204 protein-coding genes and 1 riboswitch are annotated in these 197,154 nt (G+C 59.9%); of the genes, 111 read left to right on the top strand and 93 right to left on the bottom strand.

The genetic code is table 11. From position 1 onward, the window contains the following. The first annotated feature begins 21 nt into the window (after positions 1 to 21). Positions 22 to 186 carry a hypothetical protein gene (locus ACODR9_RS07010; RefSeq protein WP_488808429.1) on the top strand — a complete coding sequence of 55 codons (165 nt, stop codon included), beginning with the start codon at positions 22 to 24 and terminating at the stop codon, positions 184 to 186. A 28-nt stretch (positions 187 to 214) separates the two neighbouring features. Here the strand turns inward: ACODR9_RS07010 and ACODR9_RS07005 are convergent, their stop codons facing one another. Genes ACODR9_RS07005 through parC form a run of 3 tightly spaced genes read right to left on the bottom strand, consistent with a single transcriptional unit; the run spans position 215 to position 5,470 of the window. Next, entirely contained in the window at positions 215 to 1,549 is a 1,335-nt protein-coding gene (locus tag ACODR9_RS07005; protein ID WP_488808435.1) for a sigma-54-dependent transcriptional regulator, read from the bottom strand. Further along, entirely contained in the window at positions 1,542 to 3,098 is a 1,557-nt protein-coding gene (locus tag ACODR9_RS07000; RefSeq protein ID WP_488808427.1) for a two-component system sensor histidine kinase NtrB, read from the bottom strand. Before ACODR9_RS07000 ends, ACODR9_RS07005 begins: the two co-directional genes overlap by 8 nt. After that, positions 3,095 to 5,470, bottom strand: a complete 2,376-nt coding sequence (gene parC, locus ACODR9_RS06995) for a DNA topoisomerase IV subunit A (RefSeq protein WP_488808425.1) — start codon at positions 5,468 to 5,470, stop codon at positions 3,095 to 3,097. The genes ACODR9_RS07000 and parC overlap by 4 nt, the downstream gene beginning before the upstream one ends. Before the next feature lie 123 nt (positions 5,471 to 5,593). On the opposite strand from parC, the gene ACODR9_RS06990 reads away from it, so the two are divergent. After that, positions 5,594 to 6,064, top strand: a complete 471-nt coding sequence (locus ACODR9_RS06990; RefSeq protein WP_488808420.1) for a GNAT family N-acetyltransferase — start codon at positions 5,594 to 5,596, stop codon at positions 6,062 to 6,064. 17 nt (positions 6,065 to 6,081) lie between these two features. On the opposite strand, the gene ACODR9_RS06985 is transcribed toward ACODR9_RS06990, so the two are convergent. After that, on the bottom strand, positions 6,082 to 6,813 hold the full coding sequence (locus ACODR9_RS06985) for a BPSS1780 family membrane protein (protein WP_488808418.1): 732 nt from the start codon (positions 6,811 to 6,813) through the stop codon (positions 6,082 to 6,084). A 325-nt stretch (positions 6,814 to 7,138) separates the two neighbouring features. On the opposite strand from ACODR9_RS06985, the gene tkt reads away from it, so the two are divergent. From tkt to mobA, 9 genes are all read left to right on the top strand, one after another. Next, positions 7,139 to 9,124, top strand: coding sequence for a transketolase (gene tkt / locus ACODR9_RS06980; RefSeq protein WP_488808416.1), 1,986 nt, complete (start codon positions 7,139 to 7,141; stop codon positions 9,122 to 9,124). A gap of 113 nt (positions 9,125 to 9,237) precedes the next feature. Continuing rightward, positions 9,238 to 10,251 carry a type I glyceraldehyde-3-phosphate dehydrogenase gene (gap, locus tag ACODR9_RS06975; protein ID WP_488808414.1) on the top strand — a complete coding sequence of 338 codons (1,014 nt, stop codon included), beginning with the start codon at positions 9,238 to 9,240 and terminating at the stop codon, positions 10,249 to 10,251. Positions 10,252 to 10,756: 505 nt separating this feature from the next. Next, positions 10,757 to 11,932, top strand: coding sequence for a phosphoglycerate kinase (locus ACODR9_RS06970; protein WP_488808412.1), 1,176 nt, complete (start codon positions 10,757 to 10,759; stop codon positions 11,930 to 11,932). A 74-nt stretch (positions 11,933 to 12,006) separates the two neighbouring features. Then, a complete protein-coding gene (locus tag ACODR9_RS06965; protein WP_488808411.1) occupies positions 12,007 to 12,636 on the top strand; it encodes a LysE family translocator in 630 nt (209 codons plus the stop codon). A 108-nt stretch (positions 12,637 to 12,744) separates the two neighbouring features. Next, a complete protein-coding gene (fba, locus tag ACODR9_RS06960; protein ID WP_488808409.1) occupies positions 12,745 to 13,809 on the top strand; it encodes a class II fructose-bisphosphate aldolase in 1,065 nt (354 codons plus the stop codon). 129 nt (positions 13,810 to 13,938) lie between these two features. After that, positions 13,939 to 14,079 (top strand): hypothetical protein, encoded by a 141-nt coding sequence (locus ACODR9_RS06955; RefSeq protein WP_488808407.1) that lies wholly within the window; start codon positions 13,939 to 13,941, stop codon positions 14,077 to 14,079. Beyond that, positions 14,076 to 14,327, top strand: coding sequence for a molybdopterin converting factor subunit 1 (gene moaD / locus ACODR9_RS06950; protein WP_488808406.1), 252 nt, complete (start codon positions 14,076 to 14,078; stop codon positions 14,325 to 14,327). The genes ACODR9_RS06955 and moaD overlap by 4 nt, the downstream gene beginning before the upstream one ends. 1 nt (position 14,328) lies before the next feature. Continuing rightward, on the top strand, positions 14,329 to 14,787 hold the full coding sequence (gene moaE, locus ACODR9_RS06945; RefSeq protein WP_488808405.1) for a molybdopterin synthase catalytic subunit MoaE: 459 nt from the start codon (positions 14,329 to 14,331) through the stop codon (positions 14,785 to 14,787). Beyond that, a complete protein-coding gene (gene mobA, locus ACODR9_RS06940; protein WP_488808404.1) occupies positions 14,784 to 15,365 on the top strand; it encodes a molybdenum cofactor guanylyltransferase MobA in 582 nt (193 codons plus the stop codon). Before moaE ends, mobA begins: the two co-directional genes overlap by 4 nt. Here mobA and ACODR9_RS06935 read toward each other — a convergent pair. Continuing rightward, positions 15,313 to 16,254 carry a LysR substrate-binding domain-containing protein gene (locus tag ACODR9_RS06935; protein ID WP_488808403.1) on the bottom strand — a complete coding sequence of 314 codons (942 nt, stop codon included), beginning with the start codon at positions 16,252 to 16,254 and terminating at the stop codon, positions 15,313 to 15,315. The genes mobA and ACODR9_RS06935 overlap by 53 nt on opposite strands. Before the next feature lie 199 nt (positions 16,255 to 16,453). On the opposite strand from ACODR9_RS06935, the gene ACODR9_RS06930 reads away from it, so the two are divergent. Further along, on the top strand, positions 16,454 to 17,410 hold the full coding sequence (locus ACODR9_RS06930; protein ID WP_488808402.1) for a DMT family transporter: 957 nt from the start codon (positions 16,454 to 16,456) through the stop codon (positions 17,408 to 17,410). Between the two features lie 96 nt (positions 17,411 to 17,506). On the opposite strand, the gene aroG is transcribed toward ACODR9_RS06930, so the two are convergent. The 6 genes from aroG to ACODR9_RS06900 form a co-directional block, all read right to left on the bottom strand. Further along, positions 17,507 to 18,583: a 3-deoxy-7-phosphoheptulonate synthase AroG gene (aroG, locus tag ACODR9_RS06925; RefSeq protein WP_488808401.1), complete on the bottom strand. Its 1,077-nt coding sequence runs from the start codon at positions 18,581 to 18,583 to the stop codon at positions 17,507 to 17,509. Between the two features lie 159 nt (positions 18,584 to 18,742). Continuing rightward, positions 18,743 to 19,153: an RNA polymerase-binding protein DksA gene (gene dksA / locus ACODR9_RS06920; protein ID WP_045845893.1), complete on the bottom strand. Its 411-nt coding sequence runs from the start codon at positions 19,151 to 19,153 to the stop codon at positions 18,743 to 18,745. Positions 19,154 to 19,353: 200 nt separating this feature from the next. Further along, complete coding sequence (locus tag ACODR9_RS06915) at positions 19,354 to 19,659, bottom strand: c-type cytochrome (RefSeq protein ID WP_488808399.1); 306 nt, start codon at positions 19,657 to 19,659, stop codon at positions 19,354 to 19,356. Positions 19,660 to 19,733: 74 nt separating this feature from the next. Continuing rightward, on the bottom strand, positions 19,734 to 20,315 hold the full coding sequence (locus tag ACODR9_RS06910; protein WP_488808397.1) for a YggT family protein: 582 nt from the start codon (positions 20,313 to 20,315) through the stop codon (positions 19,734 to 19,736). Positions 20,316 to 20,321: 6 nt separating this feature from the next. Next, entirely contained in the window at positions 20,322 to 21,125 is an 804-nt protein-coding gene (gene proC, locus ACODR9_RS06905) for a pyrroline-5-carboxylate reductase (RefSeq protein WP_488808395.1), read from the bottom strand. Positions 21,126 to 21,189: 64 nt separating this feature from the next. After that, the gene (locus ACODR9_RS06900; protein WP_488808394.1) at positions 21,190 to 21,885 is read right to left on the bottom strand and encodes a YggS family pyridoxal phosphate-dependent enzyme; all 696 of its coding nucleotides are present in this window, start codon (positions 21,883 to 21,885) and stop codon (positions 21,190 to 21,192) included. A gap of 159 nt (positions 21,886 to 22,044) precedes the next feature. On the opposite strand from ACODR9_RS06900, the gene ACODR9_RS06895 reads away from it, so the two are divergent. The 3 genes from ACODR9_RS06895 to ACODR9_RS06885 are packed head-to-tail and all read left to right on the top strand — an operon-like array spanning position 22,045 to position 25,923. Then, a complete protein-coding gene (locus tag ACODR9_RS06895) occupies positions 22,045 to 23,082 on the top strand; it encodes a type IV pilus twitching motility protein PilT (protein WP_488808393.1) in 1,038 nt (345 codons plus the stop codon). A gap of 37 nt (positions 23,083 to 23,119) precedes the next feature. Beyond that, positions 23,120 to 24,256 (top strand): PilT/PilU family type 4a pilus ATPase, encoded by a 1,137-nt coding sequence (locus tag ACODR9_RS06890; protein ID WP_159880471.1) that lies wholly within the window; start codon positions 23,120 to 23,122, stop codon positions 24,254 to 24,256. Between the two features lie 56 nt (positions 24,257 to 24,312). Next, a complete protein-coding gene (locus ACODR9_RS06885) occupies positions 24,313 to 25,923 on the top strand; it encodes a response regulator (protein ID WP_488808391.1) in 1,611 nt (536 codons plus the stop codon). Between the two features lie 22 nt (positions 25,924 to 25,945). On the opposite strand, the gene ACODR9_RS06880 is transcribed toward ACODR9_RS06885, so the two are convergent. From ACODR9_RS06880 to cyaY, 8 genes are all read right to left on the bottom strand, one after another. Then, positions 25,946 to 27,157: an EAL and HDOD domain-containing protein gene (locus ACODR9_RS06880; RefSeq protein ID WP_488808389.1), complete on the bottom strand. Its 1,212-nt coding sequence runs from the start codon at positions 27,155 to 27,157 to the stop codon at positions 25,946 to 25,948. A gap of 254 nt (positions 27,158 to 27,411) precedes the next feature. Continuing rightward, a complete protein-coding gene (locus tag ACODR9_RS06875; RefSeq protein WP_488808434.1) occupies positions 27,412 to 28,146 on the bottom strand; it encodes an amino acid ABC transporter ATP-binding protein in 735 nt (244 codons plus the stop codon). 5 nt (positions 28,147 to 28,151) lie between these two features. Beyond that, on the bottom strand, positions 28,152 to 28,823 hold the full coding sequence (locus ACODR9_RS06870; RefSeq protein WP_488808387.1) for an ABC transporter permease subunit: 672 nt from the start codon (positions 28,821 to 28,823) through the stop codon (positions 28,152 to 28,154). Then, the gene (locus tag ACODR9_RS06865) at positions 28,823 to 29,566 is read right to left on the bottom strand and encodes an amino acid ABC transporter permease (RefSeq protein ID WP_488808385.1); all 744 of its coding nucleotides are present in this window, start codon (positions 29,564 to 29,566) and stop codon (positions 28,823 to 28,825) included. The genes ACODR9_RS06870 and ACODR9_RS06865 overlap by 1 nt, the downstream gene beginning before the upstream one ends. 240 nt (positions 29,567 to 29,806) lie before the next feature. Then, the gene (locus ACODR9_RS06860; RefSeq protein WP_488808384.1) at positions 29,807 to 30,706 is read right to left on the bottom strand and encodes a glutamate/aspartate ABC transporter substrate-binding protein; all 900 of its coding nucleotides are present in this window, start codon (positions 30,704 to 30,706) and stop codon (positions 29,807 to 29,809) included. A gap of 334 nt (positions 30,707 to 31,040) precedes the next feature. Then, positions 31,041 to 31,814 carry a 16S rRNA (adenine(1518)-N(6)/adenine(1519)-N(6))-dimethyltransferase RsmA gene (gene rsmA / locus ACODR9_RS06855; protein ID WP_488808382.1) on the bottom strand — a complete coding sequence of 258 codons (774 nt, stop codon included), beginning with the start codon at positions 31,812 to 31,814 and terminating at the stop codon, positions 31,041 to 31,043. A gap of 71 nt (positions 31,815 to 31,885) precedes the next feature. Continuing rightward, positions 31,886 to 32,305 carry a YqaA family protein gene (locus tag ACODR9_RS06850; RefSeq protein WP_488808433.1) on the bottom strand — a complete coding sequence of 140 codons (420 nt, stop codon included), beginning with the start codon at positions 32,303 to 32,305 and terminating at the stop codon, positions 31,886 to 31,888. Beyond that, entirely contained in the window at positions 32,302 to 32,622 is a 321-nt protein-coding gene (cyaY, locus tag ACODR9_RS06845) for an iron donor protein CyaY (RefSeq protein WP_488808380.1), read from the bottom strand. The genes ACODR9_RS06850 and cyaY overlap by 4 nt, the downstream gene beginning before the upstream one ends. 63 nt (positions 32,623 to 32,685) lie before the next feature. On the opposite strand from cyaY, the gene lptM reads away from it, so the two are divergent. The 7 genes from lptM to ACODR9_RS06810 all read left to right on the top strand — a co-directional run bounded on the left by lptM (position 32,686) and on the right by ACODR9_RS06810 (position 36,650). Then, the gene (gene lptM, locus ACODR9_RS06840) at positions 32,686 to 32,829 is read left to right on the top strand and encodes an LPS translocon maturation chaperone LptM (RefSeq protein ID WP_488808378.1); all 144 of its coding nucleotides are present in this window, start codon (positions 32,686 to 32,688) and stop codon (positions 32,827 to 32,829) included. Between the two features lie 174 nt (positions 32,830 to 33,003). After that, positions 33,004 to 34,104 carry a pyridoxal phosphate-dependent aminotransferase gene (locus ACODR9_RS06835; RefSeq protein WP_488808376.1) on the top strand — a complete coding sequence of 367 codons (1,101 nt, stop codon included), beginning with the start codon at positions 33,004 to 33,006 and terminating at the stop codon, positions 34,102 to 34,104. Positions 34,105 to 34,341: 237 nt separating this feature from the next. Then, positions 34,342 to 34,695 carry a VOC family protein gene (locus ACODR9_RS06830; RefSeq protein ID WP_488808374.1) on the top strand — a complete coding sequence of 118 codons (354 nt, stop codon included), beginning with the start codon at positions 34,342 to 34,344 and terminating at the stop codon, positions 34,693 to 34,695. Positions 34,696 to 34,789: 94 nt separating this feature from the next. Then, on the top strand, positions 34,790 to 35,056 hold the full coding sequence (locus tag ACODR9_RS06825) for a recombinase RecA (protein ID WP_488808372.1): 267 nt from the start codon (positions 34,790 to 34,792) through the stop codon (positions 35,054 to 35,056). Continuing rightward, a complete protein-coding gene (locus ACODR9_RS06820; RefSeq protein WP_488808370.1) occupies positions 35,053 to 35,445 on the top strand; it encodes a VOC family protein in 393 nt (130 codons plus the stop codon). Before ACODR9_RS06825 ends, ACODR9_RS06820 begins: the two co-directional genes overlap by 4 nt. A 27-nt stretch (positions 35,446 to 35,472) precedes the next feature. After that, a complete protein-coding gene (locus ACODR9_RS06815) occupies positions 35,473 to 36,192 on the top strand; it encodes a helix-turn-helix transcriptional regulator (protein ID WP_488808369.1) in 720 nt (239 codons plus the stop codon). An 89-nt stretch (positions 36,193 to 36,281) separates the two neighbouring features. Then, positions 36,282 to 36,650, top strand: a complete 369-nt coding sequence (locus ACODR9_RS06810) for a CZB domain-containing protein (RefSeq protein ID WP_488808368.1) — start codon at positions 36,282 to 36,284, stop codon at positions 36,648 to 36,650. 15 nt (positions 36,651 to 36,665) lie between these two features. On the opposite strand, the gene ACODR9_RS06805 is transcribed toward ACODR9_RS06810, so the two are convergent. The 8 genes from ACODR9_RS06805 to ACODR9_RS06770 all read right to left on the bottom strand — a co-directional run bounded on the left by ACODR9_RS06805 (position 36,666) and on the right by ACODR9_RS06770 (position 44,340). After that, positions 36,666 to 37,484, bottom strand: a complete 819-nt coding sequence (locus ACODR9_RS06805) for a DUF2145 domain-containing protein (protein ID WP_488808367.1) — start codon at positions 37,482 to 37,484, stop codon at positions 36,666 to 36,668. Then, positions 37,471 to 37,929: a hypothetical protein gene (locus ACODR9_RS06800; RefSeq protein ID WP_488808366.1), complete on the bottom strand. Its 459-nt coding sequence runs from the start codon at positions 37,927 to 37,929 to the stop codon at positions 37,471 to 37,473. Before ACODR9_RS06800 ends, ACODR9_RS06805 begins: the two co-directional genes overlap by 14 nt. A 61-nt stretch (positions 37,930 to 37,990) precedes the next feature. Continuing rightward, the gene (locus ACODR9_RS06795; protein ID WP_488808365.1) at positions 37,991 to 40,729 is read right to left on the bottom strand and encodes a DEAD/DEAH box helicase; all 2,739 of its coding nucleotides are present in this window, start codon (positions 40,727 to 40,729) and stop codon (positions 37,991 to 37,993) included. 156 nt (positions 40,730 to 40,885) lie between these two features. Continuing rightward, complete coding sequence (gene hemL, locus ACODR9_RS06790) at positions 40,886 to 42,163, bottom strand: glutamate-1-semialdehyde 2,1-aminomutase (RefSeq protein WP_488808364.1); 1,278 nt, start codon at positions 42,161 to 42,163, stop codon at positions 40,886 to 40,888. A gap of 145 nt (positions 42,164 to 42,308) precedes the next feature. After that, positions 42,309 to 42,779 (bottom strand): CYTH domain-containing protein, encoded by a 471-nt coding sequence (locus ACODR9_RS06785; RefSeq protein ID WP_488808362.1) that lies wholly within the window; start codon positions 42,777 to 42,779, stop codon positions 42,309 to 42,311. Positions 42,780 to 42,832: 53 nt separating this feature from the next. Further along, positions 42,833 to 43,261 carry a CopD family protein gene (locus tag ACODR9_RS06780; protein WP_488808361.1) on the bottom strand — a complete coding sequence of 143 codons (429 nt, stop codon included), beginning with the start codon at positions 43,259 to 43,261 and terminating at the stop codon, positions 42,833 to 42,835. A gap of 41 nt (positions 43,262 to 43,302) precedes the next feature. Then, on the bottom strand, positions 43,303 to 44,121 hold the full coding sequence (locus tag ACODR9_RS06775; protein WP_488808360.1) for a M48 family metallopeptidase: 819 nt from the start codon (positions 44,119 to 44,121) through the stop codon (positions 43,303 to 43,305). A 54-nt stretch (positions 44,122 to 44,175) separates the two neighbouring features. Continuing rightward, positions 44,176 to 44,340, bottom strand: coding sequence for a rubredoxin (locus ACODR9_RS06770; RefSeq protein ID WP_045845915.1), 165 nt, complete (start codon positions 44,338 to 44,340; stop codon positions 44,176 to 44,178). A 37-nt stretch (positions 44,341 to 44,377) separates the two neighbouring features. Between ACODR9_RS06770 and thiD the strand changes: the two genes are divergently transcribed. Next, the gene (thiD, locus tag ACODR9_RS06765; protein WP_488808358.1) at positions 44,378 to 45,253 is read left to right on the top strand and encodes a bifunctional hydroxymethylpyrimidine kinase/phosphomethylpyrimidine kinase; all 876 of its coding nucleotides are present in this window, start codon (positions 44,378 to 44,380) and stop codon (positions 45,251 to 45,253) included. Then, complete coding sequence (gene thiE, locus ACODR9_RS06760) at positions 45,240 to 45,854, top strand: thiamine phosphate synthase (protein ID WP_488808357.1); 615 nt, start codon at positions 45,240 to 45,242, stop codon at positions 45,852 to 45,854. The genes thiD and thiE overlap by 14 nt, the downstream gene beginning before the upstream one ends. A 49-nt stretch (positions 45,855 to 45,903) precedes the next feature. Here the strand turns inward: thiE and ACODR9_RS06755 are convergent, their stop codons facing one another. From ACODR9_RS06755 to waaC, 8 genes are all read right to left on the bottom strand, one after another. Further along, on the bottom strand, positions 45,904 to 47,325 hold the full coding sequence (locus tag ACODR9_RS06755; RefSeq protein ID WP_488808356.1) for an efflux transporter outer membrane subunit: 1,422 nt from the start codon (positions 47,323 to 47,325) through the stop codon (positions 45,904 to 45,906). After that, a complete protein-coding gene (locus ACODR9_RS06750; protein WP_488808355.1) occupies positions 47,325 to 48,422 on the bottom strand; it encodes an ABC transporter permease in 1,098 nt (365 codons plus the stop codon). Before ACODR9_RS06750 ends, ACODR9_RS06755 begins: the two co-directional genes overlap by 1 nt. Before the next feature lies 1 nt (position 48,423). After that, on the bottom strand, positions 48,424 to 49,548 hold the full coding sequence (locus tag ACODR9_RS06745; RefSeq protein ID WP_488808354.1) for an ABC transporter permease: 1,125 nt from the start codon (positions 49,546 to 49,548) through the stop codon (positions 48,424 to 48,426). Beyond that, entirely contained in the window at positions 49,545 to 51,287 is a 1,743-nt protein-coding gene (locus tag ACODR9_RS06740; RefSeq protein ID WP_488808353.1) for an ATP-binding cassette domain-containing protein, read from the bottom strand. Before ACODR9_RS06740 ends, ACODR9_RS06745 begins: the two co-directional genes overlap by 4 nt. Then, entirely contained in the window at positions 51,280 to 52,266 is a 987-nt protein-coding gene (gene hlyD, locus ACODR9_RS06735; protein ID WP_488808352.1) for a secretion protein HlyD, read from the bottom strand. The genes ACODR9_RS06740 and hlyD overlap by 8 nt, the downstream gene beginning before the upstream one ends. Next, positions 52,259 to 52,906 carry a TetR/AcrR family transcriptional regulator gene (locus ACODR9_RS06730; protein ID WP_488808350.1) on the bottom strand — a complete coding sequence of 216 codons (648 nt, stop codon included), beginning with the start codon at positions 52,904 to 52,906 and terminating at the stop codon, positions 52,259 to 52,261. Before ACODR9_RS06730 ends, hlyD begins: the two co-directional genes overlap by 8 nt. Before the next feature lie 103 nt (positions 52,907 to 53,009). Then, positions 53,010 to 54,266: a lipid IV(A) 3-deoxy-D-manno-octulosonic acid transferase gene (gene waaA / locus ACODR9_RS06725; protein WP_488808349.1), complete on the bottom strand. Its 1,257-nt coding sequence runs from the start codon at positions 54,264 to 54,266 to the stop codon at positions 53,010 to 53,012. Then, positions 54,263 to 55,222 carry a lipopolysaccharide heptosyltransferase I gene (waaC, locus tag ACODR9_RS06720; protein WP_488808432.1) on the bottom strand — a complete coding sequence of 320 codons (960 nt, stop codon included), beginning with the start codon at positions 55,220 to 55,222 and terminating at the stop codon, positions 54,263 to 54,265. Before waaC ends, waaA begins: the two co-directional genes overlap by 4 nt. 507 nt (positions 55,223 to 55,729) lie before the next feature. Between waaC and ACODR9_RS06715 the strand changes: the two genes are divergently transcribed. From ACODR9_RS06715 to ACODR9_RS06705, 3 genes are all read left to right on the top strand, one after another. Next, positions 55,730 to 56,488 carry a glycosyltransferase family 2 protein gene (locus ACODR9_RS06715; RefSeq protein ID WP_488808348.1) on the top strand — a complete coding sequence of 253 codons (759 nt, stop codon included), beginning with the start codon at positions 55,730 to 55,732 and terminating at the stop codon, positions 56,486 to 56,488. Next, positions 56,485 to 57,462 (top strand): NAD-dependent epimerase, encoded by a 978-nt coding sequence (locus ACODR9_RS06710; protein WP_488808347.1) that lies wholly within the window; start codon positions 56,485 to 56,487, stop codon positions 57,460 to 57,462. The genes ACODR9_RS06715 and ACODR9_RS06710 overlap by 4 nt, the downstream gene beginning before the upstream one ends. Before the next feature lie 162 nt (positions 57,463 to 57,624). Next, positions 57,625 to 58,131 carry a GNAT family N-acetyltransferase gene (locus ACODR9_RS06705; protein ID WP_488808346.1) on the top strand — a complete coding sequence of 169 codons (507 nt, stop codon included), beginning with the start codon at positions 57,625 to 57,627 and terminating at the stop codon, positions 58,129 to 58,131. 14 nt (positions 58,132 to 58,145) lie between these two features. On the opposite strand, the gene ACODR9_RS06700 is transcribed toward ACODR9_RS06705, so the two are convergent. Beyond that, positions 58,146 to 58,883 (bottom strand): hypothetical protein, encoded by a 738-nt coding sequence (locus ACODR9_RS06700; RefSeq protein ID WP_488808345.1) that lies wholly within the window; start codon positions 58,881 to 58,883, stop codon positions 58,146 to 58,148. A gap of 330 nt (positions 58,884 to 59,213) precedes the next feature. Here ACODR9_RS06700 and ACODR9_RS06695 point away from each other — a divergent pair, with 330 nt between their 5' ends. Further along, on the top strand, positions 59,214 to 60,428 hold the full coding sequence (locus tag ACODR9_RS06695) for a cation:proton antiporter domain-containing protein (RefSeq protein ID WP_488808344.1): 1,215 nt from the start codon (positions 59,214 to 59,216) through the stop codon (positions 60,426 to 60,428). Positions 60,429 to 60,475: 47 nt separating this feature from the next. On the opposite strand, the gene ACODR9_RS06690 is transcribed toward ACODR9_RS06695, so the two are convergent. From ACODR9_RS06690 to ACODR9_RS06675, 4 genes are all read right to left on the bottom strand, one after another. Then, complete coding sequence (locus ACODR9_RS06690) at positions 60,476 to 61,795, bottom strand: hemolysin family protein (protein ID WP_488808343.1); 1,320 nt, start codon at positions 61,793 to 61,795, stop codon at positions 60,476 to 60,478. A gap of 112 nt (positions 61,796 to 61,907) precedes the next feature. Further along, entirely contained in the window at positions 61,908 to 62,636 is a 729-nt protein-coding gene (ung, locus tag ACODR9_RS06685; protein WP_488808342.1) for a uracil-DNA glycosylase, read from the bottom strand. A 135-nt stretch (positions 62,637 to 62,771) separates the two neighbouring features. Further along, on the bottom strand, positions 62,772 to 63,101 hold the full coding sequence (locus ACODR9_RS06680) for a rhodanese-like domain-containing protein (protein ID WP_488808431.1): 330 nt from the start codon (positions 63,099 to 63,101) through the stop codon (positions 62,772 to 62,774). Beyond that, positions 63,098 to 63,757: a protein-L-isoaspartate O-methyltransferase family protein gene (locus ACODR9_RS06675; protein WP_488808340.1), complete on the bottom strand. Its 660-nt coding sequence runs from the start codon at positions 63,755 to 63,757 to the stop codon at positions 63,098 to 63,100. Before ACODR9_RS06675 ends, ACODR9_RS06680 begins: the two co-directional genes overlap by 4 nt. 118 nt (positions 63,758 to 63,875) lie before the next feature. After that, positions 63,876 to 64,023: riboswitch (TPP riboswitch) on the top strand. Between the two features lie 72 nt (positions 64,024 to 64,095). Here ACODR9_RS06675 and thiC point away from each other — a divergent pair. From thiC to ACODR9_RS06660, 3 genes are all read left to right on the top strand, one after another. Next, on the top strand, positions 64,096 to 66,006 hold the full coding sequence (gene thiC, locus ACODR9_RS06670; protein ID WP_488808339.1) for a phosphomethylpyrimidine synthase ThiC: 1,911 nt from the start codon (positions 64,096 to 64,098) through the stop codon (positions 66,004 to 66,006). Positions 66,007 to 66,362: 356 nt separating this feature from the next. Next, on the top strand, positions 66,363 to 66,815 hold the full coding sequence (locus ACODR9_RS06665) for a GNAT family N-acetyltransferase (protein ID WP_488808337.1): 453 nt from the start codon (positions 66,363 to 66,365) through the stop codon (positions 66,813 to 66,815). A gap of 59 nt (positions 66,816 to 66,874) precedes the next feature. After that, positions 66,875 to 67,189: an EthD family reductase gene (locus tag ACODR9_RS06660; RefSeq protein WP_488808336.1), complete on the top strand. Its 315-nt coding sequence runs from the start codon at positions 66,875 to 66,877 to the stop codon at positions 67,187 to 67,189. Between the two features lie 40 nt (positions 67,190 to 67,229). Here the strand turns inward: ACODR9_RS06660 and ACODR9_RS06655 are convergent, their stop codons facing one another. Further along, positions 67,230 to 68,441, bottom strand: coding sequence for a winged helix-turn-helix domain-containing protein (locus ACODR9_RS06655; RefSeq protein WP_488808335.1), 1,212 nt, complete (start codon positions 68,439 to 68,441; stop codon positions 67,230 to 67,232). Positions 68,442 to 68,647: 206 nt separating this feature from the next. On the opposite strand from ACODR9_RS06655, the gene ACODR9_RS06650 reads away from it, so the two are divergent. The 4 genes from ACODR9_RS06650 (at position 68,648) to ACODR9_RS06635 (ending at position 72,043) form a co-directional block, all read left to right on the top strand. Then, a complete protein-coding gene (locus tag ACODR9_RS06650) occupies positions 68,648 to 68,881 on the top strand; it encodes a DUF2789 family protein (protein WP_488808333.1) in 234 nt (77 codons plus the stop codon). A gap of 244 nt (positions 68,882 to 69,125) precedes the next feature. Next, positions 69,126 to 71,102 carry a peptidase U32 family protein gene (locus ACODR9_RS06645; RefSeq protein WP_488808331.1) on the top strand — a complete coding sequence of 659 codons (1,977 nt, stop codon included), beginning with the start codon at positions 69,126 to 69,128 and terminating at the stop codon, positions 71,100 to 71,102. A 10-nt stretch (positions 71,103 to 71,112) separates the two neighbouring features. Beyond that, a complete protein-coding gene (locus tag ACODR9_RS06640) occupies positions 71,113 to 71,526 on the top strand; it encodes a YkgJ family cysteine cluster protein (protein ID WP_488808330.1) in 414 nt (137 codons plus the stop codon). Between the two features lie 52 nt (positions 71,527 to 71,578). Then, positions 71,579 to 72,043 carry a DMT family transporter gene (locus ACODR9_RS06635; RefSeq protein WP_488808329.1) on the top strand — a complete coding sequence of 155 codons (465 nt, stop codon included), beginning with the start codon at positions 71,579 to 71,581 and terminating at the stop codon, positions 72,041 to 72,043. A 73-nt stretch (positions 72,044 to 72,116) separates the two neighbouring features. Here the strand turns inward: ACODR9_RS06635 and ACODR9_RS06630 are convergent, their stop codons facing one another. From ACODR9_RS06630 to ACODR9_RS06620, 3 genes are all read right to left on the bottom strand, one after another. Beyond that, positions 72,117 to 72,575 carry a glycine zipper family protein gene (locus ACODR9_RS06630; protein WP_488808328.1) on the bottom strand — a complete coding sequence of 153 codons (459 nt, stop codon included), beginning with the start codon at positions 72,573 to 72,575 and terminating at the stop codon, positions 72,117 to 72,119. Between the two features lie 15 nt (positions 72,576 to 72,590). Next, on the bottom strand, positions 72,591 to 73,016 hold the full coding sequence (locus ACODR9_RS06625; RefSeq protein ID WP_488808327.1) for a hypothetical protein: 426 nt from the start codon (positions 73,014 to 73,016) through the stop codon (positions 72,591 to 72,593). A gap of 84 nt (positions 73,017 to 73,100) precedes the next feature. Next, positions 73,101 to 73,589: a Spy/CpxP family protein refolding chaperone gene (locus ACODR9_RS06620; RefSeq protein WP_488808326.1), complete on the bottom strand. Its 489-nt coding sequence runs from the start codon at positions 73,587 to 73,589 to the stop codon at positions 73,101 to 73,103. Positions 73,590 to 73,802: 213 nt separating this feature from the next. On the opposite strand from ACODR9_RS06620, the gene ACODR9_RS06615 reads away from it, so the two are divergent. The 5 genes from ACODR9_RS06615 (at position 73,803) to ACODR9_RS06595 (ending at position 76,983) form a co-directional block, all read left to right on the top strand. Next, entirely contained in the window at positions 73,803 to 74,081 is a 279-nt protein-coding gene (locus tag ACODR9_RS06615) for a VF530 family protein (protein WP_488808325.1), read from the top strand. Between the two features lie 110 nt (positions 74,082 to 74,191). Further along, entirely contained in the window at positions 74,192 to 74,803 is a 612-nt protein-coding gene (gstA, locus tag ACODR9_RS06610; protein WP_488808324.1) for a glutathione transferase GstA, read from the top strand. Positions 74,804 to 74,906: 103 nt separating this feature from the next. Further along, positions 74,907 to 75,260 (top strand): nucleotide pyrophosphohydrolase, encoded by a 354-nt coding sequence (locus ACODR9_RS06605; RefSeq protein WP_488808322.1) that lies wholly within the window; start codon positions 74,907 to 74,909, stop codon positions 75,258 to 75,260. Between the two features lie 91 nt (positions 75,261 to 75,351). Next, a complete protein-coding gene (locus ACODR9_RS06600) occupies positions 75,352 to 76,086 on the top strand; it encodes an NAD-dependent protein deacylase (RefSeq protein ID WP_488808321.1) in 735 nt (244 codons plus the stop codon). A 93-nt stretch (positions 76,087 to 76,179) separates the two neighbouring features. After that, positions 76,180 to 76,983 (top strand): mechanosensitive ion channel family protein, encoded by an 804-nt coding sequence (locus ACODR9_RS06595; RefSeq protein WP_488808320.1) that lies wholly within the window; start codon positions 76,180 to 76,182, stop codon positions 76,981 to 76,983. Positions 76,984 to 77,211: 228 nt separating this feature from the next. Here the strand turns inward: ACODR9_RS06595 and ACODR9_RS06590 are convergent, their stop codons facing one another. Then, the gene (locus ACODR9_RS06590; protein ID WP_488808319.1) at positions 77,212 to 78,426 is read right to left on the bottom strand and encodes a cyclic di-GMP phosphodiesterase; all 1,215 of its coding nucleotides are present in this window, start codon (positions 78,424 to 78,426) and stop codon (positions 77,212 to 77,214) included. Between the two features lie 180 nt (positions 78,427 to 78,606). Here ACODR9_RS06590 and ACODR9_RS06585 point away from each other — a divergent pair, with 180 nt between their 5' ends. The 5 genes from ACODR9_RS06585 (at position 78,607) to pyrI (ending at position 82,871) form a co-directional block, all read left to right on the top strand. Then, a complete protein-coding gene (locus ACODR9_RS06585; protein WP_488808317.1) occupies positions 78,607 to 78,861 on the top strand; it encodes a YkgJ family cysteine cluster protein in 255 nt (84 codons plus the stop codon). 194 nt (positions 78,862 to 79,055) lie between these two features. Next, entirely contained in the window at positions 79,056 to 81,131 is a 2,076-nt protein-coding gene (locus ACODR9_RS06580; RefSeq protein ID WP_488808315.1) for a methyl-accepting chemotaxis protein, read from the top strand. A gap of 78 nt (positions 81,132 to 81,209) precedes the next feature. Then, positions 81,210 to 81,413: a hypothetical protein gene (locus tag ACODR9_RS06575; protein ID WP_488808314.1), complete on the top strand. Its 204-nt coding sequence runs from the start codon at positions 81,210 to 81,212 to the stop codon at positions 81,411 to 81,413. A gap of 60 nt (positions 81,414 to 81,473) precedes the next feature. Next, positions 81,474 to 82,394: an aspartate carbamoyltransferase gene (pyrB, locus tag ACODR9_RS06570; protein ID WP_488808312.1), complete on the top strand. Its 921-nt coding sequence runs from the start codon at positions 81,474 to 81,476 to the stop codon at positions 82,392 to 82,394. Between the two features lie 18 nt (positions 82,395 to 82,412). Further along, positions 82,413 to 82,871, top strand: coding sequence for an aspartate carbamoyltransferase regulatory subunit (gene pyrI, locus ACODR9_RS06565; RefSeq protein WP_089082426.1), 459 nt, complete (start codon positions 82,413 to 82,415; stop codon positions 82,869 to 82,871). Positions 82,872 to 83,180: 309 nt separating this feature from the next. Here pyrI and ACODR9_RS06560 read toward each other — a convergent pair whose 3' ends face one another. Both ACODR9_RS06560 and ACODR9_RS06555 read right to left on the bottom strand, forming a co-directional pair. Beyond that, positions 83,181 to 83,693: a GNAT family N-acetyltransferase gene (locus ACODR9_RS06560; protein ID WP_488808311.1), complete on the bottom strand. Its 513-nt coding sequence runs from the start codon at positions 83,691 to 83,693 to the stop codon at positions 83,181 to 83,183. 53 nt (positions 83,694 to 83,746) lie between these two features. Then, positions 83,747 to 84,643 (bottom strand): NYN domain-containing protein, encoded by an 897-nt coding sequence (locus ACODR9_RS06555; protein ID WP_488808309.1) that lies wholly within the window; start codon positions 84,641 to 84,643, stop codon positions 83,747 to 83,749. Positions 84,644 to 84,803: 160 nt separating this feature from the next. Here ACODR9_RS06555 and ACODR9_RS06550 point away from each other — a divergent pair, with 160 nt between their 5' ends. Beyond that, positions 84,804 to 85,043 carry a hypothetical protein gene (locus ACODR9_RS06550; RefSeq protein ID WP_045845953.1) on the top strand — a complete coding sequence of 80 codons (240 nt, stop codon included), beginning with the start codon at positions 84,804 to 84,806 and terminating at the stop codon, positions 85,041 to 85,043. A gap of 149 nt (positions 85,044 to 85,192) precedes the next feature. On the opposite strand, the gene ACODR9_RS06545 is transcribed toward ACODR9_RS06550, so the two are convergent. Then, positions 85,193 to 88,669, bottom strand: coding sequence for an indolepyruvate ferredoxin oxidoreductase family protein (locus tag ACODR9_RS06545; RefSeq protein WP_488808308.1), 3,477 nt, complete (start codon positions 88,667 to 88,669; stop codon positions 85,193 to 85,195). Between the two features lie 391 nt (positions 88,670 to 89,060). Here ACODR9_RS06545 and rarD point away from each other — a divergent pair, with 391 nt between their 5' ends. The 7 genes from rarD to gmhA all read left to right on the top strand — a co-directional run bounded on the left by rarD (position 89,061) and on the right by gmhA (position 94,374). Beyond that, the gene (gene rarD, locus ACODR9_RS06540) at positions 89,061 to 89,975 is read left to right on the top strand and encodes an EamA family transporter RarD (protein ID WP_488808307.1); all 915 of its coding nucleotides are present in this window, start codon (positions 89,061 to 89,063) and stop codon (positions 89,973 to 89,975) included. 293 nt (positions 89,976 to 90,268) lie between these two features. Next, positions 90,269 to 90,748, top strand: a complete 480-nt coding sequence (locus ACODR9_RS06535) for a GNAT family N-acetyltransferase (RefSeq protein ID WP_488808306.1) — start codon at positions 90,269 to 90,271, stop codon at positions 90,746 to 90,748. Continuing rightward, positions 90,745 to 91,677: a class I SAM-dependent methyltransferase gene (locus ACODR9_RS06530; protein WP_488808305.1), complete on the top strand. Its 933-nt coding sequence runs from the start codon at positions 90,745 to 90,747 to the stop codon at positions 91,675 to 91,677. Before ACODR9_RS06535 ends, ACODR9_RS06530 begins: the two co-directional genes overlap by 4 nt. Beyond that, positions 91,674 to 92,327 (top strand): alanyl-tRNA editing protein, encoded by a 654-nt coding sequence (locus ACODR9_RS06525; protein ID WP_488808304.1) that lies wholly within the window; start codon positions 91,674 to 91,676, stop codon positions 92,325 to 92,327. The genes ACODR9_RS06530 and ACODR9_RS06525 overlap by 4 nt, the downstream gene beginning before the upstream one ends. Then, entirely contained in the window at positions 92,321 to 92,716 is a 396-nt protein-coding gene (locus ACODR9_RS06520) for a GFA family protein (RefSeq protein WP_488808303.1), read from the top strand. Before ACODR9_RS06525 ends, ACODR9_RS06520 begins: the two co-directional genes overlap by 7 nt. 56 nt (positions 92,717 to 92,772) lie before the next feature. Then, positions 92,773 to 93,660: a DMT family transporter gene (locus ACODR9_RS06515; protein ID WP_488808302.1), complete on the top strand. Its 888-nt coding sequence runs from the start codon at positions 92,773 to 92,775 to the stop codon at positions 93,658 to 93,660. 129 nt (positions 93,661 to 93,789) lie between these two features. After that, the gene (gene gmhA, locus ACODR9_RS06510) at positions 93,790 to 94,374 is read left to right on the top strand and encodes a D-sedoheptulose 7-phosphate isomerase (RefSeq protein ID WP_488808301.1); all 585 of its coding nucleotides are present in this window, start codon (positions 93,790 to 93,792) and stop codon (positions 94,372 to 94,374) included. A 68-nt stretch (positions 94,375 to 94,442) separates the two neighbouring features. On the opposite strand, the gene ACODR9_RS06505 is transcribed toward gmhA, so the two are convergent. Next, entirely contained in the window at positions 94,443 to 95,234 is a 792-nt protein-coding gene (locus tag ACODR9_RS06505; protein WP_488808300.1) for an inositol monophosphatase family protein, read from the bottom strand. Between the two features lie 253 nt (positions 95,235 to 95,487). On the opposite strand from ACODR9_RS06505, the gene ACODR9_RS06500 reads away from it, so the two are divergent. Beyond that, positions 95,488 to 96,216, top strand: a complete 729-nt coding sequence (locus ACODR9_RS06500; RefSeq protein WP_488808298.1) for a 16S rRNA (uracil(1498)-N(3))-methyltransferase — start codon at positions 95,488 to 95,490, stop codon at positions 96,214 to 96,216. Positions 96,217 to 96,696: 480 nt separating this feature from the next. Here the strand turns inward: ACODR9_RS06500 and ACODR9_RS06495 are convergent, their stop codons facing one another. Beyond that, positions 96,697 to 97,272, bottom strand: a complete 576-nt coding sequence (locus ACODR9_RS06495; RefSeq protein ID WP_488808296.1) for a hypothetical protein — start codon at positions 97,270 to 97,272, stop codon at positions 96,697 to 96,699. Positions 97,273 to 97,357: 85 nt separating this feature from the next. Continuing rightward, a complete protein-coding gene (locus ACODR9_RS06490; protein WP_488808295.1) occupies positions 97,358 to 98,329 on the bottom strand; it encodes a D-hexose-6-phosphate mutarotase in 972 nt (323 codons plus the stop codon). 86 nt (positions 98,330 to 98,415) lie between these two features. On the opposite strand from ACODR9_RS06490, the gene hutC reads away from it, so the two are divergent. The 6 genes from hutC (at position 98,416) to hutH (ending at position 105,948) form a co-directional block, all read left to right on the top strand. Beyond that, positions 98,416 to 99,132, top strand: coding sequence for a histidine utilization transcriptional repressor HutC (gene hutC / locus ACODR9_RS06485; RefSeq protein WP_488808294.1), 717 nt, complete (start codon positions 98,416 to 98,418; stop codon positions 99,130 to 99,132). 122 nt (positions 99,133 to 99,254) lie between these two features. Then, positions 99,255 to 100,079 carry an undecaprenyl-diphosphate phosphatase gene (locus tag ACODR9_RS06480; RefSeq protein ID WP_488808293.1) on the top strand — a complete coding sequence of 275 codons (825 nt, stop codon included), beginning with the start codon at positions 99,255 to 99,257 and terminating at the stop codon, positions 100,077 to 100,079. Between the two features lie 198 nt (positions 100,080 to 100,277). Further along, positions 100,278 to 101,528: an imidazolonepropionase gene (gene hutI / locus ACODR9_RS06475; protein ID WP_488808291.1), complete on the top strand. Its 1,251-nt coding sequence runs from the start codon at positions 100,278 to 100,280 to the stop codon at positions 101,526 to 101,528. Beyond that, positions 101,525 to 102,463 carry a formimidoylglutamase gene (gene hutG / locus ACODR9_RS06470; RefSeq protein ID WP_488808290.1) on the top strand — a complete coding sequence of 313 codons (939 nt, stop codon included), beginning with the start codon at positions 101,525 to 101,527 and terminating at the stop codon, positions 102,461 to 102,463. The genes hutI and hutG overlap by 4 nt, the downstream gene beginning before the upstream one ends. A 158-nt stretch (positions 102,464 to 102,621) precedes the next feature. Further along, on the top strand, positions 102,622 to 104,304 hold the full coding sequence (gene hutU / locus ACODR9_RS06465; protein WP_488808289.1) for a urocanate hydratase: 1,683 nt from the start codon (positions 102,622 to 102,624) through the stop codon (positions 104,302 to 104,304). Positions 104,305 to 104,415: 111 nt separating this feature from the next. After that, positions 104,416 to 105,948 carry a histidine ammonia-lyase gene (gene hutH, locus ACODR9_RS06460; RefSeq protein WP_488808288.1) on the top strand — a complete coding sequence of 511 codons (1,533 nt, stop codon included), beginning with the start codon at positions 104,416 to 104,418 and terminating at the stop codon, positions 105,946 to 105,948. 79 nt (positions 105,949 to 106,027) lie between these two features. Here the strand turns inward: hutH and ACODR9_RS06455 are convergent, their stop codons facing one another. From ACODR9_RS06455 to ACODR9_RS06440, 4 genes are all read right to left on the bottom strand, one after another. Continuing rightward, a complete protein-coding gene (locus ACODR9_RS06455) occupies positions 106,028 to 107,152 on the bottom strand; it encodes an SLC13 family permease (protein ID WP_488808287.1) in 1,125 nt (374 codons plus the stop codon). Positions 107,153 to 107,206: 54 nt separating this feature from the next. After that, complete coding sequence (locus ACODR9_RS06450) at positions 107,207 to 107,506, bottom strand: superinfection immunity protein (protein WP_488808286.1); 300 nt, start codon at positions 107,504 to 107,506, stop codon at positions 107,207 to 107,209. A 92-nt stretch (positions 107,507 to 107,598) separates the two neighbouring features. Then, positions 107,599 to 108,189, bottom strand: a complete 591-nt coding sequence (locus ACODR9_RS06445) for a uracil-DNA glycosylase family protein (protein WP_488808284.1) — start codon at positions 108,187 to 108,189, stop codon at positions 107,599 to 107,601. 74 nt (positions 108,190 to 108,263) lie between these two features. Continuing rightward, positions 108,264 to 109,157: a DMT family transporter gene (locus tag ACODR9_RS06440; RefSeq protein WP_488808282.1), complete on the bottom strand. Its 894-nt coding sequence runs from the start codon at positions 109,155 to 109,157 to the stop codon at positions 108,264 to 108,266. Between the two features lie 79 nt (positions 109,158 to 109,236). On the opposite strand from ACODR9_RS06440, the gene ACODR9_RS06435 reads away from it, so the two are divergent. After that, positions 109,237 to 109,824 carry a helix-turn-helix domain-containing protein gene (locus ACODR9_RS06435; protein ID WP_488808280.1) on the top strand — a complete coding sequence of 196 codons (588 nt, stop codon included), beginning with the start codon at positions 109,237 to 109,239 and terminating at the stop codon, positions 109,822 to 109,824. A 42-nt stretch (positions 109,825 to 109,866) separates the two neighbouring features. Here the strand turns inward: ACODR9_RS06435 and ACODR9_RS06430 are convergent, their stop codons facing one another. Both ACODR9_RS06430 and ACODR9_RS06425 read right to left on the bottom strand, forming a co-directional pair. Then, entirely contained in the window at positions 109,867 to 110,406 is a 540-nt protein-coding gene (locus tag ACODR9_RS06430) for a DUF2059 domain-containing protein (protein ID WP_488808279.1), read from the bottom strand. A 119-nt stretch (positions 110,407 to 110,525) separates the two neighbouring features. Next, positions 110,526 to 111,098 (bottom strand): RBBP9/YdeN family alpha/beta hydrolase, encoded by a 573-nt coding sequence (locus ACODR9_RS06425; RefSeq protein WP_488808278.1) that lies wholly within the window; start codon positions 111,096 to 111,098, stop codon positions 110,526 to 110,528. A 230-nt stretch (positions 111,099 to 111,328) separates the two neighbouring features. Here ACODR9_RS06425 and ACODR9_RS06420 point away from each other — a divergent pair, with 230 nt between their 5' ends. From ACODR9_RS06420 to ACODR9_RS06395, 6 genes are all read left to right on the top strand, one after another. Next, positions 111,329 to 112,330 carry a sulfate ABC transporter substrate-binding protein gene (locus ACODR9_RS06420; RefSeq protein ID WP_488808277.1) on the top strand — a complete coding sequence of 334 codons (1,002 nt, stop codon included), beginning with the start codon at positions 111,329 to 111,331 and terminating at the stop codon, positions 112,328 to 112,330. 135 nt (positions 112,331 to 112,465) lie between these two features. Continuing rightward, on the top strand, positions 112,466 to 113,239 hold the full coding sequence (locus tag ACODR9_RS06415; protein WP_488808276.1) for an alpha/beta fold hydrolase: 774 nt from the start codon (positions 112,466 to 112,468) through the stop codon (positions 113,237 to 113,239). Then, on the top strand, positions 113,229 to 114,155 hold the full coding sequence (locus ACODR9_RS06410; protein ID WP_488808275.1) for a dienelactone hydrolase family protein: 927 nt from the start codon (positions 113,229 to 113,231) through the stop codon (positions 114,153 to 114,155). Before ACODR9_RS06415 ends, ACODR9_RS06410 begins: the two co-directional genes overlap by 11 nt. Positions 114,156 to 114,426: 271 nt before the next feature. Beyond that, positions 114,427 to 115,101 (top strand): CsgG/HfaB family protein, encoded by a 675-nt coding sequence (locus ACODR9_RS06405; RefSeq protein ID WP_488808274.1) that lies wholly within the window; start codon positions 114,427 to 114,429, stop codon positions 115,099 to 115,101. A gap of 16 nt (positions 115,102 to 115,117) precedes the next feature. Continuing rightward, positions 115,118 to 115,471: a DUF4810 domain-containing protein gene (locus ACODR9_RS06400; protein ID WP_488808273.1), complete on the top strand. Its 354-nt coding sequence runs from the start codon at positions 115,118 to 115,120 to the stop codon at positions 115,469 to 115,471. A 10-nt stretch (positions 115,472 to 115,481) separates the two neighbouring features. Then, a complete protein-coding gene (locus tag ACODR9_RS06395) occupies positions 115,482 to 116,147 on the top strand; it encodes a DUF799 domain-containing protein (protein WP_488808272.1) in 666 nt (221 codons plus the stop codon). Between the two features lie 68 nt (positions 116,148 to 116,215). On the opposite strand, the gene pyk is transcribed toward ACODR9_RS06395, so the two are convergent. Continuing rightward, positions 116,216 to 117,625, bottom strand: a complete 1,410-nt coding sequence (pyk, locus tag ACODR9_RS06390; RefSeq protein ID WP_488808271.1) for a pyruvate kinase — start codon at positions 117,623 to 117,625, stop codon at positions 116,216 to 116,218. Between the two features lie 606 nt (positions 117,626 to 118,231). On the opposite strand from pyk, the gene glpK reads away from it, so the two are divergent. From glpK to yddG, 5 genes are all read left to right on the top strand, one after another. Next, the gene (glpK, locus tag ACODR9_RS06385) at positions 118,232 to 119,728 is read left to right on the top strand and encodes a glycerol kinase GlpK (RefSeq protein ID WP_488808270.1); all 1,497 of its coding nucleotides are present in this window, start codon (positions 118,232 to 118,234) and stop codon (positions 119,726 to 119,728) included. Between the two features lie 241 nt (positions 119,729 to 119,969). Next, positions 119,970 to 120,674: an MIP/aquaporin family protein gene (locus tag ACODR9_RS06380; protein ID WP_488808268.1), complete on the top strand. Its 705-nt coding sequence runs from the start codon at positions 119,970 to 119,972 to the stop codon at positions 120,672 to 120,674. A gap of 321 nt (positions 120,675 to 120,995) precedes the next feature. Further along, positions 120,996 to 122,534 carry a glycerol-3-phosphate dehydrogenase gene (gene glpD / locus ACODR9_RS06375; RefSeq protein WP_488808266.1) on the top strand — a complete coding sequence of 513 codons (1,539 nt, stop codon included), beginning with the start codon at positions 120,996 to 120,998 and terminating at the stop codon, positions 122,532 to 122,534. Between the two features lie 140 nt (positions 122,535 to 122,674). Beyond that, entirely contained in the window at positions 122,675 to 123,409 is a 735-nt protein-coding gene (locus tag ACODR9_RS06370; RefSeq protein WP_488808264.1) for a helix-turn-helix domain-containing protein, read from the top strand. Between the two features lie 74 nt (positions 123,410 to 123,483). After that, positions 123,484 to 124,347 (top strand): aromatic amino acid exporter YddG, encoded by an 864-nt coding sequence (gene yddG / locus ACODR9_RS06365; protein ID WP_488808262.1) that lies wholly within the window; start codon positions 123,484 to 123,486, stop codon positions 124,345 to 124,347. A 122-nt stretch (positions 124,348 to 124,469) separates the two neighbouring features. Here yddG and ACODR9_RS06360 read toward each other — a convergent pair whose 3' ends face one another. The 5 genes from ACODR9_RS06360 to ACODR9_RS06340 form a co-directional block, all read right to left on the bottom strand. After that, positions 124,470 to 125,018 carry a peroxiredoxin gene (locus tag ACODR9_RS06360; RefSeq protein WP_488808261.1) on the bottom strand — a complete coding sequence of 183 codons (549 nt, stop codon included), beginning with the start codon at positions 125,016 to 125,018 and terminating at the stop codon, positions 124,470 to 124,472. A 141-nt stretch (positions 125,019 to 125,159) separates the two neighbouring features. Beyond that, positions 125,160 to 125,924, bottom strand: a complete 765-nt coding sequence (locus ACODR9_RS06355; protein WP_488808259.1) for a DeoR/GlpR family DNA-binding transcription regulator — start codon at positions 125,922 to 125,924, stop codon at positions 125,160 to 125,162. A gap of 98 nt (positions 125,925 to 126,022) precedes the next feature. Beyond that, positions 126,023 to 126,622, bottom strand: a complete 600-nt coding sequence (locus ACODR9_RS06350; protein WP_488808258.1) for an MOSC domain-containing protein — start codon at positions 126,620 to 126,622, stop codon at positions 126,023 to 126,025. A 7-nt stretch (positions 126,623 to 126,629) separates the two neighbouring features. After that, on the bottom strand, positions 126,630 to 127,730 hold the full coding sequence (locus tag ACODR9_RS06345; RefSeq protein WP_488808257.1) for an NAD(P)/FAD-dependent oxidoreductase: 1,101 nt from the start codon (positions 127,728 to 127,730) through the stop codon (positions 126,630 to 126,632). Beyond that, positions 127,730 to 129,160, bottom strand: coding sequence for an aminotransferase-like domain-containing protein (locus ACODR9_RS06340; RefSeq protein WP_488808255.1), 1,431 nt, complete (start codon positions 129,158 to 129,160; stop codon positions 127,730 to 127,732). Before ACODR9_RS06340 ends, ACODR9_RS06345 begins: the two co-directional genes overlap by 1 nt. A gap of 114 nt (positions 129,161 to 129,274) precedes the next feature. Between ACODR9_RS06340 and ACODR9_RS06335 the strand changes: the two genes are divergently transcribed. Continuing rightward, a complete protein-coding gene (locus tag ACODR9_RS06335; protein WP_488808254.1) occupies positions 129,275 to 130,537 on the top strand; it encodes a benzoate/H(+) symporter BenE family transporter in 1,263 nt (420 codons plus the stop codon). A 51-nt stretch (positions 130,538 to 130,588) separates the two neighbouring features. Here ACODR9_RS06335 and ACODR9_RS06330 read toward each other — a convergent pair whose 3' ends face one another. Then, positions 130,589 to 131,575, bottom strand: coding sequence for a fimbrial protein (locus tag ACODR9_RS06330; RefSeq protein WP_488808253.1), 987 nt, complete (start codon positions 131,573 to 131,575; stop codon positions 130,589 to 130,591). Between the two features lie 272 nt (positions 131,576 to 131,847). Here ACODR9_RS06330 and ACODR9_RS06325 point away from each other — a divergent pair, with 272 nt between their 5' ends. Together ACODR9_RS06325 and ACODR9_RS06320 are read left to right on the top strand one after the other, a co-directional pair. Then, positions 131,848 to 133,239 (top strand): aminopeptidase P family protein, encoded by a 1,392-nt coding sequence (locus ACODR9_RS06325; RefSeq protein WP_488808252.1) that lies wholly within the window; start codon positions 131,848 to 131,850, stop codon positions 133,237 to 133,239. A gap of 316 nt (positions 133,240 to 133,555) precedes the next feature. Further along, positions 133,556 to 134,158 carry a CBS domain-containing protein gene (locus ACODR9_RS06320; protein WP_181835553.1) on the top strand — a complete coding sequence of 201 codons (603 nt, stop codon included), beginning with the start codon at positions 133,556 to 133,558 and terminating at the stop codon, positions 134,156 to 134,158. A 27-nt stretch (positions 134,159 to 134,185) separates the two neighbouring features. Here the strand turns inward: ACODR9_RS06320 and ACODR9_RS06315 are convergent, their stop codons facing one another. Beyond that, positions 134,186 to 134,668 (bottom strand): Lrp/AsnC family transcriptional regulator, encoded by a 483-nt coding sequence (locus tag ACODR9_RS06315; RefSeq protein ID WP_488808251.1) that lies wholly within the window; start codon positions 134,666 to 134,668, stop codon positions 134,186 to 134,188. A 120-nt stretch (positions 134,669 to 134,788) separates the two neighbouring features. On the opposite strand from ACODR9_RS06315, the gene ACODR9_RS06310 reads away from it, so the two are divergent. Beyond that, positions 134,789 to 135,694, top strand: coding sequence for a DMT family transporter (locus tag ACODR9_RS06310; RefSeq protein ID WP_488808249.1), 906 nt, complete (start codon positions 134,789 to 134,791; stop codon positions 135,692 to 135,694). Between the two features lie 63 nt (positions 135,695 to 135,757). Here ACODR9_RS06310 and ACODR9_RS06305 read toward each other — a convergent pair whose 3' ends face one another. The 3 genes from ACODR9_RS06305 to ACODR9_RS06295 form a co-directional block, all read right to left on the bottom strand. Next, on the bottom strand, positions 135,758 to 136,141 hold the full coding sequence (locus ACODR9_RS06305) for a hypothetical protein (protein ID WP_488808248.1): 384 nt from the start codon (positions 136,139 to 136,141) through the stop codon (positions 135,758 to 135,760). A 121-nt stretch (positions 136,142 to 136,262) separates the two neighbouring features. Next, on the bottom strand, positions 136,263 to 137,231 hold the full coding sequence (locus ACODR9_RS06300) for a DUF2145 domain-containing protein (RefSeq protein WP_488808246.1): 969 nt from the start codon (positions 137,229 to 137,231) through the stop codon (positions 136,263 to 136,265). Continuing rightward, positions 137,195 to 137,647, bottom strand: a complete 453-nt coding sequence (locus ACODR9_RS06295) for a hypothetical protein (RefSeq protein ID WP_488808244.1) — start codon at positions 137,645 to 137,647, stop codon at positions 137,195 to 137,197. Before ACODR9_RS06295 ends, ACODR9_RS06300 begins: the two co-directional genes overlap by 37 nt. Before the next feature lie 348 nt (positions 137,648 to 137,995). Here ACODR9_RS06295 and ACODR9_RS06290 point away from each other — a divergent pair, with 348 nt between their 5' ends. From ACODR9_RS06290 to ACODR9_RS06235, 12 genes are all read left to right on the top strand, one after another. Further along, positions 137,996 to 139,048 (top strand): AraC family transcriptional regulator, encoded by a 1,053-nt coding sequence (locus ACODR9_RS06290; protein ID WP_488808243.1) that lies wholly within the window; start codon positions 137,996 to 137,998, stop codon positions 139,046 to 139,048. Between the two features lie 388 nt (positions 139,049 to 139,436). After that, positions 139,437 to 139,613 carry a hypothetical protein gene (locus ACODR9_RS06285; RefSeq protein WP_488808241.1) on the top strand — a complete coding sequence of 59 codons (177 nt, stop codon included), beginning with the start codon at positions 139,437 to 139,439 and terminating at the stop codon, positions 139,611 to 139,613. A gap of 127 nt (positions 139,614 to 139,740) precedes the next feature. Continuing rightward, positions 139,741 to 140,826: an ABC transporter ATP-binding protein gene (locus tag ACODR9_RS06280; RefSeq protein ID WP_488808240.1), complete on the top strand. Its 1,086-nt coding sequence runs from the start codon at positions 139,741 to 139,743 to the stop codon at positions 140,824 to 140,826. Next, the gene (locus tag ACODR9_RS06275) at positions 140,816 to 141,706 is read left to right on the top strand and encodes an ABC transporter permease (protein ID WP_488808239.1); all 891 of its coding nucleotides are present in this window, start codon (positions 140,816 to 140,818) and stop codon (positions 141,704 to 141,706) included. The genes ACODR9_RS06280 and ACODR9_RS06275 overlap by 11 nt, the downstream gene beginning before the upstream one ends. Before the next feature lies 1 nt (position 141,707). After that, complete coding sequence (locus tag ACODR9_RS06270; protein WP_488808238.1) at positions 141,708 to 142,496, top strand: ABC transporter permease; 789 nt, start codon at positions 141,708 to 141,710, stop codon at positions 142,494 to 142,496. A gap of 66 nt (positions 142,497 to 142,562) precedes the next feature. Further along, positions 142,563 to 143,606: an extracellular solute-binding protein gene (locus ACODR9_RS06265; RefSeq protein ID WP_488808237.1), complete on the top strand. Its 1,044-nt coding sequence runs from the start codon at positions 142,563 to 142,565 to the stop codon at positions 143,604 to 143,606. A 94-nt stretch (positions 143,607 to 143,700) separates the two neighbouring features. Beyond that, positions 143,701 to 144,735 carry a histone deacetylase family protein gene (locus tag ACODR9_RS06260; RefSeq protein ID WP_488808236.1) on the top strand — a complete coding sequence of 345 codons (1,035 nt, stop codon included), beginning with the start codon at positions 143,701 to 143,703 and terminating at the stop codon, positions 144,733 to 144,735. 510 nt (positions 144,736 to 145,245) lie between these two features. Then, positions 145,246 to 145,782 (top strand): PAAR domain-containing protein, encoded by a 537-nt coding sequence (locus tag ACODR9_RS06255; protein WP_488808235.1) that lies wholly within the window; start codon positions 145,246 to 145,248, stop codon positions 145,780 to 145,782. A gap of 2 nt (positions 145,783 to 145,784) precedes the next feature. Continuing rightward, the gene (locus tag ACODR9_RS06250) at positions 145,785 to 146,405 is read left to right on the top strand and encodes a hypothetical protein (RefSeq protein ID WP_488808234.1); all 621 of its coding nucleotides are present in this window, start codon (positions 145,785 to 145,787) and stop codon (positions 146,403 to 146,405) included. Positions 146,406 to 146,407: 2 nt separating this feature from the next. After that, a complete protein-coding gene (locus ACODR9_RS06245) occupies positions 146,408 to 146,713 on the top strand; it encodes a hypothetical protein (RefSeq protein WP_488808233.1) in 306 nt (101 codons plus the stop codon). A gap of 206 nt (positions 146,714 to 146,919) precedes the next feature. Next, positions 146,920 to 147,234, top strand: a complete 315-nt coding sequence (locus ACODR9_RS06240; protein ID WP_488808232.1) for a hypothetical protein — start codon at positions 146,920 to 146,922, stop codon at positions 147,232 to 147,234. Between the two features lie 298 nt (positions 147,235 to 147,532). Beyond that, entirely contained in the window at positions 147,533 to 148,009 is a 477-nt protein-coding gene (locus ACODR9_RS06235; RefSeq protein ID WP_488808231.1) for a lysozyme inhibitor LprI family protein, read from the top strand. A 105-nt stretch (positions 148,010 to 148,114) separates the two neighbouring features. Here ACODR9_RS06235 and ACODR9_RS06230 read toward each other — a convergent pair whose 3' ends face one another. After that, positions 148,115 to 149,731, bottom strand: coding sequence for an FMN-binding glutamate synthase family protein (locus ACODR9_RS06230; RefSeq protein ID WP_488808229.1), 1,617 nt, complete (start codon positions 149,729 to 149,731; stop codon positions 148,115 to 148,117). Positions 149,732 to 149,854: 123 nt separating this feature from the next. Further along, positions 149,855 to 150,262 carry a ribonucleotide reductase subunit alpha gene (locus ACODR9_RS06225; RefSeq protein ID WP_488808228.1) on the bottom strand — a complete coding sequence of 136 codons (408 nt, stop codon included), beginning with the start codon at positions 150,260 to 150,262 and terminating at the stop codon, positions 149,855 to 149,857. A 177-nt stretch (positions 150,263 to 150,439) separates the two neighbouring features. Between ACODR9_RS06225 and ACODR9_RS06220 the strand changes: the two genes are divergently transcribed. Beyond that, on the top strand, positions 150,440 to 151,300 hold the full coding sequence (locus ACODR9_RS06220) for a DMT family transporter (RefSeq protein WP_488808227.1): 861 nt from the start codon (positions 150,440 to 150,442) through the stop codon (positions 151,298 to 151,300). A gap of 14 nt (positions 151,301 to 151,314) precedes the next feature. Here the strand turns inward: ACODR9_RS06220 and ACODR9_RS06215 are convergent, their stop codons facing one another. Continuing rightward, on the bottom strand, positions 151,315 to 152,634 hold the full coding sequence (locus ACODR9_RS06215) for an ATP-binding protein (protein ID WP_488808225.1): 1,320 nt from the start codon (positions 152,632 to 152,634) through the stop codon (positions 151,315 to 151,317). Positions 152,635 to 152,637: 3 nt separating this feature from the next. Next, positions 152,638 to 153,363 carry an osmolarity response regulator transcription factor OmpR gene (gene ompR / locus ACODR9_RS06210; RefSeq protein ID WP_488808223.1) on the bottom strand — a complete coding sequence of 242 codons (726 nt, stop codon included), beginning with the start codon at positions 153,361 to 153,363 and terminating at the stop codon, positions 152,638 to 152,640. A gap of 217 nt (positions 153,364 to 153,580) precedes the next feature. On the opposite strand from ompR, the gene ACODR9_RS06205 reads away from it, so the two are divergent. The 3 genes from ACODR9_RS06205 (at position 153,581) to ACODR9_RS06195 (ending at position 154,815) form a co-directional block, all read left to right on the top strand. Beyond that, a complete protein-coding gene (locus ACODR9_RS06205; protein ID WP_488808222.1) occupies positions 153,581 to 153,805 on the top strand; it encodes a hypothetical protein in 225 nt (74 codons plus the stop codon). A gap of 98 nt (positions 153,806 to 153,903) precedes the next feature. Beyond that, a complete protein-coding gene (locus tag ACODR9_RS06200; RefSeq protein ID WP_488808221.1) occupies positions 153,904 to 154,281 on the top strand; it encodes a hypothetical protein in 378 nt (125 codons plus the stop codon). A gap of 48 nt (positions 154,282 to 154,329) precedes the next feature. Further along, entirely contained in the window at positions 154,330 to 154,815 is a 486-nt protein-coding gene (locus ACODR9_RS06195; protein WP_488808219.1) for a hypothetical protein, read from the top strand. A gap of 48 nt (positions 154,816 to 154,863) precedes the next feature. Here the strand turns inward: ACODR9_RS06195 and ACODR9_RS06190 are convergent, their stop codons facing one another. Further along, a complete protein-coding gene (locus ACODR9_RS06190) occupies positions 154,864 to 155,838 on the bottom strand; it encodes a quinone oxidoreductase family protein (RefSeq protein ID WP_488808218.1) in 975 nt (324 codons plus the stop codon). A gap of 197 nt (positions 155,839 to 156,035) precedes the next feature. On the opposite strand from ACODR9_RS06190, the gene ACODR9_RS06185 reads away from it, so the two are divergent. Continuing rightward, positions 156,036 to 156,593, top strand: coding sequence for a heme NO-binding domain-containing protein (locus ACODR9_RS06185; protein ID WP_488808430.1), 558 nt, complete (start codon positions 156,036 to 156,038; stop codon positions 156,591 to 156,593). Continuing rightward, a complete protein-coding gene (locus ACODR9_RS06180) occupies positions 156,590 to 157,975 on the top strand; it encodes an ATP-binding protein (RefSeq protein WP_488808217.1) in 1,386 nt (461 codons plus the stop codon). Before ACODR9_RS06185 ends, ACODR9_RS06180 begins: the two co-directional genes overlap by 4 nt. Here the strand turns inward: ACODR9_RS06180 and ACODR9_RS06175 are convergent. Both ACODR9_RS06175 and ACODR9_RS06170 read right to left on the bottom strand, forming a co-directional pair. Further along, positions 157,950 to 158,519 (bottom strand): YqiA/YcfP family alpha/beta fold hydrolase, encoded by a 570-nt coding sequence (locus tag ACODR9_RS06175; protein WP_488808216.1) that lies wholly within the window; start codon positions 158,517 to 158,519, stop codon positions 157,950 to 157,952. The two genes, ACODR9_RS06180 and ACODR9_RS06175, sit on opposite strands and share 26 nt — an antisense overlap. A 121-nt stretch (positions 158,520 to 158,640) precedes the next feature. Then, a complete protein-coding gene (locus ACODR9_RS06170; RefSeq protein WP_488808215.1) occupies positions 158,641 to 159,405 on the bottom strand; it encodes a substrate-binding periplasmic protein in 765 nt (254 codons plus the stop codon). Positions 159,406 to 159,523: 118 nt separating this feature from the next. Here ACODR9_RS06170 and metH point away from each other — a divergent pair, with 118 nt between their 5' ends. Beyond that, on the top strand, positions 159,524 to 163,237 hold the full coding sequence (gene metH, locus ACODR9_RS06165) for a methionine synthase (protein WP_488808214.1): 3,714 nt from the start codon (positions 159,524 to 159,526) through the stop codon (positions 163,235 to 163,237). Between the two features lie 48 nt (positions 163,238 to 163,285). Here the strand turns inward: metH and ACODR9_RS06160 are convergent, their stop codons facing one another. Continuing rightward, positions 163,286 to 164,353: a GGDEF domain-containing protein gene (locus ACODR9_RS06160; RefSeq protein WP_488808213.1), complete on the bottom strand. Its 1,068-nt coding sequence runs from the start codon at positions 164,351 to 164,353 to the stop codon at positions 163,286 to 163,288. Positions 164,354 to 164,641: 288 nt separating this feature from the next. Between ACODR9_RS06160 and ACODR9_RS06155 the strand changes: the two genes are divergently transcribed. Then, positions 164,642 to 164,857, top strand: a complete 216-nt coding sequence (locus ACODR9_RS06155) for an HP1242/YdcH family protein (protein WP_488808212.1) — start codon at positions 164,642 to 164,644, stop codon at positions 164,855 to 164,857. Positions 164,858 to 164,946: 89 nt separating this feature from the next. Here the strand turns inward: ACODR9_RS06155 and ACODR9_RS06150 are convergent, their stop codons facing one another. Next, the gene (locus tag ACODR9_RS06150) at positions 164,947 to 166,812 is read right to left on the bottom strand and encodes an ABC transporter ATP-binding protein (RefSeq protein WP_488808211.1); all 1,866 of its coding nucleotides are present in this window, start codon (positions 166,810 to 166,812) and stop codon (positions 164,947 to 164,949) included. Between the two features lie 230 nt (positions 166,813 to 167,042). Then, complete coding sequence (locus ACODR9_RS06145; RefSeq protein WP_488808210.1) at positions 167,043 to 168,059, bottom strand: class I SAM-dependent rRNA methyltransferase; 1,017 nt, start codon at positions 168,057 to 168,059, stop codon at positions 167,043 to 167,045. A gap of 152 nt (positions 168,060 to 168,211) precedes the next feature. Between ACODR9_RS06145 and ACODR9_RS06140 the strand changes: the two genes are divergently transcribed. The 3 genes from ACODR9_RS06140 to ACODR9_RS06130 all read left to right on the top strand — a co-directional run bounded on the left by ACODR9_RS06140 (position 168,212) and on the right by ACODR9_RS06130 (position 171,500). Beyond that, positions 168,212 to 169,090 (top strand): HD domain-containing phosphohydrolase, encoded by an 879-nt coding sequence (locus ACODR9_RS06140; protein WP_488808209.1) that lies wholly within the window; start codon positions 168,212 to 168,214, stop codon positions 169,088 to 169,090. Between the two features lie 132 nt (positions 169,091 to 169,222). Then, entirely contained in the window at positions 169,223 to 170,443 is a 1,221-nt protein-coding gene (locus tag ACODR9_RS06135; protein ID WP_488808208.1) for an MFS transporter, read from the top strand. 91 nt (positions 170,444 to 170,534) lie between these two features. Next, complete coding sequence (locus ACODR9_RS06130) at positions 170,535 to 171,500, top strand: alpha/beta hydrolase (RefSeq protein ID WP_488808207.1); 966 nt, start codon at positions 170,535 to 170,537, stop codon at positions 171,498 to 171,500. Between the two features lie 39 nt (positions 171,501 to 171,539). Here ACODR9_RS06130 and ACODR9_RS06125 read toward each other — a convergent pair whose 3' ends face one another. From ACODR9_RS06125 to ACODR9_RS06115, 3 genes are all read right to left on the bottom strand, one after another. Beyond that, entirely contained in the window at positions 171,540 to 172,037 is a 498-nt protein-coding gene (locus ACODR9_RS06125) for a M48 metallopeptidase family protein (RefSeq protein WP_488808206.1), read from the bottom strand. A gap of 42 nt (positions 172,038 to 172,079) precedes the next feature. Continuing rightward, complete coding sequence (locus ACODR9_RS06120) at positions 172,080 to 172,622, bottom strand: GNAT family N-acetyltransferase (RefSeq protein WP_488808205.1); 543 nt, start codon at positions 172,620 to 172,622, stop codon at positions 172,080 to 172,082. 75 nt (positions 172,623 to 172,697) lie between these two features. Further along, a complete protein-coding gene (locus ACODR9_RS06115; protein WP_488808203.1) occupies positions 172,698 to 173,141 on the bottom strand; it encodes an Lrp/AsnC family transcriptional regulator in 444 nt (147 codons plus the stop codon). 132 nt (positions 173,142 to 173,273) lie between these two features. Here ACODR9_RS06115 and ACODR9_RS06110 point away from each other — a divergent pair, with 132 nt between their 5' ends. The 3 genes from ACODR9_RS06110 to ACODR9_RS06100 all read left to right on the top strand — a co-directional run bounded on the left by ACODR9_RS06110 (position 173,274) and on the right by ACODR9_RS06100 (position 175,038). After that, positions 173,274 to 173,900, top strand: coding sequence for a LysE/ArgO family amino acid transporter (locus ACODR9_RS06110; RefSeq protein WP_488808202.1), 627 nt, complete (start codon positions 173,274 to 173,276; stop codon positions 173,898 to 173,900). A 96-nt stretch (positions 173,901 to 173,996) separates the two neighbouring features. Further along, entirely contained in the window at positions 173,997 to 174,428 is a 432-nt protein-coding gene (locus tag ACODR9_RS06105; RefSeq protein ID WP_488808201.1) for a carboxymuconolactone decarboxylase family protein, read from the top strand. Positions 174,429 to 174,438: 10 nt separating this feature from the next. Further along, positions 174,439 to 175,038 carry an FMN-binding negative transcriptional regulator gene (locus tag ACODR9_RS06100; RefSeq protein ID WP_488808200.1) on the top strand — a complete coding sequence of 200 codons (600 nt, stop codon included), beginning with the start codon at positions 174,439 to 174,441 and terminating at the stop codon, positions 175,036 to 175,038. Between the two features lie 13 nt (positions 175,039 to 175,051). Here the strand turns inward: ACODR9_RS06100 and ACODR9_RS06095 are convergent, their stop codons facing one another. Both ACODR9_RS06095 and ACODR9_RS06090 read right to left on the bottom strand, forming a co-directional pair. Beyond that, positions 175,052 to 175,597, bottom strand: a complete 546-nt coding sequence (locus ACODR9_RS06095; protein WP_488808199.1) for a YaeQ family protein — start codon at positions 175,595 to 175,597, stop codon at positions 175,052 to 175,054. A 73-nt stretch (positions 175,598 to 175,670) separates the two neighbouring features. Then, positions 175,671 to 176,393 (bottom strand): MliC family protein, encoded by a 723-nt coding sequence (locus ACODR9_RS06090; protein ID WP_488808197.1) that lies wholly within the window; start codon positions 176,391 to 176,393, stop codon positions 175,671 to 175,673. A 216-nt stretch (positions 176,394 to 176,609) separates the two neighbouring features. Here ACODR9_RS06090 and ACODR9_RS06085 point away from each other — a divergent pair, with 216 nt between their 5' ends. Both ACODR9_RS06085 and ACODR9_RS06080 read left to right on the top strand, forming a co-directional pair. After that, positions 176,610 to 178,088, top strand: a complete 1,479-nt coding sequence (locus ACODR9_RS06085) for a DEAD/DEAH box helicase (protein ID WP_488808196.1) — start codon at positions 176,610 to 176,612, stop codon at positions 178,086 to 178,088. 185 nt (positions 178,089 to 178,273) lie between these two features. Next, the gene (locus ACODR9_RS06080) at positions 178,274 to 179,131 is read left to right on the top strand and encodes a substrate-binding periplasmic protein (RefSeq protein WP_488808195.1); all 858 of its coding nucleotides are present in this window, start codon (positions 178,274 to 178,276) and stop codon (positions 179,129 to 179,131) included. Here ACODR9_RS06080 and ACODR9_RS06075 read toward each other — a convergent pair. Then, positions 179,107 to 179,700 carry a TetR/AcrR family transcriptional regulator gene (locus ACODR9_RS06075; protein WP_488808194.1) on the bottom strand — a complete coding sequence of 198 codons (594 nt, stop codon included), beginning with the start codon at positions 179,698 to 179,700 and terminating at the stop codon, positions 179,107 to 179,109. The two genes, ACODR9_RS06080 and ACODR9_RS06075, sit on opposite strands and share 25 nt — an antisense overlap. Before the next feature lie 165 nt (positions 179,701 to 179,865). Between ACODR9_RS06075 and ACODR9_RS06070 the strand changes: the two genes are divergently transcribed. From ACODR9_RS06070 to ACODR9_RS06055, 4 genes are all read left to right on the top strand, one after another. Beyond that, positions 179,866 to 180,786, top strand: coding sequence for a sensor domain-containing diguanylate cyclase (locus tag ACODR9_RS06070; protein ID WP_488808193.1), 921 nt, complete (start codon positions 179,866 to 179,868; stop codon positions 180,784 to 180,786). A 36-nt stretch (positions 180,787 to 180,822) separates the two neighbouring features. Continuing rightward, positions 180,823 to 181,680, top strand: coding sequence for a helix-turn-helix domain-containing protein (locus ACODR9_RS06065; RefSeq protein ID WP_488808192.1), 858 nt, complete (start codon positions 180,823 to 180,825; stop codon positions 181,678 to 181,680). A gap of 75 nt (positions 181,681 to 181,755) precedes the next feature. Further along, positions 181,756 to 182,304, top strand: coding sequence for a YbhB/YbcL family Raf kinase inhibitor-like protein (locus tag ACODR9_RS06060; protein ID WP_488808191.1), 549 nt, complete (start codon positions 181,756 to 181,758; stop codon positions 182,302 to 182,304). Between the two features lie 270 nt (positions 182,305 to 182,574). Then, positions 182,575 to 184,509 (top strand): sensor domain-containing diguanylate cyclase, encoded by a 1,935-nt coding sequence (locus ACODR9_RS06055; protein WP_488808190.1) that lies wholly within the window; start codon positions 182,575 to 182,577, stop codon positions 184,507 to 184,509. On the opposite strand, the gene ACODR9_RS06050 is transcribed toward ACODR9_RS06055, so the two are convergent. After that, a complete protein-coding gene (locus ACODR9_RS06050) occupies positions 184,491 to 185,477 on the bottom strand; it encodes an FUSC family protein (protein ID WP_488808189.1) in 987 nt (328 codons plus the stop codon). The genes ACODR9_RS06055 and ACODR9_RS06050 overlap by 19 nt on opposite strands. Positions 185,478 to 185,596: 119 nt before the next feature. Between ACODR9_RS06050 and ACODR9_RS06045 the strand changes: the two genes are divergently transcribed. Next, positions 185,597 to 186,313, top strand: coding sequence for a pseudouridine synthase (locus ACODR9_RS06045; RefSeq protein WP_488808188.1), 717 nt, complete (start codon positions 185,597 to 185,599; stop codon positions 186,311 to 186,313). 18 nt (positions 186,314 to 186,331) lie between these two features. On the opposite strand, the gene ACODR9_RS06040 is transcribed toward ACODR9_RS06045, so the two are convergent. The 8 genes from ACODR9_RS06040 to ACODR9_RS06005 form a co-directional block, all read right to left on the bottom strand. Next, the gene (locus tag ACODR9_RS06040; protein WP_488808187.1) at positions 186,332 to 186,667 is read right to left on the bottom strand and encodes a rhodanese-like domain-containing protein; all 336 of its coding nucleotides are present in this window, start codon (positions 186,665 to 186,667) and stop codon (positions 186,332 to 186,334) included. A 976-nt stretch (positions 186,668 to 187,643) separates the two neighbouring features. Then, the gene (locus ACODR9_RS06035; RefSeq protein ID WP_488808186.1) at positions 187,644 to 189,092 is read right to left on the bottom strand and encodes a methyl-accepting chemotaxis protein; all 1,449 of its coding nucleotides are present in this window, start codon (positions 189,090 to 189,092) and stop codon (positions 187,644 to 187,646) included. Then, a complete protein-coding gene (locus ACODR9_RS06030) occupies positions 189,089 to 189,643 on the bottom strand; it encodes a PAS domain-containing protein (protein WP_488808185.1) in 555 nt (184 codons plus the stop codon). The genes ACODR9_RS06035 and ACODR9_RS06030 overlap by 4 nt, the downstream gene beginning before the upstream one ends. Positions 189,644 to 189,780: 137 nt before the next feature. Next, complete coding sequence (locus ACODR9_RS06025; RefSeq protein WP_488808184.1) at positions 189,781 to 190,461, bottom strand: Fe2+-dependent dioxygenase; 681 nt, start codon at positions 190,459 to 190,461, stop codon at positions 189,781 to 189,783. Between the two features lie 134 nt (positions 190,462 to 190,595). Then, positions 190,596 to 192,755, bottom strand: coding sequence for a TonB-dependent receptor (locus tag ACODR9_RS06020; RefSeq protein WP_488808182.1), 2,160 nt, complete (start codon positions 192,753 to 192,755; stop codon positions 190,596 to 190,598). 185 nt (positions 192,756 to 192,940) lie between these two features. Further along, complete coding sequence (locus ACODR9_RS06015) at positions 192,941 to 193,351, bottom strand: ExbD/TolR family protein (RefSeq protein WP_488808180.1); 411 nt, start codon at positions 193,349 to 193,351, stop codon at positions 192,941 to 192,943. Further along, a complete protein-coding gene (locus ACODR9_RS06010) occupies positions 193,338 to 193,946 on the bottom strand; it encodes a MotA/TolQ/ExbB proton channel family protein (protein WP_488808179.1) in 609 nt (202 codons plus the stop codon). The genes ACODR9_RS06015 and ACODR9_RS06010 overlap by 14 nt, the downstream gene beginning before the upstream one ends. Before the next feature lie 65 nt (positions 193,947 to 194,011). Continuing rightward, a complete protein-coding gene (locus ACODR9_RS06005; protein ID WP_488808178.1) occupies positions 194,012 to 194,638 on the bottom strand; it encodes an energy transducer TonB in 627 nt (208 codons plus the stop codon). Between the two features lie 245 nt (positions 194,639 to 194,883). Between ACODR9_RS06005 and hslV the strand changes: the two genes are divergently transcribed. Both hslV and hslU read left to right on the top strand, forming a co-directional pair. Beyond that, positions 194,884 to 195,444 (top strand): ATP-dependent protease subunit HslV, encoded by a 561-nt coding sequence (gene hslV / locus ACODR9_RS06000; RefSeq protein ID WP_488808177.1) that lies wholly within the window; start codon positions 194,884 to 194,886, stop codon positions 195,442 to 195,444. 66 nt (positions 195,445 to 195,510) lie between these two features. Beyond that, the gene (gene hslU, locus ACODR9_RS05995; protein WP_488808176.1) at positions 195,511 to 196,851 is read left to right on the top strand and encodes an ATP-dependent protease ATPase subunit HslU; all 1,341 of its coding nucleotides are present in this window, start codon (positions 195,511 to 195,513) and stop codon (positions 196,849 to 196,851) included. Positions 196,852 to 197,154 lie beyond the last annotated feature (303 nt).

The raw sequence follows: 197,154 nt of genomic DNA, 5'->3' as shown, positions 1-197,154 counted from the left end.
GCTTTATGAAATGCGGGTTTTATGACTGTTTTGCTGCGGGTGCACAGCCAGCAGCATTCTGCCGCCCATGTCGGCACTGACCAACGGGGAAAACTGGCGCAAAAAGCTGGCCTCGGTGCTGGCACAGGCAGCAAAAAGCCCGGCTGGGCCGGGCTTTTTGCCAATATTGCATCCGTCTCTATGTAATCTGTCTATATAGATGGTTTTAGGACTGTCATTTGATCCCCAGTCTGTCCATGCGGTAACGCATGGAGCGGAAAGTAAGACCTAACAACTTGGCTGCCTGGGTGCGGTTGAAGCGGGTTGCATCCAGCGCTTTGAGGATGGCTTCACGTTCCACCCGATCCAGGAACATCTGCAGGGGTTCGCTACCGGCGTAGCCCATGCTGTTTTCCGTGTCATCCAGCGTCTGGCAGGGGGTGAGCTGCAAGTCGGCGACATCGACCTTGTCGTCGCCTGCCAGCGCGATGGCACGTTCAAGAATGTTTTCCAGTTCACGGAAGTTGCCCGGATAGTTATAGGACAGCATGGCCTTGACTGCATCCGGCGTCAGACGTGGGCGGCTTTCTGGTGTGGCGAAACGGTCCAGCAGCGCGCCGATGAAACGGGGAATGTCATCACGCAGCTCGCGCAGCGGCGGCATGCGCAGTGGCAATACATTGAGCCGGTAGTAGAGGTCTTGCCGGAACTGGCCGGCCTCAACCAATGCGGCCAAATCCTTGTGAGTTGCACAGATGATGCGGGCATCGACGGGGTCTTCCAGCGGGCTGCCGAGTTTGCGCACCTTTTTTTCCTGGATGGCGCGCAGCAGTTTTACCTGCATGGTCAGCGGCAGATCCGCTACTTCGTCCAGAAACAGGGTGCCGCCGGTGGCTTGCTGGAAAAACCCGTCACGGTCACTGTCGGCACCGGTAAATGCGCCTTTGCGGTAACCGAAGAATTCGCTCTCCATCAGATTTTCCGGGATGGCCCCGCAGTTGACCGGAACAAATGGCCGTTCGGCGCGCGCGCTTTGTTCGTGTACCAGCCGGGCGGCTTGTTCTTTGCCGGTGCCTGATTCTCCGCTGATGTAGACCGCTGCCTGGCTACGCGCCAGTTTCTCGATCATGCGCCGCACCTCCAGCATGGCGGGTGAATCACCGACCAGGCGCTCCACACCCAGCGGCTTGCCATTGCCTTCTACCTTTAATACCGATTTCACCAGCGTGCGCAATTGCGCTAGGCTGATGGGCTTGGACAGGTAATCAAAGGCACCGGCTTTCATCGCCTTGACGGCGTTTTCGGTGCTGCCATAGGCGGTGATGATGGCGCTGGGAATATCCAGTGCCTGCTCGGCGATGAACTCCACGACTTCTATTCCTTCGCCATCGGGCATGCGCATGTCGCTGAGTACCAGATTGAAGGGTTCGCGCAGCAGCAGCGCCTTGGCATCGGTGACATTGCCTGCGGTGACCACATCCAGACCCATCTTGAGCAGAGTGAGTTCGAGCAGTTCGCGGATATCCGGCTCGTCGTCCACCACGAGCACACGCAGGGGGTTCTTATTCATAGGCATGATGACAGCTTAAACGGAAAACTCCGCCCGGCGGGATATAGTCGAGCCGGGCATCATTGGCTTCAGCCAGTTCGCGGGCGATATACAAGCCCAGGCCGGTGCCGCTGCTTTCTGTGGTGAAGAAGGGTTCAAACAGGTGGGCCTGGGCGTCTTCGCTCATGCCGGGGCCATCGTCAAATACATGAATCAACACTTGCGCTTCAACCTGGCTGACTTCGATGCGCACCGCGCCATGCACGCGCGAGGAGTGACGCCAGGCGTTGGCCACCAGGTTGGACAGGATCTGCCCCAGATGGCCACGGTCAAAATATACGCTACCGGTACTATAGAAAATGGGGAGTATGCGACCGGCAGCTTCTGGCTGTGCCATGCCGAACTGATCGAGGAAGTCGGCCAGAAACGGTGACAGTTTGATGGTTTCGGTCTTGACCCGGTCACGCCGCCCCAGCATCAGCACTTCTTCCACCAGGCCATTGATGCGCTTGGCGTTGTCGCGGACGATGCGGGTTAGCCTTTTCGTGGCGGCATCTTCCGCCCCCTCGGCCAGCAGGTCGCCAGCATGGGAGATGGCCGCCAGCGGGTTGCGGATTTCATGGGCGATATTGGCGGTAAGCCGGCCCAGTGCAGCCAGCTTGATGCGTTTGGCTTCTTCGGCCATATCGGCCATATCGCGCAGGAACATCACCACGCCGCGCAGATCGCCGGCCAGAATGGGCACCATGCGACCGGCCAGCTGCCGGCCACGCACATTGCGCTCGACAAATACCGGCATGGGCGAATGGCTGTTGAGGCGCCAGCGCTCCACCACCGGGCTTAGCTCGGGCAACAGAATGCCACGCTGCATATTGGGAAAGTAGCGCACTGCCTGGGCATTGAACTGCCTGACGGTGCCGGTTTCGTCCAGCACGATGACCGCATCGCGCTGGCTTTGCAGCACCAGTTCGTTCAGGCGGTTGAGGTTGGCAATTTCCCCGCCACGGCGCGAGGCCAGCTCTTCGGATTCGCGCGCCACGCGGGCCAGTTGATAAGTGACCACCGAGGTGACAAAACCCGCCAGCGACAGCAGGCCGGTCTGGAACAGATCGGTGGTGCTGCCAAACAGCATTTCATGCCGATAGTGTTCATAGCCCACATAGCCGAACAGGCTGGCAGTGGCAATGGAGGCATAGAACAAGGCAAAGCGTCCGGAGGACAGCAACCCGGCCACGGCCAGATAGGGCAGCAGCAGCATGCCATAGCCGCTTTTTACCCCGCCGTTCATGCCCATCAGCAGCACAATCATCAGAATGTCAGCGGCAATGGCCAGCGACAGCTGCAGGGTGTGTCCCACCTTGCCGTTGCGCAGTGCAAACCAGCAGGCAATCAGTCCCCCATATACCATGGACCACAGATAGAAGCGCCCGCCACCGCCGACCAGCGGCTGTCCTTCCGAGCCTTGCAGCAGGGACATAAACAGCAGCACCAGCAACATGAGTGCACGAAAGCCATTGACGAAGGCCAGGGCCTTGCGCGGAGTCAGCGGCAGCGGGCGATCCAGCATCATGGCGTGTCAGCCGCCGGCAGGTCGCCAATGGCCGATACTGTCCACTTCTTCGGCATCAGCTTGCCTTTTTTGCCGCGCTTGGCGTCGAATTCGGCCAGGGCCAGTTTTTCATCCGCCACTTTGCCGCGTACCGATACCGTAGCCAGCAGCGCCTTGTCGCCCTTGACCAGGCCAATGGCGGTCAGCGTCTCGCCAGCATCCAGCGCCATCAGCATCAGGCCACGCCCCTTGGCCATTTCCTTCAGCTCGCCAGCAGGGAAGGCCAGCAGGCGGCCATTATCTGCTGCAGCCACCAGTCGCATGGCCGCCAGATCGGCATGACTGGCTACCGCTACCGGGGTGATAACGGTTTCACCATCGTCCAGCGTGAGGAACGCCTTGCCGGCCTTGACCCGGCCCGACATGTCGCTGAGCTTGGCGATGAAGCCGTAAGCACCGGAACCGGCCACCACAAAGCGGGCATCGTCCTTGCCGGAAATCATCTGCGCCGGCTTGGCACCGTCCTGCAAATCCACCAGCGAGGCCACCGGCACGCCGTCGCCACGGCCAGTCGGTACATCCGCCGGGTCGATGGTGTAGGCGCGGCCCTTGTTATCCAGCACGATCACCGACCACACGGTACGGGTTTCCACCACGGTGTGCAGACCGTCGCCATCCTTGAAGGCCAGCGCCGACAGGTCGACATTGTGGCCGACGCGGGCGCGGATCCAGCCTTTTTGCGACAGGATAATGGTGACCGGCTCGTCGGCAATGGTCTGGGTGAGAACGGCGCGCTCGGCCGCCTTGATTTCACTGCGGCGCGGGTCGCCATACTTGGCGGTGTCGGCCATGATTTCGTCGCGCATCAGGCGGGTGAGGGCGTCTGGCGTATCCAGCACATGGCGCAGGCCTTCACGCTCTTCGCGCAGCTCGGACAGCTCTTTCTCCAGCTTGAAGCCTTCCAGCCGCGCCAATTGGCGCAGGCGGATTTCCAGAATGTCCTCGGCTTGGGCTTCGGACAGGCCAAAGGCTTTCATCAGGTCGGGCTTGGGTTCGTCCGATTCACGGATGACGCGGATGACTTCATCAATATGGATGAAGGCAATCATGCGGCCTTCCAGAATATGAATGCGCTTTTCCACCTGACCCAGGCGATGCTTGAGGCGACGGGTAACGGTGCTGCGGCGGAAGGCAATCCACTCGCTCAGAATGGCCTTGAGGCCCTTCTGCGCCGGGCGGCCGTCCAGGCCGATCATCACCAGGTTCATCGAGGCATTGCCTTCCAGGCTGGTTTGCGCCAGCAGGATATTGATGAACTCGTCCGGGTCCTGACGGCTAGACTTGGGCTCAAACACCAGCCGCACCGGGCACTGGCTGTCCGACTCGTCGCGCACGCGGTCCAGCAGCGACAGCATCAGGCTCTTGAGGTTTTGTTGCTCCTGCGTCAGCGCCTTCTTGCCGGTCTTGAGTTTGGGGTTGGTGGCTTCTTCAATCTCGGCCAGCACCTTCTGCGCGGAAGAGCCGGGCGGCAACTCGGACACGATGACGCGCCACTGGCCACGCGCCAGCTTTTCCACTTCCCACTTGGCCCGCACCCGCACACTGCCACGGCCACCTTCATACGCCGCCAGAATATCGTCGAAAGGCGTGATGATCTGGCCACCGCCGGGAAAATCCGGGCCGGGGATGTAGTCCATCAGCTGGCGGGTAGTCAGCTCCGGGTTGGCCAGCAAGGCCAGGCAGCCGCGCGCCACTTCGGTGAGGTTGTGCGGCGGGATTTCCGTGGCCATGCCCACGGCAATGCCGGAAGCCCCGTTGAGCAGCACCATGGGCAGGCGCGCCGGCAGCAGGGCGGGCTCTTCAAAAGCGCCGTCGTAGTTGGGCTGGAAATCCACCGTGCCCATGTCGATTTCGCCCAGCAACAGCTCGGCAATCGGCGTCAGCCGCGCCTCGGTGTAACGCATGGCGGCGGCACCGTCGCCATCGCGGCTGCCGAAGTTGCCCTGACCATCAATCAGCGGGTAGCGCAGGGTGAAGTCCTGCGCCATGCGCACCAGCGCCTCGTAAGCCGAGCTGTCGCCGTGCGGGTGGTATTTACCCAGGATTTCACCCACCACACGTGCCGACTTGACCGGCTTGGCCCCATGCACCAGGCCCATGTCGCGCATGGCATACAGAATGCGGCGCTGCACCGGCTTCTGGCCGTCGGCCACTTCGGGCAGGGCACGGCCCTTGACCACGCTCATGGCGTATTCCAGATAGGCACGCTCGGCATACTGGTCCAGCGGAATCCAGTCGCCCGACTGCGCATCTGCCGGCGGGGCGGGCGGTGTCACGGGCGGCTGCATGCCGGTGGCGGGCAGCGTATCGTCAAAGAGATCATTACTGTTCATGGGCAGAGCTTGCTTGTGTGATAGGTTTACACGTGTTCATTTGCAGCGACGCCTCCACGGTTTTCAGCACCATGCTGGCAGGACAGGCGCGCTGCGCCATTCATTTTCGAGGGCAATTCTACTATGGCCAGCCTGTTGCAGTGGCAATGCCACCCGTTTGACGGCTTTTCCCCGCTTGCGCTGTATGAAATGCTGCAGCTGCGCGACCGGGTTTTCGTGGTGGAGCAGCAATCCATCTATGGCGATGTCGACGGTGTCGACCTGCATTGCCACCACCTGCAAGGGCGGGATGGTCACGGCAAACTGCAGGCTTATGCCCGCCTGATTGCTCCTGGAGAAAAATACCCGGATGCCAGCGCCATCGGCCGGGTGGTACTGGAACCCGCCGCCCGGGGCAAAGGCCTGGGACAGCAGTTGCTGGCCGAGGCGGTAAACCACTGCCTGCAACTGTGGCCTGCAGCGCCCATCATGCTGTCGGCCCAGACCTCCGCCCAAGGGCTGTACGAGCGCTTCGGCTTTGTTGTGGTGTCGTCCCCCTATGACGATGGCGGCATCCTGCATGTGGACATGCGGCGCGGCGCACTCAGCCACTGAGCCGGCCCCGGGCCTGCTCAATCTGCCCGTGGCGCGAACAGGTCTTTCCAGCCGGTGTATGCCGTGACATACAACACCGGAAACCACAGCAACAAACCCAGCCCAAGCGGCAGCAAGGCAAGAAACAGCAACAGGGCCAGCATGAAGGCAGACAGCAGCACCGCCTGCCAGTTGGCCAGGCCGCCACGAAAGCTGTCGCGCAGCGCCTGCCACGGCCCCAATCCGCTCAGCACCACCAGCGCCGGGGCAAACCAGTAACACAGGCTAAGCAGAAACATCAGCGCTGCGCTCAGCAACATGAACAAGCCGATGGGCCCCTCCAGCCGGGGCAACTCCTGCGCACCCTGCGCAGCAATTACCTGGATGCCCAGCAAGGGCATGGCGGCACTGAGCAGCATCATGGCAAGCAGCAAAACCGCCAGATACAGCATGCCGACATTCAGCAAGGCGCGGGGTGCCTGACGAAAACCGGCGAACAGGGCGCTCAACTTCAGCTCGGTCCCGCGCTCGGCCTGTTGTGCCGCTAGGACAAAGCCACCGGCAAACACCGGCCCCAGGAAAAAGGTAAGCGGCGGCCCCAGCATGGGGATGGCCGCCACGGCAAAGTGGATGAGCAGATAGCCGCCAGCCAACAACATCCAGGTCAGCGGTTGTTGCCGCACCAGATAAAACGCCTCCACGATCCAGCGCCAGCCACGTGCATAGCCCACCTGGCGTGCATCGATGCGTGCGGGGAAATCAGTCTGCATGCTTGCTCCTGTCCGGCTGTTTCATGGTGAAAACCCAAAATCCTGCGCCGACTGTCCATGAGAGCGGGGTGCAGGTCAAGCCCATCATCCAGCCGCCCCTGGGCAGACAGCGGAGGCTGCATGCAGCAATGCTGCCAACAAAGCATTGAAAATGCATGAAAACGGCGCACAAGCTGCGCCGTGAAGGTTGCCGCAATGCGGCAAAATCAGCGATAATTCCATGATTTCGCGGCGGTTAATCCATGCCGGTGCCATGCACGGGCCACGGGCTGACTGTCGTACCGCGTCTGTCCCGCCCCCTTTACAGTTTTGAGGTTTTCCCGAAATGGTCACCCGAACCGAGCTAGCCAACGCCATTCGTTTCCTGTCTATGGATGCAGTGGAGAAGGCCAAATCTGGTCACCCTGGCGCCCCGATGGGCATGGCTGATATCGCCGAAGTACTGTGGCGCGATCACTTGAAGCACAATCCTGCCAATCCTTCCTGGTCCAACCGTGACCGCTTCGTGCTCTCCAACGGGCACGGCTCCATGCTCATCTACAGCCTGCTGCACCTCACCGGCTACGATCTGTCCATCGAAGACCTCAAGAATTTCCGTCAGCTGCACTCCAAAACGCCGGGTCACCCGGAATACGGCTATGCACCGGGCGTGGAAACCACCACTGGCCCGCTAGGCCAGGGCATCACCAATGCAGTAGGCATGGCGCTGGCCGAAAAAATGCTGGCCGCCCAGTTCAACCGCGACGGCCACACCGTGGTCGATCACAACACCTGGGTATTCCTGGGTGACGGTTGCCTGATGGAAGGCATCAGCCACGAAGCCTGCTCGCTGGCCGGTACCTGGGGCCTCTCCAAGCTGATCGCCTTCTGGGACGACAACGGCATCTCCATCGACGGCCATGTTGAAGGCTGGTTCACCGACAATACCCCGGCCCGCTTTGAAGCCTATGGCTGGCAAGTGATCAAGAACGTCAACGGTCACGATCCGGTGGAAATCGCCACCGCCATCGAAACCGCCAAGAAGGGCGACCGTCCGACGCTGATCTGCTGCAAGACCACCATCGGTTTTGGCTCGCCCAACAAGCAAGGCACCCACGATGTGCACGGTGCACCGCTGGGCGCGGCTGAAATTGCCGCCGCGCGCGAAACCCTGAAATGGCCGCACGCGCCGTTTGAGATTCCGGCCGACATCTACGCTGCCTGGAGCGCCCGCGACAAGGGCGCGCTGGCCGAGATCGAATGGAACAAGCAGTTTGATGCCTATCGCGCTGCTTACCCGGAACTGGCTGCCGAATTCGAACGCCGCATGCAGGGCGAACTGCCCGCTGCCTGGGCCGAAGCCCGCGATGCCGCCATCGCCAAGATCGTGGACGCCGCCCAAACCGTGGCCACCCGCAAGGCTAGCCAGATTGCACTGGAAGCCTTCTCGCCCAGCCTGCCGGAATTCGTTGGCGGCTCCGCCGACCTGACCGGCTCCAACCTGACCAACTGGTCTGGTTCCAAGTGGATCAACGCTGAAGGCCAAGGCAACTACATCAGCTACGGTGTGCGTGAGTTCGGTATGGCCGCCATCATGAACGGCATGACGCTGCACGGTGGCCTGCGCCCCTACGGCGGCACCTTCCTGATGTTCAGCGAATACGCCCGCAATGCACTGCGCATGGCCTCGCTGATGAAGATCAACCCGGTGTTTGTATTTACCCACGACTCCATCGGTCTGGGTGAAGACGGCCCCACCCACCAACCGGTGGAACAAGTGGCCACGCTGCGCCTGATCCCCAATCACCACACCTGGCGTCCGTGCGACACCACCGAAGCTGCGGTGGCCTGGGCCCATGCCATCGAACAGAAATCCACCCCGAGCAGCCTGATCCTCAGCCGCCAGAACCTGCCCTTCGTGCAGCGTGATGCGCAGCAGGTGAAGGACATCGCGCGTGGCGGCTACGTGCTGCGTGATGCTGCCGATGCCAAGGCCGTGCTGATTGCCACCGGTTCGGAAATCGAACTGGCACTGAAAGCACAGGAAGCCCTGGCCGCCGAAGGCATTGCCGTGCGTGTGGTGTCCATGCCCTGCACCAATGTGTTCGACCAGCAGGACAAGGCCTGGCAGCAAAGCGTGCTGCCGTCCGGTCTGCCGCGTCTGGCCATCGAAGCCGGGGTACCGGACGGCTGGCGCAAGTACGTTGGCCTGGAAGGCGACGTAGTGGGCATTAACCACTTCGGCGAATCCGCTCCGGCCGGCGTGTTGTTCAAGGAGTTCGGCTTCACCGTCGACAATGTCGTCGCCAAGACCAAGAACATCATTCAATAAAAAAGCACAGGCCACCCCATCCAAAAACAAAGCAGGGGTGGCCTTATTTTCATGGTGTCTCCATTCTGACCCGCTCACGCGGGGAGGCACCAGTTTTCCGGGAGAGTAATAGCATGACCATTCGCATCGCGATCAACGGCTACGGCCGCATTGGCCGTCAGGTACTGCGCGCCATTTACGAATACAACCTGCACAACGATTTCAAGGTTGTTGCCGTCAACGCAACCGGCGATCTGGCCACCAACGCCCACCTGACCAAGTTCGACACCGTACACGGTCGTTTTCCGGCAGACATCGCTCACGATGAAGAAAACCTGCTGATCAATGGGGAAAAAATTCCTTTCTTCTCCACCCGCAACCCGGCTGAACTGCCGTGGAAGGCACTGGATGTCGATCTGGTACTGGAATGTACCGGTGCGTTCACCAGCAAGGAAAAGTGCCAGGTTCACCTGGATGCCGGTGCCAAGAAGGTGCTGATTTCCGCACCGGGCGGCGACGACGTGGACGCCACCATCGTGTACGGCGTAAACCACGACGTACTGACCAGCGCCATGACCGTGGTGTCCAACGCGTCCTGCACCACCAACTGCCTGGCACCGGTGGCCAAGGCACTGAACGACACCATTGGCGTGAGCAAGGGCCTGATGACCACCATCCACGCCTTTACCAACGACCAGGTGCTGACCGACGTGCGTCACAAAGACCTGCGCCGCGCCCGTTCCGCCACCGAAAACATGATCCCCACCAAGACCGGTGCCGCCAAGGCCGTAGGTCTGGTACTGCCGGAACTGAAGGGCAAGCTGGATGGCTTCGCCGTGCGCGTTCCCACCATCAATGTTTCGCTGGTTGACCTCACCTTCAAGTCTGGCCGTGACACCACCAAGGACGAAGTCAACGAAATCCTGCAGGCCGCTGCCGAAGGCCCGATGAAGGGGGTGCTGGGCTTCAACACCCTGCCGCTGGTTTCCTCCGACTTCAACCACAGCACCGAAGCTTCCACCTTTGACGCCACCCTGACCAAGGTAACCGGCGGCAATATGGTGAAAGTGCTGGCCTGGTACGACAACGAGTGGGGCTTCAGCAACCAGATGCTGAAAACCGCGCGCGCCATGTTCGAGGCCAAGTAACACGCTGGCCCTGCCGGGCCATGTAGCAAACGAAAGCAGGTAGGACGCAGGTCCGCCTGCTTTCGTGCGGTAACAGTACGGGCGAGTGAGCCGGTTGAGCCATGCTCCCGCCGCACCGACCCAAGGCAAACACACCCGCCCCGGCTGCGGCTTAGCGCGGCGAACAAAATAGCGTAGCGTCCTGAGGCAAGGCGCGCCGACGCCGACAGTACAAGGGTACGGCAAGGAGGCGCAACGCAGCTACAGGGTTTTTGTCAGCGGCGCTTAACAGCCAGCAGGGCAGGGTGCAAGTGCCAACTGCTGTAATAAATACACTACTTGATCTGCTGTCTGTTACGCATGCAGACAGCCCGGTACAGTAGCGACAGCGATAGCCCGCATAGCGACAGAGCAGCTAATCAAATGGCAATGCGCTTACACTATCGCCAAGCCCGAACCCGGCTGTACGGCCTTCCCCCACGAAGGCGGTCGCCAATTGCATTCAACAGATAAAAGCGAGCCACCGATGAAATTCAACAAACTGACCGAGCTGGATCTGGCCGGCAAACGCGTGCTGATCCGTGTTGACATGAACGTGCCGGTGAAAAATGGCGTGCTTGGCGACGACACCCGCATCCGCGCCAGCCTGCCTTCCATCGAACACAGCCTGAACGCCGGTGCCGGTGTCATTCTGATGACCCACCTGGGCCGCCCGACCGAAGGCGAACCCAAGCCGGAAGACAGCCTGGCTCCGGTGGTCGAGCGCCTGTCCACCCTGCTGGGCAAGCCGGTACGTCTGGTTGCCGACTGGCAGGCCGGCCTGAGCGTGGCTGCCGGTGACGTGGTGATGCTGGAAAACGTACGCCTGAACAAGGGCGAGAAGAAGAACAATGCCGAGCTGGGCCAGGCTTACGCCAGCCTGTGCGACGTGTTCGTCAACGATGCCTTTGGCACCGCCCACCGCGCCGAAGCCTCCACCCACGCCGTGGCCCAGTTTGCCCCGGTAGCCTGCGCAGGCATCCTGCTGGCAGCCGAACTGGACGCACTGGGCAAGGCCCTGCTGGCGCCGGCACGTCCGCTGGTGGCCATTGTGGCCGGCTCCAAGGTATCCACCAAGCTGACCATTCTGGAATCGCTGGCCGACAAGGTGGACCAGCTGATCGTCGGTGGCGGCATTGCCAACACCTTCTTGCTGGCCGAAGGCAAGAACATCGGCAAATCGCTGGCCGAGGCTGATCTGGTCGACGAAGCCAAAAAAGTCATCGCCAAGATTCGCGCCCGTGGCGGCAATGTCCCGCTGCCCAGCGACGTGGTGTGCGCTACCGAGTTTGCCGAAACGGCCACCGCCAGCACCAAGAACGTGGCCGAAGTCAGCGCTGAGGACATGATTCTGGACATCGGCCCGGATTCGTCGGCAGAACTGGCCGCCATCATCGCCAAGGCCGGTACCGTGGTATGGAACGGCCCGGTTGGCGTGTTCGAGTTCGACCAGTTTGGCAATGGCACCAAGACGCTGGCCCAGGCCATCGCCCAGTCGCCGGCCTTCTCCATTGCCGGTGGCGGTGACACGCTGGCCGCGATTGCCAAATATGGCATTACCGACGACATCAGCTACATTTCCACCGGTGGTGGCGCTTTCCTGGAATTCCTGGAAGGCAAGACCCTGCCGGCAGTGGCCATTCTGAGCGAACGCGCCGCCTGATCGCCGTCATCACCACATGCAAGTGAATGGCGCGGCCAGCGCGCCATTCTCCCCACCCTTGCCGGAGCACGGCCATGCCGCTGAATACCTGGTTGCTGTTTGTCACTACCGTATTTTTTGTTTCCGCTACGCCCGGCCCCAACATGCTGCTGGCGATGACCCACGGCATTCATTACGGCGTGCGTCGCACTGCCGTCACCTGCCTGGGCCTGATGATAGGCCTGGGCATCATCATGCTGGGTTCAGCCGCCGGGCTGGGGGCCTTGCTGGCAACATCAGAACAACTGTTTTCCATAGTAAAATACGCCGGTGCCGCCTATCTGATTTATCTGGGCATCAAAACCTGGCGCGCCACGCCACAACCAGTAACAGAAGTGGCCGAGGACAGCAGCAAGAGCCATACCCCGTGGATGATGTTCCGCACCGGTTTTCTGGTGTCGATGAGCAACCCCAAGGCCTTTATCTTTTTTACCGCGCTGTTCCCGCAGTTCATGGACGCGCGGCTGCCGCAGGGGCCGCAGTTGGCCATCCTGGCGGCCACGTTTTACGTGATTGAAGCCTCCTGGCAGTTTGCCTATGCCAGTGGTGGTGCCCGCCTGGCAGGCTGGCTCAACAGCGCACAGCGGCTGAAGCTGGTAAACCAGGTATCCGGTGGTGCCTTTGTCGGTGCCGGCCTGTTGTTGTCTGGTGTTTCCCGCCATTAGGCGGCTTGCATGACCGCATTCGTAATTGGACTGCTGCTGTACCGCAGCCGGCAGTCCTCGATTTAACACCCATGCCGCCAGATCGCGGCATGATCTGAGGAGATTTTCATGGCACTCGTTTCCATGCGTCAGTTGCTGGACCATGCAGCCGAATTCAGCTACGGCCTGCCGGCTTTCAACGTCAACAATCTGGAACAGATGCGCGCCATCATGGAAGCCGCTGACAAGTGCGATGCACCGGTCATCGTGCAGGCTTCCGCCGGTGCTCGCAAATACGCTGGTGCGCCCTTCCTGCGCCACATGATCCTGGCCGCCGTGGAAGAGTTTCCGCATATCCCGGTGGTGATGCACCAGGACCACGGCACCAGCCCGGACGTATGCCAGCGCTCCATCCAGTTGGGTTTCTCTTCCGTGATGATGGATGGCTCGCTGAAAAGCGACGGCAAAACCCCGGCCAACTACGACTACAACGTGGATGTCACCCGCACCGTAGTCAACTTCTCCCACGCCTGCGGCGTGTCGGTGGAAGGTGAAATCGGCTGCCTGGGCAGCCTGGAAACCGGCATGGCCGGCGAAGAAGACGGCGTGGGCGCCGAAGGCGTGCTGGACCACAGCCAGCTCTTGACCGACCCGGAAGAAGCCGCCCGCTTCGTCAAGGATACCGGCGTGGATGCCCTGGCCATTGCCATCGGCACCAGCCACGGCGCGTACAAGTTCAGCAAGAAGCCCACCGGCGACGTGCTGCGTATCGACCGCATCAAGGAAATCCACGCCCGCATCCCCAATACCCATCTGGTGATGCACGGTTCGTCTTCGGTACCGCAGGAATGGCTGCAGATCATCAACGAATTTGGCGGTGAGCTGGGCGAAACCTACGGCGTGCCGGTGGAAGAAATCGTGGAAGGCATCAAGCACGGCGTGCGCAAGGTCAATATCGATACCGACCTGCGTCTGGCCTCCACCGGTGCCATCCGCCGCTTCATGGCGCAGAACCCGAAAGAGTTCGACCCGCGCAAATACCTGAAGGCCTCCACCGAAGCCATGCGCGATATCTGTATCGCCCGCTACGAAGCGTTTGGTGCCTGCGGTCAGGCCAGCAAGATCAAGGCCATCAATCTGGACACCATGGCCAATCTGTATCTGAAGGGCCAGCTGGCGCAAATCGTTAAATAAGCACCATCCAGTCTTCCTGCAAGCCCGCTCGATGAGCGGGCTTTTTCATGTCCATCCGCCCACTGACGCATAGCGGCATCCCCCATCAGCAGCATTGGCGCAAGCCACGCCATTGCTTACACTGCAATGATGAGCGAACTGTTATCTCCCCTAGAATGGTTTTTTGTCATTCTGCTGGCCGTAGTTCCACTACTCGGGCTGGGTTTCCACCTGTGGATCATGCTGCTGGGACATGGCAACAACGACAAGCGCACCAAGGACCAACTATGAAACTCGACATCCTGTATTTTGCCCGTCTGAAAGACAGCTTTGGCATGGGTACTGAACAGCTGGAAACCGAGGCAAGCAGCGTGGACGAACTGCTGACCGAACTGCGCCAGCGCGGTGGCAACTGGAGCAGCGAACTGGCTGCCGGCAAGGCTTTCCGCGTGGCACGCAACCAAGAGCTGGTGCGGCTGGATGCTACCCTGAGCGATGGTGACGAAGTCGCCATCTTCCCACCGGTCACCGGGGGTTGAGATGGCATCATTTACCGTACGGGTACAGCGTGAAGGCTTTGATTGCGGCAACGAAATCGCCCGGCTGTCCGGCAACCCGGCCTGTGGAGCCGTCGTCAGCTTCAGTGGCCTGGTACGTGACTATGGCGACAGGCAGGACATTGCCGCGCTGGAGCTGGAGCATTACCCCGGCATGACGGAAAAATCCCTACACGCCATCATCGAACAGGCCCGTAGCCGCTGGCAGCTGCAGGCCGCCACCATCATCCACCGCGTGGGCCGGCTGGCGCTGGGCGAAGCCATCGTGCTGGTGGTTACCGCCAGCAGCCACCGCAAGGACGCCTTTGCCGCCGCCGAATTCCTGATGGACTTTCTCAAGACCGAAGCACCGTTCTGGAAAAAGGAAATCCAGCAGGACGGCAGCGCGCACTGGGTGGACGCCAAGCACAGCGATCAGGCCGCCATCGGTCGCTGGCAATGAACTATACCGCGCTGATCCTGGCCGGTGGCCAGGCCAGCCGCATGGGCGGCGTGGACAAGGGCCTGGTGGAGCTGGCAGGCCAGCCACTGATTGCCCGCACCCTGCAAGCCCTGGCAGCACAAAGCCAGCCTCCCGGACAGATACTGATTTCGGCCAACCACCATCTGCAGCAGTACGCCGCGTATGGGTATCCGGTATTGCCGGACAGCCTGCCCGACTATCCCGGCCCCTTGGCTGGCCTGCTGACCGGCATGCAGGCCGCACCGGACGCAGTTTTGCTGATGCTGCCCTGCGATGCCGTCTGTCTGCCAGCAGATTTTGCCGCCCGCCTGCTGGCGGCGCTGCCGCGACTGCAGGCCGTCAGTGCCAGCGATACCGAGCAATGGCACCCCAGCCTGCTGGCACTGCAAGCGGGCTTGCTGCCCATGCTGCAGGATTATCTGACGGCAGGGGGCCGCTCCATCCGTGGCTGGCTGGCCGGGCTGCAACACGACACTGTGCAGTTCGCGCAGCCCTTTCCCAATCTCAATACCCTGGCTGCGGTCCAGCAGCTGGAACAACAGTGGCCGGTTGACTGACACTGTCCAGCAGCCAGCGCTTGAACAGCTGCGCATTGTCACTCAGTGATGCATGGCGCGGGTGCACCAGAAAATCCACCTTGCCGCTGACAAAGGCAAACGGCCCCAGCCGCTTGAGCACGCCCTGCTGCAACAAATCCCGCGCCATGAATTCCCAGCCCAAGCCGATGCCCATGCCTTGCAGTACGGCGTTGAAGGCCAGCGTTACCTGATTGAACATCGGCACCCGTTCCGGCGGGGTATAAGTCAGGCCGAAATGGCCAAACCAGTCATGCCAGTTGATGCAGTTCCAGGCTGATGAGTCCAGCTGGATCAATGGCAGTTGCGCCAGATCCGCTGGCTGGCTGATGTCGGGAAAGTCCAGCTGCGCGCTATACACCGGGTACACCACCTCCGGGAACAACGGCTCGGCAGCCAGCGAACTCCAGTGGCCATCACCATAGAAAATGGCAAAGTCGTACTCCGCCACACTGGCTTCATCCATGCTGTTACTGGCGTGAATATTGACGGTGATGTCAGGATATTGCTGGCTAAAAGCCACCAGCCGGGGGAACAGCCAGAACTGCGCCACCGCATGGGTACAGTTTACGGTCAGCGTGTGGCGGTTATGTTCGGCTTGCAGCCGCACCACGCTACGCAGCAAGGATTGCAGCATGGGGCCGACCTCACGCTGCAGTGCCAGCCCGGCCGGGGTAGGCTGAATGCCACGCACCAGACGCTCGAACAAGGGTAGCTTGAGCCAATCTTCCAATGCCCGAATCTGTTTGCTCACCGCACTTTGCGTCACGCACAGCTCGGTAGCAGCCTTGGTAAAGCTGCCATTACGCAGTACCGCCTCAAAGTGGATCAGGCTTTCCAGTGGCGGCAGGTTTTTCAGATAACGGCTCATATGCTTGCCTCCTCGCTTGGCCATGCCCGGCTGTCATTCCGGTTCAGCATCTTAATTCCAGTCGTGATACTAACCCAGACAAGCCATACAGGCGGAAAGACATTCCTACAGAGAATGCGTAGATGCCGAGATATCCTTTGTCGTACAAGCGTGTGAGCGCTTAGCCTTGCATTTGTTAGCCAGTGCAGGGAAGAAAGACATGAGACGCGGAGTGCATTATGCCGGCTTGGCCGGTGCAGTATGGGGCCTGGTGCTGATGGTGCCGCAGGTGTTGCCGGCCTTCAGCCCCTGGTTGCTCAGCGCGGTGCGCTTTACCTTGTATGGCGTCATCTCGCTGCTACTGGCCCTGCCGCTGGCCCGCCGTCTGAAGGCCAAGTTGCAGGGTAGGGATCTGCGCATGCTGGCCATGCTGTCCCTGGTGGGTAATCTGCTGTACTTCATTTTGCTAGCAGCCGCCATCCAGCTGGTGGGCATTGCGCCAGCCTCGCTGATTGTCGGCGTACTACCGGTCACCATCACCCTATTGGGGCTGAAAGACGAAGGGGCCCTGTCGCTGCGTCAGCTGGCCTGGCCGCTGGCCATGGTGCTGGCCGGAATTATCTGCATCAATATCGACACCTTTGCCCTGAGCCGAGCCAATGATGCTTCCTTGCTTGATCGGGCACTGGGCGTACTGGCCGCACTGGGTGCGCTGGCCAGCTGGAGCTGGTTTGCCGCCAGCAATGCGCGCTATCTGCGCCAGCGGCCCTGCTTTGACAGTCATGAGTGGTCCTGCCTGCTGGGCATGGTAACGGGCATCATGGGCGGGGCCTTGTGGCTGGCGGGCCACTGGCTGGGCCTGCCCATGGTCAGCCATGCAGTAAGCAACAGCCAGTGGCAGCTGTTCTGGCTGGCGGCCACCGGCTGCGCCCTGGGTGGCTCCTGGCTGGCCAATGCGCTGTGGTATGCCGCCGCACGGCGGCTGCCGCCCACGCTTTCCGGGCAGCTGATCGTGTTTGAAACCCTGTTTGCCTTGCTGTACGGCTTTGCCTGGCTGCAACGCTGGCCACACCCCTTGGAGTTGGCATCCATGCTGCTGCTATTGGGTGGGGTGGCCTGGGCGGTGCGGCGGCATGCCGCTCCGCATGAGCCGGAAGTGGCCCTGCAGGCCGGTTGATGTCGGGCAGTACGCCCTCCTTGAGTGGCTGATTGACATTCCACCAAGAAAAAACGCTGCCGATGGCAGCGTTTTTCATGGCAGGTTCGGGTTGGCTTATTTGCCGCCAACAACACCCAGCTTGGCACGACGTGCCTTAACGGCATCGGCCAGCGTAGTAAGCAGCTTTTCGGTATCGTCCCAACCGATACAGGCATCGGTGATGCTTTGGCCGTATTTCAGCTCGCAGCCCGGCTTCAGGTCCTGACGGCCTTCTGCCAGATGGCTTTCCACCATCACGCCGAAGATATGCTGATCACCGGCTGCCAGTTGGCCAGCCACGTCGTCGGCCACTTCCATCTGGCGACGGTAGTCCTTGCGGCTGTTGGCATGGCTGAAATCCACCATCAGCTTTTGCGGCAGACCCACGGCAGCCAATTCGGCAGCGGCGGCCCGCACGTGCTCGGCAGAGTAGTTCGGTTCCTTGCCACCACGCAGGATGACATGGCAATCCGGGTTGCCACCGGTGGAAACAATGGCGGAATGACCGGTCTTGGTCACCGACAGGAAGTGGTGCGACACGCTGGCGGAGCGGATGGCATCCACGGCAATTTTCAGATTGCCGTCAGTACCGTTCTTGAAGCCCACCGGGCAGGACAGGCCGGAGGCCAGCTCGCGGTGAACCTGGCTTTCGGTGGTACGTGCGCCAATGGCACCCCAGCTGATCAGGTCGGCAAAGTATTGCGGGGTGATCATGTCGAGGAATTCGGTGGCTGCCGGAATGCCCATGTCGTTGAGCGTGAGCAGCAGGCGACGTGCCATGCGCAAGCCGGTATTGATATCGTAGGATTCGTTCAGGTGCGGGTCGTTGATCAGCCCCTTCCAGCCCACGGTGGTACGCGGCTTTTCAAAGTAGACACGCATCACCACCACCAGCTCGCCGGCCAGGCTGTTGCGCAGGGAGGAGAGTTTGCGCGCGTATTCGATGGCAGCTTCGGGATCATGGATCGAACAGGGACCGATCACCACCAGCAGACGGTCATCCTCGCCACGCAGCAGGGCGGCAATATCCTTGCGGGCGGTGTAGATGACTTCGGAAGCGGTTTCGGTGATGGGCAGTTCGTACAGATGGGCAATCGGAGGCAGTAATTCCTTGATTTCGCTGATTCTGACGTCGTCGGTCTGGCGTTGCATGTTTGTCCCTAGCTGATATCGTTTTTACCTTGCATAGCAGCAAGATACCCGTACCAGCCAAGGCCGACAAGCCCTTGTGTCAATGGCAAGCCCTGGCAAAAAACAAAAAGCGCCATCGCAAGGCGATGACGCTTTGTAGAGGCAGAATGCCGTGCAGGCTTAGTCTGCGTATTGGCGCTTCATCCGTTCGCGACGTTCCTGCGCTTCCACCGACAGGGTAGCGGTCGGACGGGCCATCAGGCGGCGCAGGCCGATGGGTTCACCAGTGTCTTCACAAAAGCCATAGGAGCCGTCGTCAATCTGACGGATGGAGGCCTGGATTTTCTGCAGCAGCTTGCGTTCACGGTCGCGGGTACGCAGTTCCAGTGCATACTCTTCTTCCAGCGTAGCCCGGTCGGCGGGATCCGGGGTGGCTTCTTGCTCTTGCAGATGGTTGGCAGTGGCATTGGCGTTGATCAACAACTCCTGCTGCATCTGCAACAACCGGTCTTTGAAGAACTCAAGATGGTCGGCGTTCATGTAATCATCGCCTTCCCAGTTGAGAATATCTTGTTCGGTCAGCTTGGCCATAATTTTGGTGCTTCCAGCATGAGAGTTGGCAGACAGGCGAAGAAGATTACCCACGGTATCGGATTTGTGCAACTGCCAGCTACAATTCCCTTCTCCGGCTCGCCCCGCTGCTGACACTCGGTATAGCGCCAATCGCGGCGGGTAACAAGCTTGTCACATGAAAAAGGCGGCCGAAGCCGCCTTGGAACGATCATCCGCGCTTATTTCTGCGACAGGATCCACTTCACCAGAGTCTTGACGTCGGCGTCGCTGACTTGGGCATTTGGCGGCATCGGGATCGGGCCCCACACACCGGAACCACCCGCTTTTACCTTGGCGATCAGCTTGGCTTCTGCACCTTTGTCACCAGCGTACTTCTTGGCCACGTCCTTGTAAGCCGGGCCTACCACCTTGTGGTCCACTGCGTGACAGGACAGGCAGTTGTTCTTTTGTGCCAGTGCCAGATTGGCCATGGCCGGAGCGGCAGCAGTACCCAGCAGCAGGGCAGCAAGCAGCATTTTCTTCATCACGATTCTCCAGATCATTGAGGAAATGTCTCTACATCTTTTCAGATATGACAGAGCCTGACAAATAAACACATTTACTGCATCACCACTTTGAGTTGCATCAAGAAGCTGCTTTCCAAAAACTGGACCGGCAACATCAGGATGACCTGAATGATCAGGAAGAGAATGAGTGGCGACAGATCGACCCCTCCCACCGTGGCGCGGCGGAAGGGACGCAGAAAGGGGCGGGTAAGCGCATCCAGAATGGGGCTGAGCGGATTGTACGGATTCACCCAGCTCATGACCGCCTGTACGATGACCGCCCCCATCAACAGGGTGAGCGACTGCTTGAACACATCCAGAATAGCCAGCAGGGTAAGCGCCAGCCAGGTTTCTGGTGCCGCCAGGCTGTACATTGGATTGAGCGACAGAATGATGACGCTGGAAACCATGCTTACCAGCCAGGCCAGCAGCATGGTGGCGCTGTCATAGCCGCGCAGCGATGGCACCAGCTTACGCAGCGGCAGCACAGCAAAATTGGTGGCGGCCATGACAAACTGGCACAGCGGGTGCTTGAACGGCGCCCGGGCCACTTGCAGGTAAAAACGCAACAGCAGAACCAGTACAAACAGGTCGGCGATGGTCTTGATCAGAAATTGCACGGTTTCCAGAAACATGAAGCTTTAATCCTGACTGAGTTGTTGGCCCATTTCGATAGAGCGGTCACGGCAATCCTTGGCACCGGCGATGATGGCAGCCTTGACGCCTTCGGCTTCGAAACGGGCGATGGCACGTTCGGTGGTGCCGCCCTTGGACATGACATTGGTGCGCAGGGTGGCTACCGGCAGCGGGCTCTGACGGGCCAGTTCTACGGCGCCATCAAAGGTGGCCAGCACCAGCCGGCGTGCTTCGTCGGCAGCAAAGCCAGCCTGCTCGGCAGCTTCAATCATGCTTTCGATAAAGTAGAACACATAGGCCGGGCCACTGCCGGAAACGCTGGTAATGTCGTCTATGCCTTCTTCCTTGTCCAGCCATACCGTAATACCGGCGGCCTGCATGATGGTTTCGGCATTGCTGCGGTCTTCCGCGCTGACGCCGCTGCCGGCATACAGGCCGGATACGCCCTTGCCCACCATCGCCGGGGTATTGGGCATCACGCGCACAATGCGCTGGCTGCCCAGCCAACGGCTCAAGGCATCACAGCGGATGCCGGCGGCAATCGACAATACCATGCCGCCATTCAGGCGTGGTGCCAGCGCCAGGCAGACCTCTTTCAGCTGCTGCGGCTTGACCGCCAGCAGCACGATATCATCCGCCGACAGTTGCGCCGGCAGGTCGCTGGCTGTTGTCACGCCAAAGTCACGGCTCAAGTCGGCCAGCTTGGCGGTGTTCGGGTCCACCACATGAATGCGATGGCCGCCTTGCTGATGGAGTCCGCCGATGATGGCCGTGGCCATGTTGCCGCCGCCGATAAAGGTAATCTGCATTGCCTGTTTTTCCTCTTGATCTCTATTGCCATGCCCGGACAGTCCTGCTGTCCGGTTGCTGATGTTATGCATGATAGTGGCGGGCACCGAAAATGGCAGTGCCTACCCGCACCATGGTGCTGCCTGCCGCGATGGCTTGCGCCATGTCGGAAGACATTCCCATGGATACAGTATCCAATGTGAGTCCGTCTTCGCGCAATTCATCCTGCAACTGGCGCAGCAGGGCAAATTGTCCAGCCAGCTTTTCGGCATCCTCAGTCGGCTCGGGAATACACATCAGGCCACGCAGCTGCAGATTCGGCAGTGCTGCCACGGCATGGGCCAATGCCCTGGCTTCGGCAGGTGCGCAACCGCTCTTGCTGTCTTCACCGGACACATTGACTTGCACACAGACCTGCAGGGGCGGCAGTGTTGCCGGACGCTGCTCGGACAGGCGCTGGGCAATCTTCAGCCGCTCGATGGAGTGCACCCAATGGGCATTTTCTGCCACGATGCGGGTTTTGTTGGACTGTAAGGGGCCAATGAAATGCCACTCGATATCCAGCCCGGCAAGCGCGCTGGCCTTGGCTTGCAGTTCCTGCACATAGTTTTCGCCAAAGGCGCGCTGGCCAGTGGCATAAGCTTCCTGCACGGCGCTGGCAGGAAAAGTCTTACTGACGGCCAGCAGACGCACGCTGCCGGCCTGCCGGCCTGCGGCGGACTCGGCGGCACGGATGCGCTGGCAGACATCGGTAATGGCCTGTGCGATGGAATCGCTCATATTGCTCCTTGTGGCGCAGGCGGGCGCTCTCTACAACGAAAATGGCGGGACCGCTGCCTCTATTGCTATCTACATATCCTTTTGCAACGGCTTGCGCTTACAATCGCAAAAAAACGTTAGCGTCATGCCCGCTGCCGGGTAATCGTGGAGAAATTATAAATGGAAATTTCCGAGCTCTTGGCCTTTACCGTCAAGAACAAGGCATCTGACCTGCACCTGTCCGCAGGTCTGCCTCCGATGATCCGGGTGCATGGCGATGTGCGTCGCATCAACCTGCCGCCGCTGGATCACCATGATGTGCACGATATGGTGTACGACATCATGAATGACTATCAGCGCAAGATTTTCGAAGACGAATTCGAATGCGACTTTTCCTTTGAATTACCCGGCATCGCCCGTTTCCGGGTGAATGCTTTCCTACAGAACCGAGGCATGGGCGCGGTGTTCCGTGTGATTCCGTCCAAGGTGCTGACACTGGAACAGCTGGGTGCGCCCAAGATTTTCCAGGATATTTCCAGCTACCCGCGCGGCCTGGTACTGGTGACCGGCCCGACCGGTTCCGGTAAGTCCACCACGCTGGCGGCGATGGTGGACTTTGTCAATGAGAACAACTATTCGCACATTCTCACGGTGGAAGATCCGATCGAATTTGTGCACGAAAGTAAAAAATCGCTGATCAACCAGCGCGAACTGGGCTTGCAGACCCACAGCTTCTCCAATGCCCTGCGTTCGGCACTGCGTGAAGACCCGGATGTCATCCTGGTGGGTGAATTGCGCGATCTGGAAACCATCCGCCTGGCGCTGACGGCAGCCGAAACCGGCCACCTGGTGTTCGGCACCCTGCATACCAGCTCAGCAGCAAAAACCATCGACCGTATCGTCGACGTATTCCCGGCCGGGGAAAAGGAAATGGTGCGTTCGATGCTGTCCGAATCGGTACGTGCGGTGATCTCCCAAACCCTGCTGAAAACCAAGGACGGTAATGGCCGGGTGGCAGCGCATGAAATCATGATCGGCACGCCGGCCATCCGCAATCTGATTCGCGAAAATAAAATCGCCCAGATCAACTCGATGATCCAGACCGGCCAGCAGCACGGCATGCAAACGCTGGACCAGTGTCTGCAGGAGCTGGTACGGCGCAATATTGTTACGCCAAACGAGGCTCGCCAGAAAGCAGCATCCAAGGATGCGTTCTAAACTAAAGCAGGCACGCTAGCCTTACCGGATGGCCATCATGGAAAAAGACCAGGCATCAAAATTCATTCACGATCTGCTCAAGCATGCGGTGGGCAAGAACGCTTCGGACATTTTCATTTCGGCGGAATTTCCGCCCGCCATGAAGATAGACGGCAAGATCACCCCGGTGGCACCGCAGCCCTTGTCAGCCCAGCACACCAAGGAACTGGTGCGCTCGGTAATGAATGACCGGCAGACGGAAGAGTTTGAGTCGAAGAAAGAGGCCAATTTCGCCATCAACCCGCCGGGCATCGGGCGCTTCCGGGTCAGCGCCTTCATCCAGCAGGGCTGTGCCGGCATGGTGCTGCGCAAAATCAATACCGAGATTCCCACCTTCGACAAGCTGAACCTGCCCGAGGTATTGCAGGACATCGCGCTGATCAAGCGCGGGCTGGTGATTTTTGTTGGTGGTACCGGCTCAGGTAAATCCACTTCGCTGGCAGCCCTGGTGGACTGGCGCAACAGCCATAACCAGGATCACATCATCACCATCGAGGATCCGATCGAATACGTGCATCAGCACAAGAAGTCGATTGTCACCCAGCGTGAAGTAGGCGTGGATACCGAAGACTGGGAAGTTGCCCTGAAAAATACCCTGCGTCAGGCACCGGATGTAATCCTGATGGGGGAAATCCGCGACCGGGAAACCATGGGCTATGCGCTGCAGTTTGCTGAAACCGGCCACCTGTGCCTGGCCACGCTGCATGCCAACAATGCCAACCAGGCCCTGGACCGCATCCTCAACTTCTTCCCGGAAGAGCGTCACCAGCAGGTGCTGATGGACCTGTCGCTGAACATGCGCTCCATCATTTCGCAGCGCCTGTTGCCGATCAAGACCGGGCGCGGACGGGTGGCGGCGGTGGAAATCATGCTCAATACGCCGTTGATTTCTGACATGATCTTCAAGGGCGAAATTGCCAGCCTCAAGGAAGTGATGAGCCGTGCGCGCGAGTCCGGCATGCAAACTTTCGACCAGTCGCTGTTCGATCTGTTCGAGGCCGGCTACATCAGCTACGAAGATGCGCTGCGCAATGCCGACTCCATCAACGACCTGCGCCTGAAGATCAAGCTGTACAGCGAAAGCTCGAAAGGACGCGACCCGCTGGATGGCATCGATCATCTGAACATCGTCTGAGCCGCTGGCATTACGCCCAGGCTGAGCCACCTGCACGGGCGACTGGAAAATAACAGATGTACTTCGACGAAAACACTACCGTCCTCATCATTGAGGATTCCCTTACCGTGCGTCAGGGCCTGCGTACCATGCTGTCCATGGCGGGGATTACCCGCTCTGATGCCGTCAGCAGCGCCGCCGAAGGGCGCGCCAGGCTGAAAGGGCGACGCTTTGATGTTGTGCTGTGCGACTACAATCTGGGCGACGGCATGGATGGCCAGGAGCTGCTGGAAGCGCTACGCAAAACCGGGTCGCTGCCGCTGTCCACCATCTGGATCATGATTACCGGCGAGCGCAAATACGAGCGCGTGGTGGCTGCAGCCGAAATGGCCCCGGACGACTACATCCTCAAGCCTTTCAATTCCAACCTGCTGCTTACCCGCATGAACAATGCCCACAAGCGCAAGATGTATCTGGCACCCGCCCACGAACTACTGGAAAAGGGCAACCGCTCAGCCGCCATCAGCACCTTGCAGCAGCTGGTGGCAGCCGCACCGGGCACCGCCAACCGCATTGATGCCAACCGCCTGTGTGCCGAACTGCTGGTGACGGAAGGCCGCCAGGGTGAAGCGCTGCACATCTACCAGGAGTTGCTGGAAAGCAAAGTGATTCCGTGGGCCAAAATGGGTGTGGCACGCATCCAGGCCGACCAGGGCATGCAGGGCGAATCCAGTGCGCTGCTCAAGGAAATCATCCAGGATGCGCCGCTTTATACCGATGCCTACGACTTGCTGGCGCAGAACCTGATCGACGAAGGGCAGTATGCGCAGGCCGTTGATGTGCTGGAAAAGGCAGTCAGTATTTCGCCGCGCAATTTTCATCGCCTCAAAAGCTGTGGCACCGCAGCCCTGCGCTCCGGAGACCCGGAAAAGGGCGCGCAATACCTGCAACGTGCGGTGGAAGTCGGGCGCAACAACAATTTCTTCGGCCCGGAAGTGCTGATCGACCTGCTGCAGGCTTATTCCGAAACCGGCAATACCCAGCATATCGACCGTCTACAGGCTGAAATCAGCGCTAGTCTTGCCGATCGCCCGGAAGCCCAATTTACCCTGCTGACCTGTCGAGCACTGACCGCGCTGGTACAACAGCGGGCAGAAGAAGCGCTGGCCATGCTCAAGCAGGCCGCCGGCGATCTGCTCAAGCCGTTTGTGCACTTTGAATCGGCCCAGCGTTTTCTGGGAGCCGTGGTACGCCTGCCGGAAACCCTGCCCGACCCGACCCTGCTGGAAGACTGGACCCGCACCATCACCATGCGCTTTGCCTACAGCCGGCACGAACTGGCCACGCTGCAAGAGATTGCGCGCAAGCATCCGCACTGCAGCGAGCGGATCGAACATGCCTATGCCGAATTGCAGGAACAGAGTAACCGCGCAGTAGAGCTGACCACCGAGGGCCGTGCCGCCGAAGCAGGCCATATGCTGCATGAAATGGCCATGCGCCTGTACAACGAGCGTACCGGCATGAATGCTTGTGCCATTTTGCTGCGGGTACGGGAACAGCTGCGCAAGAAGAACCAGGATGTGGCCGAATACGACCGCATGCTGCATGAGATCCTGGAATGGCTGCCCAGGGATAACGAACGGGTACAGGGCTTTCTCAGCCGGCTGCATGACCAGGAGGGTGACTAGATCAGCGCGGGCAGGGGCAGCGTCATTTCCACATGCTGTTGACCCAGTCCAGCGCCTGGGTCTGCACCCGCATCAACATTTCCGGGTCGTAACCTGCAAGTTGAGGCTCCACCTCGTTCTCCAGCGATTCGGTCACGCGCAGCAATTCGCCCAGCACATGCCGGCCTTCCAGTACCGCTTCCTTCAGGATGTCATCCACCGGCAAGCTGGCAATCACCTCGGCCTTGGGCTGCTGAACCAGCACATCCACCAATGACAGCATGCCGATCATGAAGGCGCAGTCCTGCACATCGCGCCGCTGTGGATAACAGGCTTCGGCCAAGAGCTCCATGATGCGCCCGCGCGTGGCGGCCAGCTCCAGCAGCGGATTGCGCTGAGGTTCGATATTGGTGGCATTGCTGGCAAACAGCAGCAGCATGGACCAGCGCTTTATCTTGGCTCGCCCCAGCACCATGATGGCCTCCTGCACCGACGATACTGGCCGGCGCGTTGCCGCAGAGGCCGTGGTGCTAAGCTTCATCAGCATCAACACCACATCCGGTGCCAGCTTCAGTGCCTGAGCCAGCTCCTCATTGTCGGCATCACTCATCAGCAAGCCCAGCAGGCTGAGCATGGCGTGCTGGCTGGCATTGGCCTGGCGGGTGGACAACACCGTGGGCCGGGCAAAGAAATAGCCCTGGAACCACTGGATGCCCAGCTCGCGACACAGGGCAAACTGCTCCACCGTGTCCACCTTCTCCGCCAGCAGAATGCCGGAGAAACCGGCCAGCTGTACCACCAGCTCCCGCAACTGCAACAAGGTGAGGGCAGCCAGATCTATCTTGACGATGTCCACCAGAGGCAACAGGGCTCGCCGGTCGTCATCCAGTTCGATGACATCATCCAGCGCCAGCCTGAAGCCCTTGCAGCGCAGATCGGCCAGCCTTTCCAGCAAGGCCGGGGTGACCTTGACCGTTTCCAGGATTTCCAGCACCACCTTGTCGCAGGGCAAAACATCCAGCAGGTCATCCATCAACAGGGTGTCACTCACATTGATGAAGCCCAACCGGTCTCCCAGCACTTCACCCACACCCAGGTCGACAAAGGCATGGCGGATCACCGCCGTGGTGGCCATGACATCGTCGTTAACCCGTGCGACATTGGCCTGGCTAGAGCGGAACAACAGTTCATATGCCACCAGTTGCTGGTTGGCATCGACAATGGGCTGTCGCCCGAGATAGCGGGTCGAATACATGGAGGGACCTGACAGCAAATCGTTGACACTAGTGTCAGTGTAGGTCCGTAGCAGAGAGCGTGGCAGGGATTTTACTCCGTCAATAATACATTTATGATTACATCACTTGTAATAATTATCAACTAATAAAGCAGATAGTGTCATCTGTGCGCGGCAAGAGCTGAATTCTCCTGTCATCAAGGGCTGACTCAGCGCCGGGATGTCCATGAAAAAACCCGGCCTGGACCGGGTTTTCGGTACTGCAGGCTGATGTCTCAGTGCTGCAGAATCTTGGACAGAAACTGGCGGGCGCGCTCGGAACGGGCATTGATATCGCCAAAGAAGGCGTCCTTGTCGCAGTCCTCCACGATGGCACCCTTGTCCATGAAGATGACACGATGCGCCACACGACGGGCAAAGCCCATTTCGTGGGTTACGCACATCATGGTCATGCCTTCCTGGGCCAGCTCGGTCATCACGTCCAACACTTCGTTGATCATTTCCGGGTCCAGCGCACTGGTGGGCTCGTCAAACAGCATGGCAATCGGGTCCATCGCCAAGGCACGGGCAATGGCCACACGCTGCTGCTGACCACCGGACAACTGGCCGGGGAATTTGTGGGCATGGGCTTTCAGGCCAACCCGGTCCAGCAGCTTCAGGCCCTTGTCGCGTGCTTCTTCCTGACTGCGGCCCAGCACCTTGACCTGGGCAATGGCCAGGTTTTCGGTGATCGACAAATGCGGGAACAGCTCAAAGTGCTGGAACACCATGCCCACACGGCTGCGCAGCTTGGGCAGGTCGGTTTTCGGGTCGCCCACAGCAATGCCGTCGACAATGATGTCGCCCTTCTGGAAGGGTTCCAGTGCATTGACGCACTTGATCAGGGTGGACTTGCCGGAACCGGACGGGCCGCACACCACCACGACTTCGCCTTTTTTGACGCCGGTGGTGCAATCGGTCAGCACCTGAAAATCGCCATACCACTTGCTTACATTGTTGATGCTAATCATCGCGCTCATACCGCCAACCTTTTTTGCAGACGCTTCACGCATTGCGACGCGCCAAAACTGATCACGAAGTAAACCGCTCCGGCAAACAGCAGGAATTCATGCGGTAAACCCACGATATCGCCCTTGGAACGGGCGGTGTTGAGGAAGTCCATCAAGCCTACCGCATACACCAGCGAGGTGTCCTGAAACAGGATGATACTTTGCTGCAGCAGCAGTGGCATCATTTTGCGAAAGGCCTGCGGCAGGATCACCAGCCGCATGGCCTGGCTGTAAGTCATGCCCAGTGCGTAGGCGGCATTGATCTGCCCACGGGAGATGGACTGGATACCAGCGCGGACGATTTCGGAGAAATACGCCGCTTCGAACATCACGAAGGCCACCAAGCAAGAGGTAAAGGCCCCCACCGGGGTCAAATCACCGGTGATCCAGCTGAGCACCATCGGCACCACCAGGTAGAACCAGGAAATGACCAGCAGCAGCGGGATGGAACGGAAATAATTGACATACCACTTGGCCAACCGTGACAGCAACAGGTTGTCCGACAGGCGCGCCAGTGCCAGCAGGGTGCCCAGCACCACGCCGCCGCCCACTGCCATCACCAGCAGCTTGAGGGTGAGCACCATGCCGTCGGCCAGGCCGGGCAGGGAGGGAATGATCTGGCTGAAATCGAGTGCCATTATTTGCTACCTCCCATCATGCCAGGAATACGGACCCGCTTTTCCACCCAGGCCATGAAGCCCATCAGGCTCATGTTGAGCACAAAATAAATCAGCGTGGCCAGGGTGAAGGCTTCAAAGATGTTGGCGGAAAACTCAGCGGTTTGCTTGGTTTGTGCCAGCAGTTCCATCAGGCCGATCAAGGACGCCACCGAGGAGTTCTTGAAAATGTTCAGAAACTCGCTGGTGAGCGGCGGAATGATGATGCGAAAAGCCTGTGGCAGCAGCACAAAGCGGTAAGTCTGTGCCGTGGAAAAGCCCATGGCCAGCGCCGCATTGTTCTGCCCGCGCGGCAGGGCCTGAATGCCGGTACGCACTTGCTCGCACACCCGAGCGGCAGTAAACAGCCCCAGGCACACCACCACCGACAGATAGGCAGAGGTGGCCGGGCTGATGCCTTGCTTGAACCACATTTCCAGCGGCGTGGGCAGCCAATCCGGTACCAGGAAGTACCAGATGAACAACTGCACCAGCAGCGGTACGTTGCGGAACAACTCGACATAGCTGGTGGCAATGGTGGGCAGTAGCTTGCCCGGCAAGGTGCGCATTACGCCCAGCACCGAACCGAGCGCGAGGGCGATGATCCAGCCCGCCAGTGCCACGGCAATGGTCCAGCCCAGACCGGACACAAACCAGTTCAGGTAGATTTCGCTGCCGACACCGGTGGACTTGAAGAAAATGCCCCAATCCCAGTGGTAATTCATAGTGTTCTCCTGATGCAAGCAGGCACACGCGCCTGCTGCCGACAGCCGCACACCTTCCCGAACCGGGAAGGCAGGACTGAGGGATGAAGTCCCTGCCTGCAGCGTGCAGGCAGAAAATGCAGATGCAAAGCTGCCGCCCCCGTGCTGCCGTTATAGCTATAAGCAGGACAGGGGAACAGGCACACAGCAATTGAGCCGGCCCAGGCCGGCTCATGCATCTGCACTACAGGGAGGGATCGCTTATTCGGCGGCCTTGTCGGTTGGCTTGGCGATCAGTTCCTTCACCACTTCAGACATCGGGAAGTTCAGGTTCAGGCCCTTGGGCGGAACCGGGCTGGTGAACCACTTGGCGTAAATCTTGTTCACTTCGCCGGACTTGTAGGTGGCCTTGATGGCATCGTCCACCACCTTCTTGAAGCCAGCGTCGTCCTTGCGCAGCATGCAGCCGTAGATCTCGAAGGACTGCGGCTTGCCGGTCACCACCCAGTTGGCAGGATTCTTGGCCTTGGCCATTTCGCCGTACAGCAGGGCGTCGTCCATCATGAAGGCAACAGCACGGCCGGATTCCAGCATCAGGAAGGATTCGCCATGGTCCTTGGCGGAAATGATGTTCATGCCCAGTTGCTTGTCAGCATTCATGGACTTGAGCAGGCGCTCGGAGGTGGTACCGGCGGTGGTTACCACGTTTTTGCCTTTGAGGTCGGCAAAGTCTTTCACGCCGGAAGTCTTGGCGGTGAGCAGGCGGGTGCCGATTTCAAAGATACCCACCGAGAAGGCCACTTGCTTCTGGCGCTCTGCGTTATTGGTGGTGGAGCCGCATTCCAGATCGACAGTACCGTTTTGTACAAGCGGGATACGGGTTTGCGAGGTCACCAGATTGTACTTGACCTGCAGGTTCGGCATTTTCAGCTCTTTCTTCACTGCGTCGACAACCTTGTTGGCCAGGTCAACCGAGTAGCCAATGGGCTTCTGGTTATTGTCGTAGTAGGAGAAAGGGATGGAGGCATCGCGGTTGCCCAGCACGATGACGCCGGAATCCTTGATTTTTTTCAGGGTGCCGGTCAGTTCGGCGGCCATGGCCGGGGTGCTGGCCAGTGCGGCCAGGGTTGCTGCGCAAATAAGACGGGTGCAAAGCTTCATAATTGGTTTCTCCTGGGGTCCTTGATAGATTCACTGCCCTCAGCCTGAAGGCCGCAGGCACTGCTGCTGTTATAGGCTGGATTATCCAGCAACAGGACCCGGTCCTGACTTGCGGGTGCTGCTGGCAAACCCCCGTTTGCCATCCCGTCAGTCCATCGCGGACATCCTGCTTACAGTCACCGCCTCTTGCAATGGGCGGTTCTCCCTGTGTTTTCCCCCCGTTTTGGCCGGGGGTGAAAAGTTTGCGATTCTGCTGCCAGAGGCCGCAGTAATGCAAGTGGCACTGCAACAAGTGCAAGCGGCAGGGCTGCACTTGTCAATTTGTTGCGACAGTTCAGCCTGCCAGGTGGTTCGCCATCCGGACAAAATCCTCCACCGCCAGGTTTTCCGGCCGCAGGCCCGGATCGATGCCCAGTGCCTCGAAATCGGCCAGTTCCAGCACACCTTTCAGATTGTTGCGCAGGGTCTTGCGGCGTTGGGAGAAGGCCTTGGTAACCAGCTCTTCCAGTTGTTGCTCACTCTTGGCCACACCACAACGGCCCGGTGCCGGAATCATGCGCACCACGGCGGAATCCACCTTCGGCGGCGGCCAGAAGGCATCCGGCGGCACATTGAGCACCAGTTCCATTTCAAAGCGGTACTGCAGCATTACCGTCAGCCGACCAAAATCGGTAGTGGAAGGCTCGGCCAGCATGCGGTCCACCACTTCCTTTTGCAACATAAAGTGCATGTCGGTCACACGCTGGCCAAAGCTGGCCAGGTGAAACAGCAGCGGGGTGGAAATGTTGTAGGGCAGGTTGCCGACAATCTTGAACGCGCCATCAGTGATGGAGCCGAAGTCGAACTTGAGTGCATCGCCTTCGTGGATGGTCAGGCGTTCCGGCGGGAATTCCTTTTTCAACCGGGCAATGATGTCGCGGTCGATTTCTGCCACGTGCAGATGAGGTAGGCGGTCCAGCAGCGGTTTGGTGATGGCACCCAGACCGGGGCCGATTTCGATCACCACATCGTCCGGCTGCGGGTTGACCGCATGCACGATGTTTTCGATCACGCTGGCGTCTTGCAGAAAGTTCTGGCCAAAGCGTTTGCGGGGAATATGTTGGCTCATGGAAGCTCGAAAGAAGAATTGCCTGAATTGTAAACCCTCAAGCGCGGCCTGCGCCAACCCCTTGTTTCTGCTCAGCCGTGAGCAAATGCCAGCACCCCCCAGGCCAGCACCAGATAGCGCAGGGCCTTGCCTGTGGTCAGCCAGAGCATGCTGGCCAGCCACGGCAGCCGCAGCCAGCCTGCCGCCAGCGGCAGGGCGTCACCAATCAGCGGCACCCAGGACAGCAGCAACACCGCCGGGCCAAAGCGGGCAAACCAGCGTTGCAGCCTTGGCGATAGTTCCTTGCGCGGGGCCCGTCGTCCCAGCCACAGGCTGGTGGCACTGCCTGCGGTATTGGCCAGCGTGGCCAGCAGCAAGGCTGGCCACAGCCAGTCCGGCCATTTGTAGAGGAAGGCCGCCAGCACCACTTCCGAATTGCCCGGCAAAATGGTGGCCGAGGTAAACGCCGAGACCACCAGCCCGCCCAGGGCCAGCCAGGCGGCATCCATCAGATATCCAGCACCAGGCCAGGCTGGCCACAGGCTTGGGCAATGGCGGTTTTCAGTGTGCTGAAGAATTCGGCACCGTCGCGTGCTGCCAGCCACTGGCCGTCCTGGTGGGCAAAGTGATAACCGCCACTCTTGGCCGCGATCCACAGTTCCTGATTGGCAGCATGGCGGTTCACCACAATCTTGCTGCCATCGTCGAACTCGATTTCCAGCACATTGCCATTGGTAACAAAGTCGGCATCCAGACCGGCGTCGTCAATGGCATCTTCGATGCGGCTGAAAATACGATCGGTCACATCCAGAAATTCGCTTTCGTTCATGTCGTCTCTTCCTTGAATTGCGGTGTGCTAGACTGCCGATTTTGCCACATCGGACTGCCTTTTATGCTGCGAACCATGCTGACCTGCCTTGCCCTGAGCCTTGTCGTGACTGCCTGTGGCTATAAAGGCAATCTTTTCCTGCCCAAGCAGGAAGGGGCCCATACCTATGCTTCAGCACCGGCGGCACAGGCACGCCCGGCCCAGTAACAACGGTTTTTCTGCTTTTTACCCGACCGGATCCGGCGGCTGGCGGGTTTACCGCTACACTGCGTGGCCCGCGCGCCGCGCCAGCCCGGCGGGAGACTATCGTTAGCTGATTTGGTGATTTGTCACCCGCCGGTCTTCATCCAGAATAAGCTGCCCGAAGGACGAAAAGCTGCCATGACCCGTTTTGCCCGCCATCTGGAACACCACACCATCATCAACCCCTTTCCCGGTATCGTGAAACTGGAAACCGCGCTCGGGCATCGCATCAAAACCCGTATCGGCTCCAATGAAAGCCTGCCGGATCCGGTGTCGCCACTGGCTGGTGAACTGGGCAAGGTGCTGGCGGAAATGGCCAGGCTGTATCCCGATCCTTACGCCCACGCACTGCGCGAACGGGCGGCCAAACTCAACAGCGTCAGCCCGGCGGAAGTGCTGTTCGACACCGGTGCTGACAGCCTGATTCTGCTGGCGCTGCGGCTTACCTGTAATCCGGGCGATGCCGTGGTCACCACTGCAGGCACCTACCCCAGCTTCCGCTACTTTGCTGAGGGCGTGGGCGCGCGCGTGCTGGAAGTGCCCTATTGCCAGCGTGGCCAGCACATGCGGCCCGACCTGGCCCGGCTGGCCGAAGTAGCGCGCGCCGAGCATGCGTCGGTGCTGTATCTGGCTAATCCGGACAACCCTACCGGCTATTACTGGCAGGCCGAGGATATCTGCGCCTTGCGCGCTGCGCTGCCACCGCACACCCTGCTGCTGCTGGATGAGGCCTATGTGGATTTCTGCACTGAAGCGGCGGATGCACCGCCTGCCGGCATCCTGCCGCACACCCTGCGCCTGCGTACCCTGTCCAAGGCCTATGCGCTGGCCGGGCTGCGCGTGGGCTACGCCATCGCCAGTGCCGACATCATCGCCAAGGCCGATCAGATCCGCCCGCAATACGCGCTGTCCAGCATTGCCCAGGCCGCAGCCCAGATTGTGCTGGACGACCCGGACTACTCGCGCAAGCTGGTGGCACAAACCATCACCCTGCGCCATCACCTCAGCCATGCCTTGTACGACCAGGGCCTGACGCCGCTGCCATCGCATACCAATTTCGTCTGCGTCGCCTATCCGGATGCCCAACAGGCCGAGGCCATCCAGCGCCATCTGCTGCAAAGCGGTGTGGCCATTCACCGCCCGCAACACCCGGCGGTACGCCACATGCTGCGCATCACCGCGCATCCGCAGGCCACCAGCGCGCGGGTGCTGGCCGCACTGGCCGGCCAGCTGGACTGAGCGCAACTGACAAAACCCTGTGGCGGCTCCTTGCCCCAGGAACACTGCGCTCTTGTCAGCCGCGCCAAGTAGCCAGACAGGCTCTGGGCAGCGCCATCAGCCACCGCATTTGCCAAGCGGTGGCTTTTTTGCGCCCACTGCCCACCATGCCACCAGCTACTGACACTATGCTGTCAGCAGGGGGCGCGCATGCTGTGGACACGGCAACCCCGCCGTCGCCCTTTTCGGAGCCTCATCATGTCGCTGATTCACTGGTTTGAAATCCCCGCCGCCAATTTTGATCGTGCCGTTGCCTTTTATCAGCAGGTATTCCAATTGCAGCTGAAACAGGAAGACTGCATGAACGACCGCATCGCCGTGTTTCCCGATAGTTCCGGCTGCATCATGGCCAGCCCGCGCCTGCCGGCCGGTGGCCAGGGTTGTCGCATTTATCTGGATGGCGGGCCGGATCTGGCCGCCACGCTGGAGCTGGTGAAAATGGCTGGCGGCAAGGTGCTGCTGCCCATCACCACGCTGGAAGACGGCAATGGCGATATCGCGCTGCTGGAAGACAGCGAGGGCAATATCATCGGCCTGCATGTGGAACCCTGAGGCAGGCAAGTCTGCTAGCAGATATCATGCTCATTCCCGCTTGGCTGGCAGTCGTCATACGCCACTTGCCAGCCAGTACAACCGGAGCAGCTCCATGCCATTTTCTGCGCAGGAACGCCAGCAACTGCTGGCACTCAAAGGGGTTGGCCCAACCGTCATCGCCCGGCTGGAACAGATCGGCTTTAGCAGCCTGAGCCAACTGGCTGGCCAGGAAGCTGCCGACATCACCTGGCAAGTGGCGCAAGCGCTTGGCTCCAGCTGCTGGCATAACAGCCCGCAAGCACGGCAGGCCATCGCCAGAGTCATCGCACTGGCACGTGAACAAGCACCCTGCACCACCTCAGCAAAGGAAGCAGAATGAAATTTGCCTACACCATTGTTTACGTGGCGGATGTCGCCAGCTCGCTAGCTTTTTTTGAAGAAGCATTCGGCTTCTCACGGCGCTTTCTCACCCCGGAAGGCGACTATAGCGAGCTGGATACCGGCAACACCACGCTGTCCTTTGCCAGCAAGGCGCTGGCGCTGAGCAATCATCCCGCAGGCTTTCGCTTCACCGATGATGGTGCGCTGCCGCTAGGCGTGGAAATTGCCCTGGCAACTGATAACGTGATGGCGGCACACCAGGCGGCACTGGCTGCTGGCGCCAGCGAGCTGGCCGCGCCGCAAGTCAAACCCTGGGGGCAGACGGTGTCTTTCCTGCGCTGCCCGGACGGCATGCTGCTGGAGCTGTGCAGCCCGGTTACACCTTAAACACACTGGGTTCAGAAAGCACACTCCATGCGCCGCGCCGACCGTTTGCTGCAAATCCTGCACCTGCTGCGTGGCCGCCGCCGCACCACGGCGGCCCAACTGGCGGAGTGGCTGGAGATATCCACCCGTACCGTTTACCGCGACATGGCCGACTTGCTCGGCAGCGGCGCGCCGGTCAATGGCGAAGCCGGTGAGGGCTACTGGCTGGAACAAGGCTTCACCCCGCCACCGTTGAGCTTTTCTGCTGAGGAGTTGGCCGCGCTGGAAGTAGGTGCGCGCATGCTGGCCGGCTGGGCCGACCCTGCCACCGCCGAGGCTGCCGCAGGGGCACTGGCCAAGATCCATGCGGTATTAGGCTCGGCGGTTCTCACACCAGCCCCCCTGTTTGTGCCACAACATCACGACTACCCCTGTGAACGCCTGAGCAGCTTGCGCGCTGCCATTTTGCACAGACAAGCAGTCGCCATGACTTATCAGGATGAACAAGGGCAGCACAGCCAACGCTGTGTATTGCCACTGGGGCTGTTTTTCTGGGGCGACCGCTGGACCCTGGCCGCCTGGTGCCTGCTGCGGCAAGACTACCGGCATTTTCGCATTGACCGGCTGCAGCAATGGCACACCACCACCGCAGACTGGCCGTCGGCAATCTCGCTGGATGGCTTCATGCAGGCAGCCCAGGCAGCCCAGGCAGGCACAGTCAGCCGACAGCAGCTATTGCGCACCACCAGCCAGTCCTGGCACCGCTAAGTGCCGACCGGACTTGAATCCGGGCTGGCATTGATGGATTCCACCTGTCTATATTGACAGCTCGGGGTCGTGATTGCGGAGAAATAGGCATGAATCTTGAAGATGCCCTGCTGCTCCATTTTGAAATGAAGCTGGAACTGCGCATGGCCATGCTGGAGGGCAGGCAGCTGGATTGCGCACAAATTGCCGATGAATGTGGTTGCGAACTGGGCCGCTGGCTGCGAGGAGAGGGTCGTGTCAATTGCTGTCAGTATGCGGCGTTCCAACAATTGGTGAATAACCATCGCGACTTCCACCTGGAAGCAGCGCGAGTGGCTGCTCTCATCAACCAGGGCCAGTTTGATGCTGCCAGCGAAGCCTTGGCAGTAGGGCCATCACAATACAGCCGCCTGTCCTCAGCGGTGGGCAGCGGTATTGCCGAATTGCGCAAGCGGCTGTTTCAGCAGTTCAGCCACTAGCGCAATCCTGCAGGCTTAGAAACGGCGCGCTTGCGGGCCGGGCAGTTCGATGATTTTCCAGCCTTCATTGCGTTCATCGAAGAAGTGGATGATGGAATCCACCGACACCGTCTGGATGCGGTCTTTATAACGCAATTCATTAGGATGATCGTCAAACGCCACATTGGCCTTGAACATGCGGCCACCCAGCCGGGTCATCGGGCCGATATTCATTTCGCTTGGCTGATAACCGTTCAGCTTCAGCCACATCTGCGCCTGTTCGCGACTACTGATCCGTGTTTCGGTGGTGGATGCCGCTGCCAGCGTTTCCAGTACCCAGGTATTGGAATTTTCGTAGCGCGTGGAGAAGGGGTAGGCCACCATGTTGTAACGGGGTGAGTGCAGAGCACGCAAGGGACGACCGGCCTGCAGCTGTGGCAACAGCCGGTCAACCACTGCCGGCGGCGGTACCAGCAGCACCGCATCGAAGCGGAACATATCGTCGAGGAAGAAATTACCCAGGCCCTCGTACCACAAGTCGGAGCGATCGGTGCCGCACTCGTTCAGCAAATGGGCCACCCGCCAGCGCCCGCCGCTTTCCGGGCGGAACATGATGCCAAAATGCGTATAGCGCAGGCCGTATTTGGACAAGTCCTGCCCCATGCGCCCTACCACCACCACATTGCTGTCCACTTCATTAAGCTTGGTCTGCAACTGTTCGGCGGTTTGCATGGCCAGCCGGAAGGTTTCCGGCGTCAGCGGTTTCTCTTCACACGCCTGGCCGGCATGGGCCAGTAATGGCAGGCAGCACGCTGCGACCAGCAGCCATTTCAAGCAAGTTTCACGACGGGACACGGCTATGCTCCAGCAGGGCTTCGCCCAGTTTGTTGGGGATAAAGGCCAGCACCTTGCCAGACACCACCAGCAGGGTGCCGCTGGCGGTGGCCGTAACCTGTACCGCGCTGCCGATGGCTGCGCCGGAAGCCTTGACCGTGCTGCGCGACAATTCCACCGATAGTTTGGCCCCACCCTGCACCGACTCCAGCGTCAGCTTGATGACATCGCCCGAGCCTTCAACCAGCCCAACAATCACATAGCCACTACCCGTCACCGCCAGCACCGGCCCCAGGGCAGATTCCCCGCGCCCGGTGGCACTAGCGGCGATACTGGCTGCGGGAGCGACCACGACCGAAACTGCACCTACCGAAATTTTCTCCGACGCCGTATTGGCAATGGAATCGGCCAGCACCGATCCGGCCAGTGTCGCCAACACGCTGGCAAGCAATAATTTACGCAGCATTTTATTATCCAAAATGAATAAGAATTTGAATATTCACATAGGATATTGAGCAAAACAAGTATCAGTGGGCATGCAACAAAGCAAGCAGCGCCTCGCCATCCAGCCGGGCAGCCAGGTCTCCGCCTTCCAGCAGGCTGTCGGCCAGTGCGCGTTTTTCTGCATGCAGGGCGACAATTTTTTCTTCGATGGTGTTTTCCGCCACCAGCCGATACACGGTGACAGGCCGCTGCTGGCCCATGCGGTAGGCGCGGTCGCTGGCCTGGTCTTCCACCGCCGGGTTCCACCACGGGTCCAGATGAATCACATAGTCCGCTGCGGTGAGGTTAAGTCCGGTGCCACCGGCTTTCAGGCTGATCAGAAACACCTCGCCCGCGCCAGCCTGGAAGGCATCCATGCGTGCCTTGCGTTGCTTGCCCGGTGTGGCGCCGTCCAGATACTGGTAGGCAATGCCTTGTTCATCCAGCCATTGCCGGGCGAGGGCCAGATGATCGACAAACTGGCTGAATACCAGCGCCTTGTGGCCGTTATCCAACAGCTCGGTCATTAACTGGCAGAAGAAGGCAAACTTGCTGGCGGGCAGGGCGGTGTCCGGCTGCAACAGCGCCGGATGGCAGCAAAAGCGGCGCAAGCGGGTTAGCTCAACCAGCACCTGCATGGTTTTCTTGTCCTGGCTGTCCACCTCGGCCAGCTTTTGCAGCGCCTGCTGGCGCATGGCTTCGTACACATGCAGCTCCTGTTCGGACAGCGCAATGCGGCGGGTGATGTCGGTGCGCGGTGGCAGCTCGGTCAGCACTTCGGCCTTGGTGCGGCGTAACAGATAAGGCTGGATCAGCGCCTTGAGCGTGGCGCGCGCTTCTTCGTCGCCCTCGGCAATGGGCTGGGCAAAGCGCTGCTGGAATTTATCCTCATTGCCCAGCAAACCGGGCGTGATGAAGCGGAACAGGCTCCACAACTCACCCAGATGGTTTTCCACCGGCGTACCGCTGGCGGCCAGGCGAAAATCCGCGCGCAGGCTTTGTGCCGCCTGCGCGCGTTTGGTATTGGCATTCTTGATGGCCTGCGCCTCGTCCAGCACCACGCTGGCCCAGTGCACCTCGGCAAAGTCGTCCGCCTGCAATTGCAGCAGGCCGTAACTGGCAATCACCAAGTCTTGCGGCCCGACTGTGGATAAGTCGCGCTGCTGTTGATAAGAGCGCAAACGCAGGCTGGGGGCAAAGCGGGCGGCCTCGGCCAGCCAGTTGAGCGCCACCGAGGTAGGTGCCACCACCAGTTGCGGGCCCAGATGCGCACGACTGAGCAGCAGCGCCAAGGTTTGCACTGTCTTGCCCAGCCCCATGTCGTCGGCCAGACAGGCCCCGGCACCGATATGCGCCAGCCGGGACAACCAGGCAAAGCCTTGCAGCTGATAAGGCCGCAAGCTGGCTTGCAGCGTGGCCGGCACCTCGGGTTGGAAGGCTCGCAGGCTGTCGCGCTGTGCCAACAGCTGCTGCCAGCCAGCGTCGCCGTCGAATTGACCGATGTCCTCACTCAGCCCGGCCAGCAGCGGGGCGGCCAGCAGGCTGAGGCGCAAGCCGTCAGCCACCGCATGATCGGCCAGCCGGGCCAATTGCTGCAGCTTGGCTTGTAAGCTGTCGGACAGGGCCAGCCAGTCCTGCTCGGACAGTCGCAGATACTGGCCGGGCTGATTGGCCAGTGCTTCCAGCAACTGGCGCAGTTGCAGTACCCGGTCCTCATCCACCTGTACTTCGCCGGTCACTTCCAGCCAGCCGTTCTTGCGCTTGGTCTTCAAACGTAGCTGCGGCAACCCGGCCTGGGCCTGAATGCGCATGCGCTGGCCTTGCGGCCAGACACATTCCAGCCGCTGCGGGTTGATGGCCTGTAATTGCTGCACCACTTGCAGGGCCTGTTGCTGATTGGCCAGCAGCCATTGCAGCACGCCATCCGGGTCGGGGCGGGCGGTTGCCAGTGCCGGACAATCCTCCAGCAAGGCCGCCAGTGCTTGTTTTTCTGCCGTCAACTGACGCTGAAAACGGATGGCCTGGCCCTGTTCCAACGCTACCTGCTGCCATGGCCCGCGCCCCGGCGGATACCAGGCCGCTTGCCCGGCCACCCGGCAGCGCAGTTGCAGGCGCAAGCCTTCCGGCAATGGCACCAGTACGGCAAACAGGCGCGGGTCGGCTGGCATGACGGGCAGGTCCGCGCCATCATCCGCTTCCACCAGCTCCACCGGCAGCCACGGCACCATGTCGCCAATGGCCTCCAGCAGCTTTTTGCGCGCGGCCACGGGCACGCTCAAACGATGGCCCAGCAGCGCGGCCAGCTGGCGGATTTCCGGCCCCGGCCAGTACACCAACAGGCTGTTGGCACCACTGCGTTGCCACAGGCAATGCTGGCAGGCGGCAATGCCGGGCGGGCTCAGTTGCAGCACCATTTGCTGTTGCTGGCGCTGCAGCAGCAGGCTGATCTGCCCGGCTTCCAGCGTGACCGGCTGATTGGGCTGTTCTTCCCAGAACAGCGCCGGATGACCCAGCAGCAAGGGCAGGGCGGCTTCGCCATCCAGCTCGGCCAGGCTGCTGCCATCCGCCAGCTGATGCGTGCGCTCAAGCTGGCGGATTACCAAGCGGTCCTGCGCGCTCAGCCAGTCCCAGCCATCGGCCTGATCCAGCAAGCGCCCCAGCGGCAGCACGCGGCCACGGCTCCAGCCAGCGTCCTCCCATTGCTGGATGCAGGGGGTGAGGCGGATACCGGCTTCATTGGCCAGAATGCGCCAGGCCAGGCGCTGGGAGGGAATGGGATTCATGGGGCGATAACAAGGTGGAACAGCCCGCTATTGTGCCTGAGCTGTCAGCAAGCAGCAGCGCTGATGGCGGTATCTGGCCGTCTGCGAGGCAGGCAGTCGGTAAATGAAAACAGCCGCCCACAGGCGGCTGTCCGGTCAATCAGCACATCCCGTCGTTCAGATGCGCGCCAGGGCGCGGCGAGCGGCGGCGATGGTCTGTTCGATGATGTCGTCGGTGTGGGCGATGGAGACAAAACCGGCTTCGTAGGCCGACGGTGCCAGGTACACGCCTTCATCCAGCATGGCGTGGAAGAAGCGGTTGAAGCGTTCGCGGTCGGAAGCTGTTACCTGGGCGTAGCTGGTGGGTACGGCATCGCAGAAGTAGATGCCGAACATGCCACCCACGCTGTCAGTCACCATGGAGACACCGGCTTCTTTGGCGGCTTCGGCCAGGCCTTGCGCCAGACGCGCAGTGCGGCGGCTGAGGGTGGCGTGGAAGCCCGGTTCCTGAATCAGCTTCAGCGTGGTGAGCCCGGCAGCCACGGCCACCGGGTTACCGGACAGGGTACCTGCCTGATACACATTACCCAGCGGCGAGATGCAGCCCATGATGTCGGCGCGGCCACCAAAGGCAGCCAGCGGCATGCCGCCGCCAATCACCTTGCCCAAGGTGGTGAGGTCCGGCTTGACGCCGTGCAGTGCCTGGGCGCAGCCCAGATCAACACGGAAACCGGTCATCACTTCATCGTAGATCAGCACCGTGCCGTGTTTTTCGGTGAGGGCACGCAGGGTTTGCACGAATTCTGCCGACGGCTTGATCAGGTTCATGTTGCCGGCAATCGGCTCCAGGATGACGCAGGCGATCTGGTCGCCGATTTCCTTGAACGTGCGTTCCAGCTGCTCGACGTTGTTGTACTCCAGCACCAGGGTGTGCTTGGTGAAATCAGCCGGGACACCACCGGAAGAAGGATTACCAAACGTCAGCAGACCGGAACCGGCCTTGACCAGCAGGCTGTCGGAGTGGCCGTGGTAGCAGCCTTCAAACTTGACGATGGCGTCACGGCCGGTAAAGCCACGGGCCAGACGGATGGCGCTCATGGTGGCTTCGGTGCCGGAGGACACCAGACGTACTTGCTCCACCGAGGGCAGCAGCTTGCAGAGTTCCTCGGCAATCTCGATTTCCGCTTCGGTGGGCGCGCCAAAGGACAGGCCATCCACCGCCACATCCTGCACTGCCTTGATCACGGTGGGGTGGGCGTGGCCGACGATGGCCGGGCCCCAGGAGCCGATGTAGTCGATGTACTGTTTGTCATCGGCATCCCAGAAGTGTGCGCCCAGCGCCTTTTTCACAAAGCGCGGCGTGCCGCCCACCGAGCCAAAGGCACGTACCGGCGAATTGACACCGCCGGGGATGGTTTTCTTGCCACGTTCAAACAGTTCGAGATTGCGGGACATGCGGTTTCCTTATGACGGGTAGGGCGCAAACCATCGTGTTTGCTGCCGCTGAATCTGGTTTGCCAGCGGCGCAGGGCCTGCGCCGCTGAATCCATGCTGGCAAAAACGTTATTTTTCCACAGCCGGGCCAGGCAGTGTTGGCATTTCAGCGCTGCGGCCAGCTGGTGTAAGGGTTCTTGGACAGATAAGCATTGGTATATCGCCCATCCTGGGTGACTTCCGCGCCTACCCAGTCCGGCTTGGCAAATGGGGTGTCTTCGGCGGGCAATTCGATTTCCGCCAGCACCAGCCCGGCGTTGTCGCCAAAGAATTCGTCCACTTCCCAGACAAAGCCGCCAAACGCGATGCGGTGGCGCAGCTTGTCCACCACCATCGGGCACATGGCGTCCATAATGGTCTGGGCATCCGCCAGCGGAATGGTGTATTCGAATTCGTGGCGGCTGATGTCGCTGATATTGCCCTTGAGGGTGAGCCAGGCCTGATCGCCCACAATGCGCACCCGCACCGTGCGTTCCTTTTCTACCGACAGATAACCCTGGCGGTATTGCACGCCTTCGGCCAGGCCGCGCCAGTTGTCATTGGCAATCACAAAGCGGCGTTCGATTTCCAGTCCCATACTTGTTTTCCTGTTGCGGGCCCATGGCCCGGCTCTTGGTGAGCCAACTCAATTCAGAAGGGTTTGACCACCACCAGAATCACCACCGCACACAGCGCCAGCACCGGGATTTCATTGAAATAGCGGTACCACACATGGCTGTGGCGATTGGCCCCGGCGACAAAATCGCGATACAGCTTGCCGCAGTACAGATGGTAAGCAATCAGCAGCGCCACCAGGCTGAGCTTGGCATGCATCCAGCCACCGCCAATACCAAAGCCCTGCCACAAGGCCATACCCAACACCAAGGCCAGTACCGCCAGCGGCGTGGTGAAGCGGTACAGCTTGCGCGCCATCAGCAACAGGCGATCGTACTCGGTACCCGGTGCCGCCATGGCCAGATTGACGAAAATGCGCGGCAGGTAGAACAGCCCGGCAAACCACGATGTGACAAAAATGATGTGAAAAGCCTTCAGATACAGGTAAGCCAATTCAGACTCCATTCAGGCGATTGCCGGATGCTGTTTCACGTGAAACAGCATGCTCAACCGCGTTTTGCTTGCAGATACAAAGGCATGACTTGCGGGATATGTGCCTGCAAGTCGCTGATGCGCGTGGGCCCGGACGGGTGGGTGGAGAGGAATTCCGGCCCGCTGCCGCCACCGGCGCTCATCATCTTGTTCCACACATTGACGGCAGCATTGGGGTTGTAACCGGCACGCGCCATCAGCTCCAGACCGATGATGTCGGCTTCGGATTCCATGGTGCGGCTGTGCGGCTTGCTCAGGGCAACATCGGCCGCCATGCCAGCCAGATTGAGCTGGCTCTGGTTCAACCCGGCCACCGCCCCCACCAGCGACAAGCCCATCTGCTGGGCATAAGCCTGGCTCATGGTTTCCCGGCTGTGTTCACGCAGGGCATGGGCGATTTCATGGCCGATCACCGCCGCCATTTCGTCATCCGTCAGCTGCAAGCGTGTTACCAGGCCGGAATACACCATGATCTTGCCGCCCGCCATGGCGTAGGCATTCAGCTCCTGCGTCTGGGCAACATTGACCTCCCACTTCCATTTGGCGGCATCCGGACGGAATACCGGCGTCTGGGCAATCAGCCGTTGCGCCACGCGCCTCACCCTTGCCGTGAGTGCCTTGTCGGTATTGAGCTTGCCCGCGCTGCGCGCCTGACTCACCTGACCCGCGTAGGACTTGGCCGAGGACTGCTCCACCTCCTGCGCGCTGAGCCACATGTTTTGGCCGCGATTAATACCCACCACACCGCTATTGGTGGTGTTGACCTGGGCACAGCCAACCAGCGCCAGTACCAGCGCCGCGTGGGAAAAGACTTTTCTGCAAACTTGTTTCATGCCACATTCCTTGCCACGGCGTGTTTACCGTGAATATGCATGCGTGCCGCTGGCTCAGATTTCCACCATTTCGAAATCGTCCTTGCGAGCATCGCAGTCGGGACAGGTCCAATTGGGCGGGACATCTTCCCACGGAGTTCCCGGCGCAATGCCATCTTCCGGCCGCCCGGCTTCCTCGTCGTAGATGAAACCGCAAATCAGACACATCCAAGTGCGCATACGTTTGTTCCAAGCTCGGTTAAAATAGGCATTCTAATTGCTGCTGCACGATCTGACCAAAGAGGTTACCGCCTTGTCCACATTGCCCCCACCACCCGCAGTACTCACCCTGGCTGGTTCCGACCCTTCTGGCGGCGCCGGCATCCAGGCCGACATTCTCACCCTGGCCAGCCTGGGTTGCCACCCCTTGTCCGTGATTACCGCCATTACCGTGCAGGACACGGTGGGCGTGGACGACTTCATGGTGCTGGATTCCGATATGGTGAACGACCAGGCGCGTTTTCTGCTGGAAGACATTCCGGTGCTGGTGTTCAAGATCGGCATGCTGGGCAGCGTGGAAAACGTGGCCGTGGTGGCCCAGCTGATTGCCGACTATCCGGATGTGCCGGTGGTGCTGGACCCGGTGCTGCGCAGCGGCGGCGGCCACGAGCTGGCCGATGACGACCTGATTGCCGCCATGCGCGATTTGCTGATTCCGCAAGTGTCCATCATCACCCCCAACAGCATGGAAGCACGGCGGCTGGCGATGAACGACCCGGACGAGGATGAGGAACTGAGCCTGGACGAAGCGGCCAAACGGCTGCTGGCACTGGGTTGTCCGCATGTGCTGATTACCGGCACGCACGAAAATACCAAAGAAGTCATAAACAGTCTGTACAGTCCCAACGGCGTGGTGCGTGCGGACCGCTGGGAGCGGCTACCCGGCAGCTATCATGGCTCCGGCTGTACCCTGGCATCGGCTATCGCCGGCATGCTGGCCACCGGGCTGATGCTGCCGGAGGCGGTACGCGAAGCACAAGAATATACCTATCAAAGCCTGGTGGCGGGTTTCCGCCCCGGCATGGGCCAATACATCCCGGACCGGATGTTCTGGGCCCGCGAAGATGAAGGAGCAGAGGGTGACAGTGATTAAGGGCTTGTATGCGGTATCGCCGGAGGCAGAAGACAGCGAGCAATTGCTGGCCAAGGTAAGCTGCGTGCTGGATAACGGCGTGGCCATCCTGCAATACCGCAACAAGAGCGACAACACCGTGCGCCGCCTGCGCCAGGCCAGCTTGCTGGCCAGCCTGTGCAAAAGCCGCCAGGTGCTGTTCCTGATCAACGACGATGTGACACTCGCCCGTGCGGTGGAAGCCGATGGCGTGCATCTGGGCAAGACCGATGGCTCGGTGGCGGACGCCCGCGCCGTGCTGGGGCCGGATGCCATCATTGGCGTGTCCTGCTACAACGACATCGCACTGGCCGAGCAGGCTGCACGCGATGGTGCCAGCTATGTTGCTTTCGGTGCCGTATTCCCCTCCCGCACCAAGCCCAATGCCGTGGCGGCACCGCTGTCGCTGTTTGGCGAAGCCAAAAAACTGGGCCTGCCGTCGGTCGCCATTGGCGGCATCAATCCGGACAATGCTGCCCAGGTAGTCGAGGCCGGTGCCAGCGCCATTGCGGTGATTGGCGGCTTGTTTGACGCGGATGACCCCGCCGCTGCCGCCCGCCAGATGGCGGCGCTATTCGACTAGCCGCTGTCCGTTCCGCTGCCTGTCTCATCCCGGCCTGGTGCCGGGATTTTTATTTTCGCCCCGCGTCCTGTTGCACATCACCACCCAGCACCTTGAACAGGGCCACCAGGTTTTCCGCCTGCGCCTGACGGGACGCCAGCCAGGCTTCGCGCTGTTGCGCGGTTTGCTGCTGCTGTAGCAGAACTTCGGTCTGTGCGGCTTCGCCCACCCGGAAACGTTGCCGCGCCAAACCCAGCTGCAACTCAGCCAGTTCCACATTGGCCTGCAAGGCCTGCTGCCGCTGGGCCTCCTGCTGGTAACGCAACAGGGCGGTTTCGGTATCCGCCAGCGCTGCCAACACTTTCTGGCGATAGGCGGCCAGCGCGGCATCCCGTGCGGCTTCGTGCGCCGTCACCTGGTTTTTCAGCCGCCCACCGGCAAACAAGGGCAGGCTCAGCTGCGGGCCGACATTCCAGAAGCGGCTGGCAGCGGCGGTGAGATTACCTGCGTGGATGGAGTCCCAGCCACCACTGCCCACCAATACCAGCCGTGGATATTGCTCGGCCACTGCCACGCCGATGTCGGCAGTTGCTGCCGCCAGTTCGCGCTCGGCCTGACGGACATCGGGCCGACGGCGCAGCAAATCAGCAGGCAGGCCCACAGGTGGCTGCGCCAGCGTGGCCGGGATTGGCCGCTCACCGGCCAGCGTGGCGGCCAGCTGTGCCTGGGGCTGATCCAGCAATACGCTCAGCGCCGCCAAGGCGGCACCCTGCGCTGTCTGCAAAGGGGGCAGTGCCGCTTGCAGGCTGGCCACACTGCTGGCGGCCTGGTTCAGCTCGCTATCGGACACTTCACCGCTCTGACGCAGCAAACCGGTCAGGCGCAGGTTTTCCCGCGCCGCCGCCAGCTGGGCTTCCAGATTGCGCTGGCGTGCCACCCAGCCACGGTAATCAATCACATTGCGCGCCACTTCCGCCGCCACTCTTAACGCCACATCGGCCTGCTGTTCCTGCATGCTGTCCAGCCGCGCACTAGCAGCTTCGCGGCTGCGGGCGGTATGGCCAAACAAGTCGATTTCCCAGCTGGCATCCAGTTGCAGGCGCTGGTCGTTAAAGCCGGTGCGCGGATTGGCAAACGGGATGTTGGCAAAGTTTTCGCTATTGCGGCTGAACTGGTCGCGCCCGCTGCGCGCACCGGCATTCAGCTGCGGCCACAGTGCGCTGTCCACCACGCCCAGGCTGGCCCGCGCCTGCCGCACCCGCGCCTCGGCCTGTGCCAGATCCGGACTGGACTGCAAGGCCTGCTCCACCAGCTGGCTGAGCGCGGCATCGTCAAACACCGTCCACCAGCGCTGCAATTGCGGCTGGCTGCTGGCAGGCTGGTTCTGGTAATGCGACGGCAGGGTGGTTTGCGGCGCGTGGTAATCCGGGCCAACTGCGCAGGCGGTAAGTGCCAGCAGCAGCAGGGGAAACAGGGATTTGGCGTGGAACATCAGTGACTCCTCTGCAGGAACATCCGGTAGGCCAGCGCCAGCGTACCGGCAGCAATGGCCAGCAGCGGCCACAGGTGCGGCCAGGCCTCAGCCAGGCCATAGCCCTTCAGGAAGATGCCCTTGACGATGACGATGAAGTGGGTAAGCGGGTCCACCGCGCTGACCATGCGCAGCGGCAGCGGCATGTTTTCCACCGGGGCCATGTAGCCGGACAAAATCACCGCTGGCGACATAAAGGCAAACGACCCTAAAAACGCCTGCTGCTGATTGCTGCTGAGCGCGGAAATCAGCAGGCCGAAGCCCACCAGCGACAGCCCGTAGCACAGCATGGACACAATCAGCAGCCCGACCGTACCGCTGAACGGTACGTGGTACACCCACACCGCAGCAGCCGCAATGATGCAGCCTTGCACCAGCGCCACCAGCATGCCGGGCAGTGCCTTGCCAGCCATGATGTAGCCCGGCGTCAGCGGCGACACCAGCAGTTGCTCGAACGTACCTTCCTCGCGTTCCCGCGCCAGTGACAGCGCGGTCACCATCAGGCAGCCGATGGTGGTGATGATGGCCACCAGGCTGGGCAGCACAAACCAGCGGTATTCCAGATTGGGGTTGTACAGGTTTTGCACCAGCAGCCGCGCTGGCATGGCTTGTCGGCTGCGCTCGGCAGCGTACTGCTGCACCACTTGCAGGGCGTAGCCATAGGCAATCTGCGCGCTATTGCTGCGCCGCCCGTCAATAATGGCCTGCGCCGTCACGCTCTGGCCGCTGGCCAGCCGACGGGAGAAATCCTGCGGCAGGCTGATGGCCAGCAAGGCCTGTTGCCGGTCTATCACCTGCTGCATGTCTTGCTGGCTGTGTAACATCAGCACTTGCGGAAAGGCCTGGGTGGCGGCCAGCCGCTGTACCAGCTCGATGGAAGCGGCGCCGCCATCCTGATTGAACACCGCCAGCGTGCTGTTTTTTACTTCCAGCGTGGCGGCGAAGGGAAACAACAATAGTTGCAGCAGCACCGGGGCAATCAGCAGGCGACGGCTTTGCGGCGTGCGCAACAGCGCCTGCATTTCCTTGCGAATCAGAGTGAACAGACGTTGCCACATCTCAGTTGCCATCCAGTCGGCGCGGTGTCCGCCAGGCGGTCAGCCCCAGCCAGAAGGCGGCGGACAGCAGCAGAAACAGCAGGTTGATCAACAAGACCGGCCAAATCTCCCCAGCCTGGAATAGCGTCTGCAAGGCGCTGACAAAATAACGCGCCGGAATCAGGTAAGTCACCGCCTGTACCGCCAGCGGCATGCTGCGGATTTCAAACACAAAGCCGGACAGCATGATGGCGGGCAGGAAAGCCGCCGTCAGGGCAAACTGCGCGGCGACAAACTGGTTGCGCGTGGTGGTGGACAGCAACAGCCCCAGCCCCAGCGCGCTGCCCAGAAACAGGCTGGTGACCACAAACAACACCCATAGCGAACCACGCAATGGCACACCCATGATCAGCGTGGCCACCAGCACGCACATGGCCATCGCCGCCATGCCCAGCAGGTAGTAGGGAATGATCTTGGACAGCAGCAGCTCGGCCCGCGTCACCGGGGTGGACAGCAGCGCCTCCATGGTGCCGCGCTCCCACTCGCGTGCCACCACCAGCGAGGTAAGCAGCGCGCCGATGATGGTCATGATCACCGAAATGGAACCGGGCACCAGATAATTGCGGCTTACCGTGGTGGGGTTGAACCAGTAGCGCGGCTGCAGCGTCAGCGTGGCGGTGGCGGGCTGGCCGCTCTGGCGCTGGTTCAGCCACAGCTGGAATACCCCCTGCACATAGCTGGCGACAAAATTGGCGGTATTGGGCTCGGCACCGTCAGTCAGCAGCTGGATGGCAGCGGCACCTTGCCCTTGCCTGACCCTGGCGGAGAAATCGCTGCGCACAATCACCACCCCGCGCACGCTGCCCGCCTGCAATTGCTGGCGCATGGCGGACTCGGACGTGGACAGGCTGGCAGCAATATAAGGCGAGGCTTGCAGCGTTTGCACCAGACGGCTGGCTTCCACGCCGCCATCCTGCTGCACGATGCCCAGGCGCACCCGGTTGGCATCCAGATTGATGCCATAGCCGTAGATGAACAGCAGTAATACCGGCAACACGAAGGCAATCAGGATGCTGCTGGGGTCGCGCACGATCTGGTAGCTTTCCTTGCGGCACAGCGCAGCAAGGCGACGCAGGCTGAGGCTCATGTGGCCTCCCGCAATTGGTCGTCACGCTGCACCAGCGCGATGAAGGCATCTTCCATACCGGGATCGGGCAGATCGGCATCGGCCACCAGCGCCTTGAGTTCATCCGGAGTGCCGCTGGCAATCATGCGGCCGCGATACACCAGGCCGATGCGGTCGCAATACTCGGCCTCGTCCATGAAATGGGTGGTCACCATCACTGTGACGCCCTTGTCCACCAGGCTGTTGATATGGCTCCAGAATTCGCGCCGGCTGACCGGGTCCACCCCCGATGTGGGCTCGTCCAGAAACAGCAAGGGCGGCTGATGCATCAGCGCGCAAGCCAGTGCCAGCCGCTGCTTGAAACCCAGCGGCAGTTCTCCGGCATTCATGGCCAGAAAGGGCTGCAAGGCAAATACCCGCACCATATCGGCTACCGCTGCCTTCTGGCGCGCGCCGGACAGGCCGTAGATGCCGGAGAAAAACTCCAGGTTCTGCGCCACGCTGAGGTTGCTGTACAGGGCAAATTTCTGCGCCATATAGCCGATTTGCTGCCGTGCCTGGCTGGCGGATTTTTTCAGGTCCAGCCCCATCACCCGCGCCTGACCACTGCTCACCGGTAACAGGCCGCACATCATCTTGAAGGTGGTGGATTTGCCCGCGCCATTAGGGCCAAGTAGGCCGAAGATTTCGCCACGGCGGATACGGAAATCCACATGATCGGTGGCGATAAAATCGCCAAAACGGCGGGTGAGTTGTTCGGCCACAATGACGGCGTCGGCATCCACGCCATCCGGCAGTCGTGCTGGCGGCATGTGTTCGGTAAGCGGTGAATCGCCACCCGGCCCGCCGCCCAGCAAATCGATGAAGGCATCTTCCAGCCGTGGTTTGACTGCCTGCAAGCTGGCGTCCGGCCCGGCATCCAGACTGGTGAGATCTGGCAGCTCGCCTGCCGTACGCAACACCAGCCGCACCGCATGGCCTTGCAAGGCACCGTCTATCACCTGCGGGCAGCGCAGTGCGCGGCGCAATACCTGGCGGCGATTACCGCTAATGCCCTGCAGCAGCAGGCTGCGGCCCTGCATGCTGTCCATCAGCGCCTGCGGACTGCCGCTGTATTGCAGGCGGCCTTCGTGCATCAGCAGTACTTCGCCGCACAGCTCGGCCTCGTCCAGATAGGAAGTGCTCCACAGCACCGCCATGCCGCCATCGGCCAGACTGCTGACCATGCGCCACAGCTCACGGCGCGAGATGGGATCCACCCCGACACAGGGTTCATCCAGCAGCAGAATGCGCGGCGAACCCAGCAGGGTGCAGGCCAGCCCCAGTTTCTGTTTCATGCCGCCGGACAATTTACCGGCCAGCCGGTCGGTAAAGCGGGCCAGATCGGTAAACGCCAGCAGCCGTGCAAAGCTTTCAGCCCGTGCCTGGCCGGTAACACCGCGCAAATCGGCATACAGCGTGAGGTTTTCCAGCACGGTAAGGTCTTCGTACAGGCCGAATTTTTGCGGCATATAGCCCAGTTGCAGGCGCAGTGCATCCCCCGCCGTTACCGGGTCCAGCCCTTCCACCTGCAAGCTGCCGCTGTCAGGCTTGAGCAAACCGGCCATCAGCCGCAGCAGGGTGGTCTTGCCGGCACCATCCGGCCCCACCAGCCCGGTGATGAGACCGCGACGGATGTCGGCATCCAGCGCATGCAAGGCCGGGCGACCGGCAAAGGCATGGCCCAGCGCGCGCAGGCGGATAGCAATAGCCTCACTCACGGCCACAATCAGCCTGTTTCACCGTCACCGGCATACCCTGACGCAAGGCGGCATCCGGCTGGGAGATGATGACGCGCAGGCGGTAAACCTGGGCGGTGCGCAGATCCGCCGTTTCCACATTCTTGGGCGTGAATTCCGCCGTGGGCGAAACAAAACCCACGCGACCGGCATAGGGCTGTTCACGACCGTCGCGGTACACCGTCACCGCGCAGCCCGGCCTGAAATCGCCCAAATGCGGCTCTGCCACATAGGCGCGCACCCACACCGGCTGGGTGAGCGACAAGGTCAAGCTGCTGGCACCGGCTGCCAGCATGCTGCCCGGTTCCAGCACCCGGGTCAGGATGATGCCGTCCGACGGTGCGCGCAGCACGGTATCGGCCAGTTGCAGCTGCGCACTGGCCAGCTGGGCCTCGGCCCGTTTCACATTGGCGTCCACTTCGGCCACTTCCTGCGGCCGGTAGCCCTTGCTCAGTGCCTGGTATTGCTGTTGCGCGGCCTGATACTGCGCTTGTGCCTGTTCATGCGCTGAGCGGGCGGCATCCAGCGCCTTGACCGCTGCAGCACCGCTGCCGGCCAGTTCCTGTTGCCGCTGCCAGGCGGCATTGACATCGGTCAGCACCGCCTGGCGGGCATCCAGCGTAGCGCGGGCCTGTGCCACATCTTCCGCCCGATAACCCTGGTGCATCAGCGATTGCCGGGCCTTGAGCGCAGCGAGCGCAGCTTCGGCATCGGCCAGGGCATTGCGTTGTGGTGCGTCGTCCAGACGGGCCAGTATCTGCCCAGCTTTCACCGTGGCGCCTTCATCCACCAGCACTTGCTGCAAGCGGCCGCCAACACGGAAGGACAGATTGACCTCACGGATATCCACATTGCCAGACAGCACCAGCTCATTGCCCTGCTTGTCTTGCTGCCAGCGCCAGATGCCCGCTGCCAGCAGCGCCAACAGCAGCAGCCCCAGCAACACCCGTTTTTTAGTCATGTTGTCTCTCCCCGGCACCAAGACCTTTCAGCGCCCAGTTCAGTCTTTGCTGCAGATGTACCGGCTCCACTGCATAGCTGGCCAATGCCTGCTGCAGCAGATCCGGCAGAATGTTCTTGCCACTGTTAAGTTGTTGCAGCAGCACCGGGAAACCCAGTGCCGACATCAGAAACATCAATTGATGCAGTGGTGGTGCCTGGCATAGCTGGCCTGCCTGTTGCGCTTCGCTCAGGCATTGCAGCAGCAGTTGCGGATGGCGCGGTGCCAGGCCACGGATGAATTCCACTGCTGCTGTTTCGCCCGAACCGGCATCCAGCAACAGCTGACTGATTACCCCGCCCTCGGCTTTGGCAAAATCCGCCAGTTGCAACAGCATGGCCGACAGTCGGCTCAAGGGCTCGCCCTGCTGTTGCAGGCTGTCCTGCAATTGCCGGTATAGCGGCGCATACCACAGCTCCAACAGCGTGCTGACAAATTGCTGACGGTTGCCAAAGTGATAGACAAAACCACCGGGGTTCACCCCGGCTTGCTGACAGACACCGCGCACGGTCAGCCGGCGCAAGCCGTGTTGTCGCAGCTGCTGCAAGCCATGTTCCAGCAACAGGCTACGGGTGGGATGGGAGGCTGATTCACTATGCATACCATCAATTTATACAAGCGTATAAAAATGGCAAAGCACTATCCGAAAAAAATTGATGCAAGACAGGAAATGACTGACGCCCCGTAGCAGGCAGGCAACAGCATCAGGCAGGCAGGTGCGCCTGCAACAGCTGGACAATACGCTGGCTGGCACCACGATGCGCAGCAGTAAACACCAGCGCGGCGTGGTGCATTTGTTGACGGCGGGCCTCGTCCTGCAACAGGCCGAGCGCTTGCTGCACCAGTGCGTCGGCATCTGCCACTTGCATGGCAGCGCCAGCCTCCAGGGCCAATTCACTGGCCTGGGTAAAATTGAACATGGACGGGCCAAACAACACCGGCAGGCCGAGGCTGGCCGGTTCAATCAGGTTCTGCCCGCCCAGTGGCTGCAGGCTGCCGCCAACAAAGGCCACATCGGCACAGCCATAGTAGGCAAACAGCTCGCCCATGCTGTCGCCCAGCCACACGCTGGTGTCGGCGGCAATGTCCTGTTGCTGGCTGCGACGTTGCACGGCAAAACCCATGCCCTGTGCCTGCGCGGCCACGCTGTCAAAGCGCTCAGGGTGGCGCGGTACCAGCACTAGCAAGGTATTGCCCACCTCGGCCTGCTGCCAGGCCTGCAGGATCAGCTGTTCCTCGCCATCACGGGTACTGGCGCAAATGAATACCGGGCGGCTGCCAATGCGCTGGCGAAACTGCGCCGCCAGTTCGGCCATGGCGGCTGGCGGGGTGAAATCGTACTTGGTATTGCCACAGACTTGTGGTGAAACGGCACCCAATTGCTGCAAACGTTCAGCATCTTGCTGGCTTTGCACAGCAATGGCGGTCAAATCACGCAATGCCGGGCTAATCAGGCCCTGAATACGGCGATAACCGCGTAACGATTTTTCCGACAAGCGCGCATTGGCCAGGAATACCGGCACACCTTGCTGGCGTGCCGCATGCAGCAAGTTCGGCCATAGCTCGGTTTCCATCAGCACGCCAAAGCGTGGCTGCCAGATGGCCAGAAAATCCCTTACCGCGCCGGGATAGTCGTAAGGCAGATAGCGCACTTCGGCATCGGGGTAGAGCTGGCAGGCAGTTTCGCGACCGGTAGGGGTCATCTGGGTGAGCAGCAGCGGCGCATCCGGCCAGCGCTGGCGGATGGCCTGGATCAGCGGCAGTGCGGCACGGGTTTCGCCCACCGATACCGCATGAATCCAGATCGCCCCAGTCGCCTGCGGCAGCTTGGCCTGGCCGAAACGTTCATCCCAGTGCTGCAGATAGGCCGGGGCCTTGCGCGCACGTTTTTTCAGATAGCGGCGAATCAGGGGCGTGGCAACCCACCACAACAGCGAGTACAGCCCACGCCGCCAATTCATTGCATGTCCTTGCGCGCCAACAGTGCCTGATACACCGTATCCACCGTCGGACACTGGCCGATATTGCCCAGATTGGTGGCCCACGGGGTTTCCACTACGCCGGTTTTGCCGGGGTCGGTATCGGTGTAAATGGCCACCAGCGGCACATTCAGGGCATTGGCCAGATGAGACAGGCCAGTGTCGACGCCAATGACGGCGCGGGCATGGCCCAGCAAACCACAGGCTTCCACCAGATTCATCCGTGGTGCCACCACGGCTTGCGGCATGGCGGCAGCCAGTCGTTCTGCACGCTGCTGTTCGGCGGTATTGCCCCAGGGAATGATCAATTGCAGGCCGTGTTGTGCCACCAGCTTTTCACCCAGTGCAATCCAGTGCGGTTCCGGCCATTCCTTGGAAGCGCGGCTGGTGGCATGCAGCAGCACGGCGTAGCGCTCGGCTTGCAGCCAGGCCGGACGCGCTGCCGCCGGTACGCCAAAACATGGACTGCCCTCTGTCTGGTAACCGAATACCTTGGCCAGCAGCAAGCGACAGCGTTCAACAGCCGACAGCGACCAGTCCACCCGGTGCGTCTTGTCATATAGCAGACAGGCCAGCGGCTCGCGGATGCTGCGGCGGTCATAACCAGTCAGCGGCGCACCGCTGAATTTGGCAGGCACCGCACTTTTCAGCAGCCCCTGGCAATCCACCACCAGATCCCATTGCGTAGCGCGCAGTTTCTGGCGCACGGCTTTCATTTCTGCCCAGATGACTGGTGACAGCAGCTGTTTGCGCCAGCGTCGCCATGCCAGAGGAATAACGTCATCCACCGCCGGGTGCAAACGGGGGATGTCAGCAAAATTCTCTTCGGCCAGCCAGCTGATCCTGAGATTGGGGTAGTGCGTCTTGAGCTCGGTGATGGCTGGCCAAGTGTGGATAAGGTCGCCCATCGACGAGGTACGCACAATCAGTACGTTCATCATGGCGCGCATTGTAACCGAGCTGCACCGAAGCCGCTGTGGTTAACCAGGTAAATTCCGTGCGCAACAGATGTGGATAAACAGCTGTGTATAATTCCGGCCATATTTATCCACAATCTGCCAGCCTGTCCGCCACCGGATTAATCCCAGTGCCATCAACAGGACAAGCTACTGATCAAGCATGTGTTTTTTATGGTTATCAACAGAAAACCACCGCTCTCATTAGTCTCTTCATAATAAAATTATGCTTAAGATAAACAATGTAACTGCACAAAAATAGCGACTAACAGGCTGCGGTGTTCAAGTCACTGACAGCATGTGGATAAACCAGTGCCGGTCAGAACGGCTAAAGTTATCCACAAATGCTCAGCATGCAGACAGCAAACTGCTCAACATGGTTTTATCTCTCTTAAATCATTGAACAAACAAGTAAAAAGACACTTATCCACAGATTTGGACTGCCTTCTACTAGTTTCTTCTATATACATATAGGAATAACAAGAAAAGATGCGAGAACCACTCAGCGTTGTGCTCATCACCAAAAATGCGGCCTCACAGCTGGAAAAAACCCTGGCAAGCATTCAGTGGGCAGAAGAAATCGTGGTGGTGGATTCGGGCAGTACAGACAATACAGTCGCCATAGCTTCTGCCTATAAGGCCAAAGTTATCCACCAGGACTGGCTGGGATTCGGTCCGCAAAAGCAATTTGCCGTTCAGGCAGCCAGCCATGACTGGGTACTTTGTCTGGATGCAGACGAATGGCCATCAGAAGAATTGGTATTGCAAATCAAGAAGATACTGAACAATCCACAAGCCCGTGCTTACCGGTTTGCCCGCAGCAATCGTTTTATGGGTCGTTTTCTGAAGCATGGCGAAGGCTACCCGGACTGGAGCCTGCGGCTGTTTGACCGACGCCATGCATGCTGGTCGGATGATCTGGTTCACGAGTATGTGAAAACCGAAAGCCCTGTGGAAAAGCTGGCTGGCGATCTGATGCACGAATCAGGCGAAGACATTGCGCTGTACCTGAACAAGCAGAACCGCTACACCAGTTTGCAGGCAGAATTACTGTATAAGCGCGGGAAAAAAGCGGGATGGGGCAAACTGGTGTTCAGCCCATTGCTGCGCTTTACCAAGTTTTACCTGTTGCGCCGTGGTTTTCTGGATGGTTTGCCCGGACTTGTCCACATCAGCATTGGTTGCTTCAACAGCTATATCAAATACGCCAAGCTTAACGAGCTGCACCGACTGGAAAACAAATCATGAAAATCCTGGTAACGGGTGCTGCCGGTTTCATTGGCCGGGCAGTATGCGAACGCTTGCTGCAGGCTGGTGATTGCACGGTGGTTGGTGTGGATAATCTCAACAGCTATTACCCGGTGAGCCTGAAACAGGCCCGCCTTGCCACGCTGGAGGGCCATGACGGCTTCCGCTTCGTCCAACTGGACCTGGCAGACTGGACCGCACTGAACGCGCTGTGTGGGGCGGAAAGCTTCGATTACGTGATTCATCTGGCCGCACAGGCCGGTGTGCGCTATTCCATCGACAACCCGCATGTGTATGCCCAAAGCAATCTGCTGGGCATGACCAATGTGCTGGAAGCCTGCCGACGGCATCAGGTAAAACACTTGGTGTACGCCAGTTCCAGCAGCGTGTACGGCCAGAATGCCAAAGTGCCATTTGCAGAAGACGACAGGGTGGATGCACCGGTCAGCTTCTATGCCGCCACCAAGAAGGCCAATGAAGTCATGGCCCACAGCTATGCCCACCTGTATGCCCTGCCATGCACCGGGCTGCGCTTTTTCACCGTGTACGGGCCATGGGGAAGGCCAGACATGGCCCCCTGGCTGTTTACCGAGGCGATATTGCAGGGCAGGCCAATCAAGGTATTCAACCACGGTCAGATGCAGCGCGATTTCACCTTCATCGACGATATCGTGGAAGGCGTGCTGCGGGTGATGCGGCATGTACCGGAAAGCCGCAACGGTGAGCCGCCTTATGCGCTGTTCAATATCGGCAATCACAATCCGGTGAGTTTGCTGGATTTTATCCACAGCATCGAAAGCGCTTGTGGGCGTGAGGCCGTGAAGGAGTACTACCCGATGCAGGATGGCGATGTGCCCATCACCTATGCCGATACCAGCCGGCTGCGCGCTGCCGTGGGTTTTTCACCGGATACGCCACTGGCAAGCGGCATGCAGGCGTTTGTTGACTGGTACCGGGGATATCACCAGTGCTGAATGCCGTTTAAGGGCGGCTAACAGGCTGCTGACAGCATTGTGGATGCCTTGGCACCCACCTAGGTGGGTAAAGCAGACAAATGGGCCTGATGGGCCTTTACGCAGCCTTGCAAGGCAGGTTGACTCTGCCATGCAAGGCCACGAGAGAAAGAAACAGCGGGAATGACAGCCATCACGATGCGTTTTGCCCGTGCCGCAGACTGCGCGGCATTACAACAGCTGATTCTGACCGATGGCCCGAACGACTGGAATTACTTGCCAGCGGATGGTGTGGCCGAGACGCTGCAGCAACTGGCCGCCGGCACTGTGCAAGGCCTGCTGGCGGAGCAGGAAGGTCGCTTGCTGGGCATCATGTTGTTTGCTGTCAGCGATCGCTATCCGGAATACCGCCCGGCTGAAATTGCCGCAGATCAGGCAGGATTTCTGATCGAGGCGGTAATCAGCCGGGATTGCGCCGGCAAGGGTTTGGGCAGCCGCCTGTTGCTGGCGGTGTGTGATGCCCTGCAGGCGCAGGGCTGTCGCTGGATCTGTGCGGACAGGCATCAACAAAATGCCGGTTCAGCCGGAATGATGCGCAAGGCGGGCTTTGCCGAGCTGGGCAGTTATGATGATCCGGCTCACCGCTGGAGCGGATCGCGCCAAACCACCGTCTGTGGCAGACGGCTTTAATGGGGCAGGCGGTGTCAGTACAGCTTGCAGTTGAGGCTGAACACCGTTTGCCAACCCGCGCTGTGCTGCCTGGCTGAATCGGCCATCCAGCGCGAACCCGCACCGATATCCATCGACCAGCGTGGATTGAATGGGTGATTCAGCATCAGCAGCAAATTGCTTTGTTCCAGATGCCGACCGCTGCCGTCAGCCTGATGTCCCAGGCTGGTAGCGCGTTGTGAATCGGCCAGGCTGGCCCAGCCCAGCAGACTGACACGTTGATTGCGCCAGTGGCCCAGGGTGAGATCCAGATTCATCACCAGCAGGCTGCCCGGCGTGCTGTTTCCCAGCCGGTCTGCATAGCCGATGGATAGCGAGCCGTCCTGCGGCAGATCCACGCCATAACGCAGCACCCCCATCCAGTGGCTGGAATTGGCACCCAGCTCCCACTGGCTTTCATTGGCCGCTGCCAGCGTCACCCAGCCGCCTGGGGCAGGCAGCCCGATACCGGCTTCACCCTGTTGTACAAACAGGCTGCCAAAGGCGGTGTCATGCCGCAGATCCATGTTGGGTTGCAGTTTGCTACCGCTGCCAGCTGCAGTCTGGTATAGGTTGCCAGCCAGGCTAAGCGTCAGGCTATGCACCGGTTCTTCAGCATGCAGGGGCAGGCTGCTTAGCAGGACAGTCAGTAGCGGAAGGGTGGCAAGGCAGCGCATGGCGGCTCCGGTAGCGGGAAAAAATGGCAGCTGGCTGCCTTGGTGCTGGCAGAGCATACGCCGCCGCCTGCCAGCTGAAAACCGCGATTGCCGCCGTGGGCCGGGATAAGGGGTGAACTGGCCGGTTCTGCGACAGCTACTTCTGGCGGGGATATTTTTTTGTGAAAAAAATATTTCAGCGCAATGTTGTGGTGATGTGGTGATGAAGCAGGCAGCAAGTGGATGAATCCATGATGTTAAATGGTAAATCACTGTCTTGCTTGTGGCATGAATTAATATGCCATTTAGATTAATTGTTTTATTTCAAATAATTTTTGATATTAAACGGAACTACATTCACTTTTCTGCAATCTTTCATACATTGAAACTGTTTCGGAGGGCTGCGCCATGCTTCATCATTCCCCGCTGATTGCCACCATTGTTGGCAGCCTGGTGTTTGCCTTCATGCTGGGTACATTGGCTTTTCGTTTGCGTCTGCCACCGTTGATCGGCTATTTGTGTGCCGGCATTGTTGCCGGGCCTTTTACACCAGGCTTTACGGCAGACAGCCAGATCGCACCGCAATTGGCGGAGATGGGCGTTATTTTGCTGATGTTTGGTGTTGGCCTGCACTTTTCCGTGCGTGACCTGCTGGCGGTGAAAGCCATTGCCCTGCCTGGTGCCATTGGGCAGATTCTGCTGGCCACGGTGCTGGGGCTGGGTATGTCACAGCTACTGGGTTGGCCGCTGGGAGAGGGAGTTGTATTTGGCCTGGCTTTGTCCACCGCCAGTACGGTGGTGTTGCTCAAGGCCTTGCAGGAGAAAAATCTGGAACAGACTGATGACGGCAAGATCGCCATCGGCTGGCTGGTGGTGGAAGACCTGGTGATGGTGTTGACGCTGGTGTTGCTGCCCATCTTTGCTGGGGTGCTGGGCGGCAAGGGAGCGGATACGGTGATCAGCGGCAGTGCCGTGTTGTGGACCATTGTGCTGACGCTGGGCAAGGTGGCGGCTTTTGTGGCGCTGATGCTGGTGTTTGGCCGACGTTTTTTGCCCTGGATGCTCGAACGCATTGTGTACACCGGCAGCCGCGAGCTGTTCCGCCTGGCGGTGTTGTCTACCGCGCTGGGCGTGGCTTACGGCGCATCCTTGCTGTTTGATGTGTCGTTTGCGCTGGGTGCCTTCTTTGCTGGCATGGTACTGGCCGAATCGCCATTGAGTCATCGCGCCGCCGAAGAATCACTCCCCCTACGCGATGCCTTTTCCGTGCTGTTTTTTGTCTCGGTGGGCATGTTGCTCAACCCGTCGGTCTTGCTGCATAACTTTTGGGAAGTGCTGGGCACGCTGCTGATCATCGTGGTGGGTAAGTCGCTGGGTGCTTACGGCATCGTGCGGCTGTTTGGCCGCAGCCCGGCTACCGCGCTGACCATTGCCGCCAGCCTGGCGCAGATTGGCGAGTTTTCCTTCATTCTGGCCGGGCTGGGCATTACGCTGGGGCTGATGGGCGAGCACAGCCATTCTCTGATTCTGGCCGGTGCCATTTTGTCCATTCTGCTCAACCCGCTGTTATTCTTGTGGACCGAACGCTATCGCAAGCAGCAGCCAGCACTGGCCAGTAATTGAAAAGCCGCCCGAAGGCGGCTTTTTCATGCCTGCAGCTGGTGTAACACTCAACTATCATTTTGCTCCAGCAAGCTGGATGGCAGGCGGCTGATCAGGATTTTGTCCACCCGTGTCCGGTCCATGTCGACCACTTCAAAGCTGAAGCCCTGCCAGTCGAAATGGTCGGTTACTGCTGGCACCCGCCCCAGCTGGAACATCATTACGCCGCCCAGGGTGTGGATGTTGCCGGTGTCTTCGCCCGGCAGGGGCAGTTCGACATCAAAATACTGGCGGAAGCTGTCCGGTGTCACCATGCCATCAATCAGATAACTGCCGTCCTCACGCTGCACGATGTCGTCGTCTTCGCCATCGGCGTGGATGGAGGGCAGGTCTCCCACCACGGTTTCCAGCACGTCGTTCATGGTAACCAGCCCCTCCAGCTCGCCGTATTCGTCCACCACCAATGCCAGGTGGGTGCGTGCCTGTTTGAACTGTTCCATCAGTTGCATCAGCGATACCGTCGCCGGGACATAGAGCGGTATTTGCAGGTCGGCAATGAAATCTACGCTCTGACCAGCCAGCACCCGATCCAGCATGCGTTTGGTATCCAGAATGCCCAGCACATGTTCCATACCGCCCTTGCACACCGGAAAGTGGCTGTAGCCATGCGAAATCAGCAACTGACGGTTGTCGTGCTGCTGGTCTTCGATATCGATGGAGACAATGTCCTTGCGCGGCGTCATCACCGCCGCCACCTTGCGGTCATCCAGCCGGAAGATGTTTTCCACCAGCTCCTGTTCGGCGCGGTCAAAAATGCCTTCGTCCGCGCCCTGTTCCATCAGCACGCGGATTTCTTCTTCGGTAATCGACGGTTCATTGCTTTTGCGCGCGCCGATCAGCCGCAGCAGGGTGTCGGTCAGCCGTGACAGCAGACGCACCAGCGGGGCGGCCAGGCGGGATAGCAGCAACATCGGCGGGGCCAGGGTGCTGGCGATGCCCTCGGGGTTGAGCATGGCCAGCCGTTTGGGTACCAGCTCGCCAAACACCAGCGACAAGGCGGTGATGGCGGCCACCATCAACGCTACCGACAGCGGCTTGTTATAGGCATGCAGCTGCGGCAGGTTTAGCTCCAGCCAGTACTGCAAATGTTCAGACAAGGCCGCTTCACCATACACGCCGGAAAAAATGCTGATGCTGGTGATGCCAATTTGCACGGTGGACAGAAAGCGGGTGGGTTCTTCAGCCAGGCGCAGTGCCGAGCGGGCTCCACGCCGGCCTTCTTCGGCCCATTGTTGCAGGCGTATCTTGCGTGAAGAAACGATGGCGATTTCCGACATGGCAAACGCGCCATTCAGAATAATCAGAATCAGCAGAAAGAAAATATCCACGATGCGGGAGAGGCGGGAAGATAACCCCTGCTAGCTTAGGGCAATGCGGGCGGGCTGAAAAGCCGGGTTTTGCATTGCGGGGCTATCTACCGCAGCCCCGCAATGCAGCCGATCAGAACAGGCTGTTCTGAATGGTTTCTGGCATCCAGCGAATCGTGGAGCGGCCATGTGCGGCCAGCCAGGCATTCACCTGCGAGAAATGGCGGCAGCCGTGAAACCCCCGGCTGGCGGACAGCGGCGAGGGATGGGCTGCGGTCAGCACCAGATGACGGCTGCCATCAATGCGCTCGGCCTTGGTTTGCGCCCAATTACCCCATAGCAAGAATACACAGCCGGGGTTTTGCTGGTTAACTGCATCAATCAGCGCGTCGGTCACCGCTTGCCAGCCCAGCTTGCCATGGCTGCCTGCCTTGTCCATTTCCACCGTCAGCACACTGTTAAGCAGCAGCACGCCCTGTTCGGCCCAATGGCTCAGATCGCCGCTGGCGGGCATGCCGCCGCCCAGGTCTGCCACCAGTTCCTTGTAAATATTGCGCAGACTGGGCGGAATACGCACGCCGGGTGGCACGGAAAACGACAGGCCCATGGCCTCGCCCTGACCGTGGTAAGGGTCCTGACCCAGGATCACCACCTTGATGTCGGCCGGAGCCATGGTACGCAGGCTGTTGAAAATAAGCGGCTGTGGCGGAAACAGGGTTTTACCCTGGCTGACTTGCTGCTGCAGTTGCTGGTCGATCTGGCGCAGGCGGGAGAAGACTACCGGGGTGTTCAGGACGGCTTCCCAGGCCGGATGCACCGGGGCCAGGGCTGGAGCAAGGTATTGGAGTTGGCTAAGGCTCAAGACAGATACCGTATCAGGTTGGTTTTGCTGCATTTTTGGACGAACACAGCGCTTACAAGTTGCAAAACAAAAGCCATTCCACGAGGGAATGGCCTTGTCAGGGTACGGCTTACCGGCAGGAAGGGTCTGCTGGTCTCAATAATGGGCCATGTCCGGGTCGATTTCGCTGGCCCAGGCTTCTACACCACCTTGCAGGCTCAGCACCTGTTCGAAACCGGCATTGGCCAGATACAGGCCCACCTGATAACTGCGCACGCCATGATGGCAGACGGTGACAATCGGCTGGTCATCCGGCAGTTCACTCATGCGCAGCGGAATCAGGTTCATCGGAATGTGCAGCGAACCGGCAATGCTGGCCAGCTGTACTTCCCAGTCCTCGCGCACGTCCAGCAACAGCGGCTGTGCTGCTGTGCTGTCGGCGCGCCAGGCGGCCAGATCGCGGGCGGAAATTTCGCGAATCATCAGAATACGAAACGTTCCGGCTCGATGGCTTCAGCCTTGGCCAGACGGGAAATACAGGTTTCGAACAGATTGGTTTCGCTGAAGGCGGACTCGCTGACACGCTTGATCAGCTTGCAGCTCATGGCCGGCAGGTCACCCACCACCACAATCATGCGGCCACCGACGGCCAGCTGGGCTTTCAGGGTTTCCGGCACCACCGGCAGCGAACCACCTACCACGATCACGTCGAACGGGGCTTGTTCTTTCAGGCCATCCAGGCCATTGCCTTCCACCAGGGTGACATTGCCGATACCGGCGTTTTTCAGGCTGGCGGCAGCAGCGTCACGGGTGGCGGCATTAATCTCAACGCTATATACGTGGCGGCCCAGTTTGGACAAGAGGGCGGTAAGGTAACCAGCGCCAGTGCCGATTTCCAGTACCTTGTCTTGCGGCTGAACGGCAACGTCCTGTGCCAGACGGGCTTCCAGCTTCGGTTGCAACATCTTGCCGCCATGGGGCAGCGGCAGTTCGGTGTCGACAAAGGCCAGCTGGCGCTTGTCGGCAGCGACGAAATCTTCGCGTTTCACGTGAAACAGCAGGTCCAGAATCTTGGGGTCAAGTACGTCCCACGGACGAATCTGCTGCTCGACCATGTTGAAACGGGCATTTTCAAAATCCATCAGCTTACTCCGAAGGGCTGGCTGCCAGCAGCAGTCAATCGGTATCCCGAAAAACCGGCCGCCCGGACAGCGTGTCATGACGATAACTTGCGATTATCCCACATTTACCTTACCTTCACAGCATCGCTAGGGGTCCTGTGCGCTGTGTTGTGGTGTCCATATCCAGTCTGATTGTGGAATGTTGCCGCTTCATGTTGCACGGGTGAGAAATACCCTTGGAACCTGACCCGGTTAATCCCGGCGTAGGGAAGCGTCATCTGCATGGTTCCCACCCTTTCCCTGCAGCCGGCTTGCCGGATTTCGCTCCTTGCGCCGTTTCATCGCATGGAGGAAACCCGATGAACGCGCCCACCAAACTCAACGAAGCGATGACGGTAGACAGTGCCGCCATCCAGCCTTTGCCCAATTCCCGCAAGATTTATGTTGAAGGCAGCCGTGCCGACATCCGCGTGCCGATGCGCGAAATCAGCCAGAGTGACACGCCCACCCAGTTTGGCGGCGAGCAAAACCCGCCCATCTATGTGTATGACACCAGCGGCATTTATTCCGACCCGACGGCCAATATCGACATTCAAAACGGCCTGCCCGCACTGCGCGCGGCCTGGATTGCCGAGCGCGGCGATACCGAGCAGCTGGCCGGCTTGTCCAGTGAATATGGCCGTGCCCGCGAGGCCGACAGCAAGCTGGACGCGCTGCGCTTCAACCTGACGCGCAAGCCCTTGCGTGCCTTGCCGGGCAAGAATGTCAGCCAGATGCACTATGCGCGCCAGGGCATCATCACCCCGGAGATGGAATACGTTGCCATCCGCGAAAGCCTGAACCGCAAGGCCTATATCGAGAGCCTGCAAGCAGCCGGTGGCAAGAACGCCAAGCTGCTGGAGCTGATGACCCGCCAGCACGCCGGGCACAACTATGGCGCTGCACTGCCGGAGGAAATCACTCCGGAATTTGTGCGTCAGGAAGTGGCTTCCGGCCGCGCCATCATCCCCAATAACATCAACCACCCGGAATCCGAGCCGATGATTATCGGTCGCAACTTCCTGGTGAAGATCAACGGCAATATCGGCAATAGTGCGGTAACGTCGTCGATTTCTGAAGAAGTGGACAAGATGACCTGGGGCATCCGCTGGGGTGCCGACACCATCATGGATTTGTCCACCGGCAAGAACATCCACGAAACCCGCGAGTGGATTCTGCGCAATTCGCCGGTACCCATCGGCACCGTGCCTATTTACCAGGCACTGGAAAAGGTGAATGGCAAGGCGGAAGACCTGACTTGGGAAATCTTCAAGGACACGCTGATTGAGCAGGCCGAGCAGGGTGTGGACTACTTCACCATCCACGCTGGTGTGCTGCTGCGCTATGTGCCGCTGACCGCCAACCGCATGACCGGCATCGTGTCGCGTGGTGGTTCCATCATGGCCAAGTGGTGTCTGGCGCATCATCAGGAAAACTTCCTGTACACGCATTTCGAAGAAATCTGCGAAATCATGAAAGCCTACGACGTGGCCTTCAGCCTGGGCGATGGCCTGCGTCCGGGCAGCGTGTGGGACGCCAACGACGCTGCGCAGCTGGGCGAACTGAAAACCCTGGGCGAGCTGACGCAGATTGCCTGGAAGCACGATGTGCAGGTGATGATTGAAGGCCCCGGCCATGTACCGATGCAGCTGATCAAGGAAAACATGGACAAGGAACTGGAGTGGTGCCACGAAGCGCCGTTCTACACCCTGGGCCCGCTGACTACCGACATTGCACCGGGCTACGACCACATCACCTCGGCCATTGGCGCAGCACAAATCGGCTGGTACGGCACCGCCATGCTGTGTTACGTCACCCAGAAGGAACACCTGGGCCTGCCCAACAAGGATGACGTTAAGGAAGGCATCATCACCTACAAGCTGGCCGCCCATGCCGCCGACCTGGCCAAGGGCCACCCCGGCGCGCAGATTCGCGACAACGCCCTGTCCAAGGCACGTTTCGAATTCCGCTGGGAAGACCAGTTCAATCTGGGCCTGGACCCGGACAAGGCGCGCAGCTTCCACGACGAAACCCTGCCCAAGGACAGTGCCAAGGTGGCGCACTTCTGTTCCATGTGCGGCCCGCATTTCTGCAGCATGAAAATTACCCAGGACGTGCGTGAATTCGCCGCCCAGCAGGGCATCAGCGATGAAGCCGCGCTGCAGAAGGGCATGGAAGTGAAGTCGGTGGAGTTTGTGAAGGGTGGGGCCAAGCTGTACGACAAGATCTGATTTTATCCACAGATCTGTTATCCACAAGCATGGGCAAAACGGCAGCTGCGGCTGCCGTTTTTTGTGTCCGGGTTTTATCCACAGCCATCGGCGATGCGCCCAGCCTGCAAGTGGTGTTCAATCTTTGTTGCACGGAGAGGCGGTATTGATTGAATTATGGGCTGACAGATTAAAATCCATTTAATTTCAATGATTTGATGAAGTCATGCTAACTGTGGATAAATATCAGATCAGCAAGTTACTGTGGATAAGCAGCCTGCCACTCCATAAATTGGTTCCATGCTTTTAGTATTCACTGGCACTGCTCAAGGAGCCATAAGCCGTGCAGTATGGAGGCTTATCCACAGGAGAGTGCCATGACCGAAGCCGTATCCATCCGTCCGCTGAGTGCCACTGATTATTCCGCCTGGCTGCCCTTGTGGCAGGGCTATCTGGATTTTTATCACAGCAGCCAGAATGAGGCCGACACGGCCATTACCTGGCAGCGTTTTCTCGACCCCGCCGAGCCGATGCAGGCCTGGCTGGCCTGGCAGGGCGAGCGGGCGGTGGGGCTGGTACATACGGTATTGCATCGCAGTAGCTGGACGCCAGGCAATTACTGCTATCTGCAGGATTTGTTTGTGCAGCTGGAGGTGCGCGGCACAGGGGCCGGGCGGGCGCTGATTGAGCAGGTATATGCCTATGCGGCAGATATTGGCTGCAGTCGGGTGTACTGGCTCACCCATGAGAGCAATACCACGGCGCGCCAGCTGTATGACCGGCTGGCAGACAATCTGGGTTTTATCCAGTACCGCAAGCAAATGGGCTGAGGCTGGAGTGCGCGCCGGGATGCGATTATGCTGATGGCCTCACCACCAAGGACATGGTCATGATCAACGTCAGCATCCTCTATCCGTATAGCGCTACTGCCCGTTTCGACTTCGACTACTACCTGAAGCAGCACATGCCGCTGGCCAGCAAGCTGCTGGCCCCGGCCTTGCTGGACATGCGGGTGGAGAAGGGCATCAGCGGCAGCGAGCCGGGCAGCACGCCCAGCTTCACGGCGCTGTGCCAGCTGCAGTTTGAATCGGTTGAATCATTTTTGGCCGCTTTCATGCCGATTGCAGCGCAATTGCAGGGCGATATTGCCAATTACACCGATATCACGCCGCAAATCCAGTACAGCGAAGTGTTGCTGGGTTAAGCACCACTCACATTGCCTGCAGCTGGCTTGTGCATGCGTGCTAAGCCGCATGCAGGGCGGCGGTCAGTTCGCCCGGCCCCTGCTGCAACACCAGCTGTGGCGTGCCGTGCCAGGCAGCCAGTTTGTGCAGCATGGCAGCCAGGTCACGGCATAGCTGCCCGGTGGGCTTGATGCCCGGTTCCAGATACAGGTTCTTGATTTCAAACACACTTTGCTGACGGTGAGCCTTGGCATCCATGCGTCCCACCAGCCGCCCACGGTTGAGCAGCGGCAGCACGAAATAGCCAAAGCGGCGCTTGGCGGCCGGGGTATAGCATTCGATGCGGTAATCAAAGCCGAACAATTCGCTGGCGCGCTTGCGGTCCCACACCACCGGGTCAAACGGTGACAGCGTGGCGGTATGGGTGGACTTAAGCTTCCCTTCTGCAGCCTGTTGCAGTTCGGCCTGCAGACTGTGATGGACGAAAACATCATGCTGCCAACCTTCGATGCGGGCGGGAATCAGCTCGCCCTCATCTGCCAGCTGGTGTAGCAGGGCATCGTACTTGCCCCGACGCAGCCGGTAGTAATCGGCCACCCAGCCCGCCTTGACCACCCCCAGCGCACGGCAGCTATTGCGCACCATGTCGCGCTGCGCTGTTTCCTGGCTGGGCAGATCGCGCGCATCGTCCCAATCCGGCATCACCCGTTCTGCCACATCGTACACGCGCTGAAAACTGCGTCGCTCTTTCACCATCAGCTGGCCCAGGGTAAACAGCACTTCCAGATGGCGTTTTTCCGGCTTCCAGTCCCACCAGCCATTACCTTTGCCTTCGCTGCGGTTGAAGTCGGCCGAGCGCACCGGGCCGTTTTGTCTGACATGCTCCAGTATTGCGTGTACGGCGGGCTGGTGTTGTTCCAGCCAGCGTTGCGGGTATTTCCAGCCCATGTGGGCCGGGTCCAGCATGCGGTGGCGCAGCAGGCGGTAATCCTCGCGTGGCACAAAGCAGGCTTCATGCGCCCAGTATTCGAACAGCTTGCCCTCAGACAGGCAGTTATCCAGCCAACTGGGGTCGTAAGACCCAAGCCGGCTGAACAGCACCAGATAAGGGCTGCGTGCCACCACGCTGATGGTGTCGATTTGCAGCAAGGCCATGCGGCGGATGGCGGCCAGCACATCGGCGGGCACCGCCTTGCGTCGCGGAGGGGTCTGCAGGCCCTGAGCGGCCAGGTGCAGTAGTCGGGCCTGGGGGAGCGAGAGATGCAAGGTCATGGTGGACGGCGGTAAGGACAGATGGCCAGACTATAACAAGGCGGCTGCCTGGCCGGGACGGTAGTGTAGTTGGCCGTGCTGGATCTGTCGGTGTCAGGCAACACCCGTGCCATTGACGGAGCACACTCTGCATTTGTGGATTGCATAGCAGCAGGTAATAGGGCCATGCTGCTCATCTGCATCAGGAGCAAGAGGAAAATAACATTATGGATACCGGCAAACATCAGCTGGAACAACTATTTGCCCAACTTGGGCTGGATAACGACGTGACCGCCATCAAGGTATTTCTGGCCCGTCACTGGCTGGAGCCGGGCCAGGCCTTGCCGGATGCCGCTTTCTGGGCGCCGGCGCAAGCAGATTTCCTGCGTCAGGCCCTGGCCAGCGATGCCGAATGGGCGGAGGCTGCCGATGAGCTGGCGGTATTGCTGAGCCAGAAATAGCAGTGGTGGGGTTGATGCAAGCGCGGGCAGTTGCCATTGGCACTGTTCGCGCTTTTTGCATGGCCGCTGCTGCCGCATGGGCCGTTCTGCCTGGGACGGGGAAATCTGTGGATGCCAAGCCTGGAAAATACGGTGCGATCTTTGCTTGTGGCTATCTATAAGCCACTGATTACGTTATAATTCCGCCCCTTCCTGCCACAGGTTCTTGTGGCAGGAAAGCCCTATTTACACGTCAGGAATTGTCATGAGTCTGTTGTCGCACCAGATCGAACTGCTGTCTCCCGCCAAAACGGCTGAAATCGGCCGTGAAGCCATTTTGCATGGTGCGGATGCGGTGTATATCGGCGGTCCCGGTTTTGGTGCCCGGCACAATGCCAGTAACAGCCTGGAAGACATTGCCAGCCTGACGCAATTTGCCCACCGCTACCACGCGCGCATTTTTGCCACGCTTAACACCATCTTGCATGACGCCGAGCTGGAAGCGGCGCGCAAGCTGATCTGGCAGCTGTACGACGCCGGGGTGGATGCGCTGATCATCCAGGACATGGGCATCCTGCAGATGGATTTGCCGCCCATCCAGCTGCATGCTTCCACCCAGTGCGATATCCGCGATGCCGACAAGGCGCGCTTTCTGGCTGATGCTGGCCTGTCGCAGCTGGTGCTGGCGCGCGAGCTGAGCATTCCCGACATCAAGCGTATTGCCGCCCGCGTTGGTGATGCCGCCACCATCGAATATTTCATTCATGGCGCGCTGTGCGTGGCCTTCTCCGGCCAGTGCTTCATCAGCCATGCCGATACCGGCCGCAGCGCCAACCGTGGCGATTGCTCGCAAGCCTGTCGCCTGCCTTACACCCTGACTGACAAGGACGGCGGCGTGGTGGCCTTCGACAAGCATTTGCTGTCGATGAAGGACAATAACCAGAGCCAGAACCTGGAAGCCTTGCTGGATGCCGGGGTACGTTCGCTCAAGATTGAAGGCCGCTACAAGGACGTGAGTTATGTGAAGAACATCACCGCGCACTACCGCCTGCTGCTGGATGAAATCATCGAACGCCGTCCGGAACTGGCGCGCGCCTCCAGCGGCAGCAGCGAAATCTTCTTTGCGCCCGATCCGGACAAAACCTTCCACCGTGGCAGCACCGACTACTTTGCCACTGGCCGCAAAATCGACATCGGCGCCTTTGATTCGCCCAAATTCGTTGGCGTAGCGCTGGGCGTGGTGCACAAGGTGGGGCCGGACTGGCTGGAAATTGCCACTCCGGAAACCATGAGCAATGGCGACGGCATCAACTTCATGAAAAAGCGTGAAGTGGTGGGCATGCAGCTCAATACCGTGAAGCAGATCGGCCATGTGCCGGGCGGCGACTTGCTGTGGCGCTGCCAGCCGAATGATCCGGCCTTGTTGCAGGGCCTGAAGCCGGGTACCGATTTGTGCCGCAACCGCGACCACGCCTGGGAGCTGGCGCTGCTGAAGAAGTCGGCCGAGCGCAAGGTGGGCGTATGGCTGACGCTGGACGAACAGGCCGATGGCCTGCGCCTGACCGTGACCGACGAGGATGGCTGTAGCGCCACCGCCAGCGCCGTGCTGGCGCTGGAGCCAGCCAAGGATGCCGCCAAGGCGGAAAGCGGCCTGCGTGACAACTTGGCCAAGCTGGGCAACACCATGTTCGTGGCCAATGATGTGGCACTGAACCTAAGCCAGCCCTGGTTTGTACCGGCCTCCGCCATTAATGCCTTGCGGCGCGAGGCCATCGAGCAGCTGGAACAAGCCCGGCTGACGGCCTGGGTGCGCCCGCCGCGCAAGCTGGCGGTGGAGCCGCCGGTGGAGTATCCGGAAAAGACGCTCAGCTATCTGGCCAATGTTTACAATCAGCTGGCCTGGCAGTTTTACCGCAAGCACGGTGTAGAAGTGATTGATGCGGCTTACGAAGCGCATCAGGAAGAGGGCGAAGTCAGCCTGATGATTACCAAGCACTGCCTGCGCTTCTCCTACAACCTGTGTCCCAAGCAGGCCAAGGGCGTGAAGGGCGTGATGGGCCAGGTGCGTGCCGAGCCGATGACGCTGAAATCCGGCAATGAAACCTACACGCTGAAATTCGAGTGCCGCCCCTGTGAAATGCATGTGATGGGCAAGATGAAAAAGCACATCCTGAAAGCGCCGGCGCCCAGCGAGATTCCCTATACCGCGCCGCTGACCTTCTTCAAGCAACGTCCGCAATAAGGCAGGCAAGATGGCGGATATCGAAAGACTGGAAACCTGGGTCAAGTACAAGAACGGCCTGTGCAGCGACTGTATGGGCAGTTGCTGCTCGATGCCGGTGGAAGTGCGCCTGCCGGATTTGGTGCGTATGGGCGTAGTGGACGAGTTTGAGCTGGAAGAGCCAATCAAGAACATTGCCAAGCGGCTGGAAAAGCAGCGGGTGATCCAGCATTTCAATTTCAAGCATGGCATCTTCACCCTGATGCGGCGCGCCAATGGTGACTGCCACTATCTGGATCAGCAAACCCGGCTGTGTACCATTTACGCGCAGCGGCCCAATACCTGTCGCAATCATCCCAAGATTGGCCCCAAGCCGGGTTTTTGTGCCTATACCCGTAACCCCAAGGCTGCGCGCCCGGTGCAGCCGGTGAAGCTATCTGGTTGATGTGGCGGCGGTTTCACGTGAAACCACGCTTATTTCCAAGCAAAGGACAAGCATGAATTCCGTTTTTGCCCTGATGGCCTTTGCCATTGGTGTGGTGGTACCCCTGCAAGCGGCGATCAACAACCAGCTCAAGCTCTTGCTGGCTGGCAGCACCGTGCTGGCCGCCATGATTTCCTTTGCTGTCGGAACCATCAGTCTGGCCTTGCTGGCCGTATTCAGCGGCCAGAAATTCAGCGGGCTGACCCAGCTGGCACGTGGCGAATGGTGGATGTTTGTCGGCGGCCTGCTGGGTGCCTTCTTCGTATTTGGTACCACCTTGCTGGCCCCCCGGCTGGGCGTGGCCACCATGCTGTCGCTGATCATTGCCGGACAGGTGTGTGCGTCCTTGCTGTTCGACCGTTTCGGCTGGCTGTCCATGCCGCTGCGCGACATCAACCTGCCACGGCTGGCAGGGGCGGCGCTGGTGGTGGCGGGGGTGCTGCTGGTGAATTTTGGCGACAAGTGGTTTGGCCGTTGATGCGCTAAGCCAAGCACAGCATGCGAAAGGGGCTGGTCTTTCAGACCAGCCCCTTTGTCTGTGTACTGCCTGATCAGGGCATACGCGGCGGCGGATAGTAAGGCGAACTGTAGCGCTGCTGGCCGGGAAGCTGATTACCCTTGGCATACATGCACTGGCTGTAGGCCAGGTTGTAGCGGTACTGGGCATCGCGCCCGCTGTAGCCTGCTTCACCGCTACCGGCGGCAGTACCGGCAATCAGGCCCACCCCGGCACCGACACCGGCCCCGTGATGGCCACCCATCAAGGCACCTGCTGCCGCACCCACCGCAGTACCCAGCGCCATATTGCCCGCCATGGCATTTGTAGATGCGTCGGCACTGCTGCCACCGCTGCTGGCTTCAGCATACTGGCGGCATTGCTGTTCTTCCTGGGCAAATACCTCGAATGGTTTGCCCGCCGCTGGCATGACTGCAACCGTGGGGCCGAGTGGCACTGTGCTGCATGCACTCAGGCCGATGGCTACCAGTGGCAACCACAACAGTTTGTTCATGATGGTAAGTCCTGCTTATCGGGGTGGTTGTGCCGGCACGGTTTTCCAGCCGCCGGGACATTCACTGACGTAGGGGTAGTACTGCTTGACCGCCTTGCAGTAGTACCAGACCTGGGCCGGAGGCGGGCTGGCTACTTCGGCTGGGGGTGGCGGTGTTGCCGGAACCTCCGGGATGGCCGGCGTGGTGACTACCACGGGCGGTACATAGGGGTCGGGATAGGGATAGACCGGTGCGCTATACCAGTACCAGGTCCCTCCGCTGATCCACCACCAGCCTAAGCGGCCACGGTAGTAACCGTGGTTCCAGTAACCATCGTGCCAGTGTGCAAAATGCGGTGGTCCATCGTAGTAAACACCACGGTGTGCCTGGGCGGCCGGCGCCGCCGCCAGCATCATGCCGGATAAGACGGCCAGGCCGGCAAGGCGTGTCAGAGTATGCATGGCAGTTTCCTTACTTCTGCTGCCACTGCCAGAGTAGGCAGTGACAGCAGAAGCGGTAACAGCGGTGAAGGATTCATTGCTGACTTAGGGTGCCGAAGCCGGGCGCGGGTGCGGCATGCGGTGTTGCATGCCGGTGTGCATGCGCTGGCCTTCCTGGTCAAACTGCTTTTGCTGCTCAGGTGTCAGTTGCTGGTACAGCGCCTTGGTGGCTGCCACGTGCTTCTGCATCATGTCCAGATGCTGTTGCATCATTTTCAGATGACCATCCAGTTGTTCTGGCAGCTTGGCATCCGGTTTGAGCGGTGTCTGGGTTTGGGTTGGCAGCGGCTTGATGGCGGCAATATAGGTTTTCCATGCGGCCTCCTGCGCTGGCTGAATCTTCAGCTTGTCATGCAGCATCTGCAGGTGTTTTTCCATCATGGCTTCGCGCTTGGCCGGGTCCATCTGCCACATGTGGGCAGCCATGCCCTTGCCGCCCATGGCACAATCATCACTCTTGCCCATGGCATGGACAGTGGTAGCGGCTGCGCCGCCCAGGAGGCCGACAATCAACAGCGATTTGATCAGTTTCATGGTGCTTTTCCTCGTGCAGGTAAAAGGGGATAAGTGCAGTATCGATGGCAGATGTCAGCCAAATATTGCGTCAGCCGGGCTAATTGTTAGCAATGATGAATGCAAGTCTGCCCCGGCTGCCTGGGTGGTGCTGGCCGATCAGCCGCCATGCGGCTACACTGCGTCGGTTTCCCCGGCAGCAGCAAGCCTGCTGTCCATCACAGGATGATAGGCATGAGTGATACACAAGCCAGCGACCCGATGCACGGCATGACGCTGGAAAAGATTCTGCAGGCGCTGGTAGAGCACTTTGGCTGGCCGGAACTGGGCAGGCGCATTGAGATCCGCTGTTTCAATCATGAGCCCAGCATCAAATCCAGCCTGGTTTTTTTGCGCCGCACACCCTGGGCGCGCAGCCAAGTGGAAGCCTTGTTTGTCGAAATGAAAACCCGTCCGCCAACAGCGCGTGGTACGGATATGCGGCCCAGGCTGTTTTCTGCGCGGCAGAAGTAAGCAAAAACGGGCTGCTTGAAAATGGTGGCATGCTGCCCCAATTGCAGTAGATGGTGGTGCCAAAGACATAGCAGGCACCTTGCTGCAGGTTCTGTTGACCAGGAGATGGAATGAAACTCTACTACTCGCCGGGAGCCTGCTCCCTGTCGCCGCATATCGTGTTGCATGCCAGCGGCCTGCCGTTTAGCGTGGAAAAGGTGAATCTGCGTGTTAATCCGCATCTGACTGCCAGTGGCGTGGAGTTTGCCAGCATCAGTGCCAAGGGCTATGTCCCGGCCTTGCAGCTGGAAGACGGCACCGTGCTGAGTGAAGGCGTGGCCATTGTGCAATACCTGGCTGATCTGGTGCCGGAACGCAAGCTGGCCCCGGCCAATGGCACGTTGGCGCGCTACCGGCTGCAGGAATGGCTGAACTACATTGCCACCGAAATCCACAAGAGCTTTTCGCCGCTGTTCTACCCCGGCAGTGATGAAGTGAAGCAGGCCGCCTGGGACAAGCTGTGTAACCGTTTTGGCGTAATTGAGGCCCAACTGGCCCAAACACCCTATCTGCTGGGCGATGATTTCTCGGTAGCCGATGCCTATCTGTTTACCTGCCTTAACTGGGCAGCAATGGTGCAGCGCTCGCTGGCGGAATTCCCGGCCATCAGCGCGTTCATGAACCGCGTCCATGCACTGCCGGCAGTTCAGTCTGCGCTGAAGGATGAAGGTTTGCTGCGCTGAATCCGTTGCAGCATGATCAACCGCGCCCGCCATTGCCTGCGGGCGTTTTGTTTTGATAGGGCAGCGCGGTTTCACGTGAAACACGGGCTGCAGGAGCAAATGGATGACAGAGCAGCCCTTGATTGAAACCGCCGCGCTGGAAGCGGCCTTGCAGCAGTTTGCTGATGCGCGCGACTGGCAGCGCTTTCACACACCGCGCAATCTGATGCTGGCGCTGACCGGAGAAGTTGGCGAACTGGCAGAAATCTTCCAGTGGTTGACCGACGAGGAAGTATCGCGCCTGGCCGATGACCCGACGCGCTTTACCCATCTGCAGGAGGAAGTGGCCGATGTGCTGCTGTATCTGGTGCGGCTGGCCAGCGTGATGAAACTGGATATCAATGCAGCCGTGCGCGACAAGCTGGCCAAAAACGCCCGCAAGTACCCAGCCCCCGGTGCGCAAGCACAGCGTATTTGATGCTGGGCAAATCCCGTGCGGCAGATTTTTGCTGTCCGTGACCGCCTGGCCTAAGCTGGGCGGCAATAATAATCCTCAAGGGGAGACAGCAATGCAACAGGCAATGGCGCAGTTGGCCGCTGCCATCAGGCAGGCCGGCCATATCGCGGTACTGAGCGGTGCTGGCATGAGTACCGAGTCAGGCATTCCCGATTTCCGTTCTGCCAAAGGCTTGTGGCAGCAAGGCCTGCGGCTGGAAGAACTGGTGTCCATCGACTACTTCCGTGCCGATCCCGAAGCGTTCTGGCACAGCTTCAAGCAGCTGTTCCATACCAAGTTGCTGGGCAATTACCAGCCCAATGCCGGGCATCAGTTTCTGGCCTGGCTGGAAGAGGGGGGCAAGCAGGTATCGGTGCTGACCCAGAACATCGATGGCCTGCACGGCGTGGCCGGAAGCCGCCAAGTATCCGAGCTGCACGGTACGCTACGCACGGCCAGCTGTCCGTCCTGCGGGCGGAAGCAGGGGCTGGACTACATTAACCACCATGTGCTGCCGCTGTGTACCTACTGCATGGATGTGCTGAAACCGGATGTGGTGCTGTATGGCGAGCCGGTACCGCTGATTGAGCATGCCTTTCAGGTGGCGGTGTCAGCAGATTTGCTGCTGGTGCTGGGCTCTTCGCTGGAAGTGTCCCCGGTCAACCAGATTCCGCTGGAAGCAGCACGCGCCGGGGTGATGACTGCACTGATCAATTACACCCCCACCCGCATGGACCGGGTGTTCGACCTGACGATACAGGCCGGTATTGGCGATACCTGCCAGCAACTGCGCAGCCAGCTGGGCTGAACAGGCCGCAGTGCCAGACCGCGCTGGCTGGCAATTTATCGGCAGCCATTCTATTTTTAAGTGTTTTCTACCAATTGCTTAAATAGGATGGCCATGACAGACATCAACTGGACCCACTGGGGTGATCTGGCGGTACAAGCCGGCATCAATATTGTTTCGGCCATTGTGCTGTGGGTGGTCGGGCGCTGGTTAATCGGCCTGGCAGGCCGACTGATGGACGAACAGCTGGTTGCCCGCAAACTGGACCCCACCCTGCGCCGTTACGCCCATTCTTTCCTGTCTGTCAGCCTGACCGTGATACTGGTGATTGCCATGCTGGGCTTCTTTGGCGTACAGACGGCCAGCTTTGCCGCCATCATTGGCGCTGCCGGGGTGGCTATCGGTCTGGCATGGAGTGGCCTGCTGGCCAATTTTGCTGCCGGCATCTTCCTGGTGGTGCTACGGCCATTCAAGGTGGGTGATGTAGTGAGTGTGGCCGGTATCAGCGGCACGGTGCGTGAAGTGGGGCTGTTTTCCACCATCATCGACACCTCGGATAATGTGATGACCCTGATCGGTAACAACAAGATATTTTCCGACAACATCCAAAACTTCAGTGCCAACGCCTACCGGCGGGTGGATTTGAAAGCCCAGCTGGCGGGCAGTGCCGATCATGCCCAGGCCATCAGCCTGCTGCGCGACAAGATTGCCGCCATTCCCAATGTGCTAACCGAGCCTGCCCCCACCGTTGCGCTGCTGGAATTCAGCAATCTGGGACCGGTGCTGGCGGTGCGGCCGTATTGCCAGCCAGCCGATTACTGGCAGGTGTATTTCGACAGCAACCGGGTGATTCGCGAAACGCTGGCCGAGGCCGGTTTCCCCAGCCCCGAGCATGCGATGGTGGTGCGCCAGGGCTGAAGATGATTCCGGGCTTCAGATTATCGACAAACCCTTCTTGCTTTCTGAAAAGAAAGCGAGGCTCGCTGCTTCAATTGGCAGGCTAAGGGCGGGAGGACAGGAAATAGACGGGAAGGCTACGGTAGCAATCACTTAGCTGGAAGGCCCGGCTTTGCCAGATCCGGTGCAATCGCACCCAATAAGCTTCTTGGCAGCCTGCAGCCCTGATGATTCAGGGCTTTTTTACGGCTAAAGAAAACGCAGCGGGTCGATGCGCCACTTGCCGGGTGACTCATGGCTGACAATCTTGTCGCCGCCGCCGGCACCCAGGCCGCGTGACAGGTCCACCACTTCCGGTGGGATATAGGTATTGCTCTTGGTGCTGAAAAATACCTTCACCTTGGGCGATACCAGATTATTGTCATTCTGTTCGATCACCACCCCCAGTTTGCCGCTTTCCAGGCGTACCAGCGTGCCGATGGGATAAATGCCGATACAACGCATGAAGGCCTGCACCAGCACCGGGTTGAAGTGGAACTTGGACCACTCGAAAATCTTGCGCAAGGCATCAGTAGGCGGCATCCCCTTGTGGTAGCAGCGATCCGAAGTCAGCGCATCGTACACATCCACAATTGCCGCCATCTGGCCCAATTGGGAGATTTCCTCGCCTTTGAGCCCTTCGGGGTAGCCGCTGCCATCATGGCGTTCGTGATGTTGGGCTGCCACCTTCACCGCCGTGTCGGAAATACCCTGGGTGGCCAGCAGAATCTGCTTGCTTTCCACCACATGGCATTTCATCACCGCGAATTCCTGCTCGGTGAGCTTGCCCGGCTTGTTGAGGATGCTGTCCGGCACCTTCATCTTGCCGATATCGTGCAGCATGCCGCCAATGCCGGCGTGGTGGATCACCTCGCGGCTCATGTTCATGGCCTGGCAAAAGCTCACCATCAGCGCGCCCACGCTAACCGAATGCTGAAAGGTGTAATTGTCCTTGTCCTTGATGCGGCACAGCGACAGCAAGGCACCGCCGTTGCGCAGGATGGAGGTGGTCATCTTTTCGATTGCTGGCTCCACCATCTCCAGCTGCACCTGTTTGCCCAGCCGGACATCCTGCAGGATGCTGCGCACGATCAGGTTGGCTTCGTTGTGAATCAGCTGGGCGCGGCCAAACTCTGCCGCTGCGTCCACCTGGCGCTCTGCCGGGGCTTCGCGGCTGGCCAGGTTGATGATTTCCTGTTCCAGCTTGTGTTTGACTTCGGAAACCGTCGGGGCATGGGCTAAGTCCATGCCTTTTTCGGTATCGATGTAGACTTCGTGAATACCGGCATCGGCGATCTTGTGAATGGCGCTTTCATCCTTAACCAAGAAGCGTTTCAGCAAGAATGGATGTGACATCCAGTCGCAGTTCAGGTCGTGGATGTACATGCCTACCCGAAGGTCGGACACGTCGATGCACTTGATCATTACTTGGGCTCTGACTGGTTGGCAGTGGGGCGGTGCTGCACGATGTTATGAGAATGAAGGCAAGACACAATGTCTTAATTGTAAATTATCTTCGCTGGCTTGGCTGGCAAGCTTGCGCTGGCAAGTGTCGGCTTTGTGGTATGGTGGCGCACTTTTTCTGCTGCCTTCAGGCTTGAAACCATGGAATGCCGCCTTCATTGTGGAGCCTGCTGCATCGCTCCTTCCATTTCTTCTCCCATTCCGGGCATGCCAGAAGGCAAGCCCGCTGGGGTGCGCTGCATCCAGCTGGACAGCAATAATCTGTGCCTGTTGTTTGGGCATCCCGAGCGGCCTGCAGTCTGTGCCGGTTTGCAGCCTTCTATGGAAATGTGCGGTGAAAGCAACAGTCAGGCAATGTACTGGCTGAGCGAGCTGGAAGCCAGAACGGCACCGTAAGGCATTGTTATTAAAATAATAATGTATTTGTGGTTTGTGGATTTAGCGTTTCCCCTGATTGTGCCGCTGCATGCTTTTTGATCACAAACTGACCACCACTTAACGATATCCCCCAATATGTTAAAGAGTTTGTGTCAAGACAGAGCTGGCTTGCGCCAGACTCATGCGTAGAAATAGCGCTCGGGGAAATGGGTATGGCAACGGAAAAATGGGGTCATCTGAGTACGCGGATCATCGTGGTGGCAGCTGCAGCCATCGCGGTGGGTTTTGCCGTGATGATTGGCTTGATTGCCTGGCAAAGCTATTCGGCGGCGGTGGATGTTGGTTACCGGCTGGCATCGGAACAGGCCAGCAGCTATGCCAAGGATGCGCAAAACGATTTTGACAAGGGCTTCACCCTGCCGCATCACCTGGCAGATGCCATTCTCGGTATCAAGCGGGCTGCTGCGCCGGATCGCAAGCATGCCGACAATATGATCCAGCAATTGCTGGATGCCGCACCGCAATCCGTCGGACTGTGGATGTTGTGGGAGCCCAATGCCTTTGACGGCAACGACAATGCCTTCCGTCTGGACTGGCCGCGCCACGATCCTACTGGCCGCTACCAGCCTTACGTCACCAAGAATGCCCAGGGCAAGGCCCAGATGGATGTGATGATGTCGGCCGACCGGGTGAAGGAATTCCCCAAGTTCAAGGATCACCCGGAAACCTATCAGCCTGATTACGAAAAAACCGGCTGGGGTGATTTTTACTATGTGCCCAAACAGCGTGGCCGCGACACCATTACCGAACCTTATCCCTACGAGGTGCAGGGCAAGATGGTGCTGGAAAGCTCGCTGGCGGTGGTAATGAAAGATGCTGCCGGCAAAATGCTGGGCGTATCTGCTACCGATGTTGCGCTGGACCAGCTGCAAAAACGCTTTGGGGCCATTCATCTGAACGACACCGGCTATATCCGCATGGTGTCCGAAGGCGGGCTGTATGTGGTAACGGCCAAGGCCGAGCTATTGGGCAAGCCGGTACCCAAGGACGATGCCCTGGCATCCCATCTGGAGCAAATCAAGAAGGGCGAGCCCTTTATCTATGAAGACGGTGGCTTCACCCACTTTTTCCGCCCGGTGAAAGTGGCTGATACCGGCCAGTTCTGGGCGCTGGGCGTATCCATTCCTACCGCTGCCATTACGGCAGATGCAAAAAAACAGTGCCTGACCGCCATCCTGATTGGCGTCGTGGCGCTGGTGGTGATTCTGCTGGTACTCACCGCGGTGGTACGGGCGTTGACGCGACCGCTCAACCAGCTGGCCGATACCATGGACCAACTGGCATCGGGACGTGGCGACCTGACCATCCGCATGCAGATTGCCAACCGTGACGAAATCGGCCGCACCGCCGAAGCCTTCAACCGCTTTATCGGCAGCCTGCGCGACATGTTTGTCGAAGTGCGCCAGCAGAGCCACGAGGTTAGCGTGGCAGCGGCCAGCCTGGCTGAGTCTGCCGTTCAGGTGCAACAGGCATCGTCCAGCCAGTCGGATGCGGCCAGTGCTACCGCAGCCGGGGTGGAGCAGGTAACGGTAAGCGTGCACCACATTGCCGATACCGCAGAAGAAGCCGAACACACCGCACGCGAAACCGGCGAACTCACCGCGCAAAGCGTGGCCACGGTGACGCGCATTACCGGCGAAATCGAACGCATGACCAGCAGCATGCAGGCACTGGCCGAGCGTATGAACGGACTGGGTGAGCGCTCGGAAGAAGTCAGCACCATTGTGCGGGTGATCAAGGACATTGCCGACCAGACCAATCTCTTGGCGCTCAATGCCGCCATCGAGGCCGCGCGTGCCGGTGAAATGGGGCGCGGCTTTGCGGTGGTGGCCGACGAAGTGCGTAATCTGGCTGGCCGCACGGCAGAAGCCACGGTACAGATTACCCGCATCGTCAATGCCATTGGCAGCGAAACCCGTGATGCCGTGGACGATGTGAAAAACAGCCGTGACCAGGTCAGCCAGAGCGTGGCGATTGCCGCCGAAGCCAATCAGGCGATGAGCACGGTACTGGGCCGCAGTCAGGGCTTGGTGGCCAGCATCGTGGACATTGCCGCCTCTACCCGCGAGCAATCATCGGCCAGCCAGGAAATCGCCCAGAACGTGGAACGCATCAGTGCCATGGCCCAAAGCAATAGCGACGTGGTGCAGCAGGTGTCCGATTCGGTGGCGCAATTGCGCGAGCTGTCCGCCAATCTGGAAAGCCTGGTCAGCAATTTCAAGCTGTAGCCATCCACAGGCACACAGCCCAACGCCACCCTGCGGGGTGGCGTTTTGTTTGGCGGCTGGGTCAGCATGATTGGGGTCATGGAATTGGCAAAATGCGACACTGCTCTTATCAAGCCGGGTGGTTTGGGATTAGAATCTCGGGGTTTGTTCGGAGGAGCTGTCTTGTCACCATTTGCAGTTGTTGTCATTCGCCTCACCACCACCGCTTACGGTGGCGCAAAAGCGTTGCTGCAAGGACTGACCGTTCCCGAACCCCAGCTATTCCAGAAAAAAAGCTCCTGATTGCTCAGGGGCTTTTTTTTTATGGGTAAAAAATAATTCGCAGAATCAAGGACCCCTATCATGGCAAACCCGCTTTATCGGAAACACATCATTTCCATCCCCGATTTTTCACGCGAGGAGCTTGAGCTCGTGGTGGAAACGGCGGGCAAGCTCAAACGTGAGCCGCGCAACGACCTGTTGCAGGGCAAGCTGGTGGGCAGCTGCTTCTTTGAACCGTCCACCCGTACCCGGCTGTCTTTTGAAACCGCTGTGCAACGCCTGGGCGGCGACATCATCGGTTTTGCCGACGGTGGCAATACCAGCGCCAAGAAGGGTGAAACCCTGGCCGACTCCATCAAGATCATCAGCTCCTACGCCGATGCGGTGGTGATGCGCCACCCCAAAGAGGGTGCTGCGCGACTGGCCAGTGAGTTTTCCAGCGTGCCGGTGATCAACGGTGGCGACGGCTCCAACCAGCATCCCACGCAAACCCTGCTGGACCTGTTCACCATCCGTGAAACCCAGGGCACGCTGGAAAACCTCACCATCGCCTTTGTTGGCGACCTGAAATACGGTCGTACCGTGCATTCGCTGACCCAGGCGCTGTCGCTGTTTGGTGCACGCTTCTACTTTGTGGCACCAGAACAGCTGGCGATGCCGGACTACATCTGCGAAGAGCTGGACGAAAAGGGCATTGAATACACCCTGGTGGACAGCCTGGACGATGTGATTCCGCTGGTGGACATCATGTACATGACCCGCGTGCAGCGCGAGCGTTTTGACGAGGCCGAGTTCAAGAAGATCCAGGGCCAGTTTGTGCTGCGCGCCGACATGCTCAAGAGCGCACGTACCAATATGAAGGTGATGCACCCGCTGCCACGCGTGGATGAAATCACTGTGGATGTGGATGCCACGCCGCATGCCTATTACTTCGAGCAAGCCAAGAACGGTGTGTATGCCCGTCAGGCGTTGCTGTCGCTGGTACTGAACGAAACCGTCTAAATCAGGGAAGAAACCATCATGCAATACACCCGTACCGTCGAAGCCCTGAAACAAGGCACCGTTATCGACCACATCCCGGCCGGGCAGGGCGTTAACATCCTGCGCCTGTTCAAGCTGGCCGAAACCGGCGAGCGCATTACCGTGGGCCTGAACCTGTCCTCGCGCCACATGGGGGCCAAGGACATCATCAAGGTGGAAAACGTTGCCCTGACTGAAGAGCAGGCCAACGAACTGGCGCTGTTTGCCCCCAAGGCCACGGTAAACGTGATCGACAATTTTGAAGTGGTGAAGAAGCACAAGCTGGAATTGCCGGAAAGCATTGAAGGCATTTTTGCCTGCCCTAACTCCAATTGCATCTCGCATGCCGAGCCGGTAAAGAGCTTTTTCTCGGTACGCGCCCACGCCAAGGACATCAAAATGAAATGCAAGTATTGCGAAAAGGTGTTCAGTAAGGATATTGTTGCAGTCGTGCGCTAAGTCGTGCAGAGGAAGAGAATAGAGAACTTCAAGAACGGACGCTGTTTCAACAGCGCAGTAGCAGAACAGAAAACGCCGCAGGGGACTGCGGCGTTTTTCTTTATTCTCGCCTTCGGTAAAGAAGGCGAGGCTCCCTTACCGGGTAAGGGCGGGGGGAAAGGGAGTAGACGGGAAGGCTGTCGGATCAACATGTTTATGGAGAGGCCCGGCTTTGCCGGGTCCCGTGGATGAGTAGCAAATCATATTGCCAACAGCCTGACGCCGCAGGGGACTGCGGCGTTTTTCTTTTTTATCAATACCTTGTGTACTTTACTCCGGGCCGTCGCTCTGGCCATCGATGAATTTTTGCATGTAGACCAGGTCCAGCCAGCGGCCAAACTTGAAGCCCACTTGCGGCAGTACACCTACCTGGATAAAGCCCAGCTTTTGGTGAAAGCGGATTGAGGCTTCGTTGGCAGCATCCACCGCACCCAGCATGGTGTGCTTGCCCAGTGCCTGGGCTCGTGGAAACAGCGCACTCACCAGCGCACTGCCGATGCCCTTGCCACGGGCGGCCGGGGTCAGATGCACACTGTGCTCCACAGTAAAGCGAAAGCCCGGGCGTGGGCGGAAATCGCCAAAACTGGAAAAGCCCAGAATCACGCCGTTTTCTTCTGCCACCAGCACCGGATAGCCCGCTGCCAGTCGGTCCTGGAACCAGATGGCAAATTCGCCCGGGTTGAGCGGGTCGTCATTGTAGATGGCGGTGGAGGTGGCAATTACCTCGTTGTAGATATCCAGAATGACGGCCAGGTCTTCCAGCTTGGCATCACGTATCTGCATGTTGTCTCCTGTTGCAATCGGGTCTGCGTTGCGGCGTACAGCACGCGGGTGGATCAGCCCTTGGCTGCCGGGGTGTCGGCCTTTTTGCGCGGGGTGCGCTTCTTGCGTGCTGCGGTAGTGGCTGGTGCGGCGGGTGCTTCTGCAACAGGAGCAGGAGTACTGGCGGCCACCGGCAGGGTGTCGATGCTGTCTGCTTCTTTCAGGCGGATTTCGCTGTGCAGCTTGGAGCCGTTGCGCTGTTCCTGCACGGTGAGGAAATCCAGCTTCTTCACCATTTGCGACAGGCGGGAATGACCATAATTACGCGGGTCGAATGAGGGGTCGTTTTTGGCGATGTAAGACCCTACTGCGGAGAGTTCGGCCCAGCCGCTTTCGCGCGCCACTGCGTCAATGGCCGAGGTGAACATGGCTTGCAGCGGGTGGATTTCCTTTTGTACTACCGGTTTGCTCTTGCTCTGGCGGGTGTTGCGCGTTTTGGGTTTGTCGCTGACGGCCACGGGTGCCTGCGGTTTTTCCGGGCGCAGGATTTCGGTGAACACAAACTTGTCGCAGGCGGCAATGAAGGGACGCGGGGTCTTGGATTTTTCCCCGATGCCGATGACAGTCAGCCCGCCTTCGCGCAGGCGGGTGGCCAGCCGGGTGAAGTCGCTGTCGGATGACACCAGGCAAAAACCATCGAAATTGCCGGTGTACAGCAAATCCATGGCGTCGATGATGAGGGCCGAGTCGGTGGAGTTCTTGCCGCTGGTGTAAGCAAATTGCTGGATGGGGTGAATGGCGTGCTTGTGTAATACCTCTTTCCAGCTCTTGAGCTGGGTGGTGGTCCAGTCGCCATAGGCGCGCTTGACGATGGCCGTACCGTACTTGGCCACTTCGGCCAACAGTTCGGCGGTGAGGCTGGCCTGGGCGTTGTCGGCATCAATCAGGACGGCAAGTTTGCGGTTTTCCATGCGGCAGCTTCCAGTGGAGGTATGCAGCCATGCTAAGCCGCAGCCGTGCTGCCGTCAAAAGCCACAAGCGGTTTGATCGCAATTTCATGATGCATTGCACAAGGCTGGCACGGGGATTGCTGTGAATAAAGTGGCATATCGCCCAACAGGAGGTTTCGCCATGCCTTTCTTTTCAAGCCCGCGCAAGCATACCCCGGCTGTGCAAAAAACCAGTGATATCGTGATGTTTAACTACCGTCGCCCGGTACGTGCCCGCCAGGTGGCACTGGGTAGCAATGGCAGGCTGTGGCTGGTGGAGGCGCTGGATGCGGTACACGGCATCTGGGTCTGGCAGGATGAGTACAACGGTGTAGACCAGGCGCTGGATGAAGCGCGCCGCCTGAGCCTGATGCTGTCCTGATGGCGCAGCGTGGGTTTGCACGTAGCGGCACTGCCTTGAAACAGTGCAGTGATTCACCAGAACCGGGATTTTCTGATCAAAAAAAGGGCGCGGATGTTGTCATCCGCGCCTGAACCACCCTCATTTACTGCTACAACACTCACAAACCCTTAAGCTACTTTGCGTTTGCCGGCCTGCTGGCGAAATTGCTCCAGCAAAGTTTTCTGCTTGTCACTGGCCTGGCGGTAAGCCGCGTCCTTGATGTGGCCAAAGCCACGAATTCCCTCATAGACCTTTACCAGCTCGCTGGCTGTCGCCAGGTTGTCCAGGCTCAGCCCGGATAGCAGAGTAGTAATCAGCTGCTCGAATTCACCGATCAAGCGGCGTTCCAGCTTGCGGTCGGCCTGCCAGCCAAACGGGTCCAGCGCCGTGCCGCGCAGGAAGCGCAGGCGGGCCAGCAACTTCATGCCCTTGAACAGCCACGGGCCGAAGGCAATTTTCTTGGCCACGCCACCGGTGACCCAGCTGGCGCCAATGTGAAAACGCAGCTGGTAATCACCGTCGAACTGGCTGGCAAGCTCGCGCAGGAAGTCGCCGTCGGTATACAGGCGGGCTACTTCGTACTCGTCCTTGTAGGCCAGTACGTGGAAGTAGGCACGGGCCACCGCCAGTGCCAGCGCCGTGCTGGCCGGGTTGATGGCCTGTTCGGCAGCCTGCACCTTGCCTACCAGCGCCTTGTAGCGCTCGGCCAGGGCCTGGTTCTGGTAGTTTGTCAGCTCCTTGGCACGGTGATGCAACACGCCATCCAGCGTTTCACGTGGAACAAACTGCACCACGGAGGACGGGTTGGTCAGTGCCTCCACCCGGCCCGGATCGTGGGCGGCGTGACGGCCCCAGATAAAGGCCTGCTGATTGAATTTCACCGCCGCGCCATTCAGGCGGATGGCCTCCATCAGCGCTTCTTCGCTGACCGGCACCAAACCCTTCTGCCAGGCGTAACCCAGCATGAACATATTGCTGGCGATGGCATCGCCCATCAGCGCGGTGGCCAGACGGGTGGCGTTAACCTCCCAGAAGCGGCCCACCCCTACCGATTCGATCACTGCATCTTTCATGGCGCGGCTGGGGAAGCGCACGTCCGGGTTTTTCAGAAAGGCGCTGGTGGGCGACTCGTAACTGTTGATGATGGCGTGGCTGAAGCCTTCGCGCATTTTGGCCAAGGCTTCTTCGGCAGCGGTAACCACCAGATCACAGCCCAGCACCAGGTTGGCATCACCGGCAGCAATGCGCACGGCGTGTAGTTGTTGCTGGCTGTTGGCAATGCGCACGTGCGACCACACCGAGCCGCCTTTTTGCGCCAGGCCTGCCATGTCCAGTACGGTGACGCCCTTGTTGTCCAGATAAGCAGCCATGCCCAGTACCTGGCCGATGGTGACCACACCGGTGCCGCCCACGCCGGTAATCATGATGCTGAACGGGTCGTTAAGCGCCGGAATTTGTGGCGCGGGCAGGGCGGGCATGCTGTCCAGCGTGGCGGCTGCGCCGCTTTGCTTTTTCAGCTTGCCGCCTTCCACGGTGACAAAGCTGGGGCAGAAGCCTTCCACGCAGGAGTAGTCCTTGTTGCAGCTGGACTGGTCGATCTTGCGTTTGCGGCCCAGCGCGGTTTCCACCGGCAGCACCGACAGGCAGCCGGATTTCTTGCTGCAATCACCACAGCCTTCGCACACTTTTTCATTGATGAAGGCGCGCTTGGCCGGGTCGGGGTATTCCCCGCGTTTGCGGCGGCGGCGTTTTTCGGCGGCACAGGTCTGGTCGTGAATCAGCACCGTGGTGCCTGCGGTTTCACGCAGTTCTTTTTGCAGGCGATCCAGTTCGCGGCGGTGGAACACGTCCACACCCGGTGCCAGCCCCTGCATGCCTTGGTACTTGTCCGGTTCGTCGCTGGTGATGACGATGCGCTGTACGCCTTCGGCAGCCAGCTGGCGGGTAATCATCGGCACATCCAGGTAGCCGTCCACATGCTGGCCGCCGGTCATGGCCACGGCATCGTTGTACAGCAGCTTGTAGGTGATGTTGACCTTGGCGGCCACGGCGGCGCGGATGGCCAGCAGGCCGGAGTGGAAGTAAGTGCCGTCGCCCAGATTGGTGAAGATGTGCTTGGTGTTGGTAAACGGTGCCTGGCCTACCCAGGTAATGCCCTCGCCACCCATCTGGGTGAAGGTTTTGGTGCTGTCGCCTTCAATCCAGTGCGCCATGTAGTGGCAACCGATACCGGCCACGGCGCGGCTGCCTTCCGGCACGCGGGTGCTGGTGTTGTGCGGACAGCCGGAGCAGTAATGCGGCACGCGGGCGATGGATTCGCGCGGCTTTACCAGTTGGGCTTCTTTTTCGTCGTAAAACTTCAGCCGGTCGTGAATCACCGGGCTGTCAAAAATCAGCGCCAGCCGGCTGGCAATGGCGCGGGCAATCATCGCCGGAGTCAGCTCGCCGGCGGCGGGCAGCAGCCAGTCGCCATGCGGCAAGGCCCATTCGCCTTTTTCGGCAAACTTGCCCACCACACGCGGGCGTACGTCGTCGCGCCAGTTGTACAGCTGTTCCTTCAACTGGTATTCGATGATCTGGCGCTTTTCTTCCACCACCAGAATTTCATCCAGCCCTTCGGCAAAGTGGCGCACGCCTTCCGGCTCCAGCGGCCACACCATGCCCACCTTGAAGATGCGCAGGCCGATGTCGGCGGCCAGGGCTTCGTCGATGCCCAGGTCGTCCAGTGCCTGCATCACGTCCAGATAACTCTTGCCACAGGTGATGATGCCCAAACGCGGCTTGGGCGAATCCAGCGTGATGTGGTTGAGCTTGTTGGCGCGGGCGTAGGCCAGTGCAGCGTACAGGCGGTGGTGCAGCACGCGTTTTTCCTGCACCAGCGGCGGGTCGGGCCAGCGGATGGACAGGCCGCCTTCCGGGATGGGGAAGTCCTGCGGAATGACAAAGTTGAAGCGTTCCGGCGAAATGTCCACCACCGCCGAGCTTTCGATGGTGTCGGAAATGGCCTTGATGGAAACCCAGCAGCCGGAGTAGCGGCTCATCGCCCAGCCGTGCAGGCCGAAGTCGATGACTTCCTGCACGCCGGACGGGGACAGCACCGGAATCATGCTGGCGGCGAGGATGTGGTCGGACTGGTGCGGGAAAGTGGAGGACTTGGCCGCGTGGTCGTCACCGGCCACCAGCAGCACACCGCCCTTGGCACTGGTGCCCGCCACGTTGCCATGCTTGATCACGTCACCGGAGCGGTCCACACCGGGGCCTTTGCCATACCACATGGCGTACACGCCATCGTACTTGGCCCCCTCGAACATATTGACCTGTTGTGTGCCCCATACGGCGGTAGCGGCCAGGTCTTCGTTCAGGCCGGGGTGGAACACCACATTGTGTTGCTTGAGATAGGGCTCGGCCTTTTGCATGGTCTGATCGACATTGCCCAGCGGCGAACCACGATAGCCGGTGACATAGCCGGCGGTATTCAGCCCGGCGGCACGGTCCAGCTCCTGTTGCAGCATGGGCAGACGCACCAGCGCCTGAATGCCGGTCATCAGCACCTGGCCGGTGGCGGCGGTGTATTTTTCTTCCAGATCAACATGACGGATCGACATGGTTTCTCCTCCTGCCGCTCAGGTCTTGCCCGGTAAGGTGGCCGGGGTGGCCTGCGGCTTGTTCTCGCTTGTGGCGGTGGCGGGTTTTCAGCAGGGGAAAACACGCGCCTTTCTCTATGTTGTAGGCCGGAATCATGCCGGGCGGTGTGTTTTTGCGCGGGCATGCAGACAGGGTCCATGTGGCGGAATGTAGCTTACGTTTACGTCAACGTCAAAGGTGTTGACGCATAGTCTGGTCAACTGCGGCGATTGTGCCAGTGCAGCATGCGGACACAGGCCGACGCGGGCCTATTGTTTGCCATCCAGAACAGGGTGTTACCACGGAAGCGGTATCTTCACTGCCTTCAAGCGGTTAAGCTCTCAGATTGAATTTCTCCGTATCGAGCCTGTCATGTCTTCCGCTTTGTCCCGTCAGGATGCCTCCCGTGGCGTGCTGTTCACCTTTATCGCCTTTGTCATCTGGGGCCTGTTTCCGCTGTACTGGAAGCCGCTGCATCATATCCCTGCCTTGCAGATTCTCTGCCACCGCATTGTCTGGTCTGCCCTGTTCGTGGCTGGCATTCTTACCGCGCGGCATAATTGGGCCTGGCTGGGCGAGGCGGTGCGCCAACCACAAAAGCTGGCCATTTTCGGCCTGTCCTCACTGATGCTGTCGCTGAACTGGCTGATTTATATCTGGGCAGTAAACGCCGGCCACGTGGTGGAGGCCAGCCTGGGTTATTTCATCAATCCTTTGTTCAATGTGCTGCTGGGCCGTTTGTTTCTGGCGGAAAAGCTCACGCCCATCCAGCGTACGGCGGTAGCGCTGGCTGCCGCTGGCGTAGCCTGGATTACCTGGTGTACCGGCGCGCTGCCGTTGATTGCGCTGTCACTGGCCGCCACCTTCGGCCTGTATGGCTTGCTGCGCAAGAAAGCGCCGCTGGCTTCGCTGGAAGGGCTGGCGCTGGAAACCTTTTTGATGGCCCCGCTGGCCTTGCTGGCGCTGGGCTGGTTTCAATGGCAGGGCCAGGGGGCCTTCCTGCATGAGGCCATCAGCAGCGATGTGTTGCTGGTAGGGGCCGGGGTGGTGACGGCCATTCCACTGCTGCTGTTTGCCGCCGGTGCGCGCCGCCTGAAACTGGCCACCGTGGGGCTGATCCAGTACATCGGCCCCACCATTCAGCTGGCCTTGGGCGTGCTGCTGTTTGGTGAGCCGTTTGATCGTGCCAAGCTGGCTGGTTTCAGCCTGATCTGGCTGGCCCTGCTGCTGTATTCAGCGGCCGGACTATGGCAGATGCGTGCACAAAAGCGTGCGGCAGCGGTGTGAGCAAGGATTGCCTGCCATCCCATCCCATCCCAGCCCGGCCATGCCGGGCTTTTTTGCGCCTGGCAGTGTGCTGATGCCCCCTCAGCTGCCTGGAGAAAAATGCTGATTTCGTCATGCCCGCAGGCTGCATTGGCCGTTGTCGCCGGTGAATAGCCGTTGACCCTGATCCGCAAGCGGCTGACACTGCCTGCATTACGCAGCAATATCGGCCAGCCAAGGCTGGTGTTCTTGCGCCCGCGATTTGTGTGATCACCACGACTGCCCGCGTTGGCAGCATTTGAAGGAGACCGCCGATGCAGATGGCGCTGCCACTGGAGTTTGATTGTGATCCGGCCCGGCTGGAACGCGACATGATCTATGCCTATCTCAGCGGCGAGTCCTATTGGGCGGCTGCTTTGCCGCGTGATATTTTTGAGCGCTCGCTGGATGGGTCGCTGTGCTTTGGCGTTTACGTGGCCGGCCAGCAAGTGGGTTTTGCCCGCATGATTACCGACCAGGCCACCTTTGCCTATCTGGCGGATGTCTTCGTGCTGCCCGACTGGCGTGGCCGTGGTATCAGCAAGGTGCTGATGGCGCACATCATGGCGTATCCCGGCCTGCAGAACCTGCGGCGCATGATGCTGGCCACGGCGGATGCCCATGGCCTGTATGCGCAATACGGCTTTACCCCGCTAGCGCACCCGGAACGCATGATGGAAAAATCCGACCAGCAGGTTTACCAGCGCCTGGCAGCCAATGCCGGCCATCCTGCTGCTGCACAAGGACAACAATGATGGAACTGGCGCGGCAATGGCTGCAGGGCAAAGGGATAGAGCTGGGACGCGGCGCGCATAATCCGCTGGCCCCGGCAGACTGCATCAGTGTGGCCCCGTGTGATGGGGTGCGCTATGTGGATGAGCGTGACCTGATCGACTACCAGGTGTATGCCGCAGAGCAACAACGCCATGGCCGGGGAGTGGATCAGGTTGATGTGGTGGCGGAGGCGAGCGACCTGCCGTTTGCCGATGATGAGCTGGATTATGTTGCCAGTTCGCACGTGCTGGAGCATCTGCCGGACATCTTCAGCGCCTGGTGTGAATGGTGGAGGGTGCTGCGCCCCGGTGGTGTCAGCTTCATGATTGTGCCCAAGCGCGATGCGCTGGTGGAAGACAGCGTGCGGCCGGTTACCGCGCTGGAGGAGTATGTCGAGGCATTCCGGCAACGGGTGACACCGCAATCGCTGCTGCCAGATCACCCGTGGCGCACCCACTATCACATCTTTACCCTGCAGGGGCTGTTTGCCGCACTCAACTGGTTTAACCAGCAGGGTCTGGGTGGCTGCTGGCTGCTGGAAGCACAGGAAGAAAGCGACAGCAATGTGGGCAACGGCCACACGCTGGTGCTGAGCAAGCAGGCTGCTCTGCCGCCGCTGGAGCACAGTGTCGGCCAGCTTGGCGCTGCATTTCAGGCGGAACGCTATGCAGATGCAGCCTTGCTGGCACGGCAGGCGCTGTCAGTGAATTTCCGCATTCATGAGGCCTGGTTCATCCTTGCCATGTCGCAGCTGCAGCTGGGGGATTCGCGCGCGGCGGTGCAATCGCTGACCCAGGCGCTGGTATTGCAACCCAAGCATGCGGAATACCGCGATGTCTACCAACAACTGCTGGGGCAGCCCTTCAGCTACCCGATGAGCCTGGTTGACTACCTGGCGCGCATGCTGTGACGCGCAAACTGTTCTGGGACGCGCCCTATCAGAGCACGCTGACCACCACGGTGGCACGGGTGGAGGGCGCGCAGGTATGGCTGCAGGACACCATTTTCTATGCCTTTAGTGGCGGGCAGGAAAGCGATGCCGGCACCATTGGCGGCTGGCCGGTCGAGCAGGCAGAAAAGCAGGGACAGGACATTGTCTACACCTTGCCAGCGGCGCATGGCCTGACGGCTGGGGCGCCGGTGACGGTGGCAATAGACTGGCCGCGCCGCTACCGCCTGATGCGCTTGCACTTTGCTGCTGAACTGACACTGGAAACCATTTACCGCGACTTTGCCGGGGTGGAAAAAATCGGCGCGCACATCGCAGCGGACAAGGCGCGCATCGACTTTGCCCTGGCTGAGCCCATTACCCCGCATTTGCCCGTCATCACGGCCAGGGTACAGGGCCTGATTGATGCTGACAGCGAGATTGTCAGCGCCTTCTCCGACATCGAGGCCGAACGGCGTTACTGGGAAGTGCCGGGCTATTGCCGGGTGCCTTGCGGTGGCACGCACCTGCGCCGTACCGGCGAGGTGGGCCGCATTGCACTCAAGCGCAAGAATATCGGCAAGGGCAAGGAGCGGGTGGAGATCACCCTGCTGGAGGATGACGCATGCTAGGAAGCTGTCTGTGTGGAGTGATTGCTTACGAGGTAGATCAGCTGGATCTGCCCATCAGCCATTGTCACTGCCTGACTTGCCAGAAAGCCCACGCCGCCCCTTATGTGCCAACCGCCGGAGTGTTGCGCCAGCATTTCCGCTGGCTGCGCGGGACAGAACAACTGGGCAGTTTTGCGTCCTCGCCCGGCAAGCTGCGCCATTTCTGCCGCCAGTGTGGCAGCCATCTGCTGGCCGAGCGTGAAGGCAGCCCTTATGTGATTCTGCGCGTGGCCACGCTGGACGATACGCCTGCGCAGCAGGCCAGCCAGCATATCTGGACCAGTCATGACCGGCCCTGGCTGGCGCTGGATCATCTGCCGTGCTGGCCGGAATGGCCCGCTGACAGGTAAGCTGCTGCTCTTCTCATCCCCTATCCGGCCCGGTGCCGGAGACTGACTGGATTGTCATGTGGTACGACCTTGCCGCCGTAGGCGCGGCAGCCTGCTGGGCCTGGGGCGGCATACTCGGTGCCGGCCCTTCGCGCCATTTCGGCCCCTTTACCTTTACCCGCCTGCGGCTGAGCCTGATGACGCTGCTGCTGGGTGCTATCAGCCTGGCCAGTGGCGGCTGGCACAGCATGCAGTGGGCCAATGTGCTGCCGGCGCTGCTGTCCGGCCTGACCGGCATCTTTCTGGGTGACACCCTGTATTTTTCTGCGATGAACCGGCTGGGGCCGCGCCGTTCCGGCCTGTTGTTTGCCACGCATTCGGTATTTTCCGTGGTGCTGGGCATGTTGTTTCTGCAGGAAAAGCTCAGCCTGGCTGCCTTTGTCGGCAGCTGCATGGTGTTTGGCGGCGTCATGCTGGCGGTGGCGTTTGGCCGTGGCAAACAGCAAGGCAAGGCGTGGGAGCATCCGGCGCATCTTAAGGCCGGGGTCATGCTGGGCATGGCGGCGGCGCTGTGCCAGGCACTGGGCACCTTTTTTGCCAAACCGGCCATCGCCGGGGGGCTGGAGCCGGTTACCGCTTCGGCCATCCGCATGGGTGTGGCTTGCGCTGTGCATTACCTGCTGCTGTTTGCTGGCCTGCCGCTAGCCAGGAGCCGAGGGGTATTTTCCCCGCGCATCCTGGGCCAGACCGCTCTGAACGGGGTGGTGGCGCTGGGCCTGGGCATGACGCTGATCATGCTGGCATTGCAACATGCCAATGTGGCCACGGTGGGCATGCTCTCCGCGCTCAGCCCGGTGTTGATCCTGCCCATGCTGTGGCTGGTGCAAAAGCAGCCGCCGCCACTGGTGGCCTGGCTGGGAGCCTTTGTCAGCTGTGCGGGCACCGCGCTGATTGTGCTTCGCTGAAATTTACCTGTCCGCCATTTCCTGAGGCAGACAGGCTCGGGGTATGATGTCGGGGCTGGCACATGAGCCAGCCCTGTTTACTGGTGGTAAAGGCAGGGTGCCTTTGCCCGTACGCAAGACGGACCGCTGATGATCTCCCATATCCAGTCCAGCCTGACTGAAGCGCAAAGCGCACTGAACAATCTGCTGGCCAATCCCCAGGCGCTGGCCAGCATCGAAGCCGCTGCCCAGCAGCTGATTGCCAGCCTTGCCGCTGGTGGCCGCATCTTTTCCTGCGGCAATGGCGGCTCCATGTGCGATGCCATGCACTTTGCCGAAGAGCTGACCGGCCGCTACCGCAACAATCGGCGCGGCATGGCGGCCATCGCCATTTCCGACCCCAGCCACATGAGCTGCGTGGCCAACGACTTTGGCTACGAGCATGTGTTTTCGCGCTATCTGGAAAGCCATGGCCGGGCTGGCGATGTGCTGATTGGCATCAGCACCAGCGGCAACAGCCAGACCATCGTCAACGCCGCCACGGTGGCGCGTGAGCTGGGCATGAAGGTGATCATCCTCACGGGCCGTGCCGCCACCCGGCTGGAGCCCTTGGCCGATGTCTACGTCAACACCCCGGGCGGCCAGTATGCCGACCGCGTGCAGGAACTGCACATCAAGGTGCTGCATATCCTGATCGAGCTGGTGGAACGGCATTTCTGCCCGGAAAACTATTGATCTGTGCGTGTGATACCGGTAATGAAAACGGCCCTGACGGGCCGTTTTCCTATTGATGACAATACCTTTTACTGATTGGCCCTTACCCAGCGGTACCAGTGGCAGTACAGCTCCGGATCAATGGCGGCGATGACCGAACGTTTCCACACCGTGTCGCTCCAGTAATCATCGGTATTCAGGCTGGCCAGGCGGCCACCGGCTTCTTCCAGGATCACCGCACCGGCGGCATAGTCCCACAGCCGCTGGCCGCCATGCAGGTAAAGGTCGTAACGGCCAGCAGCCAGAAAGCACCAGTCCAGCGTGCTGGAACCCATGCTGCGCTGGCTGCCAAACGGCGCCACGCTACTCATGCGCGCGGCCAGCTTGCCCGAGCGCAGGTATTTCACCTCCACGGCGGCAATCGCATCGCCCATGCTGTTGCGGGTGGTTTTGAGTGGCAGACGACGGCCATTGAGCCAGGCACCATGGCCGCGCCGGGCATAAAACATTTCGTCGGAAACCGGGTTGTAGATCACGCCCAGCACACTGACGCCCTTGACCATCAGCGCCACGGAAATGGCAAAGTAGGGCAGGCCGTTGACGAAGTTGGTAGTGCCATCGATCGGGTCCACCACCCATAGGCCGTCCGGATTGTCCTGCCATAGCGCATCCTGCTCTTCGCGCGTCATTTCTTCGCCCAGCACCGGGTGGGGCAGCACACGCGGCAGCATCTCGCCCAATGCCTGCTGGCAAGCCATATCGGCTTCGGTAAACAGCGAGCCGTCGTCCTTGCGTGTTTTACCCACACGCAAAAAGCGCGGCATCACCTCCTGGCGCGCCACGTCACGGACAACTTGCATCACCTGTTCAACCACCTGCATCGTGTTCTCCTGGGTCCTGCTGTGATCGGCCGCTCTGGCTGGTCGATGGATACGGAAGTGCTGCCTGCATGTGTGAAGAATAGTTACATTTTCCACTGGCACTGACGGGTGGCAGCCTTGCCGTGCCAGTCTTGCTGGTGCGGGGAGCCGCAACCGTGATTAGCTGTCAGAATAGCCACTTGCCAAAGACGGGTTGTTGCAACTGCAGCAAACAAAGCAAAATACCGTTATCACCACGGACTTTCAATACGCCATGCCAAGGTTTTTTATCGAAACAGCGCTTGCGACAGGTCAAACCCTGTCGCTGCCCGATGCAGTTGTCCGTCATATTCAGGTGCTGCGCTTGAAGGAAGGCGACAGTCTCACCCTGTTCAACGGCCAGGGTGGCGAATATCAAGCCAGCTTGCTGTCGCTGCAAAAACGCGATGCCAGCTGTGAAATCACCTACTTTGACGACATCAGCCGCGAATCACCCATCTGGCTGGGGCTGGCACAGGCCATTTCCAGTGGCGACCGCATGGAGTTCACCCTGCAGAAAGGGGTGGAAATGGGGGTGTCGCTGTTTCAGCCCATTGCCGCAGAGCGTTCGGTGGTGAAGCTGTCGGGCGACCGGGCCGACAAGCGGGTGCAGCGCTGGCAGGAAATCGTGCAATCCGCCTGCGAGCAGTGCGGCCGCAATACCCTGCCGCAGGTGCTGCCCATTCTCAGCCTGAATGAATGGCTGCAACAGCAACAGCAGGCAGATGCGCGCCTGATTCTGTCGCCGCTGGGGACGCAGAAGCTGGCGGATATTGCCAGCGCCCCCAAGCGGGCCTGGCTGATGGCCGGGCCGGAAGGGGGATATTCCACCCGCGAGGAAGCTGCTGCGCTGGACGCCGGCTGGACGCCGCTGAAACTGGGCCCACGCATCCTGCGTACCGAAACCGCTGCGCTGGCGGCGGTGGCGGCGGTGCAGGCGGTGTGGGGGGATTACTGTATCTGATCTGGCGGTGTGTCTGCGGTTGATATCCGGCTGCCGGATTAGCCGCAGATGGCCTGGGTCATCATGACGCATGTGATTCCCCATGGCGCGCGCTGCTGCTGCCATTTTCAACGCGTTTGGCAATATGGCGAACCGCTACGCGGTGATGTTTACATGGCGGGGCTGCCCGCCGTGCAGGCAGGGGAGCTGCCTCGCCAGCTCCCCTACACCCCTAGGCGACCCCGGGTTGCGCGAAACCCCCGTCTGCTTCGGGCCGGGCAAGGCGCCGCCGAACTCGCCATTCGCTATCGTCGAATGGCTCGGACATGGCGGCGGCTTAAAACCTTGCCCAACCCGCCCCAGACGGCGCGCGCCACGGGGAGATGTGCTGCGTCGTCAGCGTGATAGTCTCCCGATTTGCCACCGCCCGCCATGAGAATGTAGCCAACAAAAAGCCCGGCAGTGCCGGGCTGGATGATGTCGATCAGAGCGTAACCATGCTCACGCCGTGGTGGCGATTTCCTGCTGCCGGTAAATCAGCGCACCGGCCAGCAGCAACTCCTGCTCGCCCAGGGCAAACTGCCCGGGCGGTGCCGCACGCTCAAATACAAAGCGACGCCCCTCGTATTCCACCCAGGCGCGGATGGCCTGGTCATGAAAACGCCCCAGAATTTCATCCGAGCAGGTCACACTGGCTACATCATTGACGATGAAACCCACTGGGGTCGGGCCTGCTTCTTCTTCCTCCACCGACCAGTTTTCCCGTGACGGCAGCTGTGGCGTGTTGCGGGTGGCCATTTGCAGCCACAGACGGTACACCCACAAAGGCAGCATCACCCGGTGTACCCGTTTGTCGTCGGTAATGACGCAGGCAATGGAAAAGCGGTGCCGGCAGGCCGGGCAGCTGCCCTGGGCTGCCAGAAACAGCTTGTCCTGCTGCAGGCTGGCCAGCCCGGACATGTGTTCACACCCCACCATGGCATGGCAATGCGGACAGTGCTTGCCAAAGCGGCGCACCCGGTTGCCATTGGGGAAGGTGACGGGGAGATAACTGGAAATCGTGTTTTGTCTTGCCATTGACTACCTGTCCACTACAACGCCATGCATGGCGGGATGTCTGGCAGTATACCCTGTCCATCGGGATGGGTGGGGCCAGGCGGTTTCAGTCTGCTTGTATCCGGCAATGCAGGGTATGGCTGTCGCCAGCTTGCAGCAGGCGGCTATCTTCACCGGCGTTGGCGGCCTCGATACAGATAAAGTCATGCCAGCCCTCATCCGGCAGATCGGCAAGGCGGGCAGCCTTGTCCTGCCAGGGGTTCCACACCACCACGCTGGCCGAGCCCTCACGGCTGACGCGCAGGCGTCGCCGCCAGGCCGGGTCGGTCAGCACGACATCGGCTTCGCTGTAGACAATGGCATCCAACTCGCCATTCAGCTGCAGTGGCGCGGATGGCATGCGGCTGAAGCGCGCGGCCACCTTGTCTTCGAAGACCGTATTTTCCAGCCCTTCCAGGCGGATGGAGCGGCTGTCACTGACGGCCAGATAACTGTGCAATGCCGCGCTAACCGTATGTGCTTGTGTGCTGTTGTTATGGGTATGCAGCTGCATGCTGATGAATGAATCGGCCAGGGTGTAGTCCAGTTGCACGCTCAGCCCCTGCCATTGCGGGCCTTGCAGTTTCACGTGAAACGCATCGCCATCCTGTTCCACCGCCAGCAGCTGCCAGCTTTGCTGCCGCGCCACGCCGTGGGACGGGGCGTCAGGGTCTGTCGGATGCGCGCCAAACCAGGGCCAGCATACCGGCACGCCACCACGGATAGCCTTGCCAGGCTGCAGTACGGCTTGCGGTGACATGTATAGCCAGGCTTGCTGGCCGTAGGGCTGAAAAGAGAGCAATTGCCCGCCCAGCAAGGACAGGGTGGCGCAGAAGCTGCCGCTGTCCAGTTGCAGCAGGGTTAGATCATTGCCCAGTGTGATCAGCTGGGCCGCTGCGGGCAGGGTGATGGCCATCGGGCGTCTCGCTTGCAGGGAAATGGGCAGATCATAACCCAATGCCAGCCGGTCTTCTGCCTGTGGCGGCACAGTTTTCACCTGCAGGCTGGTCAGCGCGGCCTGATGCGGGCATGCTGGCACACAGTATTCTGCGCTGGATCAGCCATCTGCATGGCTGGGCAGTCTAGAATGCATTCATTCATCACTCTGCTTTCATGGAATACAAGGTGTCTGCCACAGCTCAACCGCGCTATCTGCGTATCAAGGAATACATTCTGGAAGGCATTCGCAAGAAGGAATTCCTGCCGGGCAACAAAATCCCGCCGGAACTGGAGCTGGCCAGCCAGTTTTCCGTGTCACGCATGACAGTGAACAAGGCGGTACGGGACCTGGCCGAAGCTGGCATCTTGCTGCGCTTTGCCGGTGACGGTACTTATGTTGCCGAACGCAAGGCCGAATCGCCGCTGCTGGACATCAACAATATCGCCGCCGAGGTGGAAGCGCGCGGCCATACCCACAGTGCCGACGTGCATCAGCTGGAAACCATTGCCGCCGGCGAGGAGATTGCCTTGCAGCTGGGGGTAAAGGTGGGAACGCCGATTTACCATTCCATTCTGGTGCATCGTGAGGACGGGTTGCCCATCCAGCTGGAGGATCGTTACGTCAATCCGGCCTGGGCACCGGACTATATCCTGCAGGACTTTACCCGCCGCACGCCCAATGAATACCTGATGGAAACCTGCCCGCTGACTGATATCGAGCACAGTGTGGAGGCCATTTTGCCGGACGCGCGCGAGCTGTCCATGCTGGGTATCACCGCCGGGGAACCATGCCTGCTGGTGTTGCGTCGTACTTGGTCGTACAAGAATCTGGTGACCTTTGCCCGGCTGGTGCATCCGGGCGGGCGTTACAAGCTGCGCTCGCAAAGCCGGGTGAAGAAATAAGCCAGGCTAAGCGTGACAGCAGGCGGTGCAGGTCAGTCGTGATTCTGTCATCGCCCCAGGCTATGCTAGCGGACTATTTCTCTGCATTTTCCTTTTAACCCGCCCACATCATCAATCACATCATGGACACCCTGCTTTTGCTCAAGGCAGCCATTCTCGGCATTGTCGAGGGGCTGACCGAATTTTTGCCCATCTCCTCTACCGGCCACCTGATCCTGGCCGGGGAATTGCTCAAGTTCAATGACGAGCGCGGCAAGCTGTTTGAAATCGTCATCCAGTCCGGTGCCATCCTGGCGGTGATCTGGGAATACCGTGCCCGCATTGCCGCCGTGGTTGGCGGGGCCCGTCATGATGCGGCGGCAAGACGCTTCATTCTCAACCTGGCGATTGCCTTCTGCCCGGCCGCAGCGCTGGGCTTTCTGTTCAGCAAGGCCATCAAGGCCCATCTGTTCAATGCCCCGGTAGTGGCCAGCATGTTCATCATCGGTGCGCTGGTCATCATGTGGGCCGAGTGTCGCCAGCACACTATTCGCGTGCAAACGGTGGAAGAAATGACGCCGCTGGATGCGCTCAAGGTGGGCTGCGCCCAGGCCTTTGCCCTGGTGCCGGGTACTTCACGTTCCGGTGCCACCATCATCGGCGGCATGCTGTTTGGCCTGTCGCGCAAGGCGGCCACCGAGTTTTCCTTCTTCCTGGCCATTCCCACGCTGATCATCGCCTCGCTGTATTCGCTGTATAAAGACCGCGCACTGCTGGCGGCGGACGATCTGGGCATCTGGGCGGTGGGCCTGCTGTTTTCCTTTGTGTCGGCCTTCTTCTGCGTGCGCTGGCTGTTGCGCTTCATTTCCAGCCACAGCTTCATGGTGTTTGCCTGGTATCGCATCGTGTTCGGCATCATCGTGTTGCTGACCTGGCAGTACGGTTGGGTGAACTGGGTGGATAGCTGAAAGGCGCAGTCAGACAATTGACTATACAAATACTGTTGGATTTTTGATGCACAAAGGGAGCCGCCGGCTCCCTTTTTTATTTGCATAAATATTTGATAAATAACGATATTTCAAAAACTGCATGTTGTATTCAATATAAAGCCATGGTTGACAAGTGTAAGTGCAGGGTTTATTTGTATATACAAATCAGGAGCAGACATGAGCACCCCATTCAACCGCACCCGCAGCCTGTGGCTCAATGCCCGGCTAGCCACCATGGATACGCAGCACCCCGCGCCCTACGGCGCGCTGCACGACCACATGCTGGTGGTGGAGCAGGGCCGTATTGCCGCCATCCTGCCGCAAGGCCGGCTGAACCCGGCCAGCTTTGATGGCGAGGTGGTGGATGCCGCTGGCCGCTGGATCACCCCCGGTTTTATCGACTGCCACACGCATCTGGTATACGGCGGCAACCGGGCGGCGGAATGGGAACAGCGCTTGCTGGGCGTGCCGTATCAGCAAATTGCCGCCCAGGGCGGTGGCATTGTCTCTACCGTGCGTGCCACCCGTGCGCTGAATGAAGCACAGCTCGCCGCTGCCAGCCTGCCGCGTTTGCAAGCGCTGATGGCCGAGGGCGTTACCACGCTGGAGTGCAAGTCCGGCTATGGGCTGAACCTGGACGATGAAATCAAGCAGCTGCGCGTGGCGCGCCAGTTGGCAGACAGCCAGCCGGTGGAGATTGCCCCCACCTTGCTGTCCGCCCATGCGCTGCCGCCGGAATTTGCCGGCGACGCCGATGGTTATATCACGCATGTGATCCGCGACATTCTGCCCAGCGTGGCAGAACAAGGCCTGGCCGAAGCGGTGGATGTGTTCTGCGAAAGCGTGGGCTTTTCCCCGGCACAAACCCGCCGCGTGTTTGAAGCTGCACAACAGCACGGCCTGCGGGTGAAGGGCCATGTCGAGCAGCTGTCCAATCTGCAGGGCGCAGCACTGGTGGCCGAATTTGGCGGCCTGTCCGCCGACCATATCGAATACCTGGACGACGCGGGTGTGGAAGCCATGCGCGTGGCTGGCACGGTGGCGGTGCTGCTGCCCGGTGCCTTCTACTTCTTGCGCGAAACCCAAAAACCGCCGGTGGCCGCATTGCGTGCAGCCGGGGTGCCGATGGCGGTGTCTACCGATCTTAACCCCGGCACCAGCCCGTTTGCTTCCATCCGGCTGGCGATGAACCAGGCTTGCGTGCTGTTCGGCCTGTCGCCGGAAGAAGCATTGGCCGGCACTACCCGCCATGCCGCGCAGGCGCTGGGCCGTGGCCACAGCCATGGCCGCTTGGCGGTGGATCATGTCGCCGACCTGCTGCTGTGGGATATCGAACACCCTGCCGAAATCGTCTACGGACTCGGCATCAACCTGCTGGCCGAACGGGTATTCCGTGGCCAGCGTCCGGGCAAGGAAACAACACAATGACTCCAGACATGAAGCTGTGGACCGGCCGCGTGGACGCCGGTGAAGGCGAACTGGCGCGGCGTTGGCACCAGCTGGCCACCCCGTTTGCCCCCGGCCTGCCTGCTGGTATCGGCATTGCCGGTTTTGCCTGCGACGAAGGCGTGCGGCGCAATCAGGGCCGCACCGGCGCGGCGGCTGCACCGGCTGTCATCCGCAAGGCACTGGCCAATCTGGCCTGGCATCAGGCTTATCCGCTGTGCGATATGGGCGATGTGAGCTGTAGCGATGGCGATCTGGACGCCGCCCACCTGCGCCTGGCCGCTGCGGTGGAGCAACTGGCGCGTGCCGGACATTTTCCACTGGTGCTGGGTGGTGGCCACGAAACCGCCTATGGCACCTGGCGCGGCCTGGCCGCTGCGCACCCGGACAAGGTGATCGGCATCATCAATTTCGACGCGCACTTTGATATCCGCGAGGCCGCCGAGGCCACTTCCGGCACGCCGTTTGCCCAGATTGCCGCCGACTGTGCCAGCGCGGGTCGTCCCTTCCATTACCTGTGTCTGGGCGTGGCCGAGCCATCCAATACCCAGGCGTTGTTTGCCCGCGCCGGACAGCTGGGTGTGCAGTGGCTGCTGGACAGCGCGCTGCACCAAGCGGGCCTGGCTAATGCCCAGCGCACCGTACAGGGCTTCATTGATCAGGTAGACATCGTCTACCTCACCATCGATCTGGATGTACTGCCCGCCAGCGTGATGCCCGCTGTCTCTGCTCCCGCCGCCATGGGGGTGGAGCTGCCGGTGGTAGAAGCACTGGTCACCGCCATTGCCGCCAGCGGCAAACTGGCCGGGGCTGATCTGGTGGAGCTGAACCCGCAATTCGATATCGACAGCCACGGCGCGAAGACGGCGGCCCGGCTGGCGTGGAGTATTACCCGTCATCTGGCCAAGAACCGCTGACAAAACCGCGTAGCGAACCCGGGCCAAGGCGTGCCGCCGCAGACAGTACATGGCGTACGGCAAGGCGGCGCAACGCAGGAGCGGGGGTTTTGTTATCGGTTCGCAGTAAGGAATTCAGGGCAGTTGCCCGACAACATGGCAGTACCAAGGAGACAGCAATGAGCGCAGCACAACAAGACAGCCGCTTCGACCCCACCCGTGTGATCCGCGCCCCGCGTGGCACCGAACTTTCCTGCAAAAGCTGGCTGACCGAAGCCGTCTACCGCATGATCCAGAACAATCTAGACCCGGAAGTGGCCGAGCACCCGCAAAGCCTGGTGGTATACGGCGGCATTGGTCGCGCCGCCCGCAACTGGGAATGTTTCGACACCATTCTGGACGTGCTCAAGCGTCTGGAAGACGACCAGACCCTGCTGATCCAGTCCGGCAAGCCGGTGGGCGTGTTCAACACCCACGCCGACGCGCCGCGCGTGCTGATTGCCAACTCCAACCTGGTACCGCACTGGGCCAACTGGGAACACTTCAACGAGCTGGATAAGAAGGGCCTGATGATGTACGGCCAGATGACTGCTGGCTCCTGGATTTACATCGGCTCGCAAGGCATCGTGCAAGGCACGTATGAGACATTCGTGGCCGTGGCCCGCCAGCACTTTGACGGCAAGGCGCAAGGCCGCTGGATTCTGACTGGTGGTCTGGGTGGCATGGGGGGCGCGCAGCCGCTGGCCGCCACCATGGCCGGTTTCAGCATGATCGCCGTGGAATGCGACGAAACCCGCATCGACTTCCGCCTGAAAACCCGTTACGTGGACCGCAAGGCCACCACGCTGGACGAGGCGCTGGCCATCATCGAAGACGCCAAGCAAAGCGGCAAGGCAGTGTCCGTCGGCCTGCTGGGCAATGCTGCCGATGTGTTCACCGAACTGGTAAACCGTGGCATCACCCCGGATGTGGTGACTGACCAGACCTCCGCCCACGACCCGGTACACGGCTATCTGCCGCAAGGCTGGACGGTGGAACAATGGCGCGCCAAGCAGCAAAACAGCGCCGCTGAAATCACTGCCGCCGCCAAAAAATCGATGGCCGTGCAAGTACGCGCCATGCTGACCCTGCAGGAGAGCGGCGCCGCCACGCTGGACTACGGCAACAACATCCGCCAGATGGCGCTGGAAGAGGGCGTGCAGAATGCCTTCGACTTCCCCGGCTTTGTCCCGGCTTATGTACGTCCGCTGTTCTGCGAAGGCATCGGCCCCTTCCGCTGGGTGGCCCTGTCCGGCGACCCGGAAGACATCTACAAGACCGACGCCAAGGTGAAGGAACTGATTCCGGATGATCCGCACCTGCACAACTGGCTGGACATGGCGCGTGAGCGCATCAGCTTCCAGGGCTTGCCGGCACGTATCTGCTGGGTGGGCCTGAAAGACCGCGCCCGCCTGGGTGCAGCCTTCAACGAAATGGTGAAGAATGGCGAGCTCAAGGCGCCGATCGTGATTGGCCGCGACCATCTGGACTCCGGCTCGGTGGCATCGCCCAACCGCGAAACCGAATCCATGCTGGATGGCTCCGACGCCGTATCCGACTGGCCGCTGCTCAATGCGCTGCTGAACACCGCTGGCGGCGCGACCTGGGTATCGCTGCACCACGGTGGTGGTGTGGGCATGGGCTTCTCGCAGCACTCCGGCGTGGTGATTGTGTGTGATGGCACGGACGAAGCCGCCAAGCGCGTGGGCCGTGTACTGCGCAACGATCCGGGCACCGGCGTGATGCGTCATGCCGATGCCGGTTACGACATTGCCAAGAACTGCGCCCGTGAACAGGGCCTGGATTTGCCAATGCTCAAATAAGCACTGATGCTGTTGCCCTGCCGGCACCGGCAGGGCGTGTGCAACAACAAAATAATATCCGGCCCCGCCTACGGGCGTGAGGCCTGCAGACAATCAATAGAGACTGAAACCATGAGCATTCTCAATATCGTACCGGGCCAACTGACACTGGCCGACCTGCGCCGCGTTTCACGTGAAACCGGCCTCAAGCTGCAACTGGATGCGTCCTGCCATGCCGGTATCGACGCTTCCGCCGCCACCGTGGCGCGTGTGTTGTCCGAAGGCCGCACCGCCTACGGCATCAACACCGGTTTTGGCCTGCTGGCCAACACCCGCATTGCAGCGGACGAACTGGAGCTGCTGCAACGCTCCATCGTGCTGTCGCACGCCGCTGGTATCGGCGCGCCGATGGATGATTCCACCGTGCGTCTGGTGATGGCACTGAAAATCAACTCGCTGGCACGTGGTTTTTCCGGCATCCGCCGTCAGGTGATTGAAGCCTTGGTAACGCTGTTCAACCACGGCATCTACCCGGTGATTCCGCAAAAGGGTTCGGTAGGTGCTTCCGGCGACCTGGCCCCGCTGTCGCACATGAGCGCAGTGCTGATCGGCGAGGGCGAAGCCTTCGTCAACGGTCAGCGCGTCCATGGCCGTGAAGCCATGCAGGCTGCCGGTCTGCAGCCTATCACCCTGGCGCCGAAAGAAGGCCTGGCCTTGCTGAATGGCACCCAGGCATCCACGGCGTTTGCGCTGGAAGGCTTGTTTGCGGCGGAAGACCTGTTTGCCTCCGCCGTGGTGGCGGGCTCCATGTCGGTGGAAGCCGCCCAGGGCAGCCGTACCCCGTTTGATGCGCGCATCCACGCCGTGCGCGGCCATGCCGGGCAGATTGACGCCGCCAGTGCCTACCGCGCCCTGCTGGAACACAGCGAAATCGAACACTCGCACGAAAACTGCGGCAAGGTGCAGGACCCGTACAGCCTGCGCTGCCAGCCGCAGGTGATGGGTGCCTGCCTGACGCAAATCCGCCATTCCGCCAGCGTGCTGCAAGTGGAAGCCAACTCGGTATCGGATAACCCGCTGGTGTTTGCCGACGACAACGACATCCTGTCCGGCGGCAACTTCCACGCCGAGCCGGTAGCCTTTGCCGCCGACAATCTGGCGCTGGCGATTGCTGAAATCGGCTCGCTGTCCGAACGCCGCATGGCTTTGCTGATCGACAGCAATCTGTCCAAGCTGCCGCCCTTCCTGGTGAATAACGGCGGGGTGAACTCCGGCTTCATGATTGCCCAGGTCACCGGCGCGGCACTGGCCTCGGAAAACAAATCGCTGGCACATCCGGCTTCGGTGGACAGCCTGCCGACCTCGGCCAACCAGGAAGACCATGTGTCGATGGCCACCTTTGCCGGTCGCCGTCTGCGCGACATGGCGGGCAATACTGCGGGCATTCTGGCGGTGGAACTGCTGGCCGCCTGCCAGGGCGTGGACTTCCGCGCCCCGCACAAGGCCAGCGCCAAGCTGGAAGAAGCCAAGGCCGAACTGCGCGAACAAGTGAGCTTCTACGACAAAGACCGCTACTTTGCGCCGGATATCGAAAAAGCGGCCACGCTGGTGGCCAGCGGTAGTTACAACCGCTTTGTAGCAGCTGGTCTGTTGCCTTCGTTGTAAGCACGGCCCTCAGTCAGGGAATTGGCCCGGCACCGTCATGGTGACCGGGCTTTTTTGCGTGTGATGGTGTGACGGGATGTCAGAGCAGCCAGTAAGCCAGCACGCCTGCCAGCAGCAGCGCGGGCAGGGAATACAGATGAAAGCGCAGCCAGATGCCGCGCTCGCCCGCCATGCGCAGGGCAATCAGATTGGCCAGCGAGCCCAGCACACAGCCAAAGCCACCGGCATTCACCGCATAGGCCAGCACCTTGTAGGCCGTACTGTATTTCACCAGCAGGATGGTGGCGGGCACATTGCTGATCAGCTGCGAACCCAGCAGGGCGGTCAGGTACAGGCCGCCGTGACTCAGCCCGGCTACCGCGTCAGTCCAGTGGCGTACCAGCGGCAGCTGGGTCAGCAGGCGGATGTCGACAAACATCAGCATGAACACGGCAATCAGGCTCCAGTCCACCGCCAGCAGCAAGGCCGGGCGCAGCAAGGCGATGCCTGCCAGCACCGCAGCCAGCCCCCACAAGGCATGGCCGGATTCCAGCGCCACGATAAAGCCGACATACAACAAGGCGCAGCTCCATAGCAGCCGTGGCTGATAGCCGCTGGCGTCGTCGTGCAGCGCGGCATGAATGCGCTGGGCGGGGAAAACCAGTGCCGTCGCCAGCAGTAATAGCGCCATGCTGCCCAGTGCCAGCGGGGCCATCTGCCAGGTAAACGCAGTAAAGGACAGGCCGGACAGCTGCCACAGCAAGATGTTTTGCGGATTGCCAATCGGGGTAAGCAGCGAACCGGCATTGACCGCCAGTGCTTCAAAAATCACCAGCCGGCCAATGGGCAGGCCAGCAATACCGCGCAAGCCCAGCGTGAGCGGCACCACGATGAATAGCGCCACATCATTGGTGAGTACGGTAGACAGCAGGGCCGACATGCCCACCAGAAACAGCGCCAGTAAGCGCTCGTTTGGCAGGCGGTTGATGATCAGCCGGCCCAGGTGAGCCAGATAGCCGCTTTCTTCCACGCCCTTGGTCAGCAACAGCAGGCCGGACAGGGTGGTGATGGTGGGCCAGTCTATCCAGTGGGCAAACTGGCTGCCTGCTTGTGGCTGGGGCAGCCACAGCAGCACCAGCAGTATCAGTAATACATGCAGCAGCCGGTCGCGCAGAAAGGGGCGCAGCAGGCGGGAAAACACGGAGTGGGGGTTAGGTGCATACATGGCGGCAGCTTACGGGAAGGCTGCCGCCAGCATCAAGTCGCGTGGATGGCAGATTCAATCCTGCGTGCGCAGGTCGTCACGCTTGATGGCCATGCCCATGGCGATGATCCAGGGCAGGATCAGCCAGCCGAGCAGGACATTGATCAGGATGATGGTTTTAAGGCGCGGGCTTTTCACCAGCCAGGCGGTAATGGCGGGAATCAGGTAGGCCGGAATCATCACCAGCGCATCGCCCATCCACATGGCGGCGGTGACAAAGTCTGGCTGATTGTTGAAAGTGCCGTACAGCCACAGCAGAAAAGCCAGTGCCAGCACGATGGCCAGCAGGCCCTTGATCAGATCGACAGGTTTCATGACATCCAGAAAAAAAGCAGACAAGTGCCAAGCGTAATCATGCTGGCCCGGCTTTGGCAAACAGCTTGGTCAAACAAGCTACAGAATGTGGCTTATGCCATGCGCAGCAACTGTTGCACCCGTTGCCGCAGGGCTGGTAGCACTTCGGCGGCAAACCATGGGTTGCGCTTTAGCCACAGATTGTTGCGCGGGCTGGGGTGTGGCAGGGGCAGGATATGCGGCCAGCCTGTCTGCCAGTTGCGTACCGCCTGCGTGATGTTGTCGGCATCCGGCAGATGCCAGGCCAAGGCATGCTGGCCCAGCACCAGCGTCAGTTGCAGATTGGGCAATTGCTGCAGCAGCTGCAGCAGCTGCACACGCCAGTGGGCGGCACATTCAGGGCGGGGCGGCAGATCGCCGTGCGGGCCGGTGCCGGGATAGCAAAAACCCATGGGCAGAATGGCAAGCAGGCTGGGGTCGTAAAACTGTGTGGCATCCAGGCCCAGCCAGTCGCGCAGGCGCGCACCGCTGGCATCTTCAAACGGAATGCCGCTTGCATGTACCTTGCGGCCCGGAGCCTGGCCGGCAATCAGCAGCCGGGCTGCCGGGTGCAGTTGCAGCACCGGGCGCGGGCCCAGGGGGAGCTGCTCGGCACATAGCCGGCAGTGGCGAACCTGATCAAGCAGCGTGAGGTAGTCGGTCATCTTGGCGGGCGGTTAAGGCATCCCTGCTGTTTATGCGCCGGTCTGGCTCCACAGGCAAGGGCTTTGTCCGTCGTTCAATGTGAACCACGTCCCCCCAGCTGGCTGATCAGCACGCTGGCCACGATCAGCGCCGCGCCGCTGATGGCCATGATGCCCAGTTGCTCACCGGCGATCGCACCCACCAGCCCTGCCCATACCGGTTCCATGGCATAGATGATGGTGGCGCGGGTGGCCGGCACGGTTTTCTGCGCCCAGTTCATGGCAATCTGGATGACCGCCGTGGCCAGGCCCATGCCCAGCAGGCTGATCAGCAATACCGGGTGCGGCTGCGGTGCGGCCTCGCCGCTGATTTGCCAGCCCAGCGCCGCCAGCATTGATACGGTAAGCAATTGCACCACCGCCACCCGGCGTGGGTGACACTGGCTGGCAAAGCGGCCCACCAGGCTGATTTCCAGCGCAATCATCGCGGCACCGGCCACGGTCAGCCATTCACCGGCACCAAAGTTGAAATGCAGGCCACGTGGATCAGACAGCAGCACCAGCCCGCCAAAGGCCACGATAATGCCCAGCCAGGCCGCCAGCCGTGGCCGGTGGCGAAACAGCAGCAGCTGGAACAAGGGCACCAGTGGCACATACAGCCCGGTGAGAAAGGCCGACTTGCTGCTGGGAATCAGCTGCAGGCCCAGCGTCTGCAGGCTGTAGCTGCCAAACAGCACGCAGCCCACCAGTGCGCCGGTGATGAGTTCGCGTCGGCTCAGGCCGTGTAGTTCGCGCCAGCTCAGCAGCAGGGCAATCAGGCCGGCTATGCCAAAACGCAGGCTGACAAAACTGAAAGGCCCGGCCCATTGCAGCGCGTGCTGCACCACCAGAAAGGTAAAGCCCCAGATCATGGTGACGCCAATCAGCACCAGGTCGGGCAGACGGGAGTGGTGTGGCGGCAGGCCGGCGGTGGCGGTCAGCGTGGTCATGGCGAGGCTCATTGCGGGTGGAGGGTCTGGTGAAATATAATGCACAAGTCATCTATTGGGCAATATATTGCACAACATCATGCGCAATGACGCGAACGGTTCACTGGAAGTGATGCAGAACGTGGCGGCCAATCTGCGCCAGGCACGGCTGCAAGGCGGAGTCAGCCAGGAGCGGCTGGCGGAGATGGCGGGCATCAGCCGCCGTATGCTGGTGAATATCGAGGCCGGGGAAAGCAATGCCAGCATTGCCACCGTGGACAAGCTGGCCTCGGCGCTGGGCCTGAGTTTTGTCGATGTGGTGCGCCCACCCTCGCTAACGGACAAGGCCCAGGCGCTGCCGCTACGTATCTGGCAGGGCGAGCAAGCCGACAGCCATGCCAGTTTGCTGGAATCATTGCCCATGCCGGGCATGACGCTGGAGTTGTGGCGCTGGCAACTGGCCGCTGGCGGCAGTTACTACGCCGAGGCGGACGCCCCCGGCTGCCAGGAGCTGCTGTACGTGCTGGAGGGCAGTCTGCAAGTACGGCTGCAGCAGCAAAGCCACACGCTGCAAGCCGGGCAGTCGCTGGCCTTTGCCTTGGATCAGCCATGCAGCTATCACAATCTGGGTGTTGAGCCCTGCACATTCACCAAGAGCGTGCTGATGGTGCCGCATCGGGAGCAATGAAAAACGGCCCCGCAGGGCCGTTGATCTTGATTGCCGCCGTGCTTACTTGGCAATCGACTTGCCGTAGGTTTCGGCAGCCGTGCGCATTTTCGGCAGCAGGGATTTTTCGGCCGAGGCCAGCATGTTCTTCATGATGCCGTCGATCACCACCGGCTGCTGCTTCATCAGCTTCTGGCCGGCCGGGGTTTTGTAGAAGGCAACGATCTGCTGCATTTCGGCGGCGGAGAACTGCGCGCTGTAGCTCTTCACCACTTCCTGCTCAAACTGCTTTTTCACCGCTGCAGAGTTGAAATAATCGGCTGCAGTCTTGTGCATGCTTTCGGCATAGGACTTGAAGCCGTCCTGGGCCTTTTTCTGTTGTTCCTGCGACAGGTTGATCTTGTTCTTGACGAAGTATTCCTGCAGCAGCGGGCCGGCAGAGCCGGTAGTGCGGTTGGCCAGGTCATTCGGCATATTGTTCAGGCCGATCACCTGGGCCAGTTCGCGAGCCGCCGCATCCTGTGCTGCATCGGCATGGGCCAGCATGGGCAGGGTCAGGGCAAGGGCGGCAATGGCGGTCTTGATCGGGCTAGCAGCAAACATGAGACATCCTTTTCGGAAATGGCATCAGAGAACACAAGGCTGGCAGTGTGACACCGCCAGAGAGCGTGGTCAAAGCAGCTTTGATGACTTTCCGCTGCAGACAGTTCCCCTGTCGGGCATCAGGCGGCAATGCTGCTGCGGGCGCGTGCACGCTCCAGGAGGGGCGGCAACAGGGCCAGGCCTTCTTCCCACTGCTGATGACCTGATGCCACGTTGATATGGCCGGCCTGCCGCAGCCAGGTGAGCGGGCTTTGCCAGTAACCGGCCATGCGGGCGGCGCGGGCTGATTTGCAGAACGGGTCGTTGTCGCTGGCCACCATACGGCTGGCAAAGGGCAGCGGCTGGCGCGGCAGCGGGGCAAAGGGCATCAGTTCGCGCGGTACAAAGGGCCTTTCCACATCGGCTGGTGCCACCAGCAGCGCACCGGCAATCCGGCTGGGATGGCGTCGCGCATAGTGCGCCACGGTAATGCAGCCCAGGCTGTGGGCAATCACGATGGCCGGACGCCGTGCCCGAGACAGTGCCTGATCCAGCCCGGCCAGCCAGCTGTCCAGATCGGGCTGTTCCCAGTTGGCATTTTCCACCCGGATAGCCTGCAGGCGCTGTTCCCAATGGCTTTGCCAGTGATCGGCAGCACTGCCTCTCCAGCCCGGCTGGATGATGAAATCGAAATCGTCGGCAATGGTGGTCATCAGCAAGCCCTCGGAAACAGATGGGATCACTATAGGGTAAAAGTAATATTGCAAAAAGTGATCAATAATTGTTTTTATATTCCATTCAGAAATTTAAGAGGTGGGCATGATGCGCTACTGCTTAGACCAATTTTGAATAACAGAATAAAAAACAATCATTTCTAGTGCTAAGCAAATCCTGATTACAGTGTGCTCCATCAACAGAAGCCCATCGACTCAGGAGCCACAACATGACGACTCTCCGCACCAATCTGAAAGCGCTGGCAGCCGTGCTGCTGCTGGCTGTTACCCCGCTGAAGGCTGCCGATCTGCTGAACGTGTCCTACGACCCCACTCGCGAGCTATACCAGGACGTGAACAAAGCCTTTGCCGAGCAATGGAAGAAAAAGACCGGCGAAGAGCTCACCATCAAGCAGTCGCATGGCGGCTCCGGCAAGCAGTCGCTGTCCATCCAGCATGGCCTGGCGGCCGATGTGGCCACGCTGGCGCTGGCTTACGACATTGATGTCTTGGCCGATGAGGGCCTGCTGCCGAAAAACTGGCAAACCCGGCTGCCGGACAACAGCTCGCCCTACACCTCCACCATCGTGTTCCTGGTGAAGAAGGGCAACCCCAAGCACATCAAGGACTGGAATGACCTGGTACGTAACGATGTGCAGGTGATCACCCCCAACCCAAAAACCTCCGGTGGTGCACGCTGGAACTACCTGGCGGCCTGGGGCTATGCGCTGAAGAAGAATGGTGGCAATGAAGCCAAGGCCCGTGCCTATGTGGCCGAGCTGTTCAAGCATGTGCCGGTGCTGGATTCCGGCGCGCGTGGCGCCACGCTTACCTTTACCCAGCGCGGCCTGGGTGACGTGCTGCTGGCCTGGGAAAACGAAGCCGTGCTGGCGGTGAAGGAAATGGGGCCGGACAAATTCGACATCGTCACCCCGTCCATCTCCATTCTGGCCGAGCCGCCGGTGGCGGTGGTGGACAAGGTGGTGGACAAAAAAGGCACGCGCAAACAGGCCGAGGCCTATCTGAAGTTCCTGTACACCCCGGAAGGCCAGACCATTGCCGCGCAAAACTACTACCGCCCGCGTGACCCGAAGATTGCCGCCAAGTATGCCAGCCAGTTTCCCAAGGTAAAGCTGTTTACCCTGAAAGACGTATTTGGCGACTGGCGCAGCGCGCAGAAAAAACACTTTGCCGATGGCGGTGTGTTTGACCAGATCTACAGCAAAAACTGATACCGCCTGGTTTTGATGGTGTATGCCTGCAGGCCGCCTTGATGCGGCCTGTTTTGCATTCTGGCTGGCTCTGCCTGCCGGAGCAGGACTGGGGTAGACTGTGGCCCTGTTGTCCATACTGGAATCACCACCTTCATGCAGGTATTTCACAGTCAGCACGGTACCTTGCGTTATCACGATCTGCCCGGCAGCGGTGTGCCGCTATTGTTTGTCCATGGCCTGGGCTGCGCATCCTCCAGTGATTTTCCGCGCGTGGCCGCTGATCCTGCGCTGGCTGGTCGCCGCCGCCTGCTGCTGGATCTGCTGGGGGCTGGGTTTTCTGATAGACCAAACGACTTTGCCTACACCATCACCGCACATGCCGAAACGCTTGCTGCATTGATCCGGCATCTGGATCTGCCACGACTGAAGCTTGTTGGCCACAGCATGGGTGGCGCGGTGGCGATTGCCGCCAGCAGCCTGTGTCCGGTCCAGGTGGCGCAGTTGGTGTTGCTGGAGCCGAATCTGGATGCTGGCGGCGGCGTGTTCAGTCGCGCACTGGCGGCCATGAGCGAGCAGGAATTCGTCAGTCGTGGCCAGCAACGCCTGGCCCGGCTGGCCAGCCGCGAAGGCAGCCCCTTGTGGGCCGGATCACTGGCTGCCAGCCATGCCCCGGCGGTGCATCGTGCGGCAGTATCGCTGGTCGCGGGCGTAGAACCCAGCTGGCGCAGCCAGTTATTGGTGCTGACCATGCCGCGCAGCGTGGTGGTGGGAGAGCGTTCCTTGCCACAGCCCGCGCTGACCTGCCTGCAGCAGGAGGGTGTGAGCGTGCATGTGCTGGCTGACGCTGGCCATGCCATGAGTGAAGACAACCCTGCCGGGCTGGCGGCCTTGCTGGCACACCTTCTGGAGCAAGACCATGTGGCGTGAATGTCCTTGTTACTGCCGGGCCATGCTGCTGGCTGTCAGTCTGGTGTTGCCGGTACGGGCGGCCAGTTTGCCTGCCCCGCAGGATGTCAGCATTCCCGTGCCCGGTGCCGGAATCTTCGGCAGTACGCTGGATATGCCGGCGCTACTGTATCTGCCCGCTGGCCGTGGTCCGTTTCCGGTGCTGCTGTTTTCCCATGGCCGGGCCGGCAGCGCGCAGCAGCGGCATCAGCTGAAGCACCCGCTGGGCCGCAGCCAGCTGGCTTACTGGCTGGGCAAGGGCTTTGCCATCGTGGCACCGATACGCCCCGGCTATGGCAGTACCGGCGGCGGCGACCCGGAGCATCACAGTGCCCACATGCTGGCACCGGGGGTATGCAGCAGCCATCCGGATTATCGCCAGACTGCCGCTGGCGGCAGCGTGGCGCTACAGGCAGCGCTACGCTGGATCAGCCAGCAGCCCTGGGGTGCGGGCCAGCCCATCTTGCTGGAAGGTCAGTCGGTTGGCGGTTTGCTGACGGTGGCCGTGGGTGCCAGCTCACCGCCTGGCGTGGTGGCCTACATCAATTTTGCTGGTGGTGCCGGTGGTAATCCGGAAAAGTCCCCGGGCCAAAGTTGTGAGCCAGAGGCGCTGACGGCGCTGTATGCCGATTTTGGCCGCCATACCACGCTGCCCAATCTGTGGATCTATGCCGAGAACGACCAGTACTGGGGCCCCGACGAACCGGTGGCCTGGCATCAGGCCTTTGCGGCGGGTGGCAGTCCAACGCATTTTGTCCATGCACCCGCAGTGGCGGATGGTGATGGCCACGGACTGAGCCGCCATGCATCAGCCTTGTGGGCGGCTGAGGTGGATGCTTTTTTGCGCACGCTGCCAGCGCTGGCTCCACCTCGGTCAAATCCGGCTCCACTGCCTTAAGCTGGCTGATGGCGCCAGCGTGCAGTGGTCAGAACCGGCTGATCTGCATCAAGTATTCTTCATTCCGCATGCCAGGTAATTTCAGCGGTGGTAACGGCTTTTCCTTGCAGATCAAAAGGCTATGATTTTCATCCGGACAACAGGAATTTCATCGTCATTTTAAATGATTAAATTAATGTAAACGGTATGGTAGCGTAGCCAGTTTAGTGGCTTGCAGCGGGGACGCAGCCATTGCCCATCAAGATGTGATGAATATTCGTGGAGAATTGCCGTGAAACAGAAAACAACTGCCCTGTTGCTGCTGGGTATGCTGGCCACCCTGACTGGCTGCGCAACCGAGAGCTCGCAATCCCTGGCCGTGGCGCAGGTCAATAGCGTTGCCAAACCTTATGCGGGTGTTCGCGCACCGATTTCCATCGGCAAGTTCGATAACCGTTCCAGCTATGCGCGCGGGCTGTTTTCTGATGGTGTTGACCGTCTGGGCAGTCAGGCCAAGACCATCCTGATTACCCATCTGCAGCAGAGCGGCCGCTTTAATGTGCTGGATCGCGAAAACATGGCCGAAACCAAACAGGAAGCCAGCATCAAGCAACAGGCGCAGAAGCTGAAGGGCGCTGATTATGTGATTACCGGCGATGTCACCGAATTTGGCCGCAAGGAAGTGGGCGATCAGCAGTTGTTTGGCATTCTGGGGCGTGGCAAGCAACAGATTGCCTATGCCAAGGTGAATCTGAACATCGTCAACACGGCAACGTCCGAAGTGGTGTACTCCACGCAAGGCGCGGGTGAGTATAGCTTGTCCAATCGTGAAATCATCGGCTTTGGCGGCACCGCCAGCTATGACTCCACTCTCAATGGCAAGGTGCTGGATCTGGCCATCCGCGAAGCGGTAAACCGCCTGACTGACGCAGTGGATACCGGTGCCTGGCAACCGGCTCGTCATTGAGGTGGGGTGCTTAGTCATGATTATTTCCCAAGCATCACGCCGCATCCTGCCGCTGCTTAGCCTTTGTCTGCTGGCGGCTTGCGCCCAGGCACCCAAGACGCTGTACCAGTGGGAAGGCTATCAACCGCAGGTGTATGAACACTTCAAGGGCCAAAGCCCGCAACAGCAGATTACCGAACTGGAAAAAGGGCTGGAGCGCATTGCGGCCAAGGGCAATGTTCCCCCGCCGGGCTACCGGGCGCATCTGGGCATGTTGTATGCCGAAACCGGGCGCGACGACCTGGCCTTGCAGCAGCTAGAGGCTGAGAAAGCCGCCTTTCCCGAGTCGGCAGCCTATATCGATTTCCTGCTGAAGAAATACCGGAAGTAAGGACCCGACCATGCGACATTTTTTCCGATTGATCAGCTGCCTGGCCGTGGCCGCATTATTGTCTGCCTGCGCTACACAGCCGCCGGCCAAGCTTGATTACACGGCATACAAGCAAAGCAAGCCGCGCAGCATTCTGGTGCTGCCGCCCTTGAATAACTCACCTGATGTCAGTGCCAGCTACAGTGTGCTGTCCCAACTGAGCTACCCGTTGGCGGAGGCTGGCTACTATGTGTTGCCGGTGGCGCTGGTGGATAGCACTTTCAAGCAGAACGGCCTGACCGTGGCTGGGGACATCCATCAAGTGCCAGCGGCTAAGCTGCGCGACATCTTTGGTGCCGATGCGGTGCTGTATGTCACCATCAGCAAATACGGTTCTACCTATACCGTGCTGGATAGTGTCACCGTGGTGGCGGCTTCGGCCCGGCTGGTGGACCTGCGCAGCGGGGTTGAGTTGTGGAGCGGCAGTACCAGTGCTTCCAGTGCGGAAAACCAGAACAACAATAATAGTGGTGGGCTGGTGGGCATGCTGATTTCTGCGGCCATCAAGCAGATTGCCAATAACCTGAGTGATAGTGGCCATGATGTGGCGGGTATCACCAGTAATCGCTTGTTGTCTGCCGGCCATTACAATGGCTTGTTGTTTGGGCCGTACTCGCCGCGCTACGGCACCGATTGATTTAGCTGTTGATGAAAAAAAGCCGCCAGCGATTCAATCACTGGCGGCTTTTTCATGCGCTTGGAGAATCAGGGGTAAACGATGCGCAGCAGATTGGTGGCACCCGGTGTACCGAATGGCACACCGGCGATGATCACCATCGGCTTGCCTTGCTCGGCCAGCCCCAGCTTGGTGGCGCAGAAGGTGGTTTTCACCACCATGTCTTCCAGGTTTTCTGCATCCGGCCCGTTATAGGCCACCACGCCCCATACCAGGGTCAGGCGGCGCGCGGTACTAAGCCGAGGCGAGATGCCCATGATTGGGGTATGCGGCCGTTCGCGCGCCAGCCGCAGGCAGGTGGAGCCGGAGGTAGTAAAGGCGGCGGAAACGGTAACCGGCAGGATGGAGGCTACCTTACGCACGCAGGCGGCAATGGCGTCGGCCTGCTCTGGCGACTCTGCCGCGCTGTAATCCAGCGCCATCACGCGGCGGTAGTCCGGTGCGCTTTCCACGCGGCGAATCACCCGGTCCATGATCTGTACGGCTTCCACCGGGAAGGAGCCGGCGGCGGTTTCTGCCGACAGCATCACCGCGTCGGCACCTTCATACACGGCGGTGGCCACGTCGTTGGCTTCAGCGCGGGTGGGGGTGGGAGCGGTAATCATGGATTCCAGCATCTGGGTGGCCACAATCACCGGACGGCCCAGATGACGGCATTGGTGCACGATGCGGCGCTGTACCACCGGTACGTCTTCCGGTGGCAGCTCCACGCCCAGATCGCCGCGCGCCACCATCACCGCATCGGCCAGCTCGGCAATTTCATCCAGTTGATCCACTGCCGACGGTTTTTCAATCTTGACCACGATGCCCACATTGCTGCCAATCATCTGGCGCAGCTCACGTACGTCTTCGGCTGTTTGCACAAAAGACAGCGCAATCCAGTCCGCCCCTTCCTGCAGGGCGAATTCGGCGTCCTTGCGGTCTTTCGGGGTAATGGCTGACAGCGGCAGGATGGTTTGCGGCAGGTTGAAGCCCTTGCGGTCGGACAGCTCGCCCCCCACTACTACCGTGGTTTCAATCACCCGGTCCTGCACACGTTCCACGTGAAACGACAGCTTGCCGTCGTTGACCAGAATGTGATGGCCGTGCTCCAGCGCGGCAAAGGCTTCCGGATGCGGCAGGGTTACCTGGCTGGCATCGCCATCCACCTGGTCCAGCACAAAGCGGTAGGGCTGGCCGACGCGTACGGTGACCGGTCCTTGCGGAAAGGTGCCGATGCGCAGCTTGGGGCCTTGCAGGTCTACCAGCACGCCGATGGGGCGGCCCATTTCTGTTTCTGCCGCGCGGATGGCGGCCAGGCGGGCGCGGTGGTCGTCGTGGCTGCCATGACTCATGTTCAGGCGGAATACGTTCACCCCGGCGCGCGCCAGCGCCAGGATTTGCTGCGGGGTGCTGGATGCCGGGCCCAGCGTGGCGAGAATCTTGGTATTGCGGAGCATGTACTTGTCCTTGTCGATGCCGGTCTGCGTTGGCGGGGTGTTGTCGAGTGGACCTGATCTGTCGGCGAGTTGCCGACACCGGTCTCTTGCTTTGCGCAACATGCTGCCACAACTGGAATGTAGTGGCTTTGCTACCTTGCAGGTACTTGGGCGGGGTGTTGCCACCTTGTCAGTTGGGAAAAATTCCGGGTGCGCTTGATGCGCGTTTTTCTTGCGCTGCCTGCCATTGGTGTTGTTATTTTGCCTCTCTCCGCCGCAACCCTTGCTTGCTGCAAAGCAAGAAAAGCGCAAATCCTTGTAGTTCGGCACTTACAGACCATTCGCATTTGCGATATCTTGCGCTGCAAAATGCGCTGGAGCTGGCAATGGTGAGGTCGGATTTCAGCCATGTGCGAAAGTTTTATGCGTGCTGATTGACAGCTGAAGCGTGTTAACTAGAATTGGCCGAAAATAAAACGAACAATATAAATACAAAAAACAACATAACAAAGATTGCCATCCCGCTTTCCAGTGGTAGGGGAGAGTTGAGGTGATGCCGTCAACACCAGTCAGCAAAAAAGCGCTCGGCCTGCAACGGCCATTTGGATTGCCAAGGAGACACCTCACATGAAGAACCAGTTCATTCTGGCCCTGGACCAGGGAACCACCAGTTCCCGTGCCATTCTGTTCAACCAGGCTGGCGACATTGTTTCGCTGGCGCAAAAGGAGTTCCGCCAGATCTACCCCCAGCCGGGCTGGGTGGAGCATGATCCGCAGGAAATCTGGGGTGGTCAGGCTGGCGTTGCCGCCGAAGCGGTGGCCAAGGCCGGTATCGATGGCCGCAGCATTGCCGCCATCGGCATTACCAACCAGCGCGAAACCACCATTGTGTGGGACCGCGAAACCGGCCTGCCGGTGTACAACGCCATCGTCTGGCAAGACCGACGCACCGCCGCTTTCTGCGATCAGCTGAAAGAGCGCGGTCTGGCCGAGTCCATCCGTAACAAGACCGGCCTGCTGGTGGATGCCTATTTCTCCGGCAGCAAGATCAAGTGGATTCTGGACAACGTGCCGGGCGCGCGTGCCCGTGCCGAGGCTGGCAAGCTGGCTTTCGGTACCGTAGACAGCTGGCTGATCTGGAACTTCACCCACGGCAAGGTGCACGTTACCGATGTGTCCAATGCCTCGCGCACCATGCTGTACAACATCCACACGCTGGAGTGGGATGCCGAACTCTTGGACATCATGGGCATTCCGGCCAGCATGCTGCCGGCAGTGAAAAGCTCCAGCGAAGTCTACGGCCATACCCATGCCGCCCATCTGGGCGTGGAGATTCCGATTGCCGGTGTGGCGGGTGACCAGCAGGCCGCCTTGTTCGGCCAGCAGTGCACCCGTCCTGGCATGGTGAAGAATACCTACGGCACCGGCTGCTTCATGATGATGAATACCGGCGAGCAGCCGATCGAATCCACCAACAAGCTGTTGACCACCATTGCCTGGCAAGTAAATGGCAAGGTGCAGTACGCGCTGGAAGGCTCCATCTTCATTGGTGGCGCGGTGGTGAAATGGCTGCGCGACGGCCTGGGCATCATCCGCCATTCGGCTGATGTCGGCCCGCTGGCGCAGGAAGTGGCCGATAGCGACGGCGTGTACCTGGTACCGGCCTTTGCCGGCCTGGGCGCACCGCACTGGAACCAGAATGCGCGCGGCACCATCGTCGGCGCCACGCTGGGTACCAAGGCTGCCCATATCGCCCGTGCCGCACTGGACAGCATTGCCTACCAGACCATGGACGTGCTCAAGGCCATGGAAGCCGATGCCGGCATGGCCATTGCCGAACTGCGTGTGGATGGCGGTGCCACCGTCAACGAACTGCTGATGCAATTCCAGTCCGACATTCTGGGCGTGGACGTGGTACGGCCGAAAATCACCGAAACCACCGCGCTGGGTGCGGCCTATCTGGCTGGCCTGGCGGTGGGCTACTGGGCCGGGGTGGAAGACATCCAGGGCCAGTGGCAGCTGGATCGCCGTTTCCAGCAAGGCATGGTGGCGGAACAGGTAGAAGCCAATGTCCGTGGCTGGGTGCGCGCGGTGAACGCGGCCAAGGCCTGGGCTGACGCCTGATGACCTTCCCTCACACGGCGGCTGTCCGTCCTGCCCGTACCCATGCCCGGGGTGCGTGCAGATGGCCTGGTGCCTCCAGTCCTGCCGTGTGAATTTCCTGAGTGATGTATGGCAGCAGCCTGTGGCCGGACGACAGCAAGATCGTTCCGCCCGGGCCTGTTGCCAGTAACTGTCGTCATGAAAGAGCAGCCATCGGCCAGAGTAGCGGATGGTAGCGGGAGTCATGGCGCGGAGACTTTGCATGAATCCCTTGTTTGGTGAATTTATCGGAACTGCCCTCTTGGTATTGCTGGGCAATGGCGTGGTGGCCAATGTGCTGCTGAACAACACCAAGGGCCATAACAGCGGCCTGATCGTGATTGCCTTTGGTTGGGCGATGGCGGTATTTGTTGGTGTGTTCAGCGTGGCTGCCATCAGTGGTGCGCATCTGAACCCGGCGGTGACTGTGGCGCTGGCAGTGGCTGGCAAGTTTGAATGGGCCCGTGTGCCGGGCTACATCCTGGCACAAATGCTGGGCGGCATGATGGGTGCGCTGCTGGTATGGGTGATGTACCGCAAGCATTACGAAACCACTGACTGCGCCGACCTCAAGCTGGCCACTTTCTGCACCGGCCCGGCCATCCGCAGCCTGCCGGGTAATCTGTTGTCCGAGGTGCTGGCCACCTTTGTACTGGTGTTTGCCATCCTCAGCATGGTGGCACCCAAGATGTCGCTGGGTGCAATGGATGCCCTGCCAGTTGCGCTGCTGGTACTGGGCATTGGCGTGTCGCTGGGCGGCACCACCGGCTATGCCATGAGCCCGGCGCGCGATCTGGCACCACGTATCATGCATGCCCTGCTGCCGATTCCGGGCAAGGGCTCCAGCGACTGGGGCTATGCCTGGGTACCGGTGGTTGGCTCCTTGCTGGGTGCCACCCTGGCCGCCGTGACCTATACCCATCTGTAATTTTACTTTGCTCCTGGTCGCCCCGTGCTTACGGGGCCGGCAAGCCACCTGCGGGTGGCTTTTTTTATGTGCCTGATCTGCTGGCACCGTGGCAAGGCGGCGCTGCATGGCTGGGCGGCCTGCTGGCCGAACAGAAGAAAAGCAAAGATTATTGTGGTCAATACGCACATTGCAGCGCACAAAACGAACATAAACGAACATTTTGTGTTGAATTAACATTCGTATGCTTCTATGCTAGATAGCATCAACAAGCAGAATCCGCCTTCTTGCCCTGTAGCGCACAGGCGCAGGCCGGATGCAGACAAGACCGAGGATTGCACTGTGAAACTCTATGACCTGATGGTGATTGGTGGCGGCATCAATGGTGCCGGTATTGCCCGTGATGCGGCAGGACGTGGCCTGTCGGTACTGCTATGCGAAAAGGACGACCTGGCCGCACATACCTCGTCGGCCAGCACCAAGCTGATTCATGGCGGCCTGCGCTATCTGGAATATTACGAGTTTGGCCTGGTACGCAAGGCGCTGCAGGAGCGCGAAGTGCTGCTCAAGGCTGCGCCGCACATCATCTGGCCGCTGCGTTTTGTCATGCCGCATGACAAGGCCCAGCGCCCGGAATGGATGATCCGCTGCGGGCTGTTCCTGTACGACCACCTGGCCAAGCGTGAAGTACTGCCCGGCTCGGAAACCATCAGCTTTGCCAAGCACCCCTCCGGCGCGCCACTAAAGGCCGCGTTCAAGCGTGGTTTTGTCTACTCCGACGGCTGGGTGCAGGACGCCCGGCTGGTGGTGCTTAACGCCATGGCCGCAGCCGAGCATGGTGCACGCATTGTCACCCGTACCGCCTGTGTGGCAGCACGGCGCGAAGGCGCGCATTGGCTGTGTACCTTGCAACATGAAGATGGTAGCCAGGAGCAGGTAAGGGCGCGTGCGGTGGTCAATGCCGCCGGCCCCTGGGTGGAAAGCCTGCTGAAAGACACCTTGCAACTGCCGTCGCCCAAGTCCATCCGGCTGGTGAAGGGTAGCCATATCGTGGTGAAAAAGCTGTTTGATCACCCCTATGCCTATATTTTCCAGAACCCGGACAAGCGCATCATTTTTGCCATCCCCTACGAGCAGGATTTCACCCTGATCGGTACCACCGATGTGGAATACCACGGTGATCCGGGTGCGGTAAGCATTGCCGCCGATGAAGTGGACTACCTGTGCCGCATGAGCAACCGCTACTTCAACAGCCAGATCAGCCCGGACGATGTGCTCAGCACCTACTCCGGCGTACGCCCGCTGCTGGACGATGAAGCCAGCAATGCCTCCAGCGTGACGCGTGATTATTCGCTGGAACTGGACAGCGCCGGTGCGCCGATGCTGTCGGTGTTTGGCGGCAAGATCACCACCTACCGCAAGCTGGCCGAAGAGGCGGTGGACCGGCTGGCCCCGTTGCTGGGCAATCACCAACCCACCTGGACGGCAGGCGTGCCGCTGCCCGGTGGCGACATGCCGAATGCCGATGCGGCAGCTTTCCTTACCGCCAGCCAGCAGCGCTATCCCTGGCTGCCGACGGCGCTGCTGCAACGCTATGTAAAAACCTATGGCACCTGCCTGAATACCTTGATCGGCAGCGCCCGCAGCCTGGCCGAGCTGGGCGCGGAAATCCTGCCTGGCGTGTACGAAGCCGAACTCAACTATTTGGTGGATCAGGAATGGGCGGCTAGCGCCGACGACATCCTGTGGCGGCGCAGCAAGCTGCGCCTGCATCTGCCGGCCAATGCCAGCGCAGTGCTGGATGCCTGGCTGGCGCAAAACCGCAGCAGGCAAGCCGCGGTACCGCCGCTATCTGAAGCTGCCAGCACCCAGCTGCACTGAATACTGAATCTGGTTTATTGACGTTGTTTGCTGCATCCGGGCTTGCGCCCATCTCCTCCCGTAGGCCCCACCCTTGCCGGTGGGGCATTTTTTTGTGCGCGCACACCCGCAGCTGCAGCCCGTGCCGCTACCATAGCGCCATGCCTCACCAAGACGACCTGCTGCTGGAGCTACGCAGTTACCAGCAGGAAAGCCTGCAACATCAGCATGATTACCATCAGCTGGTGTTGCCCGCGCATGGCTGTCTGGAGCTGGAAGTCGAAGGCCGTGGCGGCGTGGTGCAGGCCGGGCAGCTGGCGGTGATTGCCGCAGGCAACCGCCATGGCTTTGCCGCGCCGGGCGACAATGCCTTCGTGGTGGCCAATGTCCCCTCCGCGCTGGCCCCGCAGCTGGCGGCCTTGCCTGCTTTTTTGTCGCTGGATGCCAGCTTGCTGGCTTATGTGGAATTCCTGCGCGCCGAGTTGTCCCGCCCGGTGGCGGGAGAAAACAGTCGGCGGCAGATGCTGTTGCTGCTCACCCAACTGCTGGCCGAGCGGACCGGCGCAGTAGCCCGGCTGGACCGGCGGGTGGCCGCCGCCCGCGCGGTGCTGGATGCGCGCTTTGCCGAAGACATCAGCCTGGCGCAACTGGCAAGCGCCGCCCACCTGAGCGTGCGCCAGCTGTCCGAGCTGTTTCGCCGCCAACTGGGCATGAGCCCCGGCCAGTACCAGCTGGAGCAGCGCATGCAGCATGGCTGGCTGCTGCTGGAGCAGGGTAGTTTGCCGGTGCAGCAGGTGGCCGAGCACTGCGGCTATGCCAGCCTGTCCGCTTTTAGCGACCGCTTTCGCCGCCATTTCGGCATTGCCCCCAGCCATTTTCGCCATCCGGCCAAATAAGCCCGCCAGCCCGGCAAAGTTGCCGCGTCCCAGTTTGCCTACACTGCGGCTTTGACTGTCTGAAAGTGCTTTCCATGCTTACCCGTTACCAGGCTACCTTGATTGGCAGCCTGTCCATTCTGCTATGGGGCAGCCTTGCGCTGCTGACCCGGCTGACCGCTGGCGTGTTTCCACCGTTCCAGTTGCTGGCCATGACCTTTGCGCTGGCCTTTGGCCTGATGCTGGCCAAATGGCTGCGCGCCGGTCAGTCGCCTATCCGCTTTCTGCGCCAGCCGCCCTTGGCCTGGGCGCTGGGAGTGGGCGGTCTGTTCGGTTATCACTTTTGCTATTTTCTGGCCATGCGGCTGGCCCCGGCGGTGCAGGTGAGCTTGCTGGCCTATCTGTGGCCGCTGCTGATTCTGCTGTTTTCCGCCTTGCTGCCCGGCCATCGCCTGTCACGCTGGCATCTGTTGGGCGGCCTGCTGGCGCTGGGTGGCTGCTGGCTGTTGCTGGGGGGCGGGCAGGGCGGTTTTGCCCGGCAATATCTGCCCGGCTACCTGATGGCGCTGTTGTGCGCGCTGATCTGGTCGCTGTATTCGGTGGCCAGCCGCCTGGTGGCACAGGTGCCGACCGATGCGGTGGGCTGGTTCTGTGCGGTGACTGCCTTGCTAGGCGGCCTGTGTCACCTGTATGGCGAAACCACGGTGTGGAGTGCACCGTGGACGGCCTGGCTGGGCGTGCTGGCCCTGGGGCTGGGCCCGGTGGGGATTGCCTTCTTTACCTGGGATATCGGCATGAAGCAGGGCAATCTGCCGCTGCTGGGCGTGCTGTCCTACGCCGCGCCACTGATCTCCACGCTGCTGCTGCTGGGCGCAGGCTTGGCTACGCCCAGCTGGAGCCTGTTGCTGGCTTGCCTGGCCATTATCGGCGGGGCGGGGTTGGCCGCGCGGGCGGGCTGAGACCGGTTTAGAGCCGCTAACAAAACCTCGTAGAGCACCCGAGTCAAGGCGCGCCGACGAAGACAGTACAGTGAGTACGGCAAGTCGGCGCAACGCAGAATCGGGGGTTTTGTGAGCGGGTCTTAGTGACCCGCCGCCTTCCACGCTTCCAGCGCCTTCAACGTGTTGCTAACGTGCTGGTCGGGCGCCATGGCGTTGTAGCTGTACCAGACTTTGTGGTCTGGCGTGATGACGTAGGAGATGCGGCTGGCGTAGCTGGTGCCAGGAATCATCACCGCGTCGTAGGCTTTCATGATCTTGCGCGAGCCATCAGCCGCCACTGGAAATTTGCTGCGGCATTCGGACACGGAAAAGCGTTGCAGCTTTTCGATGTCATCACCGGATACGCCAATTACCGTGGCCCCCAGTGCCTTGAACTTGTCGGTGGCTTCGGCAAACAGGTGGGCTTCCACCGTGCAGCCGCTGGTAAAGGCCGCCGGGTAGAAGTACAGCACCACCGGGCCGTGTTGCAGGGCTTCGTTTAGCGAGTACTGAAAGCGCTTGCCGCCCAGCGAGGCTTCGGTGCTGAAGTCTGGCGCGGCAGCGCCCTTGGCCAGTTCGGCCTGGGCGGTGGCAGAGAGCAGCAGGGCGGACAGGCCGATGGACAGGGTGCGGCGGGTGAATGTGGACATCTGTGACTCCTCAACATTCGGGCGGGAACTGCTTATGGCAGGCTGGCGTGGCAGAGGTTCGCTCAGCGCTACTGACAAAACCTTGCCGAGAATCCGGGCCAAGGCGGCGCAACGCAGCAGCGGGGGTGTTGTTAGCGGGTCTTAGTCTGCCACAAACAGCTGGGTGCCGGCTTCGGCAATCACCGTCTGCATTTCCGCTGGTACCGGTTTGTCGGTAAACAGTGCATGCACCTGCGACAGATGGCCCAGTTCCACCAGTGCCGGGCGGCCGAACTTGGAGTGGTCTGCTGCCAGCAGCACCTGACGCGATTGCTGGATGATGGCTTCCGAGGTGCGTACTTCACGATAGTCGTAATCGCGTAGCACACCGTCGTTTTCGATGCTGGAAATGCCGATGATGCCGTAATCCACCTTGAACTGGCGGATCAGCTGCACCGTGGCTTCGCCAGTGATGCCACGGTCGCGCTTGCGCAGCACGCCACCCAGCACGATGACTTCGCAATCCGGGTAATCGCACATCATGTCGGCCACGTGCAGGTTGTTGGTGATCACCCGCAAGCCGCGATGGCGGTGCAGCGCCTTGGCCACTTCTTCGGTGGTGGTGCCGATATTGATGAACAAGGAGGCATTGTCGGGAATCTGCTTGGCCAGCAGCGCTGCCAGACGGCGCTTTTCCTCGATGCACAACACCTGACGCGCGTTGTAAGCCACGTTTTCCACGCTGGACAACACGCTGGCCCCGCCGTGATAGCGCTGCAGCAGCTGGTGTTCCGCCATCAGCGCAATGTCGCGGCGTATGGTCTGGTGGGTGACGCCAAAATGGGCGGCCAGCTTTTCCACGGTGACATAGCTTTCGCGATGGACGATGCCCAGCAATTCCTGCTGGCGCTGATTGAGAATGATCATGGTGGCGGGTCGTTGTTCAGTATGCTGCGGTGTTGGAGGCTGCCTGATTCTACATGAGCCGCGCCGTTCGCCAAATGCTGTCGGCTTACGCGGCGGTTTCAATCCAGCCGGTGCAAGCGGCGGCGGAAGGCTTCGGCCATGCTCAGTTGGCGCGCGCCGGGCAGGATGCAAAAGTGCTCCCCGGCGCGTAGCGTGCCGGTTTGCAGCACCGCCAGATAAAAGCCGCAATGTCCGCTTTGTGCCATCAGCTTCACCGCCAGGCGCATGTCCATGTGCGCCTGAAACTTGAAGCAGGGCTGACGCGGCTCGGTAATTAGCAGTCGGCAATCGGCAAATTCCAGCACGTCACCCACATAGGCATCCTGTTCCAGCAGACCGCTGATGGTGAGGTTTTCTCCCAGCATGCCGTGATGCAATGTGCTGCCGGCATGGCGCGAACCATGCTGTTGGCAGGCGTGCTGCCAGAACGGGTAGTGTTCCAGCGGATAAGCGTAAATGGCCTTGGCCAGCCCGCCATGCACCGTGGGGTCGGCCTGTTCGTCGCCCGCCAGTCCCAGCTTGCCCACTGCAATGCTCTCGGGCCGTTGCAGGGTGCTGACCGGCAACTTGTTGATGCCGCTCATGATGCGGCGACCGTCGATCAACATGGGGCTGGCTGCCGCCAGATTGATGGAATGCAGGGTGGCACTGTCTGTCATGTCTGCCTCATGTGGTTTGATTGGCCATGGCACCCACCATCGCCGCCAGCGCCAGGCAGCTGGTGAGGCCGGGGGATTCGATGCCGTACAGGTTGATCAGCCCGGCAACGCCATGTTGTGCCGGCCCCTGGATGACAAAGTCGGCATCCGGCTGGCCCGGCCCTGCCAGCTTGGGGCGCACCCCGGCATAGCCCGGTTGCAGCGCGCCATCCGGCAACTGCGGCCACCAGCGGCGGATGCTGTGATAGAAGGCGTCGGCGCGGGCCGGGTTCAGCTGGTAGTCCACGCTGTTTATCCATTCCACATCCGGGCCGAAGCGCGCTTGCCCGGCCAGATCCAGCGTCAGGTGGCAGCCCAGCCCGCCCGGTTCCGGCAGCGGGTAGATCAGCCGCGAGAACGGTGAACGCCCGCTCAGGCTGAAATACACGCCACGCGCATAGTGGGGTGTCGGGATGGTTTCACGTGGAACACCAACCATGCTGGCTGCGACAGCGGGTGCCCACAGCCCGGCAGCATTGATCACCAGTCTGGCCTGGATGGTGATGCCGGCAATGTCCAGTTCCATGCCATTCGCCACTACCCGGCCTCGGCTGAGCGGGGAATGGCAGGCCAGTTGCGCGCCGTGGGCTTGGGCATCGGCCAGCAGGGCTTGCAGCAAGGCATGGCTGTCGATGATGCCGGTGGATGGGGAGTACAAGGCGGCATGGGCGTTCAGTGCCGGTTCCAGTGCACGGACCCCGGCGGCATCCAGCCATTGCAGATCATCCACGCCATTGGCGGCAGCGCGTTGGGCAATGTCCTGCAAGCGGGGCAGATCGTCGGCGGTGTTGGCCAGCAGCAGCTTGCCGATACGTTGGTGCGGAATGTGCCGCTCGGCACAATAGCGGTACAGCAAGGCACGGCCCTGCACGCACAGCCGCGCCTTCAGGCTGCCCGTGGGGTAGTACAGCCCGGCATGGATGACTTCGCTGTTACGGCTGCTGCAATGCTGGCCAATCTGGCCTTCCGCCTCGCAAATCAGCACCTCGCGCCCGGCCATGGCCAGCTGGCGGGCAATCGCCAAGCCCACCACGCCCGCGCCTATCACCACGCAATCCACCTGCTCCATTACAGCCGCCCAGCCAGTTGTTCTGCTGCCAGCCAGCCCAGCAGGTGAATGTCCTCGGCCAGCTGGGTGGACCAGGGCTGGCCGCAGTTGATACGCAGGCAGTGGCCAAAACGCGGTTCGGCAGAAAAAACCAGACCGGGGGCAAAGCTGATGGAGCGGGAGAGCGCGGCTTCCAGCAGGGCCTGGCTGTCCAGCCCTTCCGGACCTTCCACCCACAGCAACATGCCGCCTTGTGGCCGCCGTACGCGGGTGCCGCGCGGAAAGGCGGCCAGCACCGCGTCGCTCAGTTGTTCCATTTGCTGTTTCAGTTGCTGGCGGATGCGCTGGCTGATACGGGCGTAGTCGCCGCTGGCCAGCATCTCGGACAACACCGCCAGCAGGATGGCCGGGCTGACCAGGCTGCTGCTTTCGCGCAGCCGCTCCAGTGCCGCATGGTGACGTCCGCCGGACAGCCAGCCCAGGCGGAAGGCCGGGGCAAAGCTCTTGGTGAAGGACGAACAGTAAATCACATCGCCGTCGCGGTCCCAGGCCTTGAGTGGGCTGGGGTGCTGGCTGCCGAAATACAGCTCGCCGAAAACATCGTCCTCGATGATGGTAAGGCCGTGGCGGCGTGCCAGTTGCAGCAGGCGTTTTTTGTTGTCGTCCGGCATTAGCGCGCCGGTGGGGTTCTGGAAGTTGGTTACCGTCACCAGGCATTTCACCGGCGCGCCGTGGCGCAGGGCGAATTCCAGCGCTTCCAGCGATAGTCCGGCATCCGGCGTGCAGGGAATCTCCAGCGCCTTTAGCCCTAGCGTCTGCAGCGTTTGCAGCAAGCCGAAGTACACCGGGGTTTCCACCGCCACCACGTCGCCCGGACGGGTGAGGTGGCGCAGCGACAGGCTGATGGCTTCGGTAATGCCCTGGGTGAACAGAATGTGGTCGGCCGGAATGTCCAGCTGCCAGCTGGCCGCCAGTCGGCGTATTTGCTGGTACAGCTGTTGCTGGTCGGCGGTGGGCAGGTAAGCGCCAATCAGCTCCGGCTGGCGGGCCAGCCGCATTTGCATGCGCCGGGATAATTCCTGCGCCGGATACAGGCTGTGGTGCGCCTCGGCCATGTGCAGCTGCTGGCGGATGGAGGAGGCCGACAGGCGGATCAGATTACTCATGCGGCTGTCCACATCCACCAGCGCGGCGGCGGTGGGGCCGGGTGGGGTGGCGTGGTTATCCGCATGGCGCGGCAAGGCGGCAAAGAAGCCGCTGCGTGGACGTGCCACTACACGCTGCTGTTCTTCCAGATGGCGGTAGGCCGCCAGCGCAGTCAGGGTGTTGACGCCGTGTTCGGCTGCCAGCTGGCGGACTGCCGGCAGGCGGCTGCCCGGCGGCCATTCGCCACTGTCCAGTCGGGCTTGTAGCTGGCGGGCGATATGCAGGTAGAGCGGAGTATCGGTCATCGCTGTTCTATATAACAGATTCAGCCCAGTCTACGCTGTTTGTCCGGCGTGTGGGAAGGCAGACGGGCCGACATTGTTTACCCTGTGTGCATTGATGCATCACGGAGTTCATCCATGTCCACGCTTTCCCCGCGAGAGTCTCCTGCCAGCCCTACGCATGCTGATCGTGTGCCGTTCAGCTGGTCCCATTTCTCGCCTTCGGCCGGTCTTGCCGCAGTGCTTGCACTGTTGGTGGGGTATTCCGGCCCCTTTCTTATTATTGTCCACGCCGCCCAGTCCGCCGGGCTGAGCGCCGCACAGCTGGGTTCCTGGGTGTGGGCGGTGTCCATTGCCTCCGGCGTGGCCGGTATCTGGCTGACGCTGCGCTGGCGCGTGCCGGTAATTACCGCCTGGAGCACACCCGGCGCGGCCTTGCTGCTGGCGGCGCTGCCCGGCGTGCCATATGGCGAGGCGGTGGGGGCTTTCCTCGCGGCTGCCGTCATTGTCACCCTGGTGGGGGTGAGCGGTGCCTTCGACAAACTGATGAAAGTTTTCCCGGCCTCGCTGGCTGCCGCCATGCTGGGCGGCATCCTGTTTCACTTTGTTGCCGACGTGGCCGGTGCTGCCAGCCAGCAGGCGCTGCTGGTGGTGCCGATGACAGTGCTGTTTTTTATCGGTCGCAAGCTGTTTCCGCGCTTTGCGCTGCTGGCCGCCATTGGCCTGGGCCTGGCCATCGCTGGCTGGCAGGGCCTGTATGGTACGGCGGGCAACTGGCAGGGTAGTAGCGGCCCCTTGTTCACCATGCCGCAGTGGTCGTGGACGGCCTTCGTCAATCTGGCGCTGCCGCTGGCCTTGCTGGCGCTTACCAGCCAGTTTCTGCCGGGCATGGCGGTGCTGTCGGCTTCCGGTTACCACATCCCGGCGCGCTCGCCGGTGACGGTGTTGGGGCTGGCTTCGGTTATCACCGCCCCGCTGGGCGGGCATGGTGTGACGCTGGCCGCCATCATCGCGGCTATTTGCACCGGGCCGGAAGCGCATCCGGACCCGCAACGCCGCTACATGGCCGGGCTGGTGTGCGGTGCGCTTTATATTGTGCTGGGCATTGCCGGTGGCGCACTGGCAGGCCTGGTGCTGCTGCTGCCCAAGGCGCTGGTGGTGACGGCTGCCGGGCTGGCGTTGTTCGGCACGCTGGCGTCTTCGCTGACAGCCGCGCTGATGGACGAAGGCCACCGCGAAGCCGCCTTGCTTACCTTTGTGGTGGCGGCCTCTGGTGTCACCATCGCCGGGCTGGGTTCACCGCTATGGGCAGTGTTGGCCGGTGGCAGCGTCAGCTGGTTGCTGAAGGCACGCCCCAAAAGCACGCCGGCCATCAAGCCGGTGATGCAGGGAAAAAACTGAAAAATACACCAGCCAAAACAATGGCCGCCTGCATGTGCAAGCGGCCTTTTTTTATTGATAGGACAGCGTAAAGGTGGCTTTGGCAGAAAAGGTACCAGGGGTGACAGTACCGGTGCGCACATAAGACGCAGCAAATGGAAAGGTTTGTATTCCGGTCAGATTGTTATTCAGCACAATCTGGTTGGTGGTACCCGGTTCGGCGGAGTCGGGGCCAAAACTGATGTTATTGCCGTTGTACTGTAATCGAACCCCGATACCTTTGGCTGTGGATGTTGATGAGGGTCGCAAGATGCTCGTGGTTTGGCCGATATTATTATTGTCGGTAAAGGTAATATTCAGGTTGGTCGTGTTTGCGCAATTAACTGTCAAACTGAATGGTACTCTACCATAAACGCTATTTACATTGGGAAATACGTTCGCTGAGATCGTTGGGAGATTAACATTAATTATGCTGCTAGATTGCACGCTGCAAGTGTTGACTTTCATATTAAATGGTGTGGATGACTGATATATATTGGCATATCCTCCCCAAGTGTCATTACTATAAAGCTCTACAAGGAGGAAGTTATTTCTGAAGATTGTTATATTATTAGCATTGCTTATAGTTCCAATTCGGAAAAGTTGTAAATGGATTTTGAATTTTAATGTTAGTTGACTACCGGCTACCATACATGTCTGAAATTTTACCCAGTAAGTAGTTGCTGTGCAGAAGTTGGTAGGCTCTAATCCAACTGCATAGCCAATGCCAGGTACACTGGTCGGATAAATAGCTCTGCCCAGAATTTGGCTTGATTTATTACCCGGGTCATAAATATATCGGTTTGCAATGTCCCATCTTTCGGTGCATGTTATTGACTGCTCGGGAGAAATGATTTCATTGCCAATTTTTCCCTGTAGCGGGATGTTGTTCAGATTAAAATTGAGGTCGGGAATGGTAAAGACATAATCGATTTCATTGCAGCTAGCATGGGCTTGTGCATAAAATAGTGAAAGTAAAATGAATAGAATAAATTTATTTATTTTGCGTAGTAAGTTCATTGGCTATCTCGGGGTAAATTGTAATGCATATGGATCGGCGTGAAGGGTGAGGTAGGAAATTATTCTATTTTTTATATGAGATATCGCCATGATGAAATGCAATTTTTCATATTTTTAGTTAGATTATTCTTAATATCGGGTTGGTTGATCTATGCCGCATTACCTTGTACAGTGCGCATGAGTGCATAAATTTTCATTTTTGAGCAATTTTTAGCCATAAAATGCCAATCATCTGATCCAGATGCGTGATTGGTGGGAAAATAGGAGTGATCGTGACGTTTTCTGCTGCCACCTATCAGCAGCGCCGTAGCGCGCTGCAGCAGTCCATGCCGGACAGCCTGTTGTTGTTTGTCGGCAATGTGGATTCACCGATGAACTACCACGACAACATCTTTCCCTTTGTGCAGGATTCCAGCTTCCGCTACTTCTTTGGCCAGAATCAGCCGGGCATGGCGGCGCTGATGGACACCGCTGCAGGCACCACCACCCTGTTCGGCAATGAGCCGGAGGTGGCGGACATTGTGTGGACCGGCCCGCTGCCTACGCTGGCCGAGCGCGCCGCATCTGCCGGCATCAGCCACAGCCAGCCTTATGCCGCGCTGGAGCAAGCGCTGGCCGCCGCTCGTGCTGCCGGGCGCGCTGTCCATTACCTGGCGCCGTATCGTGGCGAGACCAAACTGGAGCTGGGCCGCCTGCTGAATGTGCATCCAGCTGAAGTGGCTGCCGGGTTTTCGGCTGCGCTGACCCGCGCCGTGGTGGCGCTGCGTGAAATCAAGAGCGCTGAAGAAGTGGCCGAGATGGAAGCTGCGCTGGCCGTGACCGGAGCCATGCACGTGGCGGCGATGCAGGCTTCGCGCCCCGGTGTGGTGGAGCATCAGGTGGTGGGCATCATGGAAGGCATCATGCGCCGTCACGACTGGCAGCTGGCTTACCCGTCCATTTTCTCGCGTCGCGGCGAGGTGCTGCACAACCATGCCCACGACAATGTGCTGCAAAAGGGCGATCTGGTATTGAACGACACCGGCTGTACCTCGGGTGGCGGCTATGCCAGCGATATCACCCGTACCTTCCCGGTGGGCGGACGTTTCAACCAGCAACAGCGCGAGTTGTACAACATCGTGCTGGACATGCAGCTGCAGGCCATTGCCGCCATCAAGCCCGGTATACGCTATCTGGACGTGCACAAGCTGGCAGCGCAGGTGATGGTGCAGGGCATGAGCGAGCTGGGCTTCTTCCACGGACCGGTGGAGGAGATTGTCGAATCCGGTGCCTATGCCATCGCCTTCCCGCATGGCTTGGGGCATCAGATCGGCATGGATGTGCACGATATGGAAGGCCTGGGCGAGGAGCTGGTGGGTTATGACGACACCGTGCAGCGCAGCCCGCTGTTTGGCCTGGGCTATCTGCGGCTGGGCAAGGCGCTGAAGGCGGGCATGGTGCTGACGGTGGAACCGGGCATTTACTTCATTCCGGCACTGATTGCCGCCTGGCAGGCCGAAGGCCGTCACAGCCAGTACATCAACTACGCGCGCTTTGCCGACATGACCGCTTTTGGCGGCATCCGCATCGAGGACAATGTGCTGGTGACCGACAGCGGCAGCCGTGTGCTGGGCGAACCCATCCCGAAAACCGTGGACGAGCTGGAAGCCATCATGCAGATGTAAGCCTGGCTTTTGCTTGTGTCGGCTGAGCAAACCGCCCTTCGGGGCGGTTTTTGTTTTCCAGCGTCTGCTTGTCGCATGGTGAACAGCATGTTGTGCCTGGCGGGCCCGGCGTGTAGCGCCGCAACACAAATTTGCAGCTTGGGCCTTCAGGATGACCTTGTATCTGGAAAATCCTGCCTAGAATGAAATCTGGACCGGCGTGGGGGAGACAGCGCCGGTTCAGCCTGTCCGCGACGTGTCAGCCAGCCTGCCGCGCCACGGTGACCAGGCCTTGCAGCCTAGCCAGACAACAACATCAATCCAGCTGGAGAGTCACATGGAAACTTCATTTCAAGCGCTGCCATCCATGGCCATGCCCAAACATACCGACCTGGTGCATCTGGATCAGCGTCCACTGCGTCCCATCAATCTGAAAAGCCCGGCACTGGAGGTGATGACCGATCTGCGCATCATCGATCCGGTGAGCATTGGCGAGGATGAAATCCTGCGGCATGCGCATAATCTGATGATTAGCCGTGGCATCCGCCTGTTGTTTGTTCAGGACGAAGACAGCCGTCTGGTGGGCTTGATCACCGCATCCGACATTCTGGGCGAGCGCCCGGTGCAGTGCATGCTGGAGCATGGCAAGCGCCATGGCGAAGTGCTGGTGCGCGATGTGATGACGCCGCGCAACGAGCTGGAAATGCTGTCGCTGGCCGATGTGCAGCACGCCACCGTCGGCCACATGGTGGCCACGCTGAAGCAGCAGGGGCGGCAACATGCGCTGGTGGCCGAGCTGGATCTGAACACCGGTCATTACCAGCTGTGTGGCATGTTTTCCACCTCGCACATGGCGCGGCGGCTGGGCATGCCGCTCAATTTCATGCGCGTGCCGCAGGCGCTGTCGGAAATCCAGCACGCCTTGCTGCACGAAGGCTGACTATCCGGCGGGCCGGGCTTATCTGCCTTAGCCCGCCGCGTCTGGCGGCACGGCCGTGCTGTATTTGGTGGTTTCCATCACCACCAGTGATTCAAACTCGCGCACATTGTCATTGCTCATGATGTGCTCGCGGCAGAAGCGCTCGTAATCTCCCATGTCGCGCACCAACACCACCAGCACAAAGTCCGGCCGCCCGGTGACGTGGTAGCACTCCACCACTTCTGGCGCGGCGCGGATGGCCTGCTTGAAGGCATCCACCAGCGCAATGCGCTCGCGCTCCAGAATCACGTTCACCACCAGCCGTAGTGGCCGTCCCAGCACGGCGGGGTCTACCAGCGCCACTTCACGGCGGATGATGCCTTCGCTGCGCAGCCGCTTGAGCCGTCGCGTGACGGCGGTGGGCGACAGGCTGACGGCTTCGGCCAGTTCATCGTGGGTGCGGCGCGCATCTTCCTGCAGCAGGGCCAGCAGCTTGCGGTCGTAGCTATCCAGCTGTATCTCATTCGCCATATCAGTAATCCTGCATTGCCAGTTCAAAAACATCAGTTTGCGTGCATTCTGGCGCAGCAAAACGCAGCAGGGCAAGTGTTGTGCCTGCCTACACTGGCTGCATCCATCGGAGATGCATGCATGTCAGCGACCAGCACCACCCTCAATCCTTTCCTGTCCCACAAGGCCACGCAGTCACGCTGGCTGCCGCTGGTGTTGTTTGCCGGGCTAGTTACTTTGTGGGCCTACAACTACGTGGTGATGAAGCAGACCTTGCAGGCCACCACGCCGATTACCCATCTGATTTTGCGTACCACCTTGGGCAGCCTGACGCTGTTTGGCGTGTTGCTGGCACGTGGCCGTGCCATCCGGCCCCAGCGCCTGCTGCAGGCTACACAAGTGGGCTTGAGCACCACCTGTCTGTACAGCCTGTCCATTACCCTGGCGCTGGTGGCCGGAGCGGCGGGGCGGACCTCGGTACTGGTGTTCACCATGCCGTTTTGGGTGGCCTTACTGTCGCGCTGGCTGCTGGCCGAGCCGTTTGGCCATCGTACCCGGCAGGCGCTGCTTGCCGGTTTTGTCGGGCTGATGCTGATTGTGGCGCCCTGGCAGCTGCATGGCGGGGTATTGCCGATGCTGCTGGCGGTGCTGGCTGGTTTTTTCTGGGCGCTGGGTTCGGTGCTGAGCAAGCGGGCAACGCGCTGTGGCCAGCTCGACAGCCTGAATTTTTCGGCCTGGCAGGCGCTGATCGGCCTGTTGCCGATTCTTGCCTTGTGGCCGTGGGCGGATTTTGCCCATATCCACTGGTCCGGCGCTTTTGTGCTGGGCATGTTGTATGCGGGAATCCTGTCCAGCGCGGCTGGCTGGCTGGCCTGGCTGTGGTTGCTCAAGCGTTTGCCTGCCAGCACGCTCAGCTTTAATGCCTTGGTGATACCGCTGCTGGCGGTGGCCATGGCGGCGCTGCAGCTGGGGGAGTGGCCTTTGGCGCGCGAGCTGGCCGGCATGCTGCTGGTGGGGGTGGGGATTGTGCTGATTGCCCGGCGCTGAGCTGGGCTGGCGAAATAAAAAGGCCGCTGTGAAGCGGCCTTTTGCATGGGGACTGGCGTGTTGTCATACCACCAGCGAAATCAGCGTGCCCACAGTCACTGCGGCTGCCGCCCAGCGTCCTGCGGTGAAGTAACTGTTGTCAGACTGGGTCGGTGCCGGGGCGGGGTCGGCAGACGGGTCGGGCAGGTTCAGCACGCCATAGGTAAAGGACTTCACCGCAGAGGGAGAGCTGTCGTCCGCGCTGGTGGAATTACTGTCTGTTCCGGCATCCCCGGCCTTGCCCTGGCTTTGCAGTTTCACAATGGTGGAGGGCGACGCGTGGCTGGCCGTCTTGCCGTCCTTGTCCAGTGTGGTGCTGTCTTTGCTGCCTTTGGCGGCTGCCTTGCCGGTGCTGGCTAGCGTGCTGGTGCTGTTATTGCTCGCCACGTTTGTTTTGCTGATATCCATCACGGTCTCGCTGCATACAAATGATGATCGGATGCTTCATTATCGGCATGTGGCCGCCGTGACATGAGGGGATGAGATGTAAAGATGAGGTAAAGAAAAGTTAAGCACAGACAGCCCGGTTTCAGTCCAGCTGCTGCACGCTGTCTCCAGTCGCAGCCTGGCAATCATCCGCCATGTCATCCCAGCCGTGATGGGTGACCAGGGTTTTGCCACGCAGGCAAACCTGAATGCGTTCAGCCCCTTCAGCCTGCTGGCGCACAAAACCTTCCATTGCCGAGGGCAGGCTCACCTGATAGCGGTTTGCTGCCAGTTCGCTGTCCGGATGGTCGCCATTGTGCACCAGCGGCACCACATTGGCCGCCCACACCATGTAGCGGTGCTTCACATCGACAATATCCGGGCGGTAGCCCTGTTGTTGCAGCCAGTCCTGTGCCTGCTTGCGGCCATCGCCTTCACGTGGCAATTGCCCCCAGGCATGGGCCAGCAGTTCCACCAGCCACTGGTTGCAGTTTTGGTAACGGGTGGAAAAGGGATAGGCGTTGGCGCTGTAATCCGCCCCCAGCAGTTGCAGCGCCAGCTTGTTGTCCAGCGCGGCCTGTACCAGTTGTTCTTCCTGCTTTTCTGGCAACAGCAGGATGGACAGGTAGACATTGCTGCCTTGCGGCTGGTCGATCAGAAAACCCGGCAGGCCCTGGTCGTACAAATGCGGGCGCTGTTCGTCGCAGGCGTAGTAGAGCTGGCGTACCGACCATGGCGAGTTGGGATTGTTGCGCAGGCTGATGCCGGCATGGGACAGGCGGATATGAAAGCGCTCCAGGTCCAGCCCGGAGCGGGAGATGATAGCCGCCTGATGGCCGGATCCATCCAGTAGCTGGCGTACCTGCTGGCTGAACAGCAGCAGGTCGCTCTTGCGTGCCACGCTTTGCTGCGACGACTGTTCGCAGAACATCAAGGAAGACGCAGCCGCAACGTTGGCCAGTGTGGCCGACAAGGCCAGCAGCCCGGCCATCAATACGGGCTTCAGGCCCCAGCCAGCTTGCATGCGGGGGAAAATCAGGACACCACCTTGGGTTGTACTTCGGATTTCCACGCCTGATCCAGCAGCAGGGCAAACGGCTGCTGCTTGTCGGCACGGGCAAAGGCCAGGCCATACGCCTGTTTTTGCGCATGCACGATCTGGCCTACTTCCACGCCGCTGTGCTTAACATCTGCCTGGGCCACAAACAGATTGAACGGCTCGGTATTGTTGGTGGCGGCTACCGGCACCAGGGTGAGTTGGGTTTTGCCCGGTTGGTCGGCCTGGGCCACGGCAACCACTTTGTAATCACCCTCGGCGATATTGCCGATGGCCTTGGAGGAGTTTTGCAAGGAGGTGGAAATGCTGCCCACCGTAGCGCTTACGCTGTCGGATACCGACAGCAGGGAAACGGCAGCATGGGCCTGGCCGCACAGCAGGCCCAGCATTAGAAAGCAGGAAGAGGCAACGGTTTTCTTCAGTGTGATCATGGTATCGGCTTTATCCATCCAGAACGGAATCTTGCGAGTGAAAGGTCATTGCCGCATCGGCCCTGTGCGGGCAATCGACCTGCCGACAAACGGCAGTGGCAAGATAGTGTCTGCGCCTGCGGCCATCACATTGCGGTTTCGGGCTGCGTACGCACGAGTATTTTTCCGGCTGTTGTATCAGATAGACAAGTGGTTTTACAAAATTTGATGCAGCAACAAGGGCACAGGACAGCGGGCCAGGTGGCTTGCCGTGCAGCCGCCAAGGCGGCAAGATCAGACGGCTAACCGCAGATGAAATACGCTAGGCAGCGCTTGTCTGTCCGGCAATGGCTAATGCAAGGATGAACCATGAACCGGTCTGTCAGCCCCGCCCCAGCGCCATTACCCGGCCACGACGGCCCATCCAGCCGCCCCGTGTCGCTGCATGCCATCGTGGCCACGGTAAATGTGCTGGCCGAGCAAGGCATTGCCGCAGCGGACCTGCTCGCTGGCAGCGGCATTCCACCTGAGCGCCTGCTGGAACCCGCCCGGCTGATCAACCACCATCAGGAACTCACCGTCTTCGACAATGCCCGCTGCCTGTCGCAGGACGATGCCCTTGGCCTGCGACTGGGCCATGCCATGCATACCTCCAACTACGGCATTCTGGGTTACACCATGCTGGTGAGCCCCACCTTGCGGGTGGCGCTGGAAACGGCCATCCGTTTTCCCTTGCTGCTGGCCAGCTATTTCACCCTGCGGCTGGAAGAGCGGGGCAAGGATGCCTGCCTGCTGGCCGAGGGCTACCGCTATCGCGAGGATTTGCTCAGCTTTAATGCCGAAATGTGCCTGTCCTCGATGTGGACCATTGCCCGTGACTGCATGGGCGTGCGCTGGTCACCCAGGGCGGTGCACATGTGTTTTGCCCCGCCCGCGCATGCCGGGCTTTATCCGGCCATTTTTGGTCAGGCGGGCAGCTTTGACATGGCGGAAAACGCACTGCTGTTTCCGGCCAAATGGCTGGACCGGCCCCAGCCGCTGGCCGATGCGGTCAGCTTTCACATGGCGCTGGAGCAATGCCAGCGCCAGCAGCAGCAATGGGCCAGCAGCCATGGTTCGGCGCTGGTGGCGCGCGTGTTGCGCCTGATCCAGTCCGATCCGGTGCGTTTTGCCCGGCTGGATGAACTGACCGCCACCCTGCACATGTCGGAACGTACGCTCAGACGCAAGCTGGCCGCACTGGGAACCTCCTTCCAGGCCTTGCTGGATCAGGCCCGGCACCAGCAGTCCCTGCATCTGTTACAGGAAACCAGCCTGTCCATCGGCATGATTGCCGAGCGGCTGGGCTTTGCCGAATCGGCCAGCTTCCGCCATGCCTTTTCCCGCTGGACGGGCAAGCGACCCTCCGATTTGCGTCGCTGAGGCCCGCTGACACTTCCCCGTCTGGTGCGGTTTCACCGCAGGCGCTTGCCCTTCTACCAGTAGACAAATGCAGTGCCCGGCTGGGTTGGGACACTGCCTACGGCGGCTTTCTGCGATTGCATTTTTGGCCGTAATTATCTCTTAGTTGACCGCTATGTATCTTTCCGCTGCCGGGCTTGTTGGCAGAATAAATAAAAAAAGACGGACCACTCCGAGCAGTTGACCAGATCTGTTGCGCACCCTGGCCAGGGTAGTGCCATACCGCAGCCACGGTATGGTTCAGGCAGGTCGGATCTCTTGCTCGCAATGCCAGCCCGAGCGGCAGCCCCATGCTGTCAACGCCCGTGGCGGTGCCATGTCCGATCATACAAAACGGAGGAGAAACCACATGAGCAAGATCATTGTTGCCGCCAAGCCAATGGCGGTTGACCCGGCTTCGTGCCAGCACCGCTGGCAGTTGGCCACATCCCTGATCCATCAAACGGCAGGGCCGGGCACGCAGACCATCCTGCAGCGCTTGCCTGTGCGTGCGGCTGCCTGCCCGGCGGCCTTCGCCCGCTGCTGACGCCGGACGGCCATATCCACACGCCGCGCTGCGGCGGATTCCATTCCCTTGCACGTCGTGCCACTGCTCTGCTGACGGCAGACCGGGCTGGCACGCTCATTTCACTGGTTTCCACAGGAGGACTGCCATGACCGGCAATCGTGTGGCAATTGAGATCGACCATGTCTGCAAGCGTTTTGGCCATGATGAACAGGCGGTGCTGGCGCTGGACCGCATTGCCTTACGCATCCGCGAAAACGAATTCTTCACCCTGCTGGGGCCGTCCGGCTGTGGCAAGACCACGCTGCTGCGCATGATTGCCGGTTTCGAGGATGTCAGCGGCGGTGACATCCGCCTGTATGGCGAATCGCTGTCCGGCAAGCTGCCCTTCCAGCGCCCGGTGAATACCGTGTTTCAGAGCTATGCCTTGTTTCCCCACCTCACCGTGGAAGAAAACGTGGCTTTCGGGCTGGAAATGCGCGGCTTCAAAGCGGTGGACATCAAGCCCATCGTGGCGGAAAAACTGGCGCTGGTGAAGCTGGACGGCTTTGCCCGCCGCCGTCCGCATCAGCTCTCTGGCGGTCAGCAACAACGGGTGGCACTGGCCCGCGCGCTGGCACCGTCACCCAAGGTATTGCTGCTGGATGAATCCTTGTCGGCACTGGATTTGAAGCTGCGCAAGGAAATGCAGGTGGAACTCAAGCGCTTGCAGCGTGAAACCGGCATCACCTTTGTGTTTGTCACCCACGATCAGGAAGAAGCGCTCACCATGTCCGACCGCATTGCGGTGATGTCGGCGGGCAAGCTGCAACAGGTTGGCAGCCCGGCTGATATCTACGATCGGCCAGCCAACCGCTTTGTGGCGGATTTCATTGGCGAAACCTCCTTCCTGCAAGGCCGGGTGGCTGATGGCCTGCTGCATTTTGGCGATGCTGGCAGCTTGCCCGGCGCGGTGCTGGACCAAAGCCATGACGGCGATGCCGCCTTGGCCGTGCGCCCCGAGCGCCTGCAACTGGCCCCGCACGGCAGCGGGCTCAATGGCGTGGTGTCCGAGGTGGTGTATCGCGGCGTGGACACCGTTTATACCGTCAAGCTGGCCGATGGTCAGCCCTGCCGTGTGCGCAGCAGTAATAGCGGCGGCGCGGCGCGGCTGGCGCAGGAGGGGGACGCCGTGGCGGTAACCGCCTTGCCCGGCGCCTTCCATCGTCTGCAGGAGGCCGACCATGTCGCTTGATCCGCAGCGGCGCTTACGCCGCAAGCTGCTGCTGGCCCCCACCACCCTCACCCTGCTGCTGTTCATGGTGCTGCCCATGCTGCTGATGGCGTGGATGTCGGTACTGGCCCCGGACACCTACGGCGGCGTGCGCTGGAAAGAATGGAGCCTGGACGCCTATGTTCAGTTTCTGTACGAGCGCGATCTGGACGATAGCCTGACGCTGAACAGCGATTACCTGCAAATCTTTGGCCGCTCGTTCTTGCTGGCCGGCTTTGCCACGGTGGTGACGCTGCTGATCGGCTTTCCCACCGCGCTGTATATCGCGCTGAAAGAGGAAAAAACCCGCCAGCGGTTGATCCTGCTGATTTCCATCCCGTTCTGGACCAACCTCCTGGTGCGGACCTACGCCTGGATGCTGTTGCTGCGCAATGGCGGGCTGATCGACAGCAGCCTGTCGGCGCTGGGGCTAAGCCAGGGTGCGCTGGATGTGCTGTACACCCCCACGGCGGTGGCCATCGGCTTTGTCTATTCCTTCCTGCCCTTCATGGTGCTGCCCATTTACACCAGTCTGGAAAAAATGGACTGGCGGCTGGTGGAAGCAGCCTTCGATCTGGGCGCCAACCGCTGGCAGGTGCTGCGGCGGGTGATTCTGCCACTGGCCATGCCCGGCATGGTGGCGGGCTGTCTGCTGGTGTTCATTCCGGCCATCGGCTCCTATTACATCCCCGAGCTATTGGGCGGCGGCAAAAGCCTGATGATCGGCAACCTGATCCAGAACCAGTTTGGTACCGCACGTAACTGGCCGTTTGGGGCCGCCTTGTCCTTCATGTTGCTGGCGCTCGTGTTGCTGGTGATGTGGGTTTACACCAAGCGCTTCCAGCGCCCGCCGGGAGAGTGACATGCAAGCCTCCAATACCTTGTGGCGCTTTCGCGGCGTCACCCCCGCCGCCATGCTGGCCTTTGTCTACCTTTACCTGCCCATCGTGGTGTTGGTGGTGTTGTCCTTCAATGCCAACCGCATTGCCACGCTGTGGACCGGTTTTTCCTTCGACTGGTATCTGAAGGTGATGGACAACGACAACATCCTGCGGGCCACCAAGAACTCGCTGATCATCGCCTGCGGGGCCACCGTACTGGCCACCAGCTTTGCCACCATGGCGGCGCTGGCCATGGCGGGCAAGCGCTTTCGTGGCCAGGCCTTCATCAATGCCATGCTGGGCCTGCCGCTGTTGGTGCCGGAAATCGTCACCGCCGTGGCGTCCTTGCTGTTCTTTCTGGCGCTGGGGCTGGACCTGGGGCTGATGACGGTGCTGATTGCCCACACCGTGTTCTGCATTCCCTTTGCCTACCTGCCCATCCGCGCCCGGCTGGAGGGGCTGGACCCACGGCTGGCCGAAGCGGCGGCGGACTTGTACGCCGGGCCGTTTGCCACCTTCCGGCGGGTGACGCTGCCCTTGATCCTGCCCGGCGTGCTGTCCGGAGCCATGCTGGCCTTCATCGTGTCGCTGGACGATTTTGTCATCACCTTTTTTGTGGCCGGTGCCGGTGCCACCACGCTGCCGGTTTATATCTTTGGCCTGATCCGCATGGGCATCTCCCCGGAAGTGAATGCGGTATCGGCGCTGATGCTGTTGGTGTCCATTGTTTTTGTCGAGCTGTCCTACTGGATGGGCCAGCGCAAGTCCTGAACCGGGTCGGCGGCGGTGCTGCCCCTCATGTTTCGCTTGTTGCACAACATACGAAGGAGAAATGCCATGAAAGTCTGCAAACTGCATTCGCTGGCCCTGGCTGCGGGCCTGCTGGTATCGGCATCGGCCATGGCCGCTGGCGAATTGAACCTGTACAACTGGTCCGACTACATCCCGCAGGACTTGCTCAAGCGCTTCGAGAAAGAAACCGGCATCAAGGTAAACCTGGATGTGTTTGATTCCAACGAATCCCTGCTGGCCAAACTGAAGGCCGGGGCCAAGGGCTATGACGTGGTGGTGCCGTCCGACTACATGGTGAAGATCATGCGCGACGAAGGCCTGCTGGAAAAAATCGACGTCAGCAAAATGCCCAATTTCAAGCTGGTGCAGGCACCGCTCAACAAGCCGGATTTCGACCCGCAGCGCGAATACTCCGCGCCATACATGTGGGGGGTAACCGGCTTCACCTATGACGCCAGCCGGGTGCCGGGTGGCAAGCTGGACAATAGCTGGAAGAGCTTCTTCACCCCGCCGGCCGCGCTCAAGGGTAAGGTGGTGGCGCTCAATGACGTGGCCGAGCTGTACAAGGCCGCCGCCATCTACCTGAAAGTGGACCAGTGCACCGAAGACCCGAAGCAGGCCAAGCGCATCCAGGACCTGCTGGAAGCGCAAAAGCCCATGCTGGCCATGTATAACTCCGACGGCACCATCGAGCGCATGCAGGCGCAGGAAGTCATCATGCACCAGCAATGGAATGGTGCCGCCTACCGTACTCGCCAAAAGCTGAAGTCCGCCGTGTTTGTGTATCCGAAAGAAGGCATACCCTTCTGGAACGACAACCTGGTCATCCCCAAGGGCGCCAAGAACCGCGATAACGCGCTCAAGTTCATCAACTGGATGATGGAGCCAAAGAATATCGCCGAGGCCTCCAACTTCACCGGCTACAACAACGCCATCAAGGGTAGCTCTGCCTATTTTGTCGCCGACCTCAAGGCCGACCCGGCCATCAACCCCACCGCCGCCATGCGCGCGCTGTTTGTGCCCAACAAAAACTGTTCGGCCAAGGCCAATGCCCTGCGCGACCGGGTGTGGACCAAGCTGAAGAAATAAGCTTCGCCGACTAAGAACCAGGTTCTACGGTCGGCTTTCCCTTGCAAACACAACACAATGCCGCTGGCTCACTACCAGCGGCAAGGAGACCTGCATGCTGACGATTTACAGTGACGACCACCACCTGCACCACGGCAATGCCGAGCTGATCGACGGCACCCTCAAGCCCTGCTTCGAAATGCCCAGCCGTGCCGACATGGTATTGCAGCGGGTGCGTCAAACCGGGCTGGGCGACATCATCGCCCCCACCGAACACGGGCTGGAGCCGCTGTTGCGCGTGCATGACGCCGGTTATGTGCGCTTTCTGGAGCAAGCCTGGACGCTGTGGCAGGCCGAAGGCCGCAACCACGACGCGCTGCCGCTGGTGTGGCCGGTACGCGGCCTGCGTACCGACCGCATCCCGCAGGATATTGACGGCCTGATGGGCTATTACTCTTTTGATGCCGGGGTGCCGATCACCGCCGGTACCTGGCAGGCCATCCGTTCCTCGGCCAATGTCGCGCTGACCGGCCTGGACGTTATGCAAGCGACCGGACGCAGCACCTTTGCCCTGTGCCGCCCGCCCGGCCACCATGCCGCCGCCGACTACATGGGCGGCTACTGCTATCTCAACAACGCCGCCATCGCCGCCCAGGCCATGCTGGACAAGGGGGCCAAACGGGTGGCCATTCTGGATGTGGACTACCACCACGGCAACGGCACCCAGAGCATTTTCTATCAGCGCAGCGATGTGCAGTTTCTATCGCTGCATGGCGACCCGACGGTGGAATACCCCTTCTTCCTCGGCCATGCCGACGAGCCGGGCGAGGGCGCGGGCCTGGGCTTCAATCACAACTACCCGCTGGCCCATGGCACGGACTGGTCGCACTACGGCCCGGCCCTGGCCGATGCCTGCAGCAAGATTGCCGCCTACGCGCCGGACGCGCTGGTGGTGTCGCTGGGGGTGGATACCTTCGAGCACGACCCGATCTCCCGTTTCAAATTGAAAAATGCCGACTACCTGCGCATGGGCGAAACCATTGCCGGGCTGGGCCTACCCACGCTGTTTGTGATGGAAGGTGGCTATGCGGTGGAGGATATTGGAGTGAATGCGGTGAATGTGTTGTCCGGCTTTGAAAGCGTGGCGTAGTAAGACCCGCTAGCAAAACCCCCGCTCCAGCGTTGCGCCGCCTTGCCGTACGCCATGTACTGTCTGCGGCGGCGCGCCTTGGCTCGGGTTCTCTACGAGGTTTTGTTAGCGGTTCTAAATAAAAAGGCCGCGCTGCGGCCTTGTTTTATCTCCTTCCTCTCCAAACAGATGACCGCGTGGCTAATTGCTTGTATCTGTCAGACCTGCCAGTTACGGCGATGCTGGAAATCAATCTATGGTTGTAACCTTCCATTCAACCACGTTGGATTTCGCATCCAAAGACACGCACTCGGTAATTATTGCGACCAAATTAAGCACATGGGTAGCATGTGCAAATTATTATTTAATATAGTCAGGGAGAATATTGAGAGGGAATTAACGGTGGCTGTTATCGTTGGCTGTACTGCTGAAGAATAAATATCGTGATGGATTTAATACTAATCAGCGTATGGTCCAATGCATTTGATAGTAGGTAAGGTAAATTTAATTTGCGATATGGAGTTTATGGCAATGAAGAAGTATGCAGCCATACGTGGGGATAGAACAAGTAGTGGGGCAAAATTGCTTGGTGAAGGAGTATCAACAATTGAGGATGTGGATGGAGGAATGATGCCTTATTGTCTTGAAAATGAGGCATTCACTTGCCCTAAGTGCAACACTATTGGGCATTTGGTGAGTAGTGGTGGATTGGGTTGGCCTGATAATGGCAGGAGAATAATTTTAGATGGCGACATTGCCGCCTGTGCGTGCAACCCAAAGCCACGAGTCATTGCGAGTCGACAGTATTTATCTTTTGTTGAGGTGAGTGATTTTACTCCAAAAATAACAGGAATAAGTAGTAGTAATTTTTCGGTAGTTGAGGGGGAATTATTTAATGATAAATATGTAATCAAGGATGAATATGGTGTTCCTATGGCAGGTGTAGAATATGCCCTATCTATTAATAATGGGGAGCCTGAATATGGAATAACCGATATACAAGGTCACACGCATCTACTTGCATCAATTGCAGAACAACATACTGTTGATATTTATCTGGAGAGCTAAGCATGAATCAACAGATTAAATCCCCAAGCACGGGTAAGACACTCATCAAGGTAGCAAGCAAACAATTAACCCCAACATCTGATAGCAGTGTCAAAGCCGTAACGGTTCCACGAGAGACGATTGAAGTTATTATCAGTGACTCCAGAATGGTCAGCCAAGGCTCACAATGGGGACATGCTGCAATTGTCATTGACGGTAAAGTATATAGCCGTGGGCATGAGGAATATGTCACCATGAGTAAAGACGTGTATCTTTACGGTGGTGAATATGACCGTGCTCTAAAAAAAGGTGAAAAAATGAAGGGGCAAGGTTTTCGAGACAATATAGGACTGTGGCTATGGGTTTCGCCACGAGAAAAGCTGATTGTAAAAAATGAGCTAGAAAGGCGTGTGAAGTTTGATCGAGATAGAATTATTAAGCAGGGAAACATTAATCCATCCAGCTACAGCGTGTTCAATGACTCATGTTCTTCAAACGTGGCAGATGCCTTGGAACTTGTTGGAATACTTGCACATGATCCACGATGGTTGCCATTTCCAGTAACCCCAGGTGAGCTATTAGCAGTCTTGGGTAAGTCAAATAGACTTGTTAAAAAAACACCCTATCAAAAAACAGGTAACTGAAATTGAAATTCGCATTATTCTTACTGCTCGGATTGATAGTTGGTGCAGTCTCAACCGCCGCCTATTTTACTGAGCCAGTTTTTTGGCACAAAAATATAAAGCTGATCAAACATATTGAGAAAAATGACAGTAGGATTGTCTTTGAAACTTCAGCGCTGAATAAGGAGAAATTTAAGATAAAAAAGAATGAGTCTTGCTTTCTAATTGACGATGGGGAATTTAGCTTTTTTAAAGCCGACCCCAAAGACTATACAATATTAAAGGCGCTCATCATTTGTCCTGACCATGGGGCTGGATGGATAGATTAAGTATCCGACCTTTGAATACACTCATGAGCTGTTATTTTTATTGACAGAGCTGCCTGTTGTTGGCTGCTCATTAAGTCTAATTAAATTTGTAGTAAAGTGCTGTGGCAGATTGTAGTCTCTATATGAGTGGTGCCGATATATGCGTATTGTTGGAAAAGTCTAGTGCCTTCTTCAGATAAATCTCTACCTCAGGATAAAGCAAGATCATGAAGTTACTTACATTGCTCATCGGCATGACTCTTGGCGCTGGCGCTGTCTTCATATACCACCTAGTTGCTAGGCCAATATTTTGGCAGAACCCGGTTGACGTGATTGAAGTACATTTTGAGTCCGCAGTCATTACTGCATTTAAAACGGAACAGGGGAAGGAAGCTGCATTTTTAATCCATAAGGGAGCACGTTGCTATCGAATGAATGATGAGTCCAGTTCATTTGCTAGGATTGATCCGAAAGATTATATGATACTAAACAAATTTGTCATCTGCCCTGGCTTGGGTGCTGGGTGGGTATCCGGTCTCTGAATCTGTTTATGAAACGGCTAGTTTTATTGATAGGGCTACTAATCGTTGGCTGCTCACCGTGTCCGGTTAAAGTTGTTGCTTCAAAAAGAATCAATGTCTATCAACGACCTGTTGATGGAACGAGTGATTTAGCCTTCAATGTAAAGACTGGAGATATTTGTTTATCGTCGATGAATAACAGAATAAGGTTTTATTTATTCAAAAAAATGAAATGTAAAGGGTGTATTGCTTGAAATACGGGTTGGGCAGGTTTCCGTTTCGAGTATGGGTGGTGGTAGATGGAGTAAAGGGAGGGTTTGTGAAGTTGAGTATTGGGTTCTATTTTACATTCCTTCTCATTATTTCCCCATATTGCTTTTCTGCAAAAAATCCATATGCATCAGTAGAGTACTCAAGTAAGGCATATTTTGGAAATTTGAGTCATGAAGAAATATATAAGTTATGCATAAAGCCAGAGTTAGGTGGTACCGAACTTATTAAAGGATGTACGAAATTGAAATGGGAGCGCATTGATAAAAAGCTAAAATTAATTTACCGTAACGCCGTAAATAAGAAAATTAAAAATGATCATATTAATAATACGAAAATTGCATATGCAATGAAGGCTGAGAAAAATAAATGGGAGAAATATCGTCAACATCATTGTGATATGGTTTATTTTTCTCTCGGTGGTGATGATCCATCCCAAGGAGGAGGGACGGGCGTTCCTGCAGAGTACATGAGTTGTATGATAGAAATGGCAAAAAATAGAATAAAAAAACTGCAATATCATTAATAAGTTATTGGTGATATAGCTGTCGCTGTCGGGAAGGCCGCAAAAATGGAACAAAGCAGACCGAACAACAAACACTTATCCGGCCCGCCTCATTATCTTGTCAAATCACGCATGGTGCGTGGCCGGCGCAAAACTGCCCGCCTGCGCCATACGCCACATGCGGCCATAGAACTCGGCCTTGATGTCGCTGCCCAGCAGCTCGCCGGGCTGCAAAAACACATGCAGCTGCGAGTACAGGCGGATTTCAGTATCGCTGACCCGTCTTACCAGATGATGGGCTGCCAGTTGGGAAGGGTGGCTGAGGCCAGCGGCAGCCAGCATCTCGGCCAGCGCATGCAGGGTGTTGCGGTGAAAGTGAAACACCCGTTCGGCCTTGTCCGGCACTACCAGCGCACGCTGGCGCAGTGGATCTTGCGTGGCCACGCCGGTGGGGCAGCGGTTGGTGTGGCAGCTTTGGCTCTGGATGCAGCCGACGGCAAACATGAAGCCGCGCGCCGAGTTGGCCCAGTCCGCGCCAATGGCCAGCACGCTGGCAATATCAAAGGCGCTGACAATCTTGCCGCTGGCACCCAGCTTGATCTTGTCGCGCAGGTTTAGTCCCACCAGGGTGTTGTGGACAAACAGCAGGCCCTCGCGCAGCGGCACGCCAATGTGGTCGGTAAACTCCAGCGGTGCCGCGCCGGTGCCGCCTTCCTTGCCGTCCACCACAATGAAGTCCGGCAGAATGCCGCTCTCCAGCATGGCCTTGGCAATGGCCATGAACTCCCACGGATGACCCAGGCACAGCTTGAAACCCACCGGCTTGCCGCCGGACAGCTCACGCAGCCGGGCAATGAAGGCCATCATCTCCAGCGGGGTGGAAAAGGCGCTGTGGCTGGAGGGCGACACGCAATCCTGCCCCAGCGGCACACCACGGGTGGCGGCAATTTCCGGCGTCACCTTGTGCTTGGGCAGAATGCCGCCGTGGCCCGGCTTGGCGCCCTGGCTAAGCTTGATTTCAATCATCTTCACCTGCGGGTTTTGGGCCTGGGCGGCAAAGCGTGCCGGGTCGAAATGCCCGTCTGCATCGCGGCAGCCAAAGTAGCCGCTGCCCAGCTCCCATACCAGATCACCGCCATGTTCCAGATGATAGGGGCTGATGCTGCCTTCGCCGGTGTCGTGGTAGAAGCCGCCTTGTTTGGCCCCCTGATTGAGTGCGCGGATGGCATTGGCACTGAGCGCACCAAAACTCATGGCCGAGATATTGAATACCGAGGCGGAGTAGGGCTGGCGGCATTGCGGCCCGCCAATCTGGATGCGAAAACCAGCCGGGTCGCTGCGCGGGGCCGGGCGGATGGAGTGGCTGATGAATTCGAAGCCGCTGCCGTAGACATCCAGCAGGGTGCCAAAGGGTTTGTCGGCCTGGGTGTTCTTGGCGCGGGCGTATACCAGCGAGCGCTGATCTCGCGAGAAGGGTAGTTGTTCGCCATCGGCCTCCAGCAGGTACTGGCGGATTTCTGGCCGAATGGCTTCCACCAGATAGCGGATATTACCCAGCACCGGGTAATTACGCCGTACTGCGTGACGGGCTTGCGTGAGGTCCAGCACGCCCAGCAGGCTGAGGGCCATGGCGGCAAGGGTGAAGGGCCACAACCATTCCAGCTGATGCAGCGCAAGGCCGATCAGGCTGAACAGGATGCAAGCGACAAAAAAGGCATAGCGGCTGAGCAGGGACAGGTTCATGCAGGCTCCGGCGGGCGTGGCTGAGGACAGTTGCTGTGCGACCGATGGTGAGTCGGGTCGCACAGGGTGCTTCAGCTTAGCGTTCTGCGCCGGCTTGTGCCATGACTGGCTGCATGGCTGGTTTCAGTGAAAGCGGACCGGTTCGCCTTGGCGATCAAAAGCCAGGTAGCGGGAGATATCGCCACCGGTTTGAATGGTCTGGATCATGCGCTTGAGTACGGCTTCGATATCGGCTGCCGGTGGCGGGCCACCGGCGCTGCCGTCCAGACAGGCAACAAACACGATTTGCCACGGCTCACCGATGCGGGCAGATTCGGCTTGCAGGCTGGCAAAATCCACCAGTTCGCTGGCTGCACGGTCCAGACACATCACGGGTAGCAGGATGCCACCCTCGCCACGGGCAAAACGCTCGGCTTCCTGCGGCTGGTGGTCGTCATGCAGTACGGCCTTGGAAAACACCATCAGCAGATGCTGCGGTGCGGCTTGCTGGCGGGCAGCGGCCAGCAGGGCGTTGAAATCGTGAATATCCATACGGGTTGGCACTCGGCAAGGGGGGGGTAGTGTCGAGTGTGCAGCCTGGACCGGGGCCTTGGCTATTCACCGCAGTAACTAGTTATCCCCCACAGAGGAATTAGGGCGCAACAAAGCGGGTGCGGGTCGGTACCTGTCCATTTATGCTGGCAGCCATGACAACAGGGAGGTGCGACGATGAATCGCGATATGGCTGGGCTGGTGCTGCTGGCGGCCTTGTGGGGAGGCTCGTTTCTGTTCATGCGGGTAGCGGTGCCTGAATTGGGCGCCTTTGCGCTGATTGCATTGCGGCTGGCCCTGGCGGCCCTGGTGTTGTTGCCGGTTCTGCTGCTGCGTGGCGGCCTGCCCTTGTGGCGGCAGCACTGGCTGCGCATTGCTGTAGTGGGGGTGTTTCTGTCCGCCCTTCCGTTTTGCCTGATTGCCTGGGCCAGCCTCAGTTTGCCGGCGGGTGTGGCTTCGGTATTGAATGCCACCACCCCCTTGATGACAGCCTTGTGGGCGATGCCGCTGGCCGGGGAGCGCATGACGCTGCCGCGTGCCAGTGGCTTGCTGCTGGGTCTGGCTGGCGTGCTGGTGTTGATGCTGGGGCGTGGTGCCACATTTGATGTGCACGCTTTGCTGCCGGTGCTGGCCATGCTGGGGGCAACGGCTTGTTACGGTTGGTCTGGCCATATGGCACGCCGTTGGCTGCCGGGTTTGCCGCCGCTGGTGACGGCGACTGGCAGCCTGTTCAGCGGGGCGGTGCTGGTTACACCGCTGGCCTTGCTTAATCTGCCGGCGCAGCCGCCGTCACCCATGGTATGGGGCGCGGTCTTGCTGCTGGCGCTGGGCTGCACCTCTCTGGCCTACCTGATTTTCTACCGGCTGATCGACCGGCTGGGGGCGACCCGTGCCAGCAGCGTCACCTATCTGGTGCCGGTATTTGGCGTGTTGTGGGGGGCGATTTTCCTGCATGAGCAGGTGGGTTTGCTGATGCTGCTGGGTGGGCTGCTGATTTTGAGTGGAGTGTTGTTGCTGGGCTGGCGGCGTCAGTCCTGAGCCGCCAGCCGGGTTCAGTTGGCGGGCAAGCTGGTTTGCGGTAGCAGAATGCGCACCCGGAAGCCGCCGTCGGCCTCATCAGAAAACTGCAGCTGACCGTGGTGCTGTTTCACCACGCGCGAAACAATGGCCAGCCCCAGGCCGCTGCCGCCATCGGTGCCACGGTGTTCGGCCAGGCGCTCAAACGGTGCCAGCGCCGACTCGCGCAGCGCCGTCGGAATACCCGCGCCATGGTCGATCACGCTCAGTGCTGCCATGCCGTCGCATTGGTCGATTTCCACCCGTACCGGTGGCTTGCCGTAGCGGCGGGCGTTTTCCAGCAGATTGGACAACAGGCGCTCCAGTGCCAGTGCATCGGCCTGCAGCTCGGGTTCGGCATGGCGAACCAGGCTGACATCCAGCCCGCTGCGGGCCAGGCGGGCCACCACGCTGTCGGCTAGTTCCGCCAGCGCCACCGGTTCCAGCCGGGCCGATTCCTCGGCGCGGGCAAAATCGATGAACTGGCGCACAATGCGCGACAGCTCGTCGATATCGGCCAGCATGTCCGGGGTGTCGGCATTGGTTTCCTGCAATTCCAGCATCAGCTTCAGCCGGGTCAGCGGCGTACGCAGGTCATGCGACAGCCCGGCCAGCATCAGCCGGCGTTCGCGGGCGGCACTGTCCAGGGCACTGGCCATGTGGTTGAAGCCGCGTGCCAGGGCAGCCAGCTCTCGCGGGCCATCCTCCTGCAGCACCGGTGGCATATTGCCGCGTGCCAGTTCACGCGATGCCTCCACAACCTTGCCGATGGGGCGGGTGATGCGCCATGTCACCAAGGAGGCCAGCAAGGTGGCCAGCAAGGTGGCCAGCAGGGCGGCCTGTATCAGTGAATAGATGGGGCGGTCGCTGTAACGGCCAAAGGGGATCACCAGCCAGTAGGGGGTATCCAGCACATGTACGTTCACCCACAGCTCGTTGCGATCCTCGCGGTGCACCATGTAACCGTGCACGGTGTCGTCCAGGCCCTTGCTCAGGCGGCTGACCAGGCTGTTGGCCACGCGTGGCAGTTCCCGGTCGAACTGTTGGTGAGCGGAGGCCTCCTGCGGCAGCAGCCGTGGCAGGCCGGGACGGTTGTAACTGGCCAGAAACGCGGTGCGCTGCGCCGGGTTCATGTTGTCCATTGAACCTTCCAGAAAGGCCAGAGTGTCCACCACCTGTGCAAACAGCTGCTTGTCCATCAGCTTGTGACGCTCGCCTGCCGCAATGTACACGGTGACGATCTGGGTGGTGACCACCACCACCACCACCAGCACGATCAGGCGAAACAGCAGGGAGCCGGTAATGCGTCGCAGCACCGCTTACTCCCGCTCACTGCCGTCAGGCACGAAGACATAGCCATAGCCCCATACCGTCTGGATAAAACGCAGCGGGCTGTCGCCACCTTCCAGGGTCTTGCGCAGGCGCGAGATGTGCACGTCAATGCTGCGGTCCAGCGATTCTCCATTGCCCTTGCCCAGTGCCATCTCCATCAGCTGTTCGCGGGTGAGCGGGCGGCGCGGGTGGGTGGCCAGTACGGTGAGCACGGCAAATTCCGCCGTGGTCAGCGATAGTGCCTGCTGGCTCTTTTGCAATTCGCGACGGCCCAGATTGAGCTGGAAGTCGCCAAATTCGATGATTTCGTCAGATTCGTGGCGGGCGGCCAGCGCCGGCGTGGCATGATGACGGCGCAATACCGACTGGATACGGGCAGTCAGCTCGCGCGGATTGAAAGGCTTGGGCAGATAATCGTCGGCCCCCATTTCCAGTCCCAGAATGCGGTCCACATCCTCGCCGCGTGCGGTCAGCATGATGACGGGTACGGTCTCACCCTGGGCACGCAGGCGGCGTACCACGGCCAGGCCATCGTCACCGGGCATCATCACGTCCAGCACCATCAGGTCGGGGCGGTTGCGTGCCAGCTTGCGGTCCAGTTCGCGGGCGTCCGGCAGGGTGTCCACCACATAGCCTTGCTGGCCCAGATAGCGTGTAAGCAGCTCGCGCAGCTTGGCGTCGTCGTCGACGATGAGAATTTTGTTGTGTTCCATGATGTTTTCCTTGGTGACCGGGGCAAGCGCAACCGGCCCGCATGCTGATGGCAAAGCTTAACCTGCCCCGGCCCGGCAGGCGATGGTGGATCATGAATTTATGTGTCAACGCTGACAGCCATTCACATAAGTTAACATTTGGTAACATGCGGCACACGGTTGCGCAAAGACGGCCTTCTAGACTGCAAGCGTGTCCTGCCTGCCGGAGATCATGATGATGAATAAGCCACTGATTTTAATGGTCGTTGCTGTTTCTGCCCTGGCGCTGTCGCCACTGGCTAGTGCCACCGAACATGGTGGCAATGGTGCGGATATCCGTGAAGCCCGCCAGATGGCGCTGGCGCAGTCCGGCTCGTCTGGCGTGGCGGCACCGGTTGACGCGACCGGCAGCCAGCCAGCGGTTATGCCCGATTCCATGCGCCGGCCGACGGGCGAGAAATAATATTGTCAGCGCCCCTGGCGCTTTTCCCCACCCGCCTTCTGCCGCGATTCCCAAGCATCGTCGTGGCAGGAGGCCTGATGTCAGGTTAAAATAAAGCCATGAAGTACCATGCCATTTATGTCTTGCTGTTTGCCACGGTGACGGCTTGCGCCTTGCCGGCGGCGGCACATGGCCCGAATGGCCCGGAAGAAGGCGCGACGGCGTTTCCGCATTTTCCCCGCCAGTCGGCGGGGGAGGAACGTCGTTTGCGCAATCTGCGTCTGAAGGAAGCGGTGCAGGCTGGTGATTTGTCACCAGAAGATGCACGAAGGCTGCAGCACAAGCATCTGCCGCCGGGCTTGCCGTCAGGTGGTGCTGGTGGGCCAGACCGGTTTGCACCGGATGGTTTTTCCCATCCGCCATTGCCGCCCCCGGGGCAGCGCAACTTCTGGCGTGACAAGCGGCAAAAGTCGCAGGAGCAGTACCAGAACGATTGAGCCGGCTGCATGGGTAGCCGGAGATTGCCAGTGGCAAGGATCACGGCCTTGAATAAAGCTTGGGGAAAGTGGAATAGCGCTAGCCGGTTGGCGGGAATGGCCATGCTGGTGTCGGCAATGTGGTCGGTGGCCGTATTGGCGGCACCTGATTGCGACAAGGCCATGGCACCGCAACGGTGTGCCAGTTACCGTCAGGGCTGGCTTAGCTGCAATGACATGGTAGAAGGAGCACGCCGCTCCTGCATCGAGCAATACACGCCAGCACTCAGTTGCAAGCGCAGCCGCGATGCACGCCATTGCGAAGCGCTGCAGGCTGCACAGACGGCATGTGATGGCAGTGAAGGCCAGGCAAGACGCAGCTGTGTGCGCGAGCAGTTGCCTGCTCCCGATTGCAGCCGCGCCGCCAGCAAGGCGCGTTGCGAACAACGTGCGGCTGCCGAATTGAATTGCGCGGAAAGTGCTGGTCAGCAGGGGCGCGAATGTGTGCGCAAAGCGCTGATTCCGGCCCCTGCTGCGCTGCCTGCCGGACACTGAGCCCCGGCAGCATTCGTTTATCTCTCGTGGCTTACCTAGCGTGGCGCATTACGGCAGCAGGATGAGCGAGCCTGTGGTGCTGCGGCTTTCCAGGTCGCGGTGCGCCTGCGCTGCATCGGCCAGTGCGTAACGGGCAGAGGGCTGAACCTTGATGGCACCACTGGTCAGACCTTCGAACAATGCCTGGGCTGATGCTTCCAGCTCGGGACGGCTGGCAATGTAATCACCCAGTTTGGGACGGGTGAAAAACAGGGAGCCCTTTTGCGACAGCAGGAGCGGCTCGAAGGCCGGCACCGCCCCGGATGCATTACCAAAGCTGACAAAGGTGCCGCGTGGTGCCAGGCTGTTCAGCGACATCTCAAAAGTACTTTTCCCCACCGAGTCGTACACCACCGGCACACCCTTGCCGTCAGTCAGCGCGCGTACCCTGGCCACCACGTCTTCCTCGTTGTAGTTGATGACATGGCTGCAGCCCAGTTGACGCGCCAGCTCGCCCTTGGCCGCTGAACCTACCGTGCCTATTACCCGCACACCCAGCGATGCCAGCCACTGCACCGCAATCTGGCCCACACCACCGGCAGCTGCATGCCACAGCACGGTCATGCCGGGCTGAACGGCAAAAGCACGGCGAATCAGGTACTCCACAGTCATGCCTTGCAACATGATGCAGGCGGCAACGTCATCGCTGATGTTGTCTGGCAGTTTCACCAGTACGGCGGCCGGAATCAGCCGCTGGCTGCTGTACGCACCCAGCGGGCCGCCAGCATAGGCAACCCGGTCGCCTACCGCGACATGACTTACTCCGGCGCCGACAGCCAGCACCGTACCGGCTGCTTCACAACCAAGGCCGCTGGGCAGATTGACCGGATACAGTCCGCTACGCTGGTAGGTGTCGATAAAATTAATGCCGATGGCCGTATGCTGCAGCAGTACTTCGTCCGGGCCGGGGCTGCCGATGGCGACTTCATCCAGCTGCAATACCTCGGGGCCGCCGTGGCGATGAAAACGGATGGCCTGACTCATTTTGCCCGCCTTTCCTGGCTAGTTGACAGCGTTTGAGTCTGCGCCAGCCGGCTTGGCAAGTGCAAGTCCGCTTTGCCGAACACACTGTTTATTAAGGCGGACTATCTGGTTTTTGCCATTATTTGTTCCTACATTGAATCAATCCCCTAGTGCCGAGCCGTCTGTGGCATGGCTGGTTAAGGGGACGGCTGACCGTGATGAGGAAAGGAAGCGGCATGAAAGGCGTGGTGTTTACCGAATTCATGGATATGGTGGAGGAGCGCTTTTCTGCCGACATGCTGGACGACATCATCGAGGACGCCGGCACGGCGTCGGATGGTGCGTACACCGCAGTCGGTTCTTATCCGTTTGCCGAGCTGTTGCGCCTGCTGGCTGCCTTGTCACAGCGTACCGGTATGGCAAGCCAGGAACTCATCTACCTGTTCGGCCATCATCTGTTTGGCCGCTTTACCACGCTCTATCCCTACAGCATCAAGGATTGTGCCGATGCCTTTACCGTGTTGGGCAATGTCGACCAGTACATCCATGTTGAGGTGCAAAAACTGTATCCGGAGGCCGAGTTGCCACAGATAACGGTAGTGAGCCGCGACCAGAAGCGGCTGGAATTGCTGTACAGCTCGCCACGCTGCCTGGCTCCGCTGGCGGCTGGACTGATTCAGGGGACGCTCGACCACTTTGGTGAGCAGGCCCGCATTGCTGTCGAGCCGCTGAACGAAACCGGTAGCCAGGTGCGTTTTGTGGTGGAGCATGTATGACTCAGGAAGAATTAAGCTATTTGCAAGACCAGCTAGCGCGCTACCAAAAGCGCTATCAGCGCGAGAGGCGCGCGCGCAAGGAAGCCGAAACCCTGCTGGAACAGCGTAGCCGTGCGCTGCATGATGCCAACTTCGAGCTTTCCACCGTAGCGGCACAGCTGGAAAAAATTGTGGAATGGCGCATGGCGCAACTGTCCGAGGCGCTGCTCAAGGCTGAAATGGCTGCCAAGGCAAAATCGGAATTCCTGGCGGTGATGAGCCATGAAATCCGCACCCCGCTTAATGGCGTGCTGGGCATGGCCGAGTTGTTGTCACACAGCCAGTTGACACAGGAACAGGGCGACCAGGTGGCTACCTTGCAGGAATGTGGAACCTCATTGCTGGTGCTGATCAACGACATTCTTGATCTGTCCAAGATTGATGCCGGCAAGCTGACCTTGGAGCAACGCCCCTTCAATCTGTACAGCCTGCTGGACAGCGTGGTGAACCTGTTTGAACCCAAAGCCACCGAAGCCGGGCTGACCGTCAACTGGCAGCGCCCGACCGGCCATGCCTGGCTGCTGGGCGATGCCACCCGCTTGCGGCAGATCACCAGCAATCTGTTGAGCAATGCCATCAAGTTTACCCATCAGGGCGGGATTACCATCAGCGTCAGCATCGCACCGCTGGAAGACACCTTCGACATGCTGCGCCTGCAGCTGGATATCCGCGATACCGGCATCGGCATGACCGAGGAGCAGATGAGCAAGGTATTCACTGCCTTCGAACAGGCCGATTCCACCACCACGCGCCGTTATGGCGGTACCGGGCTGGGGCTGGCCATTTGCCGTCGCCTGGCCGAGGCCATGGGCGGGCGTATTGATGTCAGCAGCACGCCAGGCAAGGGTAGCTGTTTCAGCGTCTACTGGGTGGCCAATTCGGTTGCGGCTCCGCCGGTTGAGACTCCGGCGGAACGACAGCCGCAGGTCATGCTGCCCGCCAGTGCCCAGACACTATCGGTGCTGGTGGCCGAGGACAATACGGTCAATCAGAAGCTGATCATCAAGCTGCTGGACAAGCTGGGCTATCGCGATGTGATGCTGGCCTGTAATGGCCGTCAGGCACTGGAGCGGGTTAGCCAGGGGGGTGTGGAACTGGTGTTGATGGATATGCAGATGCCGGAAATGGACGGGCTGGATGCCACCCGCGCCATTCGTCAGACCAGGCTGCAGCGTCAGCCGCACATTATTGCACTGACTGCCAATGCCTTTGAGGAAGACCGCGAGCGCTGCCAACAGGCCGGCATGGATGACTTCTTGTCCAAACCGGTAAGCCTGGAAAGGCTATCGGCAGCCATGCAACGCGGTCACAGCCAGCTCAATCTGCCTGGCACAGCCAGTTGAACAGGGCGGGCAGACAGGCAGGCCAACGCGCCAGGCGATGGTCGTCGCCGTTGAACACGCTCTGGCGCTGGCCCGCGTAATGGCGTGCCGCCAGACGCCAGTCCAGCACTTCGTCGGCAGTACCCAGCCACAGCCAGTACTTTCCTTGCTGGATTACCGCCTGACGCATGGCCAGCAAGGCCTGCAGGTCTTCATCTCCCAGCAGGTAGTCTTCCCCAGAATACGGGTTGTGCTGGGGGCCAAGGTAGCGCAGCAAATCCTGATCGGGCTGTACCGCCGGATTGATCAGCGCGGCCTTGCGGCCATGTTTTTCTGCCAGGGCGGTGGCGTAGTAGCCGCCCAGCGAGCTGCCGATCAGGGCGGTATCTGCCGGCAGCGACAGCAGCAAGGCCTCTGCCTGGGCAATCGCTTGCGCCGGGTGGGGCGACAGTTGCGGGCAGTGCAGGGTGATATCCGGGGCATGCTGTTGCAGCCAGCGGGCGGTCTCCTGGGCCTTGAGCGATTGCGGGCTGGAGTTGAATCCGTGCAGGTAAATGATGTGCATGGCGGGATAATCAAAAAACGGCAAGCCCAAAGGGTTGCCGTTTTTACTGGGCTTGGCAAGAAAAACTTGTTTCACGTGAAACAAGTTTGATGCATGACAAGCCTGCCCGAGCGTGCCGGTTTTATTCAGCCTGCCACTCGTAAGACTTCAGGATTGCCTTGAGCTTGCCGCTGCGGCGCATGGCCTCGATGCCCTGGTTCAGCCTGTCGGTACTGACGGATGAATGGGGTGCGACGGCACACATGGTGGGCATATAAGTTACTGTCAGCGGGTGTTGCTTGAAGGTGCGGGCTTCCTGTGGATTGCTCTTAGCCCACCAGGCCAGTTCCAGTTCCGATGAGATGGCGATATCGGTCAGCTTCTTCTGCAGCGATTTCACCAGCAGATCCAGCCGTGGCTCATCCACGCGGGTGGTGCGGCCAACCGCCCATAAGTGTTCCAGCGTGGGGTAGCTGTAACCGCGAATGATGCCGATGCGTTTGCCAACCATATCGTCCACCTGGTGGATGTCCGGTATCTCCCGCAGCGAAAGCGCTCTTTCCACTTGCGGATAGAACTCGCGCGTCCAGCCCAGCCGGGTGGCATTGCCATACCATTCCGGGTTGGCATTGCACACGATATTGACCTTGCCGGTTTCAATGGTGTTTTCCACCCGCTTGCGGGCAATCACCACATACTGGGCCTTCATGCCCAGCTCGCCGGCCAGGGCATCACCCAGCTCTTTGATCAGGCCGCTGCTCAGTGTCTGATTGTCAGGTGTCAGTACCACGATGGGCGGGGCATCTGAATCGGAGACCCCGATTTTCAATATACCGCCAGCCTGGATCTGCAAGCTCAGCACTGCTCCCGCAAGCAGCACCGGCCAAGTCTTATTCAAAGCAACCATAAGCTTGTACTCTCTTCTTCTTAGTTAGTTGTCTGACAGTTCCGAGTGCAATGGTAAACTGTTCAGCCGCACCATGAGTGTGCCACCTATCGTTCTTCACCATTACAGCCTGCTTGCCATGACCAAAAAACCCACGCATCCGGTATTTTCCCAGCTGTCACAGCGCATCCTGATCCTGGATGGCGGCATGGGCACCATGATCCAGCGCCATGACCTGCAGGAAGCCGACTACCGTGGCACACGGTTTGCCGACTGGCCCTGTGACGTAAAAGGCAACAACGATCTGCTGGTACTGAGCCGGCCAGACGTGATAGGTGGTATTCATCAGGCGTATCTGGATGCCGGTGCCGACATCATTGAAACCAACACTTTCAATGCTACGTCGATTGCCATGGCCGACTACCAGATGGAAAGCCTGGTGTGGGAGATCAACCACGCGGCGGCCAAGCTGGTGAAGGCGCTGTGTGTTGCCCAAACCGCAAAGAATCCGGCCAAGCCGCGCTTCTGCGCCGGCGTGTTGGGGCCCACCAACCGCACCGCCAGCATCAGCCCGGATGTAAACGACCCGGGTTACCGCAATGTCAGCTTTGATGAGCTGGTAACGAGCTATACCGAGGCCATCGACGGCCTGGTGGCTGGCGGGGCGGATTTCCTGCTGGTGGAGACCATTTTCGACACCCTGAACGCCAAGGCGGCGGTGTTTGCCATCCACCAGTATTTTGATGAGCACCCCGACATTGCGCGTCTGCCCATCATGGTGTCCGGCACCATTACCGACCAGTCCGGCCGCACCCTCACCGGCCAGACCACCGAGGCTTTCTACAACAGCCTGTCGCACGCCGACGCCATGTCCTTCGGCCTTAACTGTGCACTGGGGCCGGACCTGCTGCGTCCCTATGTAGAAGAAATGTCGCGCATATCGGCCACCTATGTGTCGGTGCACGCCAATGCCGGTCTGCCCAATGCCTTTGGCGGTTACGATCTGGAACCGGCGGCCATGGGCGAGTTCGTGCGCGAATGGGCCGAGTCCGGCCTGATCAACATCGTTGGCGGCTGTTGTGGCACCACGCCGGAGCACATTGCTGCCATCGCTAATGCGGTGGACGGCATTGCCCCGCGCGCGCTGCCACAGATTGAAGCCAAGTGCCGCCTGTCCGGGCTGGAGCCGTTCAATATTGGCGACCATGACCTGTTCGTCAATGTGGGCGAGCGTACCAACGTCACCGGCAGCCGCGCCTTTGCCAAGCTGATTCTGAACGGCGACTACGCCACTGCGCTGGATGTGGCACGCCAACAGGTGGAAAACGGCGCGCAAATCATCGACATCAATATGGACGAGGGCATGCTGGACGCCCTGGCGGCGATGGATCGCTTCCTCAAGCTGATTGCCGCCGAGCCGGACATCGCCCGCGTGCCCATCATGATCGACTCCTCCAAGTGGGAAGTGATCGAAGCCGGCCTCAAGTGCATTCAAGGCAAGGGCATCGTCAACTCCATCTCCATGAAGGAGGGCGTGGACAAGTTCAAGGAACAAGCCCGCCTGCTGCGCCGCTATGGCGCGGCGGTGATCGTGATGGCGTTTGATGACAAGGGCCAGGCTGACACCTATGCCCGCAAGGTGGAAATCTGCGAAAAGAGCTACCGCATTCTGGTGGACGAAGTGGGCTATCCGCCGGAAGACATCATCTTCGACCCCAATATCTTTGCTGTGGCTACCGGTATCGAAGAGCACGCCCGTTACGGCCTGGACTTCATCGAAGCCACCGGCTGGATTCACCAGAACCTGCCGCATGCCAAGGTATCTGGCGGCGTGTCCAATGTGTCCTTCTCCTTCCGTGGCAACAACAAGGTGCGCGAAGCGATTCACGCCGTGTTCCTGTACCACGCCATCCAGCGCGGCATGACCATGGGCATCGTCAATGCCGGGGCGCTGGAAGTGTATGACGAGGTGGACAAGGAACTGCGCGAACGCATTGAAGACGTGGTGCTGATGCGCACCCCGAAAGATGGCGGCGATGCCACCGAACACCTGATTGCGCTGGCCGAACGCTTCAAGGGCGAAGCGGCGGGCGAGAAAAAGGTGGAAGACCTGACCTGGCGTGAGTGGGCCGTGGAAAAGCGGCTGGAGCATGCGCTGGTGAAGGGCATTACCACCTATATCATCGAAGACACCGAAGAAGTCCGCCTCAAGTGCGCACGCCCGATTCATGTGATCGAAGGCCCGCTGATGGACGGCATGAACGTGGTGGGCGACCTGTTTGGCGCGGGCAAGATGTTCCTGCCGCAGGTGGTGAAATCCGCCCGGGTGATGAAGGCGGCGGTGGCCCATCTGGAGCCCTTCATCGAGGAAGAAAAGATCCGCATGGGTCTGGCCGATGCGCCGGCCAAGGGCGTCATCATCATGGCCACGGTCAAGGGCGATGTGCACGATATCGGCAAGAACATCGTCGGCGTGGTGCTGCGCTGTAACAACTACAAGGTGATCGACCTGGGCGTGATGGTGCCGTGCCAGACCATTCTGGATGCCGCGCGTGAACACAAGGCCGACATCATCGGCCTGTCCGGCCTGATTACCCCCAGCTTGGAAGAAATGAGCCATGTGGCAAAGGAAATGCAGCGTCAGGGATTTGACATCCCGTTGCTGATTGGTGGTGCCACCACCTCCAAGGTGCATACGGCGGTGAAGATTGCGCCGCACTACCAGCAGCCGGTGATTTATGTGCCGGATGCCAGCCGCGCGGTGGGGGTGTGCTCCAACCTGCTGTCCGATACCCTGCGCGATGGCTTTGTGGCCGAAGTGGCCGCCGAATACCAGCGCGCCCGTGAAGGCCATGCCAACAAGGCCCACCGCAAGGTGGTGAGCCTGGAGGCCGCCCGTGCCAACAAGCAGGCCACCGACTGGTCGGCCTACACCCCGCCCAAGCCGCAATGGCTGGGCGTGCGCCGCTTTGAAAATTACCCGCTGGCGGAGATTGCCGCCGTGATTGACTGGACGCCGTTCTTCCAGAGCTGGGAACTGGCAGGCCGCTTCCCGCGCATTCTGGACGATGAAATTGTCGGCGAATCCGCCCGCAGCCTGTATGCCGATGCCCAGACCATGCTCTCGCAAATCATCAGTGAAAACTGGCTGAGCGCCAATGCCGTGATCGGCCTGTTCCCGGCAGCAACGGTGGGCGACGACGATATTGAAATCCTGAGCGTGGATGGCAATAGCAGCCAGATGACCTGGGTGGGGCTGCGCCAGCAGCTACCCAAGGCCGATGGCAAACCTAACTGGGCGCTGGCCGACTATATCGCCCCGGCAGAGAGCGGTGTGGACGACTATATCGGTGCCTTTGCTGTTACCGCCGGCATCGGCATCGAGCCACATGTCAAACGCTTCGAAGAGGCCAATGACGACTACTCCGCCATCCTGCTTAAAGCGCTGGCCGACCGCCTGGCCGAAGCTTTTGCCGAACTGATGCACCAGCGTGTGCGTCGCGAGTTCTGGGGCTACGCTGCCGACGAGGCGCTAAGCAATGAGCAACTGATCGACGAGGAATACCGTGGCATTCGCCCGGCACCGGGCTACCCGGCTTGTCCGGATCATACGGTGAAGAAGGCGCTGTTTGCCCTGCTGGACGCACCGGGTATCGGCATGACCCTGACCGAAGGCTATGCCATGCTGCCGACGGCGGCTGTATCCGGCTTTTATTTCAGCCACCCGGATGCGCGCTACTTTGGCGTGGGCAAGGTAGAGAAAGATCAGGTACAAAGTTATGCCCGGCGGCGTGGTGTGTCGCTGGAGCAGGCTGAGCGCGATCTGGCCCCCAATCTGGGCTACGACGCCTGATTCTACCTGCTGTGACCAGAAAGCCGCCTGCGGGCGGCTTTTTGCTGCTTACCCGGTTTGGATGGCTTGCTGCGGACGGGGACTATGGCTGTCCGGCAGGGCAAGCACAAAGCAGTTTTTGCCGGCCAGCTTGGCCTGGTACATGGCCTGGTCTGCCAGCCGCAAGGCCGCGCTCAGCCCGATCCGCCCATCCATGTACACGATGCCGATGCTGATGGAAACCCTGCGCTGCTGCATATGGCAGGCATTAACCCGCGCAATCAGCTCTGCGGCCACCTGGGTGGCTTGCAGCCGGTTGGTCTTGCGGGTGAACAGGCCAAACTCCTCGCCCCCCAGCCTGCCGCATAGGTCGATGTCGGGATGGCCATTCAGTTGCAGGGCCACTTCGCGCAGCACCTGATCGCCGGCTTCGTGTCCATAGTCATCGTTGATGCTTTTGAAATCGTCGATATCCACCATCATGAAATAGCCCTGCTGCAAGGGGTACCAGGCCTGCAGCTTTTCCAGCAGGCTGCGGCGGTTGTCGATACCGGTCAGGGCATCCTGAAAGGCCAGCACCTCCAGCTTGCGGCGCAGCACATAGCCGCGCAGGCGCAGGCGGCGGAACAGGATATTGAGCATCAGGCCAGTGATCATGCTGACCGCAATCAGCAGCAGCACCCATGAATATTGCGACCACAGATGCTGGTCGGCCTGTGTGCCCTGCAGCAGCAGGGCCCAGATACAGATGCCGGTCAGCACAAAGGCATGGGTGCTGTGAAACACCGGTGCCATGGACAGGATGATGCAGACCGCAATGGATGTTACCCACGGGCCAGGCTCGTTGATGAACAGAAAATTGAGGCGAAAACCCAGGCTGAGACCAGCCTGATTCAACAGCATGCCCAGCAGCAGGGTACGGTGGTGACTGGCCTGCCAGGACAGCAGAATGCCACCAAGCATGGCGGGTGTGGCCAGCAGCGTGCTGCCGCTTTCTATCTGCCGGTAAGGATGGCTGAGCAGCAGTGATGCCAGCCAGGCACAGACGCCAAGTATCTGTAGCGATACGGCGATGGGGCGTAGTTCCAGAAATGACTGATGCTGGAAATCGGTATCGCCAGCGCAAGGATGTTGCATGAAGCCTCCAAGCATGGTGTTGGCGCCAATGGCGGCCTAACCAGATGACATCGCAGCATCGTGGCGGCTTGAATCAGGGCGGTCGACTGGACATAGGTGCAGGCGTGCACCGGTCTGGCGGGCAGGGAGCAGACCGTCTCTGCTTGCCAGCCATTGCGCATGGCGCACAATGGCCCGACGTCTGTCGTGCATATGCCCTAGATCAAGAAAGCAGGCTGGTGCCAGGGCTAGCATGAAGTTGTAGTCAGGTGGCATGCAGCCGCCCAACCCACCCATCAGGAGAAGCCCATGTTTCCCGAATTCCGCGAACTGATTAGCAAACTGAAAACCGAAGACGACCATTTCAGCCGTCTGTTCAACAAGCATAATGAACTGGACCAGACCATCAAAAATATCGAGGCCGGTATTGGCAACGGCAGCCAGTTTGATGTGGAAGCGCTGAAGAAGGAAAAACTGAAGCTCAAGGACGAGTTGTATGTGATTCTGAAAAAGGCCGAAGCCTGATACTGTTCTGCCCGCAGATTTGGGCACACAAAGAAAAACCCGCCATCAGGCGGGTTTCTTGTTTAGCGTGGCTCAGCGGCGGTGGGTGCTCAAGCCGGATCAAGCTCGCCGGGGCGGATGTCCTCGTCGGTCTCCTCACCCAGAAAACCACCGCTCTGGTGTGCCCACAGCCGGGCGTACAAGCCCCCCTTGGCCAGCAGGCTGGCATGGTCGCCTTCTTCCACCACGCGGCCCTTGTCCAGCACGATCAGCCGGTCCATGGCGGCAATGGTGGACAGGCGGTGGGCAATGGCAATCACCGTTTTGCCCTCCATCAGCCGGTACAGGCTGCCCTGGATGGCGGCTTCCACTTCCGAGTCCAGCGCGCTGGTGGCTTCATCCAGCAGCAGGATGGGCGCATCTTTCAGCATCACCCGCGCAATGGCCACGCGCTGGCGCTGGCCGCCGGACAGCTTGACCCCGCGCTCGCCCACGTGGGCATCGTAGCCCTGACGGCCTTTCGGATCGCTCAGCAACTGGATGAAGTCGTGCGCCTCGGCCTGACGGGCGGCATGGATCATGGCGGCATCGTCGGCATCTGGTCTGCCGTATAGCAGGTTGTCACGTACCGAACGGTGCAGCAGCGAAGTGTCCTGCGTCACCATGCCGATTTGCGCGCGCAGGCTGTCCTGCGTGACACCGGCAATGTCCTGGCCGTCAATCAGGATGCGGCCCTGCTCAACATCGTAAAAACGCAACATCAGGTTGACGATGGTGGATTTGCCCGCGCCGCTGCGGCCCACCAGGCCGATTTTCTCGCCCGGGCGGATGGTGAGGTTCAGCCCGTCGATAATGGGGCGTTCACCGCCATAGGCAAAGCTGACATTGTCGAAGCGAATTTCGCCGCGCTTCACCTGCAGCGGGTGGGCATGCGGGCGGTCGACAATGGCCACCGGGCGCGACAGGGTGCTGATGCCATCGTGTACCGTACCGATGTTTTCAAACAGGCTGGACATCTCCCACATGATCCAGTGCGATACCCCATTCAGGCGCAAGGCCATGGCGGTGGCGGCAGCCACTGCACCAATCCCCACCTGACCCTGGGTCCACAGCCATAGCGTGGCACCGGCGGTGCTGGCAATCAGCAGCATGCTGAGGATGTGGTTGACGATTTCAAAGCCACTCACCAAGCGCATCTGGCTGTAGGCCGTCTGCATGAATTCCTGCATGGCGCTTCTGGTGAACGCGGCCTCGCGCTGGTCCTGGGAAAACAGCTTCACCGTGGCGATATTGGTGTAGGCATCGGTCACCCGGCCGGTCATCAGCGAGCGTGCATCCGCCTGGCGGGTGGATGCCTTGCCCAAGCGCGGGACAAAGAAGGACAGGGTGGCGACATACAGCAGCAGCCAGCCGACAAAGGGCAGCAGCAAAATGGCATCGAAGCTGCCCACTACCGCCACCATGGTGACGAAGTAGATCACCACGAACACCAGGATGTCGGTGATGATCAGCACGGTGTCGCGCACTGCCAGCGCAGTCTGCATCACCTTGGCGGCCACGCGACCAGCAAATTCGTCCTGATAAAAGCTCATGCTTTGCCCCAGCAGATGGCGGTGAAACTGCCAGCGCAGCCGCATGGGGAAATTACCGAACAGACTCTGGTATTTGAACATGGCTTGCAGCGCAATCAGCAACGGGCTGGCCAGCAGGATACCGCCCAGCAGCAGCAGGTGTTCACGTTCTTGCATCCACAGCCGTGATGGCGCGACATGGCTTAGCCAGTCAACAATTGAACCGAGCATGGAAAACAACAAGGCTTCAAAAGCACCAATGGTGGCTGTCAGCAGGGTCATGCACAGGATGTAGGGGCGCATGCCGCTGGTGGCAGACCAGACAAAGGCTAGAAAACCACTGGGTGGCTGGGAGGGAGGGGCGTCGGGGTAGACTTCTACCCGTTTTTCAAACCAGGAAAACATAAAGAGCGTCCTTGCCCGGAATCAGGGTCCGTTGAGGTTGTATGGGTGTATGACCTTAGCTTGAAGCGAAGCAATCAGCAATGCTTTTTTTGCATGGCAGAGCATGGGCTACCGTCAGACAGCCGCGTGGTTTTTCTGCCGAATTATGTTTATGGCATGGGGTGCCGTGGTGGCTGACCCAATAAAAACGCCTTGCCGGGGCAGGCAAGGCGTTGTGGTCGGTCCTGCTATTACACGTGCAGCAGTACGATTTTGAGCGGATGTTGGCCATCGGCGCTGGGAAAATCCTGCTCCGGGGTAATCCATTCCACTTCGTGAATGGTACGCCCGGCTTTTTCAGCACTGCGCTTGAGCGATTCCAGCCAGGCATTGCCATCCACCTGGGCCACATTATTGCAGCAGATCAGCATGCCGCCTTCGGCGGTACACAGCAGGGCCGGCTTGAACAGCGCCTGGTAGTCGTTGATCAGGTCCACCACGCCAAACGGGCTCTTGGCATAGCGCGGCGGGTCGAGGAAGACCAGATCAAACTGGCGTGCTTCCAGTGCCGGGAAGGGGGGCATTTTCTTGCCACGCACCATCTTGGGCTGGCCGATGCCGGACAGCTGGCGCAAGGCGGCAAAGGCATCGCACTGTACGCAGCGCGGACGGGTGGCCAGGCTGTTGAGCTTGGCATTGGCACGACCCACGGCCAGGCTGGATTCGGCAAAGTCCACATTCATTACGAAGCTGGCACCGCCTTTGGCCGCCGCCAGGCCCACGCCGCAGGTGTAGGCAAACAGATTGAGCACGCTTTTGCCTTCGGCCAGCTGCATCACGCGACGGCGGCCGGCACGCAGGTCGAGAAACAGCCACGGGTCCTGGCCACTGTGGCGACCACGGATGTGATAGCGGATACCCATTTCATGGGCAATGCGGTTTTCTTCGGCTACCGCTTGCTCGGGCAGGCTCAGGGTGTTGTTGATGCGGGAATTCTTGCCGCTGCGATCGTTGTAGACCAGCTGTAATTCCGGCAGCAGGGTGGCGTAGAAGCTGCGGATTTCGTCCAGCTCGGCATCTTCCAGGCTCTGGTGGAAGCTTTGCACCAGCAGCAGGTCGCCGTAGCGGTCTACCGTCAGGCCGGCCACGCCTTCCACGCTGCCATGGAACAGGCGGTAAGTGTTGGTATCTTCGGCGATCAGGCGGCTAACAAGATCACTGCGGCGGTCGGCGGCTGCTTGCAGCAGGGCGCTCAGGGAGTTGGACATGGAATGCTTTCTTTCTGGAATGGCTGCAATTGTAAGCCCTGCAGTGGAATGCCTCAAAAATTAGCACTACGTTGTAAGAATTCATTGGCATGGTCGACTCATGGCAGACAGCCAGATCAGGGCCTGCGACTGGCCACTTTGCGGAGCACAGCATGCAAGCAGCACAAGAATTACTGAAAACCCTCTATACCATGGCGATGATGGTGGAAACCCGCGATGCCTATACCGGTGGCCATTTGTGGCGGGTGTCGCGTTTTTCCGGCCTGCTGGCACAGGAACTGGCGCTGCCACGCGGCGAGGTGCTGCGCATCATGCTGGGCGGCTTTTTGCATGATCTGGGCAAGATTGGCGTGCCGGACGCCATTCTCAACAAGCGCGACCGTCTGACTGAGGAGGAATATGCGGTGATCAAGCTGCATCCGCAGCAAGGGGCAGATCTGCTGCGTGAGCACCCGCTGGCCGCCCTGGCCATGGAAGCAGTGCTGATGCATCACGAAACGCCGGATGGGCGCGGCTATCCGGCTGGCCTGCAAGGCGAGGCCATTCCGCTGGTTGCCCGCATCGTCGGCATTGCCGATGCCTTTGACGCCATGACCAGCCACCGGCCCTACCGCGCCGGCATGCCGGTTTCCCGTGCGCTGGACATCATCCGCGATAATCTGGGCAGCCAGTTTGACCGCGCCTGCGGTGCGTGTTTCATCGCGCTGGGCGAGGCGGGCAAGCTGGAACACATCGTCGGTCACAGCGAAGCAGGCATTCCATTGCAGCAATGCCAGGCCTGCGGTCCCATCATCGCCATCCCGCGCCGCGTGCAGGATGGCGACGCCGTGCATTGCCCCTCTTGTGGCGGCGGCTATCGTCTGAGCCGACAAGGGCAGAAACTGGCACTTGCGCCCACCGGCAGCCGCGATCCCTTGCAAGTGCAACGGCCCTCGGTGGACCACGAACTGGTGGCTGAGTTGGTCAAGGAGGCGGCCGCCTGTCTGCCTTCCGCGCGGGAGGGAAGCTGGCTGGCACGGCTGTTTGCCTGAGCCTGGCGTAGCACCGGGCGCACCGATTGTGTCAGCGTCTGTTAAGCACGGGATGTAAGGCTAGAGTTACAGTCGTTTAGCCGGTAGGCTTGATCTCTTTGTCATGGCCGCGATGGCCGTTTTTTGCACCTGATGAACGACGCTTCTGCATCCCTGCGGCATTGCCGCCCTTTTTGGCAGTTCTGGTCGGCCCGCGTGCTGCTGACTGCCGCTTTTCAAATCCTCACCGTGGCCATTGGCTGGCAAGTGTATGCACTGACCGGCAGCGCGCTGGATCTGGGCCTGGTGGGACTCCTGCAATTTCTGCCCCGCGTGCTGCTGGTGCTGGTTACCGGAGTGGTATCTGACCGCTTTGATCGCCGCCGGGTGGTGGCCATCAGCCTGTTTATCCAGATGCTGGCTGCGCTGACCTTGCTGCTGGGTAATTTGGGCATGGGCTGGCAGGTCAGCCGTGAGCTGATCTTTGCCCTGTCGGTGGTGGTGGGCTGTTGCCGCGCCTTTGACATGCCCGCCATGCAGTCGCTGCTGCCTAATATCGTGCCACCGCGCTTGCTGGGGCAGGCGATTGCCATGGCGGCTTCGGCCAATGAGGCCGCCACCATCATCGCGCCGGCACTGGGCGGCTTCCTGTATGCCGTGGGGGCCGAGCTGACCTATGGCTTATCCGCTGCCTGTTTTCTGGCCTGCCTGGCGCTGGTCAGCCTGCTGCCTTCCAGCCGGGTACTGCCTACCGGCCAGCGCGTGTCGCTGGATTCGCTGCTGATGGGGGTACGTTTTATCCGCAGCCGCCCGGATATTCTGGGCGCGATTTCGCTGGACCTGTTTGCCGTCCTGCTGGGCGGGGCAACCGCACTGCTGCCGATTTTTGCTCGCGATATCCTGCATACCGGGCCGTGGGGCCTGGGCCTGCTGCGCTCGGCGCCAGCTGCCGGGGCCTTGCTGATGTCCGCCTGGCTGATGCGCCATCCGATACGCCGTCGCTCCGGGCACATCATGTTTGCTGCCGTTGCTGTCTTCGGCATTGCCACCATCCTGTTCGGCCTGTCCAGCAGCTTCCCGCTGTCCTTGCTGGCATTGATGCTGCTGGGTTCGGCTGATGTCATCAGTGTGGTGATCCGTGGCACGCTGGTGCAGCTGGAAACCCCGGATGACATGCGCGGGCGGGTGAATTCAGTGAACTCGCTGTTTATCGGTGCCTCCAACCAGCTTGGTGAGTTCGAGTCCGGGGTGACGGCAGCCTGGTTCGGTGCGGTGCCTGCGGTGGTGCTGGGTGGCGCGGGAACCTTGCTGGTGGTGGTGCTGTGGATGCGCTGGTTCCCACAACTGGCACGGCGCGATCAATTGGTTTCCTGAGCAGCCTTGCCGCGCAGGCTGGCATCATCCATGCCTTTGGTATATTAATGTCCGACCCGGAGTGTTTATTTCCCGCCGCAGGAGACGCCTCATGCATGCTGTCAGCCCCAAGCTGACCGACTGGTTGTTGCAACTGAACCAGCTTATCCGCCGTTTGCAGGACAGCGGCTACAAACCAACCGCCATTGGTGCCCGCGAGGCCCTGGCCAATGTCACCCGCACACTGGTAAGCCCCGGCCCTGAGATGGCCTGGGTGAATGATGAAATCGTCCATGGGCGCGATTACAGCGTGCCGGTGCGCATTTATCACCCGGCCCCGGATGAGGCGCGGCCCGTGCTGCTGTTCCTGCACGGTGGCGGCCATACCGCTGGCAGCGTCAGTGTGTACGACCCCATCAGTCGCAGGCTGGCAGCAGCCACCGGCTGCGTGGTGGTGGTGCCGGAATACCGGCTGGCACCGGAGAACCCTTACCCGGCGGCATTGCATGATGCTTATGCCGCTGCGCGTGGCGTGTTTGCCGCCCTGCAGGCCCGTGGCCTGCCGTTTGTGCGGCAACTGTCCCTGGCGGGTGACTCTGCTGGTGCGGCGCTGGCGGCCACGGTCAGTGCGCGCTCGCAGCACGATACCGCCTTGCAGATTGCCGCCCAGGTGCTGATCTACCCTAGCCTGGATTACAGCATGAGCTTGCCGTCGATTACCGAAAACGGCGAAGGCTATTTCCTCAACAGCAGCCGCATTGCCTGGTATTTCGACAATTACTTCCAGCACGGCGAGGACCGGCTGGCAGCATCCCCGCTGCACATGACCGTCACGCCGCGCATGCCCGCCACCCTGGTGGTGTCTGCCGGTTTCGACCCGCTGCGCGACGAAGCGCTACGTTATCTGGACAAGTTGCAGGCTGCGGGCGTGGTGTGCGAGCACCTGCATTTTGATGATCTGATCCATGCCTTCCTGAACATGGAGCAGTTGGTCGCCGACGAGTGCGCCCGCACTTACCAGCACATTGCCGGCTTTCTTGAGCAGCAACGGGTTCGGGTAGCCGTGGCACAGCCTTAAGCCTGCAGATGCAGGCCGGCAGGGCGGCATGCTGTGGGTTCAGGCTGGCTTCAGTTCGCGCAGCGTCAGCCACAGCCGGGTGTCAAACTCCAGCTGGTGATAGTGCGGCTCCATGTGACAGCACAGCTGGTAGAAGGCCTTGTCGTGGTTCTTTTCGCGCAGGTGGGCCAGTTCGTGCACCACGATCATGCGTAAAAACGGCTCTGGTGCATCGCGAAACAGCGCGGCAATGCGGATTTCATGCTTGGCCTTGAGCTTGCCACCTTGCACCCGGGATATCTGGGTATTGGTGCCCAGCGTGCCTTTTACCGGATGTTGCTGGCTATCGAACAGCACCTTGGTGGGGGCGGGGGCATTTTTCAGATAGCGCTGCTTGAGCGTGCCGACATACTGATACAGCGCATTATCACTTTGCACCTGATGAGAATCAGGATAGCGGCTGGCCAGCCAGTCGCCCAGGCTACCGTCGTCGAGACGGGCCTGGACCTGGGCCAGCAAACTGGGCGGATAGTGCAACAGGTATTTGAGGGCGGACATGCCGCCAGTGTAGCAAAGCCCTGCCAGGTACGGGCTGCCGGATCAGGCGGCGGCGTGGCCGCTGGCCAGCAGCGCCGGCTGCTTCCAGCGGTAGCACAGCGCAACGGCCTTGCTGCCATCCGGTGCCAGCACGTTTTCCCTATCCACCATTTCACCACCCATGCGATTGTAAAAGCGGCGCGCATCGCTATTGGCCTCGTAAACCCACAGGTGCATCGGTGTGCCAGCCTGCAGCCTGTCTGCCTGGGCGGCGGCTGCTTGCAGCAGGGTGCGGCCTACGCCCCGGCCCTGCTGGCCGGGCAGAACGTGCAGATTATCCAGCAACAGGCCGCGCTCGCTTTCGCCATCCGGCAGCAGGCAGACAAAACCCACCGGCTCGCCCTCCCACAAGGCCAGCAGCACCCACAGGTGATTGTCGTAATGAAAACGGCGTGTCCACATGGTGTGGCGCTCGGTGGGAGCAACGTGGTCCAGGTAGTCGTCGGAGAGGATGCGGCGGTAGCTGTGTTGCCAGCTTTCGGTGTGTAGCCGGGCAATCAGGCCGGCATCGTCAAAGGTGGCCGGGCGCAGGGTCAGCGAAGTCATGGAGCGTGTCAGAGGGGTGTGGATCTTGGAATTTTACGACAGGCAGATGACATTAAGGTTCGGTTTACACACAAATTAACGTGGCTGGCGCAAGGTTTGCTGGCTGATGGGGGGGGACAGGATGATGGAGGTGCGGGTTTCACCCAGATGATTCACGCGGGCAACCAGTGTTTCCAGGTGGGCCACATCACGCGCCAGCAGGCGAAACAGGTAGGAATCCGCCCCGGTAACATGGTGGCATTCCATGACTTCCGGCATGGCCGACAGGATATCCAGCAGTTTTTTCTTGTAGGGTTGGGCTACGGTAATGCCCACCATGGCCGACAGGGTGTAGCCAGCTTTCTGGGGGGCCAGCCGGGCGTGGTAACCCTGGATCACACCGGCTTCTTCCAGCCGTTTCACCCGCTCGGATACCGCCGGCACCGACATTTCCACGGCGCGAGCCAGCTCGGTCAGTGACAGCCGTGCATCCTGCTGCAGGCATTCAAGAATCTTCCAGGCTTTGCCATCAATTTCCATCGTTCGCGTCCTTTTCGGTAAAAAGCCCTTGCTGCCTTAATTTATCAGTTTATACCGTGATCCTGCCTGAAAAATGGCATGTGTCTGCCACTGACAAGCAGGCAGACTGGTGTCATTGAAAGGAGAAATGCCATGACACTGTTTACCTTGTATGGCCAGGCGCTGATTGTGGGGCTGGCTATTGCCGCGCCGGTTGGACCAATTGGCTTGCTGTGCATTGACCGCACGCTGCGGCATGGGCCTTGGGCTGGCCTTGCCACCGGGCTGGGGGCGGCCACTGCCGATGGTCTGTATGCCAGCCTGGGCGCGCTGGGCCTGACGGTGCTGATCCGGCAGCTGACCGCGCTGGCGGTGCCGCTGGCACTGGCAGGAGGGGGCTTTTTGCTGTGGCAAGGGCTGGCAATGTTGCGGGCACCGCAGGGAGAGCCTGCCATGGCCAGCGCCAGGCCAGCTTCCGGCTTGGCGGCGGCGTATGGATCTGCACTGGGTCTTACGCTGGGCAACCCCATGACCATTTTGTCCTTTGTCGCCATTTTTTCCGGCTTAACCGGACAATCCGTCAGCGCTGCCCGCGAAGCCATGGTCATGGTGGCAGGCGTCGTGTCGGGCTCGGCATTGTGGTGGTGTGTGCTGGCTTTTGGCATCGGGCAGTTGCTGCGACGAGCAGGGGCAAGAGCCCGGCGTTGGCTGGACCGTGGCTGCGGCCTGCTGCTGCTGGGCATGGCTGGCTGGATGTGGTGGCAGGCACTGCGGGGATGAGTGGCAAACTGGTTCTGTCATCTGCAATAAAAGTGGATCTGTGATAGAGCCAAATGCGCGTTGATAATGGGCTGATTATCAAGCGGAGAAACTGCCATGCCTACCTTGCGTCTGCCCTATGCCGAATTGTCGGCCCCGGCCCTGCAGCATCTGCGTGCCATCAAGCAACAGCTAGCGGAAAGCCCGCTGGGGCGTAATCTGGTGGAGCTGGTTTACCTGCGGGTTTCGCAGATCAATGGCTGCGCGTTTTGCCTGGACATGCACAGCCGGGCCTTGCGTAGTGGCGGTGAAAGCGCTGCGCGGCTGGATACGCTGGCCGGCTGGCGCTTGAGTCCGCATTTCAGTGCGCGGGAGCAGGCTGCGCTGGCCTGGGCCGAGGCGCTGACCTGGATTGCCGACAGCCATGCCGATGATGCCGTGTACCAGCCGCTGTGCGAGCATTTTTCGGAACAGGAGATCTGTGACCTCACCATGGCCATTGCCAGTATGAATGCGCTGAACCGGCTGGCCATTGCCATGCGCCAATAAGGAGCCTTGCATGAGTCTGTACTGCCCCACTGCATTTCGTGCCGAGGCCAAGTATGCCGCCGAGGTGATGGCGGACAACCCGCTGGCCACCCTGATTACCCCGGCTGGCGTGGAGCCGTGGATCAGCCACCTCGTGTTATTGCCTGATCCGCAGTATCCGGACTGCCTGCTGGGGCATCTGGCGCGGGCAAATCCGCATGCCGAGCTGCTATTCGGGCAGGATAGCGTGGCTGTGTTTACCGGCGTGCACGGCTATGTATCGCCGCGCTGGTATGTGTCCGATGGCATGGTGCCCACCTGGAATTATCGCGTGGCCCATGCCCATGGCCGGGCCGAACCGGTGGCAGGGGATGAACTGTCTGCCTTATTGCAGCAACTGGCCCGCCATTTTGAAGGCCCGGATGGCTGGAGCACCGACACCATGCCGCCAGCGTCCATGGCGGCCATGCAGCGTGGCATCGTGGGGTTCCGTTTGCGGGTGAGCCGCTGGGAGGTCAAGGCCAAGCTGAGCCAGAACCGTTTGCCACAGGATAGACAGGGGGTAATCAGCATGCTGGAACAGGACGATGCGGCAGCACGTCAGCTGGCCGCTGCCATGCCACGGCCCTGAAGGAGGGTGCGGCTTAGTGGGGTACTTTCAGGGCTTCCACTTCCACCAGCACGTTGTGGTTTTCATCCGCTAGCCACAGCTGGCCGTCCTGGATGGTGGCAGTCAGCTGCATGCCGCGCTGGCACAGGGAGGCCAGTTCTGCCTGGGTGGCGGTGCTGATGCGATAGACGCTCAGTTTGTCCAGTTTGGACAGCTTGTTTTCGATCTGCGGCCACCACACCTCGCTGGAGCGGCCACCGTAGGTGTACAGCACCACTTTGTCGGCGCGGCTACAGGCTTTTTTCAGGCGTTTTTCGTCGGGTTCGCCCAACTCAATCCACAGTTCGATTTCCTCGCTGTAATTTTTTTGCCACAGCTCGGCTTCGTCATCGGCGCTCAGGCCTCGGGTGAAACTGAGGGTTTCGCTGGCATTGAGCACAAAGGCCACCAGGCGCACCATCAAACGTTCTACGGTTTCTGAAGGATGTTGTGCCAGGGTCAGGTTGTGGCTGGCATAGTAGCCACGGTCCATGTCGGAAATCGACAGACCAGCTTTGTAAATGGTGGCGGTAAGGGCCATGTAGAGATATCCGGGTTGCGATGTTGGCTGCACATGCGTCGGCGCGGCGGACGGCCTGTGCAGGCGTATGGACTTATTGTTCAGGCTGGCTGATGCACAGCAGGCTTTCGCCTTTCCAGTTGATGCTGGCTTCCTTGCCGCGAATGATGAATTCGACATTCTGACCGGCATAGCGGGCGCCGCCGGTCACCAGTTCCTGCTGATGCAGGATGGCCTGGCTCTTGCCGCGCACCAGTCGGGCCGTGGCGGGCTTGGTACGGTAAAAGGTGGCCAGCACATCATTGTTGCCGCCACCGCCGCACAGGTAATGCAGTGGTGTCAGCGAGGGGGCCAGCTCCCAGCTGGCCTGTAATTCGGTAATACGCTGGATATAGATATCCCCCAGGCACATATGGGGGTTTTCATTCTTCATGCAGTCTTTCAGGTTGTGCACCCAGTGGCGCTGTTCCTGTTGCAGCTTGCTTACGCTCAGGGCACCTGCCGGTGTCTGCCGGGCTTTGTCCATGGCCTGGGTGTATACCTTGTCCAGCCGGTTGCCCAGGCGGATCAGGCCCTCATCCTGGCACAGCATGGTTTCCATGGCATTGGCCGGCTTGTTGCAGTCAAAGTCGGTGGCCTGCACGATGGAAATGGGTGGCTGAACCGGGGGAGCGGCCTGGCGCATGCCGCTGGTATTGCCCCCTCTTGCCTTGTCCTGCCCGGTACCAAGCGAATGCGAGCCGTTCAGGGCGTGAGCCAGGCCGGGTGCAAGCAGCAGCCAGATGACGGCAATGGGTACGGAGCGGATGTTGGGCATGCATTATTGTGCCATGCGCAGCGTTGTTACGCTGCATCAATCCGCAGGACAATTTCCCAGCATGGACAATTGTCTGTAAACTCGCCGGCTTTCGCGTCTTGCCAATCGGCGCACAATGCAGGCTCCATCCCGGGGCTGGCCGCATGAATTTCAACCGTTTTCCGTCAGCCTAGATTGGTGTCGCTTACTGCGATCAGGCAGTCGCAGGAGTGCAGTATGTCCGATTTGACCTTTGCAGATCTTGGCCTAGCCCAGGATTTGTTGCGTGCTGTAGCTGATACTGGCTATACCGTTCCCACCCCGATCCAGGCGCAAGCCATTCCCCAGGTATTGCAAGGGGGCGACCTGCTGGCCGCCGCCCAGACCGGTACCGGCAAGACCGCCGGCTTTACCCTGCCGCTGCTGCAGCTGCTGATGGCCAACCCTTCACGCCAGGCAGGCAAGCCGCGTGCGCTGGTGTTGACCCCCACGCGTGAGCTGGCCGCCCAGGTGGAGGAATCGGTACGCGAGTACGGCAAATACCTGCCGCTCAAATCCATGGTGATGTTTGGTGGTGTCGGCATCAACCCGCAGATTGCCGCCCTGCGCAAGCCGGTGGACATTCTGGTGGCCACGCCGGGCCGTCTGCTCGACCATGTCAGCCAGCGCACGCTGGATTTGTCGGCAGTGGAAATCCTGGTGCTGGACGAAGCCGACCGCATGCTGGACATGGGCTTCATCCACGATATCCGCAAGGTACTGGCCCTGTTGCCGACCAAGCGCCAGAACCTGCTGTTCTCGGCCACCTTCTCCGATGAAATCAAGACGCTGGCCGACAAGCTGCTCAACCAGCCCAAGCTGGTGGAAGTAGCCCGCCGCAATACCACCAACGAGCTGGTGGATCAGCGCGTGCATCTGGTGGATCGCGACAAGAAAACCGATCTGCTGATCAAGCTGATCCGCGATCACAACTGGTATCAGGTGCTGGTGTTCACCCGCACCAAGCACGGTGCCAACCGTCTGGCCGAGAAACTGGACAAGATTGGCATTCCGGCGGCGGCCATTCACGGCAACAAGAGCCAGAATGCCCGCACCCGTGCACTGGCAGATTTCAAGAGCTCCGCCTTGCAGGTGCTGGTGGCTACCGATATTGCCGCCCGTGGCCTGGATATCGATCAGCTGCCGCACGTGGTCAACTTTGAGTTGCCCAATGTGCCGGAAGACTATGTACACCGTATTGGCCGTACCGGCCGTGCCGGCAGCCCGGGTGAAGCCATTTCCCTGGTCTGTGTGGACGAATTCAGCTTCCTGCGTGAAATCGAGAAGCTGACCAAGCAATCCATCGCCCGCTTTACCGTGCCGGGTTTCGAGGCCGACCTGAACGTGAAGCCGGAGCCGATTCCCATGGGCGGTAACAGTGGTCGTGGTGGTCGCAGTCAGGGTGGTGGTGGTCGTCAAGGCCAGGGTGCGCGTCAGGGTCAGGGCGCAGGCAAGCCGCGTCACGAGCAGCAAGCCAAGCCCACCGGCCATGGCCATCGCAGCCCGGCCGGTACTACCCCGCGCAACAAGCCGGCCGCACCGCGTCAGCAAGCCGCCGCCCAGCCGCAGGGTACCCGCCAGCCGCAAGCGGCCAAGCCGGCCAGTGGCCAGCAACAGCAACGTCGCAGCCAGCCGGCACGTCAGGTATCGGCCTTGTTGTCTCCCGCCAAGCGCTGATCCGGCGCTCGTTGGCAAGTCCTCCGGTGAACAGACTTGCTGCTACCTGCCGGGGCCCGTATGCTCAAACATGCGCGTCCCGGCAATCATTTACATTTACATACAACGTCATCAAGCCTGGACCGTCGCGGGGAAGTCTGGCGCAGCTGCGTCAGTGACTAACGATTTGTGATACGGAGCAGGGCATGAGGCATTGGCTTGTGAACCATGCCGGCCAGACATGGCCGTGGTTCATTGGGTGTGCATGTTTGCACGTCATGCTGCTGGCCTGGGCAATGCCTGTCCACGCACAGCGCGCGCTCCCCTTGCAAGACGGGCAGATGGCCATTGTTCTGGGCTCGGATGACTGGCCGCCTTATATCGGTGGCGGGCTGCCGGATTACGGCATCCTGTCGCGGGTGGTGACGGCGGCGTTTGCCCGCAGCAAGGTGACGGTCAGCTATCGCTTTCTGCCAAATAACCGCAGCCTGCAATCCGCCCGCAACGGCATGGTAGATGGCAGCCTGGGCTGGGCACCCAGCCCGGATCGTCTGCAAGACCTGCTGTACAGCCAGCCAGTCATGTCGGCCCGGATGGTGTTCTTCCAGCGCAAGGCCCATGCAGTGCACTGGACTCAACTGTCTGATCTGGCCGGCCTGCGTATTGGCGTCACCATTGGCAATTATTATTCCGCCGAATTCGACCGGCTGACGCGGCAGGGCATCCTGCATACCGATGGCGTTGGCGATGATCTGAGCAATTTCCGCAAGCTGCTGGCGCAGCGCATTGATCTGTTCCCCATTGAAGAGGAAGTCGGCCAGTTTTTACTGTCCCGTCATTTCTCACCCCGCGAAATACGGCAGCTGGAGCGCACCCAACCCTTCTGGATGGCCCCCATGCACGTGGTGATCTGGCGCAAGCATCCGCGTGGTGCCGAGCTGATTGCCCGCTTCAACCGTGGACTGCTGGCCTTGCAGTGCAGCGGCGAGTTTGACCGCTTGGTGCGGGAAACACGCCAGGCATGTCTGCGCAGCAGCACTCAGCCATCGGACGGGGGGGAGTAATGGGCGATCATCGCTTCGGCCTCCTGGAGTAGTCGGAGCGACAGCTCGTCATCGGTCACCGCGCGTGACAGCAGCAAGGCACCCACCATCAGGCTGAGCTGAACCGCTGGCGTGAGTGGATTGCTTGCTACGCTGCCATCCTGTGCGGCTGCCTGGCCCAGGGTATCCAGCTGTTGTTGCAGGCCGGCGGTAAAAGCCTGCCGCGCCTGCGTGGTATGCCGGCTCAGTTCCCCGGCCAGGGCGGCAGCAACGCAGCCGGTATCGGGAAAGTCACGGTGCTGGATGCTCAGGTAATGCTGGGCTACGGCCAGGCGCTGCTGGCCGGCTGCGGCCTGTTGTATCTGCTGCTGCCATTGTTGGCTGGTGTATTCCATCGCCTGACGACAGGCCTGGGCGACCAGATCTTCCTTGTCCTTGAAGTGCCAGTAAAAACCGCCATGCGTCAGGCCAAGATCGGCCATCAGGTTGGCAATGCCTACTGTGGCAATGCCTTCAGAGCGGAAGCGCATGGTGGCCATGTCCAAAATACGCTGGTGGATGGCGGTTTTGTGTTGTTTGTCATAGCGCATATTGGCTGCCTGATTGATTCACTTAATTTTATATTATGAACATCATATAAATAATTGCTAAATGAATCAGCAAGATAGCGCAGGTGATTTGACATGTTCCAAGGGTCAGGTGGGCTTGTATTGTGAGCGGCGGCTCTCTATTCCTTAGTTTCAGCAGCCCATTTCATGATCAGGAGCGAGCAGATGGTGCTCAAACAGCGGGATTTTCGCCATATCGTCGAACATGCCAACGATGCCATCGTGGTGACCGAAGGGCGGCCGCACACCGAGCCCGGGCCAAGGATTGTCTACGTCAACCATGCCTTCTGCCAGCTGTGTGGCTATGACAGGGCGGAAATCCTGGGCCGAAGCCCGCGTTTTCTGCAAGGCCCGGAAACCGACCGGAACGTGCTGCAGAATATTCGTTCCGCACTGGAAGAAACCAGGCCCATCCGTCTGCAGCTGCTCAATTACCATAAGTCAGGGCGCGCCTATTGGGTTGAGCTGAGCATCATGCCCTTGCTGGATGATGCTGGTAACGCCAGCCACTATGTCGCCATCCAACGGGATGTGACCCAGTGGCATAGTCTGCATGAGGCGCTGTATCTGCTGGCGGTAACGGATGAACTCACCGGCCTGTTCAACCGACGCATGTTTGTTGATGTCGGCAATAAATACCTGAATCTGGCCCGGCGACACGGCACGCCGCTGTGCGTGGTGATGCTGGATCTGGACCATTTCAAGCAGGTCAATGACTGTTATGGCCACCAGACGGGAGACCAGTTGCTGCAGCTTGTCGGACGGGTGCTGGAGAAGGGCATACGCGACAGCGATATTGCTGGCCGGCTGGGTGGCGAGGAGTTTGGCATCCTGCTGCCGGATACCGCACAGCAAGATGCCTTGCTGGTGGTACGACGCATACAGGCCCTGTTGCATAGCGAGTGTCGCCAGACCAATCTCCCCGCCGGGGCCTGGGTAACGGTCAGCATCGGCCTGAGCATGCTTGGCAGCGCCGATTCCCGGCTGGACAGCATTTTGCAGCGTGCCGACCAGGCCTTGTATGTGGCCAAGGAAAGGGGCCGCAACCGCATCGAAATCAGCAGCTGACTTGCCATCCTGGCGGATACGCGTTGCAATGCAGCCATGTCGTCAACTGCACATCCGGCCATGCCGCTGGCCATCTACCATTCCCGATCGCAGCAGCGCATTGCCCGCATGCCGGTGCTAAAAGCCCTGCTGGTTGCGGTCATCGAAGGCAGCAAGATCATCCATACCACGGCAGGTGAGCTGGTTTGCCCTGCCGGGCAGTGGCTATTGCTGCCAGCAGGCCAGGAACTGATGCTGACCAATCAACCTGATGCCCATACCGGACAGTATCTGGCACTGGCGCTGGCGCAGGAGACCAGCTGGCTGCAGCGGTTTCATCGCCTGTATGGGCATCTGCTGCATGAGGCAGCACCAGACAAGCCGGTGATGCAGCCGGGCAGCGCCAGCCAGCAGGCCATGCAGCACTTGCTGGCCGTACAAGAAGGCGGTGATGGCCCGCTAGACATGGCATTGGCAGAACATGCCTGGCAGGGCCTGATGCTGGCCCTGCTGCAGCAAGGCCAGGGGCGCAGCATCCTGAGACTGCCTGCGCATGATACCCGCCAGCAATTGCAATCCCTGTTCAGTGTTGACCCAGCGCATCACTGGACGCCAGCCTGCGTGGCGCAACGGCTGGCCATGAGCGAGGCCACCTTGCGGCGCCGGCTGGCAGCGGAGTCGGTCACCTTCAGCGGTTTGCTGACTGAAATCCGCCTGGCGCATGCGCTGGCATTGGTCATGACGGGCTATCAATCCATGCTGGAGGTTGCGCTGGCGGTGGGATATCAGTCCCCCTCCCGTTTTGCTGCCGCATTTCGCCGGCGTTTCGGCCTGACGCCCAGTGCCTTGCGTGCCACCCGTGGCAGTATGAGCGCCATGGGCGACAAACTGCGCGCAGCAGGCGCGTCGGGATGAGCGCGCTTGCCTAGAATGGGTGTTGGCGGCAGGAGATACATGCCTGCACGGAACCATGCTAAGCGGAGGAAAATCATGCGCGATTATCTGTGGACCGGCCTTGTGCTGGCTGCCTTGTGTAGCGCTGCACAAGCTTTCGAGCTGGACAGCCCGGATATCAAGGCCGGGGGGAATTTGTCGCGGCTGCAGGAGTACCAGGGTTTTGGCTGTAGCGGTGGCAATACCTCGCCAGCCTTGCGCTGGCGGGATATTCCTGCGGGAACCCGTAGCCTGGCCGTCACCGTCTATGACCCCGATGCACCCACGGGCAGTGGCTGGTGGCACTGGGTGGTGTTCAATCTGCCGGCAGCAAGCCAAGGATTACCGGCCGGCGCGGGCAGTGCCGATGGCCATCTGCTGCCTGCCGGTGCGGTCCAGAGTCGCACCGATTATGGCCAGGCTGGCTTTGGCGGTGCCTGCCCGCCGCAAGGCGACAAACCTCACCGCTATATTTTCACCGTTCATGCGCTCAAGGTGGAAAAGCTTGACCTGCCCGCTGATGCAATGCCCGCGCTGGTGGGATTCATGCTGCATGCCAATAGTCTGGGGCAGGCCAGCTTCACGGCGCGCTATGGACGGCACTGAGCCGACCGGCCTGCAGTAAGGTGCTGTAACGTAGCGCTTCGGCTGGTGGCAAGAATGCGTCGCCAGCCACTTTCCGGTCTTGAAAAAGCACTTCCTTGACCGGCTTTGCCGCAAGCAAATGGTGCTGATCTGTTCGATCAGTACCACAGCCAGACGGTGCACTGAACGATTCCGTGGATTTATCCCGTTGTCTTGGCTATTCTTGCTGCCCATGCCGCGACACAAATGGCGCCTTCCGGTTGCTCTGTCTCGGTTTCATGGGGAGTGGCCATGTTGATATCTGGCAAATCAGTGAAGCCGTGGCTGGGGCGCCTGGCGCAAACCTTGCTGCATGCACTGTTGTTGTGGCTGCTGGTGTGGTTGACCTTGCAGTTGCCGTACTCGGTAGAGTTTGGCGCACTGGCCTTGCCCTTGTGGCTGCCTGCTGGCCTGGCGCTGGCGCTGGGGGTGGCACAGGGCTGGCGCTGCTGGCCCGGCCTGCTGCTGGGGTTTTCCCTGGCCAATACCATGCTGCTGCAGCATGACGTTGCCCATGGGCTGGCACTGGCTGCGGTGCAGAGCCTGTCTCCGCCGCTGGCAGCTGGCTTTTTGCGATCTCGCCTGCAACATACCCCGCCGTTCTACCGCCTGTCGCGCGTACTGCTATTTCTGTGGTGCGGTGTGCTGGCCAATACCTTGCTCTCGGTCCTGCTGGCACATCTGGTGCTGGACTACAGCGTTCTGCCTGTCGGGGCCTCCCGCTGGCATGCCTTGTTTTCGCGCTGGCTGGGTGAGGTAAATGGCATTCTGGTGCTGACACCGCCGATATTGTTCCTGCTGCTGGATGCACCGGTCCGCTCGACCAGCAATCCCGCACGCTGGCTGGAAAGCGTATTGCTGACCTTGACTAGCGTGTGCCTGGCCGTGGTGGAGTTCATCGTTGCTGACTTCCGTCACGGGGTGGCGGCAGCGCTGTGGCCCTTATTTTCTATTGCCCTGATGTGGGTGGCATTCCGCTGCCGGCTGGCACTGGCTTACTGTTTGCATGGCGTGATTGTGCTGTTGGCCTTTGTTGGTGTGCTGCTGCATAACGGCCTTGCCTATCAGGATGCGGGGATGAGTGGCATTGCCGCCGCTGGCATGCTGTTGCTGGTGCAGTCGCTGGCCTTGCTGGTGTTTGGTGCGCTGGTGGCAGAGCGCCGCTTTGCCGAGGACTGGTTGCGCCGTGCCAACCAGACACTGGAGGCCAAGGTGGCAGAGCGCACCCAGCAGCTGGCGCAAAGCGAGGCCAGGCTAAAGTTGATGGCTGATGCATCGCCCTTTCCCATGGTGATGAACAATCTGGATGGCGGCGGGCTGATTTATGCCAACGCGCAGGCCGAAAGCCTGTTCAAGTGCCGGCTGGATGAGCTGGAACACCGGGTACAGGATTTTTATGTCGATCAGGAAACCCGCAAACAGGTTTCCACCCTGCTGCATGTACATGGGGCGGTGCGTGATCACGAGGTCAAGCTGCATGATGCCGAGGGCCGGCAGTTCTGGGCGCTGGTGTCCTGTTCGGTGGTGCACAGCGACCAGGCTCTGTATGTGATCAGCGGCATCAACGACATCAGCGAACGCAAGCGGCTGGAGCGCAGTCTGCACGAGGCCAATGACGCCTTGCGCCAACATGTGGCCGAAATCGAATCGCTGCATGTCGGCCTGCGCGAGCAGGTAAGGCGTGACCCCTTAACCGGCCTGTTCAACCGCCGCTACCTGGATGAAATCCTGCCGCGCCTGCTGGCGCACATGCTGGCCTTGAACGGGACCGTGGCGGTGTTGATGCTGGATGCCGATCATTTCAAGCGCATCAATGATCATTACGGGCATCAGTGTGGCGATGCCGTATTGGCGGCATTGGGTGCCTTCCTGCGCGACCGCTTCCGCAGTGGCGATGTAGTGTGCCGCTATGGTGGCGAAGAGTTTTGCATCCTGATGCCGGGCATTGCACTGGAGGCCGCCAGTGACAAAGCCTGGCAGCTGTGCGAGGCCGTACGCCAGCTGCCTATCCAGGCGGCAGAACATCGCCTGCACCTTACCTTGTCAGTCGGGCTGTCGGTTTGCCCGCTGCATGGCGAAGATCCGGAAAGCCTGATCCATGCTGCCGACGCGGCCTTATATCAGGCCAAGGCACAGGGGCGTGACCGGGTTTGTCTGGCGCATTCCGGTCAGCCTGCCTTGTCCTGAGCCAGGGTGTGCCATTGCTTGGCACCCATTTCCAGCCACCAGGCCAGGCTGGCCAGCAGCACGCCAACCAGCAGCGTGTCGGCCACCCGCTCTACCACGCCATGCTGTACCTGCGTGACCGGCATGGCTGACAAGACCAGCAGGGTGAGTCCGGCGATAAACCAGCGGAAGCTGCGCTGCATCAGCATCAGGGCGGTGGCAAGCGACAGGCACAGAATCAACATGTGAATGGTCGGTGCCGGCTGCCACCAGGCCAGGGCAGCGGCCATCACCCCCCCTGCCAGCGTGCCATACACTCTTTCTTTTACCAGCCAGATCATGCGTTGCGGGGATGGGTCGATAATGCCGACCACCAAGACCGGCAGCCACCAAGTATGTGGCAGATGCATGCGGGCAGAGGCCAGCCAGGCCAGGCATCCCCATAACACCAGATGCCAGGCATAGCGCCGGGTATCTGCCGTTGATGCGCCGGGCAAGATGCGCTGCCAGCCACGCAGGCCCCAGTGGCCCAGCATCAGCCTGTACAGGGCACCGGCAAGGGCCAGCAGCGCATGCAGGCCGGCTGGCAAGCCCTGTGATGGCATCATATTGCTCAACAGCAAGCAGAACACCCAGAACTGCATACCCTTATGCAAGCCGCGCCGGGCGGCCACCGCCATCAACAGCAACATGACGGCCAGCACCGGTAGCATCATCCAGCTGTGTCCGGCATAAGCATGGCCCAGCCATTGCATGGCAGGCAGCCCGGCCAGCGAGGGCAGGCTCAGCCGTCTGGCCAGCAGCACGATCATCATTGAATAGGCTGCGCTCAGCGTAAACGGAAAGATCCAGCTGGCAGGCTGGTTGCAGATGGCAATCAGCACCGCAGGCATAAACAGCAGTGTGCTGGTGCTCACGGCACGCATCAGGCGAAAGCGTTCGTGGCGGATGGTGGCAAGGCCGCGCAGGGCCAGGCGTGGATAAGTCATCAGGGTGATTCCTGCAGCTGGTGCGCGTGGCGGTGGTTTCATCATAGGCAAGCACGCAGGCGGGGGCATCACTCGGCGGTTGCCATGCTGCACATTGGGTGGCGTGCTAACATTTCACCATGGAACTCTACAGACTATTGCAACAGCAAGGCTTCGGCAGCCGCAAGGAATGCCGCAAGATGGTGGAATACGGGCTGGTGGAAATCAACGGTGACGTGGCCGAAGATTACCGGCAGGAATGGGCTGCGGAAGATATCGACGAACTGGTGGTCGATGGCGAGCCCTGGGCGCTGCAGACGGGCTCCATCTACGTGATGCTGCACAAGCCCGACGGCTACGAAACCTCGCACAAACCCATGCACCACCCCAGTGTGTATACCTTGCTGCCCTGGCAGTTTGGCAATCTGGGCATTTCGGCTGTCGGAAGGCTGGATGTCGATACCACCGGGCTCTTGCTGCTGACCAACGACGGCCAGTTTGTGCATGCATTGAGTTCACCCAGGCGCCATGTCCCCAAGTGTTATGAAGTCACCCTCAAGCACCCGGTGGCGGATGAGTTGGTGCGGCACTTGCTGGCCGGGGTATTTCTCAAGGATGACAACGAGAAAGTTGCTGCTGATCAGGTAGAGGTGGTGGACGAGATAACCATCCGCATGACCATTACCCAGGGAAAATATCACCAGGTGAAGCGTATGGTGGCAGCGGCGGGCAACCGGGTGATGGATTTGCATCGACTCTCGGTTGGTGCGGTGCAGCTGGGTGAGCTGGACGAAGGGCAGTGGCGCTATCTGGAGGCCGGGGAGTTGGCCAGTTTTGGTTTTGCCTTGGCAGAATAAAACCGCACAGCCTGACGGCTAAAGCAGCTGGTGCAGTTTCTGCATGGCTTCACGCATGCCGCTGACACTTTCGATGTGGGTGTAGCCCAGACTGCGTAGCTGGGCTGCCGCCAGTTTTGCTCGCTCACCGGTGCGACAGTACAGGGTCAGCGGTGTTGCCGGGTCTGGAATGGTGCTGGCCACCTGTTGTTCCAGTTGCTCCAGTGGCAGAGAGCGCGCGCCGGGAATGTGTTCGGCACTGAACTCTTCACTCGAGCCGACATCAATGACCAGCCGGCTGGTGCTACTGAGCATGCGGTGGGCAAAGGCCGCAGCAGTCACGCCGCCCAGCAGGGCTCCAAAAAGATGTTTCATTGTCCTTGCCTGTCCCGTTTTTGTGCTGGTAACCAGCTGGCACACTCTTCTTCCATGATCCAGTTTTACATGCATTTGCCATGGGGCGCATTGTGGCAATTACCTAGTCGAAAGTTAAAATAAGTAAACGCTTGTTTTGTTGTGGGTGTAGTAGCGGTTGTCGCTGCTAGTGCGCCGGTGTGAATTCCCCCTTCCTGCCCTTTTCTTGATGGGCTGCCCCTGTCGTCTCCTCCTCCTCAGATTTCCATTGCCGCTTCTGTAAGCCGCACAACTTGTCTGACGCCACACCCTGCAAGACGCGCTCTCTCATGCAGAGTGCACTTTCTGGCTGCTGGCCAAGGTCTACTCCTGTTGCCGGCATGTAAGCCGGTTGTTTCTACGATGGGGTGATTACGTGTTTTCCTTCTGCCATCCCCAGAGGTGTGGGGCAGAGGTTTATCGCACGGCGTGCTGGCTCTTTTGCGCTGTGCCGAAATCGGCAAGGGAACCTGAGCTTTTGCTGCAAAATCTTAATTCATTGCCGTATTTTTCAGGATGAAAACGCGTGTTTTTCTTACATAAAAAATCAATCAAACATTAAAATGTAATTTATTTAATGAAATACATAATAAATATACGTAATTTCGATGATGAAACTGGCAGGTGCGCTGCGGCGCAAGCCTGCGCGGGCGACAGGTGCGGGACGCAAGGTAGGCCTGTTATCTGTAGTGCTATCAAGTAGGCGCGAGTTGGCCGGAGTAAGTCAGACGAGGAGCTTATGCAGGCTTTGCGCCGCCATGCAGCTCAAGCAGATGAGATGGTGTGAACCGGGTGGTCACATAGGTGCAGTGTCCATGACGGTGCCAGCAGCCAAGGCAGTGACTGGCCATGGACCAGATAGCCAGGGAGGCGGTTGGACTGAGCAACATCGGCGTAAGGACGTAAAAAAGCCCGACTTGCGGGTCGGGCCATACGGGGGATGTAAGGATGCCGGAAATCAGGCAGTCACCGATGCGGTGTGCTTCTCTTCTACCATCCGGTCCAGCAGTTGCAGCACTTCTGCGCTGTCCTGCTCCATGGCGCGCATGTGGCGGATGATGGCTTCTTCATCGAGATGTTCTTTGTTGGCCGCTGTTGAAATGGCGCTTTCAATGCTGTTGTCCACCTTCTGGTCGGGTGTGGCCAGCTGGCTCAAGGCACGGGTATTGCCAAAGCTGTTGTGCCCTTCGCTTTGTCGCCATGTTGCCAGATGGCTGCCATGGGCGATGGCTGCGCCTTCCTCGATCGCGTGGTAGGCCATCTGCTTGTGCATGACATGTCCTACTTTTTGTAGTGAAACCTGCGACATGTCGCGCACACGCTGTACCTGGCCAAGCACGGTGTCGGATTGCTCTGCCAGCGTGGCAAAGCGGTTGCGGAATGATTCGACTGATGACTTCACTTCTGCCGCAACCGCGCCGGCTTCTCCTGCTCGGGAGTGCATGTCGCTAATGCGGCTGGACAGGCTGCCCAGCACGGATTGCACGCGGTGGGCGGTGTCCTTGCTGCGCTCTGCCAGCTTGCGTACTTCATCGGCTACCACGGCAAAGCCACGGCCCATTTCGCCGGCGCGTGCGGCTTCGATGGCGGCATTCAATGCCAGCAGATTGGTCTGGTCGGCAATGGCGGAAATGGCGGCCAGCGATGATTCGATACCCGTCCATTCATGCGCCAGGGCGCTGCTGGCTTCGTTCATGCTGACAACGCTGCCGGCAATGGTGTCCATGTGGCTGGACAGCAATACTGCGCTATCCAGGCTTTCGCGCGAGGCACTGGCGGTATCCCGGGTAATGCTGGAAACCTGATCCATTGCGGTGCTGATAACGGTGAGGTCAGTCTGATTGCTGGCCAGGTTATCGCGCAGATGCGGGTTGTTCAGCGCGGCTAGCTGGGAGGACAGACGGTTTTTGCGGATATAGCCGTCATTGTCGGCCATGGCCTGGATGGCACTGTCCACATTGCGAAGCGATTCGGCAAACATGCCCGGCAGGCCTTGGCTGAGCGGGCGGCGCGTGTAGTCGTTTTGGCTGACGCGATGGAAGCTGGTGTTGATTTCCTTGAAATAGGTTTCTACCAGATCAAGAAAATCATTCAGCTCCCAGGCCACCAGGCCAACTTCACCCATATCGCGTGTGCGGGATGCCCGGTGGTGCAGTTCGCCCTCACAGGCATAGCCCAGTTGCTCGTGCAGGGTATTGAGCACGGCAAAGATACGGCTGCTACCCAGCCAGATCAGTGTGGATAAGACGAGCGAAAGCAGCACTAGAAACACCTCGACGGCCAGTCGCCAGCTATCGGGGAGTAATAGTGAGGCCAGTACGGTACAGATGGTGAGTATGTTGAAGCCAATCAACCAGAAGCCAAGTCGGGTACGCAGAAAGGGAGAGTGTGAGCGGCGAGCCATCATGTGGATTTCCCGGCGGTAAGGTGGGGGTCGAGCAGGGAGAGTACAAAGCTTTCATAGCTGTGGCCTTGCTTGGCCAGCTCGGCCAGCAACCACTCCATCGAAGTATCGGGTGCCGTTGCCTTGTTGTGAGTGCTTTCCAGCTGGCACATGCGGGCGTAAATGGGAATCACGGTTTCCACTGCCCGGCGGCCGGGCGGGCGGCGTACCGAGAAATAGCCTTCCAGCTTGTTTTTGCTATCGTAATCCGGTGTGATGTTGGCAAGCACCCAGTAGTAATTGCCGCTGGCGGTATAGTTTTTGACTACCCCAAAGAATTCGCGCCCGGCCTGCAGGGTTTTCCACATCAGGCGGTATACCCCGCGTGGCATGTCCGGGTGGCGAATCAGGTTATGGGGCTTGCCTAGCAGCTCGCTTTCCGGATATTCAGCCAGTTGCATGAATACACGATTGGCATAGGTGATATGCCCGGTGCTGTCGGTTTTGGTGACAATCAGTTCATCGTCTTCCAGCTGCACTTCCCGACTGTTTTGTGGTCTGATCTGGCTCGTCATGTGGGCTTCCGCAAGAATATCCGCTGAGGATATGTCAATTCAGTAGTTCTACCGAGAACTTTACTTAGTTGTGGCGAAAGATTTCATGACAGCGATCAGCTTTTTTAAGTTTTCCGTCAGAATGCTGCGGTTACCCGCTATAAATCCGCCCACATCCGCAGCAGGTTGTGATAGTTGGCGGTCAGGGTGACCAGCTCGGCGGTATCGCCAAGCTGCTGACGCAGTTGGGAAATGGCCATGTCCATGTCAAACAGCAGGCTGCGTTTTGCGTCGTCGCGAATCATGCTTTGCGTCCAGAAGAACGAGGCAATGCGTGCACCGCGCGTTACCGGTTCTACCCGGTGCAGGCTGGTGGAGGGATAGAGCACCATATCGCCAGCAGGCAACTTCACGCTATGCAGGCCATAGGTGTCTTCCACCACCAGTTCACCCCCATCGTATTCATCAGGCTGGCTGAAAAACAGGGTGCAGGATACATCGGTGCGTATCCAGCTTTGGTCAAAGGGGTGGCTGCGCACGGCATTGTCCACATGATTGCCAAAATCCATGCCGCCCTGGTAGCAATTGAACAGGGGCGGGAACACGGTTTTGGGCAGTGCTGCCGAGAAAAACAGCGTGTTGCGCTTGAGGGCGGCTTCCACCATGGCTTGCAGTTCGCGGGCCGTGTCCAGGTGCTGGGGCAGTTGCAGATTGCGTTTGACCTGCGCGGACTGGCTGCCTGCGGTAATGCGGCCATCGGCCCAGTCAGCCTGACTGAGCAGCATGCGGCCATGGGCCAGTTCTTCGGGAGTCAGGACATTGGGGATATGTAGCAGCATGCCGTGTTCGCTTTGTGTTGGGGCGTTAAAACCCTGCACAGCTGCCGGTGGCTGGTGTGCAGGCATCAGGCGCAGACGCTGTCAGCATGTTTCATGCATGCCGACAGGCTGGCTTATCTATCTATATAGATTTATCAATACTTCAGGCCGATGGTCAGCTGGGCTTCGCGTGGGGTTCCCACGGTGGCATGGCCGGCATAGGCACCGTCGTAATAGGTTTTATTGGTCAGGTTGTTCAGGTTCAGCTGCAGACGATAGTGCTTGGTTTCATAGCTGAGCATGGCATTGCCCACCGTGTAGGACGGCAGATACAGCGTGTTGGTCTCGTTGGCATAGCGCTTGCCGACATAGGTGGCACCAATGCCGCCGGTTATTTCGTCGGTAAACTTGTAGGTGGTCCAGATATTGGCGGTGGCGCGCGGGGTGTAACGCGGCATCTTGCCGGTGGTGCTGTTTAGGCCCGGCGCGGCTTTGTCGATCTTGGAATCCATGAAGGTGACACCGGCAAAGATTTCCCAGCGCTCGGTCAGGCGGCCGCTGCCTTCCAGTTCAATCCCGTTGGTGTGACGCTTGCCGGACAGCGTAACCAGGGTGGTGTCGTCCGGGTCGGTATTGCGTTCATTGGTTTTCTCGATACGGAACAGCGCAGCACGCAGGCTGGCATCGCCATCCAGCAAGTCCCATTTGGCACCCAGTTCGATATTGCGGTTTTTCTCCGGGTCTACCTTGGCGGTGGCCTTGTCCAGCGCATAGGTTTCACCCGACGGGTTGAACGAGGTGCCATAGCTGAAGTAATAGGACTGGGCCATGTCCGGCTGCCAGATCAGGCCGCTGCGCCAGCTCCACACATTATCTGTACGCGACAGGTCGTAGGTGTTGCTGCTGTTTACGCCGCCGTTGGAATTGAAGCCGCGCACATTGTAATCACCTTCAAAGCGGTCAAAGCGCGCACCCAGCACCGCTTTCCACTGCCGGGTCAGCTCAATGGTGTCCATGCTGTACAGCGCCATGTCGCTGGCCTGGAACTTGGTATTGCTGCTGCGATAGCGTGCGGTGTTGATGGCCGTGGAGGAAACCGGGTTACCAATCGTGGTGGTAGGCAGGGTGTTGAGCAGGGTGTAACGGCTGGTATCGGACAGCTCGTAAGTCAACTCCAGCCCGGTCAGCAGGGTGTGGCGAATATCGCCGGTGGAAAAACGCGTGGTCAGGTCGGTCTGGTTATTGACGGACTGGTCAACGCCATCGCGCATCGGCTTGCTGCGGCGCATCAGGCCGGTGGCGCTGGTGTCGGTGCTGGCCAGGCGCGGGGCGGTAGGGCTGACATCACGCCAGAAGCGATTATAGCGCAGCTGGTTGCTCAGCTCGGTGCCGTTGCCAAAATCGTGGGTCACCTTGGCCGTAACGATATCAGCGGTGGTTTTTTCGTAATCACTATCAAAGCCGTAGAACTTGCTGCGGTCCACGCTCAAGGGCTCGCGCGTGGCCGCGTTGTACGGCACGCCGTAGTCCGGGACGTTATTTTCTTCCTGGTGCATATAGGACAGCACCACCGTGGTGGGTTCGCCCAGACCAAAGGCAACCGAGGGGGCGATGCCCCAACGCTCACTCTTGGCGGCACCACGGTCGCTGCCGTCGTGGGTATCCATCAGGTTCAGCCGTACTGCGGAGTGATCGCCGGTCATCTGGTTGATGTCGGCAGTTACGCGCTGGTAGTCATTGGTGCCGAGGGTGAGGTCGCCTTCCAGCTTGCTACCCAGATAAGGCGCTTTGCTGACCTGATTCACCACCCCGCCGGTGGAGCCTCGGCCAAACAGCATGGAGCTGGCGCCTTTCAGCACTTCCACTTTTTCATCATTAAAGGCATCGCGGTTGTATTGGCCAATATCGCGCATGCCATCGCGGTAGGTATCGGTGGCGGCCGAGAAGCCGCGAATCACCACCTGGTCGCCACTGCGGCCGCCTTCGCCAGCGGCAAAGGTGATACCGGGAACATTGCGCAATGCGTCCTTGAGGGTAGCCACGCCCTGATCCTGCATCAGCTGCTGGTTAACCACGGTGATGGATTGCGGAATATCACGCAGCTGCTGCTTGGTTTTGCCAATGCTGGTGGTTTCCGTCTTATAGGTGTCACGCGTCGGCGCATCGCCCTCTACCGTCACCGTTTCCAGGGTCTGTCCGGTTTCTGCCGCCAGCGCCAGGCTGGGGCTCAGGGCTACGGCCAGCATGCCGACTGCCATGCGGGCGGGTAGTTTGCGCTGTGCCAGGTGGGGCGATTGCTGCAAGCTTTGTTTCATTTAATCCTCTTTTATTGTGTGCCAATCACAGAAAGCAAAGTCTTGGCCTGCGCATGGGCGTGACGCAGCCGTTCCCGCATGCTGAGCGGGCAGCATGTGGTAGCAGCAGACAAAGACAGGGGAGAGCAACAACTGGCAGGCCACCCCCGTGACCGGCCAGTTGTCAGAACAGCGGCGGGTTGCGGCTAGGGCGCTTCGGTCAGAAAACCGATGCGGCTGATACCGCTTTGCTGAGCGGAAGCCAGCGTGGTGGCCACCAGCTCATAGCGCACGCTCTTGTCGGCGCGCAGGTTCAGTTCCACCTTGGGGTTGGACTGCACGGCAGCGCTAAAGCGGGCGGCAAGAGCATCCTTGTTGACCGGCTGGTCGTTCCAGAACAAGGCACCGGCGGCATTGATGGACAGGCGGATTTGCTCCGGCTTGTCCTGATGTTCGGCTGCGGCTGCCTGGGGTAGATCCAGCTTCACGCTATTGGTCAGCAGCGGGGCGGTGATGATGAATACCACCAGCAGCACCAGCATCACATCCACCAGCGGCGTGGTGTTGATCTCGGCCATGGGCGCACCAGGGCCCTTGTCGAAACTACCGAACGCCATGGCTAGACTCCGGCTGGGTCAGCAACTGGGCGTGCAGGTCATGGGCAAAGTGATCCAGCTGCTGTGACATTACCCGCTGGGTCCGGGTAAAGGCGTTGTAGGCCAGTACCGCAGGAATGGCGGCAGCCAGGCCGGCAGCGGTGGCAATCAGCGCCTCACCAATGGGCCCGGCCACGGTGGCGATGCTCACCTGGCCTGCCGTACCGATGTTCACCAGCGCGTGATAAATCCCCCACACTGTGCCGAACAGGCCGATGAACGGTGCGGTCGAGCCCACCGAGGCGAGCAGGGTCATACCGTTTTCCTGGCGGGCATTTTCCTGGGCCAGCGCCTTGCGGATGGCACGGGTGACAAATTCGTTCAGATCGCAGGCCTTGCCCAGTGAGCGTTCGGCATGCTGCTGATGGTGACGCAAGGCCGCCAGGCCTTCGCGGGTGATGTGGGCCATGGGCGCCGTGGAGGAGAGCAGTGCCTGTTCGGCAGCATTCCAGTCCGGCGCATCCCACAGGGCGGCTTCGGCCTGACGGTTGGCCTGGCGCAGACGATAAGTCTGTACCCCGCGCTGCAGGATGAGCGACCAGGTTGCAATAGACATCAGAATGAGAATCATGAATGTTGTGATCAGCACAACATCCCCTTGTTGGAAGACAGTCAGTAGCTTCATGGTTTACGCAGGTTCTTCAGGGAAAATTCAACAGGAACGATAAAGGTATAAGGAATGGCCTCATCACCACGTTTGGCCGGAATGAATTTCCAGCCACGTACTGATGTCAGTGCAGCCCGGTCCAGACGGGGAAAGCCGCTGCTGTGTTCCAGCTCCACTGACACAGGCAAGCCCTGTGCGCTCACCTGGACACGCAGACGTACCGTGCCGCTTTCTTCCATTTCAAGCGACAGCGGCGGGTAGACCGGCTTGGGATTGTTCAGATACCCGCCACGATATAAGGGCTCATGCACGACCGGCGCTGGTGCGGGTGCTGCGGCAACCGGGGCTGCCGCAGCCGCTGGTGTCGGCGCCGTATTTTCAACGGCACTGGCGGCAGGCTTGATAGCCGGAGCCGTCGCACGGGCAGTCGGCCTGGCGGCTGGTTTTGCCGTGGGTACAGCTGCAGGGCGCGTGACAGCCGGCTTGGCCGGTGCGCGCTGCTTGTTCTGGCTTGGCTGTGCCGCCGGAGCAACGGGGGCGCTGGGTGCAGCCAGCGTCATCGCCGGCAGGCTGGCCAACTGGGGCAGGGTAACCGGAGGAGAACTAGCCAACCAGCCAGCGATCAGCAGTAGAGCCAGCACATGCAGGCTGCAGCTTCCCAGAAAAGCAGCAGAAGGCAGCGCAGTTGAAGGAGATTGGAGACGGATGTTCATGCCGAAATAATAATGCAAACAATTATCATTAGCAATTATTAAGCAGAGACTTTGTCCTGCATCACAGCAAACCCTGTGCAGGGAAGGGTCAGCTTGCAATCCCTCCGAATGCCTGCATATTGCAAACTGCACGTCTGCATGGCGCAGACACATTCAATAGACTGGAACAGAACATGCAGCAGTTTGACGGAACCACCATCGTCTCCGTCCGTTGCGGCGAGCGCGTGGCGCTGGGCGGCGACGGTCAGGTCACCCTGGGCAATATCGTGATCAAGTCCACAGCCCGCAAAATTCGCCGGCTATACCATGGCAAGGTGCTGGCAGGCTTTGCCGGTGGTACGGCCGATGCCTTCACCCTGTTCGAGCGCTTCGAAGCCAAGCTGGAAAAACACCAGGGCCATCTGGTGCGCTCCGCCGTGGAGCTGGCCAAAGACTGGCGAACCGATCGCATGCTGCGTCGGCTGGAAGCCATGCTGATTGTGGCCGACAAGGACGCCACTCTCATCATCACCGGCAATGGCGACGTGCTGGAACCCGAGCAGGGCATCGCTGCCATTGGCTCGGGCGGCGCCTTCGCCCAGTCAGCCGCGCGTGCACTGTTTGAAAACACCGAGCTGGACCCCGCCGTGGTGGTGAAGAAGTCACTGGAAATCGCCGGCGACATCTGTATCTACACCAACCAGAATCACCTTATCGAAACGCTGGGAGAAGAAGCCCAGCCGGCTGCGCAATAGTTCAGCCTTCGTTCCCATTGATTCACAGGCCGCCACAGCCATGCTGGCGTAGCCGGGAGTACCGTCATGACGCAAATGACCCCGCAAGAAATCGTTCACGAACTCAACAAGCACATCATTGGTCAGGATGCCGCCAAGCGCGCGGTCGCCATTGCGCTGCGCAATCGCTGGCGTCGCCAGCAAGTGGCCGAGCCACTGCGCAGCGAAATCACCCCCAAGAACATTCTGATGATCGGCCCCACCGGCGTCGGCAAAACCGAAATCGCCCGCCGTCTGGCCCGTCTGTCCGGCGCGCCCTTCATTAAGGTAGAAGCCACCAAGTTCACCGAAGTCGGCTATGTCGGTCGTGACGTCGACACCATCATCCGCGACCTGGTGGAAGTGGCCATCAAGGAAACCCGCGACGCCGCCATCAAGCGCAACCGGGTACGTGCCGAAGATGCCGCTGAAGACCGCATCCTCGACGTACTGCTGCCGCCAGCACGCAGCGCCCCCGGTTTCTTTGGTGAACCGCAGGCCGAAGACAGCAAGCCCGAAGACGGCCACACCCGGCAGAAATTCTGCAAGATGCTGCGTGAGGGCAAGCTGGACGACAAGGAAATCGAAATCGAAGTGGCTGCACCGCAGTCCAAGATGGAAATTTTTGCCCCGCCCGGCATGGAAGACTTCTCCAGCCAGTTGCAAAACATGTTCCAGGGCATGAATGCCGGCAAGAAAAAAGCCAGCAAACTGAAAGTGGCCGAAGCCTTCAAGCTGCTTATCGATGAAGAAGCCGCCAAGCTGGTTAACGAAGACGAGCTCAAGGCCGAAGCCATGAAGAACGTCGAGCAGAACGGCATTGTCTTCCTCGATGAAATCGACAAGGTCACCAGCCGCTCGGAAGGGCAGGGGGCTGATGTCTCCCGCGCCGGTGTGCAACGCGACCTGCTGCCGTTGGTAGAAGGCACCACCGTCACCACCAAATACGGCATGGTCAAGACCGACCACATTCTGTTTATCGCCTCCGGTGCCTTCCAGCTGTCCAAGCCGTCCGACTTGATTCCGGAGCTGCAAGGCCGTCTGCCCATCCGCGTTGAACTGTCTTCGCTGTCGGTCGACGACTTCGTGCAGATCCTCACCAGTACCGACGCCTGCCTCACTCGCCAATACCAGGCACTGCTGGCTACCGAAGGTGTGGAACTGGAATTCGAAGAGTCCGGTATTCGTCGCCTGGCAGAAATCGCCTGGCAGGTGAACGAGAAGACCGAAAACATCGGCGCGCGCCGTCTATATACGGTGATGGAGAAGCTGCTGGAAGAAGTCTCCTTCGACGCGCGCAGTGGTGGCTGCAAGATTGATGCACACTATGTAGATGGCAAGCTGGACATGCTGTCGCAGCGAGAAGACCTGGCCCGCTACGTACTCTGAGCCTCAACACACCCTTCAAGCATCAGCGCCCATCTGGGCGCTGATTTGTTTTTCAGCCAGGTAAAACATGAAAAACGGGTATAAATCTGAATTAATTTGTATTTTTCACGCAAAACAAAAGTTTTTGCATCTGCCGACAGGCATAAATGAACTCCGCCAGCCATTCCTCATGCGCGGCGTTAAAAAAAGATATTCGTAAATATTCTTATAGATCATGTGGTTGGAATTGATTGCGTGAGAAATATGTATTTTTCTCGCACAAAGTGTTGACGAGGGAGGGGTGGGGCGGTATAGTTCGCCTCC

The sequence above is a fragment of the Aquitalea sp. FG25 genome (assembly GCF_057809375.1).
This window is presented reverse-complemented; position numbering and strand designations above follow the sequence as displayed.

Coding starts and splice junctions, on each gene's coding strand:
- ACODR9_RS07010 (WP_488808429.1), top strand. CDS start 22: ATGACTGTTTTGCTGCGGGTGCACAGCCAGCAGCATTCTGCCGCCCAT.
- ACODR9_RS07005 (WP_488808435.1), bottom strand. CDS start 1,549: ATGAATAAGAACCCCCTGCGTGTGCTCGTGGTGGACGACGAGCCGGAT.
- ACODR9_RS07000 (WP_488808427.1), bottom strand. CDS start 3,098: ATGATGCTGGATCGCCCGCTGCCGCTGACTCCGCGCAAGGCCCTGGCC.
- parC (WP_488808425.1), bottom strand. CDS start 5,470: ATGAACAGTAATGATCTCTTTGACGATACGCTGCCCGCCACCGGCATG.
- ACODR9_RS06990 (WP_488808420.1), top strand. CDS start 5,594: ATGGCCAGCCTGTTGCAGTGGCAATGCCACCCGTTTGACGGCTTTTCC.
- ACODR9_RS06985 (WP_488808418.1), bottom strand. CDS start 6,813: ATGCAGACTGATTTCCCCGCACGCATCGATGCACGCCAGGTGGGCTAT.
- tkt (WP_488808416.1), top strand. CDS start 7,139: ATGGTCACCCGAACCGAGCTAGCCAACGCCATTCGTTTCCTGTCTATG.
- gap (WP_488808414.1), top strand. CDS start 9,238: ATGACCATTCGCATCGCGATCAACGGCTACGGCCGCATTGGCCGTCAG.
- ACODR9_RS06970 (WP_488808412.1), top strand. CDS start 10,757: ATGAAATTCAACAAACTGACCGAGCTGGATCTGGCCGGCAAACGCGTG.
- ACODR9_RS06965 (WP_488808411.1), top strand. CDS start 12,007: ATGCCGCTGAATACCTGGTTGCTGTTTGTCACTACCGTATTTTTTGTT.
- fba (WP_488808409.1), top strand. CDS start 12,745: ATGGCACTCGTTTCCATGCGTCAGTTGCTGGACCATGCAGCCGAATTC.
- ACODR9_RS06955 (WP_488808407.1), top strand. CDS start 13,939: ATGAGCGAACTGTTATCTCCCCTAGAATGGTTTTTTGTCATTCTGCTG.
- moaD (WP_488808406.1), top strand. CDS start 14,076: ATGAAACTCGACATCCTGTATTTTGCCCGTCTGAAAGACAGCTTTGGC.
- moaE (WP_488808405.1), top strand. CDS start 14,329: ATGGCATCATTTACCGTACGGGTACAGCGTGAAGGCTTTGATTGCGGC.
- mobA (WP_488808404.1), top strand. CDS start 14,784: ATGAACTATACCGCGCTGATCCTGGCCGGTGGCCAGGCCAGCCGCATG.
- ACODR9_RS06935 (WP_488808403.1), bottom strand. CDS start 16,254: ATGAGCCGTTATCTGAAAAACCTGCCGCCACTGGAAAGCCTGATCCAC.
- ACODR9_RS06930 (WP_488808402.1), top strand. CDS start 16,454: ATGAGACGCGGAGTGCATTATGCCGGCTTGGCCGGTGCAGTATGGGGC.
- aroG (WP_488808401.1), bottom strand. CDS start 18,583: ATGCAACGCCAGACCGACGACGTCAGAATCAGCGAAATCAAGGAATTA.
- dksA (WP_045845893.1), bottom strand. CDS start 19,153: ATGGCCAAGCTGACCGAACAAGATATTCTCAACTGGGAAGGCGATGAT.
- ACODR9_RS06915 (WP_488808399.1), bottom strand. CDS start 19,659: ATGAAGAAAATGCTGCTTGCTGCCCTGCTGCTGGGTACTGCTGCCGCT.
- ACODR9_RS06910 (WP_488808397.1), bottom strand. CDS start 20,315: ATGTTTCTGGAAACCGTGCAATTTCTGATCAAGACCATCGCCGACCTG.
- proC (WP_488808395.1), bottom strand. CDS start 21,125: ATGCAGATTACCTTTATCGGCGGCGGCAACATGGCCACGGCCATCATC.
- ACODR9_RS06900 (WP_488808394.1), bottom strand. CDS start 21,885: ATGAGCGATTCCATCGCACAGGCCATTACCGATGTCTGCCAGCGCATC.
- ACODR9_RS06895 (WP_488808393.1), top strand. CDS start 22,045: ATGGAAATTTCCGAGCTCTTGGCCTTTACCGTCAAGAACAAGGCATCT.
- ACODR9_RS06890 (WP_159880471.1), top strand. CDS start 23,120: ATGGAAAAAGACCAGGCATCAAAATTCATTCACGATCTGCTCAAGCAT.
- ACODR9_RS06885 (WP_488808391.1), top strand. CDS start 24,313: ATGTACTTCGACGAAAACACTACCGTCCTCATCATTGAGGATTCCCTT.
- ACODR9_RS06880 (WP_488808389.1), bottom strand. CDS start 27,157: ATGTATTCGACCCGCTATCTCGGGCGACAGCCCATTGTCGATGCCAAC.
- ACODR9_RS06875 (WP_488808434.1), bottom strand. CDS start 28,146: ATGATTAGCATCAACAATGTAAGCAAGTGGTATGGCGATTTTCAGGTG.
- ACODR9_RS06870 (WP_488808387.1), bottom strand. CDS start 28,823: ATGGCACTCGATTTCAGCCAGATCATTCCCTCCCTGCCCGGCCTGGCC.
- ACODR9_RS06865 (WP_488808385.1), bottom strand. CDS start 29,566: ATGAATTACCACTGGGATTGGGGCATTTTCTTCAAGTCCACCGGTGTC.
- ACODR9_RS06860 (WP_488808384.1), bottom strand. CDS start 30,706: ATGAAGCTTTGCACCCGTCTTATTTGCGCAGCAACCCTGGCCGCACTG.
- rsmA (WP_488808382.1), bottom strand. CDS start 31,814: ATGAGCCAACATATTCCCCGCAAACGCTTTGGCCAGAACTTTCTGCAA.
- cyaY (WP_488808380.1), bottom strand. CDS start 32,622: ATGAACGAAAGCGAATTTCTGGATGTGACCGATCGTATTTTCAGCCGC.
- lptM (WP_488808378.1), top strand. CDS start 32,686: ATGCTGCGAACCATGCTGACCTGCCTTGCCCTGAGCCTTGTCGTGACT.
- ACODR9_RS06835 (WP_488808376.1), top strand. CDS start 33,004: ATGACCCGTTTTGCCCGCCATCTGGAACACCACACCATCATCAACCCC.
- ACODR9_RS06830 (WP_488808374.1), top strand. CDS start 34,342: ATGTCGCTGATTCACTGGTTTGAAATCCCCGCCGCCAATTTTGATCGT.
- ACODR9_RS06825 (WP_488808372.1), top strand. CDS start 34,790: ATGCCATTTTCTGCGCAGGAACGCCAGCAACTGCTGGCACTCAAAGGG.
- ACODR9_RS06820 (WP_488808370.1), top strand. CDS start 35,053: ATGAAATTTGCCTACACCATTGTTTACGTGGCGGATGTCGCCAGCTCG.
- ACODR9_RS06815 (WP_488808369.1), top strand. CDS start 35,473: ATGCGCCGCGCCGACCGTTTGCTGCAAATCCTGCACCTGCTGCGTGGC.
- ACODR9_RS06810 (WP_488808368.1), top strand. CDS start 36,282: ATGAATCTTGAAGATGCCCTGCTGCTCCATTTTGAAATGAAGCTGGAA.
- ACODR9_RS06800 (WP_488808366.1), bottom strand. CDS start 37,929: ATGCTGCGTAAATTATTGCTTGCCAGCGTGTTGGCGACACTGGCCGGA.
- ACODR9_RS06795 (WP_488808365.1), bottom strand. CDS start 40,729: ATGAATCCCATTCCCTCCCAGCGCCTGGCCTGGCGCATTCTGGCCAAT.
- hemL (WP_488808364.1), bottom strand. CDS start 42,163: ATGTCCCGCAATCTCGAACTGTTTGAACGTGGCAAGAAAACCATCCCC.
- ACODR9_RS06785 (WP_488808362.1), bottom strand. CDS start 42,779: ATGGGACTGGAAATCGAACGCCGCTTTGTGATTGCCAATGACAACTGG.
- ACODR9_RS06780 (WP_488808361.1), bottom strand. CDS start 43,261: ATGGAGTCTGAATTGGCTTACCTGTATCTGAAGGCTTTTCACATCATT.
- ACODR9_RS06775 (WP_488808360.1), bottom strand. CDS start 44,121: ATGAAACAAGTTTGCAGAAAAGTCTTTTCCCACGCGGCGCTGGTACTG.
- ACODR9_RS06770 (WP_045845915.1), bottom strand. CDS start 44,340: ATGCGCACTTGGATGTGTCTGATTTGCGGTTTCATCTACGACGAGGAA.
- ACODR9_RS06755 (WP_488808356.1), bottom strand. CDS start 47,325: ATGTTCCACGCCAAATCCCTGTTTCCCCTGCTGCTGCTGGCACTTACC.
- ACODR9_RS06750 (WP_488808355.1), bottom strand. CDS start 48,422: ATGTGGCAACGTCTGTTCACTCTGATTCGCAAGGAAATGCAGGCGCTG.
- ACODR9_RS06745 (WP_488808354.1), bottom strand. CDS start 49,548: ATGAGCCTCAGCCTGCGTCGCCTTGCTGCGCTGTGCCGCAAGGAAAGC.
- hlyD (WP_488808352.1), bottom strand. CDS start 52,266: ATGACTAAAAAACGGGTGTTGCTGGGGCTGCTGCTGTTGGCGCTGCTG.
- ACODR9_RS06730 (WP_488808350.1), bottom strand. CDS start 52,906: ATGCATAGTGAATCAGCCTCCCATCCCACCCGTAGCCTGTTGCTGGAA.
- waaA (WP_488808349.1), bottom strand. CDS start 54,266: ATGAATTGGCGGCGTGGGCTGTACTCGCTGTTGTGGTGGGTTGCCACG.
- waaC (WP_488808432.1), bottom strand. CDS start 55,222: ATGAACGTACTGATTGTGCGTACCTCGTCGATGGGCGACCTTATCCAC.
- ACODR9_RS06715 (WP_488808348.1), top strand. CDS start 55,730: ATGCGAGAACCACTCAGCGTTGTGCTCATCACCAAAAATGCGGCCTCA.
- ACODR9_RS06710 (WP_488808347.1), top strand. CDS start 56,485: ATGAAAATCCTGGTAACGGGTGCTGCCGGTTTCATTGGCCGGGCAGTA.
- ACODR9_RS06705 (WP_488808346.1), top strand. CDS start 57,625: ATGACAGCCATCACGATGCGTTTTGCCCGTGCCGCAGACTGCGCGGCA.
- ACODR9_RS06700 (WP_488808345.1), bottom strand. CDS start 58,883: ATGCTCTGCCAGCACCAAGGCAGCCAGCTGCCATTTTTTCCCGCTACC.
- ACODR9_RS06695 (WP_488808344.1), top strand. CDS start 59,214: ATGCTTCATCATTCCCCGCTGATTGCCACCATTGTTGGCAGCCTGGTG.
- ACODR9_RS06675 (WP_488808340.1), bottom strand. CDS start 63,757: ATGGATTTTGAAAATGCCCGTTTCAACATGGTCGAGCAGCAGATTCGT.
- thiC (WP_488808339.1), top strand. CDS start 64,096: ATGAACGCGCCCACCAAACTCAACGAAGCGATGACGGTAGACAGTGCC.
- ACODR9_RS06665 (WP_488808337.1), top strand. CDS start 66,363: ATGACCGAAGCCGTATCCATCCGTCCGCTGAGTGCCACTGATTATTCC.
- ACODR9_RS06660 (WP_488808336.1), top strand. CDS start 66,875: ATGATCAACGTCAGCATCCTCTATCCGTATAGCGCTACTGCCCGTTTC.
- ACODR9_RS06655 (WP_488808335.1), bottom strand. CDS start 68,441: ATGACCTTGCATCTCTCGCTCCCCCAGGCCCGACTACTGCACCTGGCC.
- ACODR9_RS06650 (WP_488808333.1), top strand. CDS start 68,648: ATGGATACCGGCAAACATCAGCTGGAACAACTATTTGCCCAACTTGGG.
- ACODR9_RS06645 (WP_488808331.1), top strand. CDS start 69,126: ATGAGTCTGTTGTCGCACCAGATCGAACTGCTGTCTCCCGCCAAAACG.
- ACODR9_RS06640 (WP_488808330.1), top strand. CDS start 71,113: ATGGCGGATATCGAAAGACTGGAAACCTGGGTCAAGTACAAGAACGGC.
- ACODR9_RS06635 (WP_488808329.1), top strand. CDS start 71,579: ATGAATTCCGTTTTTGCCCTGATGGCCTTTGCCATTGGTGTGGTGGTA.
- ACODR9_RS06630 (WP_488808328.1), bottom strand. CDS start 72,575: ATGAACAAACTGTTGTGGTTGCCACTGGTAGCCATCGGCCTGAGTGCA.
- ACODR9_RS06625 (WP_488808327.1), bottom strand. CDS start 73,016: ATGCATACTCTGACACGCCTTGCCGGCCTGGCCGTCTTATCCGGCATG.
- ACODR9_RS06620 (WP_488808326.1), bottom strand. CDS start 73,589: ATGAAACTGATCAAATCGCTGTTGATTGTCGGCCTCCTGGGCGGCGCA.
- ACODR9_RS06615 (WP_488808325.1), top strand. CDS start 73,803: ATGAGTGATACACAAGCCAGCGACCCGATGCACGGCATGACGCTGGAA.
- gstA (WP_488808324.1), top strand. CDS start 74,192: ATGAAACTCTACTACTCGCCGGGAGCCTGCTCCCTGTCGCCGCATATC.
- ACODR9_RS06605 (WP_488808322.1), top strand. CDS start 74,907: ATGACAGAGCAGCCCTTGATTGAAACCGCCGCGCTGGAAGCGGCCTTG.
- ACODR9_RS06600 (WP_488808321.1), top strand. CDS start 75,352: ATGCAACAGGCAATGGCGCAGTTGGCCGCTGCCATCAGGCAGGCCGGC.
- ACODR9_RS06595 (WP_488808320.1), top strand. CDS start 76,180: ATGACAGACATCAACTGGACCCACTGGGGTGATCTGGCGGTACAAGCC.
- ACODR9_RS06590 (WP_488808319.1), bottom strand. CDS start 78,426: ATGATCAAGTGCATCGACGTGTCCGACCTTCGGGTAGGCATGTACATC.
- ACODR9_RS06585 (WP_488808317.1), top strand. CDS start 78,607: ATGGAATGCCGCCTTCATTGTGGAGCCTGCTGCATCGCTCCTTCCATT.
- ACODR9_RS06580 (WP_488808315.1), top strand. CDS start 79,056: ATGGCAACGGAAAAATGGGGTCATCTGAGTACGCGGATCATCGTGGTG.
- ACODR9_RS06575 (WP_488808314.1), top strand. CDS start 81,210: ATGGAATTGGCAAAATGCGACACTGCTCTTATCAAGCCGGGTGGTTTG.
- pyrB (WP_488808312.1), top strand. CDS start 81,474: ATGGCAAACCCGCTTTATCGGAAACACATCATTTCCATCCCCGATTTT.
- pyrI (WP_089082426.1), top strand. CDS start 82,413: ATGCAATACACCCGTACCGTCGAAGCCCTGAAACAAGGCACCGTTATC.
- ACODR9_RS06560 (WP_488808311.1), bottom strand. CDS start 83,693: ATGCAGATACGTGATGCCAAGCTGGAAGACCTGGCCGTCATTCTGGAT.
- ACODR9_RS06555 (WP_488808309.1), bottom strand. CDS start 84,643: ATGGAAAACCGCAAACTTGCCGTCCTGATTGATGCCGACAACGCCCAG.
- ACODR9_RS06550 (WP_045845953.1), top strand. CDS start 84,804: ATGCCTTTCTTTTCAAGCCCGCGCAAGCATACCCCGGCTGTGCAAAAA.
- ACODR9_RS06545 (WP_488808308.1), bottom strand. CDS start 88,669: ATGTCGATCCGTCATGTTGATCTGGAAGAAAAATACACCGCCGCCACC.
- rarD (WP_488808307.1), top strand. CDS start 89,061: ATGTCTTCCGCTTTGTCCCGTCAGGATGCCTCCCGTGGCGTGCTGTTC.
- ACODR9_RS06535 (WP_488808306.1), top strand. CDS start 90,269: ATGCAGATGGCGCTGCCACTGGAGTTTGATTGTGATCCGGCCCGGCTG.
- ACODR9_RS06530 (WP_488808305.1), top strand. CDS start 90,745: ATGATGGAACTGGCGCGGCAATGGCTGCAGGGCAAAGGGATAGAGCTG.
- ACODR9_RS06520 (WP_488808303.1), top strand. CDS start 92,321: ATGCTAGGAAGCTGTCTGTGTGGAGTGATTGCTTACGAGGTAGATCAG.
- ACODR9_RS06515 (WP_488808302.1), top strand. CDS start 92,773: ATGTGGTACGACCTTGCCGCCGTAGGCGCGGCAGCCTGCTGGGCCTGG.
- gmhA (WP_488808301.1), top strand. CDS start 93,790: ATGATCTCCCATATCCAGTCCAGCCTGACTGAAGCGCAAAGCGCACTG.
- ACODR9_RS06505 (WP_488808300.1), bottom strand. CDS start 95,234: ATGCAGGTGGTTGAACAGGTGATGCAAGTTGTCCGTGACGTGGCGCGC.
- ACODR9_RS06500 (WP_488808298.1), top strand. CDS start 95,488: ATGCCAAGGTTTTTTATCGAAACAGCGCTTGCGACAGGTCAAACCCTG.
- ACODR9_RS06495 (WP_488808296.1), bottom strand. CDS start 97,272: ATGGCAAGACAAAACACGATTTCCAGTTATCTCCCCGTCACCTTCCCC.
- ACODR9_RS06480 (WP_488808293.1), top strand. CDS start 99,255: ATGGACACCCTGCTTTTGCTCAAGGCAGCCATTCTCGGCATTGTCGAG.
- hutI (WP_488808291.1), top strand. CDS start 100,278: ATGAGCACCCCATTCAACCGCACCCGCAGCCTGTGGCTCAATGCCCGG.
- hutG (WP_488808290.1), top strand. CDS start 101,525: ATGACTCCAGACATGAAGCTGTGGACCGGCCGCGTGGACGCCGGTGAA.
- hutU (WP_488808289.1), top strand. CDS start 102,622: ATGAGCGCAGCACAACAAGACAGCCGCTTCGACCCCACCCGTGTGATC.
- hutH (WP_488808288.1), top strand. CDS start 104,416: ATGAGCATTCTCAATATCGTACCGGGCCAACTGACACTGGCCGACCTG.
- ACODR9_RS06455 (WP_488808287.1), bottom strand. CDS start 107,152: ATGTATGCACCTAACCCCCACTCCGTGTTTTCCCGCCTGCTGCGCCCC.
- ACODR9_RS06450 (WP_488808286.1), bottom strand. CDS start 107,506: ATGAAACCTGTCGATCTGATCAAGGGCCTGCTGGCCATCGTGCTGGCA.
- ACODR9_RS06445 (WP_488808284.1), bottom strand. CDS start 108,189: ATGACCGACTACCTCACGCTGCTTGATCAGGTTCGCCACTGCCGGCTA.
- ACODR9_RS06440 (WP_488808282.1), bottom strand. CDS start 109,157: ATGACCACGCTGACCGCCACCGCCGGCCTGCCGCCACACCACTCCCGT.
- ACODR9_RS06435 (WP_488808280.1), top strand. CDS start 109,237: ATGCGCAATGACGCGAACGGTTCACTGGAAGTGATGCAGAACGTGGCG.
- ACODR9_RS06430 (WP_488808279.1), bottom strand. CDS start 110,406: ATGTTTGCTGCTAGCCCGATCAAGACCGCCATTGCCGCCCTTGCCCTG.
- ACODR9_RS06425 (WP_488808278.1), bottom strand. CDS start 111,098: ATGACCACCATTGCCGACGATTTCGATTTCATCATCCAGCCGGGCTGG.
- ACODR9_RS06420 (WP_488808277.1), top strand. CDS start 111,329: ATGACGACTCTCCGCACCAATCTGAAAGCGCTGGCAGCCGTGCTGCTG.
- ACODR9_RS06415 (WP_488808276.1), top strand. CDS start 112,466: ATGCAGGTATTTCACAGTCAGCACGGTACCTTGCGTTATCACGATCTG.
- ACODR9_RS06410 (WP_488808275.1), top strand. CDS start 113,229: ATGTGGCGTGAATGTCCTTGTTACTGCCGGGCCATGCTGCTGGCTGTC.
- ACODR9_RS06400 (WP_488808273.1), top strand. CDS start 115,118: ATGATTATTTCCCAAGCATCACGCCGCATCCTGCCGCTGCTTAGCCTT.
- ACODR9_RS06395 (WP_488808272.1), top strand. CDS start 115,482: ATGCGACATTTTTTCCGATTGATCAGCTGCCTGGCCGTGGCCGCATTA.
- pyk (WP_488808271.1), bottom strand. CDS start 117,625: ATGCTCCGCAATACCAAGATTCTCGCCACGCTGGGCCCGGCATCCAGC.
- glpK (WP_488808270.1), top strand. CDS start 118,232: ATGAAGAACCAGTTCATTCTGGCCCTGGACCAGGGAACCACCAGTTCC.
- ACODR9_RS06380 (WP_488808268.1), top strand. CDS start 119,970: ATGAATCCCTTGTTTGGTGAATTTATCGGAACTGCCCTCTTGGTATTG.
- ACODR9_RS06370 (WP_488808264.1), top strand. CDS start 122,675: ATGCCTCACCAAGACGACCTGCTGCTGGAGCTACGCAGTTACCAGCAG.
- yddG (WP_488808262.1), top strand. CDS start 123,484: ATGCTTACCCGTTACCAGGCTACCTTGATTGGCAGCCTGTCCATTCTG.
- ACODR9_RS06360 (WP_488808261.1), bottom strand. CDS start 125,018: ATGTCCACATTCACCCGCCGCACCCTGTCCATCGGCCTGTCCGCCCTG.
- ACODR9_RS06355 (WP_488808259.1), bottom strand. CDS start 125,924: ATGATCATTCTCAATCAGCGCCAGCAGGAATTGCTGGGCATCGTCCAT.
- ACODR9_RS06350 (WP_488808258.1), bottom strand. CDS start 126,622: ATGACAGACAGTGCCACCCTGCATTCCATCAATCTGGCGGCAGCCAGC.
- ACODR9_RS06345 (WP_488808257.1), bottom strand. CDS start 127,730: ATGGAGCAGGTGGATTGCGTGGTGATAGGCGCGGGCGTGGTGGGCTTG.
- ACODR9_RS06340 (WP_488808255.1), bottom strand. CDS start 129,160: ATGACCGATACTCCGCTCTACCTGCATATCGCCCGCCAGCTACAAGCC.
- ACODR9_RS06335 (WP_488808254.1), top strand. CDS start 129,275: ATGTCCACGCTTTCCCCGCGAGAGTCTCCTGCCAGCCCTACGCATGCT.
- ACODR9_RS06330 (WP_488808253.1), bottom strand. CDS start 131,575: ATGAACTTACTACGCAAAATAAATAAATTTATTCTATTCATTTTACTT.
- ACODR9_RS06320 (WP_181835553.1), top strand. CDS start 133,556: ATGGAAACTTCATTTCAAGCGCTGCCATCCATGGCCATGCCCAAACAT.
- ACODR9_RS06315 (WP_488808251.1), bottom strand. CDS start 134,668: ATGGCGAATGAGATACAGCTGGATAGCTACGACCGCAAGCTGCTGGCC.
- ACODR9_RS06310 (WP_488808249.1), top strand. CDS start 134,789: ATGTCAGCGACCAGCACCACCCTCAATCCTTTCCTGTCCCACAAGGCC.
- ACODR9_RS06305 (WP_488808248.1), bottom strand. CDS start 136,141: ATGGATATCAGCAAAACAAACGTGGCGAGCAATAACAGCACCAGCACG.
- ACODR9_RS06295 (WP_488808244.1), bottom strand. CDS start 137,647: ATGATCACACTGAAGAAAACCGTTGCCTCTTCCTGCTTTCTAATGCTG.
- ACODR9_RS06290 (WP_488808243.1), top strand. CDS start 137,996: ATGAACCGGTCTGTCAGCCCCGCCCCAGCGCCATTACCCGGCCACGAC.
- ACODR9_RS06285 (WP_488808241.1), top strand. CDS start 139,437: ATGAGCAAGATCATTGTTGCCGCCAAGCCAATGGCGGTTGACCCGGCT.
- ACODR9_RS06280 (WP_488808240.1), top strand. CDS start 139,741: ATGACCGGCAATCGTGTGGCAATTGAGATCGACCATGTCTGCAAGCGT.
- ACODR9_RS06275 (WP_488808239.1), top strand. CDS start 140,816: ATGTCGCTTGATCCGCAGCGGCGCTTACGCCGCAAGCTGCTGCTGGCC.
- ACODR9_RS06270 (WP_488808238.1), top strand. CDS start 141,708: ATGCAAGCCTCCAATACCTTGTGGCGCTTTCGCGGCGTCACCCCCGCC.
- ACODR9_RS06265 (WP_488808237.1), top strand. CDS start 142,563: ATGAAAGTCTGCAAACTGCATTCGCTGGCCCTGGCTGCGGGCCTGCTG.
- ACODR9_RS06260 (WP_488808236.1), top strand. CDS start 143,701: ATGCTGACGATTTACAGTGACGACCACCACCTGCACCACGGCAATGCC.
- ACODR9_RS06255 (WP_488808235.1), top strand. CDS start 145,246: ATGAAGAAGTATGCAGCCATACGTGGGGATAGAACAAGTAGTGGGGCA.
- ACODR9_RS06250 (WP_488808234.1), top strand. CDS start 145,785: ATGAATCAACAGATTAAATCCCCAAGCACGGGTAAGACACTCATCAAG.
- ACODR9_RS06240 (WP_488808232.1), top strand. CDS start 146,920: ATGAAGTTACTTACATTGCTCATCGGCATGACTCTTGGCGCTGGCGCT.
- ACODR9_RS06230 (WP_488808229.1), bottom strand. CDS start 149,731: ATGAACCTGTCCCTGCTCAGCCGCTATGCCTTTTTTGTCGCTTGCATC.
- ACODR9_RS06225 (WP_488808228.1), bottom strand. CDS start 150,262: ATGGATATTCACGATTTCAACGCCCTGCTGGCCGCTGCCCGCCAGCAA.
- ACODR9_RS06220 (WP_488808227.1), top strand. CDS start 150,440: ATGAATCGCGATATGGCTGGGCTGGTGCTGCTGGCGGCCTTGTGGGGA.
- ompR (WP_488808223.1), bottom strand. CDS start 153,363: ATGGAACACAACAAAATTCTCATCGTCGACGACGACGCCAAGCTGCGC.
- ACODR9_RS06205 (WP_488808222.1), top strand. CDS start 153,581: ATGAATAAGCCACTGATTTTAATGGTCGTTGCTGTTTCTGCCCTGGCG.
- ACODR9_RS06200 (WP_488808221.1), top strand. CDS start 153,904: ATGAAGTACCATGCCATTTATGTCTTGCTGTTTGCCACGGTGACGGCT.
- ACODR9_RS06190 (WP_488808218.1), bottom strand. CDS start 155,838: ATGAGTCAGGCCATCCGTTTTCATCGCCACGGCGGCCCCGAGGTATTG.
- ACODR9_RS06185 (WP_488808430.1), top strand. CDS start 156,036: ATGAGGAAAGGAAGCGGCATGAAAGGCGTGGTGTTTACCGAATTCATG.
- ACODR9_RS06180 (WP_488808217.1), top strand. CDS start 156,590: ATGACTCAGGAAGAATTAAGCTATTTGCAAGACCAGCTAGCGCGCTAC.
- ACODR9_RS06175 (WP_488808216.1), bottom strand. CDS start 158,519: ATGCACATCATTTACCTGCACGGATTCAACTCCAGCCCGCAATCGCTC.
- ACODR9_RS06170 (WP_488808215.1), bottom strand. CDS start 159,405: ATGGTTGCTTTGAATAAGACTTGGCCGGTGCTGCTTGCGGGAGCAGTG.
- metH (WP_488808214.1), top strand. CDS start 159,524: ATGACCAAAAAACCCACGCATCCGGTATTTTCCCAGCTGTCACAGCGC.
- ACODR9_RS06160 (WP_488808213.1), bottom strand. CDS start 164,353: ATGCAACATCCTTGCGCTGGCGATACCGATTTCCAGCATCAGTCATTT.
- ACODR9_RS06155 (WP_488808212.1), top strand. CDS start 164,642: ATGTTTCCCGAATTCCGCGAACTGATTAGCAAACTGAAAACCGAAGAC.
- ACODR9_RS06150 (WP_488808211.1), bottom strand. CDS start 166,812: ATGTTTTCCTGGTTTGAAAAACGGGTAGAAGTCTACCCCGACGCCCCT.
- ACODR9_RS06145 (WP_488808210.1), bottom strand. CDS start 168,059: ATGTCCAACTCCCTGAGCGCCCTGCTGCAAGCAGCCGCCGACCGCCGC.
- ACODR9_RS06140 (WP_488808209.1), top strand. CDS start 168,212: ATGCAAGCAGCACAAGAATTACTGAAAACCCTCTATACCATGGCGATG.
- ACODR9_RS06135 (WP_488808208.1), top strand. CDS start 169,223: ATGAACGACGCTTCTGCATCCCTGCGGCATTGCCGCCCTTTTTGGCAG.
- ACODR9_RS06130 (WP_488808207.1), top strand. CDS start 170,535: ATGCATGCTGTCAGCCCCAAGCTGACCGACTGGTTGTTGCAACTGAAC.
- ACODR9_RS06125 (WP_488808206.1), bottom strand. CDS start 172,037: ATGTCCGCCCTCAAATACCTGTTGCACTATCCGCCCAGTTTGCTGGCC.
- ACODR9_RS06120 (WP_488808205.1), bottom strand. CDS start 172,622: ATGACTTCGCTGACCCTGCGCCCGGCCACCTTTGACGATGCCGGCCTG.
- ACODR9_RS06115 (WP_488808203.1), bottom strand. CDS start 173,141: ATGGAAATTGATGGCAAAGCCTGGAAGATTCTTGAATGCCTGCAGCAG.
- ACODR9_RS06110 (WP_488808202.1), top strand. CDS start 173,274: ATGACACTGTTTACCTTGTATGGCCAGGCGCTGATTGTGGGGCTGGCT.
- ACODR9_RS06105 (WP_488808201.1), top strand. CDS start 173,997: ATGCCTACCTTGCGTCTGCCCTATGCCGAATTGTCGGCCCCGGCCCTG.
- ACODR9_RS06100 (WP_488808200.1), top strand. CDS start 174,439: ATGAGTCTGTACTGCCCCACTGCATTTCGTGCCGAGGCCAAGTATGCC.
- ACODR9_RS06095 (WP_488808199.1), bottom strand. CDS start 175,597: ATGGCCCTTACCGCCACCATTTACAAAGCTGGTCTGTCGATTTCCGAC.
- ACODR9_RS06090 (WP_488808197.1), bottom strand. CDS start 176,393: ATGCCCAACATCCGCTCCGTACCCATTGCCGTCATCTGGCTGCTGCTT.
- ACODR9_RS06085 (WP_488808196.1), top strand. CDS start 176,610: ATGTCCGATTTGACCTTTGCAGATCTTGGCCTAGCCCAGGATTTGTTG.
- ACODR9_RS06080 (WP_488808195.1), top strand. CDS start 178,274: ATGAGGCATTGGCTTGTGAACCATGCCGGCCAGACATGGCCGTGGTTC.
- ACODR9_RS06075 (WP_488808194.1), bottom strand. CDS start 179,700: ATGCGCTATGACAAACAACACAAAACCGCCATCCACCAGCGTATTTTG.
- ACODR9_RS06070 (WP_488808193.1), top strand. CDS start 179,866: ATGATCAGGAGCGAGCAGATGGTGCTCAAACAGCGGGATTTTCGCCAT.
- ACODR9_RS06065 (WP_488808192.1), top strand. CDS start 180,823: ATGTCGTCAACTGCACATCCGGCCATGCCGCTGGCCATCTACCATTCC.
- ACODR9_RS06060 (WP_488808191.1), top strand. CDS start 181,756: ATGCGCGATTATCTGTGGACCGGCCTTGTGCTGGCTGCCTTGTGTAGC.
- ACODR9_RS06055 (WP_488808190.1), top strand. CDS start 182,575: ATGTTGATATCTGGCAAATCAGTGAAGCCGTGGCTGGGGCGCCTGGCG.
- ACODR9_RS06050 (WP_488808189.1), bottom strand. CDS start 185,477: ATGACTTATCCACGCCTGGCCCTGCGCGGCCTTGCCACCATCCGCCAC.
- ACODR9_RS06045 (WP_488808188.1), top strand. CDS start 185,597: ATGGAACTCTACAGACTATTGCAACAGCAAGGCTTCGGCAGCCGCAAG.
- ACODR9_RS06040 (WP_488808187.1), bottom strand. CDS start 186,667: ATGAAACATCTTTTTGGAGCCCTGCTGGGCGGCGTGACTGCTGCGGCC.
- ACODR9_RS06035 (WP_488808186.1), bottom strand. CDS start 189,092: ATGATGGCTCGCCGCTCACACTCTCCCTTTCTGCGTACCCGACTTGGC.
- ACODR9_RS06030 (WP_488808185.1), bottom strand. CDS start 189,643: ATGACGAGCCAGATCAGACCACAAAACAGTCGGGAAGTGCAGCTGGAA.
- ACODR9_RS06025 (WP_488808184.1), bottom strand. CDS start 190,461: ATGCTGCTACATATCCCCAATGTCCTGACTCCCGAAGAACTGGCCCAT.
- ACODR9_RS06020 (WP_488808182.1), bottom strand. CDS start 192,755: ATGAAACAAAGCTTGCAGCAATCGCCCCACCTGGCACAGCGCAAACTA.
- ACODR9_RS06015 (WP_488808180.1), bottom strand. CDS start 193,351: ATGGCGTTCGGTAGTTTCGACAAGGGCCCTGGTGCGCCCATGGCCGAG.
- ACODR9_RS06010 (WP_488808179.1), bottom strand. CDS start 193,946: ATGTCTATTGCAACCTGGTCGCTCATCCTGCAGCGCGGGGTACAGACT.
- hslV (WP_488808177.1), top strand. CDS start 194,884: ATGCAGCAGTTTGACGGAACCACCATCGTCTCCGTCCGTTGCGGCGAG.
- hslU (WP_488808176.1), top strand. CDS start 195,511: ATGACGCAAATGACCCCGCAAGAAATCGTTCACGAACTCAACAAGCAC.